We start from the raw sequence: 230,686 nt of genomic DNA on the forward strand, positions 1-230,686 counted from the left end.
AGCGGACAATTTTTACGTACAGGTTTGTGGAACCATGCAGAAATTTATTAAAGAAGCCAAAGATGCCACGATTCTTTTCGCCATGCTTCCCGCCACCTTTTGGGGGGCGCAATAGGATTGCGCTTAACGACGGGCTAAGGGTCAGTGCATTCACACTGGAAATAAACACCGAGATGGCGATGGTGATCGCAAACTGCTGATACATTTTGCCGGTCAAGCCGGGCATCAACATCACCGGCACAAATACCGCGAACAACACGGCGGTGGTGGCAACCACTGGCCCGGTCACCTCACGCATGGACTCCATCGCCGCCTCTTTCGGCGCGAGCCCCTCGCCCAGCAATCGCTGAGTGTTTTCCACCACAATAATCGCATCATCCACCACAATGCCGATGGCGAGGATCAGCGCAAATAGCGTCACCGTATTGATGCTCATCCCCAATGCGAGCATCACCGCAAAGGTACCCACCAGTGATACAGGAATGGCAACGGCGGGAATCAAGGTTGCGCGCCAGTCCTGCAAAAATACGAATACCACAATGATTACCAGCAGCAGCGCAACAACCAGCGTGATGACCACTTCCTTAATCGACTCGCTGACAAATGTAGTGGTGTCATAAATGATCTTCGCCTGCAGACCGTCGGGAAAGCGCTCGGATAATTCGTCAACTTTTGCGCGAATATTTGTCGCCACATCCATGGCGTTGGCATCGGGCAGCTGGTAAACCGCGATTACCGCGGACGGCTTGCCGTCCAGCTCACCAAACGCGCTGTAACTGGCACTGCCAAGCTCAACCCGCGCGATATCCTTCATGCGCACGATGCCGCCTTCGGGAGAAGAGCGGAGGCTGATATTTTCAAATTCTTCCGGGTCGACGAGACGCCCTTCGGCGAGGATGCTGTACTGGAATTGCTGATCCGAGCGGATAGGAGGCGCGCCGATTTTACCCGCCGCCACCTGCAAGTTCTGCGCTTCTACCGCCGCAATGACATCATTCGCGGTCACGTCCAGTGCCGCCATCTTGTCCGGATTTAGCCACAGACGCATGGCGTATTGCTGAGAACCCAAAATCTCGACGCTACTCACGCCGTCGATTCGCGTTAACTCATCACGGATAAATATTTCTGCGTAGTTGGACAGGAACAGGGATTCGAACTCCCCTTCCTCGGACACAAGGTTCACCACCAGCAAGATGGTATTGGACTTCTTCTCGACGGTGACACCGCTGCGGTTCACCTCCGCGGGCAAACTCGGTGTGGCCTGTTGCACCCGGTTTTGCACGTTTACTTGGGCAATATCCCCGTCGTAGCCGCTCTCAAACGTCACCGTGAGGCTATACGTACCGTCATTACTACTGGTGGAGGTCATGTAGGTCATACCCTCAACCCCATTGACCTGCGACTCGATGGGAATGGCGACACTGTCGCGCATGACCTCGGCACTGGCGCCGGCGTAGTTGGCGGTCACCACCACCGTGGGCGGAGAGATCTCTGGATACTGGGCGATTGGGAGCAGAGGTAACGAGAGAATCCCCGCCAGGGAGATCAGAATAGAGATCACCAGCGCGAAGCGTGGACGGCGAATAAACGTCGCGCTAATCACAAGCGCTTTCCCTGTTCACTTTGTTGCTATTCACTCTCCAATGGTCGGTATTCACTTACCGTCATAATAGGCGTCAGGCTCTTTGGATTTATCCTTACCCTCTCCCTCTGCCCCGCGGCGCATTTCTTCCCGCAGCTGATCGATATCCGCACCGTCGCGCGCGCCCCCTTCGCGTCGTTCTTCGGGGGGAATATCTCCCGAGCGAATCTGATCGAGCGGGCTTTCCACCTGGGGTGGTTTCTCTACCTTGAGGTTTTTGTATGGATCAAGCGCCGAATTTTGTGGGGTTACCGGTTTGTCGGGACTCACCCGCTGCAACCCATTCACAATAACCCGCTCGCCGGCCTTGAGGCCCTTCTCCACCGCCCACAGCTCATTTTCCCGCTGCCCAAGTTCCAGATAGCGCTTATGAGCGATGTTGTTATCGTCCACCACGTAAACAAAACGCCCCTGCATGTCTTCCAGAACCGCTGCCTGCGGTACCAGGGGTTTGATTGCATCGGCGCCGGCAAACACGCTGATCACCACCCGGGCAAATTGCCCTTGCACCAGCAAACGCTCGGGGTTGGGGAAGCGTGCACGCACCAGAGCCGAGCCCGTAGCCTGGTCAATCTGGTTGTCGACAAACACGATGATGCCCGGGTAGGGATAAAACTTACCGTCGGGCTGTTTGATCTGAATTTCCCGCTCGACGGGTCTCTCACCCGTCTGACGGCGGCGCTCCTGTTCTTCCTGCACAGCAAACAGGCGGTTTTCCGGCACCTCGAAGGTCACGTAAATCGGGTCCATGCGCACTATGGAAGTAAGGGGATCGGTGGCGGGCCCCACCAGAGAGCCTTCGGTGAATTCCGAGCGGCCAATCAGCCCCGTTAGCGGCGCCCGGATCTGGGTATAGGAAAGGTTGAGTTGCGCAGCTTCCAGGTCTGCCTGGGCGGCGGCCACGGTAGATTCGGCTGCTTCAAAGTTGCCGGTGAGTTCATCCATCTGCACCTGGCTGATGGCGCCGGTCTTTACTAGTTGCAGCCCCCGGCGATAGTTGCGCTCCGAGACACGCAACGCCGAGCGGGCCTGAGCGAGGTTTGCCCGCTGGTTGTCCAGCGCCGCGATATAGGGTTTGGGGTCGATTTGATACAGCAGTTCGCCCTTTTGCACCAACTGCCCTTCCACAAAGTCGCGGCTTTCAATGTAGCCCTCTACCCGCGGCCGCACCTTGAATTCATCAGTCGCCTCTACCCGCCCAACATATTCATAGCGGGGTACGACTTGATGCTTGCGCACGGCGAGCACCTCCACCGGCGGCGCCTTGGGAGCGGCTTCTTCCTCCTTCTTCGAACAGCTTGCCGTCGCGATCGCGAGCATCGAAACCGACAGGAAAACCACAAGAATACGCGCCATGGAACAACGACCACCGCTTACTGCAAAAAACATCTCCTAAACACTATAGAAGTCCCGGCAGCGTCAGGCTGGCACTCCCGCACGGCGCGGGTATACTTGCGCCATGAAATTTTGCAGCCACTGTGGCCACTCCGTTGTATTCGAAATTCCCGAAGGGGATGACCGCCCACGGCACCTGTGCCACGATTGTGGCGCCATTCACTATGTGAACCCGCGAGTAATCGTCGGTGTCCTGCCTTACCTCGGTGAGCAAGTTCTGTTGTGCAAGCGCGCCATCGAGCCGCGCCACGGGCTGTGGACCCTGCCGGCTGGTTTTATGGAAAACGGTGAGACCAGCGAACAAGGTGCGCTGCGCGAGTCATGGGAAGAGGCACGCGCCAGTATCCGCGTGGACGAGCTCTTCTCGGTCTACGACATTCCGCATATCAATCAGGTCTACCTGCTCTACCGCGGTGAGCTGACCGACACCAACTTCGGCCCCGGGCCTGAATCCCTGGAAGTGGAACTGTTTGATGAAAAGGACATCCCCTGGCGGGAAATGGCCTTTCCGGTGATGACACAGACACTGAAGCACTACTTCAGCGATCGTGAAAAAGGAAACTACGGCCTGCACCGCGGTATCATTGAACGCAAGCTGTAACGCACGCCGGCCCAGAACTTATTCCTGCTGCCGGCGCTGCTTGAGTAACCAATCGTAAATATCCTGCCCTTCGTAAACCCGCCGCCACACATCGTGGGCCATATCTTCGTGAATGGTGAAACGCACTTCCGCGTCACTTTCCTGTTCCAGCTTATTTAAGAAAAACCCGCAAATCAGCAGAAACGCCGCCCCGCATGTTTGCTATGAGTATCCGAGTCACTGTAACTCAGTGGCGCCTGAAGGTCTTTAAAATTGTGTCACGGCGCACAACTTTCACGGGGGCCACTTGGAGCGATTCCAATGCGGTGGTTTAAACTCGCTTGTACAAGAACGATAAAGAGCCAAACGCGATGAAACACCTGTTCCTGAAGAATTTCTGGTTGTCGGTAAAGTTCGCTCTCCTTGCATTATTGTCACTATCGATCTGCGCCTGTGGCGACAAAACCCCAACAAGTAATGCCACATCTACAGCACAAACTGAACAGATTGTCGCGAGCGTGGGCGGCCAGCCGATTTATCTGCATGAAGTGGATACGGCCATTCGGATTCAGCACTACGACCTGCTCCTGTCCGAGTATGAAATGCGCTTTGCCCAACTCACCCAGATGGTGAACGCCAAGCAAGACCAGATTGGCGGCGACGTCGAATGGCTACTGGAGTATCCCGAGCCGCCGCGAATCGAAATAAATACGGGGACGCGTCCGGTACGGGGAAATCCGCAGGCACCCGTGGCACTTACGGTTTTCTGCTCCTACCAATCGGTACACTGCGCCCAGGTTCACCCCCACCTGCTGGCACTCTTGGATGCTTACCCGGGTTGGGTTTCATTGCAACATGTCGATTACCCCATGCACTTTCACCGCGAGGGGCGCAACGCCGCCCGTGCCGCACGCTGTGCTGCCAGACAGGGCTCACCCTGGGCCTATGCCGACGGTCTCTACGCGCGAGCGCGCCATCTCGATAGCGGAGTCTATCCCCTGCTGGCCAAACAGCTTTCCCTGAAAGCCGAAGATTTAGCGACCTGTATGCAGGAACCGGAGGTGTCTGCGCTGGTGGAGTCTGACCTTGCGTTAGCCAAGGAGCAGAGCTTTGGTAATGTCCCCGTCGTTCTGATCAATGGACTGTATACCCGCGGCCCCAAATCTTATGAGCATTACGCAATGTGGGTAGTGCGAGAACTGCAGCGCAACGGAATCGCTCCTGGCAGTATTCACCCGCAAGCGGATAGATATTCCACAGGTGGTGAACCGCAACTTCAGCACACCCAATTGCCCTTGCGCCTGGAGGGCACCAGTCTTTCAACCGCTGCAGAGAACTCGAGCGCGCTGATCGCTATTGAGGACAATGAGGCTGTGCGGTTTGCCACAGGCGCCTCGCTGCTCCAGAAGGTGCGGATAGCCTACATCCACAAAGATCATGTGATTCTGAACAATGATGGCGTCATCGAGCGATTAAATCTGCGCGGCGAACTAAGCGAGTCCACCGATCTGCCACCATTGACGAGCCGTACACCACGCGACTCCGCAACCATGCAACGTATTGAGCAACCCGCCGGTGAGACCCGCAAACTTATCCCAGCGGATGGCGTTTTGCCATTGGGGCAAGAGTGGCTGCGCCAACAGCTGTTGGAGCGCGAGGAATTGGCGAAAAAATTTGTCCTCGCGGAACACGAGGTAGATGGCTACAAACTGCTGCGACTGGAAGGTATTACCGACAGCGAATTTTTTGCCGCGCTGGGACTTGAAGAAGGCGATGTCGTGTTACGTGTTAACGACGAATGGGTGCACAGCGGCCAGAACCCATTGTGGGATGCACTGGTGAGCGGTGAAGTGACGGACGTAACCTTTATGCGCAATGGGTTACCTCAGCGCCTGCAATATACCGTGGCAGAGACGGGCTACTTCGACGACCTGGACAGCGCACCGGGGAATACCAACAACGCGGGTAACAATAGCAGCGACGGCGAGGCAGCCGGGGAAAGTGGTAGCGAAAAAGATAAGAGTGACGATGAAGAGGATTCTGATCCGGATACCGATAAGGATGAAGATGAGGATGAGGATGAGGATGAGGATGACGGTGCGTAGTTTTTCACAGTAAAAACACGAGAGCGGGTACTGTCTATACCCGCCCGTTCACCGTATGCGTTTCAGAACGTTAAGTCTTATTTGTCCGGGTTACCATTCCACATCAGGTCGGCAACGGTATTTTGCCCGGCAACACTTGGGTGGAAGCAGTCGCCACCATCAATATCGTTTTTTCCGAACTGGAAAGTACCGGTGCTAGGCTGCGATTCCCCAGCATACTCTGCGATAACTTCGATGCCGTTAGTGCCATTGTATGCACCGGCCTCTTCCTGCAGGATTTCGTTATAGCGTTGTTGAGCTGCAGTAATACCCGCCTGACGGGTTGCGAAGCTCTCACCATTCATCGTACCGCCATCGGTAGCGATTCGGCATATCCCAAAGGTTGACCAGACACTTTCACAATTTACTCGCCAGTTGCCGGACTGTTTGGCTAGGCCTGCGCCACGCAGATCTTGAATGCGCGGTACGGAACCAAGCACAACCGTGGACCCCGTAGGCAGCCCATTAACCAGCTTGTCCATACCCGCGCGGACCGCACCGCGCCATTGTGCGTCGGTGTACAGCGGGTCTCCACAGTTGGCACCATCAACGCAACCACGATTACAGATATCGTTGCCGCCCAGCACAACTTCTACGTGATCGGCAACGGTGGTCTCGGCCAGAACCCGATCTGCCTGAATACTGAAGCTATCACCGCCTCCTCGCATTTCCGCACCAGAGCGAGCGGCACCTTTGTTGGCGGCTACGCCCGGATCAAGCGCCTTGTACTTGTCGTGGACACTGTTGACGCTGGAATCCCAGCCATCAAACCAGCTGTGCTCGGGCTGGTCTCCACCCAGAAGACAAAAGAAGCCACCGGTGAAAAATGTATTACCAGTACAGTCGGCGGCAAACCCCATGGTGATACTGTCACCTGCGGCGGTGGCTTTTGCTGGCGTGGCTAGAACTTGGTTCGCTGAAAAAGAAAAGAACAACAGGAGGGAAGCAAGCAGTTTGAACTTCTGCATGATGAATTCTCCGTTCGTGGTTTTTATCAATTATTCGAATTTGCTATCACGGTGAACCGCCCAAGTGTTGTGCACGCAACGCCCCATTACCAACCAGATTCGAATGACTAATTAGTCCATGACCAAAATTGGGAATATGGTCGCAAGTCGGTCGCAAAAACCTCTGCACAACAAACGGGAAGCGATCCAAAAAAGTGCGCTGCGCCCCAGCTCACAACGGGTTGCGCCGCTATCCAGGGGATGCAGAAAGCGTCAAATGAACGATCTAAAGGGAGATTTAGACAAGAGGCGAGGGAGTAAAAAAGGAACTGTACGAGCGGAGGAAGGATAAAAGACCTGACGCATTTTTTATTTTGCGATCAATGCGCCTGCGCGAGACGCGTCGCGGGAACGGCAAAAGACGAGCGCCTCACATGAGACGCTCAGCCACAGCGATCATCCAATCGCCAGAGGTCAAACGCGACCTCTTCATAGGGGTGTGCGCGACGCATGGCCGCAAGTACCTCGTCTACCACATCATCCGCGCAGACGGTTTCTACGCGGTACTCAGTCACCTGCTCTACCTGCCCGCGCTTGCCAATAAACGGCTGGCTATCATCGAGCGGGCGAAACTGGCCGGTGCCAAGCACCTGCCAGCAACAGCGATCGTAGTCGCCAATTCGACCCGCACCGGCATCGAAAATAGCTTCTTTCAGTGGTTCCAGATGTGTCTCGGGAACGTAGATACACAGTTTGAACATGGTGCAGGCTCGAGGTCTGGCTTTAGAACATCAACGTCATCAGCTTGCGCTGATACGTGGTCGCGACGGGGTCGCCGGCGCCCAGCGTTTTCACGATATCCAGGAAGGCCTGCTTGGCAGCACCATCGGCAAAACCGAGGTCTTTGCGCAGCAGTTTGAGCAAGATTTCCAGAGCCTCTTCCTGGCGTTCTGCCTGGCTCAACTGAATCGCCAGCTTGTAGGCTGACTCGTTGTCGTCCGGGTTCTCCACCAGCGCCTGTTGCAGGGCTTTGATTTCCGGCGATTCGGCGGCGGCCTGCTTCAGCTCCAGCTGTGCCATCAGTTGCTGGTAGTCGGCATCCTGATCGGCCATCAGAATCTTGCTCAGTACCTCTTCCGCTTCCTTGGCGCGATTCTTCTCCAGCAATACCGCGGCGTACTGTTTGGCGATATCGGCGCGCTCGCCGGAATCCCCGTAGGCTTGGCGCAGCAGCGGCAGTGCCTGATCCAGTTCGCCTTCCCCTACCAGTTTCTGCGCCTGCTGGAATTGCAGGTCCCAGGTCTTGGGCAGGTACTTGTCCAACATGTCGCGAATTTCTTTCTCCGACTGCACACCGGCAAATCCATCTACCGGCTGGCCTTCCTTCAGCAGCATCACCGTGGGCAGGCTGCGCACCCCCAGCTGGCCTGCCAGGGCCTGTTCCGTGTCGGCATTCAGCTTCGCCAGCAGGAACTGACCAGCATATTCCGCGGCCAACTTCTCCAGCACCGGCATCAGCTGTTTACAGGGCTCGCACCAGTCCGCCCACACATCGACCAGCACCGGTCGCTTCATGGACTCTTCGATCAGTACCTGCTGTGCGTTCTCTGCCGTCACCTCGACGATAAATTCTTCCACGATTACTCCTGTTGTTCTGCTGACGGGCCACCGCACGGGGGCGGCCATCGGATGGGCGCATGATACCCGATTGGTTACCAATTGCGTTTCCTCCGCCAATAATTGGGGGTAGAGTGCGACCTTTCAATCTCAATGAGCTTTACAACGCGCTATGGGCACACAAATTGACATGGATACACCGATCCGCAAGGTTTCTCTGCTGTTTGCCATGGAGGAAGAAGCGCGTCCGGTGATTGATGCACTGGGGCTGAGCGCGGATAGCCGGCTCCACGACCGGGACCTCCCCTTTGTGACCTACCGCGGGGAATCTGCCGGGCTGGCAATTTCCGCCACTGTGAGCGGTCACGACCACCGCTACGCGGTAGACAATATCGGGCCGGTCGCCGCGACCCTGATGGCCTACACCACAGTGGATCACTTTACCCCCGACCTGGTGATCAGCGCCGGCACCGCCGGTGGCTTTTCCGCCCGCAGCGCCGATATCGGCACCGTCTACCTGAGTGATGACCGCTTTGTATTCCACGATAGGCTGGTGCCCCTACCCGGCTTTGATGAATCCGCAGTTGGCCATTACCCCGCGTTTAACGTGCGTCGTATGGCCTCGGCACTGCAGTTACCCACCGGTGTGGTGTCGTCCGGAAGTTCACTGCAAAAACACCCGCGGGATGTGGAAGTGATCGAACAATTCGGCGCGGTTGCCAAGGAGATGGAAGCGGCAGCGGTGGCCTGGGTGTGCATGTTGAAAAACACACCGCTGGTGGCGGTAAAATCGATTACCAATCTGCTGGATGAGCCGGGGACGTCCGAGGAACAGTTTCTGCGCAACCTTGCTACGGCCTCGCAATCCCTGCAGAAGCAACTGCTGAGAGTACTGCAGTATCTGCCGGGGAAAACCCTGGCGCAACTGTCGGGACACGAAAGCTAAGTGTTAGAACAGACTCTGTGACGTACCCGGTGGTACGTACTGATTTACCTGCTGGGCCTCGCCGGTGTACTCCAACCCCATGGCTTTGTGGAGCGGCTGCACCAGCAAGTCCGCACCGTCAAAGCGAATATCGGGGTGCAGATAGGATTCAAACGCCTGGGTGTCTTCCCCACCATCGAGCCATTGATCGACAAAGGCCGGGTCCGCCGGCGCAATCATCGGAAAACTTTTCTCATGGAAGCGGGTGGTATCCGGGTGCGCGGCCAGGGTGATGATCGAGCAGCTCAACAAGTCACCCCAGGTTTTGTACAGGCCACAGAAAAAGAACGGGCGATCAAAACGGAACTCCACCGGGTTCTTGCCGTGCTGACTTTCTACCCAGGCGGTTGCGGGAATCAGGCAGCGTGATTTCCGGTATTCCGGCCGCTGCCCGAGCTTTTTCCAGTTACTGTTTATGGACCAGTATTTTTTGTGCGGCTTCCAGGTATCGCCCTGCTTTTCCAGATACAGGTGCCAGATGGCATTTTCCAGCTGATGCACGCCGTGGCGACCAGTAACAATACTCACCCTGGTTGTGGGGCGCCGCCGGCGGCCAAAAATCATTTCCCCTTGATGTTCGACCCCATACTCATCGAGGAAACGCTCAAAGCCGGCCTCATCATCGACATCAAAAACACTGCACATGGCTATTCGACTATTCGTTAAGTGACTACCAGTTAAGTGACCGCTAGTTAAGTGGTTACCAATGTAGTGAAGACGGCAAGCGCGGCGAGGACAGCAGGCGACTAAATTTTTGCCAGCGCGCCTGTGGGGTGTCTGCATCAGCCTCGATATACTCTTTCACCAGCGCCTTGCCCCAGTTGTAATTAATCACGTAGGCACCGTAGGTATCGACAAATTTTACCCGCTGCTCCGCTTTTTCCGGGCTCATCGCCGTGTATTTCTGAAAGCGTTTTACCGCTTCCGCACGATCGATTTCTCCGTCGATGTATTCGCGGGCAACAATATTTTCCGCGAACTTCAGCTGTGCCAGTAGATCCAGTACACGCTGGTATTTTTCCGCAGTAGCGGGATCGAGCCCAGCCAGGGGATACAGGGTTTCCTGTTCAAAGCGGGTTTTCTCTTCCCCCGGGAACGCGAGTTCAATACCGTAATTCGCCGTACCTTCGGCAATGAGCGACTGGGGACTAAACAACGGGTAAACACTGTACTCAACCCACCCCTTATCCTTTACCAGCTTTTCCTCAAGCAACGCATTATAGGTGTGGTGCCCGGGATACCCTTCGTGGCAGCCGAGGTCCACGGCGCGGTCAATATGAATGGGAAGGCCAGAGTTGATCTGAATCAGGCTGTGAGAGTCCCCCTGATACCAATTGTAACCACTCCAAGGTTTGTCTTTGACGTATTCCAGGCGAAAGCTCTCATTCGCAGGGAGTGCAACGTGTGCCTGAGTGCGCTCCTTACAGGCTTCGATGGCCGCTTTGAATACGCCGTCGAGCTTGTCTTCGGGAATCCGGTATTGCTCGCGAAACGTTTGTACCCGGGTATGCAGGGGCTCATCACCTGGCAGCTCGGCATCCAGTGCCGCGAGGACCGGGTCGAAATCGCTGTATTGCTGCACCGGCGGCTCGGTATCGTAAAGCGCCTTGGCCTCCTGCTGAAAATTACGGAAGCTGGCATCGGCAATGTGGTGCGCGTGGGCAGCCACCGCACCCAGCTGGGTCTTCAGGTACTGTTTGCGCAAGCTATTCAGGTCATCGGCAGGTGCAATGGTTTGCGGCAACTGGGCGACCAGCCGCTCGGCGCGATTGGCAAGCTCCGCCGGCGATGCGGTGTCTGCTTCGGCTTCTGTTTTCCACTCTGCCGGGCCGTAGTAAGCATCGACATAACTCTTATCGTGGTTACCCAGGGTCAGCACCAGCCGCACATACTGCTCGGCCAGTGCGTCCATTGCTGGATCGCGCTCACTAGACACTTGCGCCTGATCACTGGAACTTGACGATTCAGTAGCGGGCGCCTGAGCTTCCGTTACCTGTTTCTCGGGGGGCTTGTTATCGCAAGCGGTGAGTATTCCCAGGATTCCACACAAAACTGTCGCGCCGATTATTTTTTTCACGATGTTTCCCGCCATTTGTTCACGATGTTTGTTGTCGACGAAATGAATTTCGGAGTCAGTTTTCAAGCATACCCCAGCTTCACGCTATCGCGCCGATTTCTGGTGGCAAGCGCGCAAACTCCTGTTTTAACCAGGACAGAAACAACTGGACCTTTTGTGTCCGGTGCATATCGCGGTGGGTGACCAGCCACAAGTCTGTGCTCCAGTCAGAAGGCGGTTCAATCAACCGCTGCAGTCCAGGCCGGGCCTCCGCGCACCAGCTGATTATTGCGGCAATACCCACATCGCAACGGGCCGCATCCTCAAACCCGGAAAATTCATTGCAACGCAGCACGATCTGCTCCTCCGGTACTGCCCGGGTAATCCACGCCAGGCTGGGGATAAAATCGTAAGCATCAACAGGGGCGATAAAACGGTGCCCGGCAACTTGCTCCAACGACTGAAAAGACCCACATTCCCGCAGGTAGGCGGCAGACGCGTACAGCGAGCTATGTAGTGAAATCGCCTTTTGCACCACGTAATCGGGCTCAGAGGGCTTGGCGCCGGGGCGGATGCCGATATGGGCCTCGCCGTGTTCCAGGCGCAGCTGGCGACTGTCCGCCACCAGTTCCAGCCGCAGCTGCGGGTTTTTGCGCTGGAACCCTCGCACAATGGGCATCAGCATAGGGATTAATGTGCCCACCGTGGTGATTACCAGAGAGCCCTGCAGTGTTTCATCGACCCCCTGCATTTTGCCCACCAGCAGGTCCAACTGGTCCTGCATATTCTCCGCCGCGCCCATCAACATGCGCCCCGCTTCTGTTGGTACATAACCGCGGGGGTGGCGAATAAACAGGCGGGTCTTCAGTGCGTTTTCCAGGGCATCGATACGGCGCAATACGGTGGAATGGGACACATCCAGCTCGAGCGCGGCGCCCGACAGCGTGCCGGCCTTGGCCACCGCAAGGGCATAATGCAAATTGTTCCAATCCTTGACCGATGGCCCCGCCATTAAACACTCCTCAATGTAACCCTAAAAAGTAGCCACAAAAAGCAGCCCCAAGTAGATGAAGGAATCGGTTGTCGACACCGATATACGGACTTTAGCCGGGCCAGCACTTCTGTGCAAATTTGCACAGAAACATTGCAAATACTTTATTTTTGTTCTTTTGTGAAAAGAGCAGAATACCCTCAATACGTTCACAGGCCCCCACCCAGTCACGGCAACCAGGGCCAGGCACCAGAGGAATACACATGAGCAACCAACGTAAACCCCACCTACTGGCTCTGTCCGGTAGCCTGCGCAAAGATTCCTGGAACCGCCAGCTGGCGAGCGCTGCAGCGGAAATGGCCCGGGCAGCTGGTGCCGAAGTCACCGAAATAGATTTGCGCGACTACCCCCTGCCCCTGTTCGATGAGGATGTGGAAGCGACCGCTATCCCTGAGGCAGCCGGCAAACTGAAAGCGCTATTTGCTTCCGCGGACGGCCTGCTGATCGCAAGCCCCGAGTACAACGGTTCCGTTACCGCCGCACTCAAGAACCTGATCGACTGGGTATCGCGCCCCGATGCAAACTTCAGCCGCGGCGTTGCCTTCCAGAACAAACGCGCTGCCCTGTTCGCAACTTCTCCCGGCGGCCTCGGCGGTATGCGCGGACTGAATCACCTGCGGGATATCCTGCAGCCGATGGGCGTATGGATCTCCCCGACCATGCTCGCAGTACCATCGTCGTTTAGCGCATTCGCCGATGGCGCACTGGTGGATGAATCGTCTTCCGCGCAACTGCGCGCTCTGGTAGAAAAAACCATTGCGGCGATTCCCGCATTGGAAGAACGCGAAAGCGCGACTGCGTAAGCGCAAGAGCAATGAGGCAGGCGCCCGCCGAAGATAAAAGGCGGGCTTATTCGCCCAGATCTTCTGCCCAGTAGCGCTGCATTTTGAGGAACAGGAAAGACGCCGACCAGGTGATCAATACCAGGCCGGTCAGGGCTTCAAGTCCCACGGTGAAACGCAAGGTGCCGTGGGGTTCGATATCACCAAGCCCGAGAGAGGTGTAGGTGGTAAACGAGAAATAGATACAGTCCTGGAGGGAGCCATTGAAGTTGCCTTCCAGGGTCCCAAACAGCGGCGAATGAAACATCACGTAGTAGCCGACCGCGAACATCCAGATTTCCAAGACGTGCGCGATCAGGGTGCCGAAAACACCAATCAATACGCCAATATTCCTGCGCAATTGCCACTTCTGCCCCACCCAGAACAGCGTATTGAGTACCTCGTGGTGGATCACCACCGCGAAGGTAACCAGGAGAGAGTTAATGGCAATTGGGATCAGCATATCAACGCCGTTTCCGGAAAAAATCCTTTAGCAAGGCGCCAGCCTCCTCGGCCATAACGCCGCCTTCCACCTGTACCTTGTGGTTAAAAAAGTTCTGATCAGGCAACTGTAGCTGACTGGTGATCACCCCAGCGCGAGGCTCGGTTGCGCCATACACAACACGCCCGATACGCGCGTGAATTAATGTGCCGAAACACATGGTACAAGGTTCGATGGTCACATACAGGGTGGCACCGGGCAGCCGATAATTTTGCTGCTTGCTCGCGGCCGCACGCATGGCCATCACTTCCGCGTGCGCAGTAGGGTCGGATGCGGAAATCGGTTGATTAAATCCCTCGCCGATCACTTCGCCATCCTTGACCACCAACGCACCAACAGGCACTTCACCCACTTCCGCGGCCTTGGCAGCGAGGTCCAGCGCTCGCTGCATAAACATAAAATCCAGAGGTGTTGCCACGGTTCGTTATCCTGAATCTGCCAGTGAGGAGGTTATTGCAAGGGTGAGAATCAGTGGACAGGCTTGACGTAGCGACGCAGCAGAAAGTCCGCTTCGAGATTGAGACTTGGCTCTTCTTCAAGGGTGCGGCGGGCTTCGGCATCCCCCTTCCACGCAAAAGGCGTCATGGCGAGGAAATCCTGCACAGGCTCGCCTCCCTTTATAGCCAATGGGAATTCACAGCGCAGTTCACTTTCCAGGGTAAACCCGGCAACCGGTGCCGGTGCCGTGTGCTGCTGTGGGTTTTCGTACAAGCGGCTTTTCAAGCTCCACAAGTGATCCGGCCCTGGGGATACATCGAGCAGGATTCCCCCGGGCTTCAGCACACGCAATAACTCCTCCGCGGGACCTGGGGCGAAAACCCGCAATATGGCGTCGACACTGCTATCCGCAACCGGCAGATGAAAGCTGCTGCCCACAGCGAATTGCGCCTGCGCCAGCCTCTTCGCGGCAAGCCGCACGCCAGCCTTGGCGATATCCACACCAGTTACTCCAGGTTCCGGCCAGCCGGCCTGAACCAAAGCCCGGTCGTAGTAACCCTCGCCACAACCTACATCCAGTAACACCGGAGTTTGTAGTTGTTCTCGCACCAGCATTAACTGTGCACAAATGGCGTCTGCCAGGGGGGCATAGTGCCCGGCTTCAAGAAAGCGCCGACGGGCATTCAGCATTTCCGGAGAATCCCCGGGTTCGCGGCTGCGTTTTTGCTGCACCGGCAGCAAATTGACGTAGCCCTCGCGGGCCTGGTCGAAGGTATGGCCGTTGGCACAGCGCCAGCTTCTACCTTCGAGACCAAGGGAAAGGTTGCAATGGGGACACTGCCAGATCATGCGTTTTCGGTGATTTCCTCAGAACTGGGTACTGCGGACTTATTTAAAATTAAATCCGCTGCTTTTTCGGCTATGGCGATCACCGGCGCATTGGTATTGCCACTGATCAAGGTGGGCATTATGGAGGCATCCACCACACGCAGTCCATCAACACCGCGCACACGCAACTCACTATCCACCACGGCCTGCTCATCCTGCCCCATTTTGCAGGTACCCACAGGGTGGTAGATGGACTCGGCCTTTTGACGAATGAATTTTGTGATTGCTTCTTTACTGGTGAGCGATTCCTCCGGCAGCCACCAGCGTTTTTGCAACTTCTTCAGTTCCGCTTGCTCAATAATATCCCGGGACATCTCGAAGCCTTCCACCAACACCTGCAGGTCGTCCGGCTCCGCGAGATAATTCGGCTGAATAATTGGCAAGTCCCGCGGGTCCCGAGATGCCAGGCTGATTTGCCCGCGGCTTTTTGGGCGCAGCGCACAGGCATGTAACGAGAACCCATTACCCGAGCGCTTGTCGAGGCCGTGGTTAAACAATGGCACCGCGCTCAGGTGGAACTGGATATCGGGATGCCCGCCCGCAAGGCTGGAACTCGCAAACCCGCCGGCCTCGGCGACGTTATTGGTGAGTTTGCCGCGGTTCAAGAACAGGTACTCGGGCAGGTGTAATGCTGCCATCATCTTCGGCAATAGTGCATCGTTAAACCCAACCGAACGGTTGGTCTCGACCACCTGGGTGATATCCAGATGGTCCTGTAGGTTTGCCCCTACCCCCGGCAAGTGGCACTGCGGCACGATACCCAGCTTTTTCAGCTCGGCCTCCGGGCCAATACCCGACAGCATTAGGATGTGCGGTGACTGGATTGCCCCGGCACACAAAATGACTTCTTTATTAGCCACAATGCGCTGACCATTTATCAGGGTTACCGCACAAACCCGGTCACCTTTGAATTCAAGTTTGGCCACCGGAGAGCGGGTATAGATACTGAGGTTTGAACGCGCTTTAGCCGGGTACAAATAGGCGGTGGCGGAAGAGCAACGCCGGCCGGCTCTCTGGGTTACCTGATAAAAGCCAACGCCGTTTTGCTGCTGGCCGTTGAAGTCGTTATTGAGAGTGTGCCCAGCCTCCCTGGCTGCGCGCAGAAATGCGTGGCCTGCGGGCGATTTCCACTTGAGGTCCGACACCGACAACGGGCCATAGCCGCTGTGCCAGGCATCACTGCCGCGCTCATTGCCCTCGGCCTTGAGGAAGTACGGCAACATACTATCCCAACCCCAGCCGGGATTGCCGGCGTGTTCCCAGGCGTCGTAATCACCGGCATTACCGCGGATATACAACATGGCGTTAATCGCGCTGCAGCCCCCCAGCACCTTGCCGCGGGGCCAGAACAGGCGGCGGCCGTTGAGGTGTTCCTGCGGCTCGGTGTAATGATGCAGATTAAAGCGTTTACCGGGTACCAGGTAGCCGATGCCCACAGGCATCTGAATCAACAGATTGTGATCCGAGGGGCCAGATTCCAGCAGGCAAACCCGGTTCTGCTCGTCTTCACTGAGACGGTTCGCCAGTACACAGCCCGCCGAGCCGCCACCGACGATTACGTAGTCATAAACCTTACTTTTCGCCATGGGCACCTCTCGTCGTCGTTCTTATTAGGTAGATGGTCATTGGAAAACACAGTGCACCCAATCTAGCACTCCACGGGCGTTATTTTCCCCACTCCCGCCATACAGAACACCTTCAATTCCGAAATCCGTGAGGAATAGCGCGCTGATCACCGCGCATTGATGCTGCAATTGTAGACCCGAGGTAGAAACGCTTTCTGGCGACAGCAAGGGGCAACAACCAACGCACAATAGAAGAAACAATAAAGGAACAACAAAAAAGGGCCCGTAAACGGGCCCTTTTTTAGAACACATCCACAAGGGATGTCGGTTACGTCGCCACTGGTTACGACGCCACGGATTACAGTGCCACTGATCGTCCAGCCCGTTGCCCGTCGGCACTCATTGCACGCAGAGACTGCACGCTTTGCGGAGACACATCATCGGCCAGAGGTTGCCACTGTTCACCATTGAAATACTCCAGCATCAGCCCCGGATACGGCAAAGCGGTCTTCACACTTTCTCCTTCAACCGTCGCCCCAGGTACCGGCACGCGGTAGCCGACACCGGCGCGGTCCAGCTTCAGCAGCTCCTTGTTACCCAGAGCAGCGGCAAACACAGCCCAGTCTGCGGCGATCGCGGACTTATCCACAAAGGTGGTTTCAGCAGAAAAACTTTGCCCTTCTTTGAGCGGAAGCTCCCACGAAGCCTGGTGCCAGGCGCGCTCGGCCAAGGCCAGCAGGCGCGGGAAGACCTGATACTCCACCGCTTCGTCGGTGCGTACCACTTCGCTCCACAGCTGCCCTTGAATGCCTCGTACACTGTCGGTGAATTCCACGGCCGGTGTGTTGGCGGTCCAGCCCTGGCCATCGCGATTCGGATAAACCTCGGCCAGCTGCGCGGTATTCAGCGGTGCATAGCTAAACGTTTTGCGCGTATCTGTATAACGGGACGCCCAGTAGTAGCCACGCTCCTTGGGATCCACTTCCTGCGGCATATCAAAATAGAGGAAGTCAGAATGGGACTGCACCACCTCAAAACCAGTCTCGGCGAAGTGCACGCTCTCGTCGCCGCCGCCCCAGAAGAGCGGTGCCCAGGAATTCACGTAGTTTTGCGGTGTGGCCAGCTCTTGCCCGGCGTCACTGATTTTCTTCACGCCGTCATTCCAGGCGGCCATGGTGGGCACGCCCGCATCGGCTACCAGCTTGCTCACCCGCTTGGCGTAGAGCTCGCCCAACTCGTCGATGGCTTTTACTTCACCACTGGCGATCAGTTTTTGGCACTGCGGCGAGTTGGTCCACGGTTTGTTACGTTGCTCTGCACGCGCATCCCCCTTCTCCGGGTCATTACCCGGTGCATCTTCGAAGGAGTCCGCGGCCATGATATTCACCGCCTCATCGCCTCCGAAGTGCCAGGTCTTCAGCGAGAGTCCCGCGCGATCGTGCATCGCCTTCACTTCGCCGATCAGCTTGCCGACGAAGTTATAGGTAGAGTCCACACAGGGATTGATGTAGCTGTCGTTGTAGAACTGCACCGACAAGTACTCGGTGTCGTCCTGCGGATCGATCAAGCGGTAGGCGGCCGCCGCTTCCGGATCTGAATCCTTCAGCTTGCGGTAGCGGGCTTCCATCGCCACCACCGCGGAACGCGCGTGGGCCGGCATATCAAATTCCGGCACCACTTCAATATGGCGATCCGCTGCATAGCGCAAGATCTCTTCATAATCGTCGACGCTGTAGAAACCACTGCCAAAGTTATCCGCAAACGGGCCGGAACCCAGCTGCGGCAGCAGGCAGCGGTTTTCTTTCAGGTCGAAACAACGCTGGCTGCCGATATCGGTCAGCTCCGGCAATCCGGGAATTTCCAGGCGCCAGCCCTCGTCATCAGACAGATGGAAATGGAAACGATTGAGCTTGTACGCCGCCATTTGATCCAGCAGCTTGAGAATCACTCCCTTACTGTGGAAATTGCGGCCTACATCTACAAACAAGCCGCGATGGGGGAAGCGTGGCGCATCTTCTACCGCCGCTTGCGGCAGACTGGCGCTCTTCAGATCAACCAGTGCCAGCAGAGACTGCACACCGTAAAAGGCACCACTGGCATCGGCGGCGGTTACTTCGGCACCCTGCTCACTCACGTTGAGTTGGTAGGCACCCGCTGGCTTACCGGCAAAGCTCGCGACATCCACATTAATTTTAACGGGGTAAGCCGCTTCGCCCTGCGGCGACAGCTTGAGCATATCGATACGCTGCTGAAGTGCAGCAACAGAGCCGGCATCCAGTTCATCGGCCTGCAGCGCGATACCGGAGCCCAACTGGATCGCGGGCGCTTCGTGCAACTGCACGCTGGCAGGTTGCGGGATAATGCGGGCTCGCCAATCTTCTTCACTCACCGGCGTGACATCGGCAGTGAATCGTTGATAGCGGGTATCAGCGGTGGCCAGAGTATTGCTGTCGCTAGCCACACGCTTCCAATTGTTCGGGTCATTCTTGGTGATTGGCAATACGATGTCCGACAGGTCATCGGTGTCGGTTGCGCGAATGATGTGGGGTTCGCCGGCAGCGTCCACCACAAACAAACGGGGCTGAAAGTCGGACTCGAACTGCATCCAGTTCTCAGCCAGCAAATCCAGTTCCAAGGTTTCGCCACTGGCAATACCTGCAAACTGCTCGGTCGGCGTCAGGCGGTGCAAATCCCCATTCACCCGTTCCAGCTTGAATGCATCGCTGTTCAGCAGCGCAAAGGTACGGCGCACGCTGTGGAAATACAGGGTCCAGTCGCGCTCGCCGGCGGCTACCGCAGCACCATTATTGATCAAGCTGATGCGATAGGTGGAGCAGATCGCCCCGCTACCACCGGCCTGTTTGCACTGCGCCCGCAGGGCATCGTCTACGCCCTGGAAGTTCTTGAGTACTTCCTGTGTCACCGCAAAATTGGCCGCGATCCGCTCGGCGGCCGGGGAATCGGCGCTCGCCAGTGACTCAGCGGCCTCAGGGGATTCGGTCGATCTTGGGTCGGAGCAGGCAGCAATGACCGCAGACAGGGCCAGGCTGGCAAAGAGTGGGATCCTTCTCATGGATAATCTCTTTATTGGTGAGTGCACTGCACAAAGCACCCGTTGAATTCTTATCTTGTGGTGGCGGATTTCAGAGTCCACCCAGAGCAACACAATAGCGAAAAAGACAGCGCTGTCAATAAGTCAGGGGATATATGACCAACCACAATCACCTGTTCACGTTTATTTCAAAGGCTTACGACCGAAATGGCGCCAACAGTCAAAAGTAATGGAACTGCCCTCCCGGCTATCGATCCAAGGCTGCGATCACTAGACAAAGTTTTTATAAGCATTTCCGCGACTAAATCATTTTCATACTAAAAAACATTGGCGGAAAGCTCCCCGCAGGCCTTGAGAACTGGGCAAAACTCTAGAGATCCAGCAATCATGGGGCTTGCGGAAAAATGACTCGTTTCACAGAAACGTTTGCAAACGGCGTTGGCATCTTCACGACTTTTGTGAGATACAACAGCTTGAACAGGGTGAGCCATAATAAATTCAGTGGTTGTTCAGCAACCACCTGAGCCAAGAAAACATTCCCTGGGGTAGCAAAATGGAATCTCGCTGTACTCGGTTTCGTTCGTCAAGGCACCTGGTTAATCCGCTACCAGCCGTGCTCGGTCTCTTACTGCTCCCAATTTCTTCAACCCTGCTTGCCGACGATATATTTATTCCCGACTCCGATAGCGCCCTGAATCTTCAGGCCGACAACGCATTTTTCATCGACAGTGCCTTTGGCATGGATAACGAAGCTCTGTACGAATCCGCCGAGAATCTACGCAACAACTCCATGGGTATGGTCCACCGTCGCCTGAACCACCAGTGGCTGGAGCAGCATACCCGCCCCAGTGACTACGCCGAGAAAACCGGCGGGCGTGCGGTCAATGAAATCCTGAAGATGGGTTTCAAGACCTATATGGCTCAGCAGAAGCGCAATAAGCAACACCCGCTGCTGCGTTATACCCAGAGTGAGGGCAAGTTCAGTAACGTACTGGATTACGACTTCCGTCTATCCGACGACAAGTTCAAGTTCTCATTCGAATACGAGTTCTGATCCGGCTGCCGTCACCCGCAAGGCGCGCGCTCCCTCATTTACCTGCTAGAATCTCCGCCACTTTTTCCACAGGCGGAGATTCCCGTGTCCGACACCGTCAAGTCACCTATTGAGTTCAACCACCTTCCGTACGCTGGCGTAGTACCCCGCCTGATTTCCCTGATCTACGACGCACTGATCGTCGCCGGTCTTTGGATGGTGTATGGCTTCTTCGCCCTACTCGTGGCCACCACATTTGGCGGCCTGCAATGCCAGCCCGAGCACATCGACTACACCCCGTGTGTGGGCGGCCCGCTGTATCAGCTCGGTTTGTTATTCGTCACCGCCGGTTATTTTTTCTGGTCATGGCGAGCCGCGGGGCAGACCATCGGCATGCGCGCCTGGCGCCTGATGGTGGCAAACAACAACGGCGTGCAGTTGAGCTGGTACCAGTGCTGTATTCGTGCACTGGTCGGCCCACTGTCGGTGGCATGCCTGGGACTCGGGTATTTCTGGGGATATTTCCGGCCGGATCGGGCCAGTTGGCATGACCTGGCGTCAGATTCGGAAGTCCGGCAGCTGCCAAAAAAGAAGAAGAAAAAATCGCTGTAAGATCCGGCAGACCAAGCGAAAAATAGTGAGAAACGGGCGCTTAGCGCGCCCGCTTCAATAAGAGCCAGCCGAGCAGGAAGCTCGCCAGAATCGGCACGATCACCGCGATAAACGGCGGGAAGCCAAACACCACGGAAGACGGCCCCAGCATATCCTGCACCGTCTGGAACACGATCCCCACTATCACCCCGGTAAACACCCGCAACCCGGTGGTCACCTCGCGCAGCGGACCAAAAATAAACGAGATCGCCATCATCACCAGACCCGCGATGGTCAACGGTTGCAGTACCTTCTTCCAGAATGCCAGCCAGTAACGTGCGGACTCCTCGCCTTTGCGATCGAGGAAACGACCGTAAGACCAGAGGTTTCTGGGAGAAAGGTCTGAGGGCAGCGGCACCACCAGAGAGAACAGTTCCGGTGACATGTCCGAATTCCAGGTGGAGCGCGCTTCCCGGCTGCTACTGGCGCGATCTGCCGTCAGACGGGTCTCGCGGCTGTTCTGCAGCTCCCAACGACCGCTTTCGAAATGACCGCGTTCGGAGAACACCACTTGCTGCAGCTGGCGATCCTCATCGAACTTATAACGGGTAATACCAAACAGGGTTCCACCCGGCAGCGCCGCGTTGAAGTGCACGAACTCCCCGCCATCAAACAGCCATAACCCATGCTCCAGACCGGAGTTTTCCAGCTCACCCTGAGCAATCGCCCGACGACTCTCGGCGGTTTGATTGGTGTAAGGGATCACCAGCTCGGCGAGCGCCAGGCCGAAAATAATCAAAACGATCACCGGCTTCATTACCGCCCAGGCAATACGTCCGATAGATACACCCGACGCACGCATAACCGTAAGCTCGCTGGTACCCGCAAGTGTGCCAAGGCCCACCATACAGCCCACCAGCGCAGAAAAGCCCAACTGGCTGTAGATGCGTTCAGGCAGAGTCCACAGCACGTACTGGAGCAGATTCGTAAACTGATAGTCGCCACCCAGGTCACCCAGCTCGTCGACTATGGCAGAAATAATATCCAGCCCGAGAATGACCATCAGCACCGCAAGGATTGCCATGGTTACGGTACGGGCAATATAACGATCAAGCAGAGACATCGGCACCTCCAGCACTGCTTGCGCCGCCACTACTTGCGCCGCGCTTACGCGACTTGCGGTCACGCCCGCCGAGCAATATCAGCCCGAGAATCAAGAATGGTGGATGCACCAACCAAATTGCCCAGGCCTGCTCGATCTTGCCATCCTCAATGGCACCGCGAACACTCTGCAGGGCAACCAGATACACGATGTAGAGCAGTACCGCGGGAATCATCTTGGCGTAGCGACCCTGACGTGGATTGGTACGACTCAGTGGCACTGCCAGAATGGCGACGATCAATACCAGTACCGGCAGGCTGAAACGCCAGTGCAGGTTCACCCGTTCGCGAGGATCCCCACTTTTCCACAAGGCCACGGTGGACATGGACTGCAGCTTTTCACTGGCTTTTGAACGAAGGCGCGGTACCTCAAGAAGCACCTCGTAGCTGGCAAACGCCATCTGTCGGTAATCGTTCTGACCGGGGACCCCTTCGTAGCGGTAGCCATCCCGTAAAACCAGATAACGCAGGCCGGTTTCCGGGTCTATCTGCTGCACGCCTTCGCGGGCTACGGTAACAATCTGGTGGTCGGTTTCAGTATCGCCGCGGGAGTTGCCTAGCTCGGCAAGAAACACATTGTGCATGGTGGAGCGATCGTCGCTCAGCCCCTCGGCGTAGTAGACCGCGCGATTACCACTAGTGGCGATAAATTTCTTCGGCACCAGGTGATCAAACTCGTTGCGGGTTTTATCCGCGGTAAGCAGGTGCGAGGTGCGCTCAATACCAGTGGGAGTTAGGTACAAACTCATTGCGGCAACAAACGCTGCCACCATGACAGCGGGCACCAGGGTGTAACCCAGCAGCTGACGCTCACTGAAGCCACACGCATGCAGCACTGTCATTTCGCTTTCGATATACAGGCGGCCGTAGGCAAGCAAAATACCCACAAAGAAGCCGAGGGGAATAACCAGCTCGAGAAAGCCCGGCAGACGAAAGCCCATGAGGGAAAACAGAATTCCGGCAGACAGGTCGCCCGCCGCCGCTTCCGCCAGGTACTTCACAAAGCGGCCGCTCATGACCATCAGCAGCAACACGGCACTAACGGCCAGGGTTGCACCGAGTAACTCGCGGCAGAGGTAGCGGAAAATTATCACTGAACGACCAGCTTCCCTGATTGCACTGTTTGATTTCGGGCGATTTGAAATGCGATTCCGGTTTATCGGTATCGGCGAGTGTCAGAATAGGACACCTGTTCAGAGGTTCCCGAGCAAATCGATCCTTCTCGGGTTAAACTTGTGCGGCGCATTATCACCAAAAAGCCCGGCAATGTCTCGGCCCATCAGCCAATCTCTGGCCCACTGACAGCAAGACGCCCCCGAGCCAGTAATAAATAGCTCGAAGTATTCGTCTGTAACGAAGCCGCGGCAGGCAAAAATTCATAAAGGAAACGATTACATGCAGTTTACCGCCAAGGTCACCGATATCCTCAAGCAGCGTAGCGCCTGCGCCATTCTCGCCGTCGATAACAAGAACCGCCTCACCGATAGTGGCAGCGCGCTGGACAAGGCAAATGGCGGTCTTTTGAGCAAAATCCTGAAGCGCGGCGATCTGGGCAGCGCTGCGGGCGCTACTCTGATGGTACCGACCGTGGAAGGTGGCGCCGAGCGTGCACTGCTGGTACGCACCTCTAAGACCCCGATTTCCCAGGCAGAATTCCGTAAAGTGGCCAACAACAGCGCCATGGCTGTTAAATCCCTCAAAGATGCTTCCTCTTACCTGGTGGAAGTCTCCGTAAAAGACGCCGACGCCACTTGGCAGGCCGCGCAAGTGGCACTCGCGGCAGGCCTTGCCAGCTACAAGTTCACTCGCTGCCACAGCGACGCCAAGCCGAACCCGCTGGCGAAGTTCGCCGTTCATGCGTCGGACAAGAAACAATTGAAAGCGGTACAAAAAGGCGTGGAGCTCGGCGGCGGCCAGGCGCTCGGCAGCAATGTCGCGCGCGAACTGGGCAACCTCCCCGGCAACATCTGTACCCCGAGCTACTTGGTGGGCGAAGCCAAGACGCTGGCGAAAAAACACGCAAAACTGTCCACCACTGTTCTGGACAACAAGAAAATGGAATCCCTCGGCATGGGCTCATTCATGAGTGTCGCCAAGGGCAGTGACGAGCCGGCGGCGATGATCGCCATGAACTACAAGGGCGGCAAAGCCGGCCAGAAGCCGATCGTGCTGGTGGGTAAAGGCATCACGTTCGATACCGGCGGCATCAGCCTGAAGCCGGGCGCAGCCATGGACGAAATGAAGTTCGACATGTGCGGTGCGGCCAGTGTGTTCGGCGTAATGAATGCGCTGGTTGAAATGAACGCGCCGGTGAACGTGGTAGGAGTCGTTGCTGCTGCCGAAAATATGCCCAGTGGTCGCGCCAGCAAGCCCGGCGACATCGTGACTTCCATGAGCGGTAAAACCATCGAGATCCTCAACACGGACGCAGAAGGCCGACTGGTACTGTGTGACGCGTTGACTTGGGCGGGCAAATTCAAGCCCAGTGTAGTGATCGACGTGGCCACTCTGACCGGCGCCTGTGTAATCGCCCTTGGCCACCATGCCACCGGTCTGTACGCCAACCAGGACAAGCTTGCTAACGACCTAATCGCCGCCGGCGAAACCAGTGGTGACCGCGCCTGGCGTATGCCGCTGTGGGACGAGTATCAGCCGATGCTGAACTCCAACTTTGCCGATATGCAAAACATTGGTGGTCGCGAGGCTGGCTCTGTAACGGCAGCCTGCTTCCTGGCCCGCTTTGCCGAAGACTACAACTGGGCACACCTGGATATCGCAGGTAGTGCATGGAAGTCCGGCGCAGCGAAAGGTGCAACCGGCCGTCCAGTACCGCTGCTGCTGCAATACATTCTGAACAAAAAGTAATCACAAACCAGCTACAAAACCGAAGCGCTGATGCGAGGGTACAAATGGTCACCTTCGCATCAGACCTTTGGAATGCATTCCTACCAATATGACCCGAATAGACTTTTACGTATTGGCTTCTGAGAATCCCGATGAGATTCAGAACTTTGCCTGTCGTCTCGCAGAAAAAGCGTTTCGCAATGGACTCAAGGTATTGATCGCTGTGGATAACGGAGAGCAAGCCAAGCAAGTGGACGAGCTGCTGTGGACATTCCGTGAGGACAGCTTCCTGCCGCACGCGCCCCAAAACCTCGACCAGCAGGCCGCCATTGAGGTCAACAGCGGCGAAGATCCCGGCCAGCATCACGGCCTACTGATCAACCTGTGCGCCGATACCCCCGGCTGGTTCAGCCAGTTCGACCGGCTGGCCGAAATCGTCTGCCAGCATCCCGACTCTCTGGCGCGTTCAAGAACTCGATACAGTCACTTCCGCGACCGCGGATATCCGTTACAATCCCATAAAATTGGCAACTGATCAGAACCCGAACCTAATTCCATGTCCGGCCGCAAGAAAAACAGAAAGCACCGCCACGGCCAGCCGCCGCACGAACTGCTGAACGAGCTAAGTTCGCTGCACGAGCTGCTGGGCAGTGACATGGAAGCGGATATTCCCCTGCTGGACCAGGTAGCCGGCCCCGCCGCCAGTGGCAACACCGCGCAACCGCAGCAGACAGCACCAGCCAAACCAACAGAGTCATCCCCGGCCCCCAAGGCTCAGCCGCGGCCACTGGAAGAAGCTGACCTACCGATCCTGTTCAGCCCCATCGATGAAGAGCTGGAAGACGAGTACGCCCCGGTATTGAGCGATGCAGACCGTGAGCTGCTGCGTCCCCTGCAGGACCTTCCGCGAACCGTCGCAGCCGACAGCGCCCAGCCAGAGACGCCAAAAGAGAAACGCCCGAAGCCTGAGCCCGCGAAGAAATCTGAAGCGCAAGCAGACAGCATGTCCGCGTCCCGCGAAGAGTTCCAACCTGGGCTGTTCGATTCTCCGCGAAAAAAGGCGGAGCCGTCGGCGAACCCGGCCCCCAAAAAATCCGAGCCGACACCTGAGCCTGCAGAAAAAAAAGCACAGGCTTCGGCAGATGCCTCAACGGCCAAGTCGGAAGCTCAAGCCGACAGCGCCAAACCGGGCGAAGACAAAGCACAGACTATTAAGACTAAGCCCGCCCCCCAGCGAAGTGGCGCTGAGAATCCATTTCTGCCAGCACATATTCGTGCGCGCCTGACTGGCGGACGGGTACCGCGGCCAGAGGATCTGGCCACCGCCAAACCCAAGACAGAAGCCATCGCACCAGAATCCCAACCCACGACGGATCAGGTACAGGCTGAACAGCCTGCCGCCACCGAATCTCAGGCCTCAGAAAGTACCGATGAGCCCAAAGAACCCAGCGCACGGGAAAAGTTGATCGAGCAACTTATGGCCGAGCAGCTCCCGGAGCTGGAGCGGCAGCTACGCGCCAATATCACGGCCCTGGTGGACGAGATTTACCCGGAGCAGGAGTAAGCGGCTCCAAAGCACGCACAACATTTGCCCCTCCTCGGCCCAGCGGTATAATTCCGCCCCCTTTTCTCTATTCTCTAATTTTAATGGCCCGGGAAATTGTGACCCGGCAGCCAGCCCATACAACGCAAGGCATTCCCCCGCGCATGGACAAGACATACCAGCCCAACGCCATCGAACAACAGTGGTACAAAACCTGGGAAGAAAACGGCTACTTCAAGCCTTCCGGTGATACCGAAGCCACCCCCTACAGCATCATGATTCCGCCGCCGAACGTCACCGGTAGCCTGCACATGGGCCACGGCTTCCAGGAATCCATCATGGATGCGCTGATTCGCTACCACCGCATGAAGGGCGACAACACCCTGTGGCAGGTGGGTACCGACCATGCCGGTATCGCCACTCAGATGGTGGTGGAGCGCCTGCTGGCCGCCGATGGCAAGAATCGCCACGAGCTGGGCCGCGACAAGTTCATTGAGAAAGTGTGGGAGTGGAAGGAAGAGTCCGGCGGTAATATCACCCGCCAGCTACGTCGCCTGGGCGCCAGCCCGGACTGGTCCCGCGAACGCTTCACCATGGACGATGGCTTCTACAAAGCGGTGCAGGAAGTCTTCATTCGTCTGTACGAAGACGACCTTATCTACCGCGGCAAGCGCCTGGTGAACTGGGATCCAAAACTGCACACCGCGATCTCTGATCTCGAAGTGCTGAACGAAGAAGAGCAAGGCAGCCTGTGGCATTTCCGCTACCCGCTGTCTGACGGTTCCGGTCACCTTGTGGTTGCCACTACCCGTCCGGAAACCATGCTGGGCGATACCGCGGTTGCCGTGCACCCGGAAGACGAACGTTACAAGCACCTGATCGGCAAGACCATCAAGCTGCCACTGGCGGACCGTGAGATCCCGATCATCGGCGACGACTATGTTGACCTGGAGTTCGGTACCGGCTGCGTGAAGATCACCCCGGCCCACGACTTCAACGACTACGAGATGGGCCAGCGCCACGATCTGGAAATGATCAATATCCTGGACCAGGACGCCATCCTCAACGATAACGTGCCGGAAAAATACCGCGGCATGGAGCGTTTTGCTGCGCGCACGCAAGTAGTAGATGACCTGGATGCACTGGGCCTGCTGGAAAAAATCGAGCCGCATACCTTGAAGGTTCCGCGCGGCGACCGCAGCGGCGTGGTGATTGAGCCTTGGCTCACCGACCAGTGGTACGTAAAAACCCAGCCGCTGGCGGATGAGGCAATCAAGGTTGTCGAAGACGGCCGCGTTGAATTCGTGCCGAAAAACTACGAGAACATGTACTTCTCCTGGATGCGCGACATTCAGGACTGGTGTATTTCCCGCCAGCTGTGGTGGGGCCACCGCATCCCCGCATGGTACGACAACGACGGCAATGTGTACGTTGGCCGCAGTGAAGAAGAGGTGCGCAGAAAGCACAACCTCGGCGACATCGAGCTGCGCCAGGACGACGACGTTCTCGACACCTGGTTCTCCTCTGGCCTGTGGACCTTCGGCACCCTGGGCTGGCCGGAAGAAACACCGGAACTGGAAATGTTCCACCCCACCAGCGTGCTGGTAACCGGCTTCGACATCATCTTCTTCTGGGTTGCGCGCATGATGATGCTAACCCTCTACTTCAAGAAGGAAGTACCGTTTAAAACCGTATACGTGCACGGCTTGGTGCGCGACGGCCAGGGCCAGAAGATGTCCAAGTCCAAGGGCAATGTACTGGACCCGATCGACCTGATCGACGGTATCGACCTGGAAAGCCTGGTGACCAAACGCACCGCGGGCATGCAGGTGCCGCGCCTGCGCGAGAAGATTGAAAAGCAGACCCGCAAGGAATTCCCGGACGGCCTCGCCGCCTACGGTACCGACGCCCTGCGCTACACCTACTACTCGCTGGCCTCCACCGGCCGCGATATCAAGTTCGACGTCGGTCGTATCGAGGGTTTCCGCAACTTCTGCAACAAAATCTGGAACGCCTCTCGCTACGTGCTGCAAAACTGCGACGGCCACGACTGCGGGCAGGACGGTAGCGAAGATTTCGAGCTGTCCATCGCCGATCGCTGGATTATTTCTCAACTGCAGCGCACCGAAATTGCAGTCAAGGAAGCCATCGAAAGCTACCGCTTTGACCTGGCCTCCCAGGCACTGTACGACTTCGTATGGAGTGAGTACTGCAGCTGGTACCTGGAACTTTCCAAGCCGGTGCTGTGGGACGACAACGCCAGCGACGCAGTGAAAAAAGGTACCCGCCGCACACTGATCCGCGTACTGGAAACCATTCTGCGTATGGCGCACCCGCTGATGCCGTACATCACCGAGGAAATCTGGCAGCGCGTAAAAGAACTGGCTGGCAAAGCCGGCGACACCATCATGTTGCAGCCCTACCCGGAAGCCAATGAGCACCGCATCGACGAAAATGCCGAAACGGCGATCGCCTGGCTTAAGGGCGTGATCGAAGGCGTGCGTAATATTCGCGGTGAAATGAACATTTCCCCGGCGAAGAAAATCCCGCTGATCTTGCGCAATGGCTCCGAACGCGACGAAGAACTGCTGAAGCAGACCCGTAGCCTGTTGACCAAACTGGCAAGCCTCGAGTCCATCGAATCTCTGGAAGCCGGTGCGGAAGCCCCAGCCTCCTCCACTGCACTGGTGGGCGAGCTGGAACTGCTGGTACCTATGGCAGGACTGATCGATGTGGAAGCGGAAAGCGCGCGGGTTCAGAAGGAGCTCGACAAGCTGGACAAGGACCTCGCCAGTGTTGCCGGTAAGCTGAAAAATCCAAACTTTGTGAACAAGGCACCGGAAGCGGTAGTGAACAAGGAAAAGGAAAGACTGGCCGATCTGGAAAGTGCGCGCGCGCGCTTTGCGGAACAGCTGGAGTCTCTGAAGAACCTGTAACCTTTCTGGTTCTTGAGAACAGAAAAGGCGAGCTGCTAGCTCGCCTTTTTTATGCATTCGCTTTATTCACTGGTTGAATCGATTTGGTTGTTCAACCGTTTATGCGATTATGCCATCGGCTCTGCCGCGAAATAATCCATCGAGTAGGCCAATCGCTCATCTACACCCTTTTCCAACTGCTCCAGATCCATCTTCTCGATATGTTCCAGGCGCGTGCGCAAGCCAACACCATTGGCAATCTGGATCGCGAGGCCGGGGCGCGCATTGGCTTCCAGCAAGAGCGGCCCACGCCGGCGGTCCAGTACAATGTCGCAGCCGAGATAACCGAGCCCGGTCATCTCATAACAACTGGCTGCGAGGCGCACCAGCTCCTTCCAGTCCGGCACTTCGAGGGCTGAAAAACGCATTTCGGTATCCGGGTGCTGGTCGATTCGAACACCGTGCTGCACCGCATGGCAGGATTTGCCCGTCGCCAGATCCACCCCCACACCCACGGCACCTTGGTGCAGATTCGCCTTGCCATCGGAAACGTGTGTGGAGCAGCGCAGCATGGCCATTACCGGATAGCCACGAAACACAATCACGCGGATGTCCGGCACACCCTCATAGGAATACTTGTCGAACACCGGATCAAAATCCACCAGCGCCTCGATCATTACCCGGTCCGGCTTACCGCCCAAGCTATACAGGCCACTGTGGATATTGCTCACGTGGCGCTGAATATCCAGCGCGGTGACTTTGGCTCCCGAGGGCTTTAAATAGTCGTCGCCGTCGCGCCCGACAATCACCAAAATTCCCTTGCCGCCCGAGCCCCGCGCGGGCTTGATCACAAATTTGTCCAGCGGCTCGATCACACCCATTACCCTTCTGCGGCTTGGCTGTGTCTCAAACGCAGCGATCAATTCCGGTACGGGAATACGGTAACGCTTTGCCTGGCGCTTGGTATTGAGTTTGTCATCAACGATGGGGTATTTGTCGCGGTCGTTGTAGCGCGCAATGTAATTTACATTGCGCGCATTCATACCAAGCACACCGCGCCGATTCAGCGCGAAGGGTGAGACCAGTCCACCGCGGAACAGATAGGACAGGTGCATCAGCGCACCAGCTGGCGGAAGCGCGCCAGTTCAGCCAGCCTGAAACCGGTGTAGTTACCGACGATCATAATCACGCCCAGCAGTACCAGCAGCAGCTCAGGGAAGTTAAACGTCCAGTGCTCGATATAGCGGTTGGTCATCACCCACCAGGCAATCACCGCCACCAGCAGGCTACCACCCGCCTGAATCAGTACCTCGTAAGGGCCATCTTCCTCCCACACTATCGACATCCGCTCGATGGTCCAGGCCAGAATAATCATCGGGAAGAAGGTGACCGTCAGCGCCTGCTCAATGCCCAGTTTGTAACTGATCACACTGATCGCGCCCATCAGGATCACCACCGTCACTACGACGGCGGCGATCCTCGCCACAAGGAGCAAATTCAACCTACTTAAATAGAAACGAATCCACAGACCGAGGATCAGGATCAGGACAAAAATCGACAGGCCGGTAAGCAGCTGGGTTTCAATAAACGCAATCGCCAGCAGTACCGGCATAAAGGTACCGGAGGTACGCAGGCCGACAAATACGCGCAGCAATACCACTACCAGTGCGCCGACAGGGACCAGCAGAATCAGTTTGAAAATGCTCTGCTGCTCAATAGGCAGGCTGTATATGGAGAAATCCACCAGGGCTTCTTTTTCCTGGCTGGTACTCAACATGGCGACGTCCCGCGCCGGCACGTCGTTGGAGATAACAGAGAAGGTCACACGAGAGTTGTAGCCACCTTCCACGTCTAACAGACTTTTGCCGCCGCGCTGCCAGATAAAGAAGTTTTTCGGCACCCCTGGGGAGCCACTCTGCGGCTCAAACACCACCCAGCGTATGCCGTCGTAGATCTCCAGCAAATCTTCCGGCGACATCCGCCGGCGGTCGTCCTCCAGATAGAGGCCGCGAATACGATGTGCAGGCACGTCGGCAGCCGCCAGCACCAACAGCGCCACATCGACGAAAGAGCGATCTTTGTAGTAACCAAAAATCATGTTGGCGTCCTGGTTGCGGCGGTCAGCCAGGGCGGTCAGCAGTTCGGTGGTAAAAGTTTGCGTATCGGACGAGCGTTGGCGGGCCGTGTCTACCAGCGAGTAGATCGCCTGGCGCACCGCCTCCTGTTCGCGAGCAGCCAGCAGCGGTTTCACCACTTTGGTACTCATATCCAGGGGCTGCTCCAGCGCCGCACCGGGCGTCTGGTGTACATCGAGCTGATAGAAGAGCGACTGCGGGCCGCTGGCCTCGCGCTTGGCCCAGACCGCGCGATACTCGTCGTCTTCTTGAATGATATTGAAACCGTAGCCGGAGGAGCTGAAGGTTTCCCCCAGCACTTCCATATTGCGCTGTTCCCGTGGCAGGGTGAGCGCAGCCTTGGCCGGGCCACCGTCTGCGGTAAACCCTACCTTGGCCTCAATGGTCCAGACAGTGCGATATTCACCAGGCAACAGTGGAAAGCCCAGTTCGACGTTTTTGTATATGGTGAGGCCGGCGCCCATCAGCGTGAGCAGCGCAGCCAGAATGTAGACTTGAGCCCGTGGCGACATTCGCCATTCCCCGTATCAAGATAATTTGCAGAATTTAGCGGCGTATTCTGCCGAATGCCATTAATTCTGCCATTAAACGCGACACATTTATCGGGATTAGTGTGATTCCCTTGGGCTATTTGCTGACTATGGGTAGCTGACCGTTGCCCTGAACAAACCTGCGGCTCACATCAACTACAGCGGAATCCTTGAGAAAATTGCGCCCTACCTGCAGCGGGAAGTCAAAATCTCCACGCTGCACCAGGTTTACCTCGACCATATGGGTGACATCACCGATGGTAAGGCTCATATTCACAATGGGTCGACGCTGACGATCAAAGCCCGGACGTGCTACACGCACGTGCCGCTCGATGGGCAGCTCAATTTTTACCGCCTCGGTGTCATCGCCATTGGAAACGTTAAATCGCACCCAGTCGCTGCCGTCCCGTTCAAAACGCGTGAGCTGCTCCACATGGAGAGAACTGGTGGCGACACCCGTATCGATTTGCGCCTTTAAACGCAGATCACCGGGCTCGACCATTGCATACTCTTGTGAACCGAGCACCAGTTTGTCCTTGGCCACCGGCACTTCAACGATGGTCTCGAACTTACGCTCAATAACCCGCTCCACCACTTTGACTTCGGGCTCGGCACACACCACGGCCTGAACCGGCGGACACTGGCCAGGTAGCGCTGCCGCATCGGCGGCTGACGGGGTATCTTCGAATACATTTACCGGTTCCGGCGCAGCAGCTGGCGCGCGGGAAAACAGCGATTCGCAGCCAACGAGCAGCTGGCTCATCAGCAATAGGGAAAATAAAGGCAAAAACCGCATCTGTTTTATTACTACCTTAGGGCGCGCATGACGGCCCTGTGTACTGTTATTAAGTAATCCTGGCGGTATGTGATCGGGAGGGCTCCTTGCTACCCGAATTTTGCAAAGTCCGGATACTACCTTATCCACTTAACATCTGCACAGCACCCATATCCACACTTCTGGGAAGTGGAATTCGCGGTGAGATGCACTGATGCAATGGCAGAAATATCGATATTCGTGACAGCCGGACCAGAATGGTACCTATTGGTCACAATGAATCAAACGACAAACAACGTCAACCCTGCGCCAATCGCTCGTCAATCTCCGCCAGTTTTGCCACCAGTGCAGGTCCCTGCAGGCTGCCGCCACGGAAATACTCTTCTGCCATAGGCGCGATACCGCATTTTTCCGGTAGTGGCTGTTCCAGCTCCACCAGGTGACTCATGCGCGGCAGAAATACAAACTGCAGCCACTGAGGGAAGGTCAGGGTATCCACACAGAAGGGCTGGGTACTCGCCAGTGCCTCGGGGCTGGGTGGGGTTTCATCCCACAGCTCGAGGAGCCGCAGTTCGGCTTCCAGTTCCAACAACAGCGTAGCAATATCCGGGAAAATGGACTTCATATTGGGTAACCGTCAGTTAATTGCGCGCCGGAACGGCGGTAGTGAATCCAGCATGGCACGGCCGTAGCGCTTCGTCACGATACGACGGTCCAAAAGAGAGATAGTTCCTTCATCCTGCTCGGTGCGCAACAGGCGGCCGCAAGCCTGAACCAGCTTGAGCGCTGCGTCCGGCACGGTGATTTGCATAAAGGGGTTGCCGCCCTTGGCCTCAATCCATTCGGCAAGCGCCGCTTCGATGGGGTCATCGGGCACAGCAAACGGCAGCTTGGCGATAATCACATGCCGGCAATAATTACCCGGCAAATCGAGGCCCTCAGCAAAACTGGCGAGACCAAACAATACGCTGCGCCCGCCCTTATCGACGCTCTTCTTGTGGCTATCCAACAGCTGCTGACGGGACTGTTGCCCCTGCATCAGAATCCGGTTGCGCCAAGTACCAGGCAGCGACTCATAAACGGTTTCCATCTGCCTACGCGAAGCGAATAGCACCAAGGAGCCGCCCTCTTCCCCGTGGGTATCCAGCAAGTCCGGCAGCGCTTCGATCACCGCGTTGGTGTGCAAGTCTGCATTATTCGCTTCCACAGCGTCTTTGGGCACACTCAATTCCGCGCGGGAGAAATCAAACGGGCTTGGCACAACTTCATAACTGGCGTTATCCGGGGTACCGGCGCGCATTTTGAGACGATCAAAGCGCCCCAGCGCGGTCAAGGTCGCCGAGGTAAGTACGGCACCGTAACAGCGCCGCCACAGACTGTATTCCAAAGTCTTGCCCGCAAGGATTGGCGAGCTGCACACCTCAAAATCAAGCGAGCCGCCCCAGTCCACCAGTGTTACCCAGCGGGCCTGCGGCACCGAGCCCTGATCTTCTCTGGAATAGTTAGCCCAAAGTTCGAGGTTGGCCTCAGCGCGGCCATGCCAGCCACCCAAAATTGGATACCAGCGCTCCAGGTCCACGATCGGCACCGGACTGTGGGCATCCTCCATCATGCGCTGGGCAGACTGCACCATTTTGCCCAGCAGGGCTTCCATCTCATCGAAGTCCTCACGCAACTGATCGGCAAGCTGCATCATGGATTCTGGTACAACACCGCCCTCGAAACGGTAGCGGGCACTGCGCGACTGCTGATTGCCGCCGCGACCGCGCTCCTCCTCGAACTCACACAGATCTTCGATCAGTGGCCAGGCCATCTCGAGCTTTTGTTTGGCGGAGGTAAACAGCGCGGGCAATTCCTCGCCGGCGCGATCCAGCTCGGCACCATCGCCAATTTCACCCAGCATCTGGCTGAGGTTTTTATTTGCCTGATCCAACCAGCCGGTGGTCGCACCCACGCGGCTGTGGTGGGCAAAGTGGTTCAAGGCCTTATCAGGCAGGTGATGGGCCTCGTCCAGTACATAAATGGTTTCTTCTGGCGGTGGCAGAATGGCCCCGCCGCCGAGCGCCAGGTCTGCCAACAGCAAATCGTGGTTCGCCACAATCACGCGGCTTTTGCCCAGGCTTTCGCGGGCGCGGAAGAAGCTGCAACTGCTGACGTGGGGGCAGCGGCGACCGCTGCACTGCCGGTGATCGGTGGTAACCCGGCTCCAGTCTTCGCCTTCGAGGGTGTCTTTCCAGTTATCGCGATCGCCGTCCCAGCGCCCGCTGGCCAGCTCGTCGGCCATTTCCCGGTACAGCTTGACCCCGGTCTCACCCACTTGCGGCTTCTCGTCTTCATACAGGGCGAGGGAGCCTCCCACACCGCTGGAGGTGAGCTCGGTCAGGAGCTGATCGAGCTTGGAGAGGCACAGGTAGCGGCCGCGGCCCTTGGCGAGGGCGACATCAAACTTGAGGCCTGAGTGGCGTACCAGCTCCGGCAGGTCCTTGAGGATAATCTGCTCCTGCAGGGCCACGGTCGCGGTGGAGACAACCAGAGTTTTGTCGTGGGCGATCGCCATGGGGATGGCCGCCAGGAGGTAGGAAACGGTTTTACCGGTACCCGTACCGGCTTCTACCACACAGATGTGGTCACCGTCGGTCTTGCCGTGGTCGCGCTCGCCGGCGCCGTTGCGTTGGATACCGCCCAGGGCGCGGGCGATGGCCGCAATCATCAGCTTCTGGCCATAGCGGGCTTTGAGCTCGCGGCCGTTGAGGAACTGACGATAGGCGTTCTGGATGGATTCTTTGTCTTTATCGCTGAGCACTGGGGACCGGCTGAATTTGCACTGGGGCTGTATTTAAACAGGGGTTATATCAGCCGGCCATTATCCACGCTTGTTCAGGCTTGCGCCATTGTGGCGTGAGATTAGTGGCGTGCGATTACTGCTCGTATGCGAGGCGCGATACCACGGGATTGGCGTAGCCAAGAATGGCCTTGTCGCGCCAGCGCTCATCGATCCGCGCCATACGCTGTTCGAACTTCTCCCGGATCTCCTGGTGCTCTTCGGGGTTCCAGGGCTTGGGTGGGTAGCCTACGGGCAGCGCGGGCGCCTCACCATAGATCTTTTCGTAGGCGATCATATTGGTGGGGTGCAGGACATAGTTACCGATGATCTGGCGATCAATCTCGTCCGCGAGGGCGCCGACATCGTTGAAATCACCCTCAATCGGGGTACCGAATGCCGCATGAATGTGGCCTTTCTGGCCCACTACGCCCTTGGCAATACTACCCAGGTCCTCATGGGCCTGCTTCTGGTACTCGTCTTTGTGTTCCTTGATGTACAGCTCGCGCGCCTTGTGGCGGTCGCAGGGGTCCCACTCGTAGGAAATTGCCAGCGGTACGATGTGCAGCTCGCGCCAGAAATCCGCGAAGGGCTGATCCTTGGGCTTCGCCATGGCGAACATGGCCGCCAGCGCAGGATTAGTGCGATCCAAGCCGTCTTTGGCCCGGCCCGCGCGCTGGGCGATCCACACGTGCTCGTTATCGTTGACGATCGAGTGATGGATGTAATTGGACAGTTTGGTGGCCGCCATCAGCTTCTCGCGACGGCTACCCGAACTGCGCTTCACTACGAAGCATTTATTGAGCTTCATGATATCGGTGGCAAACTGCTTGGAAAGCAGGTTGTCACCAATCGCGATACGGGAAGTCTCGTGCCCTTCCTTGTACATGGAGAGAATCGCCAGCGCCGGGTCCATGGCGATATCCCGGTGGTTGCCCACGAACAGGCAGGCGCGATTGCGCGGCAGGGTATCGAGCCCGGAGATCGAAAGGCCACAGCTGGTGCGGTTGACCGCTTTGTCCAGGTACTTGGCAATGACTTCCTGCACGCCACGAACATTCTTGGCATTGCGGAACTCGAAGCGCACCAGCTGACGCACCATCCACGCGAGAGGGCGCTCCAGCTTGCTAGCAGCGCCGGGAAGCAGGAAGTGCGCGACCACCCGCGACATTTCCGGGTCTTCTACCAGGCGGCGCAGGACCGTGCGCACCTCGTCGTCCCGGTAAGGGCGGATGTCGTCGAACTGACTGGGATCAATATTTCTCGCATTCATGGACTAGTGCTACCTGCCAACTTCAGCGCGCCGAGGGTTCGCGCCCGCCGCGCTCTGGCTCATTCTTATTGTGGCCCAGCGTACACGGACTGATCGAAAACCAGATGAATTGCCGGGCGAAACCGGCGCTGAACATACCGGAAGCAGCCGCGAACTACCAGCATCAACCCCGACCCGGGAGTAACGCTGGCCGATTCGCCCACCTATGCGGCGCCACAGCCATCTCCAGCGCCGTCCGGTGGCGCCCCTTACCCCGCTCTAGACATATCCGGACCCGGCCACGAGAATAGGCCGCTTTATAACAAGAAACTGACCAGGCTGCCGGCCACAAGCGGGCAAGCCAAGTTGCCGTCAGCCACTAGGAGTTCACTTTGAGTCACACCATTTCCAGCGAGTCGCCGCAAGACTCCCGCAATCCCAGCCTGCTGGATGCCCTGATCCCCCTCCTGATCCTCATCTGCCTGCTTTCGCTTTCGGTATTTTTCTACGGCGCCGACTCTTCTTACGGCCCGAACCAGATTGCCCTGCTGCTGTGCGCCGGCGTTGCCGCCCTGGTGGGGATGAAAAACGGATTCACCTGGAAAGAAATGGAAGGCGGCATGCTGCACGGCATGAGCCTGGTATTTGGCGCTATCCTGATCCTGCTCGCGGTCGGCGCGCTGATCGGCAGCTGGATTCTCGCTGGCACCGTGCCCTCCATGATCTATTACGGGGTTCAGATGCTGTCCCCACAGTGGTTCTACGCGGCGAGCTGTGTGATTTGTGCGGTTGTTGGCCTTAGCATCGGTTCCAGCTGGACCACTGCCGGCACCTTGGGTGTGGCACTGATGGGAATCGCCGGCGCACTCGGCCTTGACCCGGCAATTACTGCCGGTGCGGTAATCTCCGGCGCCTACTTCGGTGACAAGATGTCCCCGCTGTCGGACACCACTAACGTTGCCGCAGCGGTAACCTCGAATGACCTGTTCCTGCATATTCGCCACATGCTGTGGACGACGATCCCCGCATTCACCATTGCCCTCATTGTCTTCGCTGCAATCGGCTTGATGGCTGACACCGGCCAAGCTTCCGCGGAAGATATCCAGCAACTGCTGGGTGCCCTGCAGGAAGAATTCAGTATATCCATCGTCAGCCTGCTGCCACTGGCACTTCTACTGTTTATGGCGTGGCGAAGAGTCCCGGCCTACCCGACCCTGATTATCGGCGCACTGGTGGGTTGTGTGATTGCAATGTTTTTCGAACCCAACGCCACCCGTCAGCTGGCCGGCGGCGAAGGCCCACTGAGCCTTCTCAAAGGTGCGTGGCACAGCCTGTTCGACGGTTACAAGTCGACCTCCAGCAACGAAGCCGTGGCATCACTCCTATCTAAGGGCGGCATGAGCAGCATGCTCAACACCATCTGGCTGATTATCTCGGCAATGGCCTTTGGCGGCGTAATGGAGCGCGCGGGCTTCCTGGAACGTATCGTGCGCTGGGCGCTTTCCGGAGTTAAAACCGTTGGTGGCCTGATCACCTCTACCGTGTTCACCTGTTTCGGTATGAATGCGGCAGCCGGCGACCAGTACATGGCCATCATCATCCCAGGCCGTATGTTCCGAGAAGCCTTTGAAGGCAAAGGCCTGCACGGATTGAACCTGTCTCGGACCCTGGAAGACTCAGGCACCATCACTTCGGTACTGATTCCCTGGAACACCTGCGGCGCGTATATGGCAGCCACGCTGGGTATTGCGACCTTCAGCTACGCGCCTTTCGCGCTGTTCAATATCCTGTGCCCGCTGCTGGCCATAGCCTATGGCTGGTTGCACTTTAAACAGATGCCACTGGGCACCCAACAACCACTGCAAGACGCTGAAAAGGCTTGAGTTCATACATGGCCAATACCCTGAGCGACCTGATTGCTTCAGCTGACTTTGACCTTCGCTGGTTCGACCTCGGGCGCCGGGTGCGCCCAGTTTCGGCCAAAGCCGCGCGTATATTTGAAGAAGGGGTAGCACCCTGCCCCTACCCTTACCTTCGCCAGGCCTGGTGTGGACTGCTGTTGTCGCCATCTAAAGCAGCCGAAGAAAACGACGCAGCAGAGCCCGCTGTTTGGTTTCTGCGTCTTCCTCTCGATGAGCAGGGTAAGCTGATCCTTCCCATTCGCGATCGGTTTCTCGGCAGTGTACAGAAGGCTCTCGACCCCGCTCATTACAAACCCGGAAATGGCCACGATCCGGCAAAAGCCCTGCAACAGGCACTGGAAGATAGCGGCCTGATGTTCACACCCGCTGCGGACAAACGCGCCGTGTTCCATGCCAAGGCCGCCAAAGTCTTGCGACGCTCAGCGAGCGATCACTTCCCCGCCGCCAAGGCCTATGCCAAGGACCCGGCTGCATTCCCCTGGGAGCAGCTGGCGCTTCAGGGGCTTGCGGACCTGGCTGTGGACTGGGAAAAAGAGCGCGAGAATCTAATCGCAAACCTGTCGCGATTTGCCACTCCGGCGCTAATCTCGCTTTGCCAGTGCCTGGAAAGTGAAGCCATTGACCACCAGCTGGTGGAGCCGCTAATCACTCGCGCCACACAAAACCTGGCCTCGGATGCGGTGGACTTTAACCTTGTCACCGCGGTGATACGAGGCATTTCGCTCAGCCCCGCAACGGGCATGCGGCAGCAGTTTCTCAATTGGTTGCTCACGGAGAATCCTGCAGGAGCCGCCAACCAGTCGGAAGTGCTCGCGGCCATCGGCAGCCGCTGCAACGAAGATCTGCTAGAACCAGAGATCGCCAAAACCTGGCTGGAGCGACTTAGCGATAGCCAGACTCAAGACACCTTCAACTTGCTACTGACCGATCTCCTGTTTCTGCCAGAGTTGCGCAATGTCCTGCTCGGGGTTTTGCGAGACCCAGAACGACAGGAATCTGTCGCCGTTGCGTTTGGTCGCTTCCTGCAGTCAGGCGCCTGAATCAATCTCGGGCCATCTCTTTGGCCCGAATTACCCACCCTTTTGCTTTCCTCCTCTCCCCGCCGCCTTGGCCATAGCGCGAAAAGCAGCGTACCGAACACCCTGCATTGAAAAAATATGCGCTCAAAAAAAATAGGATTTCTGAATTTCTGGCGTCGACTTCTACAGTATTTTTCTGGCAAAAAAGAAAAAAATTAAATTTTCACCTTAATGAAAAAAAATATTCCACACTTTGCGGTGTCGCGGAGTAAAGGTTGAACGCAAAATGGCGTTTAACCCTTTAAATTCAGGCCCTCAGGGACGACAAACTGGCGGTGTTTTTATCCTGAATTAATGTGTGGCGGCTATTTTAACCGCGCGCCTATTACACTCCATTGGGCGGTATGTTTGTAGAAAAGATTTTTACAAAGCACACCAAACAGGTGACGTTTTATTGTCTATGCTATTGACTAACATCAACGGAAAGGAGTTAGGGGATGAATTTCACTCCAGCCAAGTACTTAACCGGAATTATTTGTGCACTGGTCCTCGCAGGTTGCTGTGCACCGGCTCCGATGCCGGCCGCCTGCCCACCGGGCTCAGAACAAATTCCGACTTCCATGGCCTGTCCTGCGGACGCGGATTGCTGGATGGCATCCGATAACGTTCGCTGCATGAAAGTGGTTAAGTAACCACTCTCATAACAGGATCGTGCAAATGCCGCTTCTCGAAGCGGCATTTTGCATTTCTGGGCCCACAAATTTGTGCGCGGAAATTTTCCGTTTGCAATACACGAAATGAAGATTCGGGCCAGACGCAAGCCTGCATCGATTAATTCACAAGTGCCTGTCCACCCGCGACTCGCACCGCTCTCCCTCGCACCCCACCCAACATAGAAAGAAATTGCGCGCCAATTGCACCCTATTTGCGCATCTCTTTGCCTGAATCGTTAAACTGGCCGCACTGGCCGTTTGTCGCTAATATCAGCAGCTTTCCAGCCGACCCTTATCTACTTTCAGCGAAGAAGTTTTGACCATGGATGCTCTCCCCCTGTCTGCCGCAATTGCCGTCCTACAGCAACACAAAGATCAACAGCGCTGGTCCCTGCGCGACCTGTTTGCCTCAAACTCAGACCGCGCGCAGTCCTTTAGTGCCGAAGCTGCAGGCTTGTACCTCGATTACAGCAAGAACTTGCTCAACGCCGATACGCTGCAAAACCTGCTGGATTACACCGATACCGCAAATCTAAAGAGCAGTATCGAAGCGCTGTTTGCCGGTGCCAACATCAACAACACCGAGCACCGCCCGGCCTTGCATACCGCCTTGCGCTTTCAGGGAGAGCCCAAAACTGAGCATGAACAGGCGGTAGCGGATTGCCGTGTGCAAATGTCTCAATTTGTTGAGCAGGTACACAGTGGTGCCTGGACCGGCTTTAGTGGCAAGCGCATTCGTCACGTGGTCAACATCGGCATTGGCGGCTCGGATCTCGGACCGCGCATGGTATGGGAGGCGCTGCGCCCCTGGCACAAGCAGGACCTGACTACCCACTTTGTGGCGAACATCGACGGAGCCGACCTCAGCGATACCCTCGCCTCCCTGCCCGCTGACGAAACGTTGTTTATCGTTGCCTCCAAGTCCTTCTCAACCCTGGAAACCCGCCAAAACGCCCTCTCCGCGCGCCAGTGGGTACTCGATGCTGGATGTAGTGAATCCGATCTCGAGAAGCACTTTGTTGCAGTGAGCAGCAATATCGTTGCTGCCCAGGACTTCGGTATCGCTGCCCAGAATATTTTCCCGATGTGGGACTGGGTGGGTGGCCGCTACTCCCTGTGGTCTGCAATTGGGTTGCCGATTGCGCTGGCCTGCGGATTTGATGCATACAGCGACCTGCTGAAAGGCGCGAACGCGATGGACACGCACTTCGCCGAAGCTGAATTCTCCCAGAATCTGCCGGTGCTGATGGCGCTGATTCATTTCTGGTACCGCCAGTGCTGGGGCGCGGGCAGCCTTGCAGTTCTCCCCTACGCGCAGCGCCTTGCCAAGTTCCCGGCGTGGCTGCAGCAATTGGATATGGAGAGCTTGGGCAAGAGTGTCACCCGCGACGGCCAGCCTCTGCCTTACCCGAGTGGTGCAGTGATTTGGGGCGCTGAGGGCAGCAATGGTCAGCACTCTTTCCACCAGCTGTTGCATCAGGGCACCGACATGATCCCGGCGGATTTCGTTGCCATCAAAGAACCCACATCCGAACTCAAGGAACAGCATCAATGGCTGCTGTCCTGCTGTTTGAGCCAGAGCCAGGCTCTACTCCGTGGTAAATCACTAGCTGAAGCCCGCCGCGAGCTGGAAGCTTCCGGCCACACGCATAAAGAAGTCCACCAGCTGGCACCGCACAAAGTGGTTCCCGGCAACCGCCCGAGCAATACGCTGATTGTGGAAAAGCTGGACCCGTTCCATCTTGGTAGCCTGCTGGCACTCTACGAGCACAAGGTATTTACCTTTGGCTGCCTGCTGGATATCAACCCGTTTGATCAGTGGGGTGTGGAACTGGGCAAGGTGCTTGGCAATGGCGTGCATGCGGCCATTGATGGAGAGGTCCCTGAGGATTGGGATGGATCTACTGCTTTGCTGCTTAAAAAGCTGCTTAAGTGATATTACCCCCGGGGCTCCACTTAGGAGAGTCACGGGCGTTAAAGCACCGGGGAAGGGTTTTCGGGACCGCTGTAAACCCATCCCTGGGCGCTGCGGCGCAAACATCCTGTTTGCGACGCTCCCCAAAACCCTTCCCCGGCACTTTAACTTCTCATCAACTACAAAGCTTTATTCATAACACTGACAACCTCTTACTTTTAAAAAGCTGCTCAGCTTTAGACTGAAGGCGGGGTGCTGGGTAAACCTTTTCGAAAGCGTCGGCGACAAGGACGTCGCCGACGCAGCGTACATGGACGTATTCACAGCGGTTTCGAAAGGTTTACCCAGTACTTCGCCGCCACCGAATTAATTTAGTTGGCTCCACTGGGTTAGCTAGTTTTCACAGAACGCTGATCCAAAAGGGGCTTAATCAAGTCCATAGGCAGCGGGAACACAATCGTCGAATTCTGTTCTCCGGCAATATCAATCAACGTCTGCATATACCGCAACGTAATCGCATTCGAATTCTTGGATAGCTGATCGGCAGCCTCGGTCAGTTTCAACGCCGCCTGCGCCTCACCCTCTGCGTGAATTACCTTGGCACGACGTGAACGCTCCGCTTCGGCCTGTTGGGCAATCGCGCGGATCATGCTCTCATCCAGGTCGATATGCTTAATTTCCACATTGGTGACTTTCACACCCCAGGCATCCGTCTGCTCATCGAGAATCTTCTGAATATCCACATTGAGTTTATCCCGCTCAGACAACATCTCGTCCAGCTCGTGCTTACCCAGCACCGACCGCAATGTAGTTTGGGAGAGTTGGCTTACCGCCTCGTGATAGTTTTCCACATTAATAATTGCAGACTGTGGATCAATTACCCGGTAATACACAACCGCATTCACTTTTACCGACACGTTATCCCGGCTAATCACATCCTGTGTCGGCACATCCATTACCACCGTACGCAAATCCACACGCTCCATGGTCTGCAGTACCGGAATGATGATGATCAGACCCGGCCCCTTCACAGCCTGAAAACGTCCCAGAAAAAACACCACCGCACGTTCGTATTCTCGCAGAATACGAATGGCGTACATGATTATCAGAACGACTGCCAGAATCAGCAGACTGGCAAAGTAACTGATCATAAGTATCTCTCCCTGACTATTTATTTCGACTTCCTATTCCGGAAGGCTCTATTCAAACCGCTTAATCCGGCTGCACCTGCAACATCAAACCCTGCTCGGACGTCACCCGTACAGACTGCCCTTTAGTCAGCGGTTGGTCGCACTGCGCACGCCAGATTTCACCACCAACTTTTACCAGCAGCTCTGGCTGTACTTCATCAACGATTGCCGCGCGTCCAACCATCGCCTGATTGGCCGGCACCTTCGGCTTACGCAGGCTGTGGCCAACCGCATACATGAATCCCAGTAATGCCAGACCACTGACCGCAGCAATAGAGCCGATCAAAGTCTTGGATACGCGCATGCCCGGCACGTCACTGTCGATCAACATCACCGAACCAATCACTAACGCAATCACTCCACCAATGCCGAGCGCGCCGAAACTCGGCACAAAAAATTCCGCCGCTATCAGCAGTGCACCGACAATGATCAGCGCCAACCCAGCGTAACTAATCGGTAGTACCTGTAACGCGTAAAACGCCAGTAACAGGCAAATCACGCCAACCACCCCCGGCACTATGGCACCGGGGCTGTAGCCCTCGAAAATCAATCCATAGATGCCGATCAACAGCAGGATATATGCGATCTGGGGGTTAGTGATCAGGGATAGCAACTCGTTGCGCCAATCGGGCGCGTACGCCACTACAGGTAGCTCTGCCACATCTGCGGCGATCTTTTGCTTTTCGCCCAGCAATACAATTTCCCGGTCTGGCAGTTGCTGCAATAAATCCTGTTGATTGTCGGCAACCACATCTATCACGTTCTCTTTCAGCGCTTCCTGTGCGGTCAGTGTCGCGGCATCGCGCACCGCCTTTTCCGCCCAGTCTGCATTGCGGCCATGGCGTTGCGCCAATCCACGAATGTAGGCCACCGAGTCATTAATCACTTTGCGCTCCATCGCGCTTCCGGAGCGGCCCGCGCTCTTATCCTCTTCGCCGCCTTGCGCCCCATCAGAGGCATCGTTCTCACTCTCCTTGGAAGATTGATCAGTCGCTTCTTTCGGCGGCTGCCCTGGCGGTTCCTGCTGTCCCGGCATACCGCCCATCTGCACAGGTGTTGCCGCACCCAGGGTTGTCGATGGCGTCATAGCCGCCACATGGCTCGCATACAAAATATAGGTACCCGCACTGGCTGCACGGGCACCAGCGGGGGTCACATAGGTAACGTAGGGAATCTCTGATGCGAGGATGTGCTGGATGATGTCCCGGGTGGCTGCATCCAACCCTCCGGGTGTATCCATGTCGATGATAATCAGGCGCGCGCCTTGCTCGCGCGCCTTGTCACTGGTACGAATTAGATAGTCTGTTGTTGCAGGCCCGATAGGGCCGTCAATGGTGAGTTGCGCAATATGCGGCTTTGTCGCATCGGCAGCGGCTCTCTCTGCCCTCTCAGCACTCTCCACTTCCTGTGCAAACGCCGAGGCATGCGCAAAAAACAACATCCACAATAGGAAAAGCGCTTTCCGACACCACTGTTCCATAGCTGTTATCCCGGGTGCGAAAGATCAGAAACCACAAGGGTAACAGAACTGCGACAATACACAGGGAAAGGCGCGCCGGTTGCGGACGGGAGGTCATCCACAGCCGGCAGAGCGAGCGCAATCTGATTGATTGCGACTACGCATCAGATGGCAGTGAGATATCGCCTGGCGAACTTGGAATCCATTTTCTCCAGATCCACCACAACCAGGCCGTCGACCGAATCGCAGAAATCCGGGTCGATATTGAACGCATGAAAGCTGGTACCACCAGGAGTGGTAACCGCTGTGTACTTTTTGAAAAGTGGCGGCAAAACCGCACCCTCTTCCTTCAGGATATGTTTCAGCTGCAGCATATCCTCGTTTGCGCAGCCGGAAAGTGGCGGTAGATCCACCCGTTCCTCAACAAATGGCAGGCGCGCATTCCCCATCGGCCGCTCTGCGGCGAAGTGATGCAGGAAGTAGCGCACGATCGCGGATTTGGCGCGTCGAGAGAAGTTGCCAGGCATTGAAACCGGGCCAAACAGGAATCGCCGCTTACTACGTAAAATCCACTGACCAATACCGCACCACAGCAGATCCAACCCGCGGCTGCGCCAGTACTCTGGAAGTAGGAAGCTGCGCCCCAGCTCTGCAGACCCGGGCAAGCATTCCTCCGGCGAGCGGGAATAATTGAACAGGGTCGTGGAATAGATTTCATCCGCAGCCAACCCATCCGTGCTTACCAAGCGGTAGGCACCCGCGAGCTGCTGACGTTCCTTATCCCACAGCAGGAGATGGTCGTACCAGGCATCAAACGCATCCCAGTCGCGATTGTTGCCGGTGCCCTCACCCACTGCGCGAAACGCAATTTCACGCAGCCGCGACAACTCGCGCATTACCGGACAATCCGGTTGCTGGCGATACAGCTTCACTTCGAACTCCCCCTGCGCAACGAGAGTCTCGCAGCTGGCAAGACCTTTCGCGACATCGATCGGCGCTTCAGCCCCAGCAATTGGCTCCGGCGCCAACTCTTGCGGTTTCTTGTGCAGGCGATAAACCTGTTTTTTCCACAGCTTCGCCTGAGCACGCGGCGTCATTGGCCACTGGCGATAATGCTCCGGTGCCACAGGTGCGCCTACACGGATATCGATTCCTCGGCTTACCTGTTTGAACATTTCCCGCACCAGCCACAAGGTGGACAGCGGCTTGTTGACCATGGACAGACCATACCACCATAAGGAATTTCGACCGCGTACCTGCATCGGCAAAATCGATGCACAGGTCTTATCCGCAAAACGAATAAAGCCAGGGTTCCAGCGACCGTCGCGCACACCCTGTGCGGTAAGCCGCGAAACTTCACCTGCGGGGAATACGATGATGGCACCGCCTTCACGCAGGTAATCGTAGATTCCCTCCACATCCTCGCGACGGGTACGACCGTTAAAGTTATCCACTGGCAGTAAATAGCTGCGCAACGGCTCAATATTCCACAACAACTGGCTGGCGATCGCCTTCACGTCTTTACGCACCCGCGCCACCAGATCGATTAGTGCGAGCCCATCGAGGCTACCCAGAGGGTGGTTGGATACGATCACCAGCGGGCCGGTGGTAGGAATACGCTCAAGTTCCGCCAGATTAACGTCATAGCGGAAATCAAAGGAGCGGAAGACCTGGCGGATAAAGTCCAGCCCTCCCAGATGGGGAAAATCCTTACCAAATTGCTGCAGTTGCTGCTCGCAGCATATTTTTTTTACCGTGGCGGAGACCAACCGGCGCGCCGGACTTTTCGGCGCAGCGCTGTACCAGGGATTCTTTTGCAACAGGTTCTCGAGCTCAATCATGCGGCCACCGCTTCAGTCATAATTCGGGCAATCTTCGGTGTCTGATGCCAGTGCAATACGTTCAACGCGCCACTCTTTTCTTCCACAATGGCGGTCATTGAGTCGACCCAATCACCACAGTTGGCGTAGGTCACTGCGCTGCTCTTAGAGGCGCTGTGACGGATACCGGCACGGTGAATGTGCCCACAGATCACGCCATCGAATCCACGGCGGGCGGTCTCACGAATTGCGACTTCTTCAAATTTATTCATCATGCGGCGGGCGGCATGCACGCGATTCTTCACATGATTGGCGAGAGACCACCAGGGCTTGTCAAAACGGCTGCGCCAGTAATTAATCCAGCGATTGATCCGCAACATCAGGTAATAGCTCTGATCACCAATGTGGTAGCTGACCGGATTGATTTCGATATGATGTTCGAACTGATCGCCGTGGGTAACCCAGTAGCGTTTGCCATCGTTCGTGGTGTGGGTCCATTCGCGCTCAACACGGATATTGCCCAGACGCTTGCCCGCCCAGCTGCGCATTGGGGCATCGTGATTACCGGGAACATAGATGATTTCGGGTGTGTTACTGCCTAATTCAGACAGCATCCCAAGCAACAGGGAGGAGGCATGACACCAGCTTCCCTTACCTTGGGAAAGCGCCTTCATGTCAAAAATATCGCCCACCAGATACACCGTATCGGCGGTATTCTGGGCCAGAAAGTCTGCCAACCGCTGCGGCTCGCTGTCCCGGCTACCCAGGTGTACGTCAGAGATCCACAGTGCGCGATATCGATTTCTCATTAGCTCGTCCCATCATCGTTGGTTCGGACCACATCCGATGACATGAGACTTTGCTTGAGTTTTCTTACAAACCGGCGGCTGTTTCTTGAAGCTTCTATTGCAAACCTAGCTAGAGGAGGAAAGATGCGAAGGAATCGGTGTTCCTGAAGAACAAGATTCTAATTGCGTACCCGCTGAATCCTTTCCAGCCGGGAAATACTGCCAAGGTAGTCCTCCCAGCTGGCCTCCAGTTCCGCCGTCTGGAAGCGCTGATACTTCTCACGATCCAGCCAGTAGACTCGCGTGCGCACGCGACGCAAATCGATCATCGGCAGCTGGTCAATGGCCGCAGAACCCCGTTTGAAGACAGAACCCGCGCGGGAGTTCTGCACCATGTCGCTGACAATGGTCAAGTGCACGTTTTGCGCCGCCGGATCCAGATGATTAAGCGCGGCGACATCCGATAGCGCCTCATAAATTGGCGACACCGGTTGTGCTTCACCCGTCACAGCTCGGCCGATGGCGCGATCCAGTGGCTGGGCAAAGCGCTGCTTGTACAGAGCATCCACAAACTGCTGATTGGCCGTCAGCGCACTGACTTCCTTCCCCGAATGCGGCTTACACAAATCGATCACCGGTTCGGAAAGCCCGTTGTAGTGATCATCCAACACGAAGATCGAGAAGCGGTCGTTGACCGCAGCGGACGCCAGTAGGTCGGAAATATGCGTTTTCAGAAAATGGACCTGATGCGCAGACATGGTATCCGACGCATCAATCACCACCAGATGCTGGGCAAAGCGCGGCAGGTGTGGGTTACACAGAGTCACTGCATCAAAATCCCGTGCCGGCGAGCGCACCACCTTCAGTGCAAACACCGCCAGTGCCAACAGGATGACCAGACCCAGGGCAAACACCAGCACACCCTTTTTGTCTTCGCTGGAGAAACGCCCGCGGCGACTGCTGCGGAGCCTTGTTCGACGCACTCCAGCCATCAGCCTCTCCGCAAACCGTGATCCAACTCAAGCTTGTCCACAAGCTCGGAAAGGGCTGCCTGAATCGTCTCGCAGCGGCGGTTCACCACATCGATCGCACCGGTGTAGGTGTGATCCAGTTCGTCCATCACCTGCTCGAAGGTCGCCAGATCCTGTTTATGCTGTTCCAGTCCCGTGGTATTTAGGCGGGGCAACTTTTCCAGCTCAAAGCGCAGAAGCTCTCCGAAGTAGGCGGAGCGGCGATTCATCATGCGCGCAGAATAAGACTGATAGTAACGAACGAGTTCATCCAGCAAGCCCTGCGCCTTGATAATATCTTCGTGGTAGTGCCGATGAATTTCTTCGCTCCGCTCAATACTCGCCTTGAACTGGATAAACTGCGCGCGAATGGTTTTTTCCGTATCGGAAATACCATCCTGCATTTCTTCCGCCATCTGGTTAACACTATCAATCGCATCTTCGTGTGCATCGCGCCACGCCGCATGCTGGGATTTAACGCGCCGGGTAACCGATGTATATCCCGGGTAGCGGTCATCCACCACAAAGAACTTTGCCGTCAACAGCACCAGGGCAATACCACTGACCACTACCATGATCCACGAGTTGAAATCCTGAATACCCATCGGCTGCGCCTGCAGTGTGCTCATCGCCACCTGCGACGCGGTAAATGGATCAGCCTCCAGTGCCTCACGGTAGTGCCCCACGCCGAGCACAAACACTCCTGACGCTAACAACACCGCACCAAACAACACCCCGGCACCGATTTTTCTCAGCGCGTTTAAGTGAAAACAATGCCGTAGGGAAAAGGCCAGAAAGGCTGCAAACCCCAGGTTAATCATGGAAATGATAAACGCCTGAAAAAAACCACCGACTAGGCCCAGCGCGCTGCCTTTTGACAGGAAGAAGGCATTCAATACGGTTTCAAGAATGACGATGAAAAATACAATGGAAAAATGCAGCAGTTTGGACTCGCGGTACACCGCTTCTCGGGTAAGCCCATTGCGCTCCCGAAACATTTCCAGGTCCATGCGCAATGCCGAGTATTCCTGTGCACGCTGCTTGATACCGCTTACCAGATTGGCCAGGCGTGCAGCGACGGATTTTTCCACCAGCGATTCGGTGTTTTTCATTTCCTGATAGAGCTGGCGAATGTCCACGTCGCTGCGATCCGCAAGCTCCTTGTCGAGCTCACCCTGGCGGTTCTCGTGGACTCGACCGATGATTTCCCGCACAACATAAGAGCGCATACTCTCTTCGCTGTCGGTATGATTGCGTCGGTCGACTTCGGGGATGCCCGCTTTCACATCGCGTTCGACGCGCTGCTCAATTTTCAGGGCGGTAATAGCGGCTTTGGTGGCCGGGATTGAGGTCATGAGATCACCTAAAAACTTCCACTACATTTTAGGTTGTCGGGATTTTATCCATCCCTCTCTCAGAATAGACTGCCGCCACGCGCGCATGCCGGCAATGCGATAAATGGCGCAGATTTGAGGCCTCCGGCGCCACAAGCGCAGTACATTGTCGCGGGAATAAACAATTTGGCGGTAGCAGCCGACAGGGCTGACAAATCGACGCGCTCGTATTGCGGGCATAAAAAAACGGGCCGCGCGGCCCGTTTTTTGGTGAACAAGGACAAAGCCTTACTCGGAGTCGCTGGGGCGACGCATCGGCGCGGGGAATGGGAACTGGGCCACTTTGTCGCCCTTCACGTCGTGAACCTTACCTACGCCCTCTTTCTCCACCTCGTCAATCCGCACAATGCTGTGCATGGGAATATAGGAACGCTTCACCGAGGAGAACTCGGTTTTCAGCTTCTCTTCACTGGGGTCGACCACCAGCTGGGACTTTTCCCCGAACACAAACTCTTCCACCTCGACGAAGCCATACATCTCGCTTTGGTAGATGGCGCGCGCGTAAAGCTCGAACACCTGGTTCTGATTGTGAAAAATGACTTTGTAGATTGGGTTTGCCATAGATTGCTCAATGCCGGGGCTTATGCGGATGCCCCATGAATACTAGTGTGCAGGCGGGCTGCCCCGCGAAAAGCGCGGAAGATTATCACTCTCGCCTGCCCCCGTCTATGCAGCCTCCAGAGGGGTCGGTATAATGCCCGACCTTTTGAATTGACCAGTTTTTAACCAGGCGCATCATGTCCACCGAGAAGTCCTCCGAATTATCCGAAAAACCGGTGAAAAAGCTCTTCATCAAGACCCACGGCTGTCAGATGAACGAGTACGACTCTGCCCGTATGCGGGACCTGCTGGGGGAATCCCACCAGATGGTACCCACCGACGATCCCGAAGAAGCGGACGTACTGCTGGTAAACACCTGTTCTATCCGCGAGAAGGCTCAGGAAAAATTGTTCCACCAGCTCGGCCGCTGGAAGCACCTCAAGGAAAAGAATCCCGAACTGGTGATCGGCGTCGGCGGCTGCGTGGCCAGCCAGGAAGGCGAAGCCATCGCCAAGCGCGCTCCTTACGTGGACCTGGTATTCGGCCCGCAGACCCTGCACCGCCTGCCGGAGATGATGGAAACCAAGAAGCAGGAAAGCGGCGCGATCGTGGTTGATGTGTCCTTCCCCGAAATCGAGAAATTTGACCGCCTGCCGCAGCCGGAAGCCGACGGTGTAAGCGCTTTCGTCTCTATCATGGAAGGTTGCTCCAAGTACTGCACCTTCTGTGTTGTGCCCTATACCCGCGGTGAAGAAGTGAGCCGCCCGGTGGCAGACGTGCTGGAAGAAGTGGCGCACCTGGCTGACCAGGGTGTGCGCGAAGTAAACCTACTGGGCCAGAACGTAAATGCATACCGTGCACCCGGTGAAGATGGCCAGTTCGTAGACTTCGCCGAGCTGATCACTTACGTGGCGGCGATCGACGGTATCGACCGCATCCGCTACACCACTTCGCACCCAGTTGAATTCTCCGATGCGCTGATCGATGTGTACGCGGAAGTGCCGGAGCTGGTGAACCACTTGCACCTGCCGGTTCAAAGTGGCTCCGACCGTATTCTGATGGCGATGAAACGCGGCCACACGGCCCTGGAATATAAATCCAAGATTCGCCGTTTGAAGACGATCCGCCCGGATATCTGCCTGTCCTCCGACTTTATTATCGGTTTCCCGGGTGAGACCGAGCGTGACTTTGAAGCCACCATGAAACTGATTCAGGACGTGGGCTTCGATATTTCGTTCAGCTTTATTTACTCCCCACGCCCGGGCACTCCGGCTGCGGACCTGCCGGACGACACGCCGGAAGAGATCAAGAAGCAACGCCTGCAACTGCTGCAACACCGTATCAACCAGCAGGCTCGGGAAATCGCTCGCCGCATGGTTGGGAATGTGGAGCGCGTTCTGGTCAGCGGCGTATCCAAGAAGGACCCGGGCCAGCTGCAAGGCCGTACCGAGAACAACCGTGTGGTCAACTTCCGCTGTGACCAGCTGGAGCTGATCGGTAAGTTTGCCGACGTTGTGATTGAGGAAGCGCTGCCTAATTCTCTGCGCGGGACCTTGGTAGCTTCTGAGCTGGACGGCCCTCTGAACTGATCTGATGGACCCTACTCGCTAACGTCAGGGTCCGCGGCCCAAAGCTAAGGCGCTGATGCCGGGATTCGTTTCCGGGACCGTACGCGGCCAAGGATGGCCGCGTCCGAGCGCACAGGGATGTGCTTGTAGCGTGTCCCGGAAACGAATCCCGGCAGCAGCGCCGCCACCGGAGAAGCGACGAAGTAACAAAGTCACCAAACCGGTCACGAGCGAAAAACCTTCATACTCCAGTGTTATAAGCCACCGAACTGTTTAGAACCCATTCGTCACAAAGCGCCCTTTCCCATTGTGCCGAAATGGGTATAACCTACAGACTGAACCCCCAGACAAAAGGTGCATGGAAACCAATTTGGAAACACAAGCCCTCGCTCACAGCATCACCCTTGAGCCCAACGACGCCCGCCGCCTGGCCAACCTCTGTGGCCAATTTGATCAACACCTGCGCCAGATTGAACAGCGACTGGATATTGAAATCCGCAATCGCGGCAATCAGTTCGCGTTCTACGGTGACGCCAAGTCCGCACGCGCAGCCGGTGAGATCATCAGCAGTCTGTATAAGGAAACCGGTGGCAAAAACAGCCTGACACCAGACGAGATCCATCTCGCCCTGCAGCAGTCCGGGGTGGAAGAGCTGATGAACGGTGGCGAGAAGGCCGCTGAAGGTGAAGGCGACCAAGTAGTCCTGATTCGCACCAAAAAGTGTTCCGTACGCCCGCGTGGGGTTAACCAGCGCAAATACGTGCGTGCGGTACAGAGCAACGATATCAACTTCGGTATCGGCCCCGCCGGTACCGGTAAAACCTACCTGGCCGTAGCCTGTGCGGTAGAAGCACTGCTCAAGGATCAGGTAGAGCGCATCCTGCTGGTACGCCCGGCGGTAGAAGCCGGCGAAAAACTGGGCTTCCTGCCCGGTGACCTGAGCCAGAAGGTCGACCCCTACCTGCGCCCCTTGTACGACGCACTCTACGAAATGCTCGGTTTTGAAACCGTCGACAAGCTGATTGAGCGCAACGTGATTGAGGTTGCACCGCTCGCGTATATGCGCGGTCGTACCCTGAACAACGCCTTCGTGATTCTCGACGAAAGCCAGAACACCACCCGCGAGCAGATGAAAATGTTCCTGACCCGTATCGGGTTTGGCTCTACCGCGGTGATCACCGGTGACCCCAGCCAGATCGACCTGCCCCGCGGACAGGCCTCCGGCCTGCGCCACGCGATTGAGGTGCTGGGCAAGGTCAACGGCATCAGTTTCACCCATTTCGGTGCCAAAGACGTGGTTCGCCACCCACTGGTACAGCGCATCGTCGAAGCCTACGACGTGCACGAAGCAGAAGTGGAAGCCGAGCAACAGGCCGAACGCGCCGCGCGTAAAGCCGCCGCGCTCGAAGCCGCTGGCCGCGCTGGAGAAGATGCGGCCTAAGGCCGCGCCCATGAACGCCACCCTATCTGAGAGCCAGTCGGCCTCGCCCGCGGACATCCAGCTGGATGTTCAGCGGGCCACCACACACACCGCCCTACCCAGCGACGAGGACTTGGCCCTCTGGGCCGCCGCCGCTGTGGGCACGCACCGCGCTGAAGCTGAGATTTCCCTGCGTATCGTCGATGAAGACGAGAGTCAGGCGCTCAACAGCCAATATCGTGGCAAAGACAAACCCACCAATGTGCTCTCGTTTCCCGCCGATATCCCGCCGGAACTCGGCCTGCCCCTGCTGGGCGACCTGGTGATTTGCGCCCAGGTAGTGGCGCGAGAAGCGGAACAGCAGCACAAAGCATGTTCGGCCCACTGGGCACACATGGTGGTCCATGGCACACTGCATCTATTGGGTTACGACCATATCGAGGACGATGAAGCCGAGATCATGGAAAATCTCGAAACCCGGATACTGGCAGGACTTGGGATCGACGATCCCTACCAGCCAACTGAAGCGCCCACAAAAGGCGTCTAAATAGACAAATGACAAACGGAATCGACGAGTAAAGCGGAGTATGGCCACATCCATGACCACCGACGAACCCCCAAGTAGCTCCTCTTCCAACCGCCCTCGGTCGGGGGAGAAAAACTGGTTGGAGAAAATATTGGGCGCCTTTTCGCAAGAGCCCAAATCCCGTGATGAGCTACTAGAAATCATCAAGGACGCCGCCGAAAACAAGGTGGTGGACGCCGAGGCATTAACCATCATCGAAGGTGCGCTGGACGTTTCCAGCCAGCAGGTGCGGGAAATCATGATTCCGCGCTCGCAGATGGTGGTCGTCAGTATCGAAGACTGCCCCAAAGACTTCCTTCCCAAGATCATCGAATCCGGCCACTCCCGCTTCCCGGTCGTGGGCGAAAGTATCGACGATATCCGCGGTATCCTGCTGGCCAAAGACCTGCTGCCGCTGGTATTGAAGGGTGTGGATGAATTCCGTCTGGAAGACCATATCCGCCCCGCCAACATCATCCCCGAAAGCAAACGCCTGAATATCCTGCTGAAGGAATTCCGCGAAAACCGCTATCACATGGCGGTCGTCATCGACGAATACGGTGGCGTCTCGGGCGTGGTGACTATTGAAGATATCCTCGAAGAAATCGTCGGCGAAATCGAAGACGAGACGGACGAGGAAGAAGAAGATAGCTTCATCCGCAAGGTGAGCGACAACGACTATGTCGTTAAGGCACTCACCCCCATTGAGGAATTTAACGAGTTCTTCGCCTGTGAGTTCAGCGACGAGGAATTCGATACCGTGGGCGGCCTGATCATGCAGTCCTTTGGCCACCTGCCCGGGCGGGATGAAATCACCAAGCTCGGAGATTTCCAGTTCCGCGTTCTTTACGCCGACAACCGGCAGATCCATCTGCTGCGCGTGAGTCGGTTCGACAAGCCCGCTGAAGAAGATGGCTGATGCGTAAACCTCTGCCCGCCGTGGCCGCCCTGATTGCAGGCGGCCTGATGACCCTTTCCTTTGCCCCATACAACTTGTGGTGGTGCGGCCTGCTGTCACTCGGGCTGTTTGCCTGGCTACTGGCGCCGGGTCTCAAGGCGCAAAAGCTTTCTGGGAAAAACACCTTCTGGTTAGCACTGTGTTACGGGGTGGGCCTGTTTGCCACCGGCGGCTCCTGGGTATACGTGTCTATTACCGACTTTGGCAACTCATCACCACTGCTCGGCGTCATTCTTACCGGTGCTTTTGTAGGCATTCTGGCAGTGCTACTGGCACTGCCATTTGTATTGATCTCGCGCTTTCGCACCAACCCGATTTCCTTCGCCCTCGCCTTTGCCGCACTGTGGTTTTTCAGCGAGTGGTTGCGCACCTGGATGTTTACCGGGTTCCCCTGGTTGTTTGCCGGCTACGGACACATCCACACCTGGCTAGCCGGCTGGGCACCCATCGTCAGCGTGTACGGTATCGGCCTGTTGCTGGCGTTTACCGCGGCGGTGATTGCACTTTTTGCGCGCCGCACCTTCGAATCGTGGAAGTCTCCTACCGCCATAACGCTCGCGGCTGTTGCGCTGTTGATCTGGCCACTGGGCTTGCTGCTCAGCAGTATCCAATGGACCGAAGCCAGCGAAGACACCCGTACCATCGGCCTGGTGCAGGCGAATATCCCGCAGGAAAAAAAGTGGCTCCCCGAGTTTCGCGGCAAAACGATTCGACGCTACCAGACTGCCACTCAGGATCTGCACTCCCAGGGTGTCGACGTCATTATCTGGCCGGAAGCCGCACTCCCTCTGCTCTACCATCAAGCCCCCAACCTGATTGAAGCACTGCAAGAAAACGCACTGAATACGCAAAAGGACCTGATCACCGGCATCCTCTACGATACCGAGCGCGATCACCGTCGCGTGGTACACAATTCTGCGGCGGTCTTTGGCAGTGATCAGCAGCTATACCACAAGCGCCACCTGGTGCCCTTTGGCGAATATGTGCCACTGGAAGACTGGATTCGCGGCACCATTGAGTTCTTCAACCTGCCCACGTCATTTATTCGACCTGGGCCCGAAGGTCAGCAGCCGCTGACAGCCGGCGGCTTGAGCTGGGCACCACTCATTTGCTATGAAATTGTCTACCCACAGCTGGTGGCGGAGAGTAGCGGCGATGCACAGGTACTACTCACGCTGAGTAATGACGCCTGGTTTGGAGACTCCATCGGCCCGCTGCAACATATGCAAATGGCCCAGATGCGCGCACTGGAAACTCGGCGCTATCTGGTACGCGGTACCAACACCGGCGTCACCGCAATTGTTTCTCCCGATGGCGTAATCACAGAACAACTACCGCAGTTCGAACAGGCCACACTGGTTGGACAGGTACAAGCGCGCAGTGGTCTGACCCCGTTTATGGTGATTGGTGTTTGGGGTCTGGTGGCACTCGCAACACTGATGCTGCTGGCGGCTGTAATCCTGCAAAAGCGCCCGGAAACAGTCACTGACGGCGCGCTAACCGGAGCGCCCGACTAAGGCCTTTTTGAGGCTTTTTTGGTACAAGCGTTTCTAATAGAAAAATCCGGGCGGCTGTTACCCCGCTTTGCCGTCCGGTTTCACCCGGCGCGCCCTAATTTGTTTCACATTTCATCGCAAGCGGCCTTGCGGCTGCTATTATCGTGAGATATTTGCCCGGCAGTGGATAAACTTGTGTAAGGGATTATCCGACGCGTTACCGCAACACGCCCCCTCATCTCAGCCGGTGCAACTTGTGCAGACAGGAACGTCTGCCCTCGAAAAAGCCGAACGCATTTTTACGGCGTACATTCGGGAACAAGTGGTTTAATTTAAACCGCACTCTTCCACATTCGATGCTGCGCCAACCGGGTTGCAGCAACGGAAAGCGTGCGGCATGGATGCCAGATTTATGCATTGCTTAATCACCGGCGGCACCGGATTGATCGGCCGCCAATTTTGTTCGAAATGGCTGGAGCGGGGAAATAGCCTAACCGTACTCAGCCGCTCACCTGAAAAAGTACACCGACTTTGTGGCGAGTCCGCTACTGCAGTTAGTGACCTCGGCCAAGTGGATCAGCCGGTCGACGTCGTGGTTAATCTTGCCGGAGAGACCATTTCCAAACGCTGGAGCGAGGCGCGCAAAGCAGAGATTCGGCGTTCGCGCATCGAAACCACCAACGATCTTGTCCGCTGGATACTCGCGCAACCACAGCGCCCCAAATACGTCCTGTCTGGTTCGGCGGTGGGTTTCTATGGAGACCGGGGTGGCGACCTGCTCAAGGAAACCAGCGGGCCCGGCGGCGGGTTTGCGGCACAACTGTGCCGGGACTGGGAAGCCGCCACCCTACCTCTGCAACAGGCTGGTATCTGTGTCGGCATCATGCGCACGTCCATCGTTCTGTCGCCAGACGGCGGCGCCCTAAAAGAAATGCTTCCTGCCTTCAAGGCGGGACTGGGTGGCCCAATGGGCTCCGGTGAGCAATGGATGAGCTGGATACACGAGGCGGATATCGTCGGCCTGATTCTGCACGCCATCGACCGACATTTGTGCGTCCCGTTCAACGCGTGCGCCCCGGAACCGGTGACCAACAGCAGCTTCTCCCGACTGCTGGCGAAACAGCTGCATCGGCCCTGCCTGCTCCGTACGCCAGAGTGGCTACTCAAAATGTTGTTTGGGGAAATGGCAGAGGAACTACTGCTGGCCAGCCAGCGCATGGAGCCCCGCACAGCGCTGGATAGTGGGTACAGTTTTCAGTACCCGACTTTGGAAAAAGCACTGGCAGACCTGCTTGCTCCACCAGGGGGCGCGGGCAATACCCACGTATCACCCAGGGGCCACTAGAGCGGAGATCACGCTGCCGCGCTACTGCGCGTCAACACCTGTTCCAGATAATTGCGTGCGGCCTCCGAGGTAACCGGGTCCGCCTTGCACTCCATTGGTGCAGAACCAACCCACTGTGCGTGCCAGCGGAACCAGTTGTGCGCTTCGCCAGCCGCATCAACCTCGTTGGTGGCTTCAGTACGCTCGCCCCCGTCTTGGCGCAGCTCGACAAAGTCGGTCTGCTCCGGGTCCAACTTGAACTCACGGACGATCTGACCAACAAAGGTCTCGAAATTTTTGCTGAATTTGGCGCTACTTTCCGCGCCGGCGGATAGCATCACCAGGTGCCGGCTGCCGCGGCGAGCCAGCTTGAACCCGACCCACACGGGGCGATTTAGACGATTGTGTAGCTGAATGGGTGAAAACGACGCGGGAAACTCCGACATCAGTACGTACCTCTATATTTTTTGTTGTTATTCGCTAGGTCGCCCTGCAAAACGCCTGCCGTGATTCGGTCAGAACCTGCGACAGTCAGCAATAGGGTTAGCCATACTAGTTTTATCCGAAACTAACGGCAACCACCGGACACCTACAACACAGCGACAAACACACTCAACACTGGCGGCGCGCAGGCAATGCGCGCCACCGATACCACTGCATACCCAATAACTCGCGCCAATAGACCTGAGTCCGTATCAGGGCGCCAGCACTGGGCAACCAGCGCAACAAGCCACTCTCCCCCTTGGGTACCAATTCACCAGGGCCACCTACCGCCAGTGGCCGAACCTGCAGTCCGGCACGAGCGAACACATCCGCAGCGCGGGGCATATGCCACCAGTGGGTTACCAGGAGTACGTTTTCGACCCCGGCATCGTGCAGAAGTGCCGCGGAATTGGCAGCATTTTCCGCCGTAGTGCGACTGCAATTCTCACGCCAAGTCACATTACGGCCAAACAGGTCCTCGAGGGCCGTGGCCATCAAGGCGGATTCCGGCTGCTTTTCCCCCGTAAATACGCGCCCACCGGAAACCAGGATTGGCAACCCCTCTGGCGCTTCCTGTACCGCCCAGGCCACCCGCTCCAGACTCGCCGCAGACAAACGCTCGCGCCCCTGCTCCTCATCCCGGTAGCGGCCGCCACCCAGAATCACCACGGCTGCCGGCTCTACTTCCGGTGCTTCTTGCTGCTGATTAACCAGCCGCTGCCCAAGCCATTGGGCAAAAGCCGGGGTCGCGCAGATCCACAACGAGAGAAAACACAGAACCGCAAGCGGCACAGAAAGCTTGGCGAGCGGGGAACTCGCGGGGAAAAACCAGAATGCGAGCGCCATCAGCAGCCCCACCAAGGGCGCAAATGGTGGCATCGCGAGAGTGGTAAGTGCGGTTTGCAGTTCCATCTTCAGTGTGATCGATCGTCCTTGTTCACTCAGGGGCGGAGAATACGGCTATTCGGCCTCGCTGGCACCCTCTGCCTGCGGTCCGGCCATCAACTGGCGGAAGCACCCGTAGCCACAGCGGTGGCAGGGGGTGATCTCAGAACCGGCAGCCGGCAGGGCCCGATAACCGCAGCCGAGGCACTGCAACGCCTCACCCTCTCCGGCCTCCTCCCCTGCCAGCGCCCAGGCCTCTCCGCGCTTGATACAGCGCATAATCGCCGGCCACACGGTCTTGGTGGGGTCCGCTGCATCCAACAGCCAGTCCCCAACCCGCTCTTCCTGAGTAATCAGCTCATCACCCAGGTCCCGCAGGTAGTCGTCCGCGCGGTGTACATCATCCTTGAGCCAGGCATTCAGAAAGGCCGCCTTGCGTGCAGTGAACTGCTCAACATCCAGCTCCTCGCCCACCAACTTTTCCAGTTCACGCCTGGCCTCGGTGGAAAGCTTGCCTTCCTGGTCCGGCAGATCGGGATTCGCAGCCTCTTTAGGTTCCTTACTCACCCTATCCCTCCTATAATTCGCCGTTTTCCGGCCGGCCTTAGTGTCCCGGCCAGAATCGCCAAATAGATCGAATCACAGAGTATAGGTTCCCCACAGATGGAAGAGCAGTACAACCCCTCCGCAGTCGAAGCCGCGGCCCAGGAGCATTGGGCCGAGCAGAAGAGCTTCGAAGTAAAGGAAGACCCCAGCCGCGAAAAATTCTACTGCCTGTCCATGTTCCCCTATCCCAGCGGCAAGCTGCACATGGGGCACGTGCGCAACTACACCATCACCGACGTGATCTCCCGCTACCAGCGCATGCAGGGCAAAAACGTACTGCATCCCATGGGCTGGGACGCCTTCGGCCTGCCGGCAGAAAACGCCGCCATCCAGAACAAGACTGCGCCGGCCAAGTGGACCTACTCCAACATCGACTACATGAAAGGCCAGCTCAAAGCCCTCGGCTTTGGCTTCGACTGGTCCCGCGAACTGGCCACCTGCCAGCCGTCCTACTACCGCTGGGAGCAGTGGTTCTTCACTCGCCTGTACAAGAAAGGCCTGGTGTACAAGAAGATGGCCACGGTCAACTGGGACCCGGTGGACCACACCGTACTTGCCAACGAGCAGGTAATCGACGGCCGCGGCTGGCGCTCAGGCGCCGTGGTGGAGCGCAAGGAAATCCCGCAGTGGTTTATCAAGATCACCGACTACGCCGAAGAATTGTTGGCCGACCTCGACAAGTTGCCACACTGGCCAGAACAGGTGCGCACTATGCAGCGCAACTGGATCGGTAAAAGTAAAGGCATCGACCTGAGCTTCGCCCTGCCGCAAACCATTGCCGGTGTCGACCACTTTGATGTGTACACCACCCGCCCGGACACCCTGATGGGCGTGACCTATGTGTCTCTGGCCGCCGAGCACCCGATTGCGCTGGAGCTGGCGGAGAGCAACCCCGAGCTCAAAGCGTTTATCGCCGAGTGTAAAAAGCAGTCCATGTCCGAGGCCGATATGGCCACCATGGATAAGAAGGGCATGGACACCGGCCTCAAGGCCATCCACCCACTGACCGGCGAAGAAGTACCGGTATGGGTCGCCAACTACGTACTGATGGATTACGGCTCTGGCGCCGTTATGGCAGTACCAGCCCACGACCAGCGCGACTGGGAGTTTGCCAAGAAATACGACCTGCCGATCAAGCAGGTTATTGCACCGGCCAACGACGAAGCGATCGATCTGGACAAAGAAGCCTTTGTTGAGAAGGGTAAGCTGGTCAATTCCGGTGGCTTCGACGGTCTCGATTTCGACGCCGCCTTCAATGCCATTGCCGATGGCCTGGAAGCCGCGGGCAAGGGCCGCGTCACCACCAACTACCGCCTCCGCGACTGGGGTGTATCCCGTCAGCGCTACTGGGGCGCACCTATCCCCATGCTCAATCTGGCAGACGGCAGCGAGATTCCGGTACCGGCAGAAAAACTTCCGATCCTGCTGCCAGAAGAAGTCGAGCTGGACGGCGTAACCTCGCCGATCAAATCCGACCCCGAGTGGCGCAAAGACGAATACAACGGTGAAGCCGTTGAGCGCGAAACCGATACCTTCGACACCTTTATGGAGTCCAGCTGGTACTACGCGCGCTACACCTGCCCCGACTTCGAAGAAGGCATGCTCGACCCGGACCGCGCCAACTACTGGCTGCCGGTGGATCAGTATGTAGGCGGTATCGAACACGCCATCCTGCACCTGCTCTACGCACGCTTCTTCCACAAACTGATGCGCGACGAAGGCCTGGTGAAGAGCGACGAGCCCTTCAAGCAGCTGCTGTGCCAGGGCATGGTGCTGGCCGAGTCCTTCTACAAAGAAGTGGAAGGTGCGCACAAAATTTGGGTGAACCCTGCGGACGTCGACGTAGAACGCGACGAAAAAGGCAAAACCATCCGCGCGGTTGAGCGCGCTACCGGTGAAGAAGTCATTGCCGGCGGCGTCGTGAAAATGTCCAAGTCCAAGAACAACGGCATCGACCCGCACGCCGCGGTGGAGCAGTACGGTGCGGACACCGTACGCCTATTCACCATGTTCGCCGCGCCCCCCGAGCAAACCCTCGAGTGGCACGACTCCGGTGTAGAAGGCGCCAGCCGCTTCCTGCGCAAGCTCTGGAAAACCGTGCAGAGCCATGTTGCCGCCGGCGATAGCGCCGCGGCGACACAAACAGCCGCTGCGATTGACATAGACAACCTGAGCGACAAGCAACAGCAACTGCGACGCAAGACCCACGAAACCATTCAGAAAGTCAGCGACGACTACGGCCGTCGCCAGACCTTCAACACCGCCGTTGCCGCGGTAATGGAATTGCTGAACGAAGTCGGCAAGATCGCCGAACGCGACTCCGCCAACGGCCTCGCCGTAGAGCGCGAAGCCCTGCAAGCTGCGACACTGCTGCTTGCCCCGGTTACCCCACATATCAGCCACGAACTGTGGTGTGCACTGGGTAACAGTGGTGAACTGGTAGACGCCCAGTGGCCACAAGTGGACAAGAAAGCACTGGTTCGCTCTTCCATCACTCTGGTGGTACAGGTGAACGGCAAGCTGCGCGCGAAACTGGAAGCGCCGGCGGATGCCGACAAAGCAACCCTGGAAAAAATGGCACTGGCGGACGAGAACGTTCTGAAATTTACCGAAGGTAAAACGGTACGCAAGGTGATTGTTGTACCGGGCAAACTGGTCAATATCGTCGCCAACTAAATCGACTATTTCTACGAAGTAAAAGAGCCCAACGCGAAGGACGGGCGCCGGGTACGGGTTTTCAGGAGCGTCGCAAACAGGAAGTTTGCGCCGCAACGCCCAGGGATGGGTTCACAGGGGGGCGCCTAGCCTGGTCCTGAAAACTTTCTCCCGGTGCTGGGCCGCCACGAAACCAGAACAAAAACTCAACGGACAAAGATGAAAATTACACTGCTCCGCACTATTACAATAATTCTGGCCATCACCATTTCAGCCTGTGGCTGGCACCTTCGCGGCGCACCGAAAAACTTCCCTCCGGGCAGCAAGCTCTACATCACCACCCAAGACCCTAGAAGTGAACTGGCCGACAGTATCACTCGCCTACTGCAAACCAGCGGCCTGCCGCTGGCAGAAGAGCCCAGTGAGGCCGACTACACGCTGACCATCCACCAGGAAACCGAAACCAAACGTACCGTTTCTGTGGATGCCAAGGGCCGCGCCTCCGAATACGAACTGATCACCAGCGCCGAATACAGCGTGCAAGACAACAACACCGGCCGCGACCTGCTCACCCAGGCCAAAGCCGACGTCTACCGCACACTGGAATGGGACGACAACGAAGTCGTCAGTAAAGGCGAAGAAGAGCGCCTGCAGCGCGAAGAAATGCGCCGCGAACTGATCGGCCGAATTATCGACCGCCTGCGTCGCATCGACATCCGCACCCCGATCACCGACAACCCGGCGCAGCCCTGATATGCCGCGCATCAACCCTCGCCAGCTCAAGCAAAACCTGCGACAGGGCCTCTACCCCATTTACGTAGTTACCGGCGACGAACCGCTGCTGGTGCAGGAATGCTGCGACAGCATTCGTGAGGCAGCCCGCAAGCAAGGGTTTAACGAACGCGACCTGCTGCACGGTGAGCACAATTTCGACTGGGGACAACTGCTCTCCGCCGCCGGCAGCATGTCACTGTTTGCCGACAAAAAAGTCATCGAGCTGCGCCTGCCCGGCGGCAAACCCGGTGACAAAGGCAGTAAAGCCCTGCAGGAATTTGCCGCAACGGCCAATGATGACACCCTGCTATTGTTGGTGTTGCCGCGACTGGACCGCTCCCAGCTCAACAGCAAATGGGTCAAAGCACTCGAGGCCAAGGGTGTACTGATGCAGATCTGGCCCGTGGAAGCCGCGGAAATGCCCCGTTGGATTCACCAGCGCCTGCGGGCCGCGGGATTGGATGCCGAGCCCGAAGCGATCCAGATTCTTTCCGAGCGAGTCGAAGGTAATTTGCTGGCCGCCAGCCAGGAAATCGAAAAGCTGAAACTGCTGGTGCAGGACTCGGTGGTTACCGCAGACATCATGAACAACGCCGTGGCCAGCTCTGCCCGTTACGATGTGTTTGGCCTGATCGACAAGGCACTGGCCGGCGACGCCGCCGGTGCCGTCAGAACCCTGCAAGGCCTGCGCGCCGAAGGTGTCGAAGCGCCCATCGTTTTGTGGGCCATCGCCCGAGAAATTCGCACCCTGCTGGAAACCCAGCAGAAACTCTCGGAAGGCCAGCCGATCAGCCGCCTGGTACGCATCCAGAAGCGTCAATCGCTTATCCAGTCCGCCTGTCAGCGCCTGCGCCCCCGCCACCTGGAAAACTTCCTGATGCGTGCCCGTGCCGTGGATAACGCCATCAAAGGCGGCAAGGAAATGGATCCCTGGGCGGGCCTGCTGGAGCTCACCCTCAACCTTTCTGGCAAGCGCAGCATCTGACCCCCACGCAACATTGCACAGGCGCGATGCTTTCAGCGCCAGAAGGCAAGCCTCCCTCTAGATAAACCGCTAGGATATCCGTTACCGCTCTCAGGGCTTAGTTACCGCCTTGAGAGCACCCCAAAATAACGGCCAGATCCAGTGACGATGCAAAATAATAATAACGGTCCAGCACAAACCGGTACGCACCAGGTCTTTAACCAACCTGAGCCACTGCAGGGGCATAACCTCTACGCCGGGGATGACGCTCTCAAAGAGTCGGTCATTCGCTACGGGGGGCACTGGGGCGAAGATGACCTGCAACGCTATGGGGAAATCTGCGGGCGGCCCGAGTGGATCGAACACGGTTTTCAGGCCAACGCGCACAAACCAGAGTTTGAGCCCCACGACCGCGGCGGCAATCGCATCGACCAGGTCAATTACCACCCCGCCTATCACCAGTTGATGCAGCTAGCAAAAAGCGAAGGACTGCACTCTTCCCCCTGGACAGACCCGCAGCCGGGCGCGCACATCGTGCGCGCGGCGAAGTACTACCTGCACAGTCAGCTGGAATCCGGCCACTGCTGCCCGGTAACCATGACTTTTGCCTGCCTGCCCGCACTACAGAAAAACCCAGCAGTTGCTAAATACTGGCTGCCCAAAATCACGGAACAGGCCTACGATCACAGCAATCGCCCCTATTTCGAAAAGCCGGCGCTCACCATTGGCATGGGTATGACAGAGAAACAGGGCGGATCCGACGTACGCAGCAACACCAGCCAAGCCACACCCTCGCCGGGCGAGACCGCGGGCCTATACACAATTCGTGGCCACAAATGGTTCCTGTCGGCACCCATGTGCGACGGATTCCTGATGCTCGCACAAACCGCCCGAGGCCTGAGCTGTTTTCTGGTACCGCGCTGGCGGCCAGACGGAAGCAAAAACCCAATCGAGATCCAGCGGCTAAAAGATAAGGCCGGTAACGTGGCTAACGCTTCTTCGGAAGTGGAGCTGCGCGATGCCATAGGTTGGCTGGTGGGCGATGAAGGCGCGGGAATAAAAACGATTATCGAGATGGTGGCCCTGACCCGCTTCGACTGCATGATCGGTTCAGCCGCAGCCCAGCGACAGGCAACACTGCAGGCCATCTACCACGCGCAACACCGCTGCGCCTTTGGCAAAAAGCTGTCAGCCCAACCGCTGATGCAAAATGTGCTGGCAGACCTGCAGCTGGAAGTGGAAGGCTCACTGGCACTCAGTATGCGCATGGCGCAGGCACTGGACCACCCGGATGAGGAGCATCAGCAACACCTGTTGCGGCTGGGCGCTGCCGTGGGTAAATACTGGATCTGCAAACGCACGCCGCATCACAACTACGAGGCCATGGAGTGTCTCGGCGGCAACGGCCTGATCGAAAACTTCATTACTGCGCGCCTCTACCGGGATGCACCGGTGAACGCTATCTGGGAGGGCTCAGGCAATATTCAGGCCCTGGATATGCTGCGCACCAAACACAAGGAGCCAGAAATTCTCGACAGCTGGATCGATGAACTGGCAAAGAGCTCCGGTTCCGACCTCTGCTTTGACCGCGCCCTGACTCACCTGAAAGCAGAGCTCAAAAAAGACAATGACTTGGAATACCGCGCCCGTGATATTGCCGACCAGCTGGCACTCACCATGCAGGCCCACCTGTTAATTCAGGGCAGCCCGGCACCGGTAGCCGATGCGTTTATCCAGTCGCGGCTGCACCGGCACAATAGCCACAATGTTGGCACCATTCCATTGGGAGCAGATCTGGATTTACTGATTGAACGCGGCGATCCACTCTCTGGCTAGAGGGGCTCAACTTATACCCGTGTATCCAGCTTAACCTCCTTACTCATCAGGTACGTTTATTTCGTTACCTTCGAGAGGGAGCCCTGACACGGAAACGCTTTCACCGGAATCAGCACGCACCACATCTATACCGACAACATCTGCACTGTAGCTAGAGCTGGCACTAACAGGTGTTGGTACTGACACATCAGGTGATTCACTGTCATTACCTCCACCGCTGCCGCCACCACCGCACCCACTTAGCACCACCGCACAAAGGAATACACTTGATAACGCTGAATGAATTCTCATGATCGACTCCCTGTTACAGCGCTACGTCATAGGTAACTATGAATTGCTGGTGCCCGATGGGTAACGAAATCGGCTCATCCAGCTCCAGCACTAGACTGCCGTTATTGACAAGGTAATCACCCTCTGCCAATAGCTGATCTTGAGCGTCCAGCATTCCATTTTCATTTGCATCAATGTGCAACGCGACCCTATCGATACCAACACCATCATTTCCACTCCCCCGCGCCTGCAACGTTATCGAGCGCAGCTTGAGAGTTGCATTTGTATTCAGCTTAAATACGTTAACTACGATGTTTTGATCCCCACGACCGACTTCCAGATTTTGCAACGAAACGCCACTTCCTTGCACCGCTGCATTGGCAACATCCCAATAAGTCGGATTGAGCGGCTGCACATCTTCACTGTCCTCAACACCATCACCGTCATCATCGGTATCTTGATTGTTGCCGATACCGTCTCCATCGGTATCAATAGATTCGTTCGAGTTGAGAGGCAGCTGGTCTTCCGAGTCAGGGACGCCATCGCCGTCATCATCGGCATCTTCATTGTTGCCGATGCCGTCTCCATCTGTATCAATGGATTCATCTGGATTCAATGGAAGTTGGTCTTCTACGTCGGGAACGCCATCACCATCGTCATCGGTATCCTCATTGTTACCGATACCGTCTCCATCTGTATCAATGGATTCATCTGGATTCAATGGTAGTTGGTCTTCTACGTCGGGAACGCCATCACCATCGTCATCGGTATCCTCATTGTTGCCGATACCATCTCCATCTGTATCAACGGACTCGCCCGGATTTAACGGTAATTGGTCTACCGCGTCAGGAACGCCGTCACCGTCGTCATCGGTATCTTCATTGTTACCGATACCGTCTCCATCTGAGTCGAGCCACTCGGCAGGATCATCAGGAAATGCATCGACACTATCCTCCACACCGTCGTTATCACGGTCTGTATCGGAATTGTCTCCGATACCATCCCCATCAGCATCACCAGATTCCGTCGGGTCGAACGGAAAATGATCCAAGTCATCGACGACCCCATCATCATCAAGATCGACGTGCTGTGCGACATCAGACCCAAGTAGAAACGCGCCGTTTATGACATTAACAATACTGTTGCCGTCCGCCGTCTCCGCGGAGATCTTCAACGCGACCTCTGACACTCCATCAATTACGGGTAAGGGCATCACATACTTCCCGTCGAGATATTCGGAATTCAGAACCTCCCAGGCACCACCGTCCAATGTAATCTCCACCATGAACTCAGAAATTGCCTGAGCTTCATCGAGATAAACATTGATCGCAGCATTGCTCTCCGCGTAAACCGATACATTCCCGTCACTGATCAACTCCACCATTTTGATACGGGGTGAAACCGACTGATCCATATTTGCCATACGAACTGTCGAAGTCGACTCTAACTTGGTGTCTCCAAGAAAAACAGGATAACGAAACTCTACCTCGACCAAGTTGCAGCCGGAGTAATCACTAAACAAGGAGGCGTGTATTACTGAACCACTGGACAACGAATGGCCTGTATCAGCACATGACGCGGAGTACGTGACCTCCTCCGAATACCCATTACCCCAACTGTCAGATACCGACTTTAAGGCCACGTAACCATTACGATCGGGTTGTAGTCGATACTGGCCGCCTTCATTTTCCAGTTGTGCGGACCAGAACCGGAGCCCTTGCCCCATGACCATGTCACCGTTTTCCCGAGCCAGAAATATTGAGACCCGGTCCACATCTGAATCACCCCGATTGAGCTTTTTATAACCATCTTCGCCTATGGAAAGCTCCGCTGAATCAGAGCCCGTATCGCCCCCCACTATCCACGTGCTAAATGTCGGAAATGTCGGCCATCCAATCGGCATCGACTCGTCGCCGTGAAGTGTCAGTAGCATCGATTGATTATGCTCTTCGCTGATACTGCCCCCCCCTCAGTTCCCGCCCGCTCGTAATAACTCATAACCCAGGTGACAAGCTCATAACCCGAGAGGTTCCACAAGGGGTTACTAATTAACAATCGAGAAGAGTGGAAGTTCTCGACGTCAAACGTAATATCTTCCGCTGGAGCATCCTGCTGAGTTTTCAGGAAATACAAATCGCGACTATAGGGACTCTGGCTTGAGTCCTGTATCACTCCCATATAGCCAAATTTGAATCCCGGTGTCAGACCGGAAAACTTTGTCGGATCTAAGTCTCCACCAAACCCTCTCCGCAACCGGAAGTCAGGGTTTCCAGCGTGCGTCACCTCCACGACCTGCTCAACAAACTCAGCCTGCCTCCCGGTACCTAAATCTGGTTTCACAATACGGAACCCATTGAGACCAGCGGGAACTACGATTGCCCCATCTGCTGCAAGGTGCCCGGTAACACCGTGTAATGTGTCCGTACCCCATGTTTCTACAATACCCGTTACTGGCTGATCGCGCACAGCAACATATAGTGAACTTTCACTGCTATCGTAGGAGTCTGTATATCCTGAATAGATATGATCTTGATCAAAGAGCTGCGCACTGTAGCTCCAGTAGTCATATGGAGTTTGCGATGACTTCACTTGCAACAGCTCCGCGCGATGAAACCCAACCGGAATATTCACCGTATCTTCCGCCGACTCCAGTCTTAAACTCGAACCGAATGCCGTGCGAAGATCATCTGGAAAATCGAGCACTTCGGTGTCAACATCTAATTTGGCAGTCATCAACCGCTCGCTAGCCGAATCAACTGTAAACTGTGTTTCGTCAGGCACTAGACGCGCCCCCTCAGGGAATCCGCCGGAATCCGTCATATCGATAGTAGCTTCGCCACCCAAGCTCTTCACGACGAGACTGACATCAAAATCACTATCGATCGTATGTTCACCCACGTGCCCTAAATACATAGTGGCCGGAGAAACAAGAAATTTCGCTTGTGCCGAGCGCGCCACATTCACCAAGCCCGCACCGACATCGGCAATATTCCCAGCGACAGTCGATGCCTGGTTAACCAGCAAGGATTTGATGTCCTGACTACTTAGTGTCGGGTGCAGCTGGCGCAGCAGAGCCGCAGCGCCCGCTACATGTGGTGCGGCCAATGATGTTCCGGAATAACTTGCATAATTACCGCCAAGGTCGGTGGTATAGATGTCTACGCCGGGCGCCACCAGTTCCGGCTTGACTACATCGGACTGTCTATCCAAGCCGGTACCAAACAGGCCGCGAGAACTGAAACTTGCGAGAGTGCCGAAATCATCGACAGCGCCGACGGTAACAACGTCCGTGGCGCTACCTGGTGCTTTGATAGAATTTAGCCATGGGCCATCATTCCCTGCAGCGGCGACCACCACCACACCTGCCTGCATTGCTGCATTTGCAGCTAATGAAACGGCCGCTGAGCTACCGCCCCATCCGCCCAGGCTCAGGTTGATCACATCCACTGCGTCGTCAGTCATCGGATCACCGTCGGGATCCACCGCGCGCTCGATACCAGCAATGATCTGATCGTCCCACCCTTCACCATTCTCATCGAGTACCTTGTATGCATGCAGCGTGGCCCCAGGCGCAACGCCCAGTAAAGTGCCATCAGCAGCAACTACACCGGCCACAACAGTGCCGTGGGAATGGTCGTCCATTGGATCGGCGTCATTATTGACGAAATCCCAGCCCGCGGAGACTTTACAGCCATTGCCGAAGCACCCGCCCAGGTCTGGGTGCGTGTAATCGATCCCGGTGTCAAGAATGGCAACGGTGATTCCCTCACCAGTTAAAGAACTGCCGCTGCCATCCTGCATCGCCCATACCGCCGGCACACCGATCTGGTCGAGACTCGTAGTGAGCAGCACACCCATCTTGCGACTGAGCGTGACCGATTGAACGTCCGGCATTGCCAACACCTTGTCGATGTCACCAGCCTTCATATTTGTCGCGATCGCATTGACTACGCGGTGGAATCGCCTGATCTTTCCGCGCGTGAGCTGACTCGAGCGCAGTCTGCCAATCAACTGTGCTTGGGTGGATTCCATTTGACGAAGCATGGTCACCACCGAAGACGACATCGTCGTGCGGCTCGCTCCTGCAACCCTAGTCTTGATTTGTTTAACCAATGGCGGCTGACGGAGGTGAATTAATACGCGAACATCTTGATTGGGAGGAATGTCAGAAAAGTCCAACAATTGCGACTGGGAACCGGTACCGACTCTCTTTGCTTCTTGTAAATCCGCAGCGAGAAACGTGGGCGCGGTGTTGGCCGCTGCCCCGGTGGCAACACAAAAAAAACATAGCCCCAGCAAGTTATTCCATTTTTTTAGCATTATTCCCCCAGGCCCGCTGCTAGCATTAGCATCTCGGCTATCGATTATTTTTTACGCATATTATGAGGTCAATTTCGCTGCATAATACTGACCGAGTCGGCAAAAAAATGCGATACAGTCGATCGAAATTCACCGTTAGCTGAGGCACACGTCACACAGAACCTTCTTGAAATAACGGATTCGACTCAATCGCAGAATAAATAGAATGCCTGCGGGAGACTATGCACAACCTTACGCCCGCCCCCATTAACCCCTCCAAAAGCCCAAGAATTTACCCAACAGTATTTGACTCACTCCGGTTTAGGCCGTTTTATACAGGTATATCACCCATTTATCGCATGACATTGATCACTCAATGGAAGTGCCTATCTTGTCAGTCTCCCAAACAATGGAGGTGACTTATGAATTACAAGGTATTGATTGCGGCCACCCTGGCGGCAACCGCAGTGCATGCAAACAGCATCAGCGACCAACTGCCAGAATCCTGGTTTAAAACAGGAAAAACTCCGGCGCTAAGTGCCTGTACCGCAGGAATCGATCGACAACTCAACTATCTTGGCGATAGTAATATTACCTTGCTGTGCGAATCGCCCACGGAGGGCTTTATCACTGCTATGCAACAATTCAGTGCTGAAGAGTTCCGCGGTAGCCGAGTGCGTTTTTCCGCACAAGTAAAAGCCGAGGACGTAAAAGGGTGGAGCGGATTGTGGATGCGCATTGATGCAACGGAAAAGAAAGCTGTCGCCTTCGACAATATGATGGACAGGCCGATTAAAGGTACCCAAGGTTGGAGCCCTTATGAAGTTGTTCTCGATGTACCAGCGGATGGAGAGAGAATCTCATTCGGCGTATTAATAGAAAATCAGGGGCAGGTCTGGCTAAAGGATACCGAATTTGAGGCGGTCCCAACCAACGTCGCGACCACAGGAGCGCTGCAACGAACCAACCCTAACAACCTGAACCTGCAACAGAGATAAGGCGTGAGATGAATCCAATCCTGCGCTTTTTGTTTCCCGGGAGCACTCATCAGGGGCTCCTTGGGGAATTCAGCTTCCGCCGTGCTATCGTTCCAACGGTCCTCTTCGTTGTGATTGTAGGGATTTTCTACCACTTCTCAGGAAAAGGGCCAGCACTGGGTTTACTGGTCAAACTGTGGGCAGCATTCTCCATGGCCTACCTGCTGCTCACCTCTCTGTCACTCTGGCAAGGGAAAAACCCTAGGTGGTACTACGTTCTCTTTACTGCATCACTAGGCGTCACCGTTGGAGGAGGGTTGGCGGCTTTAGTGGCAGCTCTGGAACAACCAGGAAACACTATAAGCTGGCAGTTGATGGCCAGAGAATGGATCACCGGCAGCGCCTTTAGCGCCTTTTTCATTTTCCTATCACTTGGCACCAGTATCGTACGAAACAATGAGCAGCGGAAAGCCAAACAACGCGAACAGGTACTCCAGGCGCAAGTTCGCGCGCTGACCGCGCAGATAGAACCCCACTTCCTGATGAACACCCTCGCAAACCTGCGCTACCTGATGCGCAAGGACGTAGAACAAGCCCAAGTGATGCTTGATCATATGGCCGACTTCTTTCAGGGTGCCCTGAGTCGCGCGAGGGCCACAAAGGCCGACCTCGGCCAAGAACTGGATCTCGTAAAAAGCTATCTGCAAATCATGCAAATTCGGATGGGAAACAAATTACAGTGGTCAATCAATGTTCCGACTGAGCTATTAAGTAATCCCTTTCCCTCACTCATGTTACAAACCCTGGTGGAAAACGCTGTTACTCACGGTATCGCACCAATGGAAAGCACAGGCGAAGTAAAAATTATGTCCGAGCGTCGCAATGGAAACATCCTGTTAACCGTTTCAGATAACGGTGTGGGCATATCCCAAAATCTAGAATCGCCGCTTGGAATAGGCCTCGAAAATACCAGGGCTCGTTTGAATGGATTTTTCCAAGGCAGGGCAAGACTTGCTGTTCAGTCTAATCATTCCGGCACTACCGCGACGATTACCGTTCCTGAGTAAGGACTACAAAATGCCTACTGCGATTATCGCGGATGACGAACCGCTCCTGCGCATGGAATTAGCTGATGCACTTGAAAATCTCTGGCCAGAACTCCGTATTATTGAACATGCAGATAACGGGGCCAAAGCTTTAAGGTATATTGAGGAATACCAGCCCGATATCGCTTTCCTAGATATCCGCATGCCCTCTCTTGACGGCTTGGAAGTCGCTGATCAAGTTCGAGAGAAATGCCAGGTGGTATTTGTCACAGCATATGATGAGCACGCCGTAACCGCCTTCGAACAAGGGGCGATAGATTACGTGCTCAAGCCGATTAAAATGGCACGTCTCGCCGCCACGGTGAGTAGGCTTCGGCAGAGACTGAGCGAAAAACCTGCCAGCGACGAAACATCCAGTAACGAACCGTTGCAGTGGGTCCGTGCCAGCTCGGGTAATAGCCTGCGCTTTTTCCCTGTGCAGGACATCGTATATTTTCGTTCAGATGGGAAGTACACAAAAATCGTGACCAGCGATGATCAAGCACTGATTCGCGAGCCTCTCCGCTCACTAGGACAAACACTCGACTCAAAAATATTCTGGAGAATCAATCGTGGGATTATTGTCAACCTCAGCCATATTTCCCATGTCACCAGAGATGATGAAGGCAAGATGACCGTGCACCTACAGGGCGAAGCCACCTCACTTCCAGTTAGTAAAAATCATCAATCCCAGTTTCGCGGTATGTGAGGTGCACGCAGTAGCCAGAATCGTGTAATCCCACATTTTTACTTGGTAAACCCGTATTACCACGGAATCGGCGAGCCGTCCCAGAACAGGAGCCGACCCGTATCATCCTCGGCCAGATTCTGAATCACGTCCGCAATCCGTGAAGCACTAAGCTCTGTGGAAAAGAGTTTTCCCTCTGTCAGATTGGCCTGGAAAGGTTTGGACAGCGGCGTATCGGTGGTTCCGGGGTGAATTGCCACCACCTTGCAGCTGTCTATTTTGCGCCCCCACTCGATCGACAGGTTCCGTATCAGCATGTTCAGCGCGGCCTTGCTCATGCGGTAGCTGTACCAACCACCCAGGTGATTATCTTCAATACTGCCGACTTTCGCCGAGAGGGATGCCCACGTAAGTGGCGAGCGGCGCTTTAAGAGCGGGTCTAGCGCCTGGGCCAGGTGCAAATGAGTAAGGGCGTTAATTGAGAAACTGCGCAACATTGCGCGGTCGTCGCATTCACGCAGGCTTTTTTCGGGGCGATGATCTTGCCAGTGCAGGGTGCCACAACAGTTCACTACCCAATTGGGCAATGGGCTGCGAAATAACCAGTCCTGTACAGCAGAGACGCTACTCGGGTTTTCCAGCTCAATTTTCAAATGCTGATGGGTAGGCGAAAGGCGGGGAATGTCGTGGCGGCTGATGGTCAGGAATGTGGACTGCGGGAAACGCGCGCACAAGGTTTGCGCCAACGCCGCGCCGACACCACCATGGGCACCGGCAAGTAAAATGCATTGCGGCGATTCAGTACTGGTATCGAGCGCTGGCGTCCCTGCCATAGTCGTTGCCTCGACCTTATCTCGATCTAAGGCCTTACTTGCGTTTTTTTGCCTTGCCGGACTTTGCGGCACCGTCGCCTGAAGAACCTACGGGTTCTTTCATCACTCGGATCATCGGCTCGTCGGAGCGGAAGATAAGCCCGTGGATCTCCGTGCTATTTTGCCCCTGCAGGAGTTGCTGCAAGAACTGCACAATTTGCGGAGAAATTTCCTGCCCTGGTACCAGCACAGGGATACCCGGCGGATAAGGAACGATCTCGTCTGCGCAGGTTCGCCCTACCAGCTTTTTCTCTGCTGCCACACCGTTGTCCATCAGCGGCAACTCTTCCGTTTCAGAAAAGTAGGCGTCTGCCGGCAGGCAATTCAGGTGGGTAAATTCCGGTAACTGACGCGCAGTACCAACATGGCTGCGCTTGCGCGGGTGTTTTGCCAACTGTTTCAGTGCGTGTACCAGTCGCAATAATTTACTTTCGGTGCTTCCCAGGGTAACCAGCACGGTCACTGTGTTGTAGGTGGTTTTCTCCACCTGAATACCGAAATGGTCGAACAGTTTCACCTGGATTTCTTTGCCAGAATAACCACTGGCGGTCACATCGATGGTGACTTTGGTTGGATCCAGGCTGATGTTGTCCTTGGCCAGGGGTGCGGGAATCAAATCGTCACAGGTCAATGCGCGGAATACGCCGGTGGCGTCTACCTCACGGCGCAGGGTCTCGACCATCTTCAGGCAGCTACGCAGACGCCCGAAGCCCTCCATCGACATTTGCTTGCGCGCAACATCCAGGCTCGCAATCATCGAGTACTGCGGGCTGGTAGACGCATACATATTCAGGTTTTCGCGGAAGCGGAACTCGTCAAAGTCCGGGTCCTGCACGTGCACCATACTGGCCTGCGAGAACGCGGACAGCATCTTATGCGAGCTCTGGGTCACGTAGTCCGCACCACATTCCAGGGCGGTGGGCCGCAATTCGTTGTGGAAATAACCGTGCGCGTACCAGGCTTCGTCGATCAATACCTTCACACCGCGCTCGTGGGCGTAATCGATAATCGGCTTCAAGTCGTAACGCAGGCCGTCGTAGGTACAGGAGGTAATGACCAGCAGGGCTGCATCCGGATGTGCATCCAGCGCTTTCTCGATATCCGTGCGGCAAACAGGGCCGTAGATTCCAAATTGCGGGTGCAGGGTAGACTTCAGGTACACCGGCTCGATCCGGTTCATCACAATGGCGTGATGCACGGACTTGTGACAGGCCTGGTCAACGATAATCTTGCCACCGCCACCGAGAATCTGCTGGATAACCACCTTGTTGGCGGTGGAAGTACCGTTGGTAAGGAAGAAGGTATGTCGCGCACCGAACACCTGTGCGGCCAGGTCCTGCGCTTCCTGAATTACCGAATGTGGCTCCAGCAAGCTATCGAGTACCTGCACCGATACCGACAAGTCGGTATTGAATACGTGCTCTCCCATAAAACGGTAAAAATCACCAACCCAGGGGCTGTTGCGCAGGCTGTCGCCGCCGGAGTGACCGGGAGTGTGCCATGCGTCGCGAGCGGAAAATACGTACTCTTTCAGGGTGTCAGCAAACGGCGTGGAAGCTCGGCGGGCAATAAAGGCCTGCACCAGGCGGAACATATGGTTGAAGTTGCCTTCGCGCCGGTCAAACAGCTCGTCAAAGCGCTTGCGCAACGATGCCGGCGCCCCACCTTCCTCGCTCAAGAAGGAATCTTGTGCCACCAGAAACACGTTCAACTGCGAGCGCAGTTTGTGCATATGATCGGAGAGTGTTTCCGCGCTTTTCAGCTCATCACGGCAAGAACCGGCGTCGATAATCACCGCCTGCAGGCGCTCATCTTCGCGTAAACGTGACTCTATTGCTGGAACCGTTACCGCCTCAAAACACAACCCAAAAGGGTTCTCGTGCTGGGCAGCCGTGGTGTTCAGGGCATCCACCCAATTGTGACTGAGGTCTCGATCATTGCTTACCAGAGCGACTCGACACTCCAGCGGCTGGCGCCGCTCACTCAGGTTGCCCAGGTCAGGCATTGTCAGTTCCACACCCATAATACTTCTTCTTATAGTTCAGCATAAAAGGCGGATACTAAATGAGGCGGACGGCGAATTTGACGGCGAAATTATATTTGGCAATTACCACCAAAATATTACGTGAACGTGATATCAAAAGTGGATTAGTCGCCCAGCTTCAGAATTTTGCGCTCTGAACTTCGCCGTTAAATTGCAAACAGTGCTGAACGCGCACGCGCTGGACGGGCGTAAGATCTTTGAGGGAGAAATAGTCGAAGTCCGAATGCTCCGACGACAGGACAATGTCGCCACGCCCCTTCAGGTGGGCGCGGAAGATAAACACATGAGAATTGAACACGCGGTGGTAATAGACGCCACTGAGATAATCGATAACGACTTCTCGACCCAGCTCCTCTCGGCATTCACGATGCAGCGCCTCGTGGATGGTTTCACCCAGGTCCAACGCGCCCCCGGGCAAGCCCCAGGTTTTATCCGCGTAGGTGGCGCGCAGCTGGAGCACCTCACCGGCCTCATTGGCGATCACCGCGTGGGCGCTTAGTTTGTATGTGTCGTCAAATCCCATCCCTGGATCTATCCGTGCAAAGTCGTTTCAATCAAATACCGGTACTGCGGGCCAGTTCAAAACCGATGCCCAAGGTCTGTACAGATTCATCGTAGTCGATCAGGCTCTCGCCGAAGCCGTTGAAATATTTTACATAACCGCGCACCCGGCGGCCCATGGGGAAGCTCCAGCGTAGCTCCGCCGCTCCCTTGTTGTCGGAGCGCAGATTGTTGCGCAGCATCAGCGACACGTTGTGTTCACCCTTCTCGAACCCGCCGGTCAGCTCAAAGTGGCCGAGATAAAACTCGAGGTCCGGATTGTCATCCTCCTCCCTGTCTTCCTTGATGCGATACCAGGGTTTGAACGCCAGATAGTAATCATTCTTTTCGAAGACAAAGTTCGCGTAAATGCGATTCCAGCTGCGCGAGAGCGGCTCGCTGCGACCATTGGACTGGTGATTAATTGCCAGCTGGTTGGCCACGTTCTGCATACCGAACAGGGTCCAATCATTCAGCCAGGTCATGATCAACTCCGGCTCGTGATTGGTTTCACGAAACGGTGCGGAATCGTCGGAGTTATAGGCCTGCCAGAAAGAGCGGTTGGTATAGGCGAAGCTCATAAACGACGCCTTGCCGAGAAAGCCGCGCCATACGGGGACCTGTACCGACAGCTGAAACTGAATCTCGATGGAGTCCAGGTCGATCAGTCCTTCCGGGTCATAGTCTGCAAGCCCACCCTTATTCGGAGAGGGGTTGTAGGTGATGGGCAGCAGGTAGTTGGTTTTGTGCGAGGCCAGGGTAAAGGGGTTTTCCGCCGCGTCGCGAATAGCCTGAGCCCGCTGGCTGATACGCGGGCCATCGGGCGATTCGACTGCTTCCGGCGTGGTCGCGAAAATGGGCGTGTCGTCCTGATATTCGTCGCCACGCAGTACCCGCAACTCACAGCGAATCCGCATTTCTTCGAGCGTAATGTTGGCGGGCGCGGTGACTAACTGTTCACGCAGGCAGTTTTCCTGACGAATAGCCTCACTTTGTCCACTGTCGTCCAGCTGCCACAGGGCTATGACACCGCCGTCTGCCGGCTCTGCAGCCATCTCGTCTTGAGGTATTGGCCCACTCACTTCTGCAGTCTCCCGAGCCTCCTGTGGCATCTCCTGCGCGTTAACGGCAATCGCAAAGGGCAGACACAACAAAGGCCACAAACGGCAAATCTGCAGACGGGAGGTAAGATAGCGGGAGAATGGCAAGGAACGCGCTCCTGAAGACCGAAGGCCGCCAGTGTACACGGATTGGATACCGAGAATCGTTGTTGAGTCAGTTATTGCTGACCGCTCAGACGAGGCTTTCCAGCTCCGGGGACCACTCCAGTTCGCGCAAGCGCACCTGCCACAGGCGCCCAGTACTACTCGGCCAGTCGTAGCCTACAAGCAGTCCTCGCTGATCCACAAAGCAGTGGGCATCGCGCTCGGCCTCGTCCCCCTGATAGGAGAATACAGTGACGTCCGGGCCGAGATCGTGCACCCCCTGGATATTGGCATCGCCGGGCATAACCGCGGCGCGCCGGTGGCTTACCTTGGGTGCCAGCAATTTGCCCCGTTGCGACGGGTCCACAATGTCCGGCGCTACTACTTCACAGCCGAACTCCATATCGCACAGGCGCAACAGCAGCGGCCCCATAAAGATCCGCATCAGCGGGAACAACAGGCGGTTCTCGCCTTCCAACAACTTCTGTTGCGGTCCGTTAGGGCCGGTCCAGTCCACTTCGATCGGATCGCCAAGAGCGGCAATCTCGCCATCACTTGGGACGAGACGATAGTGAGCATTCACCTCATCCATCTCGTCTTTCCAAGTAACCCGGCACTCGGTTACCAGCCCCGCATCCATCAGCGCGCGCACTTCGATCCCATGCCCCTGCTCGCCTACCATGCGGCGACTCACCAGTAATTGCCGGCCCTGTGCATCGCGCCCCAATTGCCAGTCGTCCTGCACCGGCATGGTTCTGCCATCACAACTGTATTGGTAGCGGCCCTGAGCCAGGTTAGCGGTCATTTGCATGGGGAGTCCGTCCTTGGAGTCGTCTGCGGAAAGTATTGCACACACCCCCACTTTTGCTGCGCTTTGATGAAGTTTTCGCGAACTTTTCGCGGGCCATTTTTCAGCACACCGCACAGTTATTCGACAAGTTTTACCGGCTTTATGGTGGAAAATTAATCACAGAATTAGCGGGCTTTGCGCAATAGTGCGCGCGCCAGATGGGATTGGGGCATAATCTCCCGCTAACATGCGCGCACATCGTGGGCGTTAGGAAATTCACGCATTACCAAGGAGAAGGCCATCATGCTGGAATGGCTCAATACACATATCGCCTACTGGCACTGGCTGGTGCTGGGCTTATTGCTGGTTACCGCGGAGATTTTTGTTTCCGGGTTTGTTCTTTTCTGGTTCGGCCTGGCCGCACTGTTTATGGGCGTTCTGCTGATGGCGGTAGGTATGCCAATTACTGCGCAACTGGTGATCTGGGCGGGACTATCCATCGCGCTGGTATTTCTCTGGCAAAAATTCATTAAACCCAACTGGAAAGATCGCACCACCTCGGGCATGGCGCTGGAAGCGCTCACCGGTCAGGTGGGCTCGGTAATCGAGACCAATATTGGCAAAGCCCGTGGACGCCTGCGCTTTCCCGCACCAATTTTGGGCGAGGACGAATGGATGTTTATGAGCACCAGCGAAATTGCCGTAGGCGAGCGCGTGAAGGTGCTGAATATTTCCGGCAATACGCTGGTTGTCGGCCCACTGTAGGCCTGTAGATACAGCACCCGAAAGCACTAAATAAGAAGCTAACAAGACCTGAATTGGGGAAATTAAATGGAAGGATTATCCGTAGTACTGGCACTGGTTGTGCTGGTAATCATTACCATCGGCATGGGCATCCGCATTGTGCCGCAGGGTTCCAAGCACATCGTGCAGCGCCTGGGTAAATACCACAGCACCTTAAACCCGGGCATGAATGTCATCATTCCCTACGTAGACCAGGTGCCCTACAAGGTAACCACCAAGGATATCGTACTGGATATCCCGTCGCAGGAAGTGATTACCCACGATAACGCCACCATCATTGCCAACGCTGTGGCTTACATCAACATCATATCCCCGGAGAAATCGGTATACGGGGTGGAAGATTACGAAATTGCGATCCAGAACCTGGTGCAGACGGCACTGCGTTCCATTGTTGGTGAGATGTCCCTCGACTCCGCCCTATCCTCCCGCGATTTGATCAAGGCGAAGCTGAAAGAAGCGATCTCCGACGATATTGCCGACTGGGGCATCAACCTCAAGACGGTTGAGATCCAGGATATCAACCCGTCCGCAACCATGCAGAAGGCGATGGAAGAACAGGCTGCTGCGGAACGCCAGCGCCGGGCAACGGTAACTCGGGCGGAAGGTGAAAAACAGGCGGCGATCTTGGAAGCCGATGGCCGTCTGGAAGCTTCCAAGCGCGATGCAAAAGCCCAGGTAGTACTGGCCGATGCAAGCCGCGAGGCCATCGAACGGGTAACCCAGGCCATCGGCGAAAAAGAAATGCCGGTAATGTACTTGTTGGGTGAGCGCTATATCAACGCGCTGGAAGGGCTGTCGACCTCTGACAATGCCAAGAACATTATCTTCCCGGCCGACCTGCCGAATGCGGTAAAAGGACTGCTTAACCGCTGATCAACTCGATATGAATCTGGCAGCGCTAACAGACCCAATCACGGGTTACAGGTAGCGCTGCCAGAATTCCGCCTGGCCAAACTCTTCGTCCAGTGCGTAAGGTTTAAACCCACACTTGCGATACGCCGCCTGCGCTGGCAAATTTTTCTCCAATACCTCCAAAGTGATCTTGGCACACCCTCGCGCTTTGGCCTCTGCCACCACATGCTCGAACATCTTGGTGCATATCCCCGCGCCCCGTGCCGACGCGCTCACCACCACATCGTGAATATTAACCAGCGGCTTACACGCGAAGGTGGAAAACCCCATAAAACAATTCGTCAAACCAACGGCTTCTTCGCCGCGATAGGCCAGGACCGAAAAGGCTCCGGGAAACTCGGTCAAACGCGCCAGCAATTGCTCGTTACAAATTTCTGGCAGCGGCTCACCCCCACCGCAGGGGTCCAGGGCATATTCATTCAACAAGGCCAGCAAATCAGCGCCTTGCTTGCGATCGCGGTAATCTGCGATCACCGTGACAATCTCTTTATCGGAACTTCCCAATTCTCAATTCCTTTGCTTTTCACAAGAAATACGCACAAATGTGCATCGAGACAGTATCTACTGCTGCGCCCGACCAGCCTCCGCCTCGGCCACAAGTTCATTCTGGCGTTCGAAGAAACGGCGGTAATTGCGAATACGCGCGCGCTGCCCCGTGAGCCATTGCACTTTTTTTCGGCGCCGCGACTGCACCGCATTATGTCGGTTAAAGCGGCGCGGCCGGCGAATTTTGGTACTGCGAAGTCCCATGGCTCGGTCTCCTTGTTGATCTGGTATGCGCGGCTGGCTAGGGCCTTTGTCTAAAGCCTTTGTCCAAGGCTGTGTCTCATGCGCAAGCTGGCAGGTTAGCAGAAGGCATAAAGCGGCCGCTAGCTGCGCGCTACACAGATGCATCCATGTCTGGAAATTCGACGTATTCCCCAGTGGTTACAATCAGGATATTCTGCCAATTCACCGCAAACCGACGGATTGATTGCCTTGTCTGAACTTCGAGACCTGATCGAAAAGAATCGCAACTGGTCGGAAACCACCCGAGCACAGGCACCGGAATTTTTCCGCGACCTTTCCGCACAGCAGTCTCCCGACTACCTGTGGATCGGCTCTGCGGACAGCCGCGTTACGCCCAATCAGATCGTTGGACTGATGCCCGGTGAACTGTTTGTACATCGCAACGTCGCCAACGTCGTCGCACCTTCCGACCTAAACTGCCTTTCCGTGCTGCAGTACGCGGTGGAAGTTTTGCAGGTGAAGCACATCCTCGTGGTCGGGCACTACGGCTGTGGTGGGGTCAATGCCGCGCTGGAAGATACCCGTATGGGATTGATCGAAAGTTGGTTGCGACACGTCAAGGATGTGCGCGACAAACACCACACCCTGATCGAGCTGTTCCCGCAGCACCAGCGTGGAGACCTGCTGTGTGAACTGAACGTGCTGGAACAGGTGATTCACGTGTGCCAGTCGCCGCCGGTACTGGATGCCTGGGAGCGGGGGCAGAAGGTCGCGGTTCACGGCTGGGTCTATCGCCTCGATAACGGACTGATCAAAGACCTGCAGCTGACCATTGAAAGCCCCGAGCAGGTCAACGACATCTACCATCAGGCTCTCACCGGCATCGCCCAGCGCGATAAAGACTAAAGCACTCCGCCAACACCGGTTCCGCTTCCTTAACTTTCCCCGCGTTTTTCCCTACACTCCTCTGCCACGAAAGTCTGACCAGTGCTTGGTCACCTTAATGAATAAAGCAGTTTCCAGGGGTAACCATGTCCAACTTCCGCGTGTGGGAATGCCAGATTTGTGGCTGGATTTACGACGAGGCCAAAGGCTCACCAGATGACGGCATCCCACCGGGTACCCGCTGGGAAGACGTGCCCGACGACTGGGCCTGCCCGGAGTGCGGCGCCAGCAAAGATGAATTCGAAATGTTGGCCGTGGTTGCCAATGCGCCCACCCAGCAACCCGAAGTGAGCACCGCCCCTCAGGCAGCCGCTACTCCCGCACCGGCTGCCTCAGCACAGACCTCCGCCAACCGCATCTGGGAATGCATGGTATGCGGCTGGATCTACGACGAATCCAAAGGCGCGCCGGAAGAGGGCATTGCTCCCGGCACCCGCTGGGAAGACATCCCCGATGACTGGACCTGCCCCGAATGCGGTGTGGGCAAAGAAGATTTCGATATGGTGCTGGTTAGCCAGCCCGAGCCGGAAGCATTCCCGGCGGCACAGGCAGAAGCCGCACCCGTGGAGCTGGACGACACCCTGCCACTGGTGATTATTGGCACCGGCCTCGCCGGCTACCACCTGGCAAAAGAGTTCCGTAAGCTGGACCAGCGCACCCCGCTGACCCTGATCACTGGCGACGACGGCACCTTCTATTCCAAGCCACTGCTGTCCGCTTCCCTCGCCCACGGCAAGACCCCGCAACAACTGGCGACCGCCAGCGCCGAAGACATGGCGCGGGAACTGAACGCGGAGATCCTGGTGCACACCCACGTCACCAACCTGGATCGCGATGCCAAACTGCTGTCGCTGGTTTCCGACGGCGGTATCAGCGCCGAGCTGCCTTATGGCCGCCTGGTGTTCGCCACCGGTGCCAACTGCACGCCGCTACCGCCGATGGAAGGCAACGGCATGTCGCGCCTGTTCCGCGTCAATAATCTTTCCGACTATCACCGCTTCCGCACCGCACTGGCCAACCGCAAGCGCGTATTGCTAATCGGTGCAGGCCTGATTGGCTGTGAATTCGCCAACGACCTGATTCAGGCGGGCTACTCGGTGGGTGTGGTGGATGTACAGGCATGGCCACTGGCCACCCTGCTGCCAGAAGCTGCGGGCCGCGATATCCAGAATGCGCTTGAGCAGGCGGGCGTGCGCTTCCATTTCGGCGCCGGCGTCACCAAGCTCGAGCAACATGCTGGCGGTATTCGCGCGCAACTGGCCGACGGCAGCGTCATCGAAGCGGACCTGGCACTGGCCGCCCTCGGCCTCAAGCCCAACGTTGGACTGGCGGAAAGCGCAGGACTCGCCATCAAACGCGGGATCGTCACTAATCGCGCGCTGCAAACCAGCGACGCGGATATCTTCGCGCTCGGCGACTGCGCCGAAGTCGATGGCCATAATCTGTTCTTTGTTGCCCCCCTAACCCAGAGTGCACGCGCCCTGGCACAAACTCTTGCCGGCACCAGCGCCGAAGTGCAGTACGGCACTTTGCCAGTCGCGGTGAAAACCACCCTGCGCCCCACGGTAGTGTGCCCGCCGCGTGCCGGCAGCTTTGTCGAAGGCACCGCGGACTGGAAGGTCACCAAACTCGAAGACGGTATCGTCGCAGAATTCCTGAGCAACGATGGCCAACTGCTCGGTTTCGCCCTCACCGGCAGCGGTATCGCCCAGCGCGACAGCCTGAGCAAGCGCTGCCCGCCTCTGATGGAACCCTGATCGCCGCGCACCTGCGGCTCCAGTGGCCAACGAAAGAAAATCACGCATCGGCGGCACTTTTCCCGTAGAATGGCCGCCCGCACATTTTTTGTACACAATTTAAACGAAGTATGACGGCATCCACCCAACCCACCCCCTCCGGGGAAACAGCAAATCCTGCCGCAGACGCACAGGCCAAGGCTGAGCGTGCCCGCGCCCTGCGCGATACCCTCGGGCAGTTCGCCACCGGCGTGACCGTGGTCACTGCATTGAATGCGCAGGGGGAGCCGGTCGGCATGACCGTCAACAGCTTTAACTCCGTGTCCCTGGACCCTGCGTTGATCCTGTGGAGCATCGACCGCGGTTGCATGAGCTACCCGGCCTACACCGAAGGTGAGTACTTCGCAGTACACGTATTGAAAGGCGACCAGCAAAACGTATCCAACCTGTTTGCCGGCCGCGGTGCCGACAAGTTTGGTCAGGTGAAATGGCACAAGGGCGCCAATGGCGTGCCGCAGCTAGATGACTGCGCAGCCACCTTCCAATGCCGCCGCGTGCAGAATATCGAGGGTGGCGACCACACCATCCTGCTGGGTGAAGTGGTGGAGTTTTCCGCCGCGGGCGGCGAGCCACTGGTCTTCCATTGCGGTCAATACCGGGCACTTGCCGGCCAGTAAGCTGGCCGCTCCTCTCAGGGCGCTTCGCGGCGCCCGCTTTCCTCCTCCCCCCCTCGCAAAACTTCGACATAAGCCCTTCCGAACCACCGTAAAGCCGTTCAGTTATAAACGCGCCTTCGTGTTTCGTTAAATGATCTAAAAAATTCCGGCACTTTCTACCCTGCGTATTTGTGACGCTGTCACCTCGTGGTCATACTTCTGGTACACCCTTGGGAGACCTCCGCCATCGTGGACGTCGAGATGCGAACCAGCGACACTCTCTTTTGCTTTGCTCACCGTGGCTACCCCAAGCGCGCCACGGAAAATACCTTGCAGGCCATCACTCACGCACTGGAGTTCGATATCGACGGTGTGGAAATTGATGTGTGGAATGTGGGGGGAGAACTGATCGTCAAACACGACCGTCGTCTGGGACGCCTGCTCGCGGGCCAGGAGCTACTGACAGATATGGCCCCCGCCGCGCTGCGCAAAATGCTGTTGCCGGGCGGTGAAAAGGTGCCCACCCTGCGGGAAGTACTGGAGCTGATCGGCAACAACGTGCAACTCAATATCGAACTCAAGGGCCCCAACTGCGCAGCGCTGGCGGCAAAAGAGCTGGAAGCCTACGTTCACGATAATGGCGCAAGTTACGAGCAATACATCCTGTCATCTTTCGACCACCGCCAGGTTTATCAATGCCTGCAGTTGATTCCACAGGTACGCAGAGGCGTACTCATTGATGGCGTGCCGCTGGACCTGGCCGCCTGCGCCGAACCGCTGGAAGCCTATTCACTGCACCACAGCCTCAACTTTGTCTGCCCCGAGATTATCGCCGACGGGCACAAACGCGGCCTGAAAAGCTACGTATTTACCGTAAACCATCCACACGACCTGAACCTGGTCGCCGCTATGGGCGCCGACGGCGTATTTACCGATGAACCTCAGCTGATCATGGATTACAACGCCACCAAAACCGCGGAGCTGGTGGCCCAGCAGCTACAGACCTCCAGCGGCGTAAAGGCCCAGTAAGCACTGGCGAGCACGCCAATAGCCGTCCCCACCAGCCATGTTTCCACCTATTTACTGCCCACGGTTATCCAGCATATTCAGCAACTGCTCGACACTGGGGCGCGTTTTGTAGTCTTTGGACACATGGGCCCACTCCACGGTACCCGCCTTATCCAGCAGGAAGATACCGGGGGCCGCGATTTTGTGGTGATCCCGCCCGGACCAATCCTCCAGCACAATGCCATAGGTCTTGTACTTCTCGGCGGTGGCATCATCGATCTCGATAATTACATCAAACGCCTCATGCGCCTTCAGGTCTGGATCGGACAGCACCGGGAAGGGAATCTCATAAGTTGCCTTGGCCATGGCACTGGCGTCCGGCTTATCCACACTCACCAGCACCGGGGTAACGCCGCGTTTCTCGAATTCCGGCCAGGCCTCCGCCAGCTGGCGAATCTGCACGTTGCAGTATGGGCACCAGCCACCCCGGTAAAAGATCACCAGCAGCGGTGCCTTGTCTTTTGCCAGAGCCTCCAGGGATACAGGGCTACCCTTATGGTCGAGCACACTGAAATCGGCCACCTTTGCACCCGGCTTCACGCCTGAGTCCGCAGTGCCAAAAGCCGCTTCGTCGGTGACCGACAGCTCCGGAAGCCGCTCCGGCAACTTGATATCCTGCGCCTGAGCGAGCCCAGACAGGCAGGCCAGCAGACCGGCCAGATAAACAAAACGTTTCATCAAAACTCCTTGATTACATTTATGACAGGTGAAAACGGAACATGCGCCCAACATTGATACACACAACCCCAGATGTACGCCGTGTACTTATCAGCACTGTACTGTACCCAATACTCCTGATTGCCGCACTTCCGCTACTCAGCGCCTGCAGCGACCGGCAAGGCAATGAGGGCAAAGCAGTACTCGATAAGAGCAATCCAGCCGCGGAACACTGCGCCAAAATCGGCGGTAGGCCGGGGACCTATACGCAGCCCACTGGCGATCAGGTCAGTACCTGTACGATACCCGACGGGCGCGAGTGTGATGCATGGAAGTTAATGCGGGAAAAACAGTGCGAAGTAATTGAGCGGCAAAACCCGTAAACTGCGAGCCAATTGAATAGCGAATTGCCGTTTCGTCAACGCGCGAACCGGCAGAAGTGAGAGAAAAAATGAGCAACGATCACCTGCAAAGCGTATTGGCACAGACCGCCGAGGAACGTTTTGAATATTTTCTAGATGCCGTGGGTGAAGAGCGAGAGATCTGGATTCTAATCAACAGTGACGAGCACTTCCTGAAACTGCACGGTGAAGAAGACGGCGGCTTCGAATACCTGCCAATCTGGCCAAGCAGTGATTTCGCCGAGCACTATTCCCAAAACTGTGCCGAAGACAGCAACGAACTCACGCCCAAGAGCATTCCCCTGCCCCAGTTCCTAAACCGCTGGCTACCAGGCCTGAACAAAGATGGTATCGAAGTCGGCGTCTTTCCCGGCGCCGACAACAGCGTATGGATCAGCGAGCCAAAGGATCTGGAGCAGGACCTGCGCGACGAACTGGCTCGTTTCTGACCGGACAGACTAGTTTCCAACATCCCCTAAACAGGGCGCGACCCAAGCGCCTCAGTGGGAGCGATAATTCCTGGCCTGCGTATACAGCTGGTCTTTAAGTCGCGCCCGCTTTGTTTTCAACTCTCTGAAGTGGTGGTCATCCGTCGCCACCCCACGCTCTTCTAGGCCACGGATAGCCTTATCGAGCTTGTGGTAGTCGTCGTGGTCGTTCTTGTATTGGATGCTGTCCTGGACAAGATGGCGGATGCTATCGGCAAGATCCGGGAATTCGGTTTCGAGGACGTGAGAGGGGATAGTCATTAAAAAAGCTCCTCATTTGTATTTGGTTACTAATATATTAATGTCGAGAACACACTCACACGATCCCCGCTTCTAATACTAGTCAAATTTCCCACTTCATTTGCGCACCTTGCGCCCAGAACCTAGGCCCCTTGAAGACCTCAGGTAGCTCAGCTTGCTGCAGTAAGTATGTGCCAAACAGGTGAAGATAAACTCCGAATAATATGAAAGCTACACCCCATACCAAATATCTATAAGTGAGCCAACTCCCTCCAGGTAGCTTTGGTGAGGCATGCACACCTGCCACTTCACTTTGCAAGTAATCAGGAAGGCCTCCCAATAAAATTCCAGCAAACAGAAATAGTAAGGTCTGCGGCATCGGCATCACTACCAAGCCACTAAAAAGTGAGTAAAACCCAGCTGACACAAGGGACACAGCAAGTCCGGCTGTAATATCCAATTGATGTTGACAATTATCTGATTGGTTGAAGAATTTATATGCCTTGAGCAATACACAAGCAAAAGAGACTATCGCAGCACCAGCCCCGAGAGCCCCCCATTCGTAAATGAATTGGAGCAAACTATTATGCGGATGCCCTTCATGCCGCTTGAAATCATGGTAAGAGAAAGATCCAGTACCCTCGCCCAGCCAAAAGTGAGCCGGGCCAAGAGCTTCAATTAAATTTATCCATATTGTAATCCGCCCTGATGAATGGGCCCGAAAAGCATCTGCTCGCTCACCTACTTCGCTTAGCAGTTGCAACAATAAGTAGGAAACGCAAGCTATAACACAAACACAGGCTGCCTTCAGGACTTCAGCACGCCAAGGTTTAAGCAAGACATACGCCACCAAACCACCAGCAATCAAGCCGACCAATAGTCCCCGGGCTCCACCAGCAAACGCTAACAGAAGGTTTATAAACAAAAACAAACACGCAATAGTTTTGTAGTTTGACCGCGCAAGCCACACATACAGCAGTGGCACCATAAAGACCTGAACCTGATTGAAAAATCTGGTGTTCTCTACACCGGGATAAAGCATTTCCGCTCGCACTGGCACCTTTGCGGCCAGCTCAAACATTAAAAACGCTAATGCTTTCAATAGCATCAAACCGTGAAGCAATAGAATTCCTAGTAAGACACCCCCGCCCATCCCTTGCCTAGCAACATAAAACCCTACACAAAACACTGAGAGCAAAAACAACCAATGCAAGCTTTCAAAAAAAGAGTGTAAAGGGTTATCGGCTAGTAATCCGCTCGCACTGATGAATACGAGGGAAACTAACCAAGAGCGAATTAGCAGGGACTCTTCAAGAACAGATCGAACGACGTGGCGATAGGAAGGGACTAAAAAAAATGAGCAAAGAAGACTGACTAAAGCAACCTGCATTATACGCTTGTGGTTATAGGGCGTTACCGGCAGGTCAAAGTCAAAGTCAAAGATATTTAAGCAAAGAAAAAACCAAACTATGCAAGAGCCTACGCACAGCACTACTAACCAATTCGAGTGTTCTTTTCCCCGCAATGTCTCCATGTCTTACTACTTATTTGATAGCCAAAGCACATTTCTAACCAGAAACAAAAAAGGCGGGCAATGCCCGCCTTTTTCCAAGAATCAACGACTCTTAGGTTCCACGACAGGAAGACGGGAAGTACTTCGCAACTGCGTTGCTGCTCACGGTGCAGTTCCAAATCACAGCACCGTCGTAACCAGCGGCAACAGCTGTTGTACCATCATCTTGAGTCGGGGTCAGGACAACACTTGCTGCGTCGAGAGTATTATCATTCGTACCCTGAATCGCAACAGTGATCACACCATTTGCAACGGTTACAGACTCAACATAAGTAGAAGTAATGTTAGCCGGAGTTGCATCGAGACCCGCAGCGGTATTATTTGCCGGTACAGAACCAGAAGCCTGGATAGACTCAGCTACAGCAGCTTTCGCTTGCGCAGCAAAGCCCAGCGCTTCACTCATTTTTGCGCGCTTGGTGTAGTCAGAATAGGCTGGCAGTGCCACTGCAGCCAGAATGCCGATGATCGCAACTACGATCATCAATTCGATAAGAGTAAAACCCTGTTGCTTTTTCATTGTAACCGTCTCCATACAGACTGTTGTTTTTGGACGAAATCCCGTGAGGAAGTCGGCAGATACCATACAGGGATTGTGGCAAAACGCGCAACCACGATAGCCCACCAGAATTTTCCATTTGAGATCTTTTACCATTAACCTCTGCATAGGCAACATACATACCGATCACTTTTTAATCAAATCAATGCTCTAGGTGACACAGATTGTCAGTCAGAACTTGATCAATAGCCTGACGTGGGTACGCAACCTAGCTTTGCTCACAGATTTGTTTAGCTTTCTAACTTAACATCGTGATGCAATTAGCTTTTCAACAATTGGCGGTCAGCAGCGAATTCGCTATATTGGGAGGCTGGCGGAAATTCTAAACAAGTCGCCGATACAGAACAAAAAACAATCACATTAAGCGCAAAGCATTTCCTATGAGCAGCATCCCTCTGAGCGGACTAGCCAAGCGACTGGTCATCGACAAGGCTATCGACGAGCCCACCGCACAATCCGCCGTAAAGGCTGCCAAACGCGAGGGACAGAGTTTTGCCCAACACGCAGTAGAGGCAAAACTGATCAAGAGCCGGGAATTGGCCAACATAGCCACCCAAGCGTTCGGCTCCCCTCTATTCGACCTGTCTAGCTACAACTTCGATTTGTTGCCAAAGGATGTACTCGACGAAAAGCTGATCACCAAGCATTTCGCACTTCCACTCTATAAGCGAGCTAACAGGCTGTTTGTTGCTGTCGCGGACCCAACCAACCTTGCCGGCCTTGACGAGATTAACTTCAATACCGGCCTGAACACTGAAGCGGTACTGGTCGAAGCGGACAAGCTTGCCAAGGCAATCGAAAGCTATTTGGCAAACAGCGGTGATATTAGTGGTGGCTTGGAAGGGCTAGACGACGATGATCTCGACAGCCTCAACATCGATGGAGGCGAGCAAGAGCGAGAGGATGACAGCGACGCCGTAGGAGACGAAGCCCCCGTTGTACGTTTTGTAAACAAGGTCCTGCTCGATGCCATCCGCACAGGGGCGTCAGATATACACTTCGAGCCATATGAGAAGTCCTATCGAGTGCGCCTGCGCACAGATGGCGTGCTGCACGAAGTTGCACGCCCTCCAATTCAGCTCGCTACCAGATTGTCAGCACGCCTCAAAGTAATGTCCAAAATGGATATTTCCGAACGCCGGGTACCTCAGGATGGCCGAATAAAGATGAAGCTATCCAAAACCAAGGCCATCGACTTTCGAGTCAACAGCCTACCCACCCTGTGGGGTGAGAAGATTGTATTGCGAATTCTTGACCCATCCTCCGCAAAGCTCGGTATTGATGCTCTGGGCTACGAAGAAGAGCAAAAACAGCTCTATCTCGATGCTCTCGCACAACCGCAGGGGATGATTTTGGTAACTGGCCCCACGGGCTCGGGTAAAACGGTATCTCTGTATACCGGCCTGAATATACTTAATACCCCAGAAAGAAACATTTCCACGGCGGAAGACCCGGTGGAAATTAACCTTGAAGGCATCAACCAGGTTAACGTCTCCGCCAAGGTAGGACTAAATTTCGCCGAGGCTTTACGCTCCTTCTTGCGGCAAGACCCCGATATTGTGATGGTAGGTGAGATAAGGGATTTGGAAACCGCAGAGATCGCCATCAAAGCGGCGCAAACAGGTCACTTGGTGTTATCCACCTTGCACACCAATTCCGCCCCAGAGACTTTGACTCGCTTGATGAATATGGGCGTTCCCACATTCAATATCGCAACGTCTGTCAGTGTAATTATTGCTCAACGCTTGGCACGGAGACTTTGTGGAGAGTGTAAAAAACCCGCAGAACTACCAGAAGAAGTGTTGGCCGATGAAGGCTTTGATGCGGTCACAATTCCAAAGTCTGAATGGCAAATATACCAACCTGTGGGCTGTGAACATTGTTCCAAAGGCTATAAAGGACGCGTGGGTGTGTATGAAGTGGTTCGCATTACCGACGGAATCTCACGCATTATAATGGAGGGAGGCAACTCCATTCAAATTGCAGATCAAGCCAAAAAGGAAGGCTTTAATAATCTCCGCACTTCGGCGCTGCGCAAGGTAGTAATGGGTGTGACTAGCTTGGAAGAAGCTAATCGAGTAACCAAAGACTAAATTTCGATCGACCAATAAAAACTCGGGAACAAGACCATGGCCAATTCCGCCGCAGTCGCCTACGTATATAAGGGCGTGGACGCCAAGGGCAACAGGGTAGAGGGTGAGATTAGTGGGACCAATCCTGCGCTAATCAAGGCGCAATTGCGTCGTCAAGGAATCATCGCCAGCAAGGTGCAGAAGAAGCCGAAACCATTATTCGGTGCCAGCAAAAAGGTCAAACCGGCCGATATCGCAGTTTTTACCCGGCAAATGGCGACTATGATGAAAGCCGGTGTTCCCCTTGTGCAAAGCTTTGAAATCGTCGCTGATGGCTTAGACAATGAAGGACTTAAGGATCTGATATTTAAAATCCGCGACGAAGTCGCTTCAGGTACTGCCTTTGCTGATGCACTACGTAAACACCCAGTGTACTTTGATGACCTGTTCTGTAATTTAGTTGCGTCAGGTGAGCAATCCGGTGCCCTAGAAACCATGCTCGACCGAATAGCGACCTACAAAGAGAAAACTGAGTCGCTTAAAGCGAAAATTAAGAAAGCAATGACGTATCCAATTGCCGTTCTGGTGGTTGCCGTCATTGTTACTTCTATTCTGCTAATCAAAGTAGTCCCCCAATTTGCCGACACTTTCTCTAGCTTCGGCGCGAACTTGCCAGCTTTTACTTTGTTCGTTTTGGGAATTTCAGAATGGATGCAAGCCAACTGGTTAATTGCATTTATTACCCTAGTGGTAGGTATAGGCGGGACTTTAGAGGTTAAAAAACGCAATAAAAATGTTGCAAACTTCTTTGACAGATTAATGCTCAAAATCCCTATTTTGGGTCAAATAACCTACAACTCGATTGCGGCCCGTTTTGCGCGTACACTATCAACCACTTTTGCTGCAGGTGTACCGCTAATCGACGCACTCAAGTCTGTAGCCGGCGCCACCGGTAACGTCGTCTATGAGGAGGCGACATACAAGATTCGAGATTCAGTTGCGACCGGTATTCCGCTGAACGGTGCGATGCGCTCGTCGGGACTCTACCCGACGATGCTGGTACAAATGGCCGCTATCGGAGAAGAATCAGGTGCACTCGATGAGATGCTCAGTAAAGCAGCAGATTTTTATGAAGAAGCAGTGGATAACATGGTAGACAACCTCACCACACTTCTTGAACCCATGATTATGGCTATTTTGGGAATTTTGGTGGGTGGACTAATGATCGCCATGTATCTTCCGATCTTCCAGCTCGGTCAAGTTATTTAATAGCTCCTCAAAATGTTTGATCCAAATTTTTCACACTCAGCGCTGCTTATTAGCAGCGCTTTTATTTTAGGCCTGCTAATCGGCAGCTTCCTGAATGTTGTTATCCATCGCCTGCCCATCATGATGGAGCGGGAGTATCAGCGGGATTTCTACGCTTACTTTGACAAGACACCTCCGGCAGAAGAAGAGAAGCTGCTCAGCCAGACTTACAACCTGATTCTCCCCCACTCCCACTGCCCCAGCTGCAATCAGGAAATCAAACCCTGGCAGAACATTCCCATCATCAGCTACCTGCTGCTGCGCGGTAAGTGTGGCAACTGCGGTACGTCCATCTCCAAGCGCTATCCGCTGGTAGAACTGGCAACCGGCATTTTGACCGCTATCGTGGTTTGGCAGCTGGACTTTACCTGGCAGGCGCTAGCTGGGGTAGTGTTTACCTGGACGTTAGTCGCGCTGACTGGGATCGATTTTGACAAACAACTACTACCAGACAGTATTACGCTTCCACTGCTGTGGGCCGGTCTTCTAATCAATCTGTGGGGTGTATTTGTACCACTTCAGGATGCGGTGATCGGGGCGATCGCCGGCTATCTGGCGCTGTGGGGGGTATTCCATATCTTCAAACTGGTGACAGGCAAAGAAGGTATGGGAGCCGGAGACTTTAAGATCCTCGCGGCTATTGGTGCGTGGTTTGGCTGGCAGGTGCTGCCGCTGGTGATCCTGCTATCTGCAGCCGTAGGTGCCTTGGCCGGTATCCTGTGGACACTCATTTCAGGGCGCGACAAAAATCTGCCAATTGCCTTCGGTCCCTATCTCGCCGGAGCTGCCTGGATTGCCATGCTGTGGGGCGAGCAAATTATGGGCTGGTATTTCCATATCTCTGGACTGAATAGCTAAGCCATGTTTATTGTCGGGCTGACCGGTGGTATCGGCAGCGGCAAGTCTGCCGCCGCAGCGCGCTTTCGTCATCACGACGTTAACGTAATGGACGCAGATATCGCCGCACGTGTGGTGGTAGAGCCCGGACGGCCGGCGCTCGCCGCCATTACCGAGCACTTCGGTGCCGACATACTGCTGGAGAATGGGGAGCTGGACCGCGCTGCGCTGCGCAAGCAGGTGTTCGACAATCCCGAGGAGCGACGCTGGCTGGAACAGCTGACCCACCCACTTATCCGCGAGGAAATTATTTCCTCATTGAACGCCAGTTACAAAACCCACAGCGCGCCTTACGCGATTCTCGAATCGCCACTGCTGGTTGAATCCGGCCAGGTGGCGCTGGTGCAGCGGGTTTGCGTGGTGGATATTCCAGAAGAGCTGCAGCTTGCCCGTGCCACTGCGCGAGACAGTAACTCAGCAGAGCAGATCCGCAAAATCATGGCCGCGCAGCTCCCGCGCGCCGAACGATGTGCACAGGCCCACGATATTCTGGATAATAGTAGCTCTCTAGAAGCCCTGAACGCTCAGGTGGATGCCTTGCACGCGCAGTACGTCCAACTGGCGACCAAACCGGAATAGCCGTTATCCATGTCCGATCATTCTTCCCCAGACAAACCAACCGTGCCCTGCCCTACCTGCAAAAAGCCGATGGAGTGGAGCGCAGCCAACCCGCACCGTCCGTTCTGCTGTGAGCGCTGCAAGCTGATCGATCTCGGAGAGTGGGCCAGCGAGGGCCACAAGATTCCCGGCCAGCCAGTATTTGACGATGTGATGAGCGAAGACCTGGATCCTGCCAAGACCCGCCACTAATCGTGTCGGAAGACACGATCTGTTTAACTGCCTTTGCCCACCTGCGCCCACCACAGCCGCGCTTTCAATCCCAAACGGGACGCCATACCGGCAGTTACGGTACTGACTTCACCGGAACTGTCCACGATGGCAATGGTCGGGGTAACCTTTAGTCCCCAGCTGGCACTCAGTGCACCACTTGGATCATTGATGGTGCGGAACTTGAGATTGTGCTCCTGCTGGTAAGCGGCCACTTCGTCTGGCGTGCCGGATTGCAGGGCGACACTGATTACCTGGTAGTCCTTGGATAGATCAGACACCGCCGGTGATACCACTCGGCAATAGCCGCACCAGGTTGCCCAGAAGTAAATCAACACGGGGCCTTTCTGAGTCATACCCTGCAGACTAATCGGCAAGCCATTAATGTCCGGCGCCAGTAAGTCCGGTGCCTGCCCCTTGGGCATACTGCGGGCGTGATACCAGGAAACCGCGACCACGACCAATACCGCGAGCAGCGCAAACTTAACCAGGGACCGCAGCCCGCCTTTTATATTCACTCGCTATTTCCTTCGGTAATTACATTCGACTCGAGCGGGGAAAGTGCCGTTACTTGAATTCCGTCATCCCCATAGCGCCATTGCAGGTTAAACCCGCAAAGTTCCATCCCGTAGATTCGCGATGGATCGGGCTTTTGGTACGCGGGCTTGGGATCTTGCGCAAGCACCTGCTGAATTAGTGCCATCAAGTCGGTGCCCCACTCATCACTGAAGTTTCGCGCAACTTCCGCGATTGGATCCGGGATATTTACCTGCGTTGCGGCCGGCGCGGTATCCGCAAAGTCGCTGGCAGCTTCTGGGACTTTATCGGCGTAAGGAATATAGGGTTTGATATCCAGAATCGGTGTGCCATTTAGCAGGTCGGCACCGGCAATGATAATTTCGACTTTTGTCCGCGCACTGGCTTTATGCACGCGCACTTCAATCAGTCGCACGACGGAAAGGCCAATATTATTCGGCCGAAACGGGGAGCGGGTGGCAAATACGCCCATTTTTTTATTGCCTCCAAGACGTGGAGGGCGGACCTTGGCAGACCACTGCCCAGCCACCTGATGAAACTGCCAGGTAAGCCACAGGTGGGTATATTGCTCCAGGCCGGCGACAGCCTCCGGGTCGTTGTAAGGTGGTAGTAACTCGAGGGATGCACGGCTAGCATCCGCCAGCAGAGGCTGGCGCGGGATGCCGAATTTATCCGTAAAGCAGGAGTGGGTGATGGCGACGGGCTCAATACTCAGCGCTGGGATATTCAAATGCCACCCATGCACAGGTATTTGATCTCGAGATAATCATCGATGCCGTACTTGGAACCTTCGCGGCCACTGCCGGATTCTTTTATACCGCCGAAAGGCGCCATCTCATTGGAAATGATGCCCTCATTAATACCGACCATGCCGTATTCCAGCCCTTCCGACACACGCCAGATTCGACCGATGTCGCGGGCATAAAAATACGAGGCCAAACCAAACTCGGTATCGTTGGCTATACGGATGGCTTCTTCTTCGGTACTGAATTTAAACAGCGGTGCAACCGGCCCAAAAATTTCTTCTTTGAACAAACGCATGGTGTCGTTCGCATCCCCCAATACCGCAGGGGTATAGAAGCACTCACCCAGTTCGCTCGGGCCGCCCGGGTTCAGCGCCTTGGCACCCTTGCTTAATGCATCCTCCACCAACGTCGCAACATCTTTAACCGCGCCCGGGTTAATCATGGGGCCAACATCAACACCAGTGTCAGCGCCATTACCCAGTGTTAACCCATTCACCGCCTGAGAGAATTTCTGTGCGAACTCATCGTACACGCCTTCCTGCACCAGGATGCGATTGGCACAGACACAGGTTTGCCCGGCATTGCGGTATTTACAGATGATTGCGCCCTTTACCGCTTCGTCGATATCTGCATCGTCGAACACGATAAATGGGGCGTTACCGCCGAGCTCCATAGAGGTTTTCTTGATGGTTTCCGCACACTGGGCCTGCAATTGCTTGCCCACCGCGGTGGAGCCGGTAAAGGTGAATTTGCGCACCAGCGGGTTGCTGGTCATCTCGCCGCCAATTTCCCGCGAGCTTTTACCCACCACCACGTTAAACACGCCCTTGGGCACGCCGGCCTTTTCCGCCAGTACTGCCAGCGCCAGAGCAGAGAGCGGTGTTTCCGATGCGGGCTTGGCAACGAACGTGCAGCCCGCGGCCAATGCGGGGGCCACCTTGCGAGCAATCATCGCACTGGGGAAATTCCACGGTGTGATGGAAGCGGTTACACCCACCGACTGTTTGATCACGACAATACGCTTGTCATTGGCTGGTGGGGCGATGACATCGCCGTAAGCGCGCTTGGCCTCTTCGGCAAACCACTCCAGGTAGTTGGCGCCGTAGGTAATTTCAGTTTTTGCTTCCGCCAGCGGCTTACCTTGCTCCGCGGTTAGGATTGCGGCCAGGTCATCGACGTTTTCGATAATCAGGTTGTACCAGTCACGCAAAATTTTCGCGCGCTGCTTTACCGGCAGTGCACGCCACGCCGGCCAGGCTTCGTTGGCGGCCTCGATGGCGCGACGGGTCTCGGCAGCACCGAGACTTGCGATGGAGGCAACCGTTTCACCATTGGCCGGGTTGGTAACCTCCAGGGTGTTACCACTGTCGGCATCCAGCCACTGGCCGTTGATAAAGGATTGCGTGCGGAGCAGATCAGAGTCGTTGAGCTTCGGCATGTCAGAGCCTCTTCCTTGTGGTAGCCGACAGTAAAAGGGCGGCACATATAATGTGCCGCCCAGCCAATTCAATTATTTTTTCTTTTTCTTAACAAACTTCATCAGGCGACGTTTCTTCGCCTTCTGGCGGTCGCTCAGTTTGTTTTTCTTACCTGCGAATGGGTTATCGCTGGTGCGGAATTCAATTTTCACTGGGGTACCGTGCAGGTCCAGCGCTTTACGGAAAGTTTTTTCCAGGTAGCGGACATAGTGATTCGGCACCTGGCTGGTCTGGTTACCATGAATCACAATTACCGGCGGATTCTGCCCGCCTGCGTGTGCATAGCGCAGCTTAATGCGATGACCGTTCACTAGTGGCGGTTGGTGCTCACTTACCGCCCATTGCAGAATACGCGTCAAGTGGTTCGTGGAGAGCTTGTCAGTGGCCGACTGATACGCGGCTTCGATAGACTCGTACAGGTTACCGACACCGGTGCCGTGCAGGGCAGAGATAAAGTGGATATCGGCAAATTCCACAAAACGCAGACGCCGTTCCAGTTCGGTTTTCACGAAGTCGCGGTGGTCCGGGTCCAGGCCATCCCATTTGTTCAGCGCCACAACCAGCGCGCGGCCAGACTGAATCACGGTACCCATAAGGTGCAGGTCCTGATCCACCAGGCCTTCACTGGCATCAATCACCAGCACCACCACGTTAGCGTCTTCCACCGCCTGCAGGGTTTTGACGATGGAGAACTTCTCCACCGATTCCTTGACGTTCTTACGCCGGCGAATACCCGCAGTATCGATAATGGTGTAAGGCTTTTCGTCCCGCTCGTAATTGATATACACACTGTCGCGCGTAGTACCGGGCTGGTCGAATACCACCACGCGATCTTCACCCAGCAAGCGATTTACCAGGGTGGATTTACCCACATTCGGGCGACCGACGATGCCGATCTTGATGCCGCTGGCCTCGTCCACGACCTCTTCTTCGCCCACTTCCGGCAGGTCGCCAACCAAGCGTTCCATCAGCGAGCGAACACCGCGGCCGTGGGTAGCGGTGGTCGGGAAAAGCTCCCCAATCCCCAGCTCGTAAAACGGTGCCAGGGCAATATCGGGGTTCACCCCGTCCACCTTGTTAGCCACCAGAATGGTCGGTTTGGAACGGGTGCGGAGGCGCTCGGCAATCATCTCATCCGCCGGGGTCAGGCCCGCACGGCAATCCACCAGGAACAAGACAAAGTCCGCTTCTTCGATCGCCTGCATGGACTGCTGGGCCATGGCCGCATCGATGCCCTCCTCGCCACCACTGATGCCCCCGGTGTCCACCAGGATCATTTTGTGGCCCTCGAATTCCGCCTCGCCATATTTACGGTCGCGAGTCAGACCGGCGTAGTTAGCCACAAGGGCGTCACGGCTCTTGGTCAGGCGATTGAACAGGGTGGATTTACCCACATTGGGGCGCCCAACCAGGGCGATTACAGGCAACATAAATTGAATATACTCAAAAACTGGCCTCTCAACTGGGCCAGACCATAAATACAAACGCCCGCATACTGCGGGCGATAGTTAAACCAGAGCGGTTTTGCTTACCCCTGGAGCAAACCCGGGGCAACGCGATTGGCGCTTGCGCTGCTGTTTCAGCGCTCCAGGCGCAGAGCCACCAGCTCACCGTCATCAGACAGCGCAAACAACAGATTTCCATCCGCCAGCAGCGGAATGCGGATCGGATCGCGGTCAATGCGGGTACGGCCCACGAAACGACCGGAGGTCGGATCCAGCACATGCAGATAGCCGTCCAGATCACCAACCACAACCACATCCACAAAATAGGCCGGGCCACCGAGCTGACGGCGCAGTAATTCACTGTTGGTCCACTGAATCTGGCCATTACCTACATTGTAGGCGTGGACACTGCCGTCGGCGTCGCTCAGGAATACCTGACCGGCACCCACGGCAACACCGTGGTTGGTAGAGGCATCGCGCGCCCACAGGCCGCGGCCATCTTCGCGGGACAGCGCAACAACTCGCCCTTGGTAGCTGGCAGCGAATACCAATTCACCGCGCACCAGAGGCGCACCGTCAATATCCACTACGCGCTCCAGCTCCGCAGTTCCCTGCGGGATGGCAACGCGCTGTTCCCAGCGGGTAATTCCATCGGTAGCACTCAGGGCAATCAACTTGCCGTTATCCAGACCGGCAAACACAACACCGCCAGAAATGACCGGACTCGCGGTACCACGCAGGGTCAGTACCGGCAATGCGGTGTTATGGCGCCAAGTCTGTGCGCCGGTTTCCGCATTGAGGCCGAGAAGCTTGCCGTCTACGGTCTGCACAACCACCATTCCGGCGCCTACCGCGGGAGTAGAAACAACCTCACCGCTGAGCTGGGTGTCCCAGCGCTGCTCGCCGGTATTTAAATCCAGTGCTACAACGCGGCCGCGGAAATCTGCCACAACCGCGATACCCAGGCCAACGCCAACGCCGCCGCTGATGGAGCGTTCGATATCCGTTTTCCACACGCGCTTGCCGGTGCTGCGATCCAACGCGACCACATCGCCGTCGCTGTTGGCGGCAATAATTTTTCCGTCGATCAAGCCAGGCGTCAGCATGGCGTAGCGCAGCGCATCAATATCACCGATATTGGTGGACCACACTTCGGTCAGCCGCACGCTCTCCTGAATTTCAGTCAGCTCGACGGGGTCCGTGTCTTCCTTTTCTTCATTGGAAGCACAGGCACTGATGACCGCGGCCAGAGCCACGGCAAGAATTCGGTTAAGTGCCTTGCCCGCCGCGAAGCGGTTACCGGTGTGCGTGCCTATCATTGCGGGGTGCTCTCCTTGTCGGCTTCGTCTGCTTCGGTTTCATTACCGGGCTCAGACACCGCTTCGTCTTCCGGAGTTTCATCGGATTTAGGCGCATCGCCCAAACTTTCGATTTTCAGGTCCAACAGACGGGAGCCTGCAGCCTGCTCCGGCAGCAACTGGGCACGCGCTTCCTGATAGGCGGCGCGAGCGGCATCTTTGTCACCTTGCTGCACGAGGATGTCGCCGCGGGTTTCCGCGTAGAGTCCGGCAAATGCTGCAGGCACATCGCCCTCAAGCAGCTTCAAAGCTTCGCCGGTTTCACCGCGTGCGGCTTTGACCGCAGCAAGGCGGCGCTGGGCAACAAACTTCAGTGCGTCGTCACCAGTGTTATCCAGTGCCCACTGCAGCTGCTTGGCGGCTTCTTCCAGATTATTGGACTCGGCGGCCAGCGCAGCCAGCTCAAGGGATGCCTGAGTCGCGTAGATACGCTTGCCAAAATCGTCCTTCAGCTCACGCGCCAGAGACTTGGCGGTAGTCAGCTGTTTGTTGTCAGGACTGCCTTCATTAGCTGAAACCGCAGCGACAAAGCTCTGGTACAGGTTGGAAGCTGCCTCGGCATCGCCGCGCTCCTTGCCCTGCCACCACTGCCAGCCGAAATAAGCAGAAAGCGCCAGTACCACACCGGTGACAATGCCAGTGCCATTTTCTTTCCACCAGCGCTTGATGGATTCAATTTGTTCTTCTTCTGTCAGATGGTCTGCCATTTGTTATTTGCCTTATTCCCAATACCAATTCTTTGAGATGCTGTTCGCACGTTGAGGCGCTACCCGCCTCAGCGCTGCAATTTAGCCTTGTAAAATCTTTGCCAGTTCAGCAACCGCGACGGTCTGCTGCTCGACATCTGCGCGCAGGGACTTAACCGTAATTTGCCCCGCCGCCGCTTCGTCTTCGCCGATGATCAATGCGTAATCCGCATTGCTCTTGTCGGCCTTCTTCATCTGGCTCTTGAAGCTGCCACCCCCACAGTGGGTCTGCAGGCGCAGCCACGGCAGATCACTGCGCAGCTGCTCGGCCGCGGCCAGGGCCGCAGATTGTACATCACCCACAGCGACCATATAGGCATCGACCTGTTGATCCAGAGCGTCCGGCAGCACTTCAAGCGTTTCCAGTAACAACACCAGTCGCTCGACACCGAGACCAAAGCCGACGCCCGGGGTAGGCTTGCCACCCATTTGTTCTACCAAGCCGTCGTAGCGGCCGCCGGCACAGACGGTGCCCTGGGCGCCGAGACTGTCCGTCACCCATTCAAAAACCGTCTTGCCATAGTAGTCGAGGCCGCGCACCAGGCGCGGATTCACCTCATAGGTGACCCCTGTGGCATCCAGGAAGGCACGCAGCTGGTCAAAATGTGTGCGCGACTCATCGTCGAGGAAATCGAGCAGGCAAGGCGCATCGGCCAGCAGCGCCTGGGTGTCCGGGTTCTTGCTATCGAGAATCCGCAGCGGGTTGCGCTCGAGACGGCGCTGGCTATCTTCATCCAGCTGGTCTTTGCGCGCGGACAGATACTCCACCAGCGCATCGCGGTAAGCGGCGCGGCTCTCACTGTTGCCGAGGGAGTTCAGCTGCAGGGATACATGCTCGGAGACACCCAGCTGTTTCCATAGACGCGCGGTCATCATCAGGATCTCGGCGTCGATATCCGGACCTTCGATACCAAACACTTCCACCCCGAACTGGTGGAACTGGCGCAAGCGGCCCTTCTGCGGGCGCTCGTAGCGGAACATGGGGCCGAAGTACCAGAGGCGCTGGGGCTGGATAAGCAGGTTGTTCTGGATGGCCGCGCGCACGGTACCGGCGGTACCTTCCGGGCGCAGGGTGACACTGTCACCACTCTTGTCGTCGAAGGTATACATTTCCTTTTCGACGATATCGGTGGCCTCGCCTACGGCGCGGGCAAACAGTTGCGTCGCTTCCAGCAACGGGGTACGGATCTCACTGTATCCGTAGCGTGCGAAGAGTTCGCTGAGGGTGCTTTCCACGTATTGCCACACCGGGGACTGGGTGGGCAGCAGGTCGTTCATGCCGCGGATGGCGCGAAGTTGTTTCAACGGTAGTCCTTAAATACAGTTCGTACGCGATGCCGGCATCCACCGGCACCCAATATTATTCGGTGGTTTCCTTGGCGATGATGTTCGCCTCCTGCTCCGCCTTGGCCGCAGCCTTTTCGCGGATCAGTTGCTCCAAGTCTTCCACCAGATTGTCATTCTTGAATTTGCGGTCCGGCTGCCCGTCCACATAGATGGCGTGGCTGGGAGTGCCTCCGGCCAGGCCAATATCCGCCTCTTTTGCTTCACCCGGGCCGTTCACGATACAGCCGATAACCGCTACATCCAGCGGCGTGGTGATATCTTCCAGCCGGGTTTCGAGCTCGTTCATGGTTTTCACCACATCGAAGTTCTGGCGCGAGCAGCTCGGGCAAGCAATAAAATTGATACCCTTGGTACGCAGGCGCAGGCTCTTGAGCAGATCCCAGCCCACTTTAACCTCTTCCACCGGATCTGCCGCCAGAGATACACGCAGAGTATCGCCAATGCCGTCCAGCAACAGGGCGCCGAGGCCGATGGCCGATTTCACAGTACCTGCGCGTAGCCCGCCCGCTTCGGTAATCCCGAGATGCAGCGGCTGCTCAATCTGGGTGGCCAGCTTGCGGTAAGCGGCCGTGGCCATAAAGATATCCGACGCCTTTACGCTGACCTTGAATTCCTGGAAGTTCAGACTGTCGAGAATGTCCACATGGCGCAGCGCGGATTCCACCAGCGCATCCGGTGTAGGTTCACCGTATTTTTTTTGCAGGTCTTTTTCCAGAGAACCCGCGTTAACGCCGATACGAATCGGGATATTCAGGTCCCGAGCCTTATCCACCACAGCGCGAATGCGCTTTTCGCGGCCGATATTGCCCGGGTTGATACGCAGGCAGTCTACGCCCAGATCCGCCACACGCAGCGCAATGCGGTAGTCGAAGTGAATGTCCGCAACCAACGGTACAGCCACCTGCTTCTTGATCTCGCCAAAAGCCTCCGCAGCGTCCATGGACGGCACCGACACCCGCACAATATCCGCACCAGCGTTTTCCAGGCGCTGGATCTGGTCCACAGTGGCAGCCACATCGCAGGTTTCCGTATTTGTCATGCTCTGGACGGAAATGGGCGCACCACCGCCGACCGGCACATTGCCCACCATGATCTGGCGTGACACGCGACGAACTATGGGTGACTCGAACTGCATAACAGAACCTGCGTTAGTGTTGAGCGGGGACGGAAAAACGGGAGGATTATAGATAGATTGGGCGCAAACCTACAGAGTTTGCGCCCTTTGCGAGGAGAATAAGGAGCTCAAAAAGGGGCGCTAGCCGCCCACAATCAGCTTGCGAGTACGGCGAGTACCTAGCGGCGCACTGTCCACCACCTCACCGGCATAGCTGACGGTGGTCGCCGCCGCATTGCCCATCATCACGTTAAATGGCGCCTCGCCAGTCAGTTCAACCGTGGAACCCGCGGGCTGCAGCCGAGACAACAACTTATTGCCCGCCGCATCGACCACCTCAATCCACGCCTCTTCGCTGAAGCTCAGGGATAGCGCCGCCTCGGAAATAGTTACCGCCAGCGCCGCCTCTGCTTTCAAGGCAGGCTCAGCGGCAGCCGCTGCAATTTGCTGCTCTGGCGCCACTTTAGGCTCTGACGAAGCAGCCAACTCCTGAGCGGAGCCGGATGATACGGTCGAATCGGCCACTACCGCCGGCGCAAACACTGCCTGAGCGTCTGCTTCCGGCTGTGCAACTGGCGATACCGACTCCAACTCCGACACCCCAGAATCCGACGCCACAACTTCAACGGCGTCCGCAGTGGGTTCTTGCACATCGGCACCAGACTCAATGACTTCCGCCATCGCCACCGGCGCCTCTGGGGCCAGTTCGGGCTCCTGAGTCATTTCAGTAAAGGCTGGATCAACGTTTTGAGCCGGCGCTCCACCCTGCATGCCAAACCACCAGTACCCTCCGGCAGCAGCGATCGCCAGCACGAGCACCAGCGGGCGGAACGACGATTCGCCACCTGCAGCGCCGCTACCTTCCACCTTCATACCACGGGGCATTTCCGGGATATGAGGCGTGGAATCGCCAGGTGATTGCTGGGCAAATGCGTCCAGCAGGGGCTCCGCATCGAGACCCAGCTCTTTACAGGCGTTGCGGATGTAGCCGCGCACATAGATGGCACCGGCCAAACGATCAAAGTCGTCCTGTTCCAGAATCCTGAGTTTTTCGGCCGTCATACACAGGCGACTGGCCAACTCTTCAATTTCAAGACCGGCCTGCTCACGGGCAGCGCGCAACTGCCCTCCTACAGACACCAGAGAGGTCTGCCCGGAGGCGTGCTCGGTAGATGCTACGGAGGAATCGTTACTGCTCATTTTCGGCCTTCATCTCCTGGTATTTCAGCGTTTCTGCCGAATAGGGAAACAGGTTTTTCAGAGCCAGGGCATAGCTTCGCTCTTTATCCCGGTTACCGAAAATCTTCTCGATACGGATACCCAGCCACAGGGATTGAGGCACCTGCCGGCTCTTTTCCGTATAGCGGTCCAGATACTGCTTGGCCTCTTCGTAGTCCTGCTTTTGAAACTTGAGCTCCGCCAGTTCCAGTAACGCCACCGGTAGCCCGGGGCTAAGGGCCAGCGCCTTGGTGAAGGCGCGCTCAGCACCATCCAGCTCGTTCAGTCTCAGCTCGGCGCGCCCTAGATTGGCCAGCGCAAATGAACGGCGGTTGTAGGTGAGGTCTTCGGATGCGGTGAGGAACTGGGCTTTCGCTTCGCGGTAGCGCTCCTGTTGATACAGAAACACCCCGTAGTTCACCCGCGCCATGGAGAAGTTACGATCGTAGCGCAGGGCCTTTTTGAAGTGGGATTCGGCCACATTCAGCTCACCATCTGCTTGATACAGCAGCGCGAGGCCGTGGTGGGCACGAGGGTCTTTCTTACCCAGCTTGAGCGCTTCCTGGAAGTGATGACGGGCCATCTCCCGGTTATCACTGCCACTTTGCAGATAACGCAGCCCCAGCTGGATATGGGTCTCGCGAGCTTTGTCGAGATCAATGGACTTGCCGCCCGGGCCGGTACTGACACAGCCACCCAGCAGCAGGGTAATAAACAATCCGGCGAGCAGAGCCGACTTGGAGTTTCTTGCTAACACTAGCCTCACCTTATAGTTATCGGGTGCGTACAACCCCACACGCCAACTCCATTCGGCGATGCTTAGCAGCAATCGAGGCTTAGGCCTGGCCAACAATCCGTACTGCGCGCTCGGCGTTGCGATAGCGCTCGGAGCGGCGGGTACGGTCGTTTACTTGGCCGGCCAGCTGACCACAAGCCGCATCGATGTCATCGCCACGGGTGGTACGCACGGTTACGGTATAGCCTTTGTCCAACAAAATCTGTTGAAAACGTCGCAAAGCGTTATTGCTGACCCGCTGATAATCGGACAGCTCAAACGGATTAAAGGGTATCAGATTTATCTTCACCGGCACATCACGCAGTAGCTCGGCCAGCTGTTCTGCGTGCTCCGGGCGGTCATTCACCTCCCGGATCATGGTGTACTCGATGGTCATCTTGCGATGGTTATCCGGCATGTTCTCGATATAGCGCTGGGCGCTGTCGAGCAGCATGGCGATGGGATACTTCTTGTTAATCGGCACCAGCTCGTTGCGCAGCTCGTCATTGGGCGCGTGCAGGGAGATCGCCAGGCTCACATCGGTTACTTCCGCCAGACGGTCCAGTGCGGGTACCACGCCGGAGGTACTCAGGGTGACCCGACGCTTGGAGATACCGTAGGCATTGTCTTCCATCATCAGGTTCATGGAATCGACCACGTTGTCGAAGTTGAGCAGGGGCTCACCCATGCCCATCATCACAACGTTAGTGACCTTGCGCGGACCATTAGGCTGTAACTGGCCAAACGACTTACACGCGATCCACACCTGGCCAATAATTTCAGCCGCAGTCAGGTCACGGTTAAAGCCCTGCTTGCCGGTGGCACAGAAGCTGCAATCCAGAGAACAGCCCACCTGAGAAGACACACACAGGGTGCCGCGGTCGCCATCCGGGATATACACGGTCTCAATTACATTGCCGCCGGTGACTTCGATCAGCCACTTGCGGGTACCGTCCGCGGAGTCCATCTGCTTCAGGACCTTGGGCGCACGCACTTCGGCGATTTCGGACAGCTTGGCACGCATGGCTTTGCTGACGTTGGTCATCTGCTCGAAGTCGTCCACGCCATTCTGGTGAATCCACTTCAATACCTGCACCGCGCGGAAACGCTTTTCGCCCAAACCGGCAAAAAAGTCCGCAAGCTTGTCCACAGACAGACCCAGCAGGTTCACTTTTTCGGTTTGTACTGTTTCAACAGTCGCGGTCATGGATTCACCTTGCACCGGTCGCGGTGCGGAAATTGCCAAAACGGCAAAACTTTGTAGGGATAGCAAGAGTCCGCATGAATGCAGACTCCTGCAAAGGCACGCGCTGAATTAGCGTGCGCAGATTTCTTCGGCAGCGAAGAAGTAGTTCACTTCACGCTCAGCGGAAGCCGCGGAGTCGGAACCGTGAACAGCGTTTGCATCGATGCTGTCAGCGAAGTCAGCGCGAATGGTGCCAGCGTCAGCTTCTTTCGGGTTGGTAGCACCCATCAGGTCGCGGTTGGCCAGGATGGCGTTTTCGCCTTCCAGAACCTGTACAACAACCGGGCCAGAGGTCATGAATTCAACCAGGTCTTTAAAGAAAGGACGCTCTTTGTGCTCTGCGTAGAAACCTTCAGCCTTCTCCTGAGACAGCTGAACCATTTTCATGGCAACAATGCGCAGGCCGGCTTTCTCAAAGCGGCTTTCGATTTCGCCGATTACGTTCTTGGCTACGGCGTCCGGCTTGATGATGGACAGAGTACGTTCCAGGGCCATGGTTTTCTCCATTTCTAGGTTTTGAAAAAAATTGTCTTAGATCAGATACGAAAAGAGCAACTAACGTTGCTCTTCCCTGAATTCTCTCAGCTCGCAAACTGTCGATTAATTAACCAACAATGATCGCGGAGCGCGGATTATACGCGTAGTCGCGTGAAGTGTGTACTGCAGGGCTGACTACTCGTTCTCTTCGATCCATGCGGCCTGAATGGCCTCCAGGATCTTTTCCCCGCAGCGCTCCGGATCGTCGTCAAAATCCGGCAGATTCATCACCCACTTGCGAAGATCGACGAAATTGACCGTCAACGGGTCAATATCCGGGTGGCCATCGCTCAGTTCGATGGCTATATCGTGAATATCCGTCCACTTCATGACGCACGCTCCCTGCCGTTTAGTGTTTTTCCGAAACCTGATTGATGGTGTACTTGGGAATTTCGACCACCAGATCCTCCTGCTCGACCACTGCCTGGCAGGATAGGCGAGATTCCGGCTCCAGGCCCCAGGCTTTATCCAACAGGTCCTCTTCCAGCTCGTCCGGCTCTTCCAGAGAGTCAAACCCTTCACGCACGATGACATGGCAGGTAGTACACGCACAGGACTTCTCACAGGCATGCTCAATGTGGACACCGTGCTTCAGGGCGGCATCACATACGGTAATACCGGGATCCACCTCGACAACCTTGCCCTCAGGACACAGTTCTTCATGGGGTAGGAAAACGATTTTCGGCATATTTCATTACTCTCGTTCGATGACCGCCCCGAGGGCGTGTCAGATCGCCTTCAGGGTTTATCAAAAGGCCCTCAGGGCTTATCAAATTCATCCAGGCTGTGGCCTTGCATTGCGCGTTTGATGGAAGAATCCATACGGCGCGCGGCGAAGGGCTCGGACAGGGTATTGAGCGCTTCGACCCGGCTGCGAATCTCGTCTGCGGTACCCTCATTGTGCGCCTGCCGTAGTCCCTGCATGGCCTGCTCGAGCTCACTCAGCTCGGCTTCACTCAACAGTTCCGCACCGTTTTCTTGCAGGGCAACAAGCATGGCCTCCAGGGTGCGCTCGGCCTCGACCTGCGCCTCACGGAGTGCGCGCGCCGCAATATCTTCCTCGGCATTGGCATAGGAGTCCTGCAGCATACGCGTGATATCAGTGTCCTCAAGCCCATAGGATGGCTTGACGGTAATCTCGGCCTGCACGCCACTACTTTTTTCCATCGCGGTCACCGACAGCAGGCCATCCGCATCCACCTGGTAGGTCACGCGAATATGCGCCGCACCAGCCACCATGGGCGGAATACCGCGCAGTTCGAAACGCGCCAGCGAACGGCAGTCGCCCACCAGCTCGCGCTCACCCTGCACCACGTGGATGGCCATCGCAGTCTGACCATCTTTGAAGGTGGTGAACTCCTGGGCCTTGGCCACAGGAATGGTGGTATTGCGGTGAATCAGTTTCTCGGTGAGGCCACCCATGGTTTCGATACCCAGGGAAAGCGGAATCACATCCAGTAACAGCAAGTCTTCGCGGGACTTATTGCCCACCAGCACATCCGCCTGAATCGCGGCGCCAATGGCCACCACCTTGTCTGGGTCGATATCGGCGTGGGGCTTTCTGCCAAAGAACCCCTCCACCTTTTCACGCACACGCAGCGTGCGCGTGGAACCACCAACCAGCACGACCTCTTCCACATCTTCTGCGGATAGGTTCGCGTCGCGCAGCGCATGCTTGCACGCGCGCAGGGTTTTGCTAATCAGCGGGTCCAACAACTCTGCGAGCTTTTCCCGGCTCAGCGAACCGCTCCAACCTTGATAGGACACCGCAACCGCTTCTTCCGCAGCCAGCGCTTCTTTTGCCGCGCGCGCCGCATCCAGCAACTTGCGCTGGGTGCCCGCGTCCAGATCGGTACCGAGCCCTGCCTCTGCGGCAATCCACTCCGCCACTGTGCGGTCAAAATCATCACCACCGAGCGCACTATCGCCACCGGTGGAAAGCACTTCGAAGATGCCCTTGGACAGGCGCAAAATGGAGATATCAAAGGTGCCGCCACCCAGGTCGTAGACCGCGATAGTTTTATCGGCGGAGTCGGCACCGTCGTCTGTCTTATCCAAGCCGTAGGCAACTGCTGCCGCGGTGGGCTCGTTCAGCAGGCGCAACACTTTCAGGCCGGCCAGCTTGGCCGCGTCTTTGGTCGCTTGGCGCTGCGCATCGTCAAAATATGCCGGTACGGTGATTACCGCACCATCCAGCTCGCCACCGAGGGAGTCGGCACCGCGCTGCGCCAGCACTTTGAGGATTTCCGCCGATACCTGCACCGGGTTTACGGCACCAGAAACAGTTTCGATAGCCGGCATACCGCCGGTATCTTCGGCAAAGTGATACGGCAATTGCTCACCGAAGTGTTTGATATCCGCGAGCCCGCGACCCATCAAACGCTTGATGGAAACCAGAGTGTTATAGGGATCATCTCCCGCAGCGGCGCGCGCGCCATACCCGACTTCGATACCGGCATCGGTATAGCGCACCACAGACGGCAGAATGGCTTTACCATCCTCCGCCGGCAAGGCTTCAGCAGTGCCGCTGCGCACCGTTGCCACCAGTGAATTGGTGGTGCCTAAATCGATCCCTACCGCGCGCTTGCGCTGGTGGGGTTCGGGAGTTTGGCCTGGTTCGGAAATCTGCAGTAATGCCATAGGTCTGTATTAATCCAGTAAATCTTCTTCGAGCTCTTCGATTTGTCGCTGCAACTTGGCGAGGAACTGCAGCTTCGACAACGCGCTCTCGCCATCGCCCAGCGCCTCCGCATCCAGCGCATCGGAAAATGCCTGCTCCTGGGCCTTGAACAGGCTGGCGGCTTCGGCGCCAAGCTCTTCCAACTCTGACTCCGGATCAGACGCCTCGCGCACCTCTTCGAGACGCTCACGCAACATCATCTGCTGCATCAGAAAGGCGCCATCCGCGGTGGTCTGCTCCGCCTTGATCTCCACGCCGCGCAACTTCAGCAAATAGGCAGCACGGGCCACGGGATCTTTCAGCGTGTTGTTAGCTTCATTGATCTGCGCGGCGTACTGCATGGCCAGCATTTGCTCGCGGTCAGATTTTGCGGCGAAGCGATCCGGGTGAAACTCCTGCTGCAATTCGCGGTAGCGTTTCGCCAGCGCTTGGCGATCTACCTGGTAGCCAACCGGCAAACCAAAAATTTCAAAGTGATTCTGCTGCATATGATCTTGCTAAACCGCCTACTGAAGAGTGCGCATCGCCCAATAACAAAAAGGCCGGCATGCTTATGCGCACCCGGCCCTGTTGCTGCTGCGCTTGAACTTTAAACGTGAAAGCTCTCGCCGCAGCCACACTCATTTTTCACATTGGGGTTTTTGAACTCAAAGCCCTCATTCAACCCCTCCTTGACGAAATCCAGTTCGGTGCCGTCCAGATAAGCAAGGCTCTTGGGGTCGACGATCAACTTTACATCGCCCGAGTCAAACACCGCATCTTCCGCCTGCGCTTCGTCAACAAACTCAAGTACGTAAGCCATACCGGAGCAGCCGGCGGTTTTCACGCCGACCCGAATACCGATACCTTTACCGCGACTGGCCAGCTGTTTGGCCACGTGTGCCTGGGCCGCTTCGGTCATGGTAATTGCCATATCGGTGCTACTCCTTACTTCTTAACCTGATTGTGCGGATGCTACTTACTTAGTAACTTAGCTACTTAGTTAGCCCGCAGCCTGCTCGGCTTCTTCACCGCGCTTCTCGCGGATATTTTTCACTGCCGCTTTAATGGCGTCTTCCGCCAGAACGGAGCAGTGAATTTTCACCGGAGGCAATGCCAACTCTTCGGCAATTTCGGTGTTCTTGATCTGTGCTGCCTCGTCCAGGGACTTGCCTTTCACCCACTCGGTCAGTAGGGAACTGGAAGCAATGGCGGAGCCGCAGCCGTAGGTCTTGAACTTGGCGTCTTCAATGATGCCGTTGTCGTCCACCTGAATCTGCAGGCGCATCACGTCGCCACAAGCGGGGGCGCCAACCATGCCGGTGCCCACGTTGTCCGCTTCGTCGTCCAAACGACCGACATTGCGGGGGTGTTCATAGTGGTCAATTACTTTATCGCTATAGGCCATGACTATACCCTCTCAAAAAGTCTCAATTACTGCGCCAGTGCGTTAATGTGCCGCCCATTCGATGGTGCTGAGGTCAACGCCATCCTTGTACATATCCCACAGCGGGGACAGCTCACGCAGTTTTTCTACTGCCTTTCTTACTTCTTTGGCCGCGGTATCCACGTCCTGTTCCGTGGTAAAACGGCCAAAACTGAAGCGCAGAGAACTGTGAGCCAGCTCATCGTTCACGCCCAAAGCACGCAATACATAGCTCGGCTCAAGGCTGGCAGAGGTACACGCGGAACCAGAGGAAATCGCCAGGTCCTTCAGGGACATAATCAGGCTTTCCCCTTCCACAAACGCAAAGCTTACATTCAGGTTCCCAGGCACGCGCTGCTCAGCGGAGCCGTTGATATGCACTTCTTCCATATCGCTGATCTGGCTCCAGAAACGCTCGCGCAGGGCCAGCATGCGCTTGGATTCGTCAGCCATTTCTTCTTTGGCGATGCGGAAGGCTTCGCCCATACCAACGATCTGATGGGTCGGCAGGGTACCGGAACGCATACCGCGCTCGTGACCGCCACCGTGCATCTGCGCTTCCAGGCGCACACGCGGCTTGCGGCGCACATACAGGGCGCCAATGCCCTTGGGGCCATAAATTTTGTGCGCAGAGAAGGACATCAGGTCCACTTTCATTTCCGCCAAATCGATATCGATCTTGCCAGGGCTCTGCGCGGCATCTACGTGGAAAATAACCTTGCGCTCACGACACAGCTCACCGATCGCGGCAATATCGTTGATCACACCGATTTCGTTGTTTACGTGCATCAGGCTCACCAGGATGGTGTCCTCACGCATCGCTTCCGCTACCTGCTCCGGATAGACGATGCCGTCTTCCTTGGGGTTCAGGTAGGTCACTTCGAAGCCTTCGCGCTCGAGCTGACGACAGGTATCCAGTACCGCCTTGTGCTCAATCTTGGAAGTAATGATGTGCTTGCCGCGGCCCTGATAGAAGTGCGCCGCACCTTTAATCGCGAGGTTGTCAGATTCGGTCGCGCCGCTGGTCCACACGATCTCACGCGGGTCCGCGTTAATCAGCTCGGCTACGTGACGACGCGCGTCCTCGACCGCCTCTTCCGCCTTCCAGCCGTAAAGGTGAGAACGGGAGGCCGGGTTACCGAAGTTGCCTTCCATCGTCAGCTGCTCCGCCATTTTACTGGCGACGCGCGGGTCTACCGGACAAGTTGCCGAATAATCCAGATAAATGGGAAGCTTCATAATCTTTTGTCTCCACTCGCTGGCTTTTGCCAACGCCTTACTGCTGTCATTAATGCGCAAATAACACTTTCAACAATCGTCGATCTGGCGCTTGGCCTGACCGGGCGGACGGCACCTTACTGCAGGCCGCCAATAATCGCCACTTTCTGCTCACCGGAATCGTCCAGAGCCCTACCGCGACGGTCTTGTCGACGGGCCACTTCCTGAACCTCTGCGCGCTTAACCATGTCTTCCAGGCTAATACCGTTGAGGAAGCCGTGAATCTGCTCGCTGAGATCGGTCCACAGATAGTGGGTCAGGCACTGCTCGCCGCCGGAGCAGTCGCTGTTTCCGCCACAACTGGTGGCATCCACGGATTCATTTACCGCATCGATAATTTCCGCCACGCAGATCTCTGCGCTGGTCCGCGCCAGACGGTAACCACCGCCCGGCCCTCGCACGCTGCACACCAGCTCCGCTTGGCGCAGGCGAGAGAACAGCTGCTCGAGGTAAGACAGGGATATATCCTGGCGTTTGGAAATATCGGCCAGACTGATGGGCCCGCGCTCGGCATGCAACGCCAGATCCAGCATGGCTGTGACCGCATACCGCCCTTTGGTTGTCAAACGCATAGACCCTTCCTCCAAGACCGGTTTTGCCAGTGCCGGCCGCCGGCGCCCCCCGATTTAACGGGCGCACACCATCAATTTGGGCGCGAGTATGAAATAACCGACTACTTCAGTCAAGTATATAGCCGAGTAATACACTCGGGTATTTGGCGCCAGGTCCTACGCGTGGTGGCCACCAGACGGAAAAGGTGCCGAGAGCCGCAATCGACCAACTAGTCAGGCCGCCCCTTGCCCCCACTGCGATGAATATGGTTCTGTATCGCGGTCAGCATTCCGCGCAGGATACCCAGCTCCATATCGTCCGGGCGCACGCGACTGAACAGACGGCGCAGTCGGGTAATGGTTTGGCGGGGATTATCCGGGTCAATAAAGCCGAGTTCCGCCAGCGCCAGCTCCAGATGCTCGTAGTACAACTCCATATCCTGAGCCCGGGCGGGCGGGCGATCCCAGTCGGTAAAGCGCAGCGCTTCACCCTTTTCAGCTTCCAGCGCAGCCATACGGGCCTCGTACACCAATACCTGCACCGCGGTGGCGAGATTCAGGGAGCTGTATTCGGGATTGGAAGGAATGTGCACATGGTAGTTACACGCCTGCAGCTCATCATTGGTGAGACCGCGGTCTTCGCGCCCGAACACCAATGCCACCGGGTGGGTTTTGGCCTCCGCAACTGCGCGCTCACCGCATTCGCGTGGGGTCAGCAGTGGCCAGGGTATGCGGCGCTCCCGCGCACTGGTCGCCACCACCAAACCACAATCTGCGACCGCTTCCTCCAAGGTCTCCACGACCACGGCGGAATCCAGCAGCTCCGATGCGCCAGCAGCGCGCCATACCGCATTGGCCGCGGGGAACTCACGGGGCTGCACCAGATACAGCTGGCTCAGTCCCATATTCTTCAGCGCGCGGGCAGCACCGCCGATATTGCCCGGGTGCGCGCTATTCACCAGTACAACACGGATATTGTCCAACGCTGCCAGCGCTGACTGTGAAGCCATCTGAGTTGAAGTTTCCGAGGGAGAAATCGCCATGGTGAGTACCGGGGTCTGAGCTGGTTTGCAGGTAGCGAGGCGCTGCGTGGCCACTCTACACTTGACTGTTACAAAACGGGCGCGGAGTGTAGCAAAATTGTACGGAAATCCCTACAATCGCGCCCGCCGGCGAGCCCGGCATTGCTTTTTACCATCCACAATCCACAACTGATCGCGGAATCCCTATGGAACCCATGCTGAATATTGCCCTGCGCGCGGCGCGCAAGGCCGGTGAACTGATCGAACGCGCCTGGGAGCGCGGCGACCTGATGAAGTTTGAAGAGAAAGGTCGCAACGATTACGTGACGGAAGTGGACAAGGCCAGCGAGCAGGAAATCATCTATCACCTGCGCAAGGCTTACCCTAAGCACAGCATCCGCGCCGAAGAAAGTGGCGTCATCGAAGGGGCCGAGCCGGAATACGAGTGGATCATCGACCCACTGGACGGTACCACCAACTTTATTCACGGCATGCCGCACTTCGCGATATCTATCGCCTGTCGCTACAAAGGACAGATCGAGCACGCCGTGGTTCTGGACCCGATCAAACGTGAAGAATTTACCGCGAGCCGCGGCCGTGGCGCAGCCCTGAATGGCCGCCGTATTCGTGTATCCAACCGTCAGGGTTTGAACGGCGCACTGATTGGCACCGGCATTCCATTCAGCGGCGAACAACTGGATAACATCGACACCTACTTAGCGGCAATGAAAGAAATCGCCGGGCAAACTGCCGGCATCCGTCGCCCTGGAGCAGCAGCACTGGACCTCGCCTACGTTGCCGCCGGCCGTTTCGACGGTTTCTGGGAAATGTACCTGAACACCTGGGACATCGCCGCAGGCTCACTGCTGGTCAAAGAAGCTGGCGGCCTGATCAGCGATTTCCGTGGCGGCAATGACTACCTGGATACCGGCAACCTGGTTTGCGCCACGCCGAAAACCTTCAAGCCGCTGCTGCAAATTGTTGGCAAGCACCTGGGCAAAATCCGCCAGTAAACGCTTGTTGCCAGGTAAAAAACAGTACAGAAAAAAGGGCGCATATGCGCCCTTTTTTCTGCTTCATGTTTGATTGCTTCATAACGGCTGTTCAGAGTGCCGGCGCCAGATCTCGCTCGTGAGCTGTACTGCGCTTCAACACGCCATCCAGAATCTCATCCAGAGGTACTGGTCTGCCAATGTGATACCCCTGCACCAGATCCACGCCAATCTTATCCAGCTTGTCGACGGTTGCCTGATCCTCCACAAATTCCGCAATGGTCTGCGCCTTCAAGCGGTGCGCCACCTGGTTAATCGACTCCACAATCATCAGGTCGACAAAATTCGAATCCACATGCCGCACGAAACTGCCATCAATCTTGATGTAATCAATCGCGAAATTTTTCAGGTAGTTGAAAGAGCTCAATCCATTACCAAAATCATCCAGCGCAATGGTGCACCCCATACTGCGCAGCTCCGCAACAAACTGGCTTGCGCTCTCCATCTGATTGATCATTGCAGTCTCGGTGATTTCAACACCAAGCTGGCCGGGAACCACAGGAGAGCCTCGCAACAGGTCAAAAAATGCCTGCTGAAAGGTACGATCGCTCAACGCATCGGCGGATAAATTCACCGCAAACTTCAGCCCGCTCTCGGCGATTGACTGGGCTTTACGCCCAAAGAACTCTTGCGCCACCCAGCTGTCGATTTGCAGCATCAGCCCGTAGCGTTCGGCCGCAGGAATAAAGGCGCCAGGGAAAATAATCTCCCCATTGTTGTCGAGCATACGCACCAGAATTTCATAATGATGAATATCTGCAGGATTGGCAGGCGTTGCTATCGGCTGGGCATACAGGCGGAAACTGCCACTATCGAGCGCCGCCCGAATACGCGAAGCCATATGAATTTCACGGTGCTGTTCCGCCGCGGCACTATGGTCAGGCTCGTATAGCATCACCACACCGCGCCCACTGTGTTTCGCCGAGTAACAAGCCACATCCGCCTGACTCATAAGATCAGCGACCTGGCTATTTTCATGGGAGATCTCTGTCACCCCGACACTGGCGCCAACATCGAAAATGCGACCGCCCCACGGGAAACGCAGCGCAATAATTTTTCGCACTAACTGTTCGCAACGGGCTATCCCCTGTTCCTTGTTACAGTCCCGCAGCAGGATGCCAAATTCATCACCCCCAAGACGCGCCACTTGGTCTGACGCGCGCAGGTGACCTCGCAAGAAGCGTGCAACATTTTTTAACAATGCATCACCGGCCTGATGCCCAGCACTATCGTTAATAACCTTAAAGCGGTCCAGATCCATATACGCCAACACATGGACGCGCTCGGAGTTGCGTACCGTGCTAACCGCTTCCAGCAAATCTCGCCGAAACGCTTCCCGATTCGGCAGACTGGTTAAATGATCGTGGCTAGCCTTATAGCGCAACTGGCGAATTAGCTGGCGCGTTTCGGTCACGTCCTGAAAAACCAACACCGCTCCAAGCAATTCACTACTGCATGAGCGCAGCGGGGACGCGGAGCACTTGACGTCATAACCGCTTCCGTCTCGGTGATAGAGCACAGCACCTTCTGCGGAAAATACCGGTCGGTTCTCGGTCAAACATTCTTCCACTGGACGCGGAATTTTTTCGCTCCCGCGCCCATAAGAAAGGTTCAGAATGGTTTCAATTTGCTTCCCCTGCACCTCATTCAGTTTCCAGCCGGTGAGCTGCTCGGCAACAGGGTTCATAAACGTCACGTTGCGATACTGATCCGTGGCGATAACTGCATCCGCAATCGCATTCAGGGTTACCTGTAAACGCTCTTTTTCCTCTTCCAGCGACTGCGCCATTTGCTTATTTTCGGTGATATCTCGTAACACCCCAATTAAGCGTAGCGACTCATCTCCATGGCTCGACTCCATAATATGTGCGACCTCATGAATCCAGCGCAGCTCGCCGGAGTCCGTGCGCACACGATACTGGCAATCAATATCCGCCGCGTCGCCATCGATATGGGCTTCCTGAGCTGCCTCCAACTTCTGCCGATCTTCACCGACTAATCTTTGCAACCAATCATCCCTGCTCTTGAGACAGGAAGACTCAATCCCTATGCCGCTACCCAACCATTCGGAGAAAAAGGTCTTGCCGGTAATCAGATCCCAGTCATAGACCACCTGACCGGTAACCGAAAGAGAAAATTTCCAACGCTCTTCTGCGCGTGCCAGTTGCTCTTCGCTGTGTTTGCGCCAGTCAATATCCTCAACCTGAACAACCACATACTGTGGCTCATTGTTTGTTCCCCGCGCCACCGAACAGGACCAGTGCCCCCACAACTGTTTGCCATCTTTGCGGATAAAACAGAGTTCTGCGTCCTGCACAAAGCCAAATTCCAGATCCAGCAACGGACGCTCAAAGCCTTCCTTCTCTTCGCGACGAATACCAATCCCATAAGGCGGTATCGATACAACCTCATGAATACTCATCCCGCGCAGTTCGACATCGGTGAAGCCGATAAAGCGACAAAAGCTGGGGTTGGACTGAATGATGCGGTTGTCCAGTGAAACCAACAGCATGCCAATGCGTGAAGATGCCATCGCCGCACGAAAGCTACTCTCTACTTCAATGATCCGCTGCCCGCGCTGACGCTCCACCCGCGACACCACCGCCATGATATAAGCAGGGAATACTGCAGCGTACAGTGGCACCAGATCCAGCGAGTTTTGCACTTCACTCGCGCCTACAGGCATCCAGGGCAAGCGACCGGAATATGCGAGTAGCTGCACCACGATGGCGATAAATATCAGCAATAGCGACTGAAATATTTCCAAGCGGGACACGGCCCAAATCAGAGGAAGTGAAATAAATACAAAGGGGTGCGGGAGAGCAATTAGCAACAAAAAGACGCCGCTCAGGGCGAGGGATGAAACCGTAAAGAAGCGGGAACAGGCGCGCAGATTGAAATCACATACTCCGCTACCCGTTAACCACAAATAGACAATCGGAAAAAATACGCTTATACCAATTACGTCGGCAAGGTACCAAACGAGAAAGACATCACTAAAAGGTAAGTCGGCAAACCGGAAGGCGACAAATGCACCAAAACCGGCCCCGGCGAAGGTCGGCAGCAAGGCACCAAACGATATAAATTTTAGCCAACGCCCAGTGCCGTCAAAGAAATCGCCCTTGATGCAGAAAAACCGCAGCAAACCAGCTGCGACACTTGCCTCAACCACCCCAGCAAGCGAGTAGAGGGGAGCAATCGCGATATCGATCCCCGACACAACCGCGGCCGCAAACGTGCCCGCAAACGATGCGAGTAACAGCAGCGGCCATGATGCATAAGTGTAACGAAACAGGTAGGCAATCGTCAGCGCATCTGCCAGCCAGATGGCGGCAATACCATCGCTGATCGACAGATAGTGTTTACACAGATAGGCAAGCGCGTAGCAACCCAGCGCAAGCACAATTGCCCCAGACCACAAGCCGTCAGATTGCGGCTGTACTGGGCCCGCGGGTGGCAGCCCAAATACCTCTTGTTGACTGCCATCCATTTGCGCGCGCGCGATCATCGACCCCGGTTTCCCTTGTTCAACATATTCTTCTTCTCTCGCCACATTGCACAGTCTGAGTAATGTGGCCTCAGGGTATTTTGTTATTTAGCTAAGCGGGCGGCTTCATTCCTGACCGGCATCATGTGCAAACTCGAAAGCCAAGCCACGCCGCAGTGCCTCGGATAGCCGTGCCAGGTCATAGTTAACCGGTACGTTCAAGTCCACGCAGTGGGCAGGCTGATCCATAATTCCCACAAGCGGTATACGGGCGGTTACTGGGTCATCGCGCAGAATACTGGAAAAATCTTTGAGCGATACCCCGTGTAGATCATCATCGACCAAAATCAGGTCAGGCCGCGCGGTTCGGGCACTGAAAATGCCTTTCATCGCGTCGTTGCACACCTGCACCGTCGCCTGTTCCACTGACGACAACACCCCCCTGAGCCGATTTGCGTTTGCAGTTCGGCCCGTTACATACAGCAGGCGACACGGAGGCAAGGCCCTGGCGTAGTCCGGGCGTGCGGCCATGCGCAGTACTTCACTGGGAGCATCGTTCATGAGGAAGTCGATCCAGAATACCGACCCCTGCCCTTCTTCACTATCGAAGCCGATGCGACCACCCATGGCTTCGGTCAATTGCCGGGCAATGGCCAATCCCACACCGGTACCTTCAATTTTCCCCTGTTCCGCACCAAGCCGGTTGAAGGGTTCAAATACCTGGGGCTGCTTACTGGCAGGAATTCCGCACCCGGTGTCCAGCACACTGAGACGCAGCCAGCCCTCCGCCTGCGGCACAAGCGAAATTACCACCCGTCCATTTTCCCGATTGTATTTAATCGCGTTGCCAACCAGGTTGAGCACTACCTGCTTGAAGCGCACGGGGTCAGCAAGAATGTAGGCACGTTCCCACCCCAAAGGCTCAAAGGTAAGGCTCACCTTGCGGGTTTCCGCCAGTGGCTCTAGAAGCTGGCGGCAATCCGCCACCAGGTTCGCTGGCTGTACCGGCTCGATCGAAGGGGCGAGCCGATTGCTGTCAATTCTCGCAAGATCCAATACATCGCCGACCAGGTGCAGCAGGTGTTGGCCGGCCTTACGAATTTCCGCCAGACGCAGGCGCTGATCTGGGTTAACGCTCTGATCAAGCTCAACCATCTGGCTGAACCCCAATATAGCGTTCAGGGGCGTGCGCAGCTCATGCCCCAAACTGGAGATTAGTTCCGCCCGATCTTTGCTTTCCTGCTTGAGGCGCAGCAACTCTTGCTCCGCTTGCAACTGTTTCTTTTTAGCCGCCGTTACATCCTGCAAAGTGCCCAACACGCGAATCGGCTGACCGCCGCTGCTGGTTTGCAGGTTACCGCGGCAACGCACCCAGATCACGTGGCCCTGCTGATGCTTAAGGCGATACTCCACATCCAGAGGTAGGCGCTCGCGTACCGTATCCTCCATAGCCTGCTTAACTTCAGGGTAATCATCTGGAAGCATATGCGTCTTCCAGCGGGCCAGTGCCGCCCTAGCATCCGCATCACTCTGCCGTCGCGGATAACCGAGCATTTGCCAACAGGCTTCGCTCAGGACTACCTCATCAACGCGCAGATCCCACTCCCAGAAGCCATCACCGACCGCATCGAGAGCATTTTGTAATCGTTCACCAGAAAAATTCGACGGGCCACGCGCTTCTAGCGGCTCACTGTAATCCGAGCAACCGCCAAGAAAAAAACGTTTCCCGGCGGAGTCGGTAAAGGCTCGAGCCCAAAGACGCAACCAAACCGGCTGACCATCACGAGCAGAAGCTCTGAAGGCGGTATCGACAAAAGTGCCCTGCTGGGACAGACGGTTGCGCAGTGCCCGCAACGCATCGCGCTCGTCCGCATGCACCAAACTCAGGTCGCCACTCCACACACTACTGAGCGCAACATCTGGGTTTTCATGCAGCTGCTGCCAAACATTTCCGGTGGCGCGCTGAGCGCCAGTCTCCGGGTGCCACTCCCAGAACCCCTGATTCGTATTCAACAGCAGGCCGTGCAAATACTGAACCTGGGCCAACGCCTGTTGCGCGCCCAAGCTCGCCAACTCACTGGGAGTAGCAAGCAAAAAGTCGCCAGCATTGGATTGAGTTAGAGTCGTCTTCGACACCGTATTACCGTGACCGTATTGTCGCGAATGCTAAATATCGCCAGGAATGGCCGTAGATGACAGCCAGATTACGGCTAGTGAATCACTTATTGCAGGATAAAAAAAGGCCCCGCAAAGCGGGGCCCAAAATAGCGATGATGAGAGAAAACGGGAAGTCACGCATTATTTCGTTTGCCATAACCCGTGATGGATTCCCGGAGCATGGATCTTTCGACCCACATCAGAGACATTGCAACTGGTGTGCCAACTTTTTAAGAAAGACAAAATAAACAGAAAAAAGTCCTGACAGAACAAAAAGTGTACGCAAATTAACCAACCCAGAACGGCAAACGGTGAAATACCTGTGCTATACACAATGGTTTTACCGAAAAATGACAACGGTTGACCCATCTTTGAACGCAAAAATCCACTAGCGCACCAAAAGGATGCAAAATGCGACCATTCGATTAATATGTGACTTTCTAGCCACTCGATTGGGCAAACACATTGCTCGAAACCAGCCTGCTTCTGCGGTTCTCGGGTCAAAATAGATCTCACAAACACAGTTTCAGGGGCGAAGTGCCCTCTAAAAACGTGTCCCGAATCGGCATCTGCGGTAGGATTTGTCTTTCGGTCCATGCACTGCGCAACGGGCCGAGATCGGTAGGCTCTAACAAGGTTGTAAAAATATGAAAGCAGTTCCCGAAGCCCCCCGTATCTGGCTGACGACGATACTCTTCGCCAGTACCGGGCTGGCTGCTGTGACTCTGGTCCCGCTTTACGGTTTCATGGTCGGATACCACTGGTATCAATGGTTGGCATTCGCTGTGCTGGGTGCCTTTTGCGGTTTCTCCATCACCGCTGGCTATCACCGCCTCTGGTCGCACCGCACCTATGAGGCTCACTGGTCCCTGCGCCTGTTTTATGCGCTCTTCGGTGCCGCCGCACTTCAGAACAGCGCGCTGATCTGGTGTTCTGGCCATCGTCGCCACCACCGCCACTGCGATGACAACGAGCAGGATCCTTATTCTGCCAAGCGCGGATTCTGGTTCTCCCACATCGGCTGGATGCTGCGGGAATACCCCAGTGGTGAAGTCGACTTTGACAACGCCAAAGACCTGCAGCGCGACAAAATCGTAATGTGGCAGCACAACAATTACATCGCGATCACCGTCGCCATGAACGTTGGTGTCCCTCTGGTTCTGGGCCTGCTCACCGGCGATGTAATCGGCATGCTGCTGCTGGCGGGTATTCTGCGCATTGTGGTTAACCACCACACCACCTTCTTTATCAACTCCCTGGCGCATATCTGGGGCCGCCGCCCTTACACCGATGAAAATACTGCCCGCGACAACGATTTGCTGGCGTTTTTCACCTTTGGCGAGGGTTACCACAACTACCACCACATTTTTCAGACCGATTACCGCAATGGCATCCGCTGGTACCAGTGGGATCCCACCAAATGGCTGATCAAGACCGCAAGCTGGTTTGGCCTAGCACACAATCTGAAAACTGTACCGGCCATGCGTATCCAGCGCGCAATGCTTACCATGCAGTTCAAGCGCGCGGAGCAAAAACTGGAGAACTCCAAGCATAAAGAAGGCTGGAAGCAGCTGCTGGAGCGCGAAGCACAAGACTTCTCAGCATCGCTTGCCGAGTGGAAAGAACTGCAGCAACAGCGCTACGAAAACGCCCGCGAGCGGCTTGTGGAAAAGTGGGAAAATGCCGCAGTCCGCACCCGCGTTAAAGAGCTGGAGTACAGCCTGAAAATGCAGCGAAAACGGCTGCAGATTATGATGGAACAGTTCCACCTCGCTCCTGCGGCAGCGTAAACAACAAAAAGGCGACCCATTTGGGTCGCCTTTTTTGTATGTGAAACGATATTGAATGAAGACTTGAACGCCGCGAGATTTGCACTATAACCATAAGAGAAGGCAAAACTTCCTTTTTGAACCTATCGTCCCGAAACCTACAGCCCAACGACGAAAACCATAAAGACATCCATCAATGAGAAGGCGCGCAGATGAAGACGTTCAAACAGGCCCACGAAGTTCTCAAAGCTGCTCAGAAGTTTCACCTGGATATGGCCGGTGTTTACCAGCAACTTCTGGAAAATGCCCAGGATAATCGCACGCAACTGCTGCTAAAGCACCTCCATGAGCACGAACTGCGCATGGCCAACAACCTGAAAAACTACGGTGCCGTCGCGGAACAAAAGGTGATGCAGACCTGGTTACAGTACACCCATGAAGAATCCGCCGGTGAGCTGGTACAGAAGCTCTATCTAAGCGACAAACCCTCCATCGACGAGATTAATAAGCTTGGTCAGGAGGTAGATCGCTACTTTTCCGAGCTTTACCACGCCGTTTACGGCTCCATCGAATCAGCAGAAGTGAAAGAAGTATTCGAGAACCTGAAGCACATTCAGGACAAGGAACGGATTACTCTGTCGATGGCCACCAACTCCCTTTGGGACATGTGATAGAGATATCTATCTGTTACTTCGAGGGCCATACGGCCACCGCACTCTCCCCCCCTAGCGGGCCCTGCGTCGATGCGGGCCCAATGTGACATACTTCCAATTCCCCGCAAAATCGCCAAAAAACTGGCGCAAAAATTCACTTTTGTGACAATTTTCTGAAAGCCGCCAGTTGCCTAGACAAACCTCGGTTGCTATTTTGACAGCGATGTCATTTCATGACGCCGAGGTTCTAGCGTCGAATTCTTATAAAAATAATCTGCCGCAAGGTGAACAAATTATGATCAGCAATCCGCTCAGGCTCGGTCTGATGACCGCTGCCATGCTCTCTGCCGGACACAGCTATGCCGCTGTAGACTGCACCTCTCTCCCGATCTGGGAAGCGGGCCCCTCCTATAACGGTGGTGCCCAGGTCCAGTACAATGACAATGCCTATCAGGCAAACTGGTGGACCCAGAACCAGAACCCGGAACAGTTCTCTGGCCCCTATCAGGAATGGACCCTTCTGGGCTCCTGTGGTGACAGCACACCACCTCCGTTGACACCGCCCCAGGGCTCGATTTCCGCCCCCACCGCCGGTGCAACTTTCAGTGAAAATGACAGCGTTGTCTTTAGCGTCTCGGCGTCCGACGCTGACGGCCAGGTAACTGCCGTTGAATTCTTTGTCGATGGTGCACTGGTTGCCACCGACACCGCTGCCCCCTGGCAAACCACCTGGACCGCGGTCGCGGGCACTCCCAGCCTGAGCGCGCGCATCACCGATAACGACGACCTCAGCACAACCACCACGGCGGTAGCCATCAACGTGGAAGAAGTCGTGGTTGGCCCGGTTCCGCCACAAGTGAACATCACGGCACCATCCAATGGCTCCAGCCACACCACCGGCGATGCACTGACCATTAGTGCCAGCGCATCCGATGCGGACGGCAGCGTGACTCAGGTCGAATTCTATGTGGACGGCAGCCTGGTCAGCACCGACACCAGCGCGCCCTACAGCACCCAGTGGACCGCCACTCTCGGCGATCACACCCTCTCCGCTGTGGCGACCGACAACGATGGCCAGACCGCAAGCGCGGAATCCAGCATCTCCGTTGCCGATGAGCAAGTCGTGATTGGCGACCACCCATGCCGCCCGGACGGTCTCTACACCACGCCGGGCACCGCACCGAATTACTGTGACATCTACGATGCAGAAGGCCGCGAAGACATGGGCGCCGACCACCCGCGTCGGATTATTGGCTACTTCACCAGCTGGCGTAACGGCGCCAACGGCCAGCCCAGCTATCTGGTGAAAGACATCCCGTGGGGCAAAATCACCCACATCAATTATGCCTTCGCGCACGTAGCCAGCGATTACTCCGTTTCTGTCGGTAATACCAACAACCCCGACAACCCTGCCACTGGCATGGAATGGCCGGGTATCGCCGGCGCGGAAACCGATCCGGACTACGCCTACAAGGGTCACTTCAACCAGCTGTCCAAATTCAAGGAACAGCACCCGGAAGTGAAAACCCTGGTCTCCGTTGGGGGCTGGGCAGAAACCGGCGGTCACTTCAATGAGAATGGCGACCGCGTTGACGACGGTGGTTTCTACACCATGACCACCAACGCCGACGGCAGCATCAATCACCAGGGCATCGAAGCCTTCGCCAACTCCTCCGTGGCGTTTATCCGCGAATACGGCTTTGACGGTGTGGATATCGACTACGAATACCCCACCAGTATGAATGACGCCGGTAACCCGATGGACTTCGGCATTGCCAACCCACTGCGCGGTTCGCTCATGGTGTCCTACGTTGAGCTAATGCGCGTGTTGCGTGAGAAGCTCGACGAGGCAGGCCAGCAGGACGGCACCCACTACATGCTGACCATCGCCTCGCCATCATCCGGCTACCTGCTGCGCGGCATGGAAACCATGCAGATCACCCAGTATCTGGATTACGTCAATATCATGACCTACGACCTGCACGGGGCGTGGAATGAATACGTTGGCCACAACTCGGCGCTGTTTGATAACGGCAACGACCCGGAACTGGCGGCGGCTAGCGTGTACAGCACTTCTCAGTACGGTGGCATTGGCTACCTGAACATTGACTGGGCGGTTAAATACTTCCGCGGCTCTATGCCCGCAGGGCGTATCAACGTAGGTATCCCCTACTATACCCGCGGCTGGCAGGGTGTATCCGGCGGCGCCAATGGACTCGGCGGCTCCGCAGCACTGCCTGCTCAATCCGAGTGTCCGGAAGGCACCGGTGGCGCGTCTGACTGCGGCCACGGCGCCATCGGCATCGATAACATGTGGCACGACCTGGACGAAAACGGCAACGAGATGGGCGCCGGTTCCAACCCAATGTGGCACGCCAAGAACCTGGAGAACGGCATCCTCGGCAGCTACGTGACCGAGTACGGTCTCGACCCGGCGGGCGACCCAGACGACGCACTGGTTGGCTCCTATGCACGTAACTACGACAGCGTGTCGGAAGCACCCTGGTTGTGGAACGCGCAGAAAAACGTGTTCATCTCCACTGAAGACGAAGAGTCCATGGACGCCAAAGTGCAGTATGTCATCGACCAGGGCGTAGGCGGCATCATGTTCTGGGAACTGGCCGGCGACTACAGCTGGGACGCGGCGAAGGGTGAGTACTACATGGGCGATACCCTCACTACCCTGGCTTACGACAAGTTCGCCAACGCTAGTGACTACCGTCACCTGCGCACCGACCGCGCTGTACCCACTGAAGCACTGGATATCGGCATCGAAGTCACTGAGTTCAAGCTCGGCGACCAGAACTACCCGCTGAACCCCAAGATGTATATCACCAACAACACCGGCGGCACCCTGCCCGGCGGCACCGTGTTTGAGTTTGATATGCCAACGTCCACTTCCAACATCATCACCGACCAGAGTGGTGCTGGTCTGGAAGTGATTGAGGACGGCGCTAATGCTTCTGGTGGCAACGTGGGCGGATTGGAAAATGAGTTCCACCGTGTGCGCTTCAGCCTGCCCGCATGGCAAGACCTGGCCAACGGTGAAAGCTGGGACATGACACTCAACTACTACCTGCCGGTCTCCGGTCCACAAGCCTACACCGCGACGATTGACGGCACCGCTTATGCGCTGGCCTTCGAGTACCCGGATCTGCCACTGGCCGATCTTTCCAGCGGCGGTTCGTCAAGCAGCAGCTCTTCCGGTGGTAGCTCCTCTGGTGGAAGTTCTTCGGGCGGTGGCAGCGACAGCTGTAGCGCGCAGGGTATCAGCACCGCTGGACTGGTTACCTACCCGGAATGGCCGCAAGGCGGCAATGCATCGGGCGGCGACCTGATCATCCACGACGGCAGCGTGTATCGCGCCAAGTGGTGGACTCAATCGGTCCCGGGCACCGCGGATGGCAGCTGGGAATTTGTCTGCAACATCTAAGCAATCAACGAAATGGATTTTCCCGGCCGGCGACGCAGCGCCGGCCAACTCTCACTGGATGGATCGCTGTAACACACTGATTTTTAAAATTCTCTCTGCGTTGTGACCGATAGGAAACTCCTTTACAGGATTTGCTCCTATGTTTGCCCCGACTTATAGCCGGGGCTTTTTTTGTTTTGGGGCACCGTGAATGTGGCTTTCGAAATGCCATATCATGGTATGCAAAACTTGTGATCCCCGATTTCGTTAAACGTGATTTCATTCAAATAGCAGTAACCATGGCCAAGAAAAAACAACGACTTGCATCCGTCGATGCCCTGCGCGGCTTCGACATGTTCTGGATTATCGGCGGCGAGGCATTATTCCTCCCTCTGTTTGCGCTCACCGGCTGGTCGATTTTCCAGTTCGGTCACGCACAGATGCAGCACACACCCTGGCATGGTTTTACGTTTTACGACCTAATCTTTCCGCTGTTTATTTTCCTGTCCGGGGTGACTCTGGGCCTGGCTAATAAATCGTTACGGGGCCTGCCAATGAGTCAAAGGGCTCCCGTGTATCGCAAGGCTACCAAACGCCTGCTATTGCTTATTTTATTGGGTATTCTCTATAACCATGGCTGGGGCACGGGTATCCCCGCCGACCTCAGTGAAATTCGCTACGCTAGTGTACTGGCGCGCATCGGCTTTGCCTGGTTTTTCGCGGCAATGATCGTATGGCACTTCGGTATCCGCTCACAGTATGTAATTACCGCATGCATTCTGCTGGGCTACTGGCTATTGCAGGCCACTGCCGGCAATTACACACCCGACGGCTCGGTAAATGCGTGGGTGGATCAGCACTTTTTGCCCGGTATCACCTACCAGAATCGCGCTTACGACCCGGAAGGTGTCCTATCTACCATCCCGGCTATTGCCAATGCGCTGTTCGGGGTTTTCGCCGGTCGCTGGCTGAGTAAACATGCTGGCAATCACAAGTCCATTCTGAAAGGTTTATTTGTCGCTGCAGCAATCTGCCTTGTAGCCGGCTTTGTATGGCACTGGGTTTACCCGGTGAACAAGGAACTGTGGACAAGTTCTTTTGTATTGATCACCTGCGGCTGCTGCCTGTTACTACTGGGGCTTTTCTATCTGCTTGTGGATATGTGGCACTGGAAGTCCTTCACCTACTTTTTCTCGGTGATCGGTTGCAACGCCATTCTGGTGTATCTCGGTACCAGTCTGGTGAGCTGGCAGTATTCGAGTAAAAGTGTGTTTGGTGGTATTGCTGCCGCCTTGCCGCAAGCCGCGGGGATCCTAGTGATTGCCGGTGGAGTAATCCTGCTGCAGTGGCTGGTATTGCGCTTTCTGTTCAAGCGGGGAATTTTTATTAGCCCCTAAGAAATAGGGGCTCTGTTGCCTATGCGCTCAGATTGCGTTGTTGTGGCGGCAAAGCCCTGGGTGTGGGTTTTCGGGACCGAGCTAGGCGCTCCCCTGTAAACCCATCCCTGGGCGCTTCGGCGCAAACGTCCTGTTTGCGACGATCCCGAAAACCCACACCCAGAACTTTGCCTTCGAGTCGAACTATTCACTTCGATTTCCTACGTGAACACTCAGAAAACAGGTATATAAAGTGAAGGCTTATTCATGGGATGCGTTTGCGTATTTTAGTACGGCATCAACAATAGGCTGATTAGCATCGGGAAAGTGATATTCAGGCAGTTCACTCACAGGAACCCAGGCAAGCTCTTGCCCTTCGACGCCACGCTCCTTGCCAGCAAACTCGGTCACACACCAGGTATCCAGAAACACCTGCTTATCGCCGTAATCGTGCCGGACCTCGATTAGAGGCTCCATTGCCTTTACTTCAATATCTAGCTCTTCTTTCAGCTCACGTGCCATGGCCACCTGAATAGATTCATTGCCCTCGACCTTGCCACCGGGAAACTCCCAGCGGCCGCCCATGTGCAGGTGCTCCGGACGCTTGGCCAATAGAATGCGGCCGTCAGCGCCGAGAATCACTCCAACCGCGACATGAATATGCTTGATTGCAGAGCCGCCCATCAGGTGCGGTACTCCGCATTGATGGTGACGTACTCGTGAGAAAAGTCGCACGTCCAGATATGCTCGTTGACATTGCCGCGCTGCAAATCAACGGAAATTGTAAACTCCGCCTGTTCAAAAACTTTCTGCCCGGCATCCTCGGTATAACTCGACGCCCGCCCGCCGGCATCGACGATTTGCACATTGTCGAGATACACACTGATCTTGCTGGTATCCAGATCTGTTGCACCGGCATTGCCAATCGCCATTACCAGCCGCCCCCAGTTGGGGTCCGACGCGTACAGCGCAGTTTTCACCAGCGGCGATTCACCGATCTCAAACGCCATACTCAGTGCCTCTTCAGAGCTGGCGGCGTTATTCACTTGCACGGTAACGAACTTGGTCGCGCCCTCACCATCCTTAACGATGGCCTGAGCAAGCTCGATATGTACACCAATGATGGCTGCTTTAAGCTGTGCATAAGCATCACTGTGCGTATCCGCAACTTCCGGGCCGGTGGCACCACTGGCAATCAACACACAGGCATCGTTTGTAGAGGTGTCCCCGTCCACACTGATGCGGTTAAACGACGCCGCAACAGCTTCCTGCACCAGCGAATCCAGCACATCTTGCGGAATACGCGCATCGGTGGCGACATAGGCGAGCATGGTCGCCATATTTGGCTGGATCATGCCGGCGCCTTTGGCGATGCCGACAATGGAAATCTTCTCTCCGGCGATTGTCACCGAGCGGCTTGCGGTTTTCGGGCGGGTATCCGTGGTCATGATCGCCGCGGCCGCACTTTCCCAACCATCCGGCCGCAGCTGTGCCGCGGCCGAGGGAATCGCACTCAAAATATTTTGTACCGGCAGATGCTCACCGATAACACCAGTGCTGAATGGCAGTACTTGCTGCGCACTGACACCAAGCGCCTCGGCGACACCCGCACAGCAGCGGTTAGCATCCAGCAACCCTTGCTCTCCCGTCGCCGCGTTGGCATTGCCGGCGTTAATTAGCAGAGCGCGAATGCCGCCCTGCTGGATATGCTCTTTCGCAACCAATACCGGGGCCGCACAAAACGCATTCTGGGTAAAGGTTGCGGATACGGCGGCGCCTTCCGCAATGTCTATCAACAGCAAGTCATCGCGCTGCCAGTCTTTGACCTTGGCGGGAACGGCGGCAAGACGGATGCCGGGAATCGAAGGGAAGGGCTGCGCCATACGGATACGTCCTTGAACATTCACGATTTAAGCGCAGATTATAAAGAAAAAGGCCCGCTGGTAAGAGCGGGCCTTTCAATAAGACAGTCACAAGACTGATCTAAATAGTCAGATTCGACTTCAGGAAGTGGTTGAAGACGATGAAGGAGAAGAAGTCAGTTTGCCGTGGCACTGCTTGTACTTCTTGCCAGAGCCACATGGGCATGGGTCGTTGCGGCCAACACGCGGACCGCGACGTACCGGCTCCGAATTCGGCTGCGCAGGTGCCGGGGCAACTTCCTCACCTTCCGGCATGGCGGAAGCCTGTGCGTGTTGCAGTTCCAGCTGCTGGCGACGCTGCGCTTCCAGGCGGCGCTGCTCCATTTCTTCCATCTGCTCACGGGTCATCGGCTCAACGTGGGCCAGTACGCGAATCACCTCATGTTTGAGGTTTTCCAGCAGCGCCTGGAACAGCTCGAAAGACTCGCGCTTGAATTCCTGCTTGGGATTTTTGTTGGCATAGGCGCGCAGACCGATACCCGCACGCAGGTGATCCATGCTGGAAAGATGCTCCTTCCACAGCTGGTCCAGGACCTGCAGCATCACTTGGCGCTCAATGGTGGGCATCAGGTTTTCATCGCCGGTACTCTCGGCGATACGCTCCAGCTTCTGCTGGTATACACCTTGCGCTTCCGCAACGATTTTTTCGCGCAGACTTTCCTCATGCAGCGTACGATCTTCGTCCAACCATTGCTTGATTGGCAGTTGCAGGCCCAGTTCAGAAGCCAACTGCTGCTCCAGAGCCGGAATGTCCCACTGCTCTTCCACGCTCTGCGGCGGTACATAGGTGGAGATCTGATCGTTCAGCACATCGTCACGGATCGCAGTGATGGTTTCGCTGATGGTTTCGGCTTCCAGCAACTCATTGCGCTGGGAGTAAATTACCTGACGCTGGTCATTGGCCACATCATCGTATTCCAGCAGCTGCTTACGAATATCGAAGTTGCGGCCTTCTACACGACGCTGCGCCTTTTCGATGGCATTGGAGACCATGCGGTGCTCAATCGCTTCACCGCGCTCCATACCCAGCATCTGCATGAAGTTCTTCACCCGGTCGGAGGCGAAGATACGCATCAGGTTGTCTTCCAAAGACAGATAGAAACGCGTCACACCGGGGTCACCCTGACGACCCGCACGACCACGCAACTGGTTGTCGATACGACGAGACTCGTGGCGCTCGGTACCGATAATGTGCAGGCCACCGGCCTCAATTACGGTCTCGTGACGGGATGCCCAATCCGCTTTGACCTTATCGATCTCTTCCGCGGTTGCTTCACGCTTCTCGCGTTCCTGAAGCTCCTCGACTTCCGCTTCCCAGTTACCACCGAGCACAATATCGGTACCACGACCGGCCATGTTGGTGGCGATGGTAACGGTGCCCGGGCGACCGGCCTGGGCAATGATCTGTGCTTCTTTTTCGTGGAATTTGGCGTTCAGTACCTGGTGCTCGATCTTGGCCTTTTGCAGCAGACGCGACATTTCTTCGGACGTCTCGATAGACGCGGTACCAACCAGGATCGGCGCCTTCTTGTCGCGGCAGTACTTGATGTCCTCGATGATCGCTTCGAGCTTTTCATCTTTGGTGAGGTACACCAAGTCGTTCAGGTCGTCACGCTGCTTCTCGCGGTTGGTGGGGATAACCACCACATCCAGACCGTAGATCTGGTGAAATTCAAACGCTTCGGTATCTGCAGTACCGGTCATACCCGCTAGTTTGGGGTAGAAGCGGAACAGGTTCTGGAAGGTGGTGGAGGCCAGGGTCTGGCTCTCGCTCTGAATCTGAACATTCTCTTTTGCTTCGAGCGCCTGATGCAGGCCCTCGGACAGGCGACGCCCCGGCATGGTGCGGCCGGTATGCTCGTCGATCAACACCACTTGGCCGTTCTGCACGATGTAATCCACATCTTTGTTGAACAGCACGTGCGCGCGCAGTGCGGCGTTGACGTGATGCAGCAGCCCCAGGTTGCCCGGCGCATACAGGGATTCGTCTTCTTTCAACAGACCGCCGCGGGTAAGCAGGTCTTCGATCAACTGGTGGCCGTCTTCGGTCATCTCTACCTGGCGGGTTTTCTCATCCACCGTGTAGTGACCTTCGCCACCCTCTTCACCGCGCTCCAGCTGCGGTACCAGCTTGTTCATGGCCATATACAGCTGGGAGGAATCTTCCGCCGCACCGGAGATGATCAACGGGGTACGCGCCTCGTCGATCAGGATGGAGTCCACCTCATCCACAATCGCGAAGTTCTGCGGGCGCTGGGTGCGGTCTTCCTTACGCAGCACCATGTTGTCGCGCAGGTAGTCAAAACCAAACTCGTTGTTGGTGCCGTAGGTGATGTCCGCCTGGTAGGCCGCCTGCTTTTCCGCCGGGTGCTGCTGGGAAACCACAATGCCCACGCTCAGCCCCAGGAATTCGTACACTGGACGCATCCAGTTGGCGTCACGGGCAGCCAGATAGTCGTTCACCGTGACGATATGTACGCCTTTACCTTCCAAAGCATTCAGGTACGCCGGCAGGGTTGCTACCAGGGTCTTACCCTCACCGGTACGCATTTCAGCGATCCGACCTTCGTGCAGGGTCATACCACCAATCATCTGTACGTCGAAGTGGCGCATGCCCAGCGAACGTGAGCCGGCTTCTCGCACGGCAGCAAACGCTTCCGGCAGCAGGCTATCCAGTTTTTCGCCATCTGCCAGGCGCTGTCTAAACTCATCCGTCTTGGCTTTCAGCGCAGCATCATCCAGCGCCTTATATTCGTCTTCCAGCGCATTGATCTTGTTAACGACCTTACGCATGCGCTTGAGCTCGCGGTCATTTTTTGACCCGAAGACTGTTTTTATCAGTTTGCCAATCATTATTCAGAAACCACATTAATGCTGATTATGCCCGCAGGACCACTCGTGACGGTGCTGCGCGGAAAGGGTGCAAGTAAACAGGAAGGCGCCAGACGCCGCAACAGTCTTGCCCGGTGTTTGGGTTAAAGTTGCGGGCGCCAATACGGGATTACAAGGGTCCCGTTGCGCAATGATAGAGGATAGTTGTTATCTGCCGGTGCGGCGGATGTAGCTGGCAGGGTCGACCGGACGGTCGTTCTTGTAGACTTCAAAATGTACGTGAGGGCCAGTGGAGCGACCACTGGAACCCATCAGGGCAATCACCTGGCCCTTTTTCACGATATCACCCAGTTTGACCTTGATCTCACTGTTGTGACCATAGCGGGTTTTATAGCCGTTGCCGTGGTTAATCTCCACTAGCTGACCATAGCCGTAGCGGTCTTCTGCCCAGGTCACCACACCGGCGGCCACGGAAACCACATCAGAGCCACGCTTGCCGGCAAAGTCCACACCCTTATGCCAGGAGCGGCGGCCACTGAAAGGGTCGGTACGGTAGCCGTAGCGCGATGACATCCAGCCACGAGTGATGGGGCGGCCGGCGATAAACTGCTCATCCTGCAGCTGTTGACGGCTCATCAGGCTATCGAGGGTCTGCAACTGCATCTGGCGGTCTTCAATCTGATCCGACAGGTCGCCGATCACCTCGAGGAATTCTGGGGGATGGTAGGGCAGATCACCCGCACCAGCGATACCCGACTCCTCGGGACCGCCGACCGCAGGGGTAGCGCCAAACTGGAATTCACCCTCATCGAGCTTTGCAATGGTGGTCAGTCGCTCACCCAGAGCGTCCAGACGGGTCAGACGCCCCTGCAACTCTGCAAGTTTCACGGTAAGCGCAGTCAATTGCTCGCGCGCCTGCTGATCTGCATCAGAGATTTGATCCTGCTGCTTACGCAGGGCCTTGTTCCACGCTTTCACCGCACGCGAATCGAAGACGTCGGATTCAGTGGCAGGTAAGTTTGCACCAATGAAAAATGCGCCAACAGGAAGCCCCAACAGGCACAGACCGAGCAAAGCTTTGCTCAGGCCGCCGAAGTTGAAGCTGCGGGAGACACCGCCGCGATCGTTGACGAGGATAACTTTCATAGCAAGCGTGTAAGGTTTGCGACACATTGTTGTTGTAATGATTCAGTCACTAGCAGTTACCTAAGCGGATCAAATCGCCCTGATCCAATGGTTTCACTTCTGCTGTAACCGGGACTGTCGCATCCTGCTATGTCCCAAGGCCATCCTCAATGGCAAGTTGCCGACCAATGTATCACGTACTGGCGGCTTAAAAAGCGTAGTGGCGCAGAAACCTTCCGGCACCAACACACAAAAAAGCCGGCAATTTTCGTGCCGGCTTTCTCGCTACGCGCCTCTTACACAGCCAGAATCGGCTTGACGTAAGAAATTGGCGCTTCTTCCTGTTCACCCTCGAAGGTCACCATTTCCCAGGCGTCTTCCTGAGCCATCAGGGTGCGCAGGGACTTGTTGTTCAATGCGTGGCCAGATTTGAAGGCCTTGAACTCACCAATAACGCTCGTACCCAACAGGTACAAGTCGCCGATGGCGTCGAGAATTTTGTGCTTTACGAATTCGTCTTCGTAGCGCAGACCGCCCTCATTCAGGATACGGTACTGGTCAATAACAATGGCGTTATCAACGCTACCACCCTGTACCAGGCCTTTAGAGCGCAGGTACTCAATCTCGTGCATAAAGCCAAAGGTACGTGCACGGCTCACTTCCTTAACAAAGGATGTGCTGGAGAAATCGACCGCTGAGGTCAGATTGCGTCCTTGGAATACCGGGTGGTCAAAATCAATAGTGAAGGAAACCTTGAAGCCGTTGAATGGCAGGAAGCTCGCGACCTTGTCGCCTTCCTCAACGGTTACTGGCTTCTTGATCCGCAGGAACTTTTTCGGAGCAGCCTGCTCCTGGATACCTGCAGACTGGATCAGGAATACGAAAGGACCGGCGCTGCCGTCCATGATCGGCACTTCCTGGGCAGACAGTTCGACAATCGCATTGTCGATACCCAGGCCCGCCATTGCGGAAAGCAGGTGCTCAACGGTAGCAACACGCACATCACCCTTCACCAAGGTGGTGGAAAGCAGGGTATCACCCACGTTTTCCGCACGTGCTTCAATCTCAACCACCGGGTCCAGGTCGACCCGACGGAAAACGATACCACTGTTCACCGGCGCCGGTTTCAGGGTCAAAATCACCTTTTTACCGGTATGCAGGCCAACGCCAGTAGCACGAATTGCGTTTTTGAGAGTGCGCTGTTTGATCATCTATATCTAGGTTCCCAATCGGTGAGCGGCACACGAGCCGCAGCGAGCCGGCGATAGTAACAGAAAATCTACGCCAAAACTACAGAAACCCCTTCGGTCATCTCTGCGTTTACGGCACGATATTTCCGCCCTAATAAGGTTAAGCATAGCCTAGCGCGAAGACTCCAACGCCAAACCAGTACACAATATCGCCAATAATTGTACGCTCTCGCCGAAAAAACGGCCAAATAGAACCTACTGGTCACCAATCTCTCTTTTATCGGTGTGTAATCTTTCCTCTATCAATCAACGCTTCCTTGCATCGTACAACTCGTTATTTCATCCCTGTTCAATCGCCGCCAGCGCACTGCGCTGACGGGCTCCGGGTGACAGGCCCCGTTCTTTCAAGTCCTGTCACCCTCGCCAGAGCGGGCGAAAGCCCGGAGTTTCACCGGGCGAGGACATGAGCAAATGCCGCCCCTACTCTGGGGAGCCCGCTCGACTTAGTCGGCCTGTCGACGCAAGAACGCGGGAATATCCAGATACTCCATGTCCTGATCGGAAGGATTGATCGGAGGCAGGCTGCGCTTGCGCTCACCTTCGGCGCGTGGCGCAGAGGGAACCTCTTTGGACTCGCGGGTCGCGTCAGCAGTTGCGGCAGGACGCGCAGCTTCACGCGGCTCCTGGCGACGAGTGTTGTCGACCACCTTGGTCGGACGCGCGACTTGCGCAGACGCTTCACCAAGCCCAGCGGCGACTACGGTCACCCGCATCTCGTCACCCAGCTTGTCATCTACGGCGGTACCGATTACCACGGTCGCGTCATCGGAAGCGATTTCCTGCACGATCTGACCCACTTCGGAGTACTCACCCAGGGTCAGCTCCTGACAGCCAGCATCTTCGCTACCGGTAATGATGTTTACCAGGATTCCGCGAGCGCCCTGCAGGTTTACGTTATCCAGCAGCGGGCTACGCACCGCTTTTTCCGCCGCTTCACGAGCGCGGTTTTCACCGACAGCCGCACCGGACCCCATCATCGCCATACCCATTTCGGACATAACGGTGCGCACATCGGCGAAATCCACGTTCATGATCCCTGGACGAATCATCAGATCCGCGATGCCCTGGACTGCGCCCAGCAGCACGTTGTCGGCTTCCTTATAGGCGGCCTTCATGGTGATCTTGTTACCGAGTACTTCCAGCAGGCGATCATTGGGAATGGTGATCAGCGAGTCGACCTTGTCGCGCAGCTCGAGGATGCCCTCTTCCGCAACTGTGGTGCGCTTGCGACCTTCAATCATGAAAGGACGCGTAACCACCGCAACAGTAAGAATACCCAGATCCTTGGCAATCTCTGCCACGATCGGTGCACCACCAGTACCGGTACCACCGCCCATACCGGCAGTAATGAATACCATATCGGCACCAGTCAGCACTTCGGCGATGCGTTCGCGATCTTCCAGCGCGGACTGACGGCCCACCTCTGGATTTGCACCGGCACCCAGTCCGCGGGTAATGGTGTTACCCAGCTGCAGAATGGTTTGCGCTTCTACATCTTTCAACGCCTGGGCATCGGTGTTGGCGCAGATGAAATCCACACCATCGACTTCGCTGGCGATCATGTGCTTCACGGCGTTGCCGCCGCCACCTCCCACACCGATCACCTTGATGACAGGCTTATCCTGTACGCTATCTACGAGTTCGAACATTGCTGTTCCCCTTTTTTGCTCATGTCTAAATTTAATTATCGATCCCGGTAATTATTTTTTGCTTCAGAGGTTGCCTCTGAACCAGTGTTTAACCTTGTCCCACCACTGGTTTTCACTGTGCTTCACTCTGGACTGTCCGCCCTTGTTTTCTTCGGACTGGATTGCATACATCAGCAAGCCCACACCCGTGGAATAAATCGGGTTACTCACGATATCCGTAAGACCCGCGATCCCCTGAGGTATGGCGAGACGCACCGGCATATGGAAAATCTCTTCAGCCAGCTCTACTGCGCCTTCCATCTTCGACGAGCCGCCGGTGAGCACGATGCCCGCCGCACACAAATCTTCAAAGCCACTGCGGCGCAGTTCGGCCTGTACCAGAGTGAACAGTTCGTCGTAACGCGGCTCAACCACTTCGGCGAGCGCCTGTCGAGACAGGTCCCGAGGTGCGCGGTCACCGACACTCGGCACCTTGATGGTCTCGCCTTCACGGGCGAGTTTCGCCAGCGCACAGGCGTATTTGATTTTCAGATCTTCTGCATGCGGCGTTGGCGTACGCAAGGCCATGGCGATATCGTTAGTAACCTGATCCCCGGCAATCGGAATCACACCGGTGTGTCGAATGGAGCCACCGGTAAACACCGCGATATCCGTGGTACCACCACCGATATCAACCATGCATACACCCAACTCCTTCTCGTCGTCGGTCAATACCGCATAGCTCGAAGCCAATTGCTCAAGAATGATGTCTTCCACTTCCAGGCCACAGCGACGAATACACTTCTCGATATTCTGCGCCGCGTTAACCGCGCCACTCACCAGATGCACCTTGGCTTCCAAGCGAACACCAGACATTCCCAGCGGTTCCTTTACACCTTCCTGATTATCAATCAGGTATTCCTGCGGCAGGGTATGCAATATTTTCTGGTCGGCAGGAATCGCCACGGCACGGGCGGCGTCGATCACCCGGTCCAGGTCCTGCTGTGTCACTTCACGATCCTTGATCGCAACAATGCCGTGCGAATTCAGGCTGCGAATATGGCTACCGGCAATACCCGCATACACCGAATGGATCTCACAGCCGGCCATCAGTTCGGCCTCTTCCACAGCGCGCTGAATCGACTGCACTGTGGACTCAATATTCACCACCACGCCCCGCTTCATACCTGTGGAGCGGTGAGAGCCGATACCGACAATATTCAATTCGCCGTCACCGGAGACTTCGCCGACGATCGCAACTACCTTGGACGTACCGATATCCAGCCCGACGATCATGCGTGGTTCAGAGGATTGTGTCATTGGATTTTCAACCTCGCGAGACGCTGTGCCGATCCGCATTTTGAATGCCAGATCAGGACGAAGCCTCGCTCTTTATCTACCTATTTTGTTGTCAGTTCTTCGCTTCTTCCATTTCTTTCCATTGCACCGCAACTGCGTTGTTATAACGGGCATCCACGCCCGCAATTTTTTGCAGATGCGGCGCCAGCACGCCGCGCGTCAAGCTAAGGAAACGGCCAACGCGCTCCAACAGCTCATCATGGCCAAGCTGCAGGCGGATACCGCTCACCAGCTCTAGCTGCCATCCCGCCAAGTCATCAAATGACAAGCGGCGCACTTCCATATCTTTGGTGGTCAACAGTCCGGCCAACGCCTGATACTGCATCATTATTCGATCCACCAGATCCGCGTCTCCTGCCAGTTCCGGCAAACGCAAATCACGTAAATTTTCTGGCCGCGGCAACAGTGCACCACTGGCCACCAACAGGTGATCGCCACCCCAAATCGCCAGGGGCTCGGCCTCCTCGATGACAACCTCAACCCCATGTGGCCAACGCCGACTAACCGAAGCATTTACGATCCACGGGTCATCCATCAGCGCAGTGCGCACCCCATCAATATCTAAGGCAAAGAAGCCGTTGCGCAGGTGCGGAAGCAGTATGTCCTCCACCGCTTTTTCACTCACTGCTCGAAACGGTGCTTTTACCCGCACATTAACCAGCGCCTCTTCCCGACTCGGTGCCACACTGGGCGCCTGCTGCCAAAGCCAGTGCGCGGTATATCCGAGTCCAGACGCGACCACTACCAGCAAGCCAATCATAGCGGCGATGCGCAACACACCAGGCGATGACTCCTGGTCAGGGTCCGGCAATGCACGCGCGCCACGTACCGGTTTCTTTCCTTTCTTTGGCTTCGCGACTTTATCGCGCGATGCTTTTTTGTTTGTAGCCACGGCTGGGAGTCACCGCATTTCTTGTTTATTCACAGTTTTTTACTTGGTGCTCTTCGCACTCTACTTGTCACCAAGACGCCATTCGGACAGTTGCTGGGCGAGGCCGCCAACGTTGCCGGCACCCTGAGTCAGAACGATGTCCCCAGGTTCCAGTAAATCCGCAAGGATCGGCGGCACCTGATCAACTTTTTCTACAAAAATCGGATCGACCTGACCGCGGTTACGGATACTGCGTGCCAGGGTTCGACCGTCCGCGCCTGGGATCACCGCCTCGCCCGCGCTATATACATCCAGCAGGACCAGTTTGTCGACCTCGGATAGCACCTGCACAAAATCTTCGAACAAATCCCGGGTACGGGTATAACGATGTGGTTGATACACCATTACCAGGCGGCGTTCCGGCCAGCCGTCGCGCACGGTTTTAACCGTCGCCGCCACCTCGCGTGGGTGGTGGCCGTAGTCATCCACCAGCATGACTTTTGGCGCTTGCCGATCGTCACTGACCGGATACTCGCCGAAAATCTGAAAGCGTCGACCCACACCCTGAAAGCCTTTCAGGCCCTCGCGAATAGCACTATCGCTCACCCCCTCTTCCGTGGCCACGGCGATCGCGGCGGTGGCATTCAGCACATTGTGGATACCGGGCACATTCACACAAACGTCAATGACGCTGCCATCCGGGCGCTGCACATCGAAAAAGCTGCGCAGTGGCTCCTGCCGCACATTGCTGATCCGGAAGTCGTTGCCCTCTTCAAAGCCGTAGGTCGCTACCGGCCGGGCCAACTTGGGGATAATTTCTTGCACATTGGCATCGTCACCGCACATCACCGCCAGGCCGTAAAACGGCAGGTTGTGGATAAAGTCGATGAAAATCTGCTTCACTTTTTCAAAGTCGCCACCATAGGTTTCCATATGGTCGGCGTCGATATTGGTCACCACGGTAACCATGGGCTGCAGGTGCAGGAAAGACGCATCGCTTTCGTCTGCTTCAGCAACGAGGTATCGACTCTCACCCAAGGCCGCATTGGCACCAGCACTATTCACCAGTCCGCCAATCACAAACGTCGGATCCTTCTCATCGGCGGCGAATATCGACGCGATCAGACTGGTAGTAGTGGTCTTGCCATGGGTACCCGCCACCGCGATGCCATAGCGATAACGCATGAGCTCACCCAGCATCTCCGCACGGCGCACCACTGGAATACGATTTTCTCGCGCGGCGGTTAATTCTGGGTTATCTCCGTAAATTGCCGAGGAGTTCACCACAACATCGACATCGCGGACATTCTCTTCGGTGTGGCCGATCTGCACTTTCACACCCAGGTTACGTAGGCGCTCGGTAACCTTACTCTCGCGCAAGTCGGAACCAGACACCTCATAGCCCTGATTTTGTAAAACTTCCGCAATACCGCTCATGCCGGCACCGCCAACACCGATAAAATGGATGCGGCGAATACGGCGCATACCCGGAACTTGATAGTTGCGTTCACCTGATGGGGTCATTACGTTTCCTGACTCGGCGCTTTGGGTTAAATCGTCAGACATCTCAGCACCTCAATTCTTCACTGCACACGGCCAACACTCGGTCGGTCGCATCCGGCCTGGCCACTCGGCGCGCAGCCTCGGCCATAGCCAATAATTTTTTCGGATCGGCGAACAGGCTTTCCAGCAGTTGCGCCAGTTGTGATGCATCAAGATCATCTTGCTGAATCACTTTTGCGGCGCCCGCCTGCTGCAGCCATTCACCGTTCTTCGTTTGGTGGTCGTCAATCGCAAACGGAAACGGCACCATGATCGCGCCTAATCCGGCAGCGGCGATCTCTGAGACAGTCAACGCACCGGAGCGACAAATCACCAGGTCTGCCTGACTGTAAGCGGTTGCCATATCGGCAATAAACGGCACCACATTCGCGGAAACACCGGCGCGCTCATAGGCTTCTTTCGCCACATCCAGATGCCGCTGTCCCGCCTGATGTACAACCTGTGGGCGCTGCTTTTCGGCAATTTTGGCCAGCGCCTTGGGCACCAGTTCATTAATAGCAACCGCGCCAAGACTGCCACCAAGTACCAATAGCCGCGGTGGCTGCACCGTACCCACACGCTTCGCAGGCGCCGGCAGCTGGGAAATTTCCACCCTGACTGGATTGCCGACTTCTTCAGCCCTGGGCAAACCACTGGGAAATGCCTCAAGCACACGGCGCGCAATTTTTGCCAATAAGCGGTTGGTGGTCCCGGCTACGGCATTCTGCTCGTGAATGATCAGCGGCACACCGGCGAGCTTCGCCGCCACTCCACCCGGCCCGGTGGCAAAACCACCGAAACCCAGCACAGCATCGGGCTTCACTTCACTAACCACTTTACGCGCCTGCCATACCGCCTTGCTGATCTGCAAAGGCGCTTTTAACAGCGCTGCCTTGCCCTTTCCGCGCACCCCTTCCACTGTAATAAAGTGCAAAGGAATATCGGCGGCAGGGATCAACTGCGATTCAATACCGCGCATGGTGCCGAGCCACTCGATAGAAGCACCCTGCTCCCGCAGTGCGTTGGCCACCGCCAGCGCCGGGAACACATGACCTCCGGTACCACCCGCCATCATCAAAATTTTCTTACCGGCAAAGCGCTTAGTCGCAACTGTCGTATCCATTACGCCGCCTCCCCGGATTTTCTATCGCCCAATTGCAGGGGGTTGAAAATCGGCAACTGGCTGATTTTCTCAATACGCCCCTGATCCTGGCCTTCTTCGCTGTTCAATTCTTTCTGCGCGCGCAGCGCCAGGGCAAACAGGCCAAAACACACCACCAGGCTGGAACCACCGGAACTTACAAATGGCAAGGTCAGCCCCTTGGTTGGCAACAGACCTGAGGCTACCCCCATATTTACAAAGGCTTGCCCCGCCAGCAGCACCGCAATACCGAAGGTAAGCAGAGCGGTAAAGTACGCCTGTTTAGCCAGCGCCTTACGCACCAATCGCAACAGGGACCAGGTCAGAGCTGCATACAAACCAATAACCAGCAGGCCGCCAACCAAGCCCCATTCCTCCGCCAGAATCGCAAATACAAAATCCGTATGCGCCTCCGGCAGATAAAACAATTTCTGCACGCTGTTACCCAGGCCGACGCCAAACCATTCACCTCGACCAAATGCGATTAGCGACTGCGTCAACTGGTAGCCCGCCGCATACTGTTCTGCCCAGGGGTCCCAGAAAGTTGTCAATCGCTGCAAGCGGTAAGGGCTGAAAATCGCCATCATCACCAGGCCGCAAGCGGCAACCGCCACCAGCATAAAGGTATGTGGTAAGCGGGCACCGGCCAGAAAAACCATTGCCAGGGCAGTACCCGAGATAACCACCACCGACCCAAAGTCGGGCTCAAGTAGTAGCAGCAGAGCTACAATACCCAGCACCGAAATCGGTACCATAAAACTGGTCCAGTGGCGCAGCTTTTCATGGCGCCGGGTCAGGAAACTCGCAAAAAACACCAGACAGCAGAACTTGGCAACTTCCGCGGGCTGCACCGTGATTGGCCCCAGGGCAATCCAGCGCATACTGCCGTTCACCGCGCGCCCCACTCCGGGAATAAGCACCGCTACCAGCATAGCCACCGCAAAAATCAACAGCGTCCAGGACAGGTTCGACCAGGTATTGAGCGAGATCCGGCTCAAGATCAACGCACCCACAACACCGGCGGCCAAAAACACCAAATGGCGCTTGAGGAAATACCACTGGTCGTTATATAGGTCCGCCGCAAATGCGACCGATGCCGAGGCGACCATCACCACACCAATACTCGCCAACGCTGCTACGCAAAAAGGCAGCACCCAGGCATATGGGTCTATTTGCTGGTTCGCCGCGTTCAGAGGCAACTTGCTCATTGCCGCGCCTCCCTGTCCGCATCGCCACCAGACACAAGTTCTTCCACTGCCTGACGAAAAGCTTCGCCGCGCACTTCGAAGTTGCGATACATATCAAAACTGGCACAGGCTGGAGACAGCAGCACGAAATCGCCCGATTGCGCCATCGCCCGTGCTTTCGTCACCGCATCAGCCATATCAGTCGCTGCTACCTGCTGTACGCCATCGGTGAACACGCTGGCGATTTTCGGGCCATCCACACCGATAGTAACCAAGCCGCGCAGCGCACTTAGCGCTTGGCCCAGGGGCGAGAAATCCGCTCCCTTACCGTCGCCACCAGCAATCAACACAATTTTGTGTTCGCCATCCGCGAGTCCGTCCAGCGCGGCACGGGTAGCGCCAACATTGGTGCCTTTGGAGTCGTTGACGAATACAACACCATGCATATCACCGACCCGCTCGCAGCGATGGGTCAGGCCGGTAAAGTGGCGAAGCACCTGCAACATTGCAGGCATTTCCATACCTACCACATTTCCCAGCGCCAGCGCGGCCAGTGCATTCGCAATGTTGTGGCTGCCCACCATTGCCATTTCGTCGGTACGCAATAATTTTTCGGCGCCCTGCGCAAGCCACTGGCCTGCGCCGTCGCGAATAACTCCAAACTGACGCAGGTCCGGACGGTCGAGTCCAAAGCTCCACTCCACCCGATCCTTACCCAGCGGGCCGCGGGTCAGCGGGTCCGCGCGGTTGATCACCAACTGCTGGGCATGGCGGTATACGCGCTGCTTCGCCTGGTGGTACGCGGCCATACTCGGATAGCGATCCATATGATCCGCGCTCATATTCAGGATGGTCGCCACATCCGGAGCCAGAGAGTAGGTGGTCTCCAGCTGGAAACTGGACAACTCCAACACAAACACGTCCGGCATCTTCGATGCGCACTGCGCCAGCAGGTCGAGGACCGGCACACCGATATTGCCACCCACTTCGACATTGAATCCGGCTGCAGAGACCATTTCCCCCATAAGGGTGGTAACAGTGCTTTTACCGTTGGAGCCGGTAATCGCAATAATTTTGGGGCGCACTTCAAGACGATTTAGTTCGCGCGCGAACAACTCTATATCGCCGACAACCGGGACACCTTCGGCCATGGCAGCAGCAATCGCGGGTTCTGCGACGCCCACACCGGGGCTGACAATAATTTCACTGGCGGCGAGCAAGGTGTCCGGATTCAGCGGACCGCATTCGACGGCCACATCCGGATACTCGGCGCAAAACTGTTCCAGCGCCGGCGGCGCCTCACGGCTATCAACAACAACAGGAGAAATTCCCTGGCGCAGCAGAAAACGCACCACCGATTGCCCGGTAGCACCCAATCCGATCACCACTTTTTTCTCTGACGTTGCGATAAGATTCATTGTCAATTTATGTTTCTATTTGTCCCTAGTTATCCCTAGTCCCTGATCAGCGCAGCTTGAGCGTGGCCAGACCGGCCAACACCAAGACCACCGTAATAATCCAAAAACGTACAATCACTCGGGGCTCCGGCCAACCTTTCAATTCGAAATGATGGTGCAGCGGGGCCATACGGAAAATTCGCTTACCGGTCAGCTTGAACGATGCGACCTGCAGGATGACCGATACTGTTTCCATCACAAACACGCCACCCATGATGAACAGCACAATCTCGTGACGGGTAATGACCGCGATGATGCCGAGCGCAGCACCCAGCGCCAACGCACCCACATCGCCCATAAATACTTGTGCGGGATAGGTGTTAAACCACAAAAAGCCTAACCCTGCGCCACCCAGCGCGGCACAAAACACAGCTAGTTCACCAGCGCCAGCGATATAGGGAATATGCAGATAATTGGCAAATTCCACATGGCCGACCAGGTAAGCAATCAGACCCAGTGCACCACCCACCATGACCGATGGCATAATCGCCAGGCCATCAAGTCCATCGGTAAGATTGACCGCATTACTGGAACCTACCACTACGAAATAGGTGAGCAGGATAAACATCACCGGACCCAGGTTAATCGCGACGTCTTTGAAGAACGGCACAAACAATTGCGTTTCCGCAGGTGTCGTCGCACTCATATACAAGTAAATGGCAGCACCCAGACCCGCCACCGATTGCCAGAGGTACTTCCAGCGCGCGATCAGACCACGTGAATTTTTCTCAACGACTTTCTTGTAGTCGTCCACAAATCCAACGGCGCCAAACACAAAGGTCACCAGCAGAGTCACCCATACCAGGCGGTTACTCAGATCGGACCACAGCAAGGCACCAGAAAAAATTGCTGCAAGGATCAAAGTGCCGCCCATGGTCGGGGTGCCCGATTTACTCAGGTGAGACTGGGGGCCATCATCGCGCACCGCCTGCCCGACCTGTAAACGGTCCAGCCAGGAAATCATCCGCGGGCCTACCAACAGCGAAATCCCCAGTGCTGTCAGCGCACCGAGAATGGCGCGCACAGTAAGGTAGTTAAAGACCGTAAAACCCTTAACGTACTGTTGTAAATATTCAGCCAGCCATAGCAGCATGGTGTTAACCTTTTATTGATTTCCGTCAGTCAGCGCTTGCACGATCAGTTCCATGCGCGCACTGCGGGAACCTTTCACCAGCACAGTGGTGTTTTCATCAAGCTCCGGCGCGAGCACCTTAATCAGGGATTCGCGTTCGGAGAAATTACGTTGTTCATGTTGATGGCCCGCGGCAAACGCCACGCTGGCCGCCCCACTCAAACTTCCCAGAGTGAACAGCTGATCGATCCCACGCTCGCGAGCGAGCAATCCCATATCACGATGGGCGCTATCCGCCTCAGGCCCCAGCTCAGCCATATCGCCCAACACCAAGATCTTTTGGCCATCGCGCTGGGCGAGCATTTCAATTGCGGCACTCACCGACCCCGGGTTGGCGTTGTAGCTATCATCAATAACAGTGGCGCCATTACTCCCAGGGAGAGACTGCATACGCCCCGCCACACCACTGGAAACACCGAGTCCCGTTGCGATTTCAGCGACTGGAAGTCCCGCAGCATGCGCAATGCCAGAAGCAACCAGTGCGTTATGTACGTTGTGTTCCCCCAGCACCTGCAGCTGTACCGGATGGGAAACACCCTCTACAACGAGATCAAACTTCGGGCAACCGCGAGAATCCAATTCGATATTGTCTGGGTGCACCGCCCACTGGTGGCCAAACCCCACATCCAGGGTGCGCACATCTTCAGGCATTTCGCCACGCCAGTAATCCGCATAATTGTCATCTGCGTTAATCACTGCCGCGCTACCGGGCTCAAGGCTGGTGTAGATCTGCCCCTTGGCAGTTGCAATACCATCCACCGAGCCAAAGCCTTCCACATGCGCAGGCATGACGTTGTTTACTGCGGTGATATTTGGGTTGGCAATGCTGCACAAATAGCCGATTTCATTCGGCCCGCTCGCACCCATCTCCACAATCAATACGTCATTTTCAGGCGCCAGGGAAAACAGGGTCATCGGCACGCCAAAATGATTATTCAGGTTTCCCTGAGTCACACACACGTTATGACGCTGTCCGAAAATACCCGCGAGCATTTCTTTCACCGTGGTTTTGCCGCAAGAACCAGTGATACCGATAACCGGCCCACTAAACTGCTCACGACACAGGCGAGCAATCTGCCCCAGGGCAACGTTCGTATCGTTTACCAGCCACTGCGGCAGCGAAGACTTCTCCAGTCGTTTCTCGGACACGATTCCGAGTACCTTGCCGTCCACATTGGCCAGAAAGTCGTGGGCGTCAAAGGTCTCCCCTCGCAGGGCGACAAACAGGGCACCGGCGTCGAGCTTGCGGGTATCGGTACACACCGCGTCAAATTGCACCGAGCCATTAACCAGCTCGCCACCAAATCGTTGCTGCAACTGCTCGAGGGTCAGCGGTGCAATCATGATTCACTCCCTGCGGTCTGCCCGGCAGCTCTCTCAAGCAGCGCACTGGCCGCCTGTTCGCGATCACAGAAATGCAATTTTTCGTCGCCGACCAGCTGATAGTCTTCGTGCCCTTTGCCCGCAATCAATACGGTGTCGCCAGGGCCAGCATTGGCGACTGCAAAAGCAATCGCTTCAGCGCGATCTGCTTTCACTACACATTTCTGGTCGTCCACGCCCTGCAAAATATCGTCGATAATTTTTTGCGGGTCCTCGCCACGCGGGTTGTCACTCGTCACCACAGGACAATCCGACAGCTCAACCGCGATGCGGCCCATCGGCGCACGCTTGCCGGTGTCACGATCACCACCGCAACCAAACACACACCACAATTTGCCACGACAATAGGGCCGCGCAGCTTCCAGCGCTGCACGCAGTGCGTCCGGCGTATGGGCATAGTCCACCAAGACACTAATGTCTTCGTTTTCACCTGTGACGACACGCTCCATGCGACCAGGCACCGAGCGAATAGTTTCAAAGGCCGCGAGAATGTCAGCCAGGGGCATACCTGCTGAACCCGCTGCTGCGACAACGGCGAGCGCATTGTGAATATTGAAGTCCCCAATGAGCGGCGCCTTCAACTCTCCTTCACCCCAAGGCGTAATAACGCGTACTGAGAAGCCGCTATCCAGACGCTTCAAGTCACGAATTTGCAGGTCTCCGGACTGTAAGCCGTAGGTAGTTACTCTCAAACCACGCAATTTGCAGCGCTCAACCATTTGCGCACCAAATGGGTCATCAATATTGATCACCCCGCGCTTCAGCTTGGGCAGCCCAAACAACTTTTCTTTGGCAGCACCGTAGGCCGCCATATTGCCGTGATAATCCAGGTGATCACGGGTCAGATTGGTAAATACCGCTGTATCGAATTCCAATCCATGCACCCGCCCCTGCGCCAGAGAGTGGGAAGAAACTTCCATAGCACCGGCGCGCGCACCCTGTGCATAAAAGTCCGCATAATCTTTTTGCAGTCGCACCGGATCGGGAGTGGTCAGGCCCGTATCTTCCAGATGAACTTCACCATCCTTCCACACACCGTTACCGATCGTGCCCATAACCGCGGCACTGCCAAAGTGGGCGGCGAGTAATTGTGCAGTCAAATACGCACAAGTGGATTTACCGTTCGTTCCGGTAATACCCACCAGATACATTTCTGCGCTTGGATTACCGTAAAAGCGCGCGGCGATTTCACCCACGCGCGCAGCCAGGCCCGGCACGGTAATGACCTGCACACCATCCCGTTCAGCGCTATCTAGCGTCTCGTCATCAGCGAGCACCGCGGCAGCGCCATTCGCGATCGCGCTATCTATATATTCGCGACCATCCACTACGGTGCCGCGAAGGGCCATAAACACGTCACCGGACTTCACTTGTCGGCTATCCAGGGCGACGCCGCTCACCGAAATATCTGGAATACCGGCATATCCGGGCACCAGCGTCGCCAGCGATACATGGCGCGCGTTATCTGTATTCGTTGGGTTGCGCTGGGTCACGATGTTGTACCTCTTTCGTCCAGCTGCTTCGCCAGCTGCTTATCAGCGGGCGGAATATGTTCAGGCGGCACCTGCAGCAAACGCATGGCACCAGTCATCACTTTGCCAAAAACAGGCGCTGCCACCTCACCGCCGTAATACTTGGTATTGGTGGGATCATCGATCACTACCACCGCAGCGAGGCGCGGATTATCCACAGGCACGAAGCCGGCAAACACAGAGCGGTAGCGATTATCGACATAACCTTCGCGCCCCACCTTGTGCACGGTGCCGGTCTTGCCCGCGACACGATAACCATCCACAGACGCGTGTTTGCCCGTGCCTTCAGGGCCAATCACGGTCTCGAGCATTGCGGCAACTTGGCCCGCGAGCTCAGCATCGACAACGCTTTCTGCTGGAGTATTTTTGGCAGCCGTTTTTCCCTGCTCCAAAATCAGCGAAACCGGGCGTTTTAGCCCGGCGTTTGCGACGACACTGTAGGCCTGAGCCAATTGCACCGCATTCACTGTTAAACCGTAGCCGAACGCAAAGTTCGCTAGCTCAATGGGATGCCATCGATCCCTGGTTGGCAGTATTCCCGGGGCCTCTCCGGGGAACCCACTGCCAACTGCTTCGCCCAGCCCCAAGCGGTAAAAAAGCCCCCGCAAGTTTTCAGGCTCCAAATCCATCGCTACCTTGGTGATACCCACCTGACTCGACTTGGTGATCACCTTGGTCAAGTCAATCTCGCCGTAGTTCACCGGGTCGAGCAACGTCTTCCCGGGCAAACGGATGTATCCCGGGCTCGTATTGATGCGGGTATTTGGCTGCCAGCGACCGGTCTCCAATGCCGCCAGTGCGGTCAGAGGCTTGATCGTCGAGCCAGGTTCGAACTGATCGATCAGCGCGCGGTTACGCATTGCGGCAGCTTTCACCCCGGCGCGGTTGTTGGGGTTAAAAGACGGCTGATTTGCCATCGCCAGCACGTCGCCGGATTGGGTATCGAGGATCACCATGTAACCGGACGCGGCACCGTTTTCCGCAACTGCTTTTTTCAATTCGCGATACGCGAGGTATTGCAGGCGCATATCAATGGTGAGCTGCAGATCGCGGCCCGGGCGCGCCTCTTGCTGGACTGCCAGATCGCGCACTACGCGCCCCTTGAGGTCCTTCATCACCTGGCGCTTGCCTGGCTCACCCGCCAGGGACTGCTCATAGGCCAGCTCAAGCCCTTCCTGGCCTAAATCGTCGATATTAGTAAAGCCCAGCAGTTGGGCAGTGACTTCACCCGCCGGATAAAAGCGCCGATACTCTTTCTTGCTGTACACCCCGGCCAGATCCAGAGACAGCACCTTTTGCGCGCCCTCGGGGGTCATGTGGCGGCGCAGGTACATAAACCCTTTATTGCGATACTTGTTCAGGCGCTCTGCGAGGCGGGCCGGTGGCGTACCAAGTGCCGATGCAAGTAGACGTAACTGATCCGCGCTGGTTTCTTTTAATAGCTGAGGGTTTGCCCAGATGGTGTGCACCGGCGTACTCACCGCCAGCAACTCGCCATTACGGTCCAGAATACTGCCTCGATAGGCGGCTATTTCTTCGGTGCGAATGGTACGTGCGCGCCCCTGGTCCTGCAGGAAGCGGTATCCCTTATCCTGCTGAGGCAACACTTGCAGTCCGGCCAAGTGAACCACCAGGGCAGCGGCAAGCAGGCACAGCAAACCGGCCACTAGCGCGAAGCGCCAGCGGGCAATACCCGGCTGTTGTTGCTGCTTTTTCACGGCACCCATAATGGAGACCTTTCCCCTGACCCTATTTTTCTTTTCTGCTGCTTTGGCTCTGCGATTTCCGCGCTACCCCAAAACACATTCCCGACGATCTAATTCTTAGACACCAACACCCGCTCGGAGGGACCCGGCGCGTGCATTTCAAGCTTTTCTTTTGCGACCTGCTCAATTCGGCTGTAAGCAGACCAGGCACCGCGCTCCAGCAGTAAACGCTCCTGCTCATAGCGCAGCTCATCCCGATAGCGCTGCGCCTGCTCCAGCTGAGCGGTCAATACCCGACTCTGGTGCGTGGTGTGCACCACCCCCAGGGCAGATGCCATTACCAGCCCCCACAACACAAACAACCACAGCTTCTTTGTTGCCATTTATTGCGCCCGATCCGGCAACCGCTCAGCTACCCGCATCACCGCACTTCTTGAGCGAACGTTCTCACCGACCTCTTGGGCTTCCGCCTTGACCGCCTTGCCTACAGAGCGCAGGGTCTTGTTGATCTGACTTTCCATTACCGGCAACCCGCGTGGTAACTGCGGCCCTTTTTCTTGCTCGCGAATAAAACGCTTCACGATGCGATCTTCCAGTGAGTGGAAGCTAATAATGACCAGACGCCCACCGGGCTTTAACAGCTGCAGCGACTTGTCCAGCGCCTGATAGAGGTCATCCAACTCACCATTTATATATATCCGTATTGCCTGGAATACGCGCGTGGCTGGGTGCTTACCCTTTTCCCAGGCGGGGTTTGCCGCCTTCACCACCTCAGCCAGATCAAGCGTGCGCTCAAATGGCTTTTCAACCCGACGCTTGGCAATGGCCGCCGACATACGGCGCGCAAAACGCTCTTCTCCGTACTCTTTAAACACCCGCGCCATTTCAGACTCGGATTCCGTATTGACCCAGTCGGCGGCACTCACACCGCGACTGGTATCCATACGCATATCCAGCGGCCCATCCTGCATAAAGCTGAATCCGCGTTCGGCCTGGTCCAGCTGTGGTGAGGAGACCCCCAGGTCCAGCAAGATGCCGGAGACCTGCCCCACCTTTCCTGCGGCCGCCTCATCCATATCGGCAAAAGAGCCATGCCAGATCGCAAACCGCGGTTCACCAGCAAAACGTTCGCCCGCGAACGCGATGGCTTGTGGATCCTTATCCACCGCCAGCAGGCTACCGGCCTCTCCGAGCTGCTCCAGCACCAGTGCACTGTGACCACCACGGCCGAAAGTGCCGTCTATATAAAAGCCGTCGGGGTCCACCACCAGGGCGTCCACAGCCTCGCGTAACAACACACTGCGATGCAGATCCTGGGACACCCCTTTCTCCTGCGTTTGGTTAAATTCGTTTACAGGGAGAGTGAAGCCATCTCTTCGGGCATCTCACCATCCCCTTCGCTGTCGTCGAGCCAATGCATCCAGCGGTCTTCGCTCCACAACTCCAATTTCTTGCCCTGCCCCACCAGCATCAGCTTTTTCTCAAGCCCGGCGTACTCGCGCAGGGTGGGAGGAATCAGTACCCGGCCATTGGCGTCAACCTGCAGCTCGCAGGCATAGCCGATCAACAGCCGCTGGGCGCGACGCGCCACTTTATTGAAACTGGACAGCGCCTCAATCTTTGGAAGAATTTCGCGCCACTGTGCATCAGGATAGACGAGTAAGCAGCGCTCTTCCGTATGCGCCGTCACAACCAGACGACCATCACAATCTTCCAGCAGCGAGTCTCTTACTCGCGCCGGAATCGCCAGACGCCCCTTGGCATCCATATTGATTGCGTGGCTACCCAGATACATGAATCTGCCGCTACTCAGTTTTTCACTTTAAATGCACAATTTTTAATCAAAAAGTAGATAAACCGCCCTGTGTGACTAGCGAATGTGGGTAAACAACCACTCACAACCACCAAGACCCCACAATCACCCACAATTTTCCACTTTTCTCCACCTACGACACTATAAATCTGAGCGGAGCAAAGTCAAGGAAATCGAGGGGAGAAAAGTAGAAAGGGCCCAGTAATTTCGCGGGCTACAGGCGAAGTGGTCACATTTTCGGCACATGCAAGGGGGCACAAAAGAACTGCAAAGCAAGCACTTACTCTGCCAACCTAACAAACCACTTTAACTTCGCGCCAAAGCGCCATGACAGACATAAAAAATCGCAGATGTGAGCAGGCACTTACAGTGATCAAAGCAACGGGAATAGCTTCTAGAGGATTTTCGCGCCGAGCAATGATTTTTCCGTCACGCATTGGGATCATTCACACGGCCAGAGACCCACAGGTCGAGACCGCCCATCAGACCCAACCAGACAAATAGAACCTAGAGGCATATAAAAATCAGCTTTTATTATTTTTAATACCGGTTGAGTCGCTGTAGCTTTGCCATATCCAATTTTCAGCAGGAATTCTTCAGCATGGGCCTTTCAGCAGGACTGAGCACGCAAAGCGCCGCCGCCCGCACCTTCCATCACGGTGCCGATCTGGACGCACTCAACCAGCGCTTCAAAGGCAGCAAGCCCAGTGAAATCATGGAGTTCACTATCGCCGAGGCGCAAAACCCGGTGGTGTTCACCAACTTTCGCCCCCTGGCAATAGCATTTCTGCACCTGGTCACCCGTGCCAAGCCGGACATCCCTGTTATCTGGGTGGATCACGGCTACAACACGCCGGAAACCTATCGCCACATCGAAAAGGTCATCAAGCTACTCAACCTGAACCTGTACACCTATTCACCAAAAATGTCCGCGGCACATTACAACGCGGTGCATGGGGGTATTCCGCCACTGGACACCCCGGAGCACGACTTCTTCTCGCGCACTGTAAAACTCGAACCGTTCAACCGCGCTATGGAAGAACTCAAGCCGGATGTGTGGCTGAACGGCATCCGCCACGATCAAAATGCGCACCGCAAGGGTCTGGATGTGTTTACCAAGGGCAACCATGGCACCATTCGCGTAGCCCCCATGTTCCACCTCAAGGAAATTGATGTGGAAGAGTACGTGTACGAGAACGACCTGCCTGATAATGATGTGTACTTTGATCCCACCAAGGGCGAAGAGCACCGGGAGTGCGGACTGTTACTGCAGAAGTAAGCAGTTAGCAGAAGTAAGTACCTAGCGGGAGGAGGGTTCCCCACCCTCCTTCTAAAACAAGATTCATTAACCCCTAATACTCAAATCCCTAGTACTCAGGAAGACATAAACCTCTCCAAAGCGCCACGGGAAATCAGCAGTTTTACATTGTCGATAATAGAAACGCGCTCCGCTGGCAGGCTCAACGCCAATTGCACAGCTGAACTGGCCAGATGCATACACACAAATAAAAACTCGTGCAGTGCCGGCCAGTTTTTCTCGGGAAACAAGTCGCGGCAGAAGGCAAATACCTGCTCGGCGTTAAAGCGACTATCCTCGATATCCAGATCCTGCAACGACTTATCCGCGGCGGCACTCACTAGAAGGTCGCGAAATACCGGCTCGCATTCATAGAAGGCAAAAAACTGGTCGAGCAGCTGGTGCAACCTGGCCACACAATCGTCGAGATCACGTACTGGCTCGGCGACGGTACTGCCAAGTGTCCCGCGAAACTCCTCCATATACCGGCGCGCCAGCGCCTCGATAATCGCCGTTTTATTGGGGAAATATTGATACATGGAGCCCGCTGTGACCCCAGCGCGCGCCGCAATATCCTGAACCTTCAGCCCGGCACTCCCCCGCTCGACAATCAACTCCTTGCACGCCTGCAAAATGGCGTCGACCCGAGCACGGCTGCGGCTCTGGCGGGGTGCACGCACCTCGTTACGGCTAACTAGCTGCCCCTCCGGACCGGACTTTTCGACACGCTTTGACATTTGGGCTCTCACTGCTCGACACGGCGTATCATACCGGATAAAAACCTTAAATTTATTCAGATTTATTGACAGGTCTGCAGGGAAGCCATTACCTTTAAAGAAACCTGAAACTATTTAAGATTTTAGAGAAGGCCACACGCGACAACAAGGAATAACAATGGCTGATCAGCAAATGCAAGCCGACGAGTCCGCCAACGACGCACCTGCCCACAAGGTAGCGATCATCGGCGCAGGTCCCGCGGGACTTGCCACCGCGCGCGCGCTGCGCGCCATGGATGTCCCGTTCACAGTCTTCGAAAAACACTCCGACGTGGGCGGTATCTGGGATATCGAGAACCCCGGCAGTCCCATGTACGAATCTGCTCACTTTATTTCGTCGAAGACCATGTCCGGTCATTACGGCTTTCCCATGCCGGAGAGCTACCCGGATTACCCCTCCAACCGGCAGTTGCTGACGTACATCCGCACATTTGCCGAAACCTACGATTTGCGGGCCGATATTCGCTTCAACACCTTTGTGGATAATGTGGAGCGCACCGCAAATGGCTGGCACCTGCGCACGCGCAGCGAGAATGACACCAGCCAGGAGCACAATTTCCGCTGGCTGGTTTGCGCCAGCGGAACCAACTGGCTACCCAACCGGCCAACGCTTGTCGGAGAAGACGAATTTAAAGGTGAGGTACTGCATTCGGTGAACTACCGCGATGCCTCCATGCTGAGGGGCCGCAAGGTTCTCGTTGTAGGTGCGGGTAACTCCGGGGTGGATATTGCCTGCGACGCCACTGCGAACGCGGAATCGGCCTATATCAGCCTGCGCCGCGGTTACCACTTCGTACCCAAACATATTTTCGGCATGCCGGCTGATGTGTTTGGAGCTCGCTCCAATTGGTTACCGGCCTGGTTACAACAAAAGACATTTGGACCACTTCTACGCCTGTTAAATGGCGACCTTCGCCGTCTCGGCCTGCCGAAACCAGATCACGCGGTACTGTCCAGCCATCCGATTCTTAACAGCCAATTACTGCACTATCTGCAGCATGGGGACATTGCCGCGAAAGGCGCGATTGATTACTTGCGGGGCAAGCAGGTGTTCTTCAAAGACGGCAGCAGCATCGAGGTGGATACCATCATTCTGGCGACGGGTTATCACTGGCAGCTACCTTATTTGCCCACAGATACATTTGCCTGGAAACACGAGCGTCCACAAACGTTTTTGAAAATCTTTAACCGCAATGACCCAAGTATTTTCATCAATGGCTACGTGGAGACGAACGGCGGCGCTTACAAAATGTTTGACGATATGGCGTACCTGATCGCCAACACGATTAATACACAGCGCAAAGGTGGCGATGCGGCAGAAAGGCTCGCGCAGTTCATTCAGGGGCCGGAACCAGATCTCAGCGGTGGCGTCCGCTATGTCGAGTCTAATCGTCACAGTGGATACGCAAACCAGCAGGCCTACGGCAAAGCAATGCGCAAAATGCGCCGCGCCATGGGCTGGCCCGACCTGAGCGAAGACTTTTATGCAGGTCACCCCGCTTCAGCACAAATCCAAACCGCCAACTAGGAGGCGCCCATGCAACAGATATTAATTACCGGCGCTGCCGGCGGTATCGGGCGTGCTGCGGCAAAAAAATTCAGTGCCCTGGGGTATAGCTTGTGGTTGGTGGATCGCGAGGGTAGCGCACTGGAAGAACTTTGCCGGCAGCTGCCGCACTGCCGAGCGTTCATCGTGGACCTAGCAGACCGCGCTCAACTCTCGAATTTGTTAAGCGAATTAGAAAGCGACCCCGGAGAGCTTGCCGTAGGCCTCGTCAATGCCGGTATTGCATCCACCTTACATGTGGCAGACAGCGATCCCGCAGATCTCGACCTGCAATTGGAGGTAAACCTGCGCAGCGCCATCCAGATCAACCGCGCGCTGGCCAAAAAAATGCTGACACAAAAACGCGGACACATTATTAACACCATTTCCGCCGCGGCACTGGTGCCGCTGCCCGGATCGGCAACCTATTCAGCCACCAAATTCGGCCTGCGCGGTTTTACCAATGCCCTGCATGCCGAGCTACAAGGTAGCGGAGTGTATGTGTCCGGTATCTACCCGAGCGCTGTGGACACTCCCATGTTGCGCTGGGAAGCGCGCAACGGCGGCAGCCCACTCAATTTTGTCAGCACACCCAAGAGTGCGGATTACATTGCCGACCTGATATTGAAAGCACTGCGCACCCGCAAATTGGAATACTACAGCTCCCGCTCCGATAGTTGGATGGGAAAATTGATCGGCTGCGTGCCCGGATTGCTGGTTCGCATTTACCCCTTCTTCGCCCGCCTGGGCCAGCGCGGCATGCAACGCTATCGTCGCCAGCTGGAATTACAAGGGGAGCACTGATATGAAAAAAACATGTCTGGTTACCGGCGCCACCGGGTTCCTCGGGCTAAATCTGGTGCATGAGTTGGTCGAGCAAGGCTGGCAGGTCCGCGCCAGTGGTATGCACGGTTCCAACAATAAATACCTGCGTGCACTCCCAGTAGAGATTGTACTTGCCGACATTACCAAACCGGAGGAAGTACTGCCTCTGGCGAAGGGCTGCGATACCGTATTTCACGTTGCCGGCGACACTTCCTACTGGAAGCGCCTCTACCCTCGCCAGCGCACTATCAACGTGGATGGCACCCTCAATATCGCGCGCGCGTGTCTGAAGCACGGTGTCCGCCGGATGGTGCACACCAGTACGCTGGATGTGTTGGGTGCATGCCCGAACGGCGGCACGGTCAACGAGAAAACTGGCCAGTTTAACTTCACCAATATGGGCTACCACTACGGGGAAACTAAATTGGAAGCCCAACAGCGGCTGGAAAACATTCGGCAGCAACAAGGCCTGGATGTGGTGTATATCTACCCCGGTTTTATGATCGGCCCATTTGATCACACCCTGCAAATAGGAACCGTATTTTTCGAACTACTCAAAGGATCACTACCCGGGTTTATTCCCGGAGGCGGCTCCTTTTGTCATGTGCGAGAGGTGGCGAAAGCGCATATTGCCGCGGCAGAACGTGCGCACAGCGGTGAGGACTTCCTGTGCGCAGGGTTACCGCACAGCAACATGCCCCACAAACAGGTCTGGCAACTTATCGCTCAGGAAATTCAGGCAAAACCACCACGCTTTACCTTGCCACGCGGGGCATTTCTCGCCTACGCCTATGCCTGTGAATGGCTGGCGGAAATCACTAACAAACCACCACAAATCAACCCCGGCCAGGCGCGCTATATGATGGCTCGACAGTATACCGACAGTAGCAAAGCGGTCGCTCGCTTGGATTACAAGGTGCCGACGGTGGAAGAATGTATTGCGGATGCTGCCAACTGGTATCGGCAGGAAGGAATGCTGGTGGTAAGAAAATAGCAACTCTCGCCCGCCACACCAGACCGAAAAAGGATGCAGCCTAGTGTGGCGGGAAAGGAATTTGGTGAGTCAGCCGATAAGCCGGGTTCTGTCGCGGACAATCATTCATCTGGGATGCCTGTCACCAGACACCTCAAGCGACCTACCCGCCCCCAGTGCGGGTCACACCTGCTAGCACAAGGCTAAAGGGGGCCTATTTGGTCTTGCTCCGAACGGGGTTTACCGTGCCGCGGACTGTTACCAGCCGCGCGGTGCGCTCTTACCGCACCCTTTCACCCTTACCTGTGCCTGCGAACAGGCCATCGGCGGTCTACTCTCTGCTGCACTTTCCGTAGGCTCGCGCCCCCCAGGCGTTACCTGGCGTCCCACCCTATGGAGCCCGGACTTTCCTCCATACAACCACCCGAAGGTAATCGAACAGCGATTGTCTGGCTGACTCGGGCGCGAAGGTTAATGACCGGGGGTGCGGGATGCAAGACAATTTCACCCGTTCGTGCCGATAACATGGAATTCACTATTTCTGCGCCAGCGACCAGTTGTACAGCGCCTTTTTGTTCACGCCGGTAATCTCCGCCGCCAGCGCCGCCGCGCGCTTGGGGGGCAATTCGGCCAGCAGCAGCTTCATCACCCGCTCTGACTCTGCGTCGAGCTCCGCGGCTTTTGACTCCGCGGCGCCGCGTACCAGCAGGACTATCTCGCCGCGCTGCTGGTTGCTGTCTGCGCGCACCCATTCCACCAGCTCCGCAAGCGGCATCAGCTGGATGGTCTCGAAGGCCTTGGTCAGCTCGCGTGCGATCACCGCCTCGCGCTCGCCGCCAAAGCTTTCCGCCATGGCCTCAAGGGTACCCAGCACCCGATGGGGCGCTTCGTAGAACACCATGGTGCGGGTTTCCCCAGCCAAAGCATCCAGCGCTTTGGCCCGCGCCTGCGACTTGGCGGGTAAAAAGCCCTCGAATGAGAAGCGGTCGCTGGGCAACCCAGCAGCGGACAGTGCGGCCACAAAGGCGCAGGGGCCAGGGATGGGTACTACCTGGAAACCCTGTTCACGGGCATCGCGCACCAACCGGTAGCCCGGATCGGAGATCAGCGGGGTGCCGGCATCGGAAATAAGTGCCACCGTCTGCCCTTGCGCGAGACGCTCGAGAATCTTGTTGGTACGCTGATCGTCCGAGTGGTCATGGTACGCAACCAGGGGGGTATCGATGGAAAAGTGGGAAAAAAGTCTCTGACTGTGACGGGTGTCTTCCGCCGCCACCAAATCAGCGGATTGTAGAACTTCAACGGCTCGCGGTACCATATCAGCCAAATTGCCAATGGGCGTCGCGACGATATATAGCACCGCTGTATCAAGCCCCATAGTTCACTCCAGAATAAGTTTTGTGGGAGAAGAATATGTCCGCCCTTTCCCGGCGTATCCCGTTCATTTTGAATAGCCTGGCTGCAGGCACCCTGGCCCTGGCCCTGACCGGTTGCCAGACACCCAGTACCCAGCCCGGTGCCCCAGTTGCCGCCGCGCCCAGTGATGTGGAGACCGCCAACCGCCAGAGCGCCATTCGCCTGTTGAGCGAGGCGCGCCAGCTGCCTTCCCCGCAAAAGGACCAGGCACAGCTGCAGGCGGCCGCCATTCTATACGGATTGGGCGATAACGCGACGGTTCTGCAGACCGCCAGCAGTATTGACCCGGAACAGCTGACCAATTCGGAGTACGCCCAGTACGCGCAAGTCTACGGTAGCGCGCTGGCAGCCGACGATGAGTTTTTCACCGCTCTGGATCTGGTGAGTGCCCCGCGCCTGGAACAGTCCTGGTTCGAGATTCCGGCCTCGACCGCCCTACCGCTGCGCAACCTGCGCGCGGATCTGTGGGGCCTGATGGGCGATATCGACAGCGGTATTCAGGAGCGGCAGCGCATCGCCGGTCTGCCGTTGGACGATCAGGCCACCGCCACCAACAACAATGGCTTGTGGCAATTGCTCACTCAACTCCCTTCCGCAGAATTGCGCTTACGCGCAGATGAGAGTCTGTCCCCACAGATGCGCGCCTGGTATGAGCTGGCACTGATTGGCCGCGACACCCAGGCCGATATCAGCACTCAGCTGACCGAACTGAGCCGCTGGCGCCAGCAATGGCCGACCCACTCCGCGGTTAGCCATCCGCCGCAAGCCCTGCAGTTGCTGGAGCAGCTGGCCACGCAACCAGCGCAAAATGTCGCTTTGCTGCTACCTCTTTCCGGCCCTCTCGGCTCCGCCGGCCGCGCAATTCGCGATGGCTTTATGGCTGCTTACTACAGCGCGCTGGACGCCGGTGCGCCCACGCCGCAGGTGCAGGTCTATGACACGGGTACCGAGCAGCCGTTTGAAGAGATTTACCAGATGGCCGTCAACGGTGGCGCTCAGGCAATTGTCGGCCCGCTCGACAAGAGCAAGGTCGCCAACCTGCTCGCTACTGAGAAGCTGCCAGTGGCAACCCTCGCCCTGAACTACGGCGATGAGGGCCGCCTAACCGACGATCTGGTGCAATTTGGCCTCGCCATCGAAGACGAAGCCCGCCAGGTAGCCCAGCAAGCTTTCCTCCAGGGCCACCGCCAGGCCATGATCCTGGCCCCCGAGTCTGGCTGGGGCCAGCGTGGACTGACCGCATTCACTGAAGAGTGGAACCGCCTGGGCGGTACCGTGAGCGTCAGCCGCAACTACCGGGATAGCTCCAACTTCTCGCAGCTGGTGAGCGATGCCCTGCTGATTTCTGAGAGTAAGGAACGGGAGCGCGCCCTGCGCAGCGCCCTGTCGACCCCGCTCAAGTTCACTCCGCGCCGCCGCGGCGACGTCGACATGCTGTTTGTACTGGCACAGCCTCAGCAGGCACGCCAAATCAAACCGATGCTTTCGTTCTTCTACGCGGGCGAGCTGCCGGTTTATTCTACGTCGCAGATCTTTGCCGGTAATATCGACCGCCAGCGCGACAGGGACCTCAACGGTGTGCGTTTTACCGCACTGCCGTGGCTGTTTGAGGACAATAACGAAACCAAGCAGAACATCGTCAAACAGGCAGCACCGGCCCCAGCCTTTGCCCGCCTGTATGCGCTCGGCGCCGATGCCTTCCGCCTTTACCCCCGCCTGCCGATTCTTCGTCAGTTCCCGGACCAGCAGGTATACGGACTGACCGGCGCGCTCAGTCTGAGCGCCGATGGCCGCATTGTGCGCGAACAGATCTGGGCGCGGATCAACAAGGGAGCCCCGGTACCCATTACGCAGAACTGAGAGATAGCGGGCGCTCACTGACACAAATCCATCGAAAAGGAATTTCATGGACACCACAAGTATCGGCAACGAGATGGAAGCGCAGGCCGAGCGGCACCTGGTTGCCGCGGGCCTGCGTATCGTGGAGCGAAACTTTCGCGGGCGCTTTGGCGAAATTGATTTAATCGCGCGTGATGGAAATATCCTGGTGTTTGTTGAGGTGCGCTACCGGCGCAACCGGACTTTTGGTGGCGCTGGGCTTTCCATTGACTATCGAAAACAGCGAAAATTACTCACCACGGCCAACGGCTACCTGCAATTACGCAGATTAGATTGCCCCTGTCGTTTCGATGTTGTGACGATCGAGCGCGGAAACGGTGATGGACCACTCAACATTGATTGGATACAAAATGCCTTCGGGCAATAAATAGGCTCACTCACAGGAATACACAGAGTACATGGAACAGAGAGTGGTAACCCTGTTTCACCGCAGCATTGAAGCCACCATGAATGCCGGTGAACTTTTGGCACCCTACATTGCCGAAGCCAGCGAAATGATCGTCCACACCCTGCTGGCCGAGAATAAGCTCCTGATCTGTGGCAACGGACTCAGTGGCGCGCTTGCACAAAGCTTTTCTGCCCAGTTAATGGGAGGCTTCGAGCGCGAACGACCGGGCCTGCCGGCGATTGCACTGAATGGCGATGCGGTAACTACCGGCACCGTGGCCCGCAACCACGGCCGCGCCGAATCCTACGCGCGCCAGATTCGCGCACTGGGCCAGCCCGGTGATTTGCTGGTGATCATCAGTACCGACGGTCAGGACTCCAACCTGGTGCAAGCCATCCGCGCCGCGCACGATCGCGATATGGGCGTGCTTGCGCTGACCGGTGGCGAAGCTGATGGAGACTGCACGGCCCTCCTGGACGTACACGACATAGAATTGCGCGTACCTTCCCCAGTTGCGTCAGAAGTACATCAGGTTCAATTATTAATACTTTTCTGTCTGTGCGATCTGATCGACAGCAGTCTGTTTGGCGGATTCGAGGAATAATCCATGCGATCGAGCGCGAAAAAAACATTTTCCGCAACTCTGAAAACTCTTATTGGTGGCGGTTTGCTGGCCCTTCTGGGCGGCTGTGCAACCGTTCTGGACGCCACCCACGACGGTCCCATTCAGCCAGATCCGGGCGAGCGCAGCTTTGGCACCTACATCGATGACCAGCAATTGGAAACCATCACCAAGGTGAACCTGCGCAAAGCGCACCCGGAGCTGAAGGAATCCAATATCGACGTCACCAGCTTTAACGGTGTGGTACTGCTGACCGGGCAGGTTTCCAGCAATGACTTGCGCAACCTGGCCGGACAAACGGCACAGCAGGTGCACTCTGTACGCCAGGTATACAACGAAGTTCAGGTACGCGGCACAACTTCCGTACTGGCCCGTACCAGCGACACCTGGCTTACCACCAAGGTAAAAGGTGCCCTGATGACCGATAAGGAAATCGACAGCGGCCGCATCAAGATCGTTACCGAAAACGGTGTAGTTTATCTGATGGGCTTGCTCACCCGTCAGGAAGCGGAAAATGCGGCGGAAAAGACCCGCACCGTGGGCGGTGTGCAGAAAGTGGTAAAGGCGGTGGAGTACATCGACTAAATACAGCTTTTACGCATAAAAAAACGGAGGCCAAGGCCTCCGTTTTTTTATGCTCGAACAATGCTCTCGTACCGCTTAATCAGGGGCGCTCGATCGCAACAGCCGTCGCTTCACCACCACCGATACACAGGCTGGCAACACCTTTCTTCAGGTTGCGATTTTCCAGCGCCGCCAACAAGGTAACGATCACACGAGCACCACTGGCACCCAGAGGGTGACCCAGTGCACAGGCACCGCCATTCACGTTTACTTTCGCGCGCGGCAAATCTAGGTCCTTCATCGCCGCCATGGTTACGACCGCGAATGCCTCATTGATCTCGAACAGGTCGACATCGGTACTGCTCCAGCCGGTTTTTTCCAGCAGGTTCGCCATCGCGGAGACCGGTGCCGTGGTAAACCACTCCGGCGCATGGGCAAACTGGGTCTGGCCACGCAATACCGCCAGCACCTTGATACCGCGGGCCTTGGCTTCGCTTTCACGCATCAGTACCAGCGCTGCGGCACCATCGGAAATAGAGCTGGCGTTCGCTGCGGTTACGGTGCCGTCCTTGCGAAACGCCGGGCGCAGTGCCGGAATCTTGTCTGGACGCGCATTGCCGGGCGCCTCATCCACACTTACTTCCACGTCACCCTTACGGCTACGCACGGTTACCGGGGCAATCTCGCGCTCGAACGCACCCGACTCAATCGCCGCATTGGCGCGGGCCAGGGATTCAATCGCGAATTCGTCCTGCTCTTCACGGGAGAAGCTGTACTTGTCTGCGGTGTTTTCCGCGAAATTGCCCATCAACTGGCCATCGGCGGCATTTTCCAGCCCGTCCACAAACATGTGGTCTAACACCTGACCGTGGCCCAGGCGCATACCGCCGCGCGCCTTGGGCAGCATGTATGGGGCACTACTCATGCTCTCCATACCGCCAGCAACAACGACTTTCGCATCGCCGGCAAACAGTGCGTCGCGCGCCATCATGACGGTCTTCATACCAGAGCCGCAAACCTTGTTCACCGTAGTAGTCGGGGTGCCCTGAGGAATTCCCGCACCCAGAGACGCCTGGCGTGCCGGCGCCTGACCGACACCCGCGGGCAGTACGCACCCCATCAGCACCTCATCGACGTCTGCAGCATCTACGCCGGCATCGGCCAGCGCGCCGCGAATCGCAACTGCGCCCAGCTCAGGGGCGCTGAGGCCAGAAAGAGCTCCCTGCATACCACCCATAGGGGTACGGGAGATACCGACAATGACCACGGGGTCCTTAACTTGCTCGCTCATATTGATTTCACTCCGAATCTAACGGGAATTACCCGGCAAGGCTGACCAATATTGCGGAAAAACGCAATTTGGTGGCGGATTATAACCCACCACCGCAGCGCGAGGGCTATCCGCCTTTCGTTGTACGGTCCATGGTAGTATCAAGCTCGGCGCTGGAATAAACCGATGCGGATCAATCTCAATGACCGAATCCACTATTCACCAGCAAATTCTGCGTATTACCCACAGCCTTGTGGCCATATGCGTCGCCAGGTACACACTTACAGGGAAATTCGAGTTCTATGGAAATCTCTACCATCGTATGGCTGGTTGCTACGGCGGCAGTCGTGTTTTACATCATCAGCATTTACAACAATCTGGTTTCACTGAAGAACCGCTATGAAAACGCCTTCGCCCAGATCGAAGTACAACTCAAGCGTCGCTACGATCTGATTCCCAACTTGGTGGAGTCGGCCAAGGCATACCTGAAGCATGAGCGCGAAACCCTGGAAGCGGTCATCTCCGCGCGGAACACTGCGATGGCTGGGCTCAAGGCCGCCGCCAGCAACCCGGGGAACGCCGCCGCCATTGCCGACCTCGGCAATGCTGAAGGGTTACTCAGCAACGCTCTGGGACGGCTCAACGTGGTGATGGAGGCCTACCCGGATCTCAAGGCGAACCAAACCATTCAACAGGTCATGGAAGAGCTGACCAGCACGGAAAACAAAGTTTCTTTCGCCCGTCAGGCCTTCAACGATGGCGTTACTGCCTACAATATTTTCCGCCAGAGTTTCCCACCGGTATTTTTTGCCGGATTTTTCGGCCACCGGGAAAATGGCAAGCTGTTGGAGTTTGCAGACTCCGAGACCTTCCAGGCTGCGCCTCGCGTAGAGTTCTGATTTCAGGACTAACCACCGATGAATTTTTTTGAATATCAGGACAAGGCCCGGCGCAATAGCGGAGTGCTCATTGCTCTGTTTTGCGCTGCGGTCATCGGTCTGGTGGCGATCACCACTGTGTTCGTCGCCTTTCTTGCAAGCTACTCCGACCTGCGCGACCCCGCGGTGGACACATCACTTATCGGCATCATCAGCCATCTGGGCTGGGAAACCGTCGCCGGGATTGCAATTACAATTACCGCCATCATCGGCCTGGCGAGCCTGTTTCGACTGCGCCAGCTGGCTGGCGGTGGGCGCGCCGTTGCGGAATCCCTCGGCGGGCGAAAGATTAATACGTCCCCCGAAGGTCTCGCGGAACAACGCGCGCTGAATGTGGTTGAGGAAATGGCGCTGGCCTCTGGTACCCCGGTGCCCGACGTCTACATCCTTGAAGACAGCGCCATCAACGCCTTCGCCGCCGGTTATTCTGCAAACGATGCCGTGATTGGTCTGACGCGCGGTTGTATCGAGCAGCTTGACCGTGACGAATTACAGGGTGTAGTGGCCCACGAATTCAGCCACATTTTTAACGGCGACATGCGCCTCAACATCCGCATCGTTGGGCTCCTGCACGGCATTCTTATTATCGGCCTGGTGGGCAGCTGGTTACTGCGCGGGAGTTACTGGGGTGGTCGTAGCAGCCGTGGCCGCATGCCGGTGTTTGCTGCCGGTATGGGGCTCGTCGCCATTGGCTATACCGGCACTTTTTTCGGCAACCTGATCAAGTCCGCTGTGAGCCGACAGCGGGAGTATCTGGCGGATGCGTCAGCGGTGCAATTTACCCGCAACAAGCAGGGTATTGCCGGCGCGCTGAAAAAAATTGCCCGGCATACATCGGGCTCAAATCTGCAAGCGACCAACGCCAGTGAATTCAGCCACATGTACTTCGCCAGTGGACTGCGGGCGAGCTTTGGGGGGCTATTCGCCACGCATCCGCCCCTCGACGCTCGGATAACGCGCCTCGATCCACAGTGGCAAGTAGCGGCAAGCGCCGCTGGAAGCGCCACCCCCGCGGTGTCAGATGCAGCCCCAGCCAACATCTCGAGCATGCACAGCCAGCACCGCAATAGTGGCACCGATACCGCTCAGACCGTAACCAACTCCCCAAGCAATCCCTACCAGGCAACGCTTGCGGAGATCGTAGAGGTAGTGGACAACAATATTGCCAACCCCTCCTACCAGCAGTGCGCACGAGGCAAGGTACTACTTGCTGAAATACCCTCAGCACTTAAGGCGGCGGCGCACGACCCTTTTGCAGCGCGCGCACTCATCTATGGCTTGCTGATAGGCAATGAAGAGGCATCCGAGCACCGTGCAACGCAGCTGGACTTGCTTGCCAAGGTCGCTCACCCCGCAGTACTGCGCGAATTTGAAAAGCTATCTGAGGAATTGACTCGTATCGGGACGCATCTGCGCCTGCCCCTGCTGGACCTGTGTATTCCCGCCTTAAAATCGCTGGCGCCACAACAGTTTCAGATATTTAAGCGCAATGTCATTAAGCTGCTGCGGGCCGATGGCAAGATCGAGATCTGGGAGTGGGCTCTTTATCGTGTGCTGATGCACGGCCTGGAGCAGGACCCCGACCGACACCGCAAGCTTGGCGCGCGCAAAACAAGCACCAAGGTCCTCGCCGATGCGCACCAGTTTTTACTCGCAACCATGGCACATGCAGACAGCTCAGATTACCTCACTGCGAAACGCGCATTTGAAGCCGGTTTAGATCTTATGGGGATGGGCGCAGTGGCGCTGCCAGCGCGTGGCGACATGACACTGCAGAGGCTGGACAAGGCAGTGGCGATTGCCCGTGATACTCCCGCCCTGCAAAAGCCTGCGCTACTTAAGGCACTGGCGATAACGATGAGCCATGATGGCATTGTGGGTGGTCGCGAGGTTGAATTACTCCGCGCTATCGCAGATTGCCTGGATTGCCCTATGCCGCCACTTACCTTAAGCGACGGCAGGCAGGTACCCAACCCTGCTGCAGCAATGGAAGAAACCGCCTAAACATATCAGCGGCAAAAGCCGGCTCCAAACGGCCGGCTTGCTAGTGAACCCCAACCCAAGCTGGGGTTCACTAATTTTGATACACGGGGCCAATCCCCATACTCCAAAGAATAACGGTGCCAATCCGTACCGTTACCAATAGCACCAAGCCCACCGTAATCACTGACGATGCGTACACAAACGCGCGCTCCTTATCGATATTCATCAGGATCGGTATACCCTCGTATATGAGATAAACCGAATACGCGGTGGCAGCCAGCGTCACGGCCGCGTTCAACCAGAGGTTTGGATACAGCCCGATGAATCCGACCAGGAAGATAGGCGTGGTTACGAAGACTGCGAGCGCGGTGCCTTCGTAGTGACGGGTTTCCTCATCACCTTCCACCTTGAAGCTCTTGGCCATCCAATTGATAAATTCGCCAAAGATATATACGCCGAATAGCAGGGAGAAATAGGTGATAACAGCGAGGCTAAGCGCGCTGCCCGGTGTCAGCTTTTGCACATTGTCGCCAACGGAGAAGCCGACCTGGGTCACCCCGATATAGGCGGAGATGACCGGTATCAGCGCCAGAATGGGCACGTGACTCAAAAATACCTGCACGAACGAATGCTTGTCGGACCGGATAGCCTGCCACTCTTTATCCGGGTTGGTGAATATACCAATGGTATGGCTCAGTAGTCTCACTTGCGCTCCTCCTGTACACGGCTTGTTAGCAGTATCGGAAGGTGCCAGCAAATTCACCAATGAATAACAGGATTACGGCGTCAATTTTTACGCCAAAAGGATTTAAAGGCAGTTACGCAGGGGGTCACCGGGACAAGGTCAGCGCATCAGTTGGATACGCCGCCAATCGGTGCCCCGCACGAGGGCACCAGAGGAAAGTCACTTCACTACACGTAGCGCAGGCTTTTTAGAGGGCTTTTTCAGGGTCGTCGGCGGTGTCGGCTCTGGCGGTTCCGGCGTTTCTTCCGCTTCAAATACCATACCTTGGCCATTCTCACGGGCATAGATTCCCACTACCGCACCCACCGGCACCTGGATATCGGTAGGAACACCACCGAAGCGCGCGTTGAAACGGATTGCGTAGTTATCCATGGTGAGACCAACGACCGCCGTTTCCGACACATTCAACACGATCTGGCCATCTTCATTGACGTGTTGCTGGGGAACCAGCACGCCGTCCAGATGCGTATCCACCAGCAAATAAGGCGTGCACTTGTTGTCAGTTATCCACTCGTAAAACGCCCGCAGTAGATACGGGCGATTCGAGGTCATTGGCGGTTTATTCACCCGGCACCTCAGGCGCGCATTTCGCGCTCAAACTCGGTCAGGCTCTGCTGGAACGCTTCACGGGCAAACAAGCGGTCCATGTAGTCCAGTAGCGGCTTGACCTGCTTGGTTTTCGGCAGCACAACTTCAAGCTGATCAAGACGCCACAGCAACGGTGCCATACAGCAATCCACCAGGGAGAATTCCTCGTTAAAGAAGTAAGGCAGATCGGTGAACATCGGTGCGATACCCACCAGGCTATCGCGCAAATCTTTACGCGCCGCAGCAACATCCTTACCACCAGCCAGGATCTTTTCCACCAGCGGGGACCAATCACGCTCGATGCGATGCATGATCTGACGGCTCTGTGCGCGTGCTACCGGATATACCGGCAACAGCGGCGGATGCGGGAAGCGCTCGTCCAGGTACTCCATCATGACCTTGGTCTCGAACAGCACCAGATCACGATCAACCAGAGTCGGCAAAGAGTTGTAGGGGTTGAGGTCGGCAAGCTCGGCAGGCTTGTCATCGGGGTCAACATCAATGATTTCGACAGAAACGCCTTTTTCCGCCAGCACAATGCGGACGCGATGGCTGAAGTGACAACGACCGTCAGAAAAGAAGGTCATGGAGGAGCGCTTGTTGGTCGGCACACCCATTATGGAACTACCTCAATCTAATGACTGGGACATGCCCAGCCAAATCATTCAAAAAAAGAAAACGGGCGATGAGCTACTACCGGCACGCCGGCGGCCCACCACCCGAAAAATTCTCAGGCTTAACCTTAGTGGTGTACGTCTTTCCAGTACTCGCGGTTAAGCAGCCAGGCGAAGATGAAGAACACCAAAATAAACGCCAGCACATAGAAACCAATGCGCTTGCGGGTTTCCGCCATCGGCTCGGCGATATACTCCATGAAGTTAACCAGGTCGAAGACCGCCTGATCGTACTGCACGTCATCCATAGTGCCTTTCACATCGCCAACTCGCAGGCTACCGCAGTCGGCATCCATGATCGGGTTACCCATTTCGTCACGCACGACTTTGCCGTGATCGCGTTTCGGACCCGGGGCACACTCTTGCAGGCCCTGCAGCTCCATCAGTACATGCGGCATACCAACATTGGGGAAAACCTTGTTGTTCACACCCAGCGGGCGGCTGTCATCTTTATAGAAGCTGCGCAGGTAAGTGTATAGCCATTCTGGCGAACGGGCGCGCGCCACCAGGGTCAGATCCGGCGGAGTGGCGCCGAACCAGACTTTGGAATCGTCCGGCTTCATGGAGATCTCCATCAGATCACCAATTTTGGCGTCACCCAATACCAGGTACTCGAGCATCAATTCGTTTGGAATATCCAGATCCGTGGCCACGCGTTCCCAGCGGGAAAAGTTGGCGCTGTGACAGCCCATGCAGTAGTTCACGAAGTACTTGGCTCCGCGCTGCAAGGAAGGCTTATCGGTCAGATCGGTCTTGATGTAGTCCAGCTCAATGTCACTGGACGCACCAACTGCCTTAATCGGGATAAAGGTCAGCAGCAGAACAGCAATGATACCGGCGAACAGAGTAATGAACGTCTTGGCCCCAGAAGGGCTGGTAACACGCTCAGGCTCCGGATGTACCACATCGCGATCGGTCAGCCACGGCAGGATGCCAAAGAACACCGCAAACAGCAGGGACAGCAGACCCACGAACAGGCTCGCTCCCCAGTTGGCCACTGCCATCCACAGGAACATGAAGCCGAACGCGCCGCTCACGATCCAGGACAACATGCCTTTACGGCTGGTCGGATTTGTCCAGATCGGCATGGTTACAAAGAATGCAAAGTAGAACAGGGTAGCAACCTGCGCCAGGAAGTTACGCCCAGGGGTCGGGGACTTCACACCCAGGTAACCCAGGATAATGAAGATCGCCGCGAATACCAGCAGCAGAACCTTCGGCAGCCAACCTTTATAGCGGATGGAACGCACCGGGCTCTTATCCAGCCAAGGCAGCACAAACAGGATGGCAATGGCAGCACCCATGGCCACTAGGCCAAGGAATTTCGCAGTCAACGGGCCGATATCGATGGTCACCGCACGCAGCACTGCGTAGAACGGCGTGAAGTACCATACCGGCGCAATATGCTCAGGTGTCTTCAGCGGGTTCGCTTCTTCGAAGTTCGCGTACTCCAGGAAGAAACCACCCATTTCTGGGAAGAAGAACACCACCACACAGAAGGCAAACAGGAATACCGCGATACCTACCAGGTCGTGCACGGTGTAGTACGGGTGGAAAGCAACGCCATCCAACGGTACGCCGTTCGCGTCCTTGTTCTTCTTGATATCGATGCCATCGGGGTTGTTAGAGCCGACTTCGTGCAGCGCCAGAATGTGCAGCACAACCAGCAGTACCAGCACCAGTGGTAGCGCAATTACGTGCAGAGAGAAGAAGCGCGTCAGAGTGATACCGGAGATCAGGTAGTCACCGCGAATCCACTGCACCAGATCTTCACCAATACCCGGGATGGCGCCAAACAGAGATACGATTACCTGTGCACCCCAGTAGGACATCTGGCCCCACGGTAGTACGTAGCCCATAAAGGCTTCGGCCATCAGCACCAGGTAGATACACATACCGAAGATCCACACCAGCTCGCGCGGCGGCTTATACGAACCGTACATCAGCGCACGGAACATATGCAGGTAAACCACCACGAAAAAGGCGGAAGCGCCCGTGGAGTGCAGATAGCGAATAATCCACCCCATCTCTACATCGCGCATGATGTATTCAACGGAAGCGAATGCACCTTCTGCGGTAGGCGTGTAGCTCATTACCAGCCAGATACCGGTCAACAGCTGGTTCACCAGAACCAGCATGGAAAGCACACCAAAGAAGTACCACAGGTTGAAATTCTTGGGCGCGTAGTACTTACCCATATGGGTATCCCACGCGCGGTAGATCGGCAGTCGCTGGTCGACCCAATCGCCAAGTGCGGTTAGCCAGTTCATGCAGCACCCTCCTGATCTACGCCAATTACGATTACGTCATCCCCGTCGTAGGAATAGGGAGGCACTTCCATATTCAGCGGAGCCGGAACACCGGTATATACGCGGCCAGCCAGGTCATATTTGGAGCCGTGACAGGCACAGAAGAAACCACCCTGCCACTGGTCACCGCCGAGATCGGCAGTGCCCACTTCCGGGCGATACATGGGCGCACAGCCCAGGTGGGTACAGAGACCAACAAGCACCAGAGTCTGCGGCTTGATTGCGCGATTTTCCGGGTCAACATACGCCGGTTGGGTGGATTCCTGAGACTCAGGATCACGCAGGAACGGATCAACCTTGGTCAGGTTGTCCAGGACTTCCTGGGTACGACGCACCACGTAAACGGGCTTACCGCGCCATTCAACGGTGACCATCTGGCCCGGCTCCAGCTTGGCAATGTTGTACTTAACTGGTGCGCCGGCGGCCTTAGCCTTGGCACTCGGATTCCAGGAGGCGACAAAAGGTACAGCAACCCCCACTGCCCCGGCACCACCCACAACGGAGGTAGCGGCAGTCAAGAATCGACGACGCCCCACATTTACACCGTCATCACTCATGACGTAGATCTCCCATCACAGCGCCCCGTAACTTGCCATACACAAGCTCGAGACTGACTGGCCCAAACCCAAAATTCCGGAAAACGACTGTCAAGAATCCAAAAACCACGGCGCGCAGGTAATTCAGGGTATCCCGTGCGTTGGCAACGACGATGCAGCTTCAATGGCTCAAAAAACCAGAGAGAACAGAGCGCCCGTGTGGCGATCACAACACGACCGTCACAAAATCAGAGACTTAAAACAGAAACTCCCCTACAACTGGCCCGCCTGCTCGGCCATAGGACAAAATGGCCAAACCCCAAGTGCAAGCGGATAGAAATTCGCGCAATGTTAAAGAAAATGCCAATTTGATACAAGGTGAATACGGAGGCGAACGTCGGTAATCACGCGGCAAACTGGTGACTTTTCATACAACCAACAAACTGTATTCGGCACAACTTCCAAAGCGCACGCAAAAAAAAGCCCGGCATTTGCCGGGCCAGAAAAATAAATTCTCGCTTAACGCTTGGAGAATTGCGGCTTCTTACGCGCTTTGCGCAGACCGACTTTCTTACGCTCAACAGCACGAGCGTCACGAGTAACGTAGCCAGCTGCACGCAGCGGCTGACGCAGGGACTCGTCATACTGCATCAGAGCGCGAGTCAGGCCGTGACGGATAGCGCCCGCCTGACCGAAGGAACCGCCGCCCTTAACAGTAACGTTAATGTCGAATTTTTCGACCATATCGACCATTTCCAGCGGCTGACGCACGATCATGCGCGCCACTTCGCGGCCGAAGTATTCATCCAGGGAGCGACCGTTAACGCTGATTTTACCTTCACCCTGCGCGATAAATACGCGAGCGGTGGAGGTCTTGCGGCGGCCGGTACCGTAGTATTGAGTAGTTGCCATGAGAATGATTCCGTTTAGATCGACAGTTCAATCGGCTGCTGGGCCGCATGAGGATGTTCGCTACCCTTGTACACCTTCAATTTCTTGAACATGGCGCGACCCAGAGGGCCCTTGGGGAGCATGCCTTTCACAGCACTTTGGATAGTGCGCTCAGGCGCCTTGTCGATCAGCTTCTCAAAGCTGATGGATTTAAGACCACCAGGGTAGCCGGAGTGGCTGTGGTAGATCTTGTCTTTGGCCTTATTGCCGGTCACGCGGACCTTTTCGGCGTTGATTACTACGATGTAGTCACCGGTGTCCACGTGGGGCGTATATTCAGGCTTGTGCTTGCCGCGCAGGCGGTGGGCGATCTCGGCGGAAATACGGCCGAGAGTCTTGTCCGCAGCGTCAACAATGTACCAGTCGCGAGTGACCGCTTCTGGCTTGGCACTGTAAGTCTTCATGTTATAAAACACCTGTATATGGCTCCCGAAATGGGGGCCGTCCCACGAAAAGAGCGCGAATACTACATAAGCGCCCTGGGGTTTTCAAGCACAAAATTGAGCAACTTGTGAACAGCCCGTCTCGGGCCGAACACCCACACAACCCCGCTCTGCACCGCTTGCTATATAAGGAGAGAGCACCTATTCCGCACGGTGTGGCTGGGCCAGATATTCGCGGGACTGCATCTCCTGCAAGCGACTCACCGTACGCTCAAACTCGAAGCGCAGCTGACGCCCGCCATAAAGGCACTCGATGGGCTCCGCCGCCGACACCACCAGATTGACGCCACGGTCATAAAACTCGTCGATCAAATTAATAAAGCGCCGCGCCTGACTCTCGGTACGCTCGTTGAACTGCGGGATATTCGCCAGCAGCACTGTATGAAACTCACGCGCCAGCTCGATATAGTCATTTTGGGAGCGTGGCCCATCGCACAACTCGGCAAATTCAAACCACGCAACATCATCGGCGATCCGCACAGCAACAATGGGGCGCCCCTCGATATCCAGCGTAACCTGCTCACGCACTTCAGCCCCCTCCACCATCAGGCTATTAAAGGAGCGCATCAGACTCACATCCGCATCCTCATCCAGCGGACTGTGGTACAACTCGGCCATTTCGAGGGCACGCAGGCGGTAATCCACCCCATTGTCCACATTAACCACCTTGGTGTGTGTCAGCAGTAGATCGATCGCGGGCAGGAACCGCGCGCGCTGCAGACCATCGCGATACAAACCCTCAGGTACGATATTTGAGGTAGCCACCAGAGTAACCCCCCGCTGGAACAACGCCTGCAGCAAATTAGCCAGAATCATTGCATCGGTGATATCCGAAACAAAAAACTCGTCAAAACAAAGCACGCGTGCGCGCTCCGCAATGCTGTCCGCCACCTTCTCCAGGGGATCTTTCTGCCCAGCCAGCGTCTTCAACTGACGGTGAACCTCACGCATAAAGCGATGAAAGTGCGTGCGCTGCTTGCGCTCGAAGGGTAGCGACTCATAAAAGGCATCCATCAGATAGGTTTTGCCGCGCCCGACACCACCCCAAAAGTACAACCCCTTCTCCGGCACGTTCGCCCCACCCCAAAGACGGCGCACTCGTGCGAGCAACCCACCCTCTCGCTCTCCTGCAATCAGACGCTCATATAAATCCTGCAACTCCTCGACCGCCGCACGCTGCGCGGGATCCTCCATGAAGTCGGGGCGCTGCAGGTCGCGCTGATAACGCGCCATGGGAGACAGGCGCCGCGAGGACGCTCCAGGGGCATGCGAATGCTGTTCCGTGACCATTTGTGGGAAACCGTTCATTAATTTCAAGGCGACGCTGCCGGGAAGGAACCACTGACACCTATATTTGGCACCACGGGCTCAAGTGGAAGAGTCAACTACAGGTCGACTGGCGCGCACTTTACCAAATCCCCTACAAATTGGCACAAACACCGCCACGGCGCAGCCTACGGAATTGCGTATAATAAGATCGCCGCCACGGATTGGCCGGTGCCATTTTTCTAAGAGGAGGAAGTATCGTGCACTCAACTTCGGTTTTAATTCTGGTGGGCGTGATTGGCCTGACCCTCGGCGCACTACTGGCGTTTCTCGCAACACGTGGACGCCAAAGTATTGACCGCACCCAGGAACTGGAATTGCGCCTAAAAGAAGCCAACACCAAGCTGGAAGACTTTCAGCTTCAGGTGAATGAACATTTCGATCAGACTGCGCAGCTAGTCCACAACCTCACCGAAAGCTACCGAGATGTTCACGAATATCTGGCCAACAGCGCGATGCGCCTGTCCAGCCAGGATATCGGCCGACAGATGCTTGAAGCAGGCAGCGGCCAACTGAGCGACCGCAACGAGGAACTCAACGTACTTCCCCCGCGCGACTGGGCACCCAAAGAACCCGGCGCCAAAGGCACATTATCGGAAGAGTTTGGTCTGGAGAAGGAAGCTTCCGCCCCTACTCCGACTCCCGCGCCCGAAGGGGTTACCCACCGCTAAGCGCATACACTGCGATCACGCAGTAACAAGACATAAAAAAAGGCGGGTTAACCCGCCTTTTTTATGTCGCTCGAGCTTTGCATCACCCGAGCAACCTTCACAAGCCTAAAAATTACAGGCTCTGGTAGTAATCCATCAGGATCTGAGCAACCTCGGGGCGGGAAAATTCCGGGGGCGGCGCAACACCGTTACCCAGCATCTCACGCACCTTGGTGCCTGACAGCAAAATGAAATCTTCTTTGGAGTGATCCGGCACGTCGCGCATCATGACCACACGATTCAACTTCTTCGAGTAAGCGGTGTGATCCGCGCGGAAGATTTCAATCTCCAGCGCACCTTCGGGCACCTTGTCGTCGAAGATAGTCTGCGCATCGAACGCACCGTAGTAATCACCAACACCGGCGTGATCGCGACCAACGATCAGGTGGCTACAGCCACAGTTCTGGCGGAATACCGCGTGCAGAACGGCTTCACGCGGACCCGCATACAGCATGTCGAATCCATATCCGGTCACCATCACAGTGTTTTTGGGGAAGTAGTCTTCCACCATTTTGCGAATAGCTGCATCGCGCACATGGGCAGGAATATCACCCGGCTTCAGCTTACCCAGCAACATGTGGATAAGTACACCGTCCGCATCAACCGCATCCAGTGCCATTTTGCACAGCTCTTCGTGGGCACGGTGCATAGGGTTACGGGTCTGGAAAGCAACAACCTTGCTCCAACCGTGCTCGACAAATTCGTTACGAATTTCCACCGCGGTGCGGAAGGTATCCGGGAAGTCCGCCTGGAAGTAGCTGAAATTGAGCACTTCGATTGAACCGGAAATCAGCTGACGGCCTGCCCCCTTAAAGGTAGCAACGCCGGGGTGGGCTCCATCCAGAGTACCGAATACATGCTCGGCAATGGTATTTACCTGCTCATCGGTCACCGTCTCGATAGCGTCAACGTCCATCACCGCCAACACTGGATTGCCTTCAACGTTGGGATCCCGCAGAGCAATACGTTTCGCACCGGCGATCGCGGAAGTATCTTCCACCATGTTTACCACAGGTACCGGCCAAAACAGGCCATCAACGGTGCGCAGAGTCTCGGCCACACTCAGGGTATCCGCCAGATTCATATAACCCTGCAGTGGATTGAAATAACCTGCACCCAACATCACCGCATTCGCCGCTGCAGCGGAGCTTACGACGATGGAAGGCAGGGACTCCGCTTCGTGCGCGAGCTGGTGATGGCGCTCGGCATCGTAGACAAAGCGCGGCTGCAGCTCGACACTGCCGTGTGGACGAACCAGGGACATAGACACTCCTGAAAATGAGGAACCAGACGGAATTTTTGAGCCGCACATTATACGGATTAGCGGCTCCACACCAAGTACTTGAATGAGCCCGGGTTAGAACTTCTGTTGAGGACACCAGAACCGAAAGACGTATAATGACCTCAAATCAAGGAGCCTTCGGTGCTATTACAACGATTTGTGCAAGATTGGGCCATCCCCGCCGCAATTGGCCTGGCGGTGGCGGCCGCACTACTTTTGGTGTTTCCCCACCTGCGCGGAACGACCAACAACCCCTCTCCGGGGATCGCCACCTCAGGCCCAGCATCCTACTCCAGCGCTGTGAATCTGGCGGGGCCTGCGGTGGTCAACGTGTTTAGCCGCATTCCTTTGCGCAATCACCCGATGGCGAACCACCCCCTGTTCCCCTTCTACCTAAACAAAATGACTCCGCTGCAGCGCGAGCGCTTACAACAAAACCTAGGCTCTGGCGTTATCGTCAGCGAGGATGGATACTTATTAACCAACCTCCATGTCATCTCCGGTGCGGAGCAGGTCTCAGTGGTATTGGCGGACGGCCGTGAGGGGCAAGTTAAATTAGTCGGCGCCTCCGCAGAATTTGATCTTGCGGTACTCAAGATTGACCTCCCCAACCTGACCGCTATCGAGATGGGCGACCCGGACCGGGCGCAGGTTGGTGATGTAGTGCTCGCTATCGGCAACCCATGGGGAGTGGGGCAAACGGTTACCCAGGGCATCATCAGCGCAACCGAGCGCGACTTGGGAAACACCGGTGTCGGGGGGTATCTACAGAACTTCCTGCAAACCGATGCTGCGATTAACCCCGGCAACTCCGGCGGCGCACTGGTCGATGCACGCGGTAAACTGCTTGGCATCAACACAAGGGTTCTCGATCAAACCGCGCCCACCAGTGGAATCAGCTTCGCGATCCCCGCAAATATTGCCCTCAAAGTGATGCAGGACATTATTGAGTTCGGGCGAGTGGTACCCGGCTGGCTCGGTATCGAAGCGCAAAACCTGACTCCACTACTGGCACGCTCGTTTAACCTGACCTCCACCAATGGAGTCATTGTTACCGCGATCTACAATCAGGGGCCGGCGCAAGAGGCGGGGCTGCGGCCCGGTGACGTTATCACTCACATCAATGCCACGCCGATTAATGACGGCAAGCATGGCAACGCCGCAATGGCGACACTGCGTCCCGGGGAAGTTGTGACCATTACCTATATCCGCGAAGGCGAAGTGCTTGCCACCCGCGCTACCATCTCAGAAAAACCGGATGGGAACACGCCCCAGACACCGGAAGGAAACTAAAAAACGCGGTTAACAGGAGAAAGGCAGTGAAACCTTTAAATATCGGGCTAACGGTGCTGGCACTCGCAATACTGTGCGCAAGCAACGCATTCGCAAACGACCAGAAAGACTTGAACAGCCTGCTCGACCAATTCCTCGCGGGCGCATCCAATGACATCGCGGTGCATGAGCGGTTCTGGGCAGACGACCTGATCTATACCAGTTCAAACGGCCAGCGCTTCGGTAAGAAAAAAATTATTCAGGGAATGCGGGAAGCGGCAAGCGAGAACGAGCAAACGACTGCAAGTGTAGATTACCGGGCAGAGGACACTGACATTCGTCTATTCGGGGACACTGCGGTAATTGCCTTCCGGCTCGTAGCTGAACCTGGCTCCGCCGATACGAAAAACAAGCAAACCGAGATAACCGAATTCTTCAATACCGGCACCTTCGTCAAACGCGACGGCAAGTGGCAGGCGGTGGCCTGGCAGGCCACGAAGATCCCACCGGCCACTCCATCATCGGGCGACTAGGTCACCACAACTACTCTGAAACCAGCCTGAAACTAGTCTGAAGTTTCCCGCACCCGGTACTCGGCGGAGCGGGCATGAGCATCCAACCCCTCTCCTTTCGCCAACGTCGCGGCAACCCGACCCAGGGTGTCCGCGCCTTGAGGCGAACAAAAAATTATTGAGCTGCGCTTCTGAAAATCGTAGACGCCCAAGGGGGAAGAAAAGCGTGCAGTCCCGCTGGTAGGCAATACGTGATTGGGCCCGGCACAGTAGTCGCCGAGCGCTTCTGCCGTGTAACGACCAAGGAAAATAGCACCGGCGTGGCGAATCTTCGGCAGGTACTGCTCCGGTGTATCCACTGACACTTCGAGATGCTCCGGAGCAATTCGGTTGGAAACTTCGATCGCCTGCTCGATATCCCGCACCAGAATCAATGCACCGCGATCCGCCAGCGAGCGACTCGCAATCTCTTCTCGGGGCAAATCTGCCAGCAGCTTTTGCAGAGATTGCTCAACCGCATTCAGGAAACCGGCATCCGGGCTCAGCAGTATCGACTGCGCCTGCTCGTCGTGCTCGGCCTGCGACAACAGATCCATGGCAATCCAGTCTGGATCGGTCTCACCATCGCAGATCACCAGAATTTCCGAAGGCCCGGCGATCATATCGATGGCCACCTGGCCAAACACCGCGCGCTTGGCCGAGGCAACGAAAATATTGCCCGGGCCAACAATTTTATCGACCCTAGCTACCGCCTCAGTGCCATATGCCAACGCGGCAACCGCCTGGGCGCCACCAATGGTAAACACCTTGTCGACACCCGCTATAGCCGCTGCCGCCAGTACCAAATCACTAAGCTGGTTATCTGGTGCTGGTACCACCATCAATATTTCATCAACACCGGCAACCCGCGCGGGTATGGCATTCATCAAAACTGAGGAAGGGTAACTCGCCTTGCCACCGGGCACGTAGATTCCCACCCGCTCCATGGCAGTGATCTGCTGACCAAGCACAGTGCCATCGGCTTCCTGATACTGCCAGGAAGCCTGTAGTTGATGTTCGTGATAAGACCGTACGCGCTCCGCTGCAGCCTCAAGCGCGGAACGCTTGTCCGCAGGGATACGCTCCAGTGCTGCTTTTAAGTCTTCACGCTGCAAACAAAACTCTTGCGCCTGCTGCAACTCCCGGCGATCAAAACGGTTGGTGTATTCAATTACCGCGGCGTCGCCACGGGCCTTCACCTCGCGCAGAATATCGGCCACCGTCGCTTCAACCCGAGTGTCGGCTACCGACTCCCACGCCAATAAGGTGTCGAGTTCACTGGAAAAATCTGCAGTGCCAGCATCCAGCCGGCGTATGGAAAAATCACTCATGGAGGACTACTCCCCGCTCCGTGCACGCACCGCTTCGGCCAACTGCTCGATCAACGCGTTGATCGGCCCATATTTCATTTTCATGGAAGCCTTGTTCACAATCAGGCGACTGCTGATGTCTGCGATTTCATCCCGCGCTTCCAGGCCATTCGCCTTCAGGGTGTTACCGGTATCGACGATATCCACAATTTCATCGGCGAGATCCATCAGCGGGGCCAACTCCATCGCGCCATACAGCTTGATGATATCGGCCTGGCGCCCCTGTGCAGCGTAATACCGCTTTGCCGACTGCACGAACTTGGTAGCAACCTTGATACGCCCACTGGGCAGAGGTGCGCCTTTAATACCAGCCGTCATCAGCCGGCAGCGCGCGATATTGAGATCAAGCGGCTCGTAGATATTGCTGTCGTCGTGCTCCAGCAGGTTATCTTTACCCGCCACGCCCATATCGGCGGCACCGTGTTGCACATAGGTAGGCACGTCGGAACCACGAAGGATCAACAGGCGAACATTTTCCTGATTGGTGGGAAAAATCAGTTTGCGGCTCTTGGCAATATCTTCCGCGGGCTCCAAACCTGCAGCCGCGAGCAGCGGCAGCGTTTCCTTGAGAATACGCCCCTTGGTCAGGGCAATAGTGATCTGCATAGCATTTATGGTTGTTTGTGAGCCCGGAATATCCGGGCCAAAGTGCGTGGGCATCGCCCCCAAAATCCCCCGGGAGCTTATCGACTCTTGCTTGGCCGCGCCAATACAAATCTAGAATAGCGCTAGAAGGAATCGGGCCCATGCCCGACTCATCAGTAAAGGATTAAGGGTTAGCCTGGTACGCGACGAATATTCGCACCTAATTGTTGCAACTTTTCCTCAATACATTCGTAACCACGGTCAATATGGTAAATGCGATCCACAGTGGTAATACCTTCCGCCACCATGCCCGCGATAACCAGACTTGCGGAAGCGCGCAGGTCTGAGGCCATCACCGGTGCACCAGTGAGCTTTTCCACACCGGTGACAATGGCGGTATTACCCTCGAGGATGATGTCCGCCCCCATACGATTGAGTTCGTGTACCTGAATCAGTCGATTCTCAAAAATCGTCTCCACCACGGTACCCTTACCCTCCGCAACCGCATTCATCGCGGTGAACTGAGACTGCATATCGGTAGGGAACGCGGGATACGGCGCAGTACGAAAGCTCACCGCCTTGGGGCGGTTACCCTTCATATCCAGCTCGATCCAATCATCTCCAATACTGAGGTGCGCGCCCGCTTCCTCGAACTTGACCAGCACCGCATCCAGGATATCCGCGCGCGTGTGGGTCAGGCGTACCTTACCGCGGGCAGCAGCGGCCGCCGCCAGAAAGGTGCCGGTTTCGATACGATCCGGCATCACATTGAAGGTACATGGATTCAATCGCGCCACGCCATGCACACGAATGGTATCGGTTCCGGCACCTTCAATCTGCGCGCCCATCGCCATCAGGAATTCAGCCAAATCGACAATTTCGGGCTCGCGTGCTGCGTTGTGCAGCACGGTAGTACCTTCGGCCAATACGGCCGCCATCAGCAGGTTTTCGGTGCCGCCAACGGTCACTTTCTCCATCACAATATTGGCGCCTTTGAGACGACCATTACTGCGTGCGCGAATAAAACCTTCGTCGATGGTAATTTCAGCACCCATGGCCTCGAGGCCTTTCAGGTGAATATCCACAGGCCGGCTGCCAATCGCACAACCACCGGGGAAAGAAACGTTCGCCACACCGTGACGGGCCAGCAGAGGGCCGAGCACCAGAATGGACGCGCGCATGGTTTTCACCAACTCATAGGGCGCGGTGAGCTCGTTCACTGAGCGTGGATCAATCTCCACACCCAGCTTCTCGTCGATGGTGATTTCGGTCCCCATGCACCGCAACAGGGTGATCATGGTGGTGATATCGTTGAGGTGCGGCAAATTGTGAATTTGCACAGGGCCGTCGGCTAACAGGGCCGCAGCAAGAATCGGCAGAGCGGAATTCTTGGCTCCAGAGATTTTCAGGGTTCCGGAGACGGGGCTGCCCCCTTCGATAATCAGTTTATCCATGCGTTGTGGTTTCCAATTGCGATGCAAAAAATGCCTGCATCACAAAAATTACAGTCCTGCCTCTTCGGGCGTAAGGGTTTTCATTTGCACCGCGTGCAGGGTGCCATCGGCAATTTTGTCAGACAGCGCAGCGTAAACCAGCTGCTGTTTTTTCAGACGGCTGAGGCCGTCGAACGCGTCACTAACCACGGTGAGCTGCAGGTGGCTGCCTTCGAAGGCCACTTCTACATTACTGCCGGGAATGTGCCCTTCGATCAGGGACTTGATTTGATCTGGCTGCATAGGAGGGAATTACTATCGGATAACAAAGAGCGCGCAAGTGTACTGGAATAGCGCCCGGTGCGCAGCCGCGTTACCGCCACTGCACACCGCTGTATGGATACGACGCAGGGATCAGGGGTTGCCTGCAACCTTGTCCGCCGCAGACCAACCGGCGATCACCTTGTCGATGTTGCCGTTGTTCGCCTGCATGGCCTGGGCAAACTGCCCGCGGAAGGTCTTACCCAGGTTTACACCGTTCAAGATCACATTGATCAGCTTCCACTGGCCACTGCGATTACGCACAAGGGTGTAGGAAACTTTGGTCAAACCTTCGTTACTGCGCACTTCCTGCAGCACATTGACGCGATTACCGCTGGGCGCTGTCCCGGGGTTAATCACCTTTACGTCCAGATCGCCAAAGGTGGCAACGCCGCGGGCAAAGGTCGCCACCAGATCCCGGCGGAAGGTACTGGCAAACTTGGCGCGCTGCGCAGGCGTCGCCTTTTTCGCATAGCTACCCATTACGCCGCGAGCGATAAAGTCGAAGTCCACCACCGGCGCGAGCACCCGATCCACGGCGGCATAGTAACGCTGAGGATTGGCGCTAAGGTGCTGACCCTCGGCGCGAATAGTATTCAGAAGCTGGCCGGAAACCCCCTCGATCATGGTGTAGGGATTTTGGGCGGCTGTAGCGAAGGGCGCCACCAGACACAGCAGCGCGGCAGACATCCACAGACTCGCCTTGCGCACGATACGCGTCACAGCCGAGCCGGAACGCTTTCCGGTGCTATCGGTAGAAATAAAGGTAGAAGTGAGTGCACTCACAGATCATCTCCCATTGGCAATTCGTCCCTTGGATGCCCATAACGCCAAAAAGTGTCATGGGACGCCGAAAAATCACGCTGACTGACGCAAAAAGGCGGAATATGTATTCGCCCCAGCTCTACAGCTGACAATAGCGGCGGCAAACTATACCATGGCGGCCCCGCGGACAAGCGGCACTGGGTCACTTTGCCTTAAGGCGCCGCTTTTTGAGCCAATATTGATAGGTTAGCACTTCTGCCACCCAAGCAGACGTCTTCCGCAAAGCTACGCTAGAGACTGCCCCGAGACAGTGAGACAAACGATGGGTAAAGACCTGATTCTCCAGGCGGGACGCCGCACCATTACCATGGAGACCGCCGCTGTGGCGGCGCTGGAAGCTCGCGTTGATGATAGCTTTCACCGCGCCTGTGAGCTCATGCTGGGCTGTAGCGGCCGTGTAATCGTCTCCGGCATGGGCAAATCCGGCCACATTGGCCGAAAAATCGCCGCCACCCTGGCGAGCACTGGCACGCCGAGCTTTTTTGTACACCCGGGAGAAGCCAGCCACGGTGACCTGGGCATGATCACCCGCCACGACGTGGTCATCGCCATATCCAATTCCGGCTCTTCCGCAGAAGTACTCACCCTGCTTCCGCTATTGAAGCGACTGGGTATTCCGCTGATCAGCATGACTGGCAAGACAGATTCTCCACTGGCGCAGTCCGCAGACGTCAATCTCGATATTGCCGTTGAGACGGAAGCCTGCCCGCTGAACTTAGCGCCAACCTCTTCCACCACCGTAACCCTGGTGATGGGTGACGCACTGGCAGTGGCGCTGCTTGAGGCCCGCGGCTTTACCGCCGAGGATTTCGCCTTTTCCCACCCCGGGGGGGCTCTTGGCCGGCAGTTGCTACTCAAAGTCGCCGATGTGATGCACGCCGGTGAAGAACTTCCCCAGGTATCCCCGGAAACACCGTTATCCAAAGCCCTCCTGGAAATGACCAGCAAGGGCTTTGGCATGACCACGATTGTGGATAGCAACGGGCAACTGCTCGGAGTATTCACCGACGGTGACCTACGCCGAGTAATCGACCAGAAACTGGAACTGGATACCGCCACTATGGAACAAGTGATGAGCCGACGTCCGAAGACGGTCAGTGCGCACACACTCGCCGCCGAAGCCCTGCGCATTATGGAAGACAACAAAATCACCGCGCTGGTAGTAGAAGACCCGGAACACCACCCGATCGGTCTGCTGCACATGCATGACGTTTTGCGCGCCGGCGTTATTTGACCGAATTGAAGGACGAGACTTTTGACCCAACCCACCCCTACAGCCAGCCAGCAGCAAATCCACGAAAAGCTGAGCAAGGTCCGCCACCTGATCCTGGACGTGGACGGCGTGCTCACCGATGGCCGCCTGTATTTTGACAACCAGGGTAACGAACAGAAGACCTTCCACACCCTGGATGGACAGGGCATTAAAATGCTGCAGAAGTCGGGTGTGGCCGTCGCGATCATTACCGGGCGCCGCAGCGCCCTGGTGGAAAAGCGCGCACATGACCTCGGCATCACTCGCCTGATCCAGGGCCGTGAAGACAAATACACCGCTTTCCTGGAGCTGTTCGCCAACGAACCTTACGATCTGGAAAACATTGCCTATGTCGGCGACGATTACCCGGACCTGCAGCTGATGACCCGGGTGGGCTGCCCGATTGCTGTGCCGGATGCCGCGCACCCGGTACGCGAGCGCGCGCTATTTGTCACCGAGCGCCGCGGAGGTATGGGTGCGGTGAGAGAAGTATGCGACCGTATCATGCACGCGCAGGGAACCTTTGAGGCCGCCCTCGCTCCTTATTTAGCAGACTGAGAAAAGGAAGAAACAACGGAATGCGCACCTGGCTCCCCCTGGTGATCGTGGTGGCTCTCATCTCTGCCGGACTCTGGTTTACCGAGAGCCCACCAGAGCAGCTACTGGGTAAACGCCCCACCCAGCAGGAACACAATCGTGCCGCGGACCTGATCATTCGCGATGCGCGTACACGCCACTACAACATCGATGGCGATCTCGCCTATGAAGTGGACGCCGAGCGCATTACCTTCTTTCGGTTTGCCCGCCGCGACCGCGCCGACCTTACCGAACCGCGCATGATGTTTTATCAGGGCGAAGACACGAAATGGCGCACCGAGTCGCGCAAGGGTATTGCCTACAACAACGGCCAGAGAGTTGTATTGCAGGGAGACGTTTCTGTCTCAGAGCTGCCGCAACCGGGAATCACCCTGCGCACTCCGAAAATTACCCTTAAACCCCGCGAGGAATTCGCCGAAACCGACAAAGTTGTTACCATTACCGATGGTGCCAACATCACTACCGGCAAAGGCCTGCGGGCAGACCTCAAACAAGACAAGGTAGAAATACTCTCCAATGTGGAAAGTCGCTATGAAACTCGCTAATTCCCGCGGGCAAATCGCCGCACTCGCGCTCACCGCAGCCTGCGTACTGGCGGCTCCGCAGGCACTTGCACTGCCCGACGATCGACAACAGCCTGTCAAAGTCTCCGCCGACAACCTCGAGGCCAATCGCAGCAAAAACCTTTCGATCTACAGTGGCAACGTAGTCATCAGCCAGGGCTCGCTGCAAATTCGCGCAGACCGCGTGGAAGTGCACGGCAACAGCAAAGGCGAAATCAACAAAGTGGTCGCCACCGGCAAACCCGCACACTTCCAACAGCAAGTGGAAGAAAGCACTAATCCAGTAAAGGCCCGCGCCCAGCGAATCGAATTCCTGGTAGCAAGCGATGCCCTACAGCTAACTGGTGAAGCCTTTGTCGATCGCGACGGCAATACCCTGTCTGCCGAACGCATCGACTATGACCTCAACAGCGAGCAGATGCAGGCTCAGGGCCAGTCCGAGAAGAAGCGCGTCGAGATGATCTGGAAGCCGGAGGCCAAGCCAGCTCAGGATGGGCAATAACGCCCCTCTTACATCGACAAGATCACGAAAAAAAAATTCAAACAGCGCGCAGCGCTGACAGCGGAATTAAGCAATGCCCACGCTCAAGGCACTACACCTCGCCAAGCAATACAAAAAGCGCAAAGTTGTTCAGGATGTGTCCGTCAGCGTATCCAGCGGGCAGATTGTAGGCCTGCTCGGCCCCAATGGCGCGGGTAAAACCACCTGTTTTTATATGATTGCGGGCTTGGTACAGGCCGACGCGGGCCAGGTTTTGATCGATGATGAGGACATTACCGGCCTCTCCATGCACGGTCGCGCCCGCAAGGGTATTGGCTACCTGCCACAGGAAGCCTCGGTATTCCGGCGCCTGTCGGTACAAGACAACATCATGGCAATTCTGGAGACCCGCAAAGACCTCGACCGCACGCAGCGCAAAGAGCAACTCGAGTCATTGCTGGAAGAGTTCCATATCACGCATATTCGCGAGAGCCTCGGCATGGCACTCTCCGGCGGTGAACGCCGCCGAGTGGAAATAGCGCGCGCACTCGCGACAAACCCTGCATTCGTACTGCTGGACGAACCCTTTGCCGGTGTTGACCCGATCTCCGTCGCCGATATCCAGCAAATCATTCGCCACCTGCGGGATCGCGATATCGGCGTCCTGATCACCGACCACAATGTGCGCGAGACCCTCGACATCTGCGAAATCGCCTACATCGTCAGCGAAGGTCACATCATCGCCTCTGGCAACCCCAGAGACGTCGCCGAAAACAAACGAGTGAAAGATGTGTACCTGGGCCATCAGTTCACGATTTGAGCCTTTTTCAGAAAAGCTTTCCAGAAACCGTGAAAAATAGAGATTTTGATCACGGGAATACACGCTTAACCGGAAGGCGTGACTTTTTCGGCATACTTATTGCTTAACTTGCCCCTTGTCTTCCTACCCTCCCCGGGGTAGTCTGCAGGAAATGAGCCTTATCCCGCCGCCAAAGGAATAAAATTCTTTTCGGTAGGTCATCGCCAGATTTTTCTGCCGGCAAACCTCTATGAAGCAGTCACTCCAGTTAAAACTCGGCACGCAGCTGACAATGACCCCCCAGCTGCAGCAGGCTATTCGCCTGCTGCAATTGTCGACGCTGGATCTGCAACAGGAAATTCAATCCGCACTGGACAGCAACCCGCTGCTCGAGTCAGATTTTGACGAGCACGCCGGCGAGTCCCACCAAGACCAGAACACCCCAGCCCAGCAAGCCGAAGAACGCACCGAGAGCGCACCAGAGCCCCAGGCAGAATCCACCGCCGAGGGGGACTGGAGCAGCGACATCCCCGACGAATTGCCGGTAGATACCCGCTGGGATGACATTTACTCCGGTGGCACCAGCAGCGGGTCGGCGGAAACGGAAGAGTACGCGCTGGAGCAGCGCAACGCGGTCTCCGAAAGCCTGCAGGATCACCTGCTGTGGCAACTGAACCTCACACCACTCACCGACTCGGACAAGCAGATCGGCGAGGCACTCATTGACGCCATCGCCCCGAACGGCTTTCTCGATACCAGCGTGGAAGAATTGGCGGAATCCCTCGAAGTGGATACCGATGAAGTAACCGCGGTCCTCAAGACGATTCAACAGCTTGAACCCGTTGGCTGTGGCGCCCGCGACCTGCGTGAAAGCCTGATCCTGCAGTTGCGTCAGCTACCCGAGGGGACCCCCTGGCTGGAACAGGCGCTGACCGTAGTCGGCCAGCACCTCGATCTGCTGGGCAAACGCGATTTTCGCCAGCTAAGCCGACGCACCCGCCTCAATGAAACACAGCTTGGTGAAGTGATGCGCCTGATTCAGACGCTCACCCCCTACCCCGGTGAAGTCTTTGGCGGCGAGGAGCCACAGTATGTGGTGCCGGACGTCATCGTCACTCGCAAGCAGGATCGCTGGGTAGTGGAGCTAAACCCGGAAACCACCCCCAAGCTGCGCATCAACGACACCTACGCCTCGCTGATCAAGCGAGCTGACAACTCCAGCGAAAACAACTACCTGCGGGACAACCTGCAAGAAGCCCGCTGGTTCCTGAAGAGCCTACAGAGCCGCCACGAGACACTGCTCAAAGTGGCCAGCAGCATCGTGGAAAAACAACAGGGCTTTTTCGAGCAGGGTCCCGAAGCCATGAAACCCATGGTGCTGGCGAATATTGCCGAGACCATCGGCATGCACGAGTCCACCATCTCGCGGGTGACCACCCAGAAGTACATGCTCACCCCCCGGGGCGTATTCGAACTCAAGTATTTCTTCTCCAGCCACGTGAGCACCGACTCCGGTGAAGACGCCTCATCCACCGCCATTCGCGCGCTGATTCGCAAGCTGATCGATGGCGAGCAGCCGCGTAAACCACTATCCGATAACAAGATCACCCAGGAACTGGACTCCCAGGGCATCAAAGTCGCAAGACGCACTGTGGCCAAGTACCGGGAATCCATGGGTATCCCCTCTTCGAGCGAGCGTAAGAGACTGGTCTAACCAAACCGGTCATTTTTCAGCGAAAACTTGCCTCGCATACTGACTACTTCGAGCCCTGAAAGCAGTATTCCGCACAACCAATAGCCCTGCGCCGAGTGTATCCTTCCATTCTGACGCACTTCCTAGTAGGGTTGCCGCCCTGAGCGGGGGTGCGACAGGATTCGTGTTGTACCCAATAAGGAGAAATCCATGCAGATCAATATCAGTGGTCACCATGTAGAAGTTACTCCGGCCATTCGCGATTACTGCCTGACCAAACTGGACAAGCTCTCCCGCCACAACGACCTCGTCAACAATGCACAGGTCACTCTGTCTGTCGACAAACTCACTCAGAAAGCCGAGGCCTTAGTGCACGTAAACGGCAACAAGGATATTTTTGCCGACTCGGAATCTGACGATATGTACGCAGCGATCGATTCGCTCACGGACAAGCTCGACCGTCAGCTGCTGAAACACAAAGAGAAGTTACGCAGTCACCGCTAGTCTCAGTACTTGGAGTACCCAAGAGCAACGGCTGACTTGCACCGCTAGATCATCTGTACGTTATGACATTGGAAGCATTACTCTCTCCCCGCCTGAGTCTTTGCCACCTGGCTGGGAGTAGCAAGAAGAAGCTGTTGCTCAATATCGCCCAGGCGATCTCTGAACAGTTCCCCGAGCTGGATGCCGACACGGTATTCAGTCAGCTGGTCGCCCGTGAACGACTGGGATCCACCGGTATTGGCGAAGGGGTCGCCATCCCCCACTGCCGCCTGCCCGGCTGCGAAAAGCCGATCGGAGTGCTGTGCACCACCTCCCCTGCGGTAGACTTCGATGCCATCGACCGGCAGCCCGTGGACCTGTTGTTTGCGCTGCTCGTCCCCGACGATTCAGAGCAGGAGCACCTCGATACCCTGGCGGAAATTGCCGCGCTATTCAGCGACAGCCGGGTGCGGGAAAAATTACGTGACGCCACCACCAGCGACGAGCTCTACGCGCTGGCCATTAACAGCGCTGCAGCGGCATAAATTTCCACCCCGCTACCGGGGGTGACTGCTTTATACTGGCACGGTTCGCCACCGCTACACCAAAACCGGTGCCAGCCAACCAGCAAGGAGCGCGACAGCAATGCGATTGGTCATTATCAGCGGCCGTTCGGGTTCAGGAAAAAGTTCTGCCCTACAGCTGCTGGAAGACGTTGGCTTCAACTGTATCGACAACCTTCCCACCAGCCTGGTGCCGGACCTGCTGCGCCGCGTTAGCCAGCAGCCGCCGGAGGAAAACACCCAGCTAGCACTGGGCATTGATGCGCGCACCCTGTGGCAGGATGTGGCCCAGGCCCCCAAGATCATTGACGACCTGCGCGCAAATGGCGTGGACTGCGATGTGGTTTATCTGGACGCGCGCTCACCGGTCCTGGTACAGCGCTTTAGCGAGACTCGCCGCAAGCATCCATTGAGCGACAGCCATACCCATCTGCTGGAAGCACTCAATCGCGAGAAAGAGATCCTCGCGCCACTCGCTGCCATGGCCGACCTGGTGATCGATACCAGCAATCTCAGCCTGCACCAGCTGCGAGACCAGATTAAGACCCGTGTCGTGGGCAAGGACTCACCGGGCATGGCGGTACTGTTTCAGTCCTTCGGTTTCAAGCACGGGGTACCCGTGGATGCGGATCTGGTGTTTGATCTGCGCTGTCTGCCCAACCCCTACTGGGTACCCGAGTTGCGCGAGAAGACCGGCAAAGACCCCGAGGTCGCCGAGTTTCTCCGCTCCCATCAGGAAACCGAGGATATGCAGCGAGATATCACCGCGTATCTGGAGCGCTGGCTGCCCTCCTACCAGCAGAGCAACCGCAGCTATACCTCCGTCTCGATCGGTTGCACCGGCGGCAGGCACCGCTCCGTGTATATGGTGGAAGCTCTCGCCAGGCATTTCGCCGAGACCTTTGAAAATATTCAGATACGCCACCGGGAACAGCAGAAAAACCGGGACTGAATCCCCCAGGAAACGCCCCGCTACCCGCACCGATAACCAGAAGAACAGCGCCCATGCAAAAAAGCCGGATCACCATCATCAACAAGCTCGGACTGCACGCCCGTGCCGCCAGTAAGTTTGCCCAAACCAGCGCCCGTTTTTCCTCTGAGGTGAAGGTGCACTGCCAGGGCAAGGCGGTAGATGGCAAGAGCGTGATGGCGTTGATGTTGCTGGCCGCCGGCAAGGGCATCGAGCTGGAACTGGAAGTCATCGGCCGCGACGAAGACGCCGCGCACAAAGCCATTTGCGCACTGATCAACGACCGCTTCGGTGAGGGTGAGTAAGCGCAGGGCCTGATCGCCATACACGCCGCCAAACGCGGCACACGCGCAACACCACCAGCTAGCAGGAAACACCGTGGTTAATCCCACCACCAATACGGACTTTACCTTCCGCGCGCAAAAGCAGCTCGGCGAGCTATATGCGGCGCTGGATAGCGGCACCGGCCGGGAAGTACAGCAGATGCTGGCATCCCTGTCGCCGCAGAGTATTGCCCAACTGCTGGAAAGTTCGCCCCCGCACATTCGCCAGGTCCTGTGGAAACTCATCGACCAGGACGTGGAAGGGGAAGTCCTGCAAGAGCTCCCCGACGAGGTACAAAGCCAGATTCTTTCCACCATGGATACCAAGGAAATGGTAACCATCATGGAGGGGCTGAATGCGGATGACGTCGCCGATATTCTGCAGCAGCTGCCGGAGCGGGTGATGGCAGAGGTGCTCTCGGCGATGAGCGAGAGCGACCGCAAGCGTGTGGAAAGCGTCCTCGCCTACGACGAGGAAACGGCCGGCGGCCTGATGGACACGGAGATCGTGTCCGTGCGCCCCAACCTTACCCTCGACGTGGTTTTGCGCTATCTGCGCCGGCACGACCAACTCCCCGAGTCCACCGACAACCTGTTTGTGGTAACCCGCAAAGACCGCTTTATCGGCCTGCTGCCACTGACCAAGCTGTTAACCACCGATCCGTCCGTCACCGTGCGCGAAGTTATGGTGACCGATGTGGACCCGATTCCCGCAGATATGCCCGACGATGAAGTGGCGCGGCTGTTTACCAAATACGACTGGGTAACCGCGCCAGTGGTGGATGAACACAAGCGCCTGCTCGGGCGCATCACCATCGATGACGTGGTGGATGTGATCCGCGAAGATGCAGACCACTCGCTGATGAGCCTCGCTGGTCTCGACGAAGAAGAAGACACCTTCGCCACCGTCGCCCGCACCGCCCCCCGCCGCGCCATCTGGCTCGGTGTCAATCTGCTCACAGCGCTGCTGGCGTCCTGGGTCATCAACCTGTTTCAGGGCACCATCGACAAGGTGGTGGCCCTGGCGGTGCTGATGCCCATTGTCGCCAGTATGGGGGGGGTTGCCGGCAGCCAGACGCTTACGGTGGTGATCCGCGGCATGGCCCTCGGCCAGATAGGCAAAAGCAACCTGGGATGGCTATTGTCTAGGGAGCTGGCCAGCGGGGCGCTGAATGCCATCTTGTGGTCCACAGTCCTCGGCGCCATCACTGCGCTGTGGTTTGGGGATCACCGCATTGCCTGGATTATTATTGCCGCCATGGTCATCAACCTGATTACCGCCGCCCTCGCCGGCGCTATCTTGCCGGTGACGCTCCGCGCCATGCGCATAGACCCGGCGCTAGCCGGCGGTGTGGCACTGACCACGGTGACCGATGTGGTAGGATTCATGTCCTTCCTCGGTCTCGCTACCTTGTATTTCGCCTGATGCCGCTCCTGCCGTGGAGCGCCAAATTTCTTGAGATGTTTTATGCACAATTCCGACGACTTTGACTCACACGATGAATTTGACGAGGACCTGCCGAAGAGCAAGACCCAGCTCAAACAGGAAATGCATGAACTCCAGACACTGGGCAAGCAGTTAACCGAGTTGAACGCGGCCAAGCTTGCGGAAGTGCCGATGGATGCCGAGCTCACAGACGCCATCGACACCATGCACCGCATCAAGTCACGCGAAGCCCGCCGCCGGCAACTGCAGTTTATTGGCAAACTGATGCGCAATGCCGATGTAGAGGCAATCCGGGCCGTGCTGGAAAAGCACAAAGAGCAGGATCATCAACACCTGCGCTTTGACCGCATGGCGGAAGACTGGCGCCAGCGACTGCTGGAGCAAGGCAAAGATGCCCAGAGCGCCTTCTTTGACGCCTACCCCAGTGTAGACCACCAGCAGTTACGCGCCCTGATTCGCGAATCAAATAAAGAAATCGCCAATAAAAAAGCGCCCACCAATCAACGCAAACTGTTTCGCTACCTGCGCGATTTTTTTATGCAGAACGACTAACAGCCGGTCGCTCTCCAGCGCTTATCAATAGCGAGCACTTATCCACATTTCCGCACGCGGGCCCAGCGCCCGCATTCACCAGCGCCTTACCAAGGCCTCACCAGTACACTCGACAATTCCTGGGCAACGATTTCAATCACCCGCGGATTTTGTGGCACCCAGCGGTGCAAGCTGACCGGCACCTGGTAGGTTTCTCCCAGTGGCAGGCGGGAACTGGTGTAAGGCACGATGGTGGTATCGTAGGGCGTCCAGATGGAGACCGGCGCAGTGCACTCCAGTAATCCCGAATCGCTATTGAGGTCACCCAGGAAATCGCTGCCGATGCGCAGCTGACGCCCGCCTTTGTAGGGCAGGAAGTGCGCCCAGGCACTGCCAAAATGTGGGCTGGAGAGGGAAATAAATTTGTGTACCCTGTCCGCGCCACCCAAGCGCTGCAGGTAATAGCGCGCAACAATGCCTCCCATACTGAACCCCACCAGCGCACAGGTTTCCCCCTGACGGGTTACCTCTTCCACCAGATCGCGCAGCTGCAGGGCCATAGGCTCCATGCCGTGCCAACCACTGTTGGTTTTCAGTTTGACATTGTGCGTGGTGAATCCCGCCAAATTCAGGGCATGCTGCATCCTGAGCATCGAGTTGCCCCGGTCAAAGATGCCCGGAATCAGTATTGCTACGCGACTTTTTCGCACTTCCTCACCACCCACAGGTCAGCCAACCTACTGCTGCGTATCCCATAAGGTTAGAAGGCTGATGCTGTGAGCGAAAACAATTCGGGCCCGGGGATTCACATCCACGGGCCCGAAACTCAACCAATCAATGGTAATTGGCTACCGGCAAACGCTGTCAGCTAGCGCACGCCTCAGCCACCGGCAGAGGCTTTCCCGGCGAGGTATCTCCCGCAGGTTTTGGCAGCGGCTTGAACAGCACCAGCAGCAGCGGCAGCAGGGTCAGGGAGCCCAGCAGCGCCGCAGACATAGCCAGTGCAGTCAGCAGGCCAAAGTATATGGACGGTACAAACTTCGACAGCGCCAAAATCGAGAAACCGGCAATGATGGTAATCGCGGTGTAGAACATCGCCCGGCCAATGGTGGCATGACTGCGATGCATGGTCGCCACGTAATCGCCGTCTTTGGCAAACTCCTCGCGGAAGCGGTACAGGTAGTGAATCGCATGGTCCACGCCAATACCCACAGTAATGGCCGCAATGGTAATGGTCATCATATCCAGCGGAATATTCGCCAGCCCCATGCCCCCGAGCACCACACAGGCGGCGAGAATATTCGGTACCAGCGCAATTACGGCCAGAGACAGGGAGCGGAACAACACCAGGAACATCAACAGAATGCCGGCAAACACCGCACCCAGGGTGAGGATCTGCGACTTAAACAAGCTCTGCAGCATGTTGTTGTAGAGCACCAGCATGCCGGTCTGACGCACATTCTCCGGGGCCAATCCCATTTCGTCCTCGGCAAAGGTGTAAATACGCTGGATCAGCTCATCCCGGCGCAAGTTCGGGTCCGTCTCCATTACCCGCATGGTAATCCGGGCCTGCTGCTCCCGCGGGGACCAGTAAGGATTGACCAGAACCTGATTGATCTCTTCCGGCAAAGTCTGGCGTGCTACCGCCAGCTCAAAATCATTCAGGCCGCCGTCGTTCAGATCCTGCGCCACCTTGTACAGGGTCGCGAGCGATTGCACCTTGCCAATTTCCGGCTGCGCTTCAAGGAAGTCGTGCAGTTGCTCGATCTGGTTTAAACCGGCAACGGTAAACCAGTAGGCGTCCGGCGCCACTGCCTCGCCCTCGCTGGCAAAGGGGTCGTCCGCAGCGAACGGATCCTCGCTGGCAAACGGGTCTTCAGCGGCAAACGGATCACCGCCTGCTTCACCACCGACAGATTCATCCCCAGCTAACTCTTCTCCTCCGAAGTCGCTGCCAAAGGGATCTTCCTCACCCTCGAATGCGGGCGCGGAATCCTCGGGTTTATTCAACACGATATCCAGATTGATGGTGCCGCCGAGACGCTGGTCGATCACCAGCATGCCCTGGTGGATTTCCGTCGAGTCATCAAAGTAATCGATAAACCGGTTTTCAACTTTCAGGCGGGAGATACCCACGGCACTGATGATGGCCGCCAGCACGGCAACCCCTAGCACTACCGCCTTGTGGTGCTCCGCAAAGCGGGAAAACACCTGGGTAAACGCGTGTGAATTGTCTCTGCCCAATGCACCGTCCTGCTTTTTCAGCAGCATCAGGCTGGCGGGGATAATCAGGAAGGACAGCACCAGTGCCAAGGTCACACCGATGCTCATCATCCAGCCGAAATCAATCACCGGACGAATACCACTCACCACTAACGAGATAAATGCAACCATGGTGGTCAGGCCCGTATACAGGCACGGTTTGGCCATAAACGCGACGGTGGCGGAGGCCAGCTGGAAGCGATCCCACTCCGGATGCTCGGCAAAATATTCCCGGTAGCGCACCGCCAGATGGATGGTAATCGCCAGCGTGATGATCAACAGCAGAGCAACAAAGTTGGCGGAAATCACGGTCATCCGCCAGTCGAGCCAGGACAGCAAGCCCAGCATTACCACAGCGGTGGTGACACAGGTAATCAGCGGCAGGATTACCCAGCGCGGCTGGCGGAAAATAAGCAGCAGGGTCACCACGATAAAAATCAGAATACCCGCGCCGAATACCATCAGGTCGCTCTGGATAAACGCGATCATATCCGAGGTGATCATAGTGAGGCCGCCGAGGAACAACTCCGCCTGATCGTCATAGTGGGTGAGGATTTCCCGCACTTCCTGCACCCGCTCGCGCGCTTGCGCCTCCTGAGCGGTGCGGTGTTTCAGGTAGTCCGTGGTAACCACTTCCAGGCGCTCGGCCTGCTCCAGGTTCAGGCCGTCACTGTTGCGCAATCGACGCAGCGCATCGCGCTCGCGCACGAGGTCCAACCCCTCCTTGTCCAGCTCCAGATTGAGCATCATGGCGGTAGTTTCGCCGTCTGGGCTCAAAATCAGCTCTTTATAAATGGGGCTTTCGAGAAACTCCGTGCGCACCATACCGCGATCGACACCAGGACTGGACAGGGTGCGGATACCATCGGCGACTTCGGAAATAGGTAGCTTCGGGCTGTACAGCAGGGGCACGTTCAGAATGGACTGCACCGTGGTAACGCCCTGCACCATGGCCAGCTCGTCCTGCAGACGCCGCATGGTTGCGAGGGACTCGTCGCTAAACAGGTCCCCGCCCTTATAGCGATAGGTAACGACCAGAAAGTCACCGGAGTTATAGCGCTCGGAGATCTCGCGGAAGAAATCCAGCGAGTCGTCGGTCTCCAGGGTCAGGGAGTCCGCAGAGGCATCCAGTTTGAAGCGCGGCAAACCCGCGGCAGCGGCGATGGTGAGCAATGCCACCAACGCGAGTACGGTTTTCGGATGCCCGAGAACCAATTTTTCATACCAGGTCTTTAAGCCCAACAGCATAATTCATTCGCTTTTTTAATCGACGACGAGGGCCATAGATGCTGGCACACTCGCGATATTCAAGGTCGCTTATCGACGTGACCAAGGTCGCGTTCAGGAAAAAGTACATCGCGCACTTTCTGTTTCAATTCTTTCGCCCCGGGAAAGCCCCCGTCCCGCTTGCGTTCCCAGATCAGCTGCTCACCGACGTGGATCTCGAATACCCCGCCGCTCCCGGGCTGCAGCGCCACCTGATCCAGATCTTCGGAAAAGGTGTACAGGAGTTCCTGGGCCATCCAGGTTGCCCGCAACATCCAGTTGCACTGCACGCAAAAGTGAATAGTGACCGTCTTTTGGATACTTCTACTACTCACCGGCTCTGCTCACTGGCCGCCCCAGGGAGGTAACAAGTCCTGTTCAACCTGCAGCTGGCTCAGAATCCGGGCCACCACAAAATCCACCAGTTCTTCCACCGACTGGGGCCTCTGATAAAAACCCGGGCTCGCGGGCAGTATCACCGCACCCATACGGGTCAGCTTGAGCATATTCTCCAGGTGCACCTCCGAATACGGTGCCTCACGGGGCACAATAATCAGTTGCCGGCGCTCCTTGAGCGCCACATCGGCGGCCCGCTCAATCAAATTGTTCGAAGCCCCGCAGGCAATCGCCGACAAGGTGCCACCGCTGGCCGGGCAGATAACGAGGCTGGAAGCTGCCCCGGTGCCCGATGCCACCGGCGAAAACCAGTCGCGTTTGCTGAACAGGGTCAACTGATCTGGCTCCGCATTGTACAGATCGCTCAAAAAACATTCTGTGCGCTCTTCCTCTTCTGGGAGCGAAATATCGGTTTCGGTATTGATTACGATGCGCGCGGCATCTGAGATCAGTAACCACACGCGTACCCGTGCGGCCAGCAGGCACTGCAGCAGGCGCAAGCCATACTGGGCGCCGGACGCACCGGTAATTGCGAGGGTGACAGTTTTGGAGAATGTGGGCTCAGCCAATGGGGTATCCGTTACGCCCCGTGACGAGGCTATCCGCTGGTAGTCTGCGACCCGTACTTGTGCTCAAGTGCACGCAATAGCCGCTGGTGTACACCGCCAAAGCCACCGTTGCTCATCACGATCACGTGACTGCCGGGGCTGGTCAGTTCGAGAACGGATTCTACCGCAGCCTCGATGCTGTGGAGAACCTTCGCTGGCACGGTGGAATGGTGGACCACCTCATCCAGGGACCAGTTCATCCCCTCCGGCTGATACCAGAGCACCAGATCCGCCCCAGCACAGGCGCGGGCCAGTTGGTCGCGGTGGTGCCCCTGACGCATGGTATTTGAGCGCGGTTCGATCAGCGCGACCACACGATCCTCGCCGACTTTGGCCCGCAGACCATTGAGGGTGGTTTCAATCGCTGTGGGGTGATGGGCAAAATCGTCGTAAACCCGGATCCCCTGGATATCCCCCAGGCACTCCATACGGCGTTTCACCCCGGCAAATTTTGCCAGCGCCTCGGCAGCTACCGCAGGCTCCACTCCCACGTGACGCGCCGCGGCCAATACCGCAAGGCCGTTTTTGACACTGTGCATACCGGTTTGATTCCAGTGCACAGTGGCGACGACGTTACCTTCCAGCAGGACATCAAAGCGACTGACATCGGCAGCAATATTGATGGCACACCAGTCTCCCAGACGGACACCATCCTCACGCTCCACATCGAAGCGTTGCACCTGGCTCCAGCACCCCTGATCAAGCACCTGGGTGACCGTGTCTTCCTGAGCCGCGACCACCAGACCGCCAGCCGGCACCGTGCGTACCAGGTGGTGGAACTGCTTCTGGATCGCCGCCAGGTCATCAAAAATGTCTGCGTGGTCAAATTCGAGGTTGTTGATGATCAAGGTGCGCGGGCGGTAGTGAACAAACTTGGAGCGTTTGTCGAAAAACGCCGTGTCGTATTCGTCGGCCTCCACCACGAAGAATGGGGTGCCGCCGAGTCGTGCGGAGACATCAAAGTTGCTGGGAACGCCCCCTATCAGGAAACCCGGGTCCATACCCGCATATTCCAGCACCCAGGCAAGCATACTCGCGGTGGTGGTCTTGCCGTGTGTCCCGGAAACAGCCAGCACCCAGCGCCCGCCAAGAAAGTGATCGCACAACCACTGGGCGCCGGAGGTATAGGGCAATCCTTTTTCCAACACCGCTTCCACCGCCGGGTTACCCCGCGACAGGGCGTTACCAATAATGACCAAATCCGGCGCCGGCTCCAGCTGAGACGGGTCGTACCCCTCGGTCAGAGTAATGCCTGCACGCTCCAGTTGAGTACTCATGGGGGGGTAAACATTGGCGTCAGAACCGGTGACTTTGTGGCCCTCGGCCACCGCCAGCTGGGCCAGGCTGCCCATGAAAGTCCCACAGATGCCTAAGATATGAATATGCATGCCAGTAGAAATGCTCTCTCAAAATACGGATTGCCGTGAGACCTTAGGTTCACGCAATCATTTTCGCCATACAGGCATAGTAGTGACCGGCAGCCCTAGTCGGCGCGGTTTTTGCTTGCTTGGTATTCAGCGGCATTGCGCGCTGCGACACAGCCGTATTCGGCAATCGGCCAAGCTTATCATGGCCTTTTACCGCAGTATGTGCCGAATGCCCGCAATACCATGCAATTACTATATGAATACATTAGACTTCGCGCCGCGCGAGGCTGCCAATAGAAGTCGCCCGCCGACAACACGCCAAGACGTGTACTTTGACGAGAAACTGCAGCCATAGGATAGTCATGTCCAAGAAGAACGCTTTTTACGCGCAATCTGGCGGCGTAACCGCCGTTATTAACGCCTCCGCCTGCGGGGTTATCGAAACCGCCCGCCAGCACAGCGACAAGATCGGCAAGGTCTATGCCGGCCTGAACGGCATCGTCGGTGCTCTGAGAGAAGAGTTAATCGACGTCAGCCAAGAGTCCACCGAGACCATCGCCGCCCTGCGCCACACGCCTTCCGGCGCTTTTGGCTCCTGCCGCTACAAGCTGAAAAGCCTCGAGCAAAACCGCGCCGAGTACGAGCGGTTGATCGAAGTGTTCAAAGCCCACGACATCGGCTATTTCTTCTATAACGGCGGTGGCGATTCCGCCGATACCTGCCTCAAGATTTCCCAGCTGTCGGAGAAGATGGGGTATCCGATTCAGGCAATCCACATTCCGAAAACCGTGGACAACGACCTGCCGTTTACCGACAACTGCCCCGGATTTGGCTCCGTAGCCAAGTATGTTGCGGTGTCTACAAAAGAAGCCGCGCTGGACGTCGCCTCCATGTGCGCGACCTCCACCAAGGTATTTATCCTCGAAGTGATGGGTCGCCATGCCGGCTGGATTGCCGCCGCCGGTGCCCTGGCCCAGGAACAGGAAGGCGATGCACCGCACATCATCCTGCTGCCTGAAGTGGCTTTCGACAAAGAAAAATTTCTCGCCAAGGTGCAGCAGACCGTTGCCGACAACGGATACTGTGTGATCGTTGCTTCCGAGGGCGCCCAGTACGAAGATGGCACCTTCCTCGCGGATGCCGGCAGTGTTGATGCCTTTGGTCACAAACAGCTGGGTGGCGTCGCGCCGACACTGGCCAAAATGGTCAAAAACGAGCTGGGCCTGAAGTACCACTGGGCACTGGCAGACTACCTGCAGCGCGCTGCACGACACATTGCCTCTGCCACCGACGTCGAGCAGGCCTACGCCGTGGGCAAAGCCGCTGTTGAAGCGGCTATCGCCGGCAAAAATGCCATTATGCCGACCATTGAGCGCAATGGCAGCTCGGCGGCCGACTACAGTTGGAGCATTGGCGAAGCACCGCTGTCGGAAGTGGCCAATGTCGAGAAGTTCATGCCCGAGGAATTCATTACCGCAGATGGCTTCGGTATTACCCAGGCAGGCAGAAATTATTTGGAACCGCTGATTCAGGGCGAGGACTACCCACCGTATAAGAACGGCATCCCCCAGTATGCGCGCCTGAAAAAAGTGCTGGTGGGCAAGAAACTGGAGAAAGGCTTCGACGTCTTATAAAAGGTTAGTCACGGTTAGCAATAGCCAAGCCAAAATAAAAAAGCCCCCGCGGGGGCTTTTTTATTGTCCCTTGGACACGCAACCAACACGTATCCGCTATACATTCAGCAATAGATGCTGGCGCTCCCAAGGCGAAATTTCCCGGTGGAACAAACGCATCTCGTATGACTTCACGGCCGCATACAGCTGGCAAAAATCTTCGCCGAGCGCCTGGCGCACCTCATCTGCACCCTCAAAAATACGCAGTGCTTCATCGAAAGTACCGGGAATGTAAAAGCTCTCTTCCAATTCCTCATCCAGTTCTGAGGCCGCCGGAGCACTGGGTTCCACGCCGTTAACCATTCCCAGATATCCGCAAACCAGACTCGACGCGATCGCCAGATAAGGGTTGGCGTCCACACCCACCACACGGTTTTCCAATCGACGATCCTGCGCTGCGGAATTGGGTACCCGCAGCCCCGTGGCACGGTTGTCATAGCCCCAACCGATATTGGTGGGCGCACTGGAATTATCGGCCAACTCGAAGCGGCGGTATGAGTTCACGTTGGGAGCAATAAACGGCATGATCTCGCGCAGGTGCTTCTGCGTCCCACCAATAAAGTATCGAAACAGGTCCGAAGCACCGCCATCCTCATTCGAAAAAATGTTTTTTCCGCTTTTGGTTTCGACCACACTCTGGTGAATGTGCATGGCACTGCCAGGCTGATCGCGCATGGGTTTCGCCATAAACGTGGCAAACATGCCGTTTTTCAGTGCAGCTTCGCGAATGATTCGTTTGAAGTAAAACACCTGATCCGCAAGCCAAACCGGGTCCCCGTGAGGCAGGTTGAACTCCACCTGACCAGCGCCATCCTCCTGAATCACGGAATCAATATGCAGCCCTGCGGACTCGGCAAATTCGTAAATGGTGTCAATCACCGGGCCGTATTCATCGATTGCCGTCATAGAGTAAGACTGTAACGACGTGCCCGTGCGGCCGGTGCGCCCTACCGGTGGCTGGATCGGCTCGTTAGGGTCAACATTCGGCCTGGTTAGATAAAACTCGAGCTCCGGGGCCACAATCGGCCGCCACCCCTGCTCGGCATAGCAGTCGAGCACCCGTTTGAGCACATTGCGCGGCGCACAGGGTATGGGCTGCCCATCCGCATCGTGTAAGTCATGGATAATCTGTAAGGCCGGCTGCCGGGCCCAGGGGACCGCCATCGCGGTGGTCAAGTCTGGCACCAACGTCATATCACTTTCCGCCCACTGATCCTCGATATCCATCTCCACATCTTTTCCCGTGATGGTCTGGTAGAAAATGGAAATGGGTAGGAAGGTCTGAGTATCTGGAGAGTACTTGCTCAGTGGCATTGCCTTACCGCGGGACATACCATGGAGGTCGGGGACAATACACTCCACCTCATCCAGGCGACGACCGTTTAAATATGCATGGAAGGCTTTAGGCAAACTGTCCAGCCAGGAACAGGAATCGGGCTGACTCATGAAAACTCCGCTATTAGGTAACGCCACGGCAGTGTAGCGGATAGCGAGTCACAGGGCGCGGCTCGTTGAACGCCAGTTTCGTGTAAATTTGACGTGATCCGGAACTCAACCCCCTGTGCAGGGGGATTCAGAAGGGAAGAGCTGTGCGATAGCATTTCAATCCATCTGCAGATGCTCAGGATAAAACCATGCTCTCAAGAATCTTCGCGTTACTCAGCCTCGTTATGCTTACCCCCTTTGTGCAGGCAATGGCGGTATCCGCAGGTAGTCTGATCACACTACCCGATTTCCCTTCGCAAAATATTGAACCGCGCCCGGTGCACGTGTGGTTGCCCGATGGGTATCCCAGTGGTGGCCCTTATGAAGTCTTGTATATGCATGACGGACAAATGCTGTTCGACGACAAAACGAGCTGGAATAAGCAAGAATGGGGGGTAGACGAAGTAGCCTCCAAACTGATGGCTGCAGAACAAGTTCGTCCATTTATCGTTGTTGGTATCGAGAACATTACCGCAAAGCGCCATGCGGAATATTTTCCACAGAAGGCATGGGGTTTGATGCCTGCAGAAGCCCGGGCACAAAAGCACCCACTGAACAACACCGAGCTACTGGCCGACAACTACTTGAAATTCATTGTTGAAGAGCTCAAACCCTATATCGACGAAAACTACTCCGTCATGGGCAAGCGGTCGAGCACGCACATTGCCGGCTCCAGCATGGGAGGCTTGATTTCCCTGTATGCGCTGATGGAGTATCCGGAGGTCTTTGCCTCTGCTGCGGCCGTCTCGACCCACTGGCCCGGGATCAACCCCGGTGACCCCCTCCCCGTCGCCGAGAGTATTCGTGACTACCTGCGCGTGAATCTACCAAAGCCCGGCTCTCATCGGATCTATTTTGATCATGGTACCGAGACCCTGGATGCTCACTACCCGGAACACCAGAAGAAAGTTGATGCGATCATGCGGGAAAAAGGCTACTCGGATGCACGTTGGACAACCCGAGTGTTTACTGGCCACGCCCATGACGAGAGATCCTGGCAATCCCGCCTGACGATCCCGCTACTGTTTTTGTTTGCGACGGATGCGCCTTAATCTTGCACCCCGGACCTCGGCCACGGCCTTCTCCGCAGCTGCAAATGGAAGACAGACCTGAGCCCAACCCTAACTGAAAATACACTCCGGCATAAACCATGGCATCCGAGAAAAGGAACGAGTGGTTTATGCCGGTCTGCATACCCAAAAGCCGGCTTTTTCGGTTGGCTGCAACTTCTTGCGCTGGCGACGTTTGGCGATATACGCCTTAAGATCCGCAAAAAAATCAGCCTTGTCGGTGTAGGCAAGTAGCCCCGTATTTGGCTCATTGATATACAGGGTGCTGTTTGCACCCCACTTGCCGCCAATGGCGATATCGTGATGCCAGACAGAAATGTATGCGGCCCACCGACCATCTGGAATTTGCTTCTCGGTAAACTCCACCAATTCAAGTTTTTCTGCCACCTTGATATTGGTTTCAATATGTAGCGCGGACATTTTCTCCACATGGGTATCAATATGACTGCCAAAGTCTTTGATCATTGTTGCCTGAAAACGCAGAAAGTTGGTGTAGTACGCTTCATACACGCTGCCATCACTGGCTTCGAGTGTTCCGTTTAGAAATGCTATCACCCACGCGGAGGAAACCCCTTTGCAGATACCGTGCCCCTTCGGGCGCTTCTTATCCACACCCTGACGATCCAGTGTGTCATCGCCAGCCCACCAGTCACCGGGCTTTGGGGCATGATTGCCGCCGTGAACATTCTTGTTCAGCAGTTTCCCCGACATGGTAGATGATGCATGTACAAAATTTGGCATCCGAAACTCCCTTTTGCTCCGCTGTAAAAATAGCTGACAATCCTGCATTGCCGGCCGCACGCAATTCACTTCGACAACTAGTGGGAAATTTACTGTGAAGGGAATTTTGTCCGCAATCGAAATAAAACCGACTCTGGCACCAATATCGGAAAATATTCAGAGGAAGCTTGCATGAAGAGACACCCAGCCCCGGGACAAGGATTTCGCGCCACAACAGAGAATATAGTGGTACGGCGAATCAGGAATCTAACAACCACTAATACATGATCAGAGCATACCTACAGCACTGAAAGGGATGGGGGAACACATCGGGCAGCCGCCCGACATGCGAACGCCCTATTTTGTCGGCATGCGTACTAAAACACGAGAAGTCTGCCAGATCGCATCGAAATCGTCCTCATGCCTTCATGAACATGCGCAGCCTGATACACAGATAAAAAGTTGGAGCAGTGATTTCCACTCCAACTTCGCGCCAAACCTCTTGATACTAGCTAAAAAGCTGATAAGCCCTAGGCACTTACCGGCTTAACCTGGGCAGGATCTGCTTGTTGGCGGGAACCATAATCCAGCCGGCCATTAAACAACAATGCAGTAAGTTTAAAACGCTTTACCAAAATAAAATGCACCGCAACACCGGCGAAACAAGTGGCGACGGCGGCAGTCAACATCCGTAAATCCATCGACATCCCGGCGCGCTGCAAGACCATAAGCAACAGTGCAACAAACAAGAAGTGCACAACATATACGGTATAGGCGGATTGTGTCATAACGCGCACCACCGCAAAGTCCTTATCGAGAAACCTTGCTGAGAAGGCACATAAAAATACCGAAATGAGCGTCGCCATCACATATTTATAGATTGTGAAGAAGACCTCAAACACCTGTGCTTCACCACCAGACAAAAGACCGGAACCCGCGACAAATTTCAACCCGATGTATCCCGCAATGCATGCAAGCATCGCCGCACCCCAGCGAAGATAGCCACGATTGAATAGATCGTAGATGTCTTTCCACAGGAACATCAAAACACCCAACAGAAAGAATGGAAAATGCTGAACGGACACCAAAACAAACAGGCCTACAAGATGAATATAGGGAATCTCCCACATAAAACTTGGCAGGATGACCTTATATGACAGCCCGCATACCACAATCACCAAGGCGTAGAAGACAAAGATGGCCATTTTTTCTGGCATAAAGCGTGACAGCCAGCCGATGCACCACTTCGAAGCCTGAACGATGTAGCCGAGAATCAGCGTATAAGCTAACAGTGAGAATAAGAACCAGGCGTGGTACATCCAGAACATTTTGAAATCTTTACTCGCACCGGCCTCGCTGTAGTAGGCCGTCATCCACTGTGCGGTAAACGGCGCCAATAGCACAACGCAAACCAGCGCCGGAACCGTCAGCATGACCACGCGACTTTTCAGGAACGGAAGAGTCCCTTTGCGCTCAATCAATGCCACGGAGAAGTAGCCCGAAATCAGAAAAAAGCAGGCCATTCGGAATGCACCGGATGCTTCACGCACAAAATCAAAATCGCCCGATCCAGCATCCGCATGAGCGGAGCGATAAAAGACCCCCACAAACAGTGCGAACGCGCGTAAAAAGTCCAAATGGTATAGTCGACGATCCATGTCTCCCCCTAAATCCAAGTAAAAGCACCCTAAAACAGGCAAAATTCTACAGCCGATACATTGTTACTTTTTTCGACACCGTGCTGCGGCGCTATTGTCGTTTATCCCCAATGGGATTGCATTAACGTACTCGGGGAAAGAACTGTTTGGCTTACATTTTTGTCGTCGAATGCCACATTCTACTTATCCACGTACTGCGCTCAGGAAAAGCTGCCGATAATCCTCGGTACTGAAGGCAATGGGATTACTCTGCGCAGACGGGTCACTAGCAGCCATCTGCGCAACCTGTTGCGCATCTTCTTCACCGATTTCGATATCCGACAATGTACTTGGGATCCCTAGTGCCTGACGCAGCCCAAGCACCCATGCAAGCACACCTGAAAACCCCGAATTCGGGAGGGATAGGTAGCGCGACAAACGCGTCATGGGTTCTTCAATCGCACTGCGATTGGCGATTAATACGTAGGGCATCAAGATCGCATTCAACAGGCCATGATGCTTGTCGTACAGGGCTCCCAATGGGTGGGCCAATGCATGCATCGCGCCTAGCCCGCGCTGAAAAGCGGTAGCCCCCATACTGGAGGCGGCCAACATCTGCATACGTGCCTCCAGGTCAGCACCATTTGCCACTGCACGTGGCAAGTAGTCATGGATCATACGCATGGCCTCCAGCGCAATACCTTCCGCCATGGGGTGGTAACTCGTTGCGCAATACGCTTCCAGATTATGCGACAAGGCATCCATACCCGTCGCGGCGGTGATCTGCGGTGGCAACCCCACGGTGAGAGCCGGATCCAATACAACAATTTCAGGCAACATACGCGGGTGAAAAATAATTTTTTTCAGGCGCGCCTGCTCATCGGTAATCACCGAAGCGCGGCCGACTTCCGACCCTGTTCCCGCGGTAGTCGGGACGGCAATTACTGGCTGCATTCCATGGACATCAACCTTGAGATAGTTATCACCGACATCTTCAAAATCCCAGATGGGATGTGCTTGCCCAACCATAAGCGCGATCGCTTTTCCCGCATCCAATGCGGAGCCACCCCCCAGGGCAATGACGCCATCGCAGCCATGCGCCTTGCATACAGCCACGCCATCGTCGATATTTTTTCCCGTAGGATTGCCTTTGATGTCACTAAATACCGTCAGAGGTATTCCTGCTACCAGGCAATTCTCGACAATAGTCTGCACCATTGGCAGAGCCACCAGCCCAGGATCTGTCACCAATAGCGGCGTGGCCATTCCCAATTCACGGCACAACTGTGGTAGTTCAGCAATTCGCCCCACCCCGACACGTACTGCAGTCGGATAGTTCCAGTTTGAAAAAAATGCAGTATCAGGCATGGCGTTATCCGCGCTGCAGTTTGAAATTAAACGACTTCGCTCGGGTTAGGTGTTCAAACCCGATACCAGACAACGTGCAACCACGCCCGGAATTTTTTACGCCGGTCCACGCCAGTGCCGGATCCAGATAATCACACCGGTTCAGAAACACCGTGCCCGCGCGCAGCCGGTCACCCAGGTGCAGTGCAACTTGCTCGTCGGCGGAATAGATCGCCGCGGTGAGACCGTATTCACTGTCGTTCATCAGCGCCAGCGCCTCCTCGTCATCACGCACCGGTACCACCCCCAGAACCGGGCCAAAAGACTCTTCGTTCATCACCCGCATATCGTGGTCCACATTGGTCAGTAGCTGCGGAGCCATATAGGCACTGCCGCGGCAGTCCAGCGCAAAGGCCCCTTCATCAATATGTGCGTGCGCGCCCTGTGCAACCGCCTCGTCGATTTGATCGCGTACAAAATCTGCAGCGCTGGCACGCACCAGTGGCCCCAACGTGGTTTCCGGCTCATCCGAACGACCTAGGCGATACTGGTTAATTTTCTGCACTGCGCGCGCGACAACTTCGTCATATGCCGACCGATGAACGTATAACCGCTCGATACCACAACAGGATTGTCCTGAATTGAAAAAGGCCCCATCGACAACAGAATCCACCGCATACTCGAGGTCAGCATCCGCACGCACGTACGCGGGATCCTTGCCACCAAGTTCCAAGCCCACAGTGAGAAAACGCCCGGCAGCCGCACTCTCTACCGCAGCACCGCCAGACACCGAACCAGTAAAGGCCACGTGCTGAACGTTTCCGCGAATAATGAGTTGCTCCGCATCCCGGTGGCCGAGATGAAGATATTGAAAAACACCGGCAGGTAACCCCGCCTCGGAAAATGCGTCAACCAACCGTTCGGCGCACAGCGGTGTTTGCGCGGAGTGCTTCAGAATCACACTGTTTCCCGCAAGTAACGCCGGCACCACAGCATTGATAGCGGTGAGATAGGGGTAATTCCACGGCGCGATCACCAGACTTGTGCCCAGCGGCTCGCGGCGAATAAAGCGCGTGTAGCCGTTTTTTTCTGGCAGCGATATATCCTGCAACGGGCTACCGTCGGATTCGGCGAGCTCAGCCATATACAGGGCGCGCTCGGCCAGGCCGTCAATTTCGCCACTGGCGTAGGTAATGGGCCGCCCCATTTGCCAGCAGATTTCCTCGGCGAGAACGTCTTTTAGTTTTTGTAAATTGGCCACTGCGGCGCGCACCAGCTCGACCCGTTCCGCCATCGGGACCAGTCTCCAGGCAAGCTGGGCACTCCGTGCGCTACCCAGCGCATTTTGAATTTGGTACTCCGTCGCCAGCGGTCGCTCCACGTAAACGCGGTTATCGATCGGAGAAATACACTGGAGTTTCTGCATAACGATCTCGGCTTCCTGCCACAATTATCGGAGTCGCTTTTCCGGGTAAGCCAAGCGTGTGGCAGCCCCCTTCCGTAGCTATTCGATTTACCGCTAGATGATTTCCCGCTAGATAATTTCCCGCTAGATAATCTCAAAGTAGCGCTGTAATTCCCACTCACCAACGTGCTTGCGATATTCGCGTTCTTCCCACTCGCGACTGGCGGCAAAATGCTCCACAAACGCATCGCCAAATAGGCTGCGCGCGGCACTGGATTGCCGCAGCCGTTGCGCCGCATCCCAAAGGGTGGATGGCAGCGCCAACTCCGCCGGGTATTGCCCCTCGTAGGCGTTCCCAAGCACGGGCTCTCCCGGCTCCCACCCCTGCTCGATACCGTAGAGACCGGAGCCAAGGGCCACCGCGAGCGCAAGATAGGGGTTGGCATCGGCGGCACCCAGGCGATATTCCTGGCGCTGCGATTGTTCACTGCCAGGGATCACACGCAAGGCCGCGGTGCGGTTTTCCACGCCCCAGGTGGCATCCGTGGGCGCCCAGAACCCGGGAACCATACGCCGGTAACTGTTTATGGTCGGCGCAACCATACTCAACAACTCGGGCATCAACCGCTGCTGCCCGGCGAGAAAATGCCGCTGGGTATCGCTCATACTGTGCGGCTGCCCCGGGGCATAAAACGCAGACCTGTCGTCGCTTTTATTGCGAAGAGAAAGATGTATATGCCCGCTCTGTCCGGGGTACTCATTCGACCACTTGGCCATAAAGGTGGCCATCAGGCCGCGGCGCTCCGCCAGTACCTTGATAAAGGTTTTGAACAGCGCGGCCTTGTCTGCCGCAGCCTCTGCCTGATCCACAGTGATGGCCGCTTCCAATACCCCCGGACCCGTTTCCGTGTGCAATCCTTCAATAGGGAAATCCATGCCCTCGGCCAGGGTGAGGATTTCCTCGTACAGATCCGCATGCACGGAATTACGAATCATCGAATAGCCAAACCACCCCGGTGTGAAGGGTTTGAGGTTTCGATACCCCTTAGCACGTGCGCTATCTGGGGTTTCCTCGAACAAAAAGAATTCGTATTCCAGAGCCGCATAGGGACTGAAACCCGCCTGTTCACAGCGCTCGATGACTCGCCGTAACAGCGCGCGCGGGCACACGGCCTCGGCCGCGCCGTCAAATTCCGCCAGGAACAACAACATGCCGTCCTCAAACGGCACCTCGCGACAGGTATGCGGCAATATCCGCACCGGTGCATCTGGATAACCGGTGTGCCAACCGGTGTATTGGGCGTTGTCGTAAAGCTGATCCTGTGTGTCCCAACCCAACACCACATCACAAAACGCAAACCCCTTGTCTAGCGCCGAAAAGAATTTCTCGCGGCTCATATACTTGCCACGCATCACCCCGTCGTTATCGAACAATCCCACCTTCACATGACGGAGGCCGCGGGCATCAACGATGTGCTTGGCGTCTTCCACCGAGCGTACCTGACGCGGCTGTGGAGACCGTGACACACCGCTGGCTGATAAAGACGTGGAAGACGGAATACCGGAAGAAGGGGTTACAGGTGGTTCCTGCGACGAAGGCGGCAGTTCGGTGGACTCGTCCATGGTCGGCTCCATTATTGTGATCTGGATTGTGACCCGACAGACGATGCAGGCTGCGGGCAAAATCTTGCCTACAGCATAGTCAACACCGGAAGACTCATATGGTGACCTGCCATGACACCCCAACAAGAGGACCGGCAAAGCGGCCGACTAAGAGTAACCAAGCGTGACTAAGGTCGCAGAACACGCAGTGACTGGGCGACTATGTTAGCGCTCGCTCAGGGTATATAATCCGCGCTCCGAAATTTAACCCACCCTTTTTGATTATTTTTTAGTCAGGACCACCAACAGGACTAGCAATGAGCTTCGACAAGGTTTCCCCAGGTAAAGAGCTGCCCAACGATATCAACGTAATCATCGAGATCCCGGCCAACCACGATCCGATCAAATACGAAGTCGACAAGGACGCAGACGCGGTATTCGTAGACCGTTTCGTAGCTACCCCGATGTTCTACCCGGCCAACTACGGCTACGTGCCTCAGACCCTGTCTGAAGACGGCGACCCCTTGGATGTACTGGTTGTTGCACCTTACCCGGTAATGGTTGGTTCCGTAATCCGCTCCCGCGTGATCGGTGTTCTGAACATGACCGACGAATCTGGCGTTGACGCCAAACTGCTGGCGGTACCGCACACCAAGCTGACCAAGCTGTACGACCACGTTAACGAAATCGGCGACCTGCCGGAGCTGCTGATCAAGCAGATCGAGCACTACTTCGAAAACTACAAGGCGCTGGAAGCTGGCAAGTGGGTGAAAGTAGACGGCTGGGCCGATGCTGACGCAGCACGCGCAGAAGTTATGGCTTCCCGCGAGCGCTACCTGAAAGAAGAAGGCTGATCCCAAATACTGGTGATCGCCCGATCTTTCCGAAAGCCGGCCTTGCGCCGGCTTTTTTGTGCCCGTTAAATAGGCGTAACAACATAGCAGGAGCTCACCGATGGCAAACACAATCGCAGGACCCGATGGCAAACCGCGCTGCGGCTGGTGCGCCGCCACCGATGATTTCTTTCCCTATCACGATAACGAATGGGGATTTCCGGTCGATGACGATCAGCGCCTGTTTGAAAAAATTTGCCTGGAGGGGTTTCAGTCCGGCCTGAGCTGGCGAACGATTCTCGCCAAGCGGGAAAACTTCCGCGCTGCCTTCAAACAGTTCGATTTCGACAAGGTGGCGAAATTTGTCGAGAAAGATATAGAGCGGCTGCTGCAGGATGCAGGCATAGTGCGGCACCGTGGCAAAATCGAAGCGGTGATCAACAATGCCCAGCGGGCTAAGGAGATGGTGCGCGAGGAGGGGTCACTGGCCGCTTACTTCTGGGGGTTCGAGCCTGAGGAGATCCCGGGCGCAGTTCCGCAGAGTGTCTCCACATCGGAAGTCTCCAAGACCATCTCCAAAGACCTGAAAAAGCGCGGCTGGAAATTCGTGGGTCCGACGACCGTCTACGCATTTATGCAGGCCATGGGGCTGATCAATGACCACGCCACAGATTGCGTAACGCGCAAGGCCGTGGACAGGGCCAGAAAGCAATTTAAACGGCCATCAGTCCGGTAATTTGAACGAGGCCTTACCGGTAATATGGCTCCCCAACTTCCAGTCAGGCACCCTCACCTGAACTGGCGGGGGAGCTTGTTGTTCACTCGCCTCGATCAGGTTGCCGACGGCCGGTTTCAGACTCAGGTGGCTCACGGGCACCTGCACCGGCTCTACTTTGCTCCGCTCGTGATCCTTGAGCAGGTTACCCTCCATCGGCGCAAGCGATAAGGCACCCTCCGCCTGCGTCACGGCCGGCGTAGACTGCACCGCCGGCGCTGGTGCCACCGGGACCTCCTCTGCGGGGCGCGGGGCCGCTGTAGTTTCCGCTTCGGGGGCCGCTTCGTTTTTAACCGACGATAGCGCTCCCTGACGTGCCAGTGTGGCCCGCAACTGCTCCGCCTGCGCCAGGCTCAAGCCTTTCTTAATCGCCAGAGGGCGGCCATTGAACAGTTTCTCTACAGTCTCCGGGCCAGCCTTGAACAGGCGTGCCATATTGGCTTTCACATCGGCGGCGGTGTAACCGGGCTCCAGATCGCCGCGAAAAATTACGCTGTAAGTAGATTGACTCATAACACGTTCTCGATAGTATCGCCGCCTATAACCGGCTGCGTATTTTTTATTCTTGTTGGCGTTTTTGTTCTAGTTTTTCGCTCTTAACACCAGCACCCTACGTTGGCGTATCTGGCGGCAAAATTCAATGGATTTAGTCGTCAGAGTCCAGTGTCTGATCCATGGTATAGGCCGGGGTAGCCGCACACTTGCCGGCGACAACCCGCGCAGGTACTCCAGCAACGGTGGAATGATTCGGCACGTCACGTAGCACCAGGCTGCCCGCTGCTATCTTGACGCCTTCGCCGATGCGCACCGGGCCTAATACCTTGGCACCCGCACCGATCATCACACCGCGGCCAATTTTCGGGTGACGATCACCGCCGCCGCTGCCACTGCCACCCAGGGTCACCGAGTGCAAAATAGAAACGTCATCTTCCACGATGGTGGTTTCCCCCACCACCAGGCCGGTCGCGTGATCGATCATGATGCCGCAGCCAAAATGCGCTGCCGGATGAATGTCCGTGGCAAACTGCTCGGAGACCTGGCTCTGAAAATACAGCGCCAGCGTGCGGCGCCCCTCGCTCCACAGCCAATGGGCAATACGGTGGGACTGCAAGGCGTGGAAGCCCTTGAAGTAAAGAAACGGCATGATGTATTGATCACAGGCGGGATCTCGATCGTACCAGGCACAGATGTCTGCCTGCATGCTGAGAGAAATCGCCGGGTCATCTGCCAACGCCGCGGCAATCACTTCCTGCAAGGCTGTCGCTGTCAAGGCGGCATGATCGAGCACGGAAGCGAGCTGATAGGCAAGCGCACTGTCGATGGAGTCATGGCGCAGCACCGTATTATGGAAATAGCTGGCCAAGACCGGCTCACCCGAAGCGGACGCAGCAGCCTCTGCCCGCATCTCGGCCCAGATATCCCGTTGTTTCAATTCAGTGACGGTAATAACACAAGCTCCTGTACTGGTGCATATTTCAAATAAGCTTTTATAGTCTGGTCATATTCGTTGGGTATACAGACTCAGGCACCGCGATAAAGCGCGCATAGATTTGCGGCATCTGCGCACAAATCTCCGCACTTAATGCCAGCGACTGATCTTGCGGGCAACTGTTCACCTGCTCAACCAGCGCCTGTTCACTCAGCAGATCCTGAAACTCGCGTGCGCGCGGCGCATAACTCAGGTGCCATCGTTCCGGCGCCACCCCCCCGCGATCCTCACTGTAGGGGCGAAACAGACCATAGCTTTCGCCAGCCGCAATACGCGCATCCAGCCAGCAGTGAAAGGGACCAAACATTCCATCGTCCGCCACCTCTTCCGAGGTCAACTGTACCTGATACCCGTCGGGCAATGCCGCCGCATCAATTACGTCGAAATCGGTACCCCAGTGGTGGCGCGATGCGCCTGGCAAAGCAGACCAGCGCAATATAGCGAATAGAATTTCCTCGGGCGACATGCGCGCCACATCCATAGGCCTGCCCAAACTGTCCAATACTGGACGCGCACCTGCGGCCTTCGCATTCCAGATGCGACGCTGGCGCTCAAAGTCACGAAAACCCGAGACCACCTTCGGTTCAAATCCTGCGTCCCGTGCGTCCCGACGCAGCTGATCAAATGCCACCAGGGCCTCGGGGTGCATCAGTTGCCCGGAGATCGGCTCGAGTATCACGTGTGCATCGGTGCGCCCGAAAACCATGTCCCTTATCAATTTGTGCATGGCAAACTTTTCTCCTCAAAGCCCACAGGCACCAGCTCTAATACTACATCTGGTCGTGCCATACAGAACCAAAGATCTGCAAAATAGCTATTTGCGGACTAGTCTTTTTCTGCAAAGGGCAAAACCAATGCGCGACGCCATCTATAGAACCTCTAAGTAGAACCTCTAAGTTTTCTGGCGATACCTATAGATAGATGCAGCGAAAGACAGATATTACCTGACGAAATGCCGACGACGGTTAAGTGGCTCGACAAATTTGCGTTTTCCACAAATTTTGTCTGGCTGCCCCCAGTGTCAGCCAGAATCGCCCTTCCAACGCCGATACACGGCCCAGGGGCACGGTTTGGCCTTTTATTTTTTTGTGCTATGTTGGGCGACCGTTGTATTCGACTCGGGATTGGGTCGAATCTGGTAGCCATAGGTAAGCCGTCCAAAGAAGTACGGTGAAAGAAGTGCGGTAAATGATGCGCCGCGGCAATGGCTACCGCACTGTCTAACAGTTCAGGGAAGAATGTTATGCACCCAAGTCAGTCAGAGTTGTTAAAACTGAAAAACCTGGGCCTCGCCTCCGTCAATATTCTGCACTCCATCGGCATTCGCACTCAGGATGACCTCCATCGCGTAGGTCCCGCTGAAGCCTTTGCCAGTATCCGCGGCCGCGGTATCAACGCCTCTCGCGTACTACTTTACGCGCTACAGGGCGCCCTGCTCGATGTTCACTGGAACGAACTCGACCCGGACCTCAAGGCCAACCTGGTGACGGAAGCCGAGCAAATACTGGCGCGCAAAGATCGCGCCTGACCTACCCTTCACGGGCTTCAACACAACACCATCCGCTTGATAACCGGCCTGACCTAACGGCAAGTCGCGCACTTGTAATTGGCGCTCGCCGACCCTATCTAACCCTCGGATTAACTTCGAAATACGCCGCCTCAACCCGCGCAGGAACCAGCCGGTGGGGGCAGTGCTCTAACCTTATTATTATTCGATCTATTTTCACCCTGCGGAGAACACAATGCTGCGAATAGGGCTTTTCCTGCTAACCAACCTGGCTGTCATGGTATTGGTCGGCATCATCTTTAACCTGTTCGGGATTCAGGGCATTCTCGATGCCAATGGCGTCAACCTGAATCTACCCGGTCTGCTGACGATGTGTGCCATTTTCGGTATTGGCGGCTCATTAATCTCGCTGCTGCTGTCGAAAACCATCGCGCGCAGGACAACTCGCACCCAGATCATCGAACAGCCGCAAACGGCCGACGAGCGCTGGCTGGTAGAAACAGTCCGCGAGCTGTCGCAGAAAGCCGGCATCGGTATGCCAGATGTGGGGATCTTCCCCATGCCGCAGGCTAACGCCTTTGCCACCGGCTGGAATCGCAACAGCGCCCTGGTGGCAGTAAGTGCCGGGTTACTGCAACGTTTTAATCGCGATGAAGCGCGCGCGGTGATTGGCCACGAGATTGGCCACGTCGCCAACGGCGATATGATCACCCTGGCCCTAATCCAGGGCGTGGTAAACACCTTTGTAATGTTCTTTGCGCGCCTCGTGGGCTTCTTTGTGGACCGCGTCGTGATGCGCAATGAGCAGGGGCTGGGAATTGGCTACTACATCACATCGATTGTGATGGATATCGTCTTCGGCTTCTTTGCCATGATGGTTGTCGCCTGGTTCAGCCGCCGCCGTGAATACCGTGCCGACGAGGCCGGGGCGCATCTGGCAAGCCCGCAGGCGATGATTGCGGCCCTGGCGCGTATCAAGGCGGAATCGGAAGCCGGGCGTGAGGAACCGCTGCCAGCCAACATGAAGGCCTTCGGTATCTACGGCAACAGCATGGCTGCACTAATGGCGAGCCATCCCCCTCTTGAGGATCGGATCCTGGCGCTGCAAAATTCTGCTCGATAACCGCAATTGTCGGCGAGGAGCCCCACCCGGGACTCCTCGTCACTCTACCCTGCGGTAGCCAACTTTTTTGACGCAGGAAACCCGCCCAACCATGCGCCTGATCAGATACTTTTCTCGACTGCTTCTCACTACCGTACTGACCACCCTTGCCTTCGCGGCCAGTGCAGAATCTCGCCCACCGCAATTTGCCACCGACGACGAAACCAACACCATGCAGGTGTTCAATTTCGCCAGTCCCTCGGTGGTGTACGTCACCAATGAAGCTCTGGTGCGCGATCGCTGGAGCCTGCGCCTGCACACCGTGCCGAAAGGCGCCGGCAGTGGCTTTATCTGGGACGAGCACGGCCACGTGGTGACCAATTTTCACGTGATCGAAAAAGCCCGCAAGATCACTATTACCCTGCAGGATCGCAGCGAGTGGCCAGCACAGCTGGTGGGGTCGGCGCCGGAGAAAGATCTGGCTGTGCTGAAAATCAATGCGCCACGGGAACGACTCAAGCCACTGGTACCCGGCGAATCCTCCAGCCTCTCGGTGGGGCGCAAGGTACTAGCTATCGGCAACCCCTTTGGTCTGGATACCACCCTGACTACCGGTGTGGTGAGCGCACTGGGGCGTGAAATCGATGCCGCAGGCAACCGCACCATCCGCAACGTGATCCAGACCGACGCGGCGATTAACCCAGGCAACTCCGGCGGCCCTCTGCTCGACAGCAGCGGGCGGCTTATCGGGGTGAATACCGCAATTTACAGCCCCAGTGGCGCCAGCGTGGGTATCGGGTTCGCGATTCCGGTGGATACGGTGAAAAAGATTGTTCCGGAGCTGATCGCCCACGGCCGTTTGGTGCGACCAATTCTGGGGATTGAATCGGCCCCGGACCAGTGGGCGAACCGCTACGATTTTGAGGGCGTGGCTGTCCTGCGCACCGCGCCGGGCTTGCCCGCCGAGAAAGCCGGGCTGCGCGGCGTTTACCGCGGCAGTCGCGGTGGCTGGCAACTGGGCGATGTGATTGTGGGTATCGATGGTCGACCGATCAGCAATTACGACGACCTGATGAATGTACTGGAAGACCGCCGACCCGGGGACCGGGTACAGGTGGAGTACCTGCGCGAGGGGGAGGCGTACCAGACTTCGCTGGTACTCGCTGCACCCTAACGCATATGTAATTTAACTTCGCCCGCTACTTAAGTGGCGGCGCCGCTACCGGGGTGCGCCTGGTGAGACACGCCGTAAACCCATCCCTAGGGGCTCTTCGAAAAAGTCCCTTTTTTCGAAGGTCTCACCAGGCGCACCCCGGTATCGACACCTTCGCCCCAGACTTTAAGTAGTAGCTCGAGCCAATAATTCGTTAAACTGCCCGCCGAACCTTTTTACTACAGCGCTGTAATTTTCCATGCAAAAACATTTCCTCTGCGGCTACGAAGACCTCAACGAAGGTGATTCCAAAGGCTTTTCCCTGGGCGACAAAAGCGCAGGCATGAACAATGTATTTGCGGTGAAAAAAGACGGCGAAGTGTACGCGTATAAAAATGTCTGCCCCCACCGGGGCATCAATTTGGAGTGGCAGCCGGATCAATTTCTGGATTCGGAAAAAGCTCTGATCCAATGCGCTTCCCATGGCGCCCTGTTCGAGATACGCACCGGCGAGTGTATTGCCGGCCCCTGTGCCGGCGACGCACTGACACCGGTGCCTGTCGAGTACGCGCAGGATGGGCTCTACGTGTTGCTGGCAGACTAACTACTGCGCAGGTAGAAACGGCACCGGCTCGATCAGGCAGATTTCTTCTGCATCAAGTTTGGCTCGGTAAGCGATCACTTCCACACCACTCTTTAGCGCCTGCGTAAGGGCCTCGGCATAGGCAGGGTCGATGTCGGCCGCGGCTTCCACCGTGGCAATCTGGTCGTGCTGCACACAGTAAAATAGCACCGCGCGCACGCCGGATTTCGCGAGTTTTTCCAGTTCACGCAGGTGCTTGGTACCGCGGGTACTCACCGCATCGGGAAACATACCGCGCGCGCCCTCGGCGAGGGTGACGTTTTTTACTTCGACGTAACAGGCGCCCGCATCCCCTTCCAGCAGAATATCGATGCGACTGTTTTCTTCGCCGTATTTCACTTCGCGGCGCAGGGCGTCATAACCCTGCAACTCAACGACAACACCACTGGTAATCGCTTCTTCCACAAGGTGGTTTGCACGGCCGGTATTCACACCGGCTTTCGCGCCCTCTGGCGTGGTGGTAATTTCCAGGGTATGACGATATTTGCGCTTGGGATTTCCGGAATCGGAATACCAGCAGGGGGTATTTTCTTCCCAACAGTTCTTCATCGATCCGGTATTGGGGCAGTGGATGGTCATAATTTCGCCACCCGGCAAAGCAACATCCGCTAAAAATCGTTTGTAGCGGCGCAGGAGTTTCCCCTCGATCAAGGCAGGACTCAGTTTCACGCGGTCTTCTCAATAAATCGTTTAAAAATACAACACTAGTTGATGCAAGCGCCAACTTGTTGAAAAAATGGCCGCCAGAATACACCAATCAAGTCATCCTTTGTGGGAGGATCATCGCTAGAGGGCAGGTCCGGCAACATTTTGTGGCGCAGTCGTGTGAGATTTGATAGTTTCCTCGCCTTGGCTGCTGCCGCAGCCGTTGGATACAGCCTGCGGTCCAGGCTTCGCGCCTGCTAGGCTTGAATTTGGTTGTAATGCCCCTATAAAGAAGGGCCCGTATTACGAGAGAGGCAATGACTATGCCCAATACTGCTGCGAAATCCGATTCTCTGCACGGCTTTGAGCCCTATCAGGAACAGAAGGGCGAGGAGTACATGAATGAGAAGCAGCAGGAGCATTTCCGCAAACTGCTGCTGGCCTGGAAAGCCGAACTGATGGCAGAGGTGGATCGCACCGTAACGCACATGAAAGATGAAGCTGCCAACTTTCCGGACCCGGCCGATCGCGCCAGCCAGGAAGAAGAGTTCAGCCTGGAACTGCGCACCCGCGACCGCGAGCGCAAACTGATCAAGAAAATCGACTCCACTCTGGAGCTGATTGATCAGGAAGACTACGGCTTCTGTGAAGCCTGTGGTGTCGAGATTGGTATCCGTCGTCTGGAAGCCCGTCCAACCGCAACCCTGTGTGTGGACTGCAAAACCCTGGCGGAGATCAAAGAGAAGCAAATCTCCGGTTGATCCCGCTCTCTGGGCGGCCGTATCCAGCGCCGCCCGGAATCTTCTCCTTACACTGAATATACCGCAACAGTGTCTTTACCTTCCGCATCTTACGCTTCTGCATCTTCGTCCTCTTCCGAGCACTACGTAGGCCGCTTCGCGCCCTCGCCCACCGGACCACTGCATTTTGGCTCTTTGGTATGTGCCCTCGGCAGCTATTTGGATGCCATTGCCCACGGTGGCCATTGGTTGATCCGCATGGAGGATCTGGATCCTCCGCGGGAAATGCCCGGTGCCGCGGAGCGCATTCTGCACTCGCTGCATGCCCACGGCCTGCACAGTCATTCGCCGGTGGTGTGGCAGAGCAAGCGTCACGACCTGTATCAGCAGGCTCTGCAGCAGCTGCGTGCGCAGGATCAGATCTACCCGTGCTCGTGCACGCGCGAACAGGTCCGCACGGCCGGAGGCCACAGCAAAGCCAATTGCGTCGGCGAGTCCGGAGCGCACTCACTGCGCTTTCTGTGCGCCGGCACCCGCGAAGGGTTTGCCGATATCTGGCAAGGCGCACAGCAGCAAGCCATTGATGAGGATCCTATCCTCAAGCGCAAAGACGGTCTCTACGCCTACCAACTGGCGGTGGTGGTCGACGATATCGCCCAGGGTGTAAACCATGTGGTACGCGGCGCAGACCTGCTGGACTGCACGGGTGTCCAGCGGTGCCTGTTCCGTGCGCTGGGGGCCGAACCGCCACAGTTTGGGCACCTGCCGCTGGTGATGAACGAAGCCGGGCAGAAACTGAGCAAGCAGAATCACGCCGCTCCGCTGGACGACACTAGAGCCTCATCAAACCTGGTTCAGGCTCTGGGTTTTCTCGGCCTGCGGCCTCCACAAGACCTCGCCGCGAACACCCCGGCGCATATCCTTGCCTGGGCTAGCGCGGCCTGGCAGCGCAAGGCGGTCGATCGCCACAATCGTCTGTTCGACTAATTCGCCAACAGCCACGCCGTTAAATAGTTGAACTCTGCCCCGGCAGCGCATTAACATTTCGCGCCAGTTTCTCCGTGTTCTAATTCCCCGTGTTCAAGCTGCTTCGCCACAGGGACCCCAACAGGCCTCCAATGAGCAACCGCACCCTGTTAATCCTGCTGGTACTAGTGGGCTACGTATTCAGCCCCACCGTATTCACCTGGATGATCAACCCCTCCGGCGCCTGGTATCGCCCGTTTATTCTCTGGTTCGTGCTGATCCTGCTGGCCATCTTTATTCAGCGGAGGCGCAAACCCGATGACCTTTGACATCGTCAATATTGCGCTGATTGGCGTCGCCTATATTTTCGCGCTGTTTTTTGTGGCCTTCGCGACTTCCAAGGGCTGGCTGTCCAGCAGTTGGGTGCGCCACCCATTTTTCTACGTGATGTCTCTGGGGGTCTCGCTCAGTGCCTGGACCTATTACGGCATCATCGATCTCGCCTGGCAGCACGGCTATGGGGTACTTGCCTATTACCTGGGTACTGGTGCCATGTTCCTGTTTGCGCCGTTCGCACTGGAGCCCCTGGCGCGGCTGGCACAGCGCTACCAGCTGACCTCACCTGCCGATTTGCTGGTATTCCGCTATCACAGCCGCGAAGCCGGCACCCTCGCCACCCTGTTTATGTTGCTGGGGCTGCTACCGCTCATCGCCCTGCAGATTCAGGCAGTGGCAGAAACCCTCGCACTGCTGTCCCGCGACAATGTGGCGGCGATGGCATTGCCCGATAGCGGCGTCACCAGTAAAGATCTCATCGCGTTTCTGTACTGTGTGTTGCTGGCGGTATTTACCAGTACCTACGGCGCTTCGCGGAAACGCCGCGCAGGCCTCGCCAGTGCCATGGCGCTGGAGTCCGTGGTCAAACTGGTCGCCTTGCTCGCGGTTGGCCTCTACGCGGTGTACGGCGTGTTCGGCAGCCTCGGCGATCTCGACAATTGGCTCGCGCAAAACAGCGATATGCAGCAGCTGCTGTACTCGCCAATCAAACAGGGCTCTTCCCACACCCTGCTGCTGGTATTTATCGCCACCGCAGTGGCCATGCCACATATTTTCTATCTGAGTATCGCGGACCGGCCTCCCACCGAGGGGTTGCGCACCGCCAGCTGGGGCTTCCCGCTGTTCATGCTGCTGATGGCGCTGCCAATCTTCCCGATTATGTGGGCGGGCTTTGCGCTGGATGTTACGGAGCCCGTGCAGTACTTCACCCTCGCAGTGCCCCGTGCCAGCGGCTCGGCGCTGCTGACCATTCTCGCCTTTATCGGCGGCCTGTCTGCGGCCACCGGCGCCCTGATCATGATCACCCTGGCACTGGCCACCATGGTGATGAATCACTGGCTGCTGCCCGGCACGCGCTGGCAATCCGATGACAACATGTACCGCCAGCTGCTGTGGCTGCGCCGGGCACTGGTAGCAGCGCTGTTTCTCGCGGGCTTCGCGTTTTACCTGCTGTTGAACAACCGGCTGTCGCTGTCGGACCTCGCGATCATTGCGTTTATCGCTTCACTGCAGTTTTTGCCGGGGATCTTCGCGGTTATCCACTGGCCGCAGGGCAACCGGCGCGGGTTTATCGGCGGGCTGCTGGCGGGAATGCTGGTGTGGGCCGGCGGGTTACTGTTGCCGGCTATGGTGGGTAACAGTGGCATTCGCATTGGCGACTTCCACATACCGCTGGGGATGGAGATCTGGCCACAGATCACCACCTTGACCCTGTCGGTAAACATGCTGCTGTTTGTATGCCTCTCCATCTTCACGCGCACCTCCAGTCTCGAGCGCTACGCTGCCGACCTGTGTAGTGACGATTCCATCAGTCAGGCACTGCGCCTGGAGCTGGATGTGCAATCCGCTGCGGAGTTTCGCCTGCGCTTATCCGAGAGCTTGGGCGCGGCCACCGCCAGTCAGGAAGTGAGCCGCGCATTGCGCCAGCTCAATCTGTCGGAAGAAGAGCGGCGCCCCTACGCGCTGCGCCAGCTACGCGACCGCCTGGAGGCCAACCTCTCCGGCCTGCTGGGGCGTGTACTGGCGGGCCAGATTCTCGACCGGCACGTGCCATTTGTTACCAGCGACCAACCTGCAAACAAAGACATCAACCTGATCGAGACCCGTCTCAGCCGCTATAAAAACCAGCTCACCGGCCTGGCCGCGGAGCTGAACAACCTGCGCCTCTATCATCGACAAATGCTGGAAGAGCTGCCCATGGCTGCCTGCTCTCTGGGACGCGACGGCGAGATACTGCTGTGGAACTACGCCATGGCAGAGCTCACCGGAATCAGCGCCAGCGAGGTAATCGGTTCCAAACCCGAGTACCTGCCGGAGCCATGGCGCAGCGAGCTGACCGAATTTGCCCGCTCCACCGATGACAGCCGCTTCAAACAGCAGGTGGATATCGATGGCACTAGCCACTGGTTGAATCTGCACAAGACACGACTCAAGCAGCGCGCCGGAAAATACGGCCGAGAGAACACACGTCGCGACAATCGCAGTGACGGACAAATGCTGCTGGTAGAGGACATTACGGAAACGCAGGTGCTGGAGCAGGAGCTGATGCACAGCGAACGTCTGGCTTCGGTTGGTCGTCTCGCCGCCGGGGTTGCCCATGAAGTTGGCAACCCGGTCACTGGCATCGCCTGCCTCGCACAGAATCTGCAGTTCGATTCGGAGAATCCGGAGGTACTGGAAACCGCAGACCAGATCCTCAGCCAGACCCAGCGCATTAGCCGGATTGTCCACTCGCTGGTGAGCTTCTCCCACAGCGGTAATCAGGACAGTGAAAAGGCGCCGGTGGACCTGCGCGCCTGCGTGGAAGAGGCGGTACAGCTGCTATCGCTGCAGCGGGACAAGACCGAGGTCACCTTCGCCAATGAGGTGCCCGCAGACCTGATCGCGCTCGGCGACAACCAGCGTCTGATTCAGGTATTTATCAACCTGCTGAGTAACGCGCGCGATGCCAGCCCCGATGGCGGCCATATCGAAGTCACCGGCTACACCCGTGCCGGGCAGGCCTGTGTCGCAGTGACCGACAACGGCCCGGGGATCTCACCGGCGCACCGGGAGCGGATTCTGGAACCCTTCTTCACCACCAAGGAACCCGGCGAGGGAACCGGTCTTGGCCTGGCAATGGTGTACAGCATTGTGGAAGAGCACGGTGGGCAGCTGGAACTGGTCAGTCCAGCCCACCCGGAAACCGGGCGCGGAGCGCGATTTATTGTGCAGATCCCACTGGCCGAACTCTGAGTCACCACCATAACCTGGGTTGACTGACGAGTTTATGACCAGTTTGTTACCTGCAGACATAGAAATTAGGGTGTTTTTTGATCACAAGCAGGGAGCTGGGTTGCATCGAAACGCTCAAAAGGTAAAACTTAGCGTCCCCTGAACACTTTGTAACCAGGCGTAACACATGAGCCACATTCTGATCGTTGAAGATGAAGCCATTATCCGCACGGCTCTGCGCAAGCTGCTGGAGCGGCACCGCTACAAGATCAGTGAAGCCGGCTCGGTCCGTGAGGCCACCACAAAATACCGCCTCGCGGATATGGACCTCATCATTTCCGACCTGCGCCTGCCCGGTGCACCCGGCACCGACCTGCTCAAGCTGGCTGGCGACGTGCCGGTACTGATCATGACCAGCTACGCCAGCCTGCGCTCTGCGGTTGACTCCATGCGCATGGGCGCCGCCGACTATATCGCCAAACCCTTCGATCACGACGAAATGCTCGCCACCGTGCGCCGTGTCATCGGCAAGGCGGAACAAAATCGCGCGGCCGGTGCCGCAGCAGCGGACAGCAAAGCCGAAGGGCGCGCCATATCCGGCATGATCGGTGACAGCCCGGTAATGCGCGATCTATACGCGCGTATTCACAAAGTGGCCCCCACCGACGCCACCGTACTGGTGCACGGTGAGACCGGTACCGGTAAAGAACTGGTCGCGCGAGCGATCCACGAAGAGAGCAAGCGCAACGGCAAACCGCTGATCTCGGTGAACTGTGCCGCCATTCCGGAAACCCTGATCGAAGCAGAGCTGTTTGGTCACGAGAAAGGCGCATTTACCGGCGCCCAAACCGCGCGCGAGGGTCTGATTGCGGCTGCCGATGGCGGCACCCTGTTCCTCGATGAAATCGGCGAATTACCTCTGGAAGCACAGGCACGACTGCTGCGCGTGTTGCAGGAAGGTGAGGTGCGTCCCATTGGCGCCATTGAGTCGCGCAAGGTCAACGTCCGCCTAGTCGCGGCAACCCACCGGAACCTGCGCCAGCTAGCAGCCGAACACAAGTTCCGGGAAGACTTGTATTACCGCATCAACGTGGTTCAGATGACCCTGCCGCCCCTGCGCGAGCGCGGCAAGGACGTACTGACCATTGCCGAGAACCTGCTGGAGAAATTCTGCGCCAAGGTCAGCCGTTCGATCTTGCGACTGTCACCGGAAGCGATTCAGGCGATCACCACCTACACCTGGCCCGGTAACGTGCGCGAACTGGAGAATGCCATTCAACGGGCGGTGATTCTTACCGAAGACAACGTCGAGATTGACCACCGCACCCTGGACATCGACCTGGACCTGGTGCCGATCGAAGAAGCGGACCCCGAGCGACGCCCACGTACCAGCCTGCGCGCCGACCCCCGCGAAGACCTGTCACTCGAGGATTACTTCGCCCGTTTCGTTCTGGAACACCAGGACACCATGAGTGAAACCGAATTGGCCAAAAAGCTCGGCGTGAGCCGCAAGTGCCTGTGGGAGCGACGTCAGAAACTCGGCATCCCCCGCAAGAAGGCCAAACGGCTGGCCGAAGCCTGATCTTTTTCAGCCCGCCCACACACACTAGAAAAGCCCGCGCACACCACGCGGGCTTTTTTGTTACCCCGTCCCAAGCAAAAAAACGTCTTTATTTTCAAACAGTTGGAAGGCTGCGGCGTACCAGCAGCGGAAGTGTGGGGGCAGCCGAGAGAAGGTGCGAATTGGTAACAGGTGAAAGTGTTACCCAGTTCCGCCCCTAAGTAACAACCACCGCACTATGCGTAACGGAAAGCGGGATTCCAGCGCCACAAAAAAGTTCCTCAAAAACCTAAGTTATTGATTTTTAATGATTTTTTAAAGTTGGCACGCTATCTGCTTTGTATAGGCTAAACAACAAGAACAGCCAAGAATAATAATAAATGACTGTTTAAGCCCTAATAACAACTGACAATAAGCGGGCGCAACACAATAAAAATAATAACGGGAAGATCGACAATAAAAGCCAAAGTGATCGAATCCGGAGCAAAATTTGAGCAATAAAAACAATAAAGCTCGCAATAACAATAAAAATAAACAATAAGTAATAAGAAACAATAATAAAAATAAACAATAAGAATAAAGACGAATAACAAGAACAATAACTTGTAGAAGACAACAAAAATAACGACAAGCACGTGACAAACTGACTGATTGTGCCTGGGAGAGGGTTTGCTGAATAGCAAATTGATAGCGCAAGGAAGCCGCTGCCTTCATACCGAATAAGAATAATTTCTTTCTTTTCTTTATTTCACTCGATGCACTTTGATGCTGGACCCCATTGGATTGGGCCCGGCAGCTGTGCATTGTGCTGTATGTGTTAGAATCCGCCTCCAAACCGTCTTCCGGGCCTGTAGCTGCCGGAGCAACCCCGGTTTATCTAGAGTACTTTTAAGCAACCGCTTCAGAGAAAGTACACCGATACAGATACAGCCGCCCCTGCATCAGTGGGCTGCGGACAAAACAGATAGCCGTATGTTCAATACCCTGATCAGCCGAATCAAGCGCTGGCACGACAAGTCGAAGTCCGCCGAAGGCGATTCCGCAGTGGAATCCAGCCGGCCAGACACCACCTCCACACGCGGCCCTCGCCCACCGAGCCCCGGGCGCAAGAAGTCCAAACGATCCAGCAACACCCGCACCGTGATTCCCCGCGGCGATCACTGCCTGTCCCGACGCGACGTGAGCCGCGCGGCACTGACGGTCATGAAACGCCTGCAGGAGGCCGGTTTTGAGGCTTATATCGTCGGCGGTGGTGTGCGTGACTTACTGCTGGGCGGCCACCCCAAGGACTTCGACGTCGCCACCGATGCCACCCCGGAGCAGGCCAAGCAGCTGTTTCGCGGGGCGCGCATCGTCGGGCGCCGCTTCCGTATCCTCCACGCCCGCATCGGCCGTGAAGTGATCGAAGTAACCACTTTCCGCGGCCATCACAGTGATGGAGAGGCCCACGAGGCGCAACAATCCGAACACGGCATGCTGTTGCGGGACAATGTCTACGGCGACCTGGAAAGCGATGCGGTACGCCGGGATTTCACCGTCAATGCGCTGTACTACACCATCAACGGTTTTGAGATTCACGACTATACCGGTGGTATCCAGGACATCGAGCAGCGCCTGATTCGCATGATCGGCGACCCTGCAACCCGCTATAAAGAGGACCCGGTGCGGATGCTGCGCGCAGTCCGCTTTGCCGCCAAACTGGATTTCGACATTGAACCGGGCACCGCTGCGCCACTGCGCGAGCTGGCACCGCTGCTGCGAAATATTGCCCCGGCCCGCCTGTTCGACGAAGTCCTCAAGCTGTTGATGAGCGGCAATGGCGAACGCACCTTCGAACTACTGCGCGAATACGAGCTGTGGCCCCACCTGTTCCCCGACAATGCGCGTATGCTCGAGAATCCGGAAGCCTTGGCGCTCACCCGCCAGGCCCTGCGCAACACCGATACCCGTATCCGTTCTGACCAACGCGTCACTCCCGCATTCCTTTACGCAGCGTTGTTGTGGCCCGCGGTAAACAGCGAACAGAACTTCCTGACCGAAAAAGGCATCCCTCCGGTGCCGGCCCTGGCGCAAGCCGCGCAAAAAATTACCAGTGCACAACTGGTTCACACGGCGATTCCCAAGCGTTTCTCCATGCCCATGCGGGAAATCTGGGACATGCAATCCCGCCTGCCGCGTCGCGGTGGCGAGCGCGCTTTCCGCCTGATGGAACACCCGCGTTTTCGCGCCGCGTACGACTTCCTGTTGCTGCGCGAAGACAGCGGCGAGATTCCTTCCGGGCTGGGTCAATGGTGGACTGAGTTCCAGCAACAGGACGAAGAGCAGCGTCTGCAAATGGTTCGTGACGTTCCCAGAAATGGGCCCCGCGGCAGTAAAAGCCGGGGCCGCCGCAACCGCGGCGGTCGCCGCAACCGCACCAACAAGGGCGGCGAAAGCCCGTCAAATTGAGCGGACTTCACCAGTGACTCGCTGTTATATTGGCCTCGGTAGCAACCTCGCGGACCCCGCCGGGCAGCTGCGCAGCGCGCTGGACGCCATGGCCGAAATCGCGCACACACAATTAGTCGAGAGCTCTCCGTTTTATACCAGCGCACCGGTAGGCCCCGGAGAGCAGCCAGATTATGTGAATGCCGTAGCGGCACTGGATACCGACCTGAGTCCGGAAGCGTTACTGGATGCGCTGCAGTCCATTGAGAACGTGCACGGTCGCGAACGCACGGTGCGCTGGGGAGCGCGTACGCTGGACCTGGACGTGTTGCTGTTTGGCAACCAGACCCTGGAGACCGACCGCCTGAGCGTGCCGCATCCGCGCATTCCAGAAAGAAATTTTGTGCTGGTTCCACTGGCCGATGTGGCCCCGGACCTCGTGATGCCCGATGGCACACCACTGCGTGCTCTGCTTGATCAGTGTCCAGCCAACCGGTTACACCGACTGTAACCGGGGAACCCCTAAGGAGTAACCTCGGTGAGTAATTTTCCCGCGCCCGACGTCCCCTCTTCCGACGATTACCGTGCCGAAAACCTTTCCCACGAGATCGATTTGAAAGGTCGGGACTTGCCGCGCTTTATTGCGGTAGAAGGCAATATTGGTGTGGGTAAAACCACCCTGGCGAAGCGTCTGGCGGCAACATTCAATTACGATACCCTGCTGGAGCTACCGGAAGACAACCCCTTCCTCGAGCGCTTCTACCGCGACCCAAAAAGCGCAGCCCTGCCCACACAGTTACATTTTTTGCTGCAACGCTCGCAGCAAATCCAGGCCCTGCGTCAGGACGATATGTTTAAACCGGTGCGGGTGGCGGATTTCCTGATCGAGAAAGACCATCTGTTTGCCGAGGTTACCCTCGACAGCGATGAACTACAGCTCTACCGTCAGGTATACCAGCACCTCACTCTCGAAGCCCCGAAACCGGACCTGGTGATCTACCTGCAGGCGCCGCTGAATGTATTACAGGAGCGCATTCACAAACGCGGTATCAGTGCAGAACGCAGCATCAGTAACGAGTATCTGAGCACGCTCAACGAGGCGTACACCAAGTTCTTCCACTATTACGATCAGGCGCCGCTGCTCATCGTCAACTGCGCAGAAATTGATATCGTCGATCAGCAGAATGACTATCAACAGCTGGTGGAATACCTGCTGAACGTAAAAAGCGGCCGGCATTACTACAATCCTGGAAAGTAACCCCTACAAGCCTCCACAGGCGTCTAGGTGACGCCACAGTACCATTAGAGAAGCCCGGGCCAATGCGCCCGCAAAGCGAGAACACAACATGCCCTACGGACCCCAAGAGCTGAGCAAGCCCGTTACGGTACAAACGCTGCGCAAGATGAAAGCCGACGGTGAAAAGTTTATCTGTGTCGCCCTCTACGACGCGCCCATGGCGGCGATGGCGCAGAGAACTGGCGTCGAAACGCTACTGATTGGCGACTCACTGGGCATGACCGTACTGGGATACGACAGCACTATCCCGGTGACCATGGAGCAGATGATCTATCACGTCGAGGCAGTAGCGCGGGGTAACAAGAAGTCCCTGATCATGGGCGACCTGCCCTTTATGACCTACGCCACCCCGGAGCAGGCTCTGACCAATGCCACCCGCATCATGCAGGCCGGTGCCCATATGGTGAAGATTGAGGGCGGTGCCTGGCTCGCACCGACGGTCAAAATGCTCACCGAACGCGGTATCCCGGTGTGTGCCCACCTGGGGCTTACCCCACAATCGGTACACAAGCTCGGCGGTTTCCGGGTACAGGGCCGCGACGACGAGCGCGCTGGTGAAATTCTCGATGACGCAGTACAACTGGACGAGGCTGGTGCAGACCTGCTGGTGCTCGAGTGTGTACCCACGGAGCTCGGCAAACGCATTACCGAAACCGTCACCATGCCCACCATTGGTATCGGCGCCGGCCCGCACACCGATGCCCAGGTGCTGGTGATCAACGACATTCTCGGCCTCACAGAAAAGCCACCGAAATTCTCCAAGAACTTTCTGGTGGAAGCCGGCGATATTCCCGGTGCGCTGCGTAAGTACGCCGAAGATGTGAAGGGCGGTATTTTCCCGGACGCCGACCACAGCTTTAGTTGAAGCGCACGCACTGGTTAGCGACCGGCACCACGAGAAATCACAGGACAAGCAGTATGGATTTCGAAACCACTTTGAATGTTGCACGCCGCGATGCGCCCGCGCAGATTCCGGCAGGCTGGAGCCAGGGGCGTGCTACCTTTGGCGGTATGGTGGCCGCGGTTCTGTACCAGCCGCTGGAATCGGCCCTGGAGCAGGCCTGTGGTGATACCGCGGCGCAAACATACCTGCGCTCACTAACCTTTTCTTTCGTTGCACCCGCAGCCGCTGGCCCACTGGACACATCGGTGCGCGTACTGCGTGCCGGGCGCTCGGCAGTACAACTGGAAGCCCATGCATCGCAGGGCGAACAGGTGACCACCGCCGTACTGGCGAGCTTTGGCAAGCCGCGCGAGTCTGCGGTTTCGGTCGGCACCGGCGCCGCACCAGAATTTCCCGCACCAGAGGCCTGTGAAGCTCTGCCCTATATCGAAGGGCTGGTCCCAGAGTTTACGCAACACTTCGAGTACCGGCTGGGCGAAGGCGCCATGCCATTTACCGGCAGTGATGAAGGGCGTATCGGCGGCTGGATTCGCTTCAAAAGCGACAACAGCGCCCACGTCAGCACCGGACACCTGCTCGCGCTGATCGACGCCTGGCCACCGGCGGTACTTTCGCTGGTCACCACCCTGTCCCCTGCCAGCACCCTCACCTGGACCGTGGAGCTCATGCCCGCAGCCCACGACCTCGAGGCAAACAGCAACGACTGGTGGCAGTACCTGGCGGAGGTGGAACAGGCGGAAGACGGCTATGCGGTAATTGGCGCGCGCCTGTGGGATGCGCGCGGCCGCCTGATTGCGCTGTCGCGGCAAACGGTAACAATCTTCGGCTGATTGCCAATGAGAGTTAACCAGCAGTGATTACAGCCACTTTTTCCAGCGGAAAGCCACTAGCTGCAGCACGACCGTAATCAGCAATAAAGCGCTGAAAATAATAAATGCCTGGGGGTTTTCCGAGCCGGGAATGCCCCCGACATTGACGCCCAGCAATCCGGTAAAAAAGCCCAGAGGTAAAAATACCGCGGCAATAATCGACAGCAAATACATACGATTGTTGAGCTGCTCGGAAATACGGCTGGCCAACTCTTCCTGGGTAACGGCAGCCCGGTCGCGGACCTCATCAAGATCCTCAATATGCCGCAACAGGCGGTCGCTTACCTCACGCAGTTGCATTTGATCGCGCTCACTTATCCACGACCGCCTCTCCGCCATCAAGTGGGTCAAGGCATCCCGTTGTGGGGTGAGATATCGGCGCAAGGTAATCGTTTGTTTACGTAACACCGCGAGATCCGACCTGAGGTTGGCACTGTCACCAGCGACAACCCGGTCTTCCAGGGCATCCATGGCATCTTCAAAGCTGTCCACCGTGTGCCCCATGTGCCACACCAGTAATCCAGCCAGTTCGAACAGTACCCCCGCACTCGTCGCCGGGCCGCGAGCGCGCTCTAGTTGCTCCCGCAAGTCCCTGATTGCTATCAGTGGGCGCTTGCGGGTAGTGATGATCCTCGACTCCTCCACCCACAGGCGTAGCGACACCATGTCTTCCTGTTCTGATTCGGGATCAAGATTGACCCCGCGCAGGGCAATCAGCAGCCCGTCGCCTACGGCGGTAGTCCGCGGCCGCGTCTCTTCTGTCAGCAGCGCCTCAGCCACCAGGGGGTCGAGCTGGGCGGCGTCGGATATCCACGAGCGCGCATGCGCATCAGAGTAATCCAAATGCACCCACAGGCAGCCCTGACCGGGCTCCCAGGCCTCAATCTCAGCCCAGGCTAAATTACGTGCGCCGCCCTTGCCATCCAGAAGGTATCCGTGAATCAATCCGTCGTTCATCAGCGCCTCCTGATTTAACGAGCAAGCTCCAGGTGGGCCCCAGTGGTCTCCCCGGCTGCTAGCTGCCAACTATTGGCAAAGGCGTTGCCGTGTT

General features: G+C 56.3%; 209 protein-coding genes and 1 other RNA gene (2 of these 210 running past the window's edge). 88 read left to right on the forward strand and 122 right to left on the reverse strand.

Annotation, left to right across the window (positions count from 1 at the left end; translation table 11 throughout):
• Both Mag101_RS12575 and Mag101_RS12580 read right to left on the reverse strand, forming a co-directional pair.
• A protein-coding gene (locus Mag101_RS12575) for an efflux RND transporter permease subunit (RefSeq protein WP_077405558.1) crosses the window boundary here: on the reverse strand, positions 1-1,603 show its 5' portion. Its footprint begins 1,559 nt before the window's first position; 1,603 of the gene's 3,162 nt are visible here — the first part of the coding sequence; the start codon lies at positions 1,601-1,603; the stop codon falls past the left edge of the window.
• 51 nt (positions 1,604-1,654) lie between these two features.
• Positions 1,655-3,031, reverse strand: coding sequence for an efflux RND transporter periplasmic adaptor subunit (locus Mag101_RS12580; protein WP_232325014.1), 1,377 nt, complete (start codon positions 3,029-3,031; stop codon positions 1,655-1,657).
• A gap of 70 nt (positions 3,032-3,101) precedes the next feature.
• On the opposite strand from Mag101_RS12580, the gene Mag101_RS12585 reads away from it, so the two are divergent.
• Both Mag101_RS12585 and Mag101_RS12595 read left to right on the forward strand, forming a co-directional pair.
• Complete coding sequence (locus tag Mag101_RS12585; RefSeq protein ID WP_077405565.1) at positions 3,102-3,638, forward strand: NUDIX hydrolase; 537 nt, start codon at positions 3,102-3,104, stop codon at positions 3,636-3,638.
• 350 nt (positions 3,639-3,988) lie between these two features.
• Positions 3,989-5,722: a thioredoxin domain-containing protein gene (locus tag Mag101_RS12595; RefSeq protein ID WP_077405569.1), complete on the forward strand. Its 1,734-nt coding sequence runs from the start codon at positions 3,989-3,991 to the stop codon at positions 5,720-5,722.
• A gap of 77 nt (positions 5,723-5,799) precedes the next feature.
• On the opposite strand, the gene Mag101_RS12600 is transcribed toward Mag101_RS12595, so the two are convergent.
• The 3 genes from Mag101_RS12600 to Mag101_RS12610 all read right to left on the reverse strand — a co-directional run bounded on the left by Mag101_RS12600 (position 5,800) and on the right by Mag101_RS12610 (position 8,346).
• The gene (locus Mag101_RS12600; protein WP_077405571.1) at positions 5,800-6,729 is read right to left on the reverse strand and encodes an SGNH/GDSL hydrolase family protein; all 930 of its coding nucleotides are present in this window, start codon (positions 6,727-6,729) and stop codon (positions 5,800-5,802) included.
• A gap of 422 nt (positions 6,730-7,151) precedes the next feature.
• Positions 7,152-7,469 (reverse strand): YqfO family protein, encoded by a 318-nt coding sequence (locus Mag101_RS12605; protein ID WP_077405574.1) that lies wholly within the window; start codon positions 7,467-7,469, stop codon positions 7,152-7,154.
• A gap of 22 nt (positions 7,470-7,491) precedes the next feature.
• Positions 7,492-8,346 carry a thioredoxin family protein gene (locus tag Mag101_RS12610; protein WP_077405577.1) on the reverse strand — a complete coding sequence of 285 codons (855 nt, stop codon included), beginning with the start codon at positions 8,344-8,346 and terminating at the stop codon, positions 7,492-7,494.
• Between the two features lie 151 nt (positions 8,347-8,497).
• On the opposite strand from Mag101_RS12610, the gene Mag101_RS12615 reads away from it, so the two are divergent.
• Complete coding sequence (locus Mag101_RS12615) at positions 8,498-9,271, forward strand: hypothetical protein (protein ID WP_077405580.1); 774 nt, start codon at positions 8,498-8,500, stop codon at positions 9,269-9,271.
• A gap of 3 nt (positions 9,272-9,274) precedes the next feature.
• Here the strand turns inward: Mag101_RS12615 and Mag101_RS12620 are convergent, their stop codons facing one another.
• The 3 genes from Mag101_RS12620 to Mag101_RS12630 form a co-directional block, all read right to left on the reverse strand.
• Positions 9,275-9,955 (reverse strand): SOS response-associated peptidase family protein, encoded by a 681-nt coding sequence (locus tag Mag101_RS12620; RefSeq protein WP_077405583.1) that lies wholly within the window; start codon positions 9,953-9,955, stop codon positions 9,275-9,277.
• Between the two features lie 55 nt (positions 9,956-10,010).
• A complete protein-coding gene (locus tag Mag101_RS12625; RefSeq protein WP_232325015.1) occupies positions 10,011-11,387 on the reverse strand; it encodes a hypothetical protein in 1,377 nt (458 codons plus the stop codon).
• 79 nt (positions 11,388-11,466) lie between these two features.
• Entirely contained in the window at positions 11,467-12,378 is a 912-nt protein-coding gene (locus tag Mag101_RS12630; RefSeq protein ID WP_077405586.1) for a LysR family transcriptional regulator, read from the reverse strand.
• 242 nt (positions 12,379-12,620) lie between these two features.
• On the opposite strand from Mag101_RS12630, the gene Mag101_RS12635 reads away from it, so the two are divergent.
• Positions 12,621-13,220 carry an NADPH-dependent FMN reductase gene (locus Mag101_RS12635; protein ID WP_077405589.1) on the forward strand — a complete coding sequence of 200 codons (600 nt, stop codon included), beginning with the start codon at positions 12,621-12,623 and terminating at the stop codon, positions 13,218-13,220.
• A gap of 46 nt (positions 13,221-13,266) precedes the next feature.
• On the opposite strand, the gene Mag101_RS12640 is transcribed toward Mag101_RS12635, so the two are convergent.
• The 5 genes from Mag101_RS12640 to Mag101_RS12660 all read right to left on the reverse strand — a co-directional run bounded on the left by Mag101_RS12640 (position 13,267) and on the right by Mag101_RS12660 (position 19,704).
• Entirely contained in the window at positions 13,267-13,701 is a 435-nt protein-coding gene (locus Mag101_RS12640) for a potassium channel family protein (protein WP_077405592.1), read from the reverse strand.
• 1 nt (position 13,702) lies between these two features.
• Positions 13,703-14,137 (reverse strand): tRNA adenosine(34) deaminase TadA, encoded by a 435-nt coding sequence (gene tadA, locus Mag101_RS12645; RefSeq protein WP_077405595.1) that lies wholly within the window; start codon positions 14,135-14,137, stop codon positions 13,703-13,705.
• A gap of 71 nt (positions 14,138-14,208) precedes the next feature.
• Positions 14,209-15,027, reverse strand: a complete 819-nt coding sequence (locus Mag101_RS12650; protein WP_077405597.1) for a putative RNA methyltransferase — start codon at positions 15,025-15,027, stop codon at positions 14,209-14,211.
• On the reverse strand, positions 15,024-16,652 hold the full coding sequence (locus Mag101_RS12655) for a GMC family oxidoreductase (RefSeq protein WP_077405600.1): 1,629 nt from the start codon (positions 16,650-16,652) through the stop codon (positions 15,024-15,026). Before Mag101_RS12655 ends, Mag101_RS12650 begins: the two co-directional genes overlap by 4 nt.
• A gap of 337 nt (positions 16,653-16,989) precedes the next feature.
• Positions 16,990-19,704 carry a family 20 glycosylhydrolase gene (locus Mag101_RS12660; protein ID WP_077405603.1) on the reverse strand — a complete coding sequence of 905 codons (2,715 nt, stop codon included), beginning with the start codon at positions 19,702-19,704 and terminating at the stop codon, positions 16,990-16,992.
• A gap of 592 nt (positions 19,705-20,296) precedes the next feature.
• Here Mag101_RS12660 and Mag101_RS12665 point away from each other — a divergent pair.
• Positions 20,297-20,737, forward strand: coding sequence for a hypothetical protein (locus Mag101_RS12665; RefSeq protein WP_077405606.1), 441 nt, complete (start codon positions 20,297-20,299; stop codon positions 20,735-20,737).
• Positions 20,738-20,821: 84 nt separating this feature from the next.
• Positions 20,822-21,328 carry an RDD family protein gene (locus Mag101_RS12670; RefSeq protein WP_077405609.1) on the forward strand — a complete coding sequence of 169 codons (507 nt, stop codon included), beginning with the start codon at positions 20,822-20,824 and terminating at the stop codon, positions 21,326-21,328.
• 40 nt (positions 21,329-21,368) lie between these two features.
• On the opposite strand, the gene lptG is transcribed toward Mag101_RS12670, so the two are convergent.
• Together lptG and lptF are read right to left on the reverse strand one after the other, a co-directional pair.
• The gene (lptG, locus tag Mag101_RS12675; protein ID WP_077405612.1) at positions 21,369-22,430 is read right to left on the reverse strand and encodes an LPS export ABC transporter permease LptG; all 1,062 of its coding nucleotides are present in this window, start codon (positions 22,428-22,430) and stop codon (positions 21,369-21,371) included.
• Positions 22,417-23,562: an LPS export ABC transporter permease LptF gene (gene lptF / locus Mag101_RS12680; protein WP_077405615.1), complete on the reverse strand. Its 1,146-nt coding sequence runs from the start codon at positions 23,560-23,562 to the stop codon at positions 22,417-22,419. Before lptF ends, lptG begins: the two co-directional genes overlap by 14 nt.
• Positions 23,563-23,863: 301 nt before the next feature.
• Here lptF and Mag101_RS12685 point away from each other — a divergent pair, with 301 nt between their 5' ends.
• The 4 genes from Mag101_RS12685 (at position 23,864) to Mag101_RS12700 (ending at position 29,791) form a co-directional block, all read left to right on the forward strand.
• Positions 23,864-25,333 (forward strand): leucyl aminopeptidase, encoded by a 1,470-nt coding sequence (locus tag Mag101_RS12685; protein WP_077405618.1) that lies wholly within the window; start codon positions 23,864-23,866, stop codon positions 25,331-25,333.
• An 88-nt stretch (positions 25,334-25,421) separates the two neighbouring features.
• Positions 25,422-25,847 (forward strand): DNA polymerase III subunit chi, encoded by a 426-nt coding sequence (locus Mag101_RS12690; RefSeq protein WP_077405621.1) that lies wholly within the window; start codon positions 25,422-25,424, stop codon positions 25,845-25,847.
• 21 nt (positions 25,848-25,868) lie between these two features.
• Entirely contained in the window at positions 25,869-26,876 is a 1,008-nt protein-coding gene (locus Mag101_RS12695; protein ID WP_077405624.1) for a hypothetical protein, read from the forward strand.
• Between the two features lie 143 nt (positions 26,877-27,019).
• Complete coding sequence (locus Mag101_RS12700; RefSeq protein ID WP_077405627.1) at positions 27,020-29,791, forward strand: valine--tRNA ligase; 2,772 nt, start codon at positions 27,020-27,022, stop codon at positions 29,789-29,791.
• 107 nt (positions 29,792-29,898) lie between these two features.
• Here Mag101_RS12700 and Mag101_RS12705 read toward each other — a convergent pair whose 3' ends face one another.
• The 6 genes from Mag101_RS12705 to Mag101_RS12730 form a co-directional block, all read right to left on the reverse strand.
• Complete coding sequence (locus Mag101_RS12705; RefSeq protein WP_077405630.1) at positions 29,899-30,885, reverse strand: alpha-L-glutamate ligase-like protein; 987 nt, start codon at positions 30,883-30,885, stop codon at positions 29,899-29,901.
• Positions 30,885-32,417: an inactive transglutaminase family protein gene (locus Mag101_RS12710; protein ID WP_077405633.1), complete on the reverse strand. Its 1,533-nt coding sequence runs from the start codon at positions 32,415-32,417 to the stop codon at positions 30,885-30,887. The genes Mag101_RS12705 and Mag101_RS12710 overlap by 1 nt, the downstream gene beginning before the upstream one ends.
• A 115-nt stretch (positions 32,418-32,532) precedes the next feature.
• A complete protein-coding gene (locus tag Mag101_RS12715; RefSeq protein WP_198039987.1) occupies positions 32,533-33,222 on the reverse strand; it encodes an ATP-dependent zinc protease in 690 nt (229 codons plus the stop codon).
• Between the two features lie 286 nt (positions 33,223-33,508).
• Entirely contained in the window at positions 33,509-33,835 is a 327-nt protein-coding gene (locus tag Mag101_RS12720; protein WP_077405637.1) for a YqcC family protein, read from the reverse strand.
• A 12-nt stretch (positions 33,836-33,847) separates the two neighbouring features.
• The gene (gene dinG, locus Mag101_RS12725) at positions 33,848-36,013 is read right to left on the reverse strand and encodes an ATP-dependent DNA helicase DinG (RefSeq protein WP_077405640.1); all 2,166 of its coding nucleotides are present in this window, start codon (positions 36,011-36,013) and stop codon (positions 33,848-33,850) included.
• A gap of 115 nt (positions 36,014-36,128) precedes the next feature.
• On the reverse strand, positions 36,129-37,304 hold the full coding sequence (locus Mag101_RS12730; protein WP_077405643.1) for a 1-acyl-sn-glycerol-3-phosphate acyltransferase: 1,176 nt from the start codon (positions 37,302-37,304) through the stop codon (positions 36,129-36,131).
• 371 nt (positions 37,305-37,675) lie between these two features.
• Here Mag101_RS12730 and nhaC point away from each other — a divergent pair, with 371 nt between their 5' ends.
• The 4 genes from nhaC to pgi all read left to right on the forward strand — a co-directional run bounded on the left by nhaC (position 37,676) and on the right by pgi (position 42,873).
• Positions 37,676-39,166 (forward strand): Na+/H+ antiporter NhaC, encoded by a 1,491-nt coding sequence (nhaC, locus tag Mag101_RS12735; protein ID WP_077405646.1) that lies wholly within the window; start codon positions 37,676-37,678, stop codon positions 39,164-39,166.
• 8 nt (positions 39,167-39,174) lie between these two features.
• Positions 39,175-40,245 carry a DUF3549 family protein gene (locus Mag101_RS12740; RefSeq protein WP_077405649.1) on the forward strand — a complete coding sequence of 357 codons (1,071 nt, stop codon included), beginning with the start codon at positions 39,175-39,177 and terminating at the stop codon, positions 40,243-40,245.
• Between the two features lie 476 nt (positions 40,246-40,721).
• Entirely contained in the window at positions 40,722-40,916 is a 195-nt protein-coding gene (locus tag Mag101_RS17880) for a hypothetical protein (RefSeq protein WP_157520377.1), read from the forward strand.
• Positions 40,917-41,259: 343 nt separating this feature from the next.
• Positions 41,260-42,873, forward strand: a complete 1,614-nt coding sequence (pgi, locus tag Mag101_RS12750) for a glucose-6-phosphate isomerase (RefSeq protein ID WP_077405652.1) — start codon at positions 41,260-41,262, stop codon at positions 42,871-42,873.
• Between the two features lie 368 nt (positions 42,874-43,241).
• On the opposite strand, the gene Mag101_RS12755 is transcribed toward pgi, so the two are convergent.
• The 7 genes from Mag101_RS12755 to Mag101_RS12785 form a co-directional block, all read right to left on the reverse strand.
• A complete protein-coding gene (locus tag Mag101_RS12755) occupies positions 43,242-44,003 on the reverse strand; it encodes a slipin family protein (protein ID WP_077405655.1) in 762 nt (253 codons plus the stop codon).
• 61 nt (positions 44,004-44,064) lie between these two features.
• On the reverse strand, positions 44,065-45,522 hold the full coding sequence (locus tag Mag101_RS12760; protein ID WP_077405658.1) for an NfeD family protein: 1,458 nt from the start codon (positions 45,520-45,522) through the stop codon (positions 44,065-44,067).
• Between the two features lie 143 nt (positions 45,523-45,665).
• Positions 45,666-47,342, reverse strand: coding sequence for a lysophospholipid acyltransferase family protein (locus Mag101_RS12765; protein WP_077405661.1), 1,677 nt, complete (start codon positions 47,340-47,342; stop codon positions 45,666-45,668).
• Positions 47,339-48,130 carry a UDP-2,3-diacylglucosamine diphosphatase gene (locus tag Mag101_RS12770; protein ID WP_077405664.1) on the reverse strand — a complete coding sequence of 264 codons (792 nt, stop codon included), beginning with the start codon at positions 48,128-48,130 and terminating at the stop codon, positions 47,339-47,341. Before Mag101_RS12770 ends, Mag101_RS12765 begins: the two co-directional genes overlap by 4 nt.
• Positions 48,131-48,288: 158 nt before the next feature.
• Complete coding sequence (locus Mag101_RS12775; protein WP_077405667.1) at positions 48,289-49,101, reverse strand: hypothetical protein; 813 nt, start codon at positions 49,099-49,101, stop codon at positions 48,289-48,291.
• On the reverse strand, positions 49,101-50,474 hold the full coding sequence (locus Mag101_RS12780) for a hypothetical protein (RefSeq protein WP_077405670.1): 1,374 nt from the start codon (positions 50,472-50,474) through the stop codon (positions 49,101-49,103). The genes Mag101_RS12775 and Mag101_RS12780 overlap by 1 nt, the downstream gene beginning before the upstream one ends.
• 267 nt (positions 50,475-50,741) lie before the next feature.
• Positions 50,742-51,074, reverse strand: a complete 333-nt coding sequence (locus Mag101_RS12785; RefSeq protein WP_198039988.1) for a DUF1820 family protein — start codon at positions 51,072-51,074, stop codon at positions 50,742-50,744.
• 176 nt (positions 51,075-51,250) lie between these two features.
• On the opposite strand from Mag101_RS12785, the gene miaB reads away from it, so the two are divergent.
• From miaB to Mag101_RS12815, 6 genes are all read left to right on the forward strand, one after another.
• Positions 51,251-52,642: a tRNA (N6-isopentenyl adenosine(37)-C2)-methylthiotransferase MiaB gene (miaB, locus tag Mag101_RS12790; protein WP_077405674.1), complete on the forward strand. Its 1,392-nt coding sequence runs from the start codon at positions 51,251-51,253 to the stop codon at positions 52,640-52,642.
• 337 nt (positions 52,643-52,979) lie between these two features.
• Positions 52,980-54,062, forward strand: a complete 1,083-nt coding sequence (locus Mag101_RS12795) for a PhoH family protein (protein WP_077405677.1) — start codon at positions 52,980-52,982, stop codon at positions 54,060-54,062.
• 10 nt (positions 54,063-54,072) lie between these two features.
• Complete coding sequence (gene ybeY, locus Mag101_RS12800; RefSeq protein WP_077405679.1) at positions 54,073-54,588, forward strand: rRNA maturation RNase YbeY; 516 nt, start codon at positions 54,073-54,075, stop codon at positions 54,586-54,588.
• A 40-nt stretch (positions 54,589-54,628) separates the two neighbouring features.
• Entirely contained in the window at positions 54,629-55,525 is an 897-nt protein-coding gene (locus Mag101_RS12805) for an HlyC/CorC family transporter (protein WP_222231846.1), read from the forward strand.
• Positions 55,525-57,081: an apolipoprotein N-acyltransferase gene (gene lnt, locus Mag101_RS12810; protein ID WP_077405682.1), complete on the forward strand. Its 1,557-nt coding sequence runs from the start codon at positions 55,525-55,527 to the stop codon at positions 57,079-57,081. Before Mag101_RS12805 ends, lnt begins: the two co-directional genes overlap by 1 nt.
• Before the next feature lie 376 nt (positions 57,082-57,457).
• Positions 57,458-58,405, forward strand: coding sequence for a TIGR01777 family oxidoreductase (locus Mag101_RS12815; RefSeq protein ID WP_232325016.1), 948 nt, complete (start codon positions 57,458-57,460; stop codon positions 58,403-58,405).
• Between the two features lie 8 nt (positions 58,406-58,413).
• On the opposite strand, the gene Mag101_RS12820 is transcribed toward Mag101_RS12815, so the two are convergent.
• The 3 genes from Mag101_RS12820 to Mag101_RS12830 form a co-directional block, all read right to left on the reverse strand.
• The gene (locus tag Mag101_RS12820) at positions 58,414-58,830 is read right to left on the reverse strand and encodes a hypothetical protein (protein ID WP_077405685.1); all 417 of its coding nucleotides are present in this window, start codon (positions 58,828-58,830) and stop codon (positions 58,414-58,416) included.
• Between the two features lie 166 nt (positions 58,831-58,996).
• Positions 58,997-59,779, reverse strand: coding sequence for a YdcF family protein (locus Mag101_RS12825; RefSeq protein WP_077405688.1), 783 nt, complete (start codon positions 59,777-59,779; stop codon positions 58,997-58,999).
• Positions 59,780-59,827: 48 nt separating this feature from the next.
• Positions 59,828-60,319, reverse strand: a complete 492-nt coding sequence (locus Mag101_RS12830; RefSeq protein WP_077405691.1) for a zinc ribbon-containing protein — start codon at positions 60,317-60,319, stop codon at positions 59,828-59,830.
• Between the two features lie 96 nt (positions 60,320-60,415).
• On the opposite strand from Mag101_RS12830, the gene leuS reads away from it, so the two are divergent.
• The 4 genes from leuS to Mag101_RS12850 all read left to right on the forward strand — a co-directional run bounded on the left by leuS (position 60,416) and on the right by Mag101_RS12850 (position 66,587).
• On the forward strand, positions 60,416-63,034 hold the full coding sequence (leuS, locus tag Mag101_RS12835) for a leucine--tRNA ligase (protein ID WP_077405694.1): 2,619 nt from the start codon (positions 60,416-60,418) through the stop codon (positions 63,032-63,034).
• Positions 63,035-63,232: 198 nt separating this feature from the next.
• A complete protein-coding gene (gene lptE, locus Mag101_RS12840; RefSeq protein ID WP_077405697.1) occupies positions 63,233-63,766 on the forward strand; it encodes an LPS assembly lipoprotein LptE in 534 nt (177 codons plus the stop codon).
• 1 nt (position 63,767) lies between these two features.
• Positions 63,768-64,772, forward strand: coding sequence for a DNA polymerase III subunit delta (gene holA / locus Mag101_RS12845; RefSeq protein WP_077405700.1), 1,005 nt, complete (start codon positions 63,768-63,770; stop codon positions 64,770-64,772).
• A 147-nt stretch (positions 64,773-64,919) separates the two neighbouring features.
• A complete protein-coding gene (locus tag Mag101_RS12850; protein WP_077405703.1) occupies positions 64,920-66,587 on the forward strand; it encodes an acyl-CoA dehydrogenase family protein in 1,668 nt (555 codons plus the stop codon).
• Positions 66,588-66,626: 39 nt separating this feature from the next.
• On the opposite strand, the gene Mag101_RS17885 is transcribed toward Mag101_RS12850, so the two are convergent.
• Genes Mag101_RS17885 through Mag101_RS12860 form a run of 3 tightly spaced genes read right to left on the reverse strand, consistent with a single transcriptional unit; the run spans position 66,627 to position 71,177 of the window.
• On the reverse strand, positions 66,627-66,878 hold the full coding sequence (locus tag Mag101_RS17885; protein ID WP_157520380.1) for a hypothetical protein: 252 nt from the start codon (positions 66,876-66,878) through the stop codon (positions 66,627-66,629).
• A gap of 13 nt (positions 66,879-66,891) precedes the next feature.
• On the reverse strand, positions 66,892-68,790 hold the full coding sequence (locus Mag101_RS12855) for a thrombospondin type 3 repeat-containing protein (protein WP_198039989.1): 1,899 nt from the start codon (positions 68,788-68,790) through the stop codon (positions 66,892-66,894).
• Positions 68,781-71,177 (reverse strand): S8 family peptidase, encoded by a 2,397-nt coding sequence (locus tag Mag101_RS12860; RefSeq protein WP_077405709.1) that lies wholly within the window; start codon positions 71,175-71,177, stop codon positions 68,781-68,783. The genes Mag101_RS12855 and Mag101_RS12860 overlap by 10 nt, the downstream gene beginning before the upstream one ends.
• A 401-nt stretch (positions 71,178-71,578) precedes the next feature.
• Here Mag101_RS12860 and Mag101_RS12865 point away from each other — a divergent pair, with 401 nt between their 5' ends.
• Genes Mag101_RS12865 through Mag101_RS12875 form a run of 3 tightly spaced genes read left to right on the forward strand, consistent with a single transcriptional unit; the run spans position 71,579 to position 73,927 of the window.
• Positions 71,579-72,154 carry a hypothetical protein gene (locus Mag101_RS12865; RefSeq protein ID WP_077405712.1) on the forward strand — a complete coding sequence of 192 codons (576 nt, stop codon included), beginning with the start codon at positions 71,579-71,581 and terminating at the stop codon, positions 72,152-72,154.
• A gap of 8 nt (positions 72,155-72,162) precedes the next feature.
• Positions 72,163-73,200, forward strand: a complete 1,038-nt coding sequence (locus Mag101_RS12870) for a sensor histidine kinase (protein WP_077405714.1) — start codon at positions 72,163-72,165, stop codon at positions 73,198-73,200.
• 10 nt (positions 73,201-73,210) lie between these two features.
• Entirely contained in the window at positions 73,211-73,927 is a 717-nt protein-coding gene (locus Mag101_RS12875) for a LytR/AlgR family response regulator transcription factor (protein ID WP_077405718.1), read from the forward strand.
• A 56-nt stretch (positions 73,928-73,983) separates the two neighbouring features.
• Here Mag101_RS12875 and Mag101_RS12880 read toward each other — a convergent pair whose 3' ends face one another.
• The 5 genes from Mag101_RS12880 to Mag101_RS12900 form a co-directional block, all read right to left on the reverse strand.
• Positions 73,984-74,739, reverse strand: a complete 756-nt coding sequence (locus tag Mag101_RS12880; RefSeq protein ID WP_077405721.1) for an SDR family oxidoreductase — start codon at positions 74,737-74,739, stop codon at positions 73,984-73,986.
• Between the two features lie 34 nt (positions 74,740-74,773).
• Positions 74,774-76,783, reverse strand: coding sequence for an aminotransferase class I/II-fold pyridoxal phosphate-dependent enzyme (locus tag Mag101_RS12885; RefSeq protein WP_232325017.1), 2,010 nt, complete (start codon positions 76,781-76,783; stop codon positions 74,774-74,776).
• Between the two features lie 157 nt (positions 76,784-76,940).
• Positions 76,941-77,345, reverse strand: coding sequence for an NUDIX hydrolase (locus Mag101_RS12890; protein ID WP_077405727.1), 405 nt, complete (start codon positions 77,343-77,345; stop codon positions 76,941-76,943).
• Positions 77,346-77,376: 31 nt separating this feature from the next.
• Positions 77,377-78,570 carry a phospholipase A gene (locus tag Mag101_RS12895; protein ID WP_232325018.1) on the reverse strand — a complete coding sequence of 398 codons (1,194 nt, stop codon included), beginning with the start codon at positions 78,568-78,570 and terminating at the stop codon, positions 77,377-77,379.
• Positions 78,571-78,655: 85 nt separating this feature from the next.
• A complete protein-coding gene (locus tag Mag101_RS12900) occupies positions 78,656-79,378 on the reverse strand; it encodes a hypothetical protein (protein WP_232325019.1) in 723 nt (240 codons plus the stop codon).
• A 282-nt stretch (positions 79,379-79,660) separates the two neighbouring features.
• On the opposite strand from Mag101_RS12900, the gene Mag101_RS12905 reads away from it, so the two are divergent.
• Positions 79,661-80,122 carry an NfeD family protein gene (locus Mag101_RS12905; protein WP_010132599.1) on the forward strand — a complete coding sequence of 154 codons (462 nt, stop codon included), beginning with the start codon at positions 79,661-79,663 and terminating at the stop codon, positions 80,120-80,122.
• Positions 80,123-80,188: 66 nt separating this feature from the next.
• Complete coding sequence (locus tag Mag101_RS12910; RefSeq protein WP_077405730.1) at positions 80,189-81,034, forward strand: SPFH domain-containing protein; 846 nt, start codon at positions 80,189-80,191, stop codon at positions 81,032-81,034.
• A gap of 45 nt (positions 81,035-81,079) precedes the next feature.
• Here Mag101_RS12910 and Mag101_RS12915 read toward each other — a convergent pair whose 3' ends face one another.
• Both Mag101_RS12915 and Mag101_RS12920 read right to left on the reverse strand, forming a co-directional pair.
• Complete coding sequence (locus Mag101_RS12915; protein WP_232325020.1) at positions 81,080-81,577, reverse strand: GNAT family N-acetyltransferase; 498 nt, start codon at positions 81,575-81,577, stop codon at positions 81,080-81,082.
• 57 nt (positions 81,578-81,634) lie between these two features.
• Positions 81,635-81,823 (reverse strand): hypothetical protein, encoded by a 189-nt coding sequence (locus Mag101_RS12920; protein ID WP_077405733.1) that lies wholly within the window; start codon positions 81,821-81,823, stop codon positions 81,635-81,637.
• A 228-nt stretch (positions 81,824-82,051) separates the two neighbouring features.
• On the opposite strand from Mag101_RS12920, the gene can reads away from it, so the two are divergent.
• The 4 genes from can to Mag101_RS12940 all read left to right on the forward strand — a co-directional run bounded on the left by can (position 82,052) and on the right by Mag101_RS12940 (position 86,168).
• Entirely contained in the window at positions 82,052-82,708 is a 657-nt protein-coding gene (gene can / locus Mag101_RS12925; RefSeq protein WP_077408313.1) for a carbonate dehydratase, read from the forward strand.
• Between the two features lie 125 nt (positions 82,709-82,833).
• Entirely contained in the window at positions 82,834-84,504 is a 1,671-nt protein-coding gene (locus tag Mag101_RS12930) for an FAD-dependent oxidoreductase (protein ID WP_077405736.1), read from the forward strand.
• 110 nt (positions 84,505-84,614) lie between these two features.
• Positions 84,615-85,160, forward strand: coding sequence for a flavin reductase family protein (locus Mag101_RS12935; protein ID WP_077405739.1), 546 nt, complete (start codon positions 84,615-84,617; stop codon positions 85,158-85,160).
• Between the two features lie 240 nt (positions 85,161-85,400).
• Positions 85,401-86,168 carry a glycerophosphodiester phosphodiesterase gene (locus tag Mag101_RS12940; protein WP_232325021.1) on the forward strand — a complete coding sequence of 256 codons (768 nt, stop codon included), beginning with the start codon at positions 85,401-85,403 and terminating at the stop codon, positions 86,166-86,168.
• 51 nt (positions 86,169-86,219) lie between these two features.
• Here Mag101_RS12940 and Mag101_RS12945 read toward each other — a convergent pair whose 3' ends face one another.
• Positions 86,220-86,885: a peroxiredoxin-like family protein gene (locus tag Mag101_RS12945; RefSeq protein ID WP_077405745.1), complete on the reverse strand. Its 666-nt coding sequence runs from the start codon at positions 86,883-86,885 to the stop codon at positions 86,220-86,222.
• 41 nt (positions 86,886-86,926) lie between these two features.
• Here Mag101_RS12945 and Mag101_RS18330 point away from each other — a divergent pair, with 41 nt between their 5' ends.
• Together Mag101_RS18330 and Mag101_RS12955 are read left to right on the forward strand one after the other, a co-directional pair.
• Positions 86,927-87,247 carry a DUF333 domain-containing protein gene (locus tag Mag101_RS18330; protein ID WP_077405748.1) on the forward strand — a complete coding sequence of 107 codons (321 nt, stop codon included), beginning with the start codon at positions 86,927-86,929 and terminating at the stop codon, positions 87,245-87,247.
• 68 nt (positions 87,248-87,315) lie between these two features.
• Positions 87,316-87,714, forward strand: coding sequence for a DUF2750 domain-containing protein (locus tag Mag101_RS12955; protein ID WP_077405751.1), 399 nt, complete (start codon positions 87,316-87,318; stop codon positions 87,712-87,714).
• 51 nt (positions 87,715-87,765) lie between these two features.
• Here Mag101_RS12955 and Mag101_RS12960 read toward each other — a convergent pair whose 3' ends face one another.
• From Mag101_RS12960 to Mag101_RS18260, 3 genes are all read right to left on the reverse strand, one after another.
• Positions 87,766-88,014, reverse strand: coding sequence for a YdcH family protein (locus tag Mag101_RS12960; RefSeq protein ID WP_077405754.1), 249 nt, complete (start codon positions 88,012-88,014; stop codon positions 87,766-87,768).
• Between the two features lie 82 nt (positions 88,015-88,096).
• Positions 88,097-89,527, reverse strand: a complete 1,431-nt coding sequence (locus Mag101_RS12965; protein ID WP_077405757.1) for an O-antigen ligase family protein — start codon at positions 89,525-89,527, stop codon at positions 88,097-88,099.
• Positions 89,528-89,618: 91 nt separating this feature from the next.
• On the reverse strand, positions 89,619-90,218 hold the full coding sequence (locus tag Mag101_RS18260; protein ID WP_269466557.1) for a pilin: 600 nt from the start codon (positions 90,216-90,218) through the stop codon (positions 89,619-89,621).
• 284 nt (positions 90,219-90,502) lie between these two features.
• Between Mag101_RS18260 and pilB the strand changes: the two genes are divergently transcribed.
• Genes pilB through yacG form a run of 5 tightly spaced genes read left to right on the forward strand, consistent with a single transcriptional unit; the run spans position 90,503 to position 95,209 of the window.
• The gene (gene pilB / locus Mag101_RS12975; RefSeq protein ID WP_077405764.1) at positions 90,503-92,215 is read left to right on the forward strand and encodes a type IV-A pilus assembly ATPase PilB; all 1,713 of its coding nucleotides are present in this window, start codon (positions 90,503-90,505) and stop codon (positions 92,213-92,215) included.
• Between the two features lie 36 nt (positions 92,216-92,251).
• Complete coding sequence (locus Mag101_RS12980) at positions 92,252-93,463, forward strand: type II secretion system F family protein (RefSeq protein ID WP_077405767.1); 1,212 nt, start codon at positions 92,252-92,254, stop codon at positions 93,461-93,463.
• Positions 93,464-93,475: 12 nt separating this feature from the next.
• Positions 93,476-94,360 carry a prepilin peptidase gene (locus tag Mag101_RS12985; protein ID WP_077405770.1) on the forward strand — a complete coding sequence of 295 codons (885 nt, stop codon included), beginning with the start codon at positions 93,476-93,478 and terminating at the stop codon, positions 94,358-94,360.
• Between the two features lie 3 nt (positions 94,361-94,363).
• Positions 94,364-94,978, forward strand: a complete 615-nt coding sequence (gene coaE / locus Mag101_RS12990; RefSeq protein WP_077405773.1) for a dephospho-CoA kinase — start codon at positions 94,364-94,366, stop codon at positions 94,976-94,978.
• Between the two features lie 9 nt (positions 94,979-94,987).
• Positions 94,988-95,209 (forward strand): DNA gyrase inhibitor YacG, encoded by a 222-nt coding sequence (gene yacG, locus Mag101_RS12995; protein ID WP_077405776.1) that lies wholly within the window; start codon positions 94,988-94,990, stop codon positions 95,207-95,209.
• 23 nt (positions 95,210-95,232) lie between these two features.
• Here yacG and Mag101_RS13000 read toward each other — a convergent pair whose 3' ends face one another.
• The 21 genes from Mag101_RS13000 to trmJ form a co-directional block, all read right to left on the reverse strand.
• Entirely contained in the window at positions 95,233-95,745 is a 513-nt protein-coding gene (locus Mag101_RS13000; RefSeq protein WP_077405779.1) for a protein disulfide oxidoreductase, read from the reverse strand.
• On the reverse strand, positions 95,742-96,494 hold the full coding sequence (gene tsaA / locus Mag101_RS13005; protein WP_077405782.1) for a tRNA (N6-threonylcarbamoyladenosine(37)-N6)-methyltransferase TrmO: 753 nt from the start codon (positions 96,492-96,494) through the stop codon (positions 95,742-95,744). The genes Mag101_RS13000 and tsaA overlap by 4 nt, the downstream gene beginning before the upstream one ends.
• Positions 96,491-97,948: an NAD-dependent succinate-semialdehyde dehydrogenase gene (locus Mag101_RS13010; RefSeq protein ID WP_077405785.1), complete on the reverse strand. Its 1,458-nt coding sequence runs from the start codon at positions 97,946-97,948 to the stop codon at positions 96,491-96,493. The genes tsaA and Mag101_RS13010 overlap by 4 nt, the downstream gene beginning before the upstream one ends.
• A 72-nt stretch (positions 97,949-98,020) precedes the next feature.
• On the reverse strand, positions 98,021-99,418 hold the full coding sequence (der, locus tag Mag101_RS13015) for a ribosome biogenesis GTPase Der (protein ID WP_077405788.1): 1,398 nt from the start codon (positions 99,416-99,418) through the stop codon (positions 98,021-98,023).
• Between the two features lie 149 nt (positions 99,419-99,567).
• Entirely contained in the window at positions 99,568-100,752 is a 1,185-nt protein-coding gene (bamB, locus tag Mag101_RS13020; protein ID WP_077405791.1) for an outer membrane protein assembly factor BamB, read from the reverse strand.
• Positions 100,749-101,498 (reverse strand): YfgM family protein, encoded by a 750-nt coding sequence (locus tag Mag101_RS13025; RefSeq protein ID WP_077405794.1) that lies wholly within the window; start codon positions 101,496-101,498, stop codon positions 100,749-100,751. The genes bamB and Mag101_RS13025 overlap by 4 nt, the downstream gene beginning before the upstream one ends.
• 81 nt (positions 101,499-101,579) lie before the next feature.
• Positions 101,580-102,842 (reverse strand): histidine--tRNA ligase, encoded by a 1,263-nt coding sequence (gene hisS, locus Mag101_RS13030; RefSeq protein ID WP_077405797.1) that lies wholly within the window; start codon positions 102,840-102,842, stop codon positions 101,580-101,582.
• A 55-nt stretch (positions 102,843-102,897) separates the two neighbouring features.
• Positions 102,898-104,019, reverse strand: a complete 1,122-nt coding sequence (gene ispG, locus Mag101_RS13035) for a flavodoxin-dependent (E)-4-hydroxy-3-methylbut-2-enyl-diphosphate synthase (protein ID WP_077405800.1) — start codon at positions 104,017-104,019, stop codon at positions 102,898-102,900.
• Positions 104,020-104,139: 120 nt separating this feature from the next.
• On the reverse strand, positions 104,140-105,198 hold the full coding sequence (locus tag Mag101_RS13040; RefSeq protein WP_077405803.1) for a RodZ domain-containing protein: 1,059 nt from the start codon (positions 105,196-105,198) through the stop codon (positions 104,140-104,142).
• Positions 105,188-105,973: a type IV pilus biogenesis/stability protein PilW gene (gene pilW, locus Mag101_RS13045; RefSeq protein ID WP_077405807.1), complete on the reverse strand. Its 786-nt coding sequence runs from the start codon at positions 105,971-105,973 to the stop codon at positions 105,188-105,190. Before pilW ends, Mag101_RS13040 begins: the two co-directional genes overlap by 11 nt.
• 79 nt (positions 105,974-106,052) lie before the next feature.
• Positions 106,053-107,198, reverse strand: coding sequence for a 23S rRNA (adenine(2503)-C(2))-methyltransferase RlmN (gene rlmN, locus Mag101_RS13050; protein ID WP_077405809.1), 1,146 nt, complete (start codon positions 107,196-107,198; stop codon positions 106,053-106,055).
• A 108-nt stretch (positions 107,199-107,306) separates the two neighbouring features.
• The gene (gene ndk, locus Mag101_RS13055; protein WP_077405813.1) at positions 107,307-107,732 is read right to left on the reverse strand and encodes a nucleoside-diphosphate kinase; all 426 of its coding nucleotides are present in this window, start codon (positions 107,730-107,732) and stop codon (positions 107,307-107,309) included.
• A gap of 177 nt (positions 107,733-107,909) precedes the next feature.
• Positions 107,910-108,104, reverse strand: coding sequence for a Fe-S cluster assembly protein IscX (gene iscX, locus Mag101_RS13060; RefSeq protein ID WP_077405816.1), 195 nt, complete (start codon positions 108,102-108,104; stop codon positions 107,910-107,912).
• Positions 108,105-108,123: 19 nt separating this feature from the next.
• The gene (gene fdx / locus Mag101_RS13065; protein ID WP_010132565.1) at positions 108,124-108,462 is read right to left on the reverse strand and encodes an ISC system 2Fe-2S type ferredoxin; all 339 of its coding nucleotides are present in this window, start codon (positions 108,460-108,462) and stop codon (positions 108,124-108,126) included.
• 71 nt (positions 108,463-108,533) lie between these two features.
• Entirely contained in the window at positions 108,534-110,414 is a 1,881-nt protein-coding gene (hscA, locus tag Mag101_RS13070) for a Fe-S protein assembly chaperone HscA (protein WP_077405819.1), read from the reverse strand.
• Positions 110,415-110,423: 9 nt separating this feature from the next.
• Positions 110,424-110,942, reverse strand: a complete 519-nt coding sequence (hscB, locus tag Mag101_RS13075) for a co-chaperone HscB (RefSeq protein ID WP_077405822.1) — start codon at positions 110,940-110,942, stop codon at positions 110,424-110,426.
• A 101-nt stretch (positions 110,943-111,043) separates the two neighbouring features.
• Positions 111,044-111,367 (reverse strand): iron-sulfur cluster assembly protein IscA, encoded by a 324-nt coding sequence (gene iscA / locus Mag101_RS13080; protein WP_077405825.1) that lies wholly within the window; start codon positions 111,365-111,367, stop codon positions 111,044-111,046.
• A gap of 69 nt (positions 111,368-111,436) precedes the next feature.
• Entirely contained in the window at positions 111,437-111,841 is a 405-nt protein-coding gene (iscU, locus tag Mag101_RS13085) for a Fe-S cluster assembly scaffold IscU (RefSeq protein WP_077405828.1), read from the reverse strand.
• A gap of 42 nt (positions 111,842-111,883) precedes the next feature.
• Positions 111,884-113,098: an IscS subfamily cysteine desulfurase gene (locus tag Mag101_RS13090; protein ID WP_077405831.1), complete on the reverse strand. Its 1,215-nt coding sequence runs from the start codon at positions 113,096-113,098 to the stop codon at positions 111,884-111,886.
• Positions 113,099-113,214: 116 nt separating this feature from the next.
• A complete protein-coding gene (gene iscR / locus Mag101_RS13095) occupies positions 113,215-113,709 on the reverse strand; it encodes a Fe-S cluster assembly transcriptional regulator IscR (protein WP_077405834.1) in 495 nt (164 codons plus the stop codon).
• A gap of 209 nt (positions 113,710-113,918) precedes the next feature.
• Positions 113,919-114,698, reverse strand: coding sequence for a tRNA (cytosine(32)/uridine(32)-2'-O)-methyltransferase TrmJ (gene trmJ / locus Mag101_RS13100; RefSeq protein WP_077405837.1), 780 nt, complete (start codon positions 114,696-114,698; stop codon positions 113,919-113,921).
• Between the two features lie 218 nt (positions 114,699-114,916).
• On the opposite strand from trmJ, the gene Mag101_RS13105 reads away from it, so the two are divergent.
• Positions 114,917-115,723, forward strand: a complete 807-nt coding sequence (locus Mag101_RS13105) for an inositol monophosphatase family protein (RefSeq protein WP_077405840.1) — start codon at positions 114,917-114,919, stop codon at positions 115,721-115,723.
• A 91-nt stretch (positions 115,724-115,814) separates the two neighbouring features.
• Here Mag101_RS13105 and Mag101_RS13110 read toward each other — a convergent pair whose 3' ends face one another.
• Positions 115,815-119,270 carry an EAL domain-containing protein gene (locus Mag101_RS13110; RefSeq protein WP_077405843.1) on the reverse strand — a complete coding sequence of 1,152 codons (3,456 nt, stop codon included), beginning with the start codon at positions 119,268-119,270 and terminating at the stop codon, positions 115,815-115,817.
• 105 nt (positions 119,271-119,375) lie between these two features.
• Entirely contained in the window at positions 119,376-121,385 is a 2,010-nt protein-coding gene (locus Mag101_RS13115; protein WP_232325022.1) for a hybrid sensor histidine kinase/response regulator, read from the reverse strand.
• A gap of 668 nt (positions 121,386-122,053) precedes the next feature.
• Here Mag101_RS13115 and Mag101_RS13120 point away from each other — a divergent pair.
• From Mag101_RS13120 to nagX, 4 genes are all read left to right on the forward strand, one after another.
• Entirely contained in the window at positions 122,054-123,196 is a 1,143-nt protein-coding gene (locus Mag101_RS13120; RefSeq protein WP_077405846.1) for an acyl-CoA desaturase, read from the forward strand.
• 191 nt (positions 123,197-123,387) lie between these two features.
• The gene (locus Mag101_RS13125; protein WP_077405849.1) at positions 123,388-123,846 is read left to right on the forward strand and encodes a hypothetical protein; all 459 of its coding nucleotides are present in this window, start codon (positions 123,388-123,390) and stop codon (positions 123,844-123,846) included.
• A gap of 277 nt (positions 123,847-124,123) precedes the next feature.
• Positions 124,124-127,261: a chitinase C-terminal domain-containing protein gene (locus Mag101_RS13130; RefSeq protein ID WP_077405852.1), complete on the forward strand. Its 3,138-nt coding sequence runs from the start codon at positions 124,124-124,126 to the stop codon at positions 127,259-127,261.
• A gap of 278 nt (positions 127,262-127,539) precedes the next feature.
• Positions 127,540-128,637 carry a transmembrane glucosamine N-acetyltransferase NagX gene (gene nagX, locus Mag101_RS13135; RefSeq protein ID WP_077405855.1) on the forward strand — a complete coding sequence of 366 codons (1,098 nt, stop codon included), beginning with the start codon at positions 127,540-127,542 and terminating at the stop codon, positions 128,635-128,637.
• Positions 128,638-128,877: 240 nt separating this feature from the next.
• Here nagX and mutT read toward each other — a convergent pair whose 3' ends face one another.
• The 19 genes from mutT to mraZ form a co-directional block, all read right to left on the reverse strand.
• Positions 128,878-129,300: an 8-oxo-dGTP diphosphatase MutT gene (mutT, locus tag Mag101_RS13140; RefSeq protein WP_077405858.1), complete on the reverse strand. Its 423-nt coding sequence runs from the start codon at positions 129,298-129,300 to the stop codon at positions 128,878-128,880.
• Positions 129,300-130,499 (reverse strand): bifunctional glutamate N-acetyltransferase/amino-acid acetyltransferase ArgJ, encoded by a 1,200-nt coding sequence (gene argJ / locus Mag101_RS13145; protein ID WP_077405860.1) that lies wholly within the window; start codon positions 130,497-130,499, stop codon positions 129,300-129,302. The genes mutT and argJ overlap by 1 nt, the downstream gene beginning before the upstream one ends.
• Before the next feature lie 120 nt (positions 130,500-130,619).
• A complete protein-coding gene (secA, locus tag Mag101_RS13150) occupies positions 130,620-133,391 on the reverse strand; it encodes a preprotein translocase subunit SecA (protein ID WP_077405863.1) in 2,772 nt (923 codons plus the stop codon).
• A 186-nt stretch (positions 133,392-133,577) separates the two neighbouring features.
• Positions 133,578-134,516, reverse strand: a complete 939-nt coding sequence (locus Mag101_RS13155; RefSeq protein WP_077405866.1) for a M23 family metallopeptidase — start codon at positions 134,514-134,516, stop codon at positions 133,578-133,580.
• A 275-nt stretch (positions 134,517-134,791) separates the two neighbouring features.
• On the reverse strand, positions 134,792-135,706 hold the full coding sequence (lpxC, locus tag Mag101_RS13160) for a UDP-3-O-acyl-N-acetylglucosamine deacetylase (protein ID WP_010132544.1): 915 nt from the start codon (positions 135,704-135,706) through the stop codon (positions 134,792-134,794).
• A gap of 482 nt (positions 135,707-136,188) precedes the next feature.
• Entirely contained in the window at positions 136,189-137,394 is a 1,206-nt protein-coding gene (ftsZ, locus tag Mag101_RS13165; protein WP_077405869.1) for a cell division protein FtsZ, read from the reverse strand.
• A 63-nt stretch (positions 137,395-137,457) separates the two neighbouring features.
• Positions 137,458-138,693, reverse strand: a complete 1,236-nt coding sequence (ftsA, locus tag Mag101_RS13170; RefSeq protein ID WP_077408317.1) for a cell division protein FtsA — start codon at positions 138,691-138,693, stop codon at positions 137,458-137,460.
• Between the two features lie 91 nt (positions 138,694-138,784).
• Positions 138,785-139,624 (reverse strand): cell division protein FtsQ/DivIB, encoded by an 840-nt coding sequence (locus tag Mag101_RS13175; RefSeq protein ID WP_077405872.1) that lies wholly within the window; start codon positions 139,622-139,624, stop codon positions 138,785-138,787.
• Positions 139,625-139,684: 60 nt separating this feature from the next.
• A complete protein-coding gene (murC, locus tag Mag101_RS13180; protein WP_077405875.1) occupies positions 139,685-141,127 on the reverse strand; it encodes a UDP-N-acetylmuramate--L-alanine ligase in 1,443 nt (480 codons plus the stop codon).
• A gap of 43 nt (positions 141,128-141,170) precedes the next feature.
• Positions 141,171-142,268: an undecaprenyldiphospho-muramoylpentapeptide beta-N-acetylglucosaminyltransferase gene (murG, locus tag Mag101_RS13185; RefSeq protein ID WP_077405878.1), complete on the reverse strand. Its 1,098-nt coding sequence runs from the start codon at positions 142,266-142,268 to the stop codon at positions 141,171-141,173.
• Entirely contained in the window at positions 142,268-143,494 is a 1,227-nt protein-coding gene (gene ftsW / locus Mag101_RS13190; RefSeq protein WP_077405881.1) for a putative lipid II flippase FtsW, read from the reverse strand. The genes murG and ftsW overlap by 1 nt, the downstream gene beginning before the upstream one ends.
• Positions 143,491-144,891: a UDP-N-acetylmuramoyl-L-alanine--D-glutamate ligase gene (murD, locus tag Mag101_RS13195; protein WP_077405883.1), complete on the reverse strand. Its 1,401-nt coding sequence runs from the start codon at positions 144,889-144,891 to the stop codon at positions 143,491-143,493. The genes ftsW and murD overlap by 4 nt, the downstream gene beginning before the upstream one ends.
• Before the next feature lie 46 nt (positions 144,892-144,937).
• The gene (gene mraY / locus Mag101_RS13200) at positions 144,938-146,023 is read right to left on the reverse strand and encodes a phospho-N-acetylmuramoyl-pentapeptide-transferase (protein ID WP_077405886.1); all 1,086 of its coding nucleotides are present in this window, start codon (positions 146,021-146,023) and stop codon (positions 144,938-144,940) included.
• 12 nt (positions 146,024-146,035) lie between these two features.
• Positions 146,036-147,406 (reverse strand): UDP-N-acetylmuramoyl-tripeptide--D-alanyl-D-alanine ligase, encoded by a 1,371-nt coding sequence (locus Mag101_RS13205; RefSeq protein WP_077405889.1) that lies wholly within the window; start codon positions 147,404-147,406, stop codon positions 146,036-146,038.
• Positions 147,403-148,938, reverse strand: coding sequence for a UDP-N-acetylmuramoyl-L-alanyl-D-glutamate--2,6-diaminopimelate ligase (locus Mag101_RS13210; protein ID WP_077405892.1), 1,536 nt, complete (start codon positions 148,936-148,938; stop codon positions 147,403-147,405). The genes Mag101_RS13205 and Mag101_RS13210 overlap by 4 nt, the downstream gene beginning before the upstream one ends.
• Complete coding sequence (locus Mag101_RS13215) at positions 148,935-150,704, reverse strand: peptidoglycan D,D-transpeptidase FtsI family protein (protein WP_077405895.1); 1,770 nt, start codon at positions 150,702-150,704, stop codon at positions 148,935-148,937. Before Mag101_RS13215 ends, Mag101_RS13210 begins: the two co-directional genes overlap by 4 nt.
• Before the next feature lie 89 nt (positions 150,705-150,793).
• Positions 150,794-151,066, reverse strand: coding sequence for a cell division protein FtsL (ftsL, locus tag Mag101_RS13220; protein WP_077405898.1), 273 nt, complete (start codon positions 151,064-151,066; stop codon positions 150,794-150,796).
• Positions 151,067-152,005 (reverse strand): 16S rRNA (cytosine(1402)-N(4))-methyltransferase RsmH, encoded by a 939-nt coding sequence (rsmH, locus tag Mag101_RS13225; RefSeq protein WP_077405901.1) that lies wholly within the window; start codon positions 152,003-152,005, stop codon positions 151,067-151,069.
• A gap of 29 nt (positions 152,006-152,034) precedes the next feature.
• On the reverse strand, positions 152,035-152,478 hold the full coding sequence (gene mraZ / locus Mag101_RS13230) for a division/cell wall cluster transcriptional repressor MraZ (RefSeq protein WP_010132529.1): 444 nt from the start codon (positions 152,476-152,478) through the stop codon (positions 152,035-152,037).
• A gap of 619 nt (positions 152,479-153,097) precedes the next feature.
• Here mraZ and Mag101_RS13235 point away from each other — a divergent pair.
• Complete coding sequence (locus tag Mag101_RS13235) at positions 153,098-153,775, forward strand: phosphoadenosine phosphosulfate reductase family protein (RefSeq protein ID WP_198039990.1); 678 nt, start codon at positions 153,098-153,100, stop codon at positions 153,773-153,775.
• Between the two features lie 95 nt (positions 153,776-153,870).
• Here Mag101_RS13235 and Mag101_RS13240 read toward each other — a convergent pair whose 3' ends face one another.
• Entirely contained in the window at positions 153,871-154,530 is a 660-nt protein-coding gene (locus Mag101_RS13240; RefSeq protein ID WP_077405904.1) for a TetR/AcrR family transcriptional regulator, read from the reverse strand.
• 157 nt (positions 154,531-154,687) lie between these two features.
• Between Mag101_RS13240 and Mag101_RS13245 the strand changes: the two genes are divergently transcribed.
• The 3 genes from Mag101_RS13245 to Mag101_RS13255 are packed head-to-tail and all read left to right on the forward strand — an operon-like array spanning position 154,688 to position 157,934.
• The gene (locus Mag101_RS13245) at positions 154,688-156,097 is read left to right on the forward strand and encodes a flavin-containing monooxygenase (protein ID WP_077405907.1); all 1,410 of its coding nucleotides are present in this window, start codon (positions 154,688-154,690) and stop codon (positions 156,095-156,097) included.
• Positions 156,098-156,106: 9 nt separating this feature from the next.
• Positions 156,107-156,919, forward strand: a complete 813-nt coding sequence (locus Mag101_RS13250) for an SDR family NAD(P)-dependent oxidoreductase (RefSeq protein WP_077405909.1) — start codon at positions 156,107-156,109, stop codon at positions 156,917-156,919.
• A gap of 1 nt (position 156,920) precedes the next feature.
• On the forward strand, positions 156,921-157,934 hold the full coding sequence (locus Mag101_RS13255; RefSeq protein ID WP_077405912.1) for an NAD-dependent epimerase/dehydratase family protein: 1,014 nt from the start codon (positions 156,921-156,923) through the stop codon (positions 157,932-157,934).
• Positions 157,935-157,995: 61 nt separating this feature from the next.
• On the opposite strand, the gene rnpB is transcribed toward Mag101_RS13255, so the two are convergent.
• Together rnpB and rsmI are read right to left on the reverse strand one after the other, a co-directional pair.
• An RNA gene (rnpB, locus tag Mag101_RS13260) (RNase P RNA component class A) lies at positions 157,996-158,374 on the reverse strand.
• 74 nt (positions 158,375-158,448) lie between these two features.
• Complete coding sequence (gene rsmI, locus Mag101_RS13265; protein ID WP_077405914.1) at positions 158,449-159,291, reverse strand: 16S rRNA (cytidine(1402)-2'-O)-methyltransferase; 843 nt, start codon at positions 159,289-159,291, stop codon at positions 158,449-158,451.
• 35 nt (positions 159,292-159,326) lie between these two features.
• On the opposite strand from rsmI, the gene Mag101_RS13270 reads away from it, so the two are divergent.
• Genes Mag101_RS13270 through Mag101_RS13285 form a run of 4 tightly spaced genes read left to right on the forward strand, consistent with a single transcriptional unit; the run spans position 159,327 to position 162,823 of the window.
• On the forward strand, positions 159,327-161,189 hold the full coding sequence (locus Mag101_RS13270) for a penicillin-binding protein activator (RefSeq protein ID WP_077405917.1): 1,863 nt from the start codon (positions 159,327-159,329) through the stop codon (positions 161,187-161,189).
• Positions 161,190-161,235: 46 nt separating this feature from the next.
• On the forward strand, positions 161,236-161,595 hold the full coding sequence (locus Mag101_RS13275; RefSeq protein ID WP_077405920.1) for a YraN family protein: 360 nt from the start codon (positions 161,236-161,238) through the stop codon (positions 161,593-161,595).
• 31 nt (positions 161,596-161,626) lie between these two features.
• Entirely contained in the window at positions 161,627-162,220 is a 594-nt protein-coding gene (locus Mag101_RS13280; RefSeq protein ID WP_077405923.1) for an SIS domain-containing protein, read from the forward strand.
• 3 nt (positions 162,221-162,223) lie between these two features.
• Positions 162,224-162,823, forward strand: a complete 600-nt coding sequence (locus Mag101_RS13285; RefSeq protein WP_077405927.1) for a BON domain-containing protein — start codon at positions 162,224-162,226, stop codon at positions 162,821-162,823.
• A gap of 79 nt (positions 162,824-162,902) precedes the next feature.
• Here the strand turns inward: Mag101_RS13285 and Mag101_RS13290 are convergent, their stop codons facing one another.
• Entirely contained in the window at positions 162,903-164,093 is a 1,191-nt protein-coding gene (locus Mag101_RS13290) for an acetyl-CoA C-acyltransferase (RefSeq protein ID WP_077405930.1), read from the reverse strand.
• A 281-nt stretch (positions 164,094-164,374) separates the two neighbouring features.
• Here Mag101_RS13290 and Mag101_RS13295 point away from each other — a divergent pair, with 281 nt between their 5' ends.
• Together Mag101_RS13295 and Mag101_RS13300 are read left to right on the forward strand one after the other, a co-directional pair.
• Positions 164,375-164,971, forward strand: coding sequence for a LemA family protein (locus Mag101_RS13295; RefSeq protein ID WP_077405933.1), 597 nt, complete (start codon positions 164,375-164,377; stop codon positions 164,969-164,971).
• An 18-nt stretch (positions 164,972-164,989) separates the two neighbouring features.
• A complete protein-coding gene (locus Mag101_RS13300; RefSeq protein ID WP_077405936.1) occupies positions 164,990-167,014 on the forward strand; it encodes a M48 family metallopeptidase in 2,025 nt (674 codons plus the stop codon).
• Positions 167,015-167,084: 70 nt separating this feature from the next.
• On the opposite strand, the gene Mag101_RS13305 is transcribed toward Mag101_RS13300, so the two are convergent.
• The 8 genes from Mag101_RS13305 to zapE form a co-directional block, all read right to left on the reverse strand.
• Positions 167,085-167,699 carry a Yip1 family protein gene (locus Mag101_RS13305; protein WP_077405939.1) on the reverse strand — a complete coding sequence of 205 codons (615 nt, stop codon included), beginning with the start codon at positions 167,697-167,699 and terminating at the stop codon, positions 167,085-167,087.
• A gap of 198 nt (positions 167,700-167,897) precedes the next feature.
• Positions 167,898-168,290, reverse strand: coding sequence for a ClpXP protease specificity-enhancing factor (locus tag Mag101_RS13310; RefSeq protein WP_077405941.1), 393 nt, complete (start codon positions 168,288-168,290; stop codon positions 167,898-167,900).
• A gap of 23 nt (positions 168,291-168,313) precedes the next feature.
• Positions 168,314-168,943, reverse strand: a complete 630-nt coding sequence (locus tag Mag101_RS13315; protein WP_077405944.1) for a glutathione S-transferase N-terminal domain-containing protein — start codon at positions 168,941-168,943, stop codon at positions 168,314-168,316.
• 125 nt (positions 168,944-169,068) lie between these two features.
• Complete coding sequence (locus Mag101_RS13320; protein WP_077405947.1) at positions 169,069-171,270, reverse strand: ubiquinol-cytochrome c reductase; 2,202 nt, start codon at positions 171,268-171,270, stop codon at positions 169,069-169,071.
• On the reverse strand, positions 171,267-171,866 hold the full coding sequence (gene petA, locus Mag101_RS13325) for a ubiquinol-cytochrome c reductase iron-sulfur subunit (RefSeq protein ID WP_077405950.1): 600 nt from the start codon (positions 171,864-171,866) through the stop codon (positions 171,267-171,269). The genes Mag101_RS13320 and petA overlap by 4 nt, the downstream gene beginning before the upstream one ends.
• Before the next feature lie 498 nt (positions 171,867-172,364).
• Entirely contained in the window at positions 172,365-172,757 is a 393-nt protein-coding gene (rpsI, locus tag Mag101_RS13330; RefSeq protein ID WP_043317418.1) for a 30S ribosomal protein S9, read from the reverse strand.
• 14 nt (positions 172,758-172,771) lie between these two features.
• Positions 172,772-173,200, reverse strand: a complete 429-nt coding sequence (gene rplM / locus Mag101_RS13335) for a 50S ribosomal protein L13 (RefSeq protein WP_010132512.1) — start codon at positions 173,198-173,200, stop codon at positions 172,772-172,774.
• A 180-nt stretch (positions 173,201-173,380) separates the two neighbouring features.
• Positions 173,381-174,472, reverse strand: a complete 1,092-nt coding sequence (gene zapE, locus Mag101_RS13340) for a cell division protein ZapE (RefSeq protein ID WP_077405953.1) — start codon at positions 174,470-174,472, stop codon at positions 173,381-173,383.
• 293 nt (positions 174,473-174,765) lie between these two features.
• Here zapE and Mag101_RS13345 point away from each other — a divergent pair, with 293 nt between their 5' ends.
• Positions 174,766-175,236: a YhcB family protein gene (locus tag Mag101_RS13345; RefSeq protein WP_077405956.1), complete on the forward strand. Its 471-nt coding sequence runs from the start codon at positions 174,766-174,768 to the stop codon at positions 175,234-175,236.
• 112 nt (positions 175,237-175,348) lie between these two features.
• Here the strand turns inward: Mag101_RS13345 and sat are convergent, their stop codons facing one another.
• Complete coding sequence (gene sat, locus Mag101_RS13350; RefSeq protein WP_198039991.1) at positions 175,349-176,539, reverse strand: sulfate adenylyltransferase; 1,191 nt, start codon at positions 176,537-176,539, stop codon at positions 175,349-175,351.
• A gap of 159 nt (positions 176,540-176,698) precedes the next feature.
• Here sat and Mag101_RS13355 point away from each other — a divergent pair, with 159 nt between their 5' ends.
• Both Mag101_RS13355 and Mag101_RS13360 read left to right on the forward strand, forming a co-directional pair.
• Positions 176,699-177,850, forward strand: coding sequence for a S1C family serine protease (locus Mag101_RS13355; protein ID WP_077405959.1), 1,152 nt, complete (start codon positions 176,699-176,701; stop codon positions 177,848-177,850).
• 26 nt (positions 177,851-177,876) lie between these two features.
• Entirely contained in the window at positions 177,877-178,362 is a 486-nt protein-coding gene (locus Mag101_RS13360) for a nuclear transport factor 2 family protein (RefSeq protein ID WP_232325023.1), read from the forward strand.
• Positions 178,363-178,394: 32 nt separating this feature from the next.
• On the opposite strand, the gene hisD is transcribed toward Mag101_RS13360, so the two are convergent.
• The 5 genes from hisD to Mag101_RS13385 form a co-directional block, all read right to left on the reverse strand.
• Positions 178,395-179,711 carry a histidinol dehydrogenase gene (gene hisD, locus Mag101_RS13365; protein WP_077405963.1) on the reverse strand — a complete coding sequence of 439 codons (1,317 nt, stop codon included), beginning with the start codon at positions 179,709-179,711 and terminating at the stop codon, positions 178,395-178,397.
• A 6-nt stretch (positions 179,712-179,717) separates the two neighbouring features.
• Positions 179,718-180,356: an ATP phosphoribosyltransferase gene (gene hisG, locus Mag101_RS13370; protein ID WP_010132503.1), complete on the reverse strand. Its 639-nt coding sequence runs from the start codon at positions 180,354-180,356 to the stop codon at positions 179,718-179,720.
• Positions 180,357-180,526: 170 nt separating this feature from the next.
• Positions 180,527-181,789 carry a UDP-N-acetylglucosamine 1-carboxyvinyltransferase gene (gene murA / locus Mag101_RS13375; RefSeq protein ID WP_077405966.1) on the reverse strand — a complete coding sequence of 421 codons (1,263 nt, stop codon included), beginning with the start codon at positions 181,787-181,789 and terminating at the stop codon, positions 180,527-180,529.
• Between the two features lie 48 nt (positions 181,790-181,837).
• On the reverse strand, positions 181,838-182,071 hold the full coding sequence (locus Mag101_RS13380; RefSeq protein WP_077405969.1) for a BolA family protein: 234 nt from the start codon (positions 182,069-182,071) through the stop codon (positions 181,838-181,840).
• Between the two features lie 111 nt (positions 182,072-182,182).
• Positions 182,183-182,875, reverse strand: coding sequence for an MlaC/ttg2D family ABC transporter substrate-binding protein (locus Mag101_RS13385; protein WP_232325025.1), 693 nt, complete (start codon positions 182,873-182,875; stop codon positions 182,183-182,185).
• Between the two features lie 301 nt (positions 182,876-183,176).
• On the opposite strand from Mag101_RS13385, the gene Mag101_RS13390 reads away from it, so the two are divergent.
• The 12 genes from Mag101_RS13390 to yjgA all read left to right on the forward strand — a co-directional run bounded on the left by Mag101_RS13390 (position 183,177) and on the right by yjgA (position 192,637).
• Entirely contained in the window at positions 183,177-184,148 is a 972-nt protein-coding gene (locus Mag101_RS13390) for a KpsF/GutQ family sugar-phosphate isomerase (protein ID WP_077405972.1), read from the forward strand.
• Positions 184,149-184,169: 21 nt separating this feature from the next.
• On the forward strand, positions 184,170-184,724 hold the full coding sequence (locus Mag101_RS13395; RefSeq protein ID WP_077405975.1) for a KdsC family phosphatase: 555 nt from the start codon (positions 184,170-184,172) through the stop codon (positions 184,722-184,724).
• A 20-nt stretch (positions 184,725-184,744) separates the two neighbouring features.
• Complete coding sequence (lptC, locus tag Mag101_RS13400) at positions 184,745-185,308, forward strand: LPS export ABC transporter periplasmic protein LptC (protein ID WP_077405978.1); 564 nt, start codon at positions 184,745-184,747, stop codon at positions 185,306-185,308.
• Positions 185,295-185,828: a lipopolysaccharide transport periplasmic protein LptA gene (gene lptA / locus Mag101_RS13405; protein ID WP_077405980.1), complete on the forward strand. Its 534-nt coding sequence runs from the start codon at positions 185,295-185,297 to the stop codon at positions 185,826-185,828. Before lptC ends, lptA begins: the two co-directional genes overlap by 14 nt.
• Positions 185,829-185,901: 73 nt before the next feature.
• Positions 185,902-186,627 carry an LPS export ABC transporter ATP-binding protein gene (lptB, locus tag Mag101_RS13410; RefSeq protein WP_077405983.1) on the forward strand — a complete coding sequence of 242 codons (726 nt, stop codon included), beginning with the start codon at positions 185,902-185,904 and terminating at the stop codon, positions 186,625-186,627.
• Positions 186,628-186,856: 229 nt separating this feature from the next.
• Positions 186,857-188,320 (forward strand): RNA polymerase factor sigma-54, encoded by a 1,464-nt coding sequence (locus tag Mag101_RS13415; RefSeq protein ID WP_077405986.1) that lies wholly within the window; start codon positions 186,857-186,859, stop codon positions 188,318-188,320.
• Between the two features lie 189 nt (positions 188,321-188,509).
• Positions 188,510-188,803: a ribosome hibernation-promoting factor, HPF/YfiA family gene (gene hpf / locus Mag101_RS13420; RefSeq protein WP_077405989.1), complete on the forward strand. Its 294-nt coding sequence runs from the start codon at positions 188,510-188,512 to the stop codon at positions 188,801-188,803.
• A 62-nt stretch (positions 188,804-188,865) separates the two neighbouring features.
• On the forward strand, positions 188,866-189,327 hold the full coding sequence (ptsN, locus tag Mag101_RS13425) for a PTS IIA-like nitrogen regulatory protein PtsN (RefSeq protein WP_077405992.1): 462 nt from the start codon (positions 188,866-188,868) through the stop codon (positions 189,325-189,327).
• A gap of 100 nt (positions 189,328-189,427) precedes the next feature.
• Positions 189,428-190,297 carry an RNase adapter RapZ gene (rapZ, locus tag Mag101_RS13430; protein ID WP_077405995.1) on the forward strand — a complete coding sequence of 290 codons (870 nt, stop codon included), beginning with the start codon at positions 189,428-189,430 and terminating at the stop codon, positions 190,295-190,297.
• Positions 190,298-190,350: 53 nt separating this feature from the next.
• Positions 190,351-190,620, forward strand: coding sequence for an HPr family phosphocarrier protein (locus Mag101_RS13435; protein WP_077405998.1), 270 nt, complete (start codon positions 190,351-190,353; stop codon positions 190,618-190,620).
• Positions 190,621-190,693: 73 nt separating this feature from the next.
• On the forward strand, positions 190,694-192,064 hold the full coding sequence (gene mgtE, locus Mag101_RS13440; RefSeq protein WP_077406000.1) for a magnesium transporter: 1,371 nt from the start codon (positions 190,694-190,696) through the stop codon (positions 192,062-192,064).
• A gap of 42 nt (positions 192,065-192,106) precedes the next feature.
• On the forward strand, positions 192,107-192,637 hold the full coding sequence (yjgA, locus tag Mag101_RS13445) for a ribosome biogenesis factor YjgA (protein WP_077406003.1): 531 nt from the start codon (positions 192,107-192,109) through the stop codon (positions 192,635-192,637).
• 86 nt (positions 192,638-192,723) lie between these two features.
• Here yjgA and Mag101_RS13450 read toward each other — a convergent pair whose 3' ends face one another.
• From Mag101_RS13450 to mpl, 5 genes are all read right to left on the reverse strand, one after another.
• Positions 192,724-193,326: an alpha/beta fold hydrolase gene (locus Mag101_RS13450; protein WP_232325026.1), complete on the reverse strand. Its 603-nt coding sequence runs from the start codon at positions 193,324-193,326 to the stop codon at positions 192,724-192,726.
• A 154-nt stretch (positions 193,327-193,480) separates the two neighbouring features.
• Entirely contained in the window at positions 193,481-196,126 is a 2,646-nt protein-coding gene (locus tag Mag101_RS13455) for an efflux RND transporter permease subunit (RefSeq protein WP_077406006.1), read from the reverse strand.
• A gap of 59 nt (positions 196,127-196,185) precedes the next feature.
• The gene (locus tag Mag101_RS13460; RefSeq protein WP_232325213.1) at positions 196,186-196,419 is read right to left on the reverse strand and encodes a SelT/SelW/SelH family protein; all 234 of its coding nucleotides are present in this window, start codon (positions 196,417-196,419) and stop codon (positions 196,186-196,188) included.
• 69 nt (positions 196,420-196,488) lie between these two features.
• Entirely contained in the window at positions 196,489-197,109 is a 621-nt protein-coding gene (locus Mag101_RS13465) for a flavin prenyltransferase UbiX (protein WP_077406009.1), read from the reverse strand.
• Between the two features lie 29 nt (positions 197,110-197,138).
• Entirely contained in the window at positions 197,139-198,536 is a 1,398-nt protein-coding gene (mpl, locus tag Mag101_RS13470; RefSeq protein ID WP_077406012.1) for a UDP-N-acetylmuramate:L-alanyl-gamma-D-glutamyl-meso-diaminopimelate ligase, read from the reverse strand.
• 341 nt (positions 198,537-198,877) lie between these two features.
• Here mpl and Mag101_RS13475 point away from each other — a divergent pair, with 341 nt between their 5' ends.
• Positions 198,878-200,149 (forward strand): 6-phosphofructokinase, encoded by a 1,272-nt coding sequence (locus Mag101_RS13475; RefSeq protein WP_077406015.1) that lies wholly within the window; start codon positions 198,878-198,880, stop codon positions 200,147-200,149.
• 96 nt (positions 200,150-200,245) lie between these two features.
• Here Mag101_RS13475 and Mag101_RS13480 read toward each other — a convergent pair whose 3' ends face one another.
• Positions 200,246-201,634: a glutamine synthetase family protein gene (locus Mag101_RS13480; protein WP_077406018.1), complete on the reverse strand. Its 1,389-nt coding sequence runs from the start codon at positions 201,632-201,634 to the stop codon at positions 200,246-200,248.
• Positions 201,635-201,822: 188 nt separating this feature from the next.
• Between Mag101_RS13480 and Mag101_RS13485 the strand changes: the two genes are divergently transcribed.
• Positions 201,823-202,725, forward strand: coding sequence for an alpha/beta hydrolase (locus Mag101_RS13485; RefSeq protein ID WP_077406020.1), 903 nt, complete (start codon positions 201,823-201,825; stop codon positions 202,723-202,725).
• Between the two features lie 126 nt (positions 202,726-202,851).
• Here the strand turns inward: Mag101_RS13485 and Mag101_RS13490 are convergent, their stop codons facing one another.
• From Mag101_RS13490 to Mag101_RS13510, 5 genes are all read right to left on the reverse strand, one after another.
• Positions 202,852-203,484, reverse strand: coding sequence for a hypothetical protein (locus Mag101_RS13490; protein ID WP_077406023.1), 633 nt, complete (start codon positions 203,482-203,484; stop codon positions 202,852-202,854).
• Positions 203,485-203,993: 509 nt separating this feature from the next.
• Positions 203,994-205,121 carry an acyltransferase family protein gene (locus Mag101_RS13495; RefSeq protein WP_077406026.1) on the reverse strand — a complete coding sequence of 376 codons (1,128 nt, stop codon included), beginning with the start codon at positions 205,119-205,121 and terminating at the stop codon, positions 203,994-203,996.
• A 183-nt stretch (positions 205,122-205,304) separates the two neighbouring features.
• A complete protein-coding gene (locus tag Mag101_RS13500) occupies positions 205,305-206,468 on the reverse strand; it encodes an iron-containing alcohol dehydrogenase (protein ID WP_077406029.1) in 1,164 nt (387 codons plus the stop codon).
• A 4-nt stretch (positions 206,469-206,472) separates the two neighbouring features.
• Positions 206,473-207,873: an aldehyde dehydrogenase family protein gene (locus tag Mag101_RS13505; RefSeq protein WP_077408332.1), complete on the reverse strand. Its 1,401-nt coding sequence runs from the start codon at positions 207,871-207,873 to the stop codon at positions 206,473-206,475.
• A 123-nt stretch (positions 207,874-207,996) separates the two neighbouring features.
• Positions 207,997-209,475: a glutamine synthetase family protein gene (locus tag Mag101_RS13510; protein WP_232325027.1), complete on the reverse strand. Its 1,479-nt coding sequence runs from the start codon at positions 209,473-209,475 to the stop codon at positions 207,997-207,999.
• Between the two features lie 296 nt (positions 209,476-209,771).
• Between Mag101_RS13510 and ppa the strand changes: the two genes are divergently transcribed.
• Entirely contained in the window at positions 209,772-210,308 is a 537-nt protein-coding gene (ppa, locus tag Mag101_RS13515; RefSeq protein ID WP_010130952.1) for an inorganic diphosphatase, read from the forward strand.
• Positions 210,309-210,408: 100 nt separating this feature from the next.
• Complete coding sequence (locus tag Mag101_RS13520; RefSeq protein WP_077406033.1) at positions 210,409-211,023, forward strand: DNA-3-methyladenine glycosylase I; 615 nt, start codon at positions 210,409-210,411, stop codon at positions 211,021-211,023.
• Here the strand turns inward: Mag101_RS13520 and Mag101_RS13525 are convergent.
• From Mag101_RS13525 to Mag101_RS13535, 3 genes are all read right to left on the reverse strand, one after another.
• Entirely contained in the window at positions 211,012-211,575 is a 564-nt protein-coding gene (locus Mag101_RS13525; protein ID WP_077406036.1) for a hypothetical protein, read from the reverse strand. The genes Mag101_RS13520 and Mag101_RS13525 overlap by 12 nt on opposite strands.
• A 133-nt stretch (positions 211,576-211,708) precedes the next feature.
• Positions 211,709-212,467: a serine O-acetyltransferase gene (gene cysE, locus Mag101_RS13530; RefSeq protein ID WP_077408336.1), complete on the reverse strand. Its 759-nt coding sequence runs from the start codon at positions 212,465-212,467 to the stop codon at positions 211,709-211,711.
• Positions 212,468-212,549: 82 nt separating this feature from the next.
• A complete protein-coding gene (locus tag Mag101_RS13535) occupies positions 212,550-213,278 on the reverse strand; it encodes a M15 family metallopeptidase (RefSeq protein ID WP_077406039.1) in 729 nt (242 codons plus the stop codon).
• A gap of 516 nt (positions 213,279-213,794) precedes the next feature.
• Between Mag101_RS13535 and Mag101_RS13540 the strand changes: the two genes are divergently transcribed.
• The 4 genes from Mag101_RS13540 (at position 213,795) to Mag101_RS13555 (ending at position 216,917) form a co-directional block, all read left to right on the forward strand.
• Positions 213,795-214,079, forward strand: coding sequence for a TfoX/Sxy family protein (locus Mag101_RS13540; protein WP_077406042.1), 285 nt, complete (start codon positions 213,795-213,797; stop codon positions 214,077-214,079).
• 214 nt (positions 214,080-214,293) lie between these two features.
• A complete protein-coding gene (gene htpX, locus Mag101_RS13545) occupies positions 214,294-215,181 on the forward strand; it encodes a protease HtpX (RefSeq protein WP_077406045.1) in 888 nt (295 codons plus the stop codon).
• Positions 215,182-215,272: 91 nt separating this feature from the next.
• Entirely contained in the window at positions 215,273-216,334 is a 1,062-nt protein-coding gene (locus tag Mag101_RS13550) for a S1C family serine protease (RefSeq protein WP_077406048.1), read from the forward strand.
• A gap of 238 nt (positions 216,335-216,572) precedes the next feature.
• Entirely contained in the window at positions 216,573-216,917 is a 345-nt protein-coding gene (locus Mag101_RS13555) for a Rieske (2Fe-2S) protein (RefSeq protein WP_077406051.1), read from the forward strand.
• On the opposite strand, the gene sfsA is transcribed toward Mag101_RS13555, so the two are convergent.
• The gene (gene sfsA, locus Mag101_RS13560; RefSeq protein WP_077406055.1) at positions 216,918-217,625 is read right to left on the reverse strand and encodes a DNA/RNA nuclease SfsA; all 708 of its coding nucleotides are present in this window, start codon (positions 217,623-217,625) and stop codon (positions 216,918-216,920) included.
• Between the two features lie 299 nt (positions 217,626-217,924).
• Here sfsA and dksA point away from each other — a divergent pair, with 299 nt between their 5' ends.
• From dksA to Mag101_RS13605, 10 genes are all read left to right on the forward strand, one after another.
• Positions 217,925-218,362, forward strand: a complete 438-nt coding sequence (dksA, locus tag Mag101_RS13565; RefSeq protein WP_010130962.1) for an RNA polymerase-binding protein DksA — start codon at positions 217,925-217,927, stop codon at positions 218,360-218,362.
• 69 nt (positions 218,363-218,431) lie between these two features.
• Entirely contained in the window at positions 218,432-219,328 is an 897-nt protein-coding gene (gene gluQRS, locus Mag101_RS13570; RefSeq protein ID WP_077406058.1) for a tRNA glutamyl-Q(34) synthetase GluQRS, read from the forward strand.
• 131 nt (positions 219,329-219,459) lie between these two features.
• Entirely contained in the window at positions 219,460-219,636 is a 177-nt protein-coding gene (locus Mag101_RS18020; RefSeq protein ID WP_010130964.1) for a hypothetical protein, read from the forward strand.
• A complete protein-coding gene (locus Mag101_RS13575; protein WP_077406061.1) occupies positions 219,626-222,598 on the forward strand; it encodes an ATP-binding protein in 2,973 nt (990 codons plus the stop codon). Before Mag101_RS18020 ends, Mag101_RS13575 begins: the two co-directional genes overlap by 11 nt.
• Positions 222,599-222,764: 166 nt before the next feature.
• Positions 222,765-224,159, forward strand: a complete 1,395-nt coding sequence (locus Mag101_RS13580; protein WP_077406064.1) for a sigma-54-dependent transcriptional regulator — start codon at positions 222,765-222,767, stop codon at positions 224,157-224,159.
• Between the two features lie 951 nt (positions 224,160-225,110).
• Positions 225,111-226,586, forward strand: coding sequence for a polynucleotide adenylyltransferase PcnB (gene pcnB / locus Mag101_RS13585; protein ID WP_077406067.1), 1,476 nt, complete (start codon positions 225,111-225,113; stop codon positions 226,584-226,586).
• Positions 226,587-226,599: 13 nt separating this feature from the next.
• The gene (gene folK / locus Mag101_RS13590; protein WP_232325029.1) at positions 226,600-227,076 is read left to right on the forward strand and encodes a 2-amino-4-hydroxy-6-hydroxymethyldihydropteridine diphosphokinase; all 477 of its coding nucleotides are present in this window, start codon (positions 226,600-226,602) and stop codon (positions 227,074-227,076) included.
• A gap of 27 nt (positions 227,077-227,103) precedes the next feature.
• On the forward strand, positions 227,104-227,823 hold the full coding sequence (locus tag Mag101_RS13595; protein WP_077406073.1) for a deoxynucleoside kinase: 720 nt from the start codon (positions 227,104-227,106) through the stop codon (positions 227,821-227,823).
• Positions 227,824-227,911: 88 nt separating this feature from the next.
• On the forward strand, positions 227,912-228,727 hold the full coding sequence (gene panB, locus Mag101_RS13600) for a 3-methyl-2-oxobutanoate hydroxymethyltransferase (RefSeq protein ID WP_077406076.1): 816 nt from the start codon (positions 227,912-227,914) through the stop codon (positions 228,725-228,727).
• 53 nt (positions 228,728-228,780) lie between these two features.
• Complete coding sequence (locus Mag101_RS13605; RefSeq protein ID WP_077406082.1) at positions 228,781-229,596, forward strand: acyl-CoA thioesterase; 816 nt, start codon at positions 228,781-228,783, stop codon at positions 229,594-229,596.
• Positions 229,597-229,623: 27 nt separating this feature from the next.
• On the opposite strand, the gene Mag101_RS13610 is transcribed toward Mag101_RS13605, so the two are convergent.
• Both Mag101_RS13610 and Mag101_RS13615 read right to left on the reverse strand, forming a co-directional pair.
• On the reverse strand, positions 229,624-230,592 hold the full coding sequence (locus Mag101_RS13610; RefSeq protein ID WP_077406086.1) for a zinc transporter ZntB: 969 nt from the start codon (positions 230,590-230,592) through the stop codon (positions 229,624-229,626).
• A gap of 14 nt (positions 230,593-230,606) precedes the next feature.
• Positions 230,607-230,686, reverse strand: partial view of a D-hexose-6-phosphate mutarotase gene (locus tag Mag101_RS13615; RefSeq protein WP_077406089.1) — the 3' end only. It continues 784 nt past the right edge of the window; the window shows 80 of its 864 coding nt (coding positions 785-864); its start codon lies beyond the right edge, outside the window; the stop codon is at positions 230,607-230,609.

This window comes from Microbulbifer agarilyticus, assembly GCF_001999945.1.
In the GTDB taxonomy this organism is placed as follows: Bacteria; Pseudomonadota; Gammaproteobacteria; order Pseudomonadales; family Cellvibrionaceae; genus Microbulbifer; species Microbulbifer agarilyticus_A.

Coding starts and splice junctions, on each gene's coding strand:
- Mag101_RS12580 (WP_232325014.1), bottom strand. CDS start 3,031: ATGTTTTTTGCAGTAAGCGGTGGTCGTTGTTCCATGGCGCGTATTCTT.
- Mag101_RS12585 (WP_077405565.1), top strand. CDS start 3,102: ATGAAATTTTGCAGCCACTGTGGCCACTCCGTTGTATTCGAAATTCCC.
- Mag101_RS12595 (WP_077405569.1), top strand. CDS start 3,989: ATGAAACACCTGTTCCTGAAGAATTTCTGGTTGTCGGTAAAGTTCGCT.
- Mag101_RS12600 (WP_077405571.1), bottom strand. CDS start 6,729: ATGCAGAAGTTCAAACTGCTTGCTTCCCTCCTGTTGTTCTTTTCTTTT.
- Mag101_RS12605 (WP_077405574.1), bottom strand. CDS start 7,469: ATGTTCAAACTGTGTATCTACGTTCCCGAGACACATCTGGAACCACTG.
- Mag101_RS12615 (WP_077405580.1), top strand. CDS start 8,498: ATGGGCACACAAATTGACATGGATACACCGATCCGCAAGGTTTCTCTG.
- Mag101_RS12620 (WP_077405583.1), bottom strand. CDS start 9,955: ATGTGCAGTGTTTTTGATGTCGATGATGAGGCCGGCTTTGAGCGTTTC.
- Mag101_RS12630 (WP_077405586.1), bottom strand. CDS start 12,378: ATGGCGGGGCCATCGGTCAAGGATTGGAACAATTTGCATTATGCCCTT.
- Mag101_RS12635 (WP_077405589.1), top strand. CDS start 12,621: ATGAGCAACCAACGTAAACCCCACCTACTGGCTCTGTCCGGTAGCCTG.
- Mag101_RS12640 (WP_077405592.1), bottom strand. CDS start 13,701: ATGCTGATCCCAATTGCCATTAACTCTCTCCTGGTTACCTTCGCGGTG.
- tadA (WP_077405595.1), bottom strand. CDS start 14,137: ATGTTTATGCAGCGAGCGCTGGACCTCGCTGCCAAGGCCGCGGAAGTG.
- Mag101_RS12650 (WP_077405597.1), bottom strand. CDS start 15,027: ATGATCTGGCAGTGTCCCCATTGCAACCTTTCCCTTGGTCTCGAAGGT.
- Mag101_RS12655 (WP_077405600.1), bottom strand. CDS start 16,652: ATGGCGAAAAGTAAGGTTTATGACTACGTAATCGTCGGTGGCGGCTCG.
- Mag101_RS12660 (WP_077405603.1), bottom strand. CDS start 19,704: ATGAGAAGGATCCCACTCTTTGCCAGCCTGGCCCTGTCTGCGGTCATT.
- lptG (WP_077405612.1), bottom strand. CDS start 22,430: ATGTCTCTGCTTGATCGTTATATTGCCCGTACCGTAACCATGGCAATC.
- Mag101_RS12685 (WP_077405618.1), top strand. CDS start 23,864: ATGCAGTTTACCGCCAAGGTCACCGATATCCTCAAGCAGCGTAGCGCC.
- Mag101_RS12690 (WP_077405621.1), top strand. CDS start 25,422: ATGACCCGAATAGACTTTTACGTATTGGCTTCTGAGAATCCCGATGAG.
- Mag101_RS12695 (WP_077405624.1), top strand. CDS start 25,869: ATGTCCGGCCGCAAGAAAAACAGAAAGCACCGCCACGGCCAGCCGCCG.
- Mag101_RS12700 (WP_077405627.1), top strand. CDS start 27,020: ATGGACAAGACATACCAGCCCAACGCCATCGAACAACAGTGGTACAAA.
- Mag101_RS12705 (WP_077405630.1), bottom strand. CDS start 30,885: ATGCACCTGTCCTATCTGTTCCGCGGTGGACTGGTCTCACCCTTCGCG.
- Mag101_RS12710 (WP_077405633.1), bottom strand. CDS start 32,417: ATGTCGCCACGGGCTCAAGTCTACATTCTGGCTGCGCTGCTCACGCTG.
- Mag101_RS12720 (WP_077405637.1), bottom strand. CDS start 33,835: ATGAAGTCCATTTTCCCGGATATTGCTACGCTGTTGTTGGAACTGGAA.
- Mag101_RS12730 (WP_077405643.1), bottom strand. CDS start 37,304: ATGAATGCGAGAAATATTGATCCCAGTCAGTTCGACGACATCCGCCCT.
- Mag101_RS12740 (WP_077405649.1), top strand. CDS start 39,175: ATGGCCAATACCCTGAGCGACCTGATTGCTTCAGCTGACTTTGACCTT.
- Mag101_RS17880 (WP_157520377.1), top strand. CDS start 40,722: ATGAATTTCACTCCAGCCAAGTACTTAACCGGAATTATTTGTGCACTG.
- pgi (WP_077405652.1), top strand. CDS start 41,260: ATGGATGCTCTCCCCCTGTCTGCCGCAATTGCCGTCCTACAGCAACAC.
- Mag101_RS12755 (WP_077405655.1), bottom strand. CDS start 44,003: ATGATCAGTTACTTTGCCAGTCTGCTGATTCTGGCAGTCGTTCTGATA.
- Mag101_RS12760 (WP_077405658.1), bottom strand. CDS start 45,522: ATGGAACAGTGGTGTCGGAAAGCGCTTTTCCTATTGTGGATGTTGTTT.
- Mag101_RS12765 (WP_077405661.1), bottom strand. CDS start 47,342: ATGATTGAGCTCGAGAACCTGTTGCAAAAGAATCCCTGGTACAGCGCT.
- Mag101_RS12770 (WP_077405664.1), bottom strand. CDS start 48,130: ATGAGAAATCGATATCGCGCACTGTGGATCTCTGACGTACACCTGGGT.
- Mag101_RS12775 (WP_077405667.1), bottom strand. CDS start 49,101: ATGGCTGGAGTGCGTCGAACAAGGCTCCGCAGCAGTCGCCGCGGGCGT.
- Mag101_RS12780 (WP_077405670.1), bottom strand. CDS start 50,474: ATGACCTCAATCCCGGCCACCAAAGCCGCTATTACCGCCCTGAAAATT.
- Mag101_RS12785 (WP_198039988.1), bottom strand. CDS start 51,074: ATGGCAAACCCAATCTACAAAGTCATTTTTCACAATCAGAACCAGGTG.
- miaB (WP_077405674.1), top strand. CDS start 51,251: ATGTCCACCGAGAAGTCCTCCGAATTATCCGAAAAACCGGTGAAAAAG.
- Mag101_RS12795 (WP_077405677.1), top strand. CDS start 52,980: ATGGAAACCAATTTGGAAACACAAGCCCTCGCTCACAGCATCACCCTT.
- ybeY (WP_077405679.1), top strand. CDS start 54,073: ATGAACGCCACCCTATCTGAGAGCCAGTCGGCCTCGCCCGCGGACATC.
- Mag101_RS12805 (WP_222231846.1), top strand. CDS start 54,629: ATGGCCACATCCATGACCACCGACGAACCCCCAAGTAGCTCCTCTTCC.
- lnt (WP_077405682.1), top strand. CDS start 55,525: ATGCGTAAACCTCTGCCCGCCGTGGCCGCCCTGATTGCAGGCGGCCTG.
- Mag101_RS12815 (WP_232325016.1), top strand. CDS start 57,458: ATGGATGCCAGATTTATGCATTGCTTAATCACCGGCGGCACCGGATTG.
- Mag101_RS12820 (WP_077405685.1), bottom strand. CDS start 58,830: ATGTCGGAGTTTCCCGCGTCGTTTTCACCCATTCAGCTACACAATCGT.
- Mag101_RS12825 (WP_077405688.1), bottom strand. CDS start 59,779: ATGGAACTGCAAACCGCACTTACCACTCTCGCGATGCCACCATTTGCG.
- leuS (WP_077405694.1), top strand. CDS start 60,416: ATGGAAGAGCAGTACAACCCCTCCGCAGTCGAAGCCGCGGCCCAGGAG.
- lptE (WP_077405697.1), top strand. CDS start 63,233: ATGAAAATTACACTGCTCCGCACTATTACAATAATTCTGGCCATCACC.
- holA (WP_077405700.1), top strand. CDS start 63,768: ATGCCGCGCATCAACCCTCGCCAGCTCAAGCAAAACCTGCGACAGGGC.
- Mag101_RS12850 (WP_077405703.1), top strand. CDS start 64,920: ATGCAAAATAATAATAACGGTCCAGCACAAACCGGTACGCACCAGGTC.
- Mag101_RS17885 (WP_157520380.1), bottom strand. CDS start 66,878: ATGAGAATTCATTCAGCGTTATCAAGTGTATTCCTTTGTGCGGTGGTG.
- Mag101_RS12855 (WP_198039989.1), bottom strand. CDS start 68,790: ATGCTACTGACACTTCACGGCGACGAGTCGATGCCGATTGGATGGCCG.
- Mag101_RS12860 (WP_077405709.1), bottom strand. CDS start 71,177: ATGCTAAAAAAATGGAATAACTTGCTGGGGCTATGTTTTTTTTGTGTT.
- Mag101_RS12865 (WP_077405712.1), top strand. CDS start 71,579: ATGAATTACAAGGTATTGATTGCGGCCACCCTGGCGGCAACCGCAGTG.
- Mag101_RS12870 (WP_077405714.1), top strand. CDS start 72,163: ATGAATCCAATCCTGCGCTTTTTGTTTCCCGGGAGCACTCATCAGGGG.
- Mag101_RS12875 (WP_077405718.1), top strand. CDS start 73,211: ATGCCTACTGCGATTATCGCGGATGACGAACCGCTCCTGCGCATGGAA.
- Mag101_RS12880 (WP_077405721.1), bottom strand. CDS start 74,739: ATGGCAGGGACGCCAGCGCTCGATACCAGTACTGAATCGCCGCAATGC.
- Mag101_RS12885 (WP_232325017.1), bottom strand. CDS start 76,783: ATGCCTGACCTGGGCAACCTGAGTGAGCGGCGCCAGCCGCTGGAGTGT.
- Mag101_RS12890 (WP_077405727.1), bottom strand. CDS start 77,345: ATGGGATTTGACGACACATACAAACTAAGCGCCCACGCGGTGATCGCC.
- Mag101_RS12900 (WP_232325019.1), bottom strand. CDS start 79,378: ATGCAAATGACCGCTAACCTGGCTCAGGGCCGCTACCAATACAGTTGT.
- Mag101_RS12905 (WP_010132599.1), top strand. CDS start 79,661: ATGCTGGAATGGCTCAATACACATATCGCCTACTGGCACTGGCTGGTG.
- Mag101_RS12910 (WP_077405730.1), top strand. CDS start 80,189: ATGGAAGGATTATCCGTAGTACTGGCACTGGTTGTGCTGGTAATCATT.
- Mag101_RS12920 (WP_077405733.1), bottom strand. CDS start 81,823: ATGGGACTTCGCAGTACCAAAATTCGCCGGCCGCGCCGCTTTAACCGA.
- Mag101_RS12930 (WP_077405736.1), top strand. CDS start 82,834: ATGTCCAACTTCCGCGTGTGGGAATGCCAGATTTGTGGCTGGATTTAC.
- Mag101_RS12935 (WP_077405739.1), top strand. CDS start 84,615: ATGACGGCATCCACCCAACCCACCCCCTCCGGGGAAACAGCAAATCCT.
- Mag101_RS12940 (WP_232325021.1), top strand. CDS start 85,401: ATGCGAACCAGCGACACTCTCTTTTGCTTTGCTCACCGTGGCTACCCC.
- Mag101_RS12945 (WP_077405745.1), bottom strand. CDS start 86,885: ATGAAACGTTTTGTTTATCTGGCCGGTCTGCTGGCCTGCCTGTCTGGG.
- Mag101_RS18330 (WP_077405748.1), top strand. CDS start 86,927: ATGCGCCCAACATTGATACACACAACCCCAGATGTACGCCGTGTACTT.
- Mag101_RS12955 (WP_077405751.1), top strand. CDS start 87,316: ATGAGCAACGATCACCTGCAAAGCGTATTGGCACAGACCGCCGAGGAA.
- Mag101_RS12960 (WP_077405754.1), bottom strand. CDS start 88,014: ATGACTATCCCCTCTCACGTCCTCGAAACCGAATTCCCGGATCTTGCC.
- Mag101_RS12965 (WP_077405757.1), bottom strand. CDS start 89,527: ATGGAGACATTGCGGGGAAAAGAACACTCGAATTGGTTAGTAGTGCTG.
- Mag101_RS18260 (WP_269466557.1), bottom strand. CDS start 90,218: ATGGTAAAAGATCTCAAATGGAAAATTCTGGTGGGCTATCGTGGTTGC.
- pilB (WP_077405764.1), top strand. CDS start 90,503: ATGAGCAGCATCCCTCTGAGCGGACTAGCCAAGCGACTGGTCATCGAC.
- Mag101_RS12980 (WP_077405767.1), top strand. CDS start 92,252: ATGGCCAATTCCGCCGCAGTCGCCTACGTATATAAGGGCGTGGACGCC.
- Mag101_RS12985 (WP_077405770.1), top strand. CDS start 93,476: ATGTTTGATCCAAATTTTTCACACTCAGCGCTGCTTATTAGCAGCGCT.
- coaE (WP_077405773.1), top strand. CDS start 94,364: ATGTTTATTGTCGGGCTGACCGGTGGTATCGGCAGCGGCAAGTCTGCC.
- yacG (WP_077405776.1), top strand. CDS start 94,988: ATGTCCGATCATTCTTCCCCAGACAAACCAACCGTGCCCTGCCCTACC.
- Mag101_RS13010 (WP_077405785.1), bottom strand. CDS start 97,948: ATGCCGAAGCTCAACGACTCTGATCTGCTCCGCACGCAATCCTTTATC.
- der (WP_077405788.1), bottom strand. CDS start 99,418: ATGTTGCCTGTAATCGCCCTGGTTGGGCGCCCCAATGTGGGTAAATCC.
- bamB (WP_077405791.1), bottom strand. CDS start 100,752: ATGATAGGCACGCACACCGGTAACCGCTTCGCGGCGGGCAAGGCACTT.
- Mag101_RS13025 (WP_077405794.1), bottom strand. CDS start 101,498: ATGGCAGACCATCTGACAGAAGAAGAACAAATTGAATCCATCAAGCGC.
- ispG (WP_077405800.1), bottom strand. CDS start 104,019: ATGCAGTTCGAGTCACCCATAGTTCGTCGCGTGTCACGCCAGATCATG.
- Mag101_RS13040 (WP_077405803.1), bottom strand. CDS start 105,198: ATGAGCAGTAACGATTCCTCCGTAGCATCTACCGAGCACGCCTCCGGG.
- rlmN (WP_077405809.1), bottom strand. CDS start 107,198: ATGACCGCGACTGTTGAAACAGTACAAACCGAAAAAGTGAACCTGCTG.
- ndk (WP_077405813.1), bottom strand. CDS start 107,732: ATGGCCCTGGAACGTACTCTGTCCATCATCAAGCCGGACGCCGTAGCC.
- iscX (WP_077405816.1), bottom strand. CDS start 108,104: ATGAAGTGGACGGATATTCACGATATAGCCATCGAACTGAGCGATGGC.
- fdx (WP_010132565.1), bottom strand. CDS start 108,462: ATGCCGAAAATCGTTTTCCTACCCCATGAAGAACTGTGTCCTGAGGGC.
- hscA (WP_077405819.1), bottom strand. CDS start 110,414: ATGGCATTACTGCAGATTTCCGAACCAGGCCAAACTCCCGAACCCCAC.
- hscB (WP_077405822.1), bottom strand. CDS start 110,942: ATGCAGCAGAATCACTTTGAAATTTTTGGTTTGCCGGTTGGCTACCAG.
- iscA (WP_077405825.1), bottom strand. CDS start 111,367: ATGGCAATTACCATGACCGAAGCGGCCCAGGCACACGTGGCCAAACAG.
- iscU (WP_077405828.1), bottom strand. CDS start 111,841: ATGGCCTATAGCGATAAAGTAATTGACCACTATGAACACCCCCGCAAT.
- Mag101_RS13090 (WP_077405831.1), bottom strand. CDS start 113,098: ATGAAGCTTCCCATTTATCTGGATTATTCGGCAACTTGTCCGGTAGAC.
- iscR (WP_077405834.1), bottom strand. CDS start 113,709: ATGCGTTTGACAACCAAAGGGCGGTATGCGGTCACAGCCATGCTGGAT.
- trmJ (WP_077405837.1), bottom strand. CDS start 114,698: ATGGCTTCACAGTCAGCGCTGGCAGCGTTGGACAATATCCGTGTTGTA.
- Mag101_RS13105 (WP_077405840.1), top strand. CDS start 114,917: ATGGAACCCATGCTGAATATTGCCCTGCGCGCGGCGCGCAAGGCCGGT.
- Mag101_RS13110 (WP_077405843.1), bottom strand. CDS start 119,270: ATGATCGCGCGCGCGCAAATGGATGGCAGTCAACAAGAGGTATTTGGG.
- Mag101_RS13120 (WP_077405846.1), top strand. CDS start 122,054: ATGAAAGCAGTTCCCGAAGCCCCCCGTATCTGGCTGACGACGATACTC.
- Mag101_RS13125 (WP_077405849.1), top strand. CDS start 123,388: ATGAAGACGTTCAAACAGGCCCACGAAGTTCTCAAAGCTGCTCAGAAG.
- Mag101_RS13130 (WP_077405852.1), top strand. CDS start 124,124: ATGATCAGCAATCCGCTCAGGCTCGGTCTGATGACCGCTGCCATGCTC.
- nagX (WP_077405855.1), top strand. CDS start 127,540: ATGGCCAAGAAAAAACAACGACTTGCATCCGTCGATGCCCTGCGCGGC.
- mutT (WP_077405858.1), bottom strand. CDS start 129,300: ATGGGCGGCTCTGCAATCAAGCATATTCATGTCGCGGTTGGAGTGATT.
- argJ (WP_077405860.1), bottom strand. CDS start 130,499: ATGGCGCAGCCCTTCCCTTCGATTCCCGGCATCCGTCTTGCCGCCGTT.
- secA (WP_077405863.1), bottom strand. CDS start 133,391: ATGATTGGCAAACTGATAAAAACAGTCTTCGGGTCAAAAAATGACCGC.
- Mag101_RS13155 (WP_077405866.1), bottom strand. CDS start 134,516: ATGAAAGTTATCCTCGTCAACGATCGCGGCGGTGTCTCCCGCAGCTTC.
- lpxC (WP_010132544.1), bottom strand. CDS start 135,706: ATGATCAAACAGCGCACTCTCAAAAACGCAATTCGTGCTACTGGCGTT.
- ftsZ (WP_077405869.1), bottom strand. CDS start 137,394: ATGTTCGAACTCGTAGATAGCGTACAGGATAAGCCTGTCATCAAGGTG.
- ftsA (WP_077408317.1), bottom strand. CDS start 138,693: ATGACACAATCCTCTGAACCACGCATGATCGTCGGGCTGGATATCGGT.
- murC (WP_077405875.1), bottom strand. CDS start 141,127: ATGACCCCATCAGGTGAACGCAACTATCAAGTTCCGGGTATGCGCCGT.
- murG (WP_077405878.1), bottom strand. CDS start 142,268: ATGGATACGACAGTTGCGACTAAGCGCTTTGCCGGTAAGAAAATTTTG.
- ftsW (WP_077405881.1), bottom strand. CDS start 143,494: ATGAGCAAGTTGCCTCTGAACGCGGCGAACCAGCAAATAGACCCATAT.
- murD (WP_077405883.1), bottom strand. CDS start 144,891: ATGAATCTTATCGCAACGTCAGAGAAAAAAGTGGTGATCGGATTGGGT.
- mraY (WP_077405886.1), bottom strand. CDS start 146,023: ATGCTGCTATGGCTGGCTGAATATTTACAACAGTACGTTAAGGGTTTT.
- Mag101_RS13205 (WP_077405889.1), bottom strand. CDS start 147,406: ATGATTGCACCGCTGACCCTCGAGCAGTTGCAGCAACGATTTGGTGGC.
- Mag101_RS13215 (WP_077405895.1), bottom strand. CDS start 150,704: ATGGGTGCCGTGAAAAAGCAGCAACAACAGCCGGGTATTGCCCGCTGG.
- ftsL (WP_077405898.1), bottom strand. CDS start 151,066: ATGGCAACAAAGAAGCTGTGGTTGTTTGTGTTGTGGGGGCTGGTAATG.
- mraZ (WP_010132529.1), bottom strand. CDS start 152,478: ATGTATCTGGGTAGCCACGCAATCAATATGGATGCCAAGGGGCGTCTG.
- Mag101_RS13235 (WP_198039990.1), top strand. CDS start 153,098: ATGGGCCTTTCAGCAGGACTGAGCACGCAAAGCGCCGCCGCCCGCACC.
- Mag101_RS13240 (WP_077405904.1), bottom strand. CDS start 154,530: ATGTCAAAGCGTGTCGAAAAGTCCGGTCCGGAGGGGCAGCTAGTTAGC.
- Mag101_RS13245 (WP_077405907.1), top strand. CDS start 154,688: ATGGCTGATCAGCAAATGCAAGCCGACGAGTCCGCCAACGACGCACCT.
- Mag101_RS13250 (WP_077405909.1), top strand. CDS start 156,107: ATGCAACAGATATTAATTACCGGCGCTGCCGGCGGTATCGGGCGTGCT.
- Mag101_RS13255 (WP_077405912.1), top strand. CDS start 156,921: ATGAAAAAAACATGTCTGGTTACCGGCGCCACCGGGTTCCTCGGGCTA.
- rsmI (WP_077405914.1), bottom strand. CDS start 159,291: ATGGGGCTTGATACAGCGGTGCTATATATCGTCGCGACGCCCATTGGC.
- Mag101_RS13270 (WP_077405917.1), top strand. CDS start 159,327: ATGTCCGCCCTTTCCCGGCGTATCCCGTTCATTTTGAATAGCCTGGCT.
- Mag101_RS13275 (WP_077405920.1), top strand. CDS start 161,236: ATGGACACCACAAGTATCGGCAACGAGATGGAAGCGCAGGCCGAGCGG.
- Mag101_RS13280 (WP_077405923.1), top strand. CDS start 161,627: ATGGAACAGAGAGTGGTAACCCTGTTTCACCGCAGCATTGAAGCCACC.
- Mag101_RS13285 (WP_077405927.1), top strand. CDS start 162,224: ATGCGATCGAGCGCGAAAAAAACATTTTCCGCAACTCTGAAAACTCTT.
- Mag101_RS13290 (WP_077405930.1), bottom strand. CDS start 164,093: ATGAGCGAGCAAGTTAAGGACCCCGTGGTCATTGTCGGTATCTCCCGT.
- Mag101_RS13295 (WP_077405933.1), top strand. CDS start 164,375: ATGGAAATCTCTACCATCGTATGGCTGGTTGCTACGGCGGCAGTCGTG.
- Mag101_RS13300 (WP_077405936.1), top strand. CDS start 164,990: ATGAATTTTTTTGAATATCAGGACAAGGCCCGGCGCAATAGCGGAGTG.
- Mag101_RS13310 (WP_077405941.1), bottom strand. CDS start 168,290: ATGACCTCGAATCGCCCGTATCTACTGCGGGCGTTTTACGAGTGGATA.
- Mag101_RS13315 (WP_077405944.1), bottom strand. CDS start 168,943: ATGGGTGTGCCGACCAACAAGCGCTCCTCCATGACCTTCTTTTCTGAC.
- Mag101_RS13320 (WP_077405947.1), bottom strand. CDS start 171,270: ATGAACTGGCTAACCGCACTTGGCGATTGGGTCGACCAGCGACTGCCG.
- petA (WP_077405950.1), bottom strand. CDS start 171,866: ATGAGTGATGACGGTGTAAATGTGGGGCGTCGTCGATTCTTGACTGCC.
- rpsI (WP_043317418.1), bottom strand. CDS start 172,757: ATGGCAACTACTCAATACTACGGTACCGGCCGCCGCAAGACCTCCACC.
- rplM (WP_010132512.1), bottom strand. CDS start 173,200: ATGAAGACTTACAGTGCCAAGCCAGAAGCGGTCACTCGCGACTGGTAC.
- zapE (WP_077405953.1), bottom strand. CDS start 174,472: ATGGCGCGTTATCAGCGCGACCTGCAGCGCCCCGACTTCATGGAGGAT.
- sat (WP_198039991.1), bottom strand. CDS start 176,539: ATGTCCCTGGTTCGTCCACACGGCAGTGTCGAGCTGCAGCCGCGCTTT.
- hisD (WP_077405963.1), bottom strand. CDS start 179,711: ATGAGTGATTTTTCCATACGCCGGCTGGATGCTGGCACTGCAGATTTT.
- hisG (WP_010132503.1), bottom strand. CDS start 180,356: ATGCAGATCACTATTGCCCTGACCAAGGGGCGTATTCTCAAGGAAACG.
- murA (WP_077405966.1), bottom strand. CDS start 181,789: ATGGATAAACTGATTATCGAAGGGGGCAGCCCCGTCTCCGGAACCCTG.
- Mag101_RS13380 (WP_077405969.1), bottom strand. CDS start 182,071: ATGCAGCCAGATCAAATCAAGTCCCTGATCGAAGGGCACATTCCCGGC.
- Mag101_RS13390 (WP_077405972.1), top strand. CDS start 183,177: ATGGGTAAAGACCTGATTCTCCAGGCGGGACGCCGCACCATTACCATG.
- lptC (WP_077405978.1), top strand. CDS start 184,745: ATGCGCACCTGGCTCCCCCTGGTGATCGTGGTGGCTCTCATCTCTGCC.
- lptA (WP_077405980.1), top strand. CDS start 185,295: ATGAAACTCGCTAATTCCCGCGGGCAAATCGCCGCACTCGCGCTCACC.
- lptB (WP_077405983.1), top strand. CDS start 185,902: ATGCCCACGCTCAAGGCACTACACCTCGCCAAGCAATACAAAAAGCGC.
- Mag101_RS13415 (WP_077405986.1), top strand. CDS start 186,857: ATGAAGCAGTCACTCCAGTTAAAACTCGGCACGCAGCTGACAATGACC.
- hpf (WP_077405989.1), top strand. CDS start 188,510: ATGCAGATCAATATCAGTGGTCACCATGTAGAAGTTACTCCGGCCATT.
- ptsN (WP_077405992.1), top strand. CDS start 188,866: ATGACATTGGAAGCATTACTCTCTCCCCGCCTGAGTCTTTGCCACCTG.
- rapZ (WP_077405995.1), top strand. CDS start 189,428: ATGCGATTGGTCATTATCAGCGGCCGTTCGGGTTCAGGAAAAAGTTCT.
- Mag101_RS13435 (WP_077405998.1), top strand. CDS start 190,351: ATGCAAAAAAGCCGGATCACCATCATCAACAAGCTCGGACTGCACGCC.
- yjgA (WP_077406003.1), top strand. CDS start 192,107: ATGCACAATTCCGACGACTTTGACTCACACGATGAATTTGACGAGGAC.
- Mag101_RS13455 (WP_077406006.1), bottom strand. CDS start 196,126: ATGCTGTTGGGCTTAAAGACCTGGTATGAAAAATTGGTTCTCGGGCAT.
- Mag101_RS13460 (WP_232325213.1), bottom strand. CDS start 196,419: ATGTTGCGGGCAACCTGGATGGCCCAGGAACTCCTGTACACCTTTTCC.
- mpl (WP_077406012.1), bottom strand. CDS start 198,536: ATGCATATTCATATCTTAGGCATCTGTGGGACTTTCATGGGCAGCCTG.
- Mag101_RS13475 (WP_077406015.1), top strand. CDS start 198,878: ATGTCCAAGAAGAACGCTTTTTACGCGCAATCTGGCGGCGTAACCGCC.
- Mag101_RS13480 (WP_077406018.1), bottom strand. CDS start 201,634: ATGAGTCAGCCCGATTCCTGTTCCTGGCTGGACAGTTTGCCTAAAGCC.
- Mag101_RS13485 (WP_077406020.1), top strand. CDS start 201,823: ATGCTCTCAAGAATCTTCGCGTTACTCAGCCTCGTTATGCTTACCCCC.
- Mag101_RS13490 (WP_077406023.1), bottom strand. CDS start 203,484: ATGCCAAATTTTGTACATGCATCATCTACCATGTCGGGGAAACTGCTG.
- Mag101_RS13495 (WP_077406026.1), bottom strand. CDS start 205,121: ATGGATCGTCGACTATACCATTTGGACTTTTTACGCGCGTTCGCACTG.
- Mag101_RS13500 (WP_077406029.1), bottom strand. CDS start 206,468: ATGCCTGATACTGCATTTTTTTCAAACTGGAACTATCCGACTGCAGTA.
- Mag101_RS13505 (WP_077408332.1), bottom strand. CDS start 207,873: ATGCAGAAACTCCAGTGTATTTCTCCGATCGATAACCGCGTTTACGTG.
- Mag101_RS13510 (WP_232325027.1), bottom strand. CDS start 209,475: ATGGACGAGTCCACCGAACTGCCGCCTTCGTCGCAGGAACCACCTGTA.
- ppa (WP_010130952.1), top strand. CDS start 209,772: ATGAGCTTCGACAAGGTTTCCCCAGGTAAAGAGCTGCCCAACGATATC.
- Mag101_RS13520 (WP_077406033.1), top strand. CDS start 210,409: ATGGCAAACACAATCGCAGGACCCGATGGCAAACCGCGCTGCGGCTGG.
- Mag101_RS13525 (WP_077406036.1), bottom strand. CDS start 211,575: ATGAGTCAATCTACTTACAGCGTAATTTTTCGCGGCGATCTGGAGCCC.
- cysE (WP_077408336.1), bottom strand. CDS start 212,467: ATGCGGGCAGAGGCTGCTGCGTCCGCTTCGGGTGAGCCGGTCTTGGCC.
- Mag101_RS13535 (WP_077406039.1), bottom strand. CDS start 213,278: ATGCACAAATTGATAAGGGACATGGTTTTCGGGCGCACCGATGCACAC.
- Mag101_RS13540 (WP_077406042.1), top strand. CDS start 213,795: ATGCACCCAAGTCAGTCAGAGTTGTTAAAACTGAAAAACCTGGGCCTC.
- htpX (WP_077406045.1), top strand. CDS start 214,294: ATGCTGCGAATAGGGCTTTTCCTGCTAACCAACCTGGCTGTCATGGTA.
- Mag101_RS13550 (WP_077406048.1), top strand. CDS start 215,273: ATGCGCCTGATCAGATACTTTTCTCGACTGCTTCTCACTACCGTACTG.
- Mag101_RS13555 (WP_077406051.1), top strand. CDS start 216,573: ATGCAAAAACATTTCCTCTGCGGCTACGAAGACCTCAACGAAGGTGAT.
- dksA (WP_010130962.1), top strand. CDS start 217,925: ATGCCCAATACTGCTGCGAAATCCGATTCTCTGCACGGCTTTGAGCCC.
- Mag101_RS18020 (WP_010130964.1), top strand. CDS start 219,460: ATGAGCAACCGCACCCTGTTAATCCTGCTGGTACTAGTGGGCTACGTA.
- Mag101_RS13575 (WP_077406061.1), top strand. CDS start 219,626: ATGACCTTTGACATCGTCAATATTGCGCTGATTGGCGTCGCCTATATT.
- Mag101_RS13580 (WP_077406064.1), top strand. CDS start 222,765: ATGAGCCACATTCTGATCGTTGAAGATGAAGCCATTATCCGCACGGCT.
- pcnB (WP_077406067.1), top strand. CDS start 225,111: ATGTTCAATACCCTGATCAGCCGAATCAAGCGCTGGCACGACAAGTCG.
- panB (WP_077406076.1), top strand. CDS start 227,912: ATGCCCTACGGACCCCAAGAGCTGAGCAAGCCCGTTACGGTACAAACG.
- Mag101_RS13605 (WP_077406082.1), top strand. CDS start 228,781: ATGGATTTCGAAACCACTTTGAATGTTGCACGCCGCGATGCGCCCGCG.
- Mag101_RS13610 (WP_077406086.1), bottom strand. CDS start 230,592: ATGAACGACGGATTGATTCACGGATACCTTCTGGATGGCAAGGGCGGC.